Consider the following 225,457-nt stretch of genomic DNA (forward strand, 5'->3'; position numbering starts at 1 on the left):
ACGGCATTTGGCTCGTCAGCTTCATGCATTACGATCTAGGATATATCGACCTGGAACAGAGAACGCTGCAAACAATCGACAATCCGTTCGGCACGAGATTGTCACCTATGTCTTAGGTACAAACTGTGATTACGCGGTCTTGGTTTGTCCATCTTGTGGAATCCGGCATTGAAATCATTGCGAAATTTTCAGGCTATTTAAATGGTCGCGGGCATCACGCGGCGTTTGTTTTGGGCACCTTCCCGGATGAGGCGCAAAAAAGCCCGCAGATGCGGGCTTCAAAAACCAACTTTTCGGAGGTTCGCTAGAGCCGAATACCAGCTCGGATCAGGTCCGACCTTCTGTAGAAACGGGCGATGAATCCCTCGGGTTCGAAGATCGGGGCGAGGCCGGCGGTTTCCAATTCAACCTTGATCACGGCTCTGTATCCTCGGCGAGACTTCGCGATCTCCGTCAGGGACGCATAGGCTGCCTGAAACTCTGCAAGGGACTGGCGCTCAATAAACTTCACCGCCCTCCCTGTTTCACGACGGAGGGTTCTCTGGCGGAGGTATACGATAAACGCCGCGAACACATGGGAGGAGAAGGAACTAACATTTCCTCTCGGCTCAAAATCCGGCACATGGAACCTTGACGATGGCTACGGTGTAGGCTTCAGATTCTGTCTCGTTTCCGCATCTGGGATGCAATCGACAAAGGACGCATGGAACGCTGGCAACAAATCCGGGACATCATCCCAAGTGAACTGGGTTGCCACGGTCGGTAACACATTCTTTTTGACAAAGCTGCAAATCTCGCCAGAGGTTACTGGGCAATTCGTACTCCCAGACATCGAGACGGTCATGAGTGAGTGTGACCGAGAATACATTGTCATTAAGCAAGAAAGCGGAGGCGTAAACGTTGCGTTTGGATCTTCGCCAGGGACAACGTCGGTTAACTTCGACATTCTCCTTCAAAGGCAGATGTACAACCCTCCGCTCATCAGCTTCGTAGGATCGCTAAACAGTGACGTGTTCGTTCAATCAACCAACGGAGGGGCGAATGTGTCGGTGAGTAATTTGCAATCTTATCAAAGGAGCAAGCAGATCGCGAAGTTCTCCCTTGATGGCTCTTTTTCCGCTGGCGCGATGTATAATCTTCGCCTTCAAACTGCTACTGCCGCGCTTGTTATAGATGGCCACTTGGCATAGATTTTCGACTAGGGCGAGATAATCACTCGCCCTAGTCTCTTTGTGTCCGCCAGAACGTCCTCAAGATTGTTCGTTGTGAACCCTGCTGAAGATCAGCAGTTTACGTCCCGCAATTGGCGATGCATGAGCGGTGTGCGTGAACTCCCCCAGATCGCCAACAAGTCGGCTCAGTGCAGCTTCGGTAAAGACAAACGTCTGATCTACTCGATGCGAGCTGACGCCGATGATCGGCAAATGGTCAAACTCACCTTTGAATGGCTGAAGGCTCTGAAAGAGGTTGTCGGCCAGAGTCGGATACTCAATAATCAGTCGATCACCGGTAGCTTCAACCGCTTTCGCAAGGAAAGACTTATAGTCAGCGACGTGGTGCAGCACGTTCAAAACCAGCACATCGTCATATTTTTGCGTAATGGGCGCGCTGAGGAAGTTTTCCATCCGGATTTCCGCACGACTGTGCAGTAGTCTTGCTACCGCAACCCCAGCGCTCCATCGGGTGTGGTTTAGTTCAACGCCCATAAGGGTGTTGGCCCCATACCGTTCGTAGCGGAAAAGAAAGTCACCCGTCGCGCAACCGATGTCCAAGACGCTTCTATCGACAAATGAGCGGTCACGAAGGAGGTTGAACGTCTTAACGCGCCCATCGGATACGTGCCCGTAGTTTCGGTTTGTGGACGTAACGCCTCGCGGCATAACGAGCTTCTGATAGTCGATGCCAGGCATCTCGTTGACTTGCTCTACGTCGTCTTTGTGCGGTGTGGAGATAAACGACCCACGAAGGTTGTGGTGAACCATCGTCCTATCGCTTGCAAGGAACGTCCTTGCATCGCTGCCAAGTTCTTTTGACGAGTATAGAACCTCGTATGGGATGCCGCGCTGCTCGAGCATATCAAAGGTTCGCTCATAGAGAGCGAAGAAGTCTACTGAAGAGATAATTTTCGACCAGATTACCTGATCGTAGCCGTTCTTTTGCCCGGCGGATATCTCGATGTGCTCACGTTGATTGGCCCGGTTAAGCAGTTCCTTGGTTGGCGCTACAATGACAACCGCCTTTGTAATGCGTTCAGAGGCGATGATATCTTTGAGGATCCGCTCACTGAGTAAATCCCATTCTCTCATCTCATCGTTTGCAGCGTCGGTAACCAGGCGATGATGCAGCAGATTGTAATGGATGAAGCCGTTCGCCGGGACATCGCGTTTACTCGAAATCTGCGATCCAAAAATCGCCTTCTCGCCGTCTGCTTGCGAGGAAATGAATGTAGACTTGCCCGCATTAGACGGACCCAAAACCAAAACTGCCATATCGTACCCTCTTCGATGGACGAGCAGTCATACATGCGCGCAAAAAATCAAACAACCTGCCGGGGGTGAATCTTTCACGCCTTGTCTTCCTTGCCGAGATCGCTCCCATCGCTTGGCCGGTAGCGTAACCCGGCACCCACAAAACAAAAGAGGCCCGTCGCTCCTCACAAGCGCCTGGGCCTCAATACCGCAGCCTGTTTCAGGGGACGTGCGGTGGCACCCTCATATAGGCAGGGAACTGAAATCAAAAGACCCGCGCAACAGGGGGCGGTTGTGCGCGGGTCTTTAAACCATGAATTGGGGGACATGGCGCGGCATTAATGCGCCGGCGGCCTAAAAGTTCCCAACGCTTTCCAACTAGGACACCAAAATGCCAATCACCAAAATCTCCACACAGGGGAGGGCTTTCGTGCGCCTGCATGAGGGTAATCCGCTCACCGCCTATCTCGATCCTGTCGGCGTGCCGACGATCGGTACGGGCTTCACTATGCGCAGCGATTCCGTGCGCCGCGAGCTCGCCAAAATCGGCATCACCAAACTTGTGCCAGGCAAGACAAAAATTACGGCCGCCCAGAGCGACGCCATCCTCGATGCAGTGCTTGCCGCCGAGTATGTCCATGGCCCTACGCCAGTTGAACGACGCCGTGAGGGATCTTCACAAGACTGGCCTCGATGTGGAAATCATGGAGCTGACGATGCTGACTTCACGCGGGGATATGAAGCAGTTCGATATTCGGACATTTCGTGCCGAAGGTGCGCCGCCGGATTTGAAGGTGGTGGAATAACAAAAAACCCGCCCACCTCTCGGCAAGCGAATTGAATCAAGAAGCCCGCGTCGTCCGCGGCTTCGACTGATTTTCAACAATCCGATCGACGCGCAACGTCATCTTGTCGACAGCATCCTTCACTGCGCCGATAGCGCCCATGATCTGCTCTGTTTGCTCTCGCAGGCCGGACTTTGAAACATAGGTTTCGGCCACATGGAGGCGGTGAGCCGCGAGCTCTTCCCTTGCCAGCGATGCCATCGCCGACGCAGCTGACGCAGCCGCAGACGCATCGCCTCGTCCCATGGTGCCCGCATCCAGACGTCGGTCTCCTCCTTCGTCAGCAGCAGAACAGGCATGGCCTTTTCGTGGATCGGCTTTACGAGATCATTGGGATCGGTGGTCAAGAAGGCATAGAGATCGTCCGTGGTCATTCCATCCTTCACCTTCCGGACGCTTTTCCACTGCGGCACGTGAATGCCGGCGAAGAACATCAGGGACTTTGCCTCATCACGCGCAAACCAGGCATTGGGCACATTCCCACCTTCCTGTTTGCTCATCGGATCCGGTTCGGCAAAGCTGGTGACAGGAACGAGGCACCTGTGCTCGACACCGAACCATCGCGTCCAGTGAGGCAGGTTTAGCTTGCGGACATTTGTCACTCCGCGGTCTGGCTCCATGCGGATGAGTTCATCCATATCGACGGCCTTGCCCTTGGCCTCCCTCGCCATGCAGGCGCGCTACGCAGGCCACTGCATCAAGTTCTACAGCGTCGCAGAACACTCCGTCCTCATCGCACGTCACGTTGCGGCGACGCACGCGCCAGAGGTTGCTTTGGCAGGCCTTCTGCACGACGCGCCTGAGGCATACTGCGTGGACATACCGCGCCCGCTCAAGCCTTACCTGACAAACTACCGAGCGATTGAGCAGGACAACTGGCTGGCTATCGCGGCGCGGTTCGGTTTGCCGAAGGAGTTGCCGCGCGAGGTGCATGACGCAGACAACCGCATCATCGCAGACGAGCTGGTTAACCTGCGTCATATGCCGTGGCACGCCCGCCACGATAAACCGCTTGGCGTGAAGCTGCGGTACTGGTCGCCAGAGGAGGCGGAGCTAGAGTTCCTGACGACGTTTGATGCGTTGATGGCGGAGAGGGCGGCTTGATGAAGCTACACTATTTCTTGTTCAGCTACGCGGCAGCGAATGGAACGTTTGCACGCGTCACTATGGGCTGGCCCAACAAATTTGTGAACGAGGGTCGGATTCGAGAAGCGAGGCAAGCTGCTGTGGGAGACGCCGACGCTTGCCCCATAGCGGTCAGCTACCTTGGTGAGATGACTCGCGAGGAGGCCATCTCTTGAATGCGATCAAACCCGGCGACGAAGTCCTCTGCATAGACGACGCCACCCTTCCAGAGCAATACCTCGGCATTCGTGCCGGGGAGACCTATACAGCGACGTGGGTGGGCATGTGCCGCACGTATCTCGGAGGCGACTACGCTGGCATTCGCCTCGCGGGCGTGAACCGCGGCGTTTGCCCGCAGTTCGGTGAAGAGGATCCACCGTTTGCGCTGCGCCGGTTCAGGCCGGTCGTGAAGCCGAAGCGATACGAAGAGATCAAGGCGTCCCTTACGAGGAAAGGCCTTATCGGCAGGAAAATCAAGGAGAAGGCATGACCATCACATCCAAAGACACCGGCTGCCTCGCAGCCGTACCGGCAAATGATAACGTGCCTTTCGAACTGCGCGCACTCGGCGCGGCGATCGGGAAGGCCAGCACAGCCATCCTCCCACGGGTCATCGCGCTCACCGGCCTTGCTGGCAGCGGCAAGAGCACGGCTGGCAAGTACCTGGTCGAAAAGCACGGCTATCAGCTGGTCAAATTTGCAGGGCCGTTGAAAGACATGCTGCGAGCGATTGGTCTGAGCGAAGCGCAGATTGAAGGAGAGCTAAAGGAGGAGCCGTGCGAGTGGCTTCAGGGCGCTACCCCGCGTCACGCTATGCAGACGCTCGGCACGCAGTGGGGACGCGCTTGTATCGGTCCTTCATTCTGGATTGAGCTGTGGGTGCGCCGCGCCAATCTCATCATCGCAGAAGGCGGCCGGGTGGTTGTCGACGACTGCCGATTCCCCAATGAGGCCGATGAAGTTCGCAAGCTCGGCGGTGTGGTGTGGCACCTTGTCGGGCGTGGCGGGATTGCCGGATCGCATGAGAGCGAGGCGGGGTGTGGGGAGCCGGATGTCGAAATCCGCAACACGCATGGCATCGACGATCTGCACTATGTGTTGGATACGTTTCTGCGCTGGCAATTGGAGGACGCGGCTTAAAGAAAAAAGGCCCAGCTTAGTGCTGGGCCTTCTTCTTAGAGGAGCCTGCCGAAGATCGTCAGGATAGCAGCCAGGTTGACACTTAGGTCAACTGCTACCCGGATGTCTCCGGTAGACTTGCTGGCTTCGAGTAAGAGTTTAGCCCGCATCGGGGTCTCCATCTCGGGGATCGGCAGACTGCAAATTAACCGCTATCCGAACCCATTCCAGCCATGCTTGGGGGGATTTCATTTTAGCCTTGGGCTCCCCCTCGGGCACGCGGCTCTTTCCGTGTTGATGTGAATCTAACAGTTCGGCTGCGCGTTTGCTAGTCCCCGCATGAATTTCGGCCGGGTTCTTTGCGTCGCATAGGTTGCACCACCAGAACGCCCGCAGAACGACTTCTGCAAACTGCGCCAGAAAACTGCAAACTGGTGATTCAGGAAATGCCGCTAAGCGCTTGAAAATAATGGCGACCCCTGCAGGACTCGAACCTGCGACCTACTGCTTAGAAGGCAGTTGCTCTATCCAGTTGAGCTAAGGGGCCGTTATGCCGGGCAATCGATACTCCGGCAAAAAAACGGTTATCGTCGTGTTTCAGTGCGTCCAGGGCTGGGTGCGGTTGAAACGAAAATTGTCGGTGTAGGAAACCACCTTGCGGGTCGCTTCCTTCGGCTGGATGACGCGGTATTCGATGCCCTTGCGCTGTGCATAGGCTTCGGCCTGTTCCTGCGTCTCGAAATTCAGCTTCACCTGCTGCTTCATGTCGGAACTGGAGGTATAACCCATGATCGGATCGATCTTGCGCGGAACCTCGGCGTCGAATTCCAGAACCCAGACATTGGTCTTCGCCTTGCCGGATTGCATGGCGGTTTTTGCAGGGCGGTAAATCTTCGCAGACATGTCGAAACTGCTCCGGTTGGACAGTGGGGCGCAACACCCCGAATTGTTCATCACGTACCTGAATAGAATAACCAAATCGTGTCAGGAACGTTGAATTTGAAATGGACTGACTTCAGGTGAGAGTCAAGACGATTATCCCCCAGCAGTCAGATCGCACTCTGTCGTTTCGATGTTACGTTTTGCTCGCCAAAGCCGAGAGTGAACAAAGATGAATTTCCCTGTTGCGCAGTCTGGGTGAACCGTGTATTCCCCAGCCATCGCCTCGGCGGAGTGTAGCGCAGTCTGGTAGCGCATCTGGTTTGGGACCAGAGGGTCGGGAGTTCGAATCTCTCCACTCCGACCATTTCATCTATTTGAAATGATTAGAACCCCTTGCATAGCAAGGCTTTTCCCCCATATTGACGTCACAAATCACGTCACAAAATGGGGTCCGAATGGCGGGCAAACCTCAACATTGGAAAGAACGAAACGGGCGGTATTCCGCTAGGATCGTCATACCTTCATCGCTCCGGCCATATCTTGATAATCGGGCAGAACTCGAAATTCAGCTTGGTGGCGACCGGCGCGAAGCGCTTCGCAAGCACGCCGCCGCCGTTGCTTCGATGCAAAGGCAGATCGGCATTGCCCGGTTGAAGTATGAAGCCGCGACCGGCCAACAGCCGAAACCAGTGGCCCACCCACTCACGGCCCAACAAATTGCTCTCCGCGACTACCAAAGCCAAATCACCTTCGATTCCGAGATTCGTGCGCATGACCCACGCTATGCTCAGATTGACCCCGATCCGGCATATGATGCTCATCCGTTCCGCGACGGCTTTGCGGGTAAACTATCCGACGACGAACTAGAAGAACTCGTCGGTTCCCGCATCGAGCGCGCCCGTCTCGCGGGTAACACCGATGCGGTGAAGGGAACGCCGGAGTGGCGCGCTTTGGCGCAGGCGCTTTGCATCGCGTCATACGAGGCCGTTGCACGGCGCTACGAACGCAACGATGGGGATTTCAACGGGGAACCCTCTCACCCCATGCTTGTCGAAGCCGTCAAACAGGAGGAGAGCCAGCCTGTAGCCTCGCCATTTGCAGGCATAACCTTTGAAGACGTTATCAAGGAACAGGAGCGACTAGCGTCCATCGGCCTCAGCCGTCCGAAGTCGGAAGCGACCTTAGAAAAGTATCGGAACGCGAAAGATGATTTTGAGGCTTTCCGAAAAGATAAGACCGTTTCGACTGTGACGCTTGCAGAGGGTATCCACTGGATCGCGACGGATGGTGGTCAATCATTCCCGATTTGGAACGCAAAAGCGACTGGCACAGCCGCGAGACCTCTCTCATGGTTGGTAGAGTTAACGCCCTCGCGAGCGACATTGCGGAAAAAGCGGATGCGTTTGAGCGAGGATTTCGACTTCTTGCGCCAGAAGCGTATGCAGCAAGTTTGGCCGCTTAGACCAAAGCAGAAAAGTCACAAATTTCATGCCGTCACAACGTCACAAATTAGAAGTAACTAATATTAATTTTTCTATTTAAAATCATATACTTATAGCGCAAAAAAGTGGAGAGATGGTGATTTCGAATCTCTCCACTCCGACCATTTTAAAGCAAAACATCAGCTTTCCGGCGTAACGTCTTCCAAATAGCTGTGATTTATTCCGTTGACGGACCGGCCAGGGTGCTTTCTGCCGTGCCGATTGTCATGACATTGCCGCGCCATGCCACCGCGCTGCCGATCCAGCTTCGCGCCCAGACGATGGGCATGATCATGTCGCGGGCGATCATCGCCGGCAGTGTGTGGAGCGATACCGGCCATCGGTTTAGGGCCGCGAGCGCAAGTTCCGGCACGTACATGAGGGCGAGGACGGCAAAGGCAGTTGCGGCGAGGTTTAGATCCATCATCGCAGCGGCGGCAAGCGCGAAGAGGAGCGGGGGAAGCGCCCCGGTGAAGATTTCCGGCGCGAAATATTGCGGGAAGGTCACGCGTCGCAACCGCGCCCAGCGGGTCTGGCGCGACCAGATCTCGCCGGCATGGCGCTGGCCGAGCGGCTGCTCGAACGGGGCAGAGACCAGATGCACCTTGCGGCCGGCGTTTCGCACCAGTTTCGTCGAGGCGGCGTCCTCGGCGATTTCTGCGGCAAGGGCGCGAATGCCGCCGTGGTCTTCGAGAAACGGCTTGTTCCACAACATCGATTTGCCCTGCGCGAAACCGATGCCGATCGCTTCCGCCGCATATTGCCAGCGTCCCTGCGAGCCATTCAGGAAGGCGCATTCTACATTGGCCCAGAAACCGGCCGGACGGGAGCCGAGCGGCGGCGAGCAGACCAGCCCGCTGTCCGGCCGCCAGGCCGACATCATGGTGGCTATATAGGACTTTGGCATCAGCACGTTCGAATCGGCGAGAATCACCCATTCATGTTTGGCGGCGCGCCAGCCCTTGACGCAATTGTTCAGTTTCGGATTGGCGCTGATACGGTCATCGCCAATGAGCAATTGCATGGAAACCGAGGGAAAGGCGGCTTGCGCGGTGCGAACTTCCTCGATCACGGGATCGAATTCATCGGCGACGCAAAACAGCAGCTCATAATGGGGCCAGTTGAGTTCGAAGGCGCGCGACAGGGTCAGGGACGTGAAGTTTTCCACACCGCGCAGCGGCACCACAAGCGAGACAGCCGGTGTTTGCCGGACAAGATCGTTTTTCGCGTCGGGTCTCGTCAGTCGCCAGCCGGCCAGAACGATGCCGAGAAGATTGAAGCCGAGGAGCAGAATTGCGCAAAGGGCAAAGACAGTTTCCATGCTGGCCAGTTCCACTCCCAAGCTTCGGCGGTCTGCGCGCCAATCGATTCCATGGAATTCGTCTCTGCCGATTATAACGTTTGCGTGACAGTTACATGTCATCGTCGGCTTGTGGGGAGGCAACGCCGTGCAATCAAGGCGCCGCAGAAGCGGCGTGCGCAAAAGAAAAGCCCTCCGCATGGAAGGGCGCAATCGTCATGACAGTCGATAAATTTTAGTGGACGTTCAGGATATGAGCATGACTGCTTGCGACGAGAAACGATTCCCGTGCTTTCTCGATGTCGCATCTGCCCGCGATGGCATCGAGGCAGTTCCTGCGCGCCTCTTCATATTCCGGCCCGTGTTCCTCGGGCCAGCGGTACATCAGCATGTCCAGCGCCACCAGCGGGCTGTAGATTTCTACGGCGACGCACAGCGGCAGGTGAATCGCCACCGGTTTCATCCACGAGGCGTGGTGACACGGCTCTGTTCTGTTAATCAGCATATCATTTTCCTCCCTGTTTTAGCTGTCTTGGAGGTCGTCCTCTCTCCTATGCGCGAAATGCCTGCCTCACGAAATGGTTCCCGATCACCAAAAATGTGATCGGTCAGGGGGTTCCAATTTTCCAAGATGAATGGAAGATGAACAAACAGATGAACCGGAGATGAACAAAACCGCCATCAGGGCGTTGTTATGTCCATAAGAAGGAGAACGCATATGTTCAATTTGTCAGGCATTCAGGAAAGCTTCTTCGGGGACCGCATGGCCGGCGTATGTCAGGCAATCACGTCGGCTCTGGCTTTCGAATCCGGGTTAGAAAAGTCGCGGATTTCGGCAACTGTCGAAAATGATGTGATCTATCTGGAAGGTACGGCCGATTCGGTAGAGGCGATCGACATCGCCATCAACCTTGCCTCTTCCATTTCCAATTGCCGGATTCTGAGCCATATCGAGCCGGTCTACTGACCATTGCGCCAGCCGGGCGAAACCTCGTCCGGCTAATTCTAACGCAATGACGTGGCAATGTCATTTCCGGTTGCCGATTTGCGCGCTGCGAACCATATCACCCGGCTTGATGCCATAGCGCTTCGCAGTGCCTCCATTGAGTTCAAGCACAAATTTTACTGGCCCGCGGGAGCTGATGATTGCCTCCGAATGCGGAACCGCGTTTTCGTGAATATGGGTAATACGGCCGTCACGGCCGATAAAAAGCATGTCGAGCGGAATAAGCGTGTTCCGCATCCACATGGCCACATCACGCGCTTCGCCGAAATCGAACAACATTCCGTTTTCAAGCGGCATGCTCTTGCGGAACATCAGCCCCTGTTCGCGCTGGGCATTGTTCAGCGCCAGTTCGGCAGTGAAATCGTGGCTCTTTCCCCCGGCGGTCTCAATCTGCAGCGGTTCGGACGTGAATGTCTGCTGTTGCTGGGCCTGCGCTGCGGCGGCCAGCGTAAAAAAAAGAAGCGCCATAACGGCGCTTTTCGCCATATGGGGCAGGGCGGACATCAATGCGACATCCCGATGGAAACCGGGTTGTCGGGGTGGATTTCCGCCGCCATCAGGCCCTTGTCGCCATCGCCGTAACGCACCAGCACCACCTGGCCGGGGCGAAGCTCCGTCAGGCCGAAACGGCGCAGCGTTTCCATATGCACGAAAATATCTTCCGTTCCTTCGCCGCGCGTCAGGAAGCCGAAGCCCTTGGTGCGATTGAACCACTTGACGATGGCGCGCTCCAGCCCGCTGGACGGCGTTACCTGCACATGGGTGCGCACCGGCGGCATCTGCGAGGGATGGACAGCGGTCGACTGGTCCATGGAGAGAATACGGAACGCCTGAAAACCGCGGTCGCGCCGCTGTATGAGGGCAACGATGCGCGTGCCTTCAAGAATTGTCTGGTAACCGTCACGGCGTAGGCAGGAGACGTGCAGCAGCACATCCTGTGTGCCATTGTCGGGCACGATGAAGCCGAAACCCTTGGCGACGTCGAACCACTTCACCACGCCGGTAATTTCGGTCAGGTCCACGGCATCGCCCGAAAGGTCCTCGACATCGACTATCGTTTTCGATGACATCCTATCAGCCATATCCTGCCAACCCCTCAATTACGCGCCATACACCGGTCAACTGATTCCTGTGCGCCAGATTAACATCTTGGTAACGGTTTCACGCAAGCCCTAGTTTTTGATTTACGCAGCTGCTTTTATGTCGCCGTCCTTGTCCGGGGCTTGCCGTCACGCGTTTGACGGCTCCGGACCCGTGTAATGGAGAGGAAGAAAATGCGGTATCTGCACACAATGGTTCGCGTCAAAGACCTTGGCGAATCACTGAAATTCTATGTCGATCTGCTCGGCCTTACGGAAATACGCCGAATCGAGAACGAAAAAGGTCGGTTCACTCTGGTGTTTCTTGCGGCGCGCGATGACATTGCTGCGGCGAAGGAAAACAAGGCTCCCTGCCTAGAACTCACCTATAATTGGGATACCGAGGATTATACCGGCGGCCGCAACTTCGGCCATCTGGCCTACGAGGTCGACAATATCTACGATTTCTGCGCGCATCTGCAGCAGAACGGCATCGTCATCAACCGGCCGCCGCGTGACGGGCACATGGCTTTCGTGCGCTCGCCGGATGGTATTTCGTTCGAGATTCTGCAGAAGGGCGAAAGCCTCGCACCAGCTGAGCCCTGGATATCTATGCAGAATACCGGTTCCTGGTAGGGACTTTCCGGTGAGCAGCGGCGTTTTCGGGTGCTCTTGCCTTGTCCCGAGGGGATGAGGCATAGTCCGCGAATCAAAACGGCCAGTCCCGTTTTGGGGAAGCACACGCGCCCGTTCCCGTGTTGCTGTTGGAAATGCAAGATACGGAGGCCACCCATGAAAACTGTCGAGAGCGCGAAAGGACGTCTGCTTCGTCAGCGTCTTGTCATCGCGGTTTCACTGTTTGGGCTTTCCGGATGCGTTTCGGCGGTGACCGACGACGAGATGGCCGGCACGACCAAAAAGCCGGAAATTTCCACACAACAGAAGCCGCAGACCGCCGCTTCAACTGCGGCGGCCGGCGCGCAACCGGGACATTATGTGGATCCGGCCGTGGCGTCGGCGGCTGGAGCGGCCGCGCCGGTCCAGCCTCAGGCAGCGGGCGGCCCGGCGCAGGCCTATGGCGCCGCCCCCGATATCGCCGGGTTGACGACGCAGCCAACGGCGATCTCCGCAGGTACGGCAAGCATTTATTCGACCGCCTCCGCCGCAGCAGCGCCCGCCGGTGCCGCAGGTGCACCGGGCGCCGCCGTCGCTACGGGTGTTCCTTCCCAGAGAATCACTCCCGCCGTCAGCAGCGTCTATTCGGCGCCGGTGCAGGCCGCACAGCCGCAACCGGCGGCGGCGCCGGCTCAGGTCCCGCCAGCCGGACAGGCGTCGGCGGAGCAGCACAGCGAAAATCTTCAGCCGGCTCCCGTACCCCTTCCGCAATCGGCATCTGGACAGCTCGCGGCGGCTGCCGCGCAACCAGCCGCCGGCGCCGGAGCGACCGGCGAGAAGCAGGGAGCCGATGGGCAGGGCATGACGCTTGCGGCATTTTTTGCCGGTGCGGCCAAGAAACGTCTGCCGAAAATGATTGAAAGCGGGACTGCGGGCAATACGCAGGTCGCTGCGCTTCCCGGAGCCGCGGACGGGACGATGGGCATTGCGCTTTCCGGCCGCTCGGTGATGTCCGACGAATTCGACGATGCCCATCTCGATGAAGAGGATGACCAGCCGACAGGCCTGATGAAACTCGCTTCACTCTCAGGCCTCACCCGCGTCGCCCCGAACGGGCTTTTCCTGCAGACGGACCGTGTCGAAGTCGGCTGTTTCAAGCCGGAACTGGTGCGGATGATCAAGGATGTGGAGCGCCACTACAACAGACCGGCGATCGTCACCTCGGGTTATCGTCCGCCGAAGGGCATAAGGCGGGGCTCCAAGCACTATACCTGCGATGCCGCCGATATCCAGATCAAGGGCGTCTCCAAATGGGAGCTTGCGACCTATCTGCGTTCCCTGCCGGAACGCGGCGGCGTCGGCACCTATTGCCACACCGAGTCGGTCCATTTGGACACGGGTGAGCCGAGAGACTGGAACTGGCGTTGCCGCCGTACTGCCGCGCGCAAGTGATTTCCGGGTTTGGCCCTTAGCCTGAGGAACTATTCCTAGCGATCGAAAGCGACTGGCCCGGTTTTGCCGGGGTGCTGGTACGTGAGCCGGTGACCTTTGTCGCTGCGGCTGCCCTGAAACCAGGCTTGCGCTGGATATCGCTGGCTGCATTGCGAAGACTGCGAGCGAATCTTTTCCGCTCCCATGGGAGTTTGATCACCTTCAGTGATAACTCTTTGTGAAATATCAGGAAATTGGACTTGAGGTGGTGAGAGCGCAGGGATTCGAACCCTGGACCTACTGATTAAAAGTCAGTTGCTCTACCGGCTGAGCTACGCTCTCCCGTGTCGGGGCTTGGTTGCCCTTCGGAAGTGCGCGGAACATAGGTAGAGCGATCCGTTCGGTCAACCCAAAAAAAGCGGTTTCGACAATCAATCCGGTTTTTTTTGTCGCACCCCCGAAAAGGTGATTGGAGAGAGGGGGCGGCTGGGGATAAAACCGGCTTCAGACATGTCGGCTGGACGGGTGAAATCCTTTTGCAGCAATGACATGCACGAAAATGAAGCGTGAAGCGGCGGCGCAGCTTGAGAATCGCGGCGGCTTTGCGGGATGCGGAGTTCTTTGTTGTCGATTGCCGATATTTCCCTGTTCAGCGCGCTTCTGGCCGGCGCTCTTTCGTTTCTGTCGCCCTGCGTCCTGCCGCTGGTGCCGCCTTATCTCTGTTATATGGCGGGTGTTTCGGTCGAGCAGTTCAGGACGGAAGATACCGCGCCGCGGCCGGAGATTCGCAGGGCCGTGCTGTTTTCAGCCTTCTTCTTCACGCTCGGTTTCGCCACGGTCTTCGTGGCGCTTGGGGCAGGCGCCTCGACGATCGGTACGCTCCTGCGTCAGAATCTGGATATTCTCGCCAAGGTCGGTGGTTTCATCATCATTCTGATGGGGCTGAATTTCCTCGGCGTGTTCCGCATCGGCCTGTTTTCGCGCGAGGCGCGGTTTCAAGGCGCGGGCAAGCCGGCCACGCTGTCCGGGGCCTATGTCATGGGCCTTGCCTTCGCTTTCGGCTGGACGCCCTGCATCGGTCCGGTTCTGGGGGCTATTCTCGGCGTCGCCGCCGCACGCGATACGGTTGGCGACGGTGCGGCGCTGCTTGCGGTCTATTCTCTTGGCCTTGCGGTGCCGTTCTGGATCGCGGCGGCGTTTTCCGGCTCCTTCATGCGTTTCCTCGTCCGCTTCCGCCGCCATCTTGGGCTCGTGGAAAAGCTGCTGGGCGTGTTGCTGGTGCTGACCGGTCTCGCTTTCATGTCCGGTTTTATCACCAATGTGGCGATCTGGTTCCAGGAGACCTTTCCGATCCTGATGCAAATCGGCTAAGCCTCCCGCTGGAGTTGCTTGCGGGGGAAATATAGTGACGGATATCGTCGGATTGCTGTTGCCGTTTTTCGGCCTGATCTTCATCGGCTACGGTGCGGCGCGCATCACGAAGCAGCCGGTCGAGGCGATGGGCTGGCTGAACACTTTCATCATCTATGCGGCGCTGCCGGCGCTGTTTTTCAAGCTTGTGTCTAAAACGCCGGTGGAAGAGCTGGCGCGGATGGATTTCGTCGCGGCCAGTCTCGCCTGCACCTATGGCGTTTTCCTGGCTGTGTTCCTGATCGGCCGATTCGTACGGAAAAACAGCCTTTCCGAAACCACGATCCAGAGTTTCGCGGCCAGCTACGGCAATATCGGTTATATGGGGCCGGGCCTAGCGCTTCTGGCGCTTGGCGAGAAGGCGGCGGTGCCGGTGGCGTTGATCGTCTGCCTTGAAAACGCCGCCCATTTCATCGTCGCCCCGGCGATGATGGCGGTTGCCGGCGGCGACAAGCGTTCCCCGCCAAGGCTTGCGCTGGATGTGGCGCGCAAGGTCATTACCCATCCCTTCATCGTCTCCGTCATCGCCGGCTTTCTGGCCGCATCGCTGTCGTGGCAGCCGCCGGAGGCGGTGCAGCGGCTGGTGGATTATCTGGCGCAATCGGCGGCGCCCTGCGCACTGTTTGCCATGGGCGTGACGCTGGCGCTTCGGCCGATGAAACGTGTGCCGGTGGAAATCAGCTATATCGTGCCGGCAAAGCTGATCCTGCATCCGCTCGCCGCCTATCTAGTGCTGTCGTCGCTCGGGCGGTTCGAGCCGGTGTGGATCTATTCAGCCGTGCTTTTGGCCGCGCTGCCGACCGCGACGAATGTCTTCGTCATCGGCCAGCAATATCACGTCTGGCAGGAGAGGGCGTCTGCGACGATCCTGATTTCGACGGTTCTGTCTGTCTTCACGCTGACCGGCGTGGTTTATTTCATCCAGCCTTTTTGAAGCTGCCGAACAGCAGCGAGGGCAGGGCCTTCAATCCGCGACCCGGCTCGATGCCTTCGCGCATGACCATGCTTCTCAGCGTGCCGATGCCGGAAAGCACGTGCAGTCCCGCCGCGCGCGCCATCTGTACCGGCAGGAGATCGGAAAGCAGCGAGCGGTTCAGGAGATCGACGCTCAGCGTGCGGCTATAGACATCCGCTCGCCGCTTGCGGTCGAATCTATCGCCGGCGTCGGCCGCAATCGGCCGGTCGGAGACGGCGCTCAGCAATTCCGTCAGCGCGATGATGTCGCGCAGGCTGAGGTTCAGCCCCTGCGCGCCGATGGGCGGAAAACCGTGCGCTGCCTCGCCGATCAGGGCGACGCGGCCCTTGCCGAAGCGGTGCGCAGTCATGGAAGAAAGCGGCCAAGCCTGAACGCTGTCCTCGACAGTGACCGCTCCCAGCATGGATTGCATGCGCTCCTCGACGCGCAGGCTGAGCGTCTCCAGCGGCAGCGCCGTCAACTCTTCCGCCTGCTGCGGGGTAACGACCCAGACGAGGCTGGAGCGGTCGCCGGGCAAGGGAACCTGTGTGAAAGGCCCGGTGGGTGTGTGGAACTCCGTCGAGACATTGCCGTGCGGCCGGCTATGGCCAAAGTTCAAAACAATGGCGGTCTGCGGATAGGACCAGGATTTGACGCCGATGCCAGCTGCATCCCGCACCATGGATTTGCGACCATCCGCGCCGATGAGGAAATCGGCGGAGAGCGTTTCGCCATTCGCAAGGGTCACCGTCATGCGGTCGTTGCCGATGTCGATTGTCTCGGCGGACGTGTCGAGGCGGGAAATATTGTGTTCCTGCTCGACCGCTTCGCTCAGGACGCCGAGCAGCGCCTCGTTGGGGATGTTCCAGCCAAAGGCGTCAAGCCCGATTTCGGAGGAACGGAACTGCACGGTGGGTGCACGCAGCAGGCGGTCGGTGCCATCGATGATCTGCATGGTGGAAAGGCGTGCGGCCGAAGGCGCGATGCGCGACCAGAGGCCAAGGCGGTCCATGAAACGGATGGACTGGTCCATCAGCGCGGTGGTGCGCTGGTCCTTCCTGTCGCTGGAAGGTGCGATGAGCGCCACGTGGCGGCCCGCCCGCGCCAGCGCGATGGCCGCGATCTGCCCCGCAAGTCCCGCACCGGTGATGGCGATATCGAAGTGTCTCATGGTCGTGATCCGTTGTTATTTCCAAACCATCATAAAGGCTTCGGTTGGGTAAATCCACTTCGGTCCCGGAACATCCGGTTGCGAAGATTCGTTAGTTGTGCCGCTATATTAGTCCTAGGATAAGCGGATTGAGCCGGTTGCAAAGCGTGGTGAATGGCCGCATACCGGAACAAACAGGGCGGATGAAAAACGGGGCGCAGACGCTGACCATGAAAATTTTCAACTATAAGCGTGTTCCCTACGCGGAAATCCGCGCCTTTTCCGTCCACATGCTCACGGCCTCCGGCTCGTTTCTGGCTTTTCTCGGTGTTGTCGCCGCAGCCGAACACCGCTTCGTCGATATGTTCTGGTGGCTGGGGCTTGCGCTGCTGGTGGATGGCATCGACGGTCCCATCGCCCGCAAGGTCAGGGTGAAGGAAGTGCTGCCCAACTGGTCCGGTGATACGCTCGATAATATCATCGACTATGTCACCTATGTGCTGTTGCCCGCCTTTGCGCTTTATCAGAAGGGCATGATCGGCGAGCCGCTGTCCTTCGTGGCCGCCGGCATGATCGTGGTGTCGAGCGCTATCTATTACGCCGACATGGGCATGAAGACGGACGAGTATTTCTTCTCCGGCTTTCCGGTGGTGTGGAATATGGTAGTGTTCACCCTGTTCGTCATGGACGCCAGCGCCACGACGGCAATGGTTGTCGTTACCGTTTCGGTGTTTTTGACATTCCTGCCGATCAACTTCCTGCATCCGGTGCGGGTGAAGCGATTGCGGCCGCTCAATCTCGCCGTGGTCTTCATCTGGTGCGCGCTTGGCGGTTATTCGCTGCTGATGCACTTCGAAACCCCGAGCTGGGCCGTGATCGGCTTTGTGGCAAGTGGCCTCTATCTTTATTGCATCGGTGGAATATTGCAGTTTTTCCCCTCGCTCGGCGCGAAGTAAGAACGGGTAAAGCCGTTTATTGCTTGTGCAAATTGCATTTAAGCGGCTTCTTTTTCAGTTGTGCGCAGCAGCAAAACCGTTATCAATAAGTCTTGATTGGATGAGATTGCATACGCATTGGCGTCCGATTGGGAACAATGACCACGATCGTTGGAAACGCTTCGAAGAAGGCGCGGCGGTCGGTGAGAGAGGGAACTCGTGACTGGAACTTTGGCGCCGGAGGCCGTGCCTCTCCTGTCCGTTCGCAAGCTGACCAAGCTGTTCGGCAATTTCGCCGCCTGCAACGGCATCGATCTCGATATTGCGCCGGGCGAAATCCACGCGCTTCTTGGTGAAAACGGCGCGGGCAAATCCACGCTCGTCAAGATGCTGTTCGGCGTTCTCGCGCCAAGCGAAGGCGAGATTGTCTGGCAGGGCCAGCCGGTTTCCGTCGCCTCGCCAAGCGAGGCCCGCAGGCTTGGCATCGGCATGGTGTTCCAGCATTTTTCGCTCTTCGAAGCGCTGACGGTGGCTGAAAACATCGCCCTGTCGCTCGACCCGAAAATTTCACTGAAGGAAATCGCCGGGCAAGCGGAAACGTTGTCGCGCGCCTATGGCCTGCCGCTCGATCCCAATGCCCATGTGGCCGATCTTTCGGTCGGCGAGCGCCAGCGCATCGAAATTGTCCGCGCGCTTTTACAGAACCCGCGCCTGATCATTCTCGATGAGCCAACCTCGGTTTTGACGCCGCAGGAGGCCGACAAGCTGTTCGAGACGTTGGAGAAGCTGAAGGCTGAAGGCCGTTCCGTGCTTTATATCAGCCATCGTCTCGAAGAAGTGCAGCGCATCTGCGACCGTGCCACCGTACTGCGGCATGGCAAGGTGACGGGAGCCTGCGATCCGCGCAAGGAAACGCCAGCGTCGTTGGCGCGCATGATGGTCGGCAGCGATGTCGCAAGCGTTTTGCGGGCCACGGGCGAGACGCTCGGCGCGCCGCAGATCGAGGTCAGTGGGCTCTCGGTGGCGCCACGCACGCCTTTTGCCGTGGCGCTGAAATCGATATCCATGCAGGTGCGCGCCGGCGAGGTGTTGGCGATTGCCGGTGTGGCCGGCAACGGCCAGGGTGAGTTGTTCGATGCGCTTTCGGGCGAATATCCGGTCTATAACAATGACGCCATTCGCCTGCGCGGCAAGCCAGTCGGTCGCATCGGCATCAATGGCCGCCGGCTGATGGGCGCGGGTTTTGTGCCGGAAGAGCGCCACGGCCACGCCGCCGTTCCCAGCATGAGCCTGTCCGACAATCTGCTCTTGGCGCGGGCGCGCTCCGACCGCAAGGCGTTTCTGACCGGCGGTTTCCTGCGCATCGTGCGTGGCTCAGTCATCAGGGCTGCGGCGCGACGCATTTCGGAAACGATGGATGTGCGCAAAAGCGGGGCCGATCCGCTCGCAGGGTCGCTGTCTGGCGGTAATCTGCAGAAATTCATCGTCGGGCGCGAGCTTGACCGCCAGCCTGCCGTGCTGGTGGTCAACCAGCCGACCTGGGGCGTGGATGCGGGTGCGGCGAGCCGCATCCGTCAAGCGCTTGTCGACCTTGCCAAAGCGGGCTCGGCCGTCATCGTCATCAGTCAGGATCTCGATGAGATCTTCGAAGTCGCCACCAATATCGCTGTCATTTCCGACGGCAAGCTGTCAGAGACCCATTCGGTGGAGGAAATGACGCTCGAAAAGATCGGCCTGTTGATGGGCGGCATTCACACGTCACATTCGGGAGCCGCCCAGCATGCGCATTGAACTTGAAAAACGCGCAGGCGTCTCCCGGCTTTTCACCCTGCTTTCGCCGCTTCTGGCGCTCACGCTGACGCTGCTTGTCGGCGCCATCATGTTCGCCATGCTCGGCAAGAACCCGTTGGACGCGCTCTATGCCTTTTTCGTCGAGCCGCTGCTGGAAGTCTGGTCGCTCCATGAACTGGCGATCAAGGCCGCACCGTTGATCCTGATCGGCGTCGGGCTATCGATCTGTTATCGCTCCAACAACTGGAACATCGGCGCGGAGGGGCAGTTCACCATCGGCGCGATCACCGGTTCCATCCTGCCGGTGCTTTATCCCGATTGGCATTCGCCGCTGCTTTTGCCTTTGATGCTGGTGATGGGCGCCGTGGGCGGCGCGCTTTATGCGGGTATTCCCGCACTTTTGAAGACGAAGTTCAACACCAACGAAATCCTCGTCAGCCTGATGCTGGTCTATGTTGCGCAGCTTTTCCTCGACTGGCTGACGCGCGGCATCTGGCGCGATCCGGGCGGCTACAACTTCCCGCAGACCAAGCCTTTCAACGACAGCGCCGTTTTGCCGGAAATGCTGGCCTCGGGCCGGGCGCATTGGGGTTTCGTTTTCGCCATCGTTGCGGCCATCGCGCTGTGGTTCATGATGCGCTACATGCTGAAGGGCTTCGAAGTCACCGTGCTTGGCCAATCGGCGCGGGCAGGGCGTTTCGCCGGTTTTTCGTCGAGCCGCATGGTGTGGTTTTCGCTGCTGCTTTCCGGCGCGCTGGCGGGGCTTGCTGGCATATCGGAGGCCTCCGGCTCCATCGGCCATCTCCAGCCCAGCATTTCGCCGGGTTACGGCTTTACCGCCATCATCGTCGCCTTTCTCGGTCGTCTCAATCCGCTCGGCATCATCCTTTCCGGGCTGGTGCTGGCGCTGACCTATCTCGGCGGCGAAGCGGCGCAGCTTTCAATCGGTGTGTCGGACAAGGTGACGCGCGTGTTTCAGGGGCTGATGCTGTTCTTCGTGCTGTCCTGCGATACGCTGATCTTCTATCGCATCAGGGTATTCTTTCCCGGCAAGGCGCATCGTAAAGAAGGAGCGGCATGATGGATATGCTTCAGGCCATTCTCCTCACCGTCATCACCGCCGCCACGCCGCTCGTCATCGCCGCTTCAGGCGAGCTGGTGACGGAGCGCTCCGGCGTCCTCAATCTGGGTGTCGAGGGCATGATGATCATGGGTGCGGTCTGCGCTTTCGCGGCCGCGCATATGACCGGATCTCCCTATCTCGGCATTCTGGCCGGCATTGCCTCCGGTGCGGTTTTTTCGCTGCTCTTCGGTTTCCTGACGCTGACGCTCGTTACCAACCAGGTGGCGACGGGTCTTGCGCTTACCATTCTCGGCCTCGGCGTCTCGGGCATGCTGGGTGAAAGTTTCGTCGGCCTGCCGGGTGTAAAGTTGCAGCCCATCGTCTTTCCGCTGCTGTCGGACATTCCCTTCCTCGGTCCGCTGCTTTTCCGGCAGGATTTGATCTTCTACCTCTCCATCGCGCTTGTCGCCGGCATCAGCTGGTTTCTGTTCAAAAGCCGCATGGGTCTCAAAATCCGCGCCATCGGCGATAATCACGCTTCGGCCCATGCGCTCGGCATCAATGTCATCCGCACCCGCTATCTGGCCGTCATGTTCGGCGGCGCCTGTGCGGGGCTTGCGGGGGCGCAGCTGTCGCTGGTCTATACGCCGCAATGGGTGGAAAACATGGCGGCCGGGCGCGGGTGGATTGCGCTGGCGCTCGTCGTCTTCGCCTCGTGGCGCCCATGGCGAGTGCTGGCGGGCGGTTATCTGTTCGGCGCCGTCACCATCGGCCAATTGCATGCGCAGGCGTTCGGCATCGGGGTGCCGTCGCAATTGCTGTCGGCGCTGCCCTATCTCGCCACTATTGTCGTGCTGGTCATCATCTCGCATAATCGCCGCACGACCTTGATCAATACACCGGCCTCGCTTGGCAAGTCCTTCGTGCCGGACAGGTGAAGCATTCTCACGTCTCCAAACCAACAGGGGTAAAAATGAAAAAACTGGTCATCGCACTCGCCGCTTCCGTTGCGGCTCTCGGCGGCGTCGTTTCCTCGGCTGAGGCCGCCGACGCCAAGAAGGTCTGCTTCATCTATGTCGGTTCAAAGACCGACGGCGGCTGGACACAGGCGCACGATATCGGCCGTCAGGAACTGCAGGCGCATTTCGGCGACAAGATCGAAACGCCGTTCCTCGAAAGCGTTCCGGAAGGTCCGGATGCCGAACGCGCCATCGAACGCATGGCCCGCTCGGGTTGCGAACTGGTGTTCACCACCTCCTTCGGCTTCATGGACGCCACCATCAAGGTTGCCCAGAAGTTCCCCAAGGTGAAGTTCGAACATGCTACGGGCTTCAAGACCGCCGAAAATGTCGCGACCTACAATTCGCGCTTCTATGAAGGCCGCTACATTCAGGGCCAGATCGCTGCGAAGATGTCGCAGAAGGGTCTCGCCGGCTACATCGCGTCCTTCCCGATCCCGGAAGTGGTGATGGGCATCGACGCCTTCGTGCTCGGCGCGCAGTCCGTCAATCCCGACTTCAAGGTGAAGGTCGTATGGGCCAACACCTGGTTCGACCCCGGCAAGGAAGCCGATGCCGCCAAGGCGCTGATCGACCAGGGCGTCGATATTCTGACCCAGCACACCGACACCACCGCGCCGATGCAGGTTGCCGCAGAACGCGGCATCAAGGCCTTCGGTCAGGCGTCCGACATGATCGCGGCCGGTCCGAAGACGCAGCTTACCGCCATCAAGGACACCTGGGGCGCCTACTACATCAAGCGCACGCAGGCGCTTCTCGATGGTACCTGGAAGTCCGAATCGGTATGGGACGGCCTGAAGGACGGCATCCTGACCATGGCGCCTTACACCAACATGCCTGATGACGTGAAGAAGATGGCTGAAGACACCGAAGCCAAGATCAAGTCGGGCGAGCTGCATCCCTTCACCGGTCCGGTGAAGAAGCAGGACGGTTCGGAATGGCTGAAGGCGGGTGAGAAGGCCGAGGACGGCGTTCTGCTCGGCCTCAATTTCTACGTCGCCGGTGTGGACGACAAGCTGCCGCAATAATGCTTTTTAGCCATCGTTACTGAAGCAAGGCCGCACATATGTCATGTGCGGCCTTGCTTATTTTCACGCGTTTTATTGCAGGGATGAAGTTTACCTTTGCTTTTCATGCAACTTGATGTTTTTCACTATAATCTGACTTGAGATACACACGTCTGGCGCGATTTTTTCAAGATCGCCAACCGAACGGAAGGATATGGCACTTGCAGCGCGGAATGCTCGATGCGGCGATCGGTTTTCGAAAGCTGCGGACAAATCATGCACAGGTCGTTCACAAGCTCGGTCTCGATATCGTGTCCGGCGTCTTCAAGACGGGTGATATCCTGCCGGGCGATGCCGAGCTGATGGACCGCCTGAAAGTATCGCGCACAGTGCTGCGCGAAGCGATGAAGACGCTGACCGCCAAGGGTATGATTTCCCCCAAGGCGCGGATCGGCACCCGGGTGACGGAGCGCGAAAGCTGGAACATGTTCGACAGCGAGGTGCTGCTCTGGCATTTCGAGGCTGGCGTCAGCGACGAGTTTCTGTTGCATCTTTACGATATCCGTCAGGCCTTCGAGCCCTATGGCGCGGGGCTCGCTGCCATCAGGGCGCAGGACGCCGATATCGCCAAGCTCGCCGCTTACGCCAACGAGATGGGCAATACGGCCTATTCCAAGGAAAAGCGCGCGCTTGCGGATATGAATTTCCATGTGCTCATCACCGAAATGTCCGGTAATCCGTTCATGCGCACCGTCGGTTCGCTGATAAAGGCGGCTCTGGTGGGCATTTTCCGGATGAGCAACCCGGAAACCGATCCCAATGAGATTTCCGACGTGTCCGCCTCGCACCTGCGGCTCGTGGAGGCGTTTCGCCTGCGCGATGAGGGTGCAGCGCGCCGCGAGATGGAAAGGCTGATCGAAAACGGCCGCCAGCAGGTGCTGGAATTCACTGCCCGCAATCCACGGCGATAAATCAGACCGAGGGAACGGGATGGGATACCGTTGCAATCACGTTTGATGAAAATCGGTGCGGAAATTTGGTGCAGATTTGCATGGTTTCTTAAGTGGGCCGCCGTTATAGCAATTTCGGAATGAAATTACCGATGCGCCCGTTCGTTTTGCCGGACGGCGTGAAGTCAAACATATGCCGCCGTCCTGACCGTCCTGCGGTCGGTGACGCGGTGTTGGAGGTCTTATGGAGCGCAGCTCTCTAGCCGTTATTCTCGCAGCGGGCGACAGCACGCGCATGAAATCGTCGAAATCCAAGGTGCTGCATCCGGTCGCCGGGCGTCCGATGATCGCCCATGTGGTTGGGGCGGTGGCTGGATCTGGCGTCAGCACGGTGGCGCTGGTGGTCGGGCGCGATGCCGAGAATGTCGCTGCGGCCGCAAGCCTGCCGGGCCTTGAGGTGGAAGCTTTCGTGCAGACGGAACGCAAGGGCACCGGCCATGCGGTGCTTGCCGCACGCGCAGCTATCGAACGTGGTTTTGACGATCTCATCGTTGCCTATGGCGATGTCCCGCTCATCACGTCTGCAACGCTCGACCGGGCGCGTGAGGCGATTGCCGCCGGCGCCGATGTCGCCGTCATCGGCTTCCATACCGACCGCCCGACCGGTTACGGCCGGCTTCTGGTCAAGGATGGCGAACTTGTCGCGATCCGTGAGGAGAAGGACGCGACCGATGCGGAGCGTAAGGTGACCTGGTGCAATAGCGGATTGATGGCCATCAACGGCCGCAACGCCCTTGATCTGCTGGACCGTATCGGCAATAGCAATGTAAAGGGTGAATATTATCTGACCGATGTGGTCGAGATCGCCCGCTCGCTCGGCCGCCGCGCCGTCGCCATCGATGCGCCGGAAAACGAACTGGTCGGCTGCAACAACCGTGCCGAACTGGCCTTTATCGAGAAGCTCTGGCAGGAGCGCCGCCGTCATGAGCTGATGGTCGATGGCGTCTCGATGGTCGCGCCCGAGACAGTATTCCTTTCCTTCGATACGAAGATCGGTCAGGATGTCCTGATCGAACCCAACGTCGTTTTCGGTCCCGGCGTGACGATCGAGCCGGGTGCGATCATTCATGCGTTTTCGCATCTGGAAGGGGCCTATCTGGCCGAGGGTGCGGTTGTCGGTCCATTTGCGCGGTTGCGTCCGGGTGCAAACTTGCACGCCAATGCCAAGGTCGGTAATTTCTGCGAGGTCAAGAAGGCTGAGATCGGTGAGGGCGCCAAGGTCAACCATCTGACCTATATCGGCGATGCTTTCGTGGGTGCAGGCAGCAATATCGGCGCGGGTGCCATCACCTGTAATTATGACGGTTACAACAAGTCCGAAACACGGATCGGGGCCAACAGCTTCATCGGTTCTAATTCGTCGCTGGTCGCTCCCGTCACCATTGGAGAGCGGGCCTATATCGCCTCCGGCAGCGTGATTACCGATGACGTGCCTGCCGATGCGCTGGTTTTCGGGCGCGCGCGCCAGGAGGTGAAACCGGGCAGGGCGGTCGCCCTGCGCGAGCGGGCGAAAGCGCTGAAGGAAGCGAAGAAAAAATCCTCTTGAAAGACGTTACCGGGCGATACCGAAAGTGACCGGCGGCGTAATTGCCGATTTCAGGGAAACGGTTAAAGCATTTCCAGTAAAAGTGCGCAGCGGTTTTACGTCCGGAAATGCGTCAGAACAAAAAGGTGGAGTATTTTTGCATTTCAGGGAAATGCGAAAATACTCTGAACGTTGCGGTGAAGAGATCGCCGTCTGGAGAAATATATGTGCGGAATTGTCGGAATTGTCGGAACCCAGCCAGTTGCTGAACGGCTTGTCGATGCGCTGAAGCGTCTCGAATATCGCGGTTACGATTCGGCTGGTGTCGCCACCATCGACAATGGCGCGATGGATCGCCGCCGGGCGGAAGGCAAGCTGTTCAATCTCGAGAAGCTGGTTTCGGAAAAGCCGCTGCCGGGTGTGGTCGGCATCGCCCATACACGCTGGGCGACGCATGGTGTTCCGAACGAAACCAATGCCCATCCGCATTTCGTCGATGGCGTTGCCGTTGTCCACAATGGCATCATCGAAAACTTCGCCGAACTGCGCGAGGAGCTGACCGTCGAGGGTGCGAGCTTCACCACCCAGACCGATACCGAAGTGGTGGCGCAGCTTCTGGCGAAATATACCCGCGAGGGTCTCGGCCATCGCGAGGCGATGCTAAAGATGCTGAACCGCGTGACGGGTGCCTATGCGCTGGTGGTGATGTTCAAGGACGATCCCGGCACGCTTCTCTCGGCGCGTTCCGGCCCGCCGCTTGCCGTTGGTTACGGTCGGGGCGAGATGTTCCTGGGGTCTGATGCCATCGCGCTGTCGCCGTTTACCAATGAGATCACCTATCTGGTGGATGGCGATTGCGCCATCGTGACCCGGCAGGGTGCTGAGATCATCGATTTCTCCGGCAAACCGGTGAAGCGCGAGCGGCAGATATCGCAGGCGACGGCCTATGTGGTCGACAAGGGCAACCACCGCCATTTCATGGAAAAGGAAATCTACGAGCAGCCGGAAGTCATTTCCCATGCGCTCAGCCATTACGTGGACTTCGCCTCCAAGACCGTGAAGCAGGCCGACACGGCCATTGATTTCGCCAAGCTTTCAGGCCTTGCCATTTCCGCCTGCGGGACGGCCTATCTTTCCGGCCTGATCGGTAAATACTGGTTTGAGCGTTATGCGCGCCTGCCGGTGGAAATCGATGTCGCCTCCGAGTTCCGTTACCGCGAAATGCCGCTTCAGCCATCGCAGGCGGCGCTGTTCATCTCGCAATCGGGCGAGACCGCCGATACGCTGGCGTCGCTGCGCTATTGCAAGGAAAACGATCTCAAGATCGGCGCCATCGTCAATGTGCGGGAATCGACCATCGCGCGGGAATCCGACGCCATTTTCCCGATCCTTGCAGGCCCGGAGATCGGCGTCGCCTCCACCAAGGCTTTCACCTGTCAGCTTGCGGTCCTCGCGTCTTTGGCAATCGCCGCTGGGAAGGCGCGCGGTACGCTGAAGCCGGGCGAGGAAAAGGAGCTGGTGCAGCAGTTGATCGAGATGCCGCGCATCATGAGCAAGGTGCTGAACCTCATCCAGCCGCAGATCGAGGCGCTGTCGCGCGATCTGTCGCGCTTCAAGGACGTGCTTTATCTCGGCCGCGGCACCAGCTTCCCGCTGGCGCTGGAGGGTGCTTTGAAGCTCAAGGAAATCTCCTATATCCACGCTGAAGGTTATGCTGCCGGCGAGCTGAAGCATGGGCCGATCGCGCTGATCGACGAGAACATGCCTGTTATCGTCATCGCCCCGCATGACCGTTTCTTTGAAAAGACCGTTTCGAACATGCAGGAGGTCGCCGCGCGCGGCGGCCGTATCATCTTCATCACCGATGAGAAGGGGGCTGCTGCCTCCACGCTCGACACCATGGCGACGATCACGCTCCCCAATGTCGACGAGCTGATTGCGCCGATGGTCTTCTCGCTGCCGATCCAGCTGCTTGCCTATCACACCGCTGTCTTCATGGGCACGGATGTGGACCAGCCGCGCAATCTGGCGAAGTCGGTCACGGTGGAATGATCGTCCGGCCGGAGCGGCGGGCGGATGAAGAGGCGATTGCTCGCGTTACGGAAGATGCCTTCCGTAACGTCGATTACAGCGACAAGACGGAGCATCTCATCGTCGGGCGGTTGCGCAGGGCAGGTGCGCTCACCGTTTCACTGGTTGCCGAGGACAGCGAAGGCATCATCGGTCATGTCGGCTTTTCGCCGGTGACGCTTACCAGCGGCGAGACCGGGTGGTTCTGCCTTGCGCCGCTTTCCGTAACGCCGGAACGGCAGGGGCAGGGTGTCGGCTCCAGGCTGGTGCGGGACGGGCTTGCCGCCCTGGAGCGTCTGAATGCTTCCGGCGTGGTCGTCGCGGGCGATCCGGACTACTATGGCCGCTTCGGTTTTCGCCATGTCGATGGGGTGAACGCGGAAGGGATTCCTGACGAATATTTCACAGTTCTTCGCTTGCATGGTGGAACTCCATCCGGCATTGTCGGTTTTCATCCGGGTTTCGATGGCGACAACGCTTAATTCCGAACGGTAAATGACCGATATTCCAGTAAAAATTTCATTCGCAGCCCGCCTGCGCAACAGTTTCCTCACGGGCGTTCTGATCCTTGCGCCTGTCACCATCACCATGTGGCTGGTGTGGAGCTTCCTGCAATGGGCGGATAGCTGGGTGAAGCCCTATATTCCGGCCCGTTACGATCCGGAGCAATATTTCGATGTGGCGATCCCCGGTTTCGGCCTGCTGATCGCCGTCATCGGCATCACACTCATCGGCTTTCTGGGCAACAACCTGATCGGCAAATGGATCGTCGGCGTCGGCGAATCCATCCTCAACCGCATGCCGCTGGTGCGGCCGATCTATAAAAGCATCAAGCAGCTGTTCGAATCCGTTCTGAAAGAGCATTCGAACTCCTTCAAGAAGGTGGGCCTAATCGAGTTTCCGTCATCCGGCACCTGGGCGATGGTCTTCGTCGCGTCCGAGGCCAAGGGCGAGCTTGCCCATCGTTTCAACGAAATGGGCCAGCAGATGGTCGCCGTGTTCCTGCCGCCCACGCCGGTGCCGACGGCGGGCTTCCTGCTGTTCGTGCCGAAAGACAAGATCGTGATGCTGGACATGACGCCGGAAGATGCGGCGAAACTGCTGATATCAGGTGGTCTGGTAGCTCCGGATTTCACGCCGCCGAAAATGATTGCGCCGGTTTGAGGATTTGTGACGCACTGGGTTCGTTGCTCTGTTCTCCCTTGAGTTTTCATGCCCACGGTTGACGAACCAATATGGTTCACCGATAATCATAGTGAACCACGAAAGGTCGCAACCATGACTGCATTCACGGTGCGCTTGCCGGACGAAGTTGCCAACAAGCTTGAACAGCTGGCGGAAAAGCTTGATCGCTCGCGGTCCTACATGGCGGCACGGGCGATTGAGGACTTTGTTGCTCGCGAAGAGTGGCAGCTCGCGGAAATCGAGGCCGGTTTGGCGGAAGCGGATCGCGGCGAGTTTGGAACGCAAGACGATCTGGCAAACATTGTCGGGAAATATGTAAAGTCCGCTCGGCCGTCATGAGCGACCGGAGAATTCGCTGGACTGTGCGGGCGCTGCGACGGCTCGATGAAATCGGTAGGCATATCGAAACGGACAATCCTGCAGCTGCCGCCCGCGTGATTTCCCGTATTGTGTCAGCGGCCGACATGTTGGTGGATCAACCAGCTATGGGACGGGTCGGGCGCATTAAGGGAACGCGGGAAGCCGTGCTGTCCGACATTTCCTACATCGTTGCCTATCGTGTTGGCCGGGATATCGAAATCCTGACGGTTATTCACACCTCGCAGCGATGGCCGTCGGCACTTTAACCAAACTATTTCTCAGGCGCCCCGATCAATCCTCGTCATCCAGATCGTCCATCTCTGTCCCCGTCGTGGTCGCGTGGAAAACGGGAACGAAAAGCCGCATATAGACCAGCCGCACGCTCCAACCTTCTTCCAGCGCCTGGCTCCACGCCTTCTTGCGGCCGGGCTTCTTGAACGCCTTGCCGATTGCCTTTTTCGCGCTTTTCGCAAATGTCTCCGGTTGCAGAATATTCTGCGGCGAGCAGAGCGCGTAGCCTTTCCTGAAGGCGGGCGGTGGGCGGCGCGGGTCGATCATGTTCATGGGCGTTCACTTTCAGCCAGCGTGCAGGAAACGAATCGCTTCGTCGCGGCGGTGCAGGTAGAGCAGGGTGCGTAGGGCATCGCCGCGTGGACCTGTCAGTTCGGGATCACGCTCGATGACATAGGCTGCGTCCTTGCGGGCGATTTCGAGAAGATCGGCATGGGCCTCGAGGCTGGCGATGCGGAAGCCCGGCGTGCCGGACTGGCGGGTGCCGAGCAGCTCGCCTTCACCGCGAAGCTTCAAATCCTCCTCGGCGATCAGGAAGCCATCCTCGCTGTCGCGCAGGATGGAGAGTCGTGCGCGGCCGTTTTCGCTGAGCGGGCCCTTGTAGAGCAGGATACAGGTGGAAGCCTCGTCGCCGCGTCCGACACGGCCGCGCAGCTGGTGAAGCTGAGCAAGACCGAAACGTTCGGCATGTTCGATGACCATGATCGTCGCATCCGGCACATCGACACCGACTTCCACCACGGTCGTCGCCACCAGCAGCCGGGTTTCGCCGCTCTTGAAAGCGAGCATCGCAGCATCCTTCTCCGGGCCGCTCATGCGTCCGTGAATGAGGCCGATATTGGCGCCAAGCATCTGCGAGAGAACCGCATGCCGCTCTTCTGCGGACATCAGGTCGGATTCTTCCGTCTCCTCCACCAGCGGGCAAATCCAGTAGGCCTTCTTGCCGTCTTTTAGCGCTGCGCGCAGCCGTTCGACGATGTCGCCGATGCGTTCGGTGGGGATCGTCACGGTCTGGATGGGTTTGCGGCCGGCCGGTTTTTCGGTGAGCTTGGAAACGTCCATATCGCCGAAGGCGGCCAGAACCAGTGTGCGGGGAATGGGCGTGGCGGTCATCACCAGCATATGCGGCGTGATGCCCTTGGCGGTGAGGCGCAGGCGCTGGTGCACGCCGAAACGGTGCTGTTCATCCACAACGGCCAGCACGAGGTTCCTGTAACTCACGCTGTCCTGAAACAGCGCGTGGGTGCCGATGACGATCTGCGCTTCGCCCGAGGCCACCCGCTCCTCGATCTCGCGGCGCTCCTTGCCCTTGGTGCGGCCGGTCAGCACTTCGACGGTGATGCCCGCTGCCTGCGCGAGTTTGGAGATGGTGGCGTAATGCTGGCGGGCGAGGATTTCGGTGGGCGCCATCAGCACCGCCTGTCCGCCGGCCTCGACCGCAGTCGCCATGGCCATCAGCGCCACCAGCGTCTTGCCCGCACCGACATCGCCCTGCAGCAGCCGCAACATGCGGTCTTCGCCGGCCATGTCGGTCAGGATATCTTTGACCGCAGCGCTTTGGCTCGCCGTCAGCGAGAAGGGCAGCTGAGACAGGATTTTTGCGGCGACATCACCCTTGGCGCGGATCGGCTGGCCCGCCACCTTGCGCAGTCGCTGGCGCACCAACGCCAGTGACAGCTGCCCGGCGAGGAATTCGTCGTAGGCGAGCCGCCTGCGCGCCGGGGCCTGCGGTTCGATATCGGCGCTGTCGCGCGGATCGTGCAGTTCACGGAAGCTCGAAGCGACATCGCCGAAACCCTGCCTGGTCTTGAGCGTCTCGTCGATCCATTCCGGGAAGGCCGGCAGCTTTGACAGCCCGCCCTCGATGGCGCGGCGCAGCACCTTGGGCGATAGACCGGCGGTCATGGGATAGACCGCTTCCACCAGAGGCAGGTTTTCCGCCTCGGAAAGCTTCACCATGAAATCCGGATGCACCATGGAGGCGCGGCCGTTAAACCAGTCCACCTTGCCGCTGACGAGAACCTCTTCATCGACGGGCAGGGCCTTGGACAGCCAGTCGCCCTTGGCGCGGAAAAAGGTCAACGCCAGTTCGCCGGTCTCGTCATGCAGGAAGACGCGATAAGGCGCGGAGCGGTTTCCCGGCGGTGGCGGCTGGTGGCGGTCGACGCGTCCCTGAATGGTGACAATGGCGCCGGGGCTGGCCAGCGCAATGCCGGGGCGGTTGCGGCGGTCAATGACGTTGGATGGCGCGTGGAACAGGAGATCGATCACGCGGGTGTCGTCGGCGCTTTCCCGGCTCAAGAGCTTGGCCAGAAGATCGGCAAGCTTCGGCCCCACACCGGCAAGGGTGGCGACGGAGGCAAACAGCGGATCGAGAATGGCCGGGCGCATGGGTCAGCAAAATCGGGGAAGGGGGCGGCTTATGCAAGACTTCGCTGGTCACAAAGGCGGGTTATCACCGGCAGATTTTCACTACTTCGGCATTATTTCGATAAAAACCGGTTCCCAAGCGTTCGCCTCCTGTTCTATAGGAGGTCGCAGTCAACAATTTGTTGATTAATCAACCGAAAGGTGAATGCGATGACTGGACTGGTGCGCACGAGTGCCGACCTCGATCCGAGACGCCGGCGGATTCTTTACCGCTGCTGGCACCGGGGCATTCGCGAGATGGATCTGGTGCTCGGGCAATTCGCGGAAGACAATATTGCCGGGCTTTCCGATGAGCAGCTCGATGAGCTGGAAGTCATCATGGCGGAAGAGGATAACGACCTCGTCAAGATGGTGACCGGCGCGCTTGCCATACCGGAAAAATTCCAGACCCCGCTGTTTGAGAAGATCGCCTCCTACCGTCCCGATTTCGATCTCGTCACCACTGACACCCTGAAAGCCTGAGAATATGATAGCCGGATTCGATGCAAAGCTGGTGTCGTCGGCCGATACGCCGCTGACCATCGGAAACGTACCATCAGGCATGGAAGCCCTTTTGCTTGCTGACATGGCACGGGCGGGCACGTCGGTGGCCTATGTGATGTCGGACGGCCAGCGGGTCGCCGATCTCGAACAGATCCTCGGTTTCGTCGCACCGGATATTCCTGTTATGACGCTGCCGGCCTGGGACTGCCTGCCCTATGACCGCGTGTCACCGAGCGCCGACACCTCTGCGCGCCGGCTGGCAGCGCTCTCCGGTCTGATCTCTCACGCCAAGAAGCCGCATCCGGCCATCGTGCTGGTCACCGTCAACGCCATGCTGCAGAAGATGGCGCCGCGCGACATTATCGAAAGCCTGGGCTTTTCGGCGCGCCCCGGCAACCAGATTCGCATGGAGGAGATTGCCGCGCGGCTGGAGCGCAACGGTTTCGACCGGGTGGCAACGGTGCGTGAGGTGGGCGAGTTCGCCGTGCGCGGCGGCATTCTCGATGTCTTCGTGCCGGGCACGGAAGAACCGGTGCGGCTCGATTTCTTCGGCGATACGCTGGAAAGCATCCGCACCTTCGATCCGGCCAGCCAGCGTACCATCGGCCAGGCGCGCTCGCTCGATCTGAACCCGATGAGCGAAGTGACGCTGACGCCGGATACGATCAGCCGGTTCCGCAAGAATTACCTGTCGCTGTTCGGCGCGGCGACGCGTGACGATGCTCTTTATCAGGCTGTCTCCGAAGGCCGCCGTTATGCCGGCATGGAGCATTGGCTGCCACTGTTTTATGAGCAGCTGGAGACCGCTTTCGATTATCTGAGGGGCTTCCGTATCGTCACCGATCATACGGCGCGGGAGGCGGCGAAAGAACGCTCCAAGCTGGTGCTCGATTATTACGATGCGCGCCGCAGCTCCGGCGAAACCAAGGGCTCGACGCAGGGTGCGCCCTACAAGCCGGTTTCGCCCGGCCAGCTTTATCTCGATGGCAAGAGTTTCGATGCGGAACTCTCAGCCGTCAACGCGGTGCGCCTGACGCCCTTCAACGAGCAGGACAGCGAAGGCCGTCCGGTTGCCACGCTCGATGCCCATGTCGGGCCGCGCTGGGCGCGGCCGCCAACCGAAGGCGAGAGCGAAGAACGGGTCAATGTCTTCGATCTGGCCGTGAAGCATATTGCCGAGCGCCGCGCCAAGGGATGGAAGGTGCTTATAACAGGCTGGTCGGAAGGTTCACTCGACCGGCTGCTGCAGGTGCTGAACGAGCATGGGCTTGAGAAAATCAAGGCGGTCACCTCGCTGAAAGAGGTGGAGAAGCTCGGAAAAGGCGAGGCGGCCTCGGCGGTGCTGAGCCTCGAAGCGGGTTTCGAGACTGGAAACCTTGCCGTCATCGGGGAGCAGGATATTCTCGGCGACCGTATGGTGCGTCGCTCGAAGCGTCGCAAGCGCGGTGCCGATTTCATCTCGGAAGTGGCCGGGCTGGACGAGGGCTCGCTGGTCGTCCATGCCGAACATGGTATAGGCCGTTTCGTCGGCCTGCGGACCATCGAGGCGGCGGGTGCGCCGCGTGCGTGTCTGGAACTGCATTATGCCGATGACGCCAAGCTGTTCCTGCCGGTTGAAAACATCGATCTTTTGTCCCGTTACGGTTCCGATGCGGCGGAAGCGCAGCTCGACAAGCTTGGCGGTGGCGCATGGCAGATGCGCAAGGCCAAGCTCAAGAAGCGCCTGCTCGACATGGCCGATGAGCTTATCCGCATTGCGGCCGCGCGTCTGGTGCGCCATGCGCCGGTACTGACAGCGCCGGATGGGCTTTATGACGAATTCGCCGCCCGTTTCCCCTATGACGAGACGGAAGACCAGCTGAACGCCATCGAAGCCATCCGCGAGGATCTCGGTGCCGGCCGGCCGATGGACCGGCTCATCTGCGGCGATGTCGGTTTCGGCAAGACAGAAGTGGCCCTGCGCGCCGCTTTCCTTGCCGCCATGAATGGCGTGCAGGTGGCGGTGGTGGTGCCGACGACGCTGCTGTCGCGTCAGCATTTCCGCACTTTCTCGGAACGTTTCCGCGGATTGCCCATCCGGGTGCAGCAGGCTTCGCGCCTTGTCGGCTCCAAGGAACTGACGCTGACGAAAAAGGAAGTGGCTGATGGCAAGACCGATATCGTCGTCGGCACCCATGCGCTGCTGGGTGCGGGCATCAGTTTTGCCAATCTCGGCCTGCTCATCATCGATGAAGAGCAGCATTTCGGCGTGAAGCACAAGGAGCGCCTGAAAGAGCTGAAGAGCGACGTGCATGTGCTGACGCTGTCTGCGACGCCCATTCCGCGCACCTTGCAGCTTGCCATGACGGGCGTGCGGGAATTGTCGCTTATCACCACGCCGCCGGTGGACCGCATGGCGGTGCGCACCTTCATTTCGCCCTTCGATCCGCTGGTGATCCGCGAGACCTTGATGCGTGAGCATTATCGTGGCGGCCAGAGTTTTTACGTCTGCCCGCGTCTTGCCGATCTCGCCGATATCCATGCCTTCCTGCAATCGGATGTGCCGGAACTGAAGGTGGCGGTGGCGCACGGCCAGATGCCGGCGGGTGAACTCGAAGACATCATGAATGCCTTCTACGACGGCAAATATGACGTGCTGCTGTCGACCACCATCGTCGAATCCGGCCTCGACGTGCCGACTGCCAATACGCTGATCGTGCATCGCGCCGATATGTTCGGCCTCGCCCAGCTGTACCAGCTGCGCGGTCGCGTCGGCCGGTCCAAGGTGCGCGCCTTCGCGCTCTTCACCCTGCCGGTCAACAAGGTGCTGACGACGATGGCCGAGCGGCGGCTGAAGGTGCTGCAATCGCTCGATACGCTGGGCGCCGGCTTCCAGCTGGCGAGCCACGACCTCGATATTCGCGGTGCGGGCAATCTGCTCGGCGAGGAACAATCCGGCCATATCAAGGAAGTCGGTTTCGAGCTTTACCAGCAGATGCTGGAAGAGGCGGTTGCCGAAGTGAAGGGCGATGAGCAGGTGCAGGATAGCGGCTGGTCGCCGCAAATCTCGGTCGGCACCTCGGTCATGATTCCGGAAGATTATGTTCCCGATCTGCATCTGCGCATGGGGCTTTACCGCCGCCTTGGCGAGCTTGCCGATATCAGCGAGATCGACGGTTTCGGCGCGGAAATGATCGACCGTTTCGGCCCGCTGCCGAAAGAGGTGCAGCATCTGCTCAAGATCGTCTACATCAAGTCTCTCTGCCGCATTGCCAATGTCGAGAAGCTGGATGCCGGGCCGAAGGGCGTTGTCGTGCAGTTCCGCAACAAGGAATTCCCGAATCCGGGCGCGCTGGTCGGTTACATCGGCAAACAGGGATCGATGGCGAAAATCCGCCCCGATCACAGCCTGTTTCTGAACCGCGATCTGCCGACGCCGGAAAAGCGGCTGACGGGTGCGGCAATGATCATGACGCAGCTTGCGGAACTGGCTCGGTCGTAGATTTGAGCTTCAGGGGGTGCCCGTTCGACAACTGACCGAAGGTGGGTGGGGTTTACCCCCCTCTGCCCTGCCGGGCATCTCCCCCTCAAGGGGGGAGATCGGCAGGAGGCCCTTTCCTCGCTTCATCCTCAAACGTTGAGAGGGGCGAAACCTAGCCGCAGATCGATCTCCCCCCTTGAGGGGGAGATGCCCGGCAGGGCAGAGGGGGGGGTAAAGCTCCACCCACCTTCGGCCCGCTAACAAATGGCCAATCCTCGGAAAACCCAGCCCGCAAGGCTCAGCGAGAATTACCGCGATGTAACGAAACGGACATGCGCCGGTAGTCTTGCGGGCGTAATCTTTGCCTCATACCCGGTGCGGCGGATCGTGAAGCCGCCGGGTGATGAAGGAGCAGGACGATGTGGACCAATATCAACAGGTTTGCCACCGCTGGTCTGGTTGCTTTGACAATTGCGGGCACCACAATTGCCACCACCAGTCAGGCGGAAGCGCGCAATAATTTCGGCCGTGGCCTTGCCGCCGGCATCGCAGGCACGATCATCGGCGGAGCGCTTATCGCCGGGGCAAGACATCCCGGTTACGCTTATGGCCCCGCTTATTATGCGCCTGCCTATGGTCCGCCAACCTATGCTGCGCCTGTCTATGGCCCGCCGGTTGTTTACCAGCCGGTTTATCCGCGCTGCCACGTTGCCTGGAGGCAGAATGCCTGGGGCGACATGTATCGGGTCAGGGTTTGCGATTGATCGACTGGCAGACCGGAGGTGTGCAGAGCGTCGTCGGTTTTTGCACGTTTTTAGCTAGCGGCTGTCTTCCGGGGTGATGCCAACAGCCACGTTCTGGTCGGTAGCCGCAATCGAGGCGGGAAGCGGTACTTTTCTCTGTTTTTCACGGATCAGCGTCAACAGGCCGGAGCCGACGATGAGGGCGATGCCGATCAGCATCCATCCGTCGATACGGTCGCCGAATATCAGATAACCGAACAGGATGGCCCAGAGCATCTGGCTATATTGCGTCGGGCCGATCATCGCGGCCGGCGCATATTGGGCGGCATACATGACCAATACGTTGCCGAGCGCGCCGAGCAGGCCGTATCCCGCCAGCAGCAGCCATTGCTCGCCGGCTGGCATGATGAAGGTCGGGACCATCGCGATGCCGCTTATGGTGAGACAGCCGAGCACACCAGCACCATAAAGCGAGACATTCTTTTCCGACGGGCCCATGGCGCGGAAAATGACAATGCTGAGCGCGCCGCTGAAGCCGCCGATGATGGCGCCGAGATGGCCGATGCCGAGTTCGCGGAAGCCCGGACGCAGGATGACCAGCACGCCGAGGAAACCGATGATGACGGCCGACCAGCGCTTGATGCCCACTTGTTCCTTCAGAAACACCACCGACATGATGGTGACGAAGGAAGGCAGCAGGAAGATCAACGCGAAGGCTTCGGCCATGGAAAGATGGGTAAAGGCGGTCACGCTGCCGACGGCACCCGTGCCGGCGGCAAAAAAGCGGATGATCCACAAGGGCCGGTTTGTCGTCTTCACCACATCCAGCCAGCTGTCATTGCGCTTGCGGATGAATGGCAGGGCGACGAGGCCGAACACGGCGCCGAAAAAGACCGATTCGATCGGCGAAATCTGGCCTTCTATGAGTTTAACGCTCGCATCGCTCCAGGCGTAGGCAGCGAAGGCGGCAAAGGCGAGCAGAATGCCTTTCAGGGTCTGGTCGGACACGGAAACACCGGCGGAAAATCGAGTTGCAGAAAACCGCCGGTGGTTTGGCAGTCAGTTCATCGATCTATGCTCGTCCGCCTTGATTTTTGCAATATCCCGCAATGCAGCAATCAGGATGTCAGGCGTTTGTGCACCGCTTATGGCGTATTTCTGGTCGATGATGAAGAAGGGTACGCCGGCGACGCCCATCTGCTGCGCAGCGTCGATTTCGGCAACGATCGTATCCTTGTCCGCGTCGGAGGCGAGCAGCCGCTCGACCACTTTCGCGTCCATGCCAGCCTTTGCGGCAATGTCTGTCAGCACAGCATGATCGCCGATATTGCGGCCTTCCTCGAAATTGGCCTTGAAAAGGCCGGTCACGACCTTCTCCTGGAGATCGCGGCCTTCGGAATGAGCCCAAAGCGACAGGCGGTGTGCGTCGAGCGTGTTCGGCCCGATCTCGATCGCGTCGAAATCGTAATTGATGCCGACTTCCTTGCCGAGTTGCACCAGGGTGGCATGGGCCTGTTCCAGGCGCTCCTTGCCGAGCTTTTCCTCGAGAGCGGCTTTCTGGTCGACGCCTTCCGGTGGGTAGTCCGGATTGAGGCGGTAGGGACGCCAGTTCACGTCGACGCTGATTTCATCCTGCACTTCGGCAATGGCGAGATCCAGCCGCGCCTTGCCGAGGTAACACCACGGGCAGACCATGTCCGATACGACGTCAACAACGATTCGTTCCATGGCTGAGGTTCCTTATATGATCGACCTGACGGTGGCAGGTTATTGCGCCCGCGCGTCCCACCAGGTCTGTTTCTGATTGCCCTGTATTGGTGTCATATCCGGGCGGTCGATATATTTCCAGCGTGCGATCCATTGGGCGCCGATGTAATAGAGCGGAATTATATAATGGCCGGCCACAAGCAGGCGGTCGTAGGCGCGCACCGCTGCCTGAAAGTCTTCCGTCGAGCGGGCCTGCAACAGCGCCTCTATCATCCGGTCTATGTCGGGATTGGCAACACCCGCATAGTTGAAGCTCCCCTGCGCATCACGCGAAAGCGAATTCCAGCGGTTCAGTTGCTCCATACCAGGCGAAAGCGACGAGGGCAGGGAGCGGATGATCATGTCATAATCGAAGCTGTTCGAGCGGGACTGGTATTGTCCGTCATCGACGGAGCGGATGCCCATCGCGACGCCGATCAGGTTCAGCGAACGTTGATAGGCAAGCGCGATGCGTTCCTGCGCCGGGTTCTGCGTCATGATCTCAAAGGCGAGCTGGCGCCCATTGGCATCGGACATCTTACCGTTCTTGATGCTGTAACCAGCCTCTTTCAGCTTGTCGACGGCCATCTTCAGCACCTTGCGGTCGGCACCCGTGCCGTCGGTTTCGGGCAGGGCGTAGGTGCCGGCCAGCAGTTCCGGCGACATGGTCTTCGCTGCGTCGCCCAGCAGCGCCAGCTCGCGCTCGTCGGCGGCGTTGCCGTAAGCGCCGAGCGGCGAATTCTGCCAGTAGCTTTGGGTGCGCTTGAAGGAGCCGCCGAGGATGTTTTTGTTCATCCACTCGAAATCGAACGCATAGGTGAGGCCCTCGCGCACCTTCTCGTCGGCGAAGACGGGACGTCGTGTATTGAAGACGAAGCCGAACATGCCGGTCGGCAGGCGCGGCTGGAACACGTCCTTGACGATATCGCCGCGATGGACGGCCGGGAAATTATAAGCCTGGCCCCAATGGGAGGTGTCGGAGGTGCCGTTGATGGCGTCACCCTCTGGGTAGATGTCGATATCGCCCTTCTTGAAGGCCTCGAACATGGTCGTGACCTGAAGGAAATAGGTGATGCTGATTTCGTCGTAATTATCGAAGCCGACTTTGCCGGGAATATCCTTGCCCCAGTAATCGGGGTTTCGCTCCCAGATGATTCGTTCACCCGGGCGCAGCGTTTTGATTCGGTAGGGGCCGGAGCCGATAACATCGCCAAGGCCCGCCTGTTCGAATTTTTCCGGATCGGTCGCATGTTTCGGCAGGATCGGCGTGGAGGAGGCGAGAATGAGCGGGGTTTCGCGGTTGGCCTTGTCGTTGAAGGTGAAGCGCACGCTGCGATCGCCAATTTTTTCCATCTTGGCCACGCCGTCGAGGCGGCTGTTGAAAGGCGGGCGGCCTTTGTCCTTAAGCAGGTTGAAACTGAAAATCACATCGTCAGGTGTGACCGGCTGACCATCCGACCATTTCGCCCTTGGATTGATGTTGAATTGAACGAAGCTGCGCTCATCGTCCCATTCCACCGTTTCTGCAAGCAGGCCATAGAGGCTGAAGGGCTCGTCGCTCGAGCGCAGCATTAGCGGCTCGTAAAGCAGATTGCCGAATTCCGGGTCCCAGACACCACGCGCCGTGGTGCGCATTCCCTTGAGAACAAAGGGATTGAGGCTGTCGAAGGTGCCCACCACGCCGTAGGAAATGCGACCGCCTTTTTTCACGTCCGGATTGACATAGGGCAGGTGCCGGAAATCGGCAGGAAGGGCAGGCGTGCCATGCATGGAGATGCCGTGTAGCGGCTGTGCCTGCGCTGCCCCAGCAGGAAGCACGGATGATCCCAAAAGAAACAATGCGGGGATGAAGGCCGCAAGGTTGCGCATGTCATTATCCTGTCTAACTATCCGTCCGATGATCGTTACGATGGTTTATCGTCATGATTCTGGCAGATATGTAGCACAGGGACATTGCAGGACCCATGCGAGTGCGGGAAATCTTGGGTCCGCTCAAGAAAAAGTTAAAGAAGTGCTGGATATCGCCGCGATCGGCATGTAACAGGGTGGCCGGAAGAGACGGGTCACGCATTTGCCTCATTTAAACGACAGTTGAACGGGCAGAAGGATACCGCCATCGGCGAACAGGATCTTGCGGTTCTGTTCTGGCAGACATTCAGGAGACGGAACTCTTATGATGCACAAGGCAAACACATTCACCCGGACAGCTCTGTCCGCTCTGGTCCTTTCTCTCGGCGCAATGTCTGCTCCGGCAATCTCGCAGGCGCAGGATGCTGCTCCCGCCGCTCAGGGCGCTGGCGCTCCGCCGCTCGGCTGGTTCAAGACCTGCTCCAAGCAGGAAGACAACGACGTCTGCGTCGTGCAGAACGTGGTTCTTGCCCAGAACGGCCAGATGATCACGGCTGTCGGCCTCATTACCGTTGAAGGTAAGGTCAACCGTAAGCTGCTGCAGGTCTCGGTCCCCACCGCGCGTCTCATCCCTCCGGGCGTGATGATGCAGATCGACGGCGGCAAGGGCCAGAAGCTCGATTACGCCGTTTGCCTGCCCGACAAGTGCACGGCCGAAGTTCCGCTGACGGACGCCATGATCGCTTCGCTGAAGAAGGGCAACGAGGTGGTCTTCACCTCCATCAACTTCCGCCGCGCACCGAACCCCATCAAGATCGCGCTCACCGGTTTCACCGGCGCTTTTGACGGTCCGGCCATCTCGCAGTCGCAGCTTGCCGAAAGCCAGCGCAGCTTGCAGGAAGGCATGCAGAAGAAGGCTGAAGAGGCCCGCAAGAAGCTGGAAGCCGCACAGGATGCCGCCAAGGGCGCGCCGAAGCCCTGATTGCAGCGTAAGCTTCAGGAACAGAAAAACCGGTCTGGCGACAGACCGGTTTTTTTATGTCCCGGGGAGGGCGGGAGAAAGTTGGCGCGGCGTCAATGCGCCGTCGACATTTTCGGTCGCCATTCGCCGTTAGGTGCTTTGTCGAAGATGCGGCCGATATTGGGATTTCTCAGCGGCGTCTCGTTTTCGTCATGGACGAGGTTCTGTTCGGAAACGTAAGCGACATATTCAGTCTCCTCGTTTTCAGCCAGAAGATGATAGAAGGGCTGGTCGCGATCCGGCCTGATTTCCGCGGGGATGGCGTTCCACCATTCCTCGGTATTGGCATATTCCGGGTCCACGTCGATCACCACACCGCGGAACGGAAACACCTTGTGGCGAACGATCTCGCCAAGCGTGAATTTTGCGTCTCTTTGTTTCATGGCATGAACTTCCTTTCCCAATACTAGTTGGGTGCGTAATGCGAAATATCAAGACCTAGCGGTTTGAGGCTGTCTGCCGGCCGGCTCAGCGTCTTCTGCCGATCGGCGCGGTGGCCAGAATGACGCCCCCGGTGACCAGCACAATTCCCACGGCGTGATAGGCCTCGAAGGTCTCCCCGAGGAACAGCGTGGCCATGAGGATCGAGACCGGCGGCATCATATAAAGCGTGACCCCCGCCGTGGCGGGACCGAAGACGCGTACGGTATGGGTGAAGCAATAAAAGGCCAAGAGTGAGGCGAACAGGATGATGCCGCCGATCTTGGCCCAGGCCATTGGGGTGGCGGGCAACATGCCGCCCTGCGCCAGTTCCAGCGCCGCCGGCGGCAGAAGCACGAGCGCGCCGGAAAAGGCGATCAGGCCGAAAAGGCTGAAAGAGGCCATCTGTCGCGCGGCGGGATCGCGCAGCAGCAGCGAGTAGATCGCAAAGCAGATGGCTGCGGTCAGGATCGCGAAATCGCCAATGTTGAAATTCAGGCGCCAGAGGGCGGACACATCGCCCTTCAGCACGATGGCCGCCACGCCGGCAAAGGCGATGACCATGCCAGCCACTTCGAGTTTGCGGATCGGGCGGCCCTGAAAGACGCGCTGGAACAGGATGATGAACAGCGACGACGTCGTATAGATCAGTGTGCCGTTGGCGGCCGTCGTCATAGTCAGCCCCCAATAGACCACGCCGCCGCAAATTCCCATGCCCAGAATGCCGAGGACGAGCCAGAGCAGCGTTTTCCGCCGCACGAAAGCAAGGCAGTTGCGCCAGTCCGCGATCATGAAGGGAGCGATGATGAGGGTCGAGCCGATCCAGCGAATGAAGGCGGCGATGAAAGGCGAGACTTCGCCGACGACGCCACGGCCGAAAATGACATTGCTGGAGAAAAAGAACGGCACCGCCAGAAAGATGAGCCAGTCCGTGAGGCGCGTTTGCTGAGAGGCTGGCTTGTTCGACATTCTTCGCAATGATGGCTGGGTTCCAAAAGAAAACGGCGGCTTTCCGGGGAAAACCGCCGAGATGGATCGAGCGCTCCTGTAGAGCGCTCGCAGGGCCGATCAGGCCGAGTAGTACATGTCGAATTCGACGGGATGAGGGGTCATTTCGAAACGCATGACTTCCTGCATCTTCAGTTCGATGAACGAGTCGATCTGGTCGTCGTCGAACACACCGCCGGCGGTCAGGAACTTGCGATCCTTGTCGAGGCTTTCGAGCGCTTCGCGCAGCGAGCCGCAGACGGTCGGGATCTTCTTCAGTTCCTTGGCAGGAAGGTCGTAAAGGTCCTTGTCCATCGGCTTGCCGGGGTGGATCTTGTTCTTGATGCCGTCGAGGCCGGCCATCAGCATGGCCGCAAAACCGAGATAGGGGTTCTGGGTCGGATCCGGGAAGCGGACTTCGACGCGCTTTGCCTTCGGGTTGGAGCCGAAGGGGATACGGCAGGAAGCCGAGCGGTTGCGCGCGGAGTAGGCGAGCAGAACCGGCGCTTCATAACCCGGCACCAGACGCTTGTAGGAGTTGGTGGTCGGGTTGGTGAAGGCGTTGATCGCCTTGGCGTGCTTGATGATACCGCCGATGTAATAGAGGCAGGTCTCGGAGAGGCCGGCATATTCATCGCCTGCGAAGGTCGGCTTGCCGCCCTTCCAGATGGACTGGTGAACGTGCATGCCCGAACCGTTGTCGCCGAAGATCGGCTTCGGCATGAAGGTTGCCGTCTTGCCATAGGCATTGGCGACCTGGTGCACGACATACTTGTAGATCTGCATCTTGTCGGCGCTGGAGACCATGGTGTCGAACTTCACGCCCAGTTCGTGCTGCGCAGAAGCGACTTCATGGTGGTGCTTTTCGACGACGACGCCCATTTCGGCCAGAACCGTCAGCATTTCGGAGCGCATGTCCTGCAGGCTGTCGATCGGCGGAACCGGGAAATAACCGCCCTTGACGCGCGGGCGGTGACCGAGGTTGCCGGTCTCGTAATCGGTGTCGTCGTTGGAGGGCAGTTCCGACGAATCCAGCTTGAAGCCGGTGTTGTAGGGGTCTGCCTTGTACTTGACGTCGTCGAAGACGAAGAATTCCGGCTCGGGGCCGACGAAAACCGTGTCGCCGATACCGGATGCCTTAAGGTAAGCTTCGGCCTTCTTGGCGGTGCCGCGCGGGTCGCGGTTATAGGCTTCGCCCGAGACCGGGTCGAGAATGTCGCAAAGGACGACGAGGGTGGACTGGGCGAAGAACGGATCGATATGGGCGGTGGCCGGATCGGGCATCAGCACCATGTCGGACTCGTTGATGGCCTTCCAGCCGGCGATCGAGGAGCCGTCGAACATGACGCCATCGGCGAACATGTCTTCGTCCACACAGACAACATCCATGGTGACGTGCTGCAGCTTGCCCTTGGGGTCGGTAAAGCGCAGGTCCACGAACTTGATGTCGTTATCCTTGATCTGCTTCAAGATATCGTTTGCGGTCGTCATTTAAACATTTTCCTTGAGTGTGATGATGACGAGGTGAAAACCCAAGCCTCCCCGGCTCGGGACGTTCTTGATTATATGGCGTCAACGCCTGTTTCACCGGTACGGATGCGGATGACTTCCTCGACATTGGAAACAAAAATCTTTCCGTCGCCGATACGTCCTGTCTGGGCCGCATTGCGGATCGCCTCAATGACGGCTTCCGCATTCTCGTCCGCCAATACGACTTCGACTTTCACTTTCGGCAAAAAGTCCACAACGTACTCCGCACCGCGGTAGAGTTCCGTGTGTCCCTTCTGACGACCAAAGCCTTTTGCTTCCGTGACCGTGATTCCCTGAAGTCCGACTTCCTGAAGGGCTTCCTTCACTTCATCGAGCTTGAAAGGCTTAATGATCGCTTCGATCTTTTTCATGAGAAAATATCTCTCCGCTTCTCCCGTTAAAGCAGGTAACTCCCGCTCTGCCACAAGAATGCACGTATTGTGCCAGATCGGAAGCGGGCTTGAAGAAAAAACTTCGATCCCCCGGCCTTCCGGCACAAAATGCATTCGCTTTTTGCGCTTTTCCAGCCAATTTCTCGCCGAAACGCGAAAAATCGACCAGCATTTATGCGCATTTGTATTATTTTAGGAGTCCTTGATATTTGAAGGCGCGCAGGTGTGGCTCGGATTGATTGTCTATATTTTATGCATTTGATTATTATTTCGTCGCACAAAATTGCTTATTTTTGTATCGATTGCCTTTTCGGCGTTTTGAAGGGATGATCGGGCATGAAATTCCTGTCTCCGTTTTCCCTTTTCGATCCTGCTACGATGGCGCTTGTCGATGTGGCGGCCGGGCAGTCCGGCATTCCGCTCTATGATCTGATGGAGCGGGCGGGTCAGGCGGTCGCCTCTTCCGCGTTGCGGCACTATCCACAGGCGCTGCGTTTCGTCGTGCTCTGCGGCGGCGGCAATAATGGCGGCGATGGTTATGTGGCGGCGCGGGCGCTTTTGCACAGCGGAGCGGTCGTCGCGGTTCATCATCTCGGCGATGTCGGCGCGCTCAGGGGCGATGCGCGGACGGCATTCCAGCGAAGCGGCGTGACGCCGCTGCCGCTCGGCGACTATAGGCCGTTCTCGGGCGACGTGGTGATCGACGCGGTATTCGGGGCTGGATTGTCCCGCGATGTTCCGCAGGAACTTATCCGCGTGATCGAGGCGGTCACGCAGGCGAAGGCGCCGGTTCTCGCCGTCGATCTGCCCTCGGGCCTCTGCGGCAGACGGGGCGTGCCTCTCGGTGCATCGTTCAGGGCTGAGCGTACGGTGACCTTCATGGCGCGCAAGCCGGGTCATCTGCTGATGCCGGGGCGGGCGCTTTGTGGAACGCTCGAGGTGTTCGATATTGGCATTCCGTCCCGTATCCTCGATGCCCACGCGGGAGCGGTGGCAGAAAATAGCCCGCCGGTCTGGCGGGATGTCTTGCCTCATGCCGATATGGAAACCCACAAATTCCGTCGCGGGCACCTGACCGTGTTTTCCGGCCCGGCCCATGCGACGGGTGCAAGCCGCATGACCGCGCTTTGTGCACTGAAGGCGGGGGCGGGGATCGTCACCATCGCCGCGCCGAGGCAAGCGCTCGACGTGCTGTCCGTCACGCTAACGGCGGTGATGAACGCGCCGGTGGACGATGCCGACGATCTGCGGTCGTGGCTGGATGATAGGCGTCATGGCACTTTCGTTCTCGGCCCGGGTTTCGGCGATCTCGAAAAGGCGCGGCAATACGTGTCCCTGCTTGGAGACAAGGCGGTGGTGCTGGATGCCGATGCAATTACGGCTTTCAGCGATCATAGGGAGGCCCTGTTTGCGCGCGTCGGGTCGGGCGCGGGCAAATTCGTGCTGACGCCGCATGAGGGAGAGTTTGCGCGACTGTTTCCCGATCTTGTCGCCGACAAGATGTTGAGCAAGATCGAAAGGGCGCAGATCGCCTCGGCGCGCAGTGGCGCGGTGCTGGTCTATAAAGGTGCGGACACGGTGATTGCCGCACCCGACGGCCGGGCGCTGGTCAACACCAATGCGCCGGCGAGCCTTGCTACGGCTGGATCAGGCGATGTGCTGGCCGGCGTCATCGGCGCGCTTTTGGCGCAGGGTACGCCGGCCTTCGAAGCGGCTGCGGCCGGGGTCTGGCTGCATGGCGAGGCCGGCCATAGGGCAGGTGACGGCATGACGGCGGAGGACCTTGGTCATGCGGTTCGGCCGTTTTTGTGAACTGTTTTCCGGTTGAGGCCAGGCGCCTACCATCGCGCCTGAGAGGTTAGAGCCGCCTTCTCAATGCGCGGCCTTGCCCGCCTGATTCGCCATAGCCATTCTCGATGCGCTGATCAGGAGCTTGCGTTCGGCGCGCTCCTGCTGCGGGGTGCGGTTATAGATTTCGCGATAACACTTGGAAAAATGCGAGGCGGAGACGAAACCGCAGGCGACGGCGACTTCGACCACCGGCATGGCCGATTGCACCAGCAGGTGGCGGGCGCGGTCGAGGCGGATTTCGAGATAATAGCGGGCGGGCGAGCGACCCATCTCCTGGCGGAAGAGGCGTTCCACCTGCCGGCGCGAAAGATCGGCCGCGTCGGCGATGTCGAGCAGCGACAGCGGTTCGGCGAGATTGCCTTCCATCAATTCGATGATCGACAGGACCTTGCTGTTCTGGACGCCGAGGCGGGCGCGCAGCGGCAGGCGCTGACGGTCATTGGGACTGCGCACCCGGTCGGTCAATTGCTGTTCGCAGACGCGGTTGACGAGGTTTTCACCGAAATCCTGGCCGATCAGGCTCAGCATCATGTCAAGCGAAGCCGTGCCGCCGGCGCAGGTGTAGATGTTGCTATCGACTTCGAAGAGGTCGGCATAGACTTCCACCTGCGGGAAGGCCTCGGAAAAACCGGGCAGGTTCTCCCAGTGGATCGCGCAACGCTTGCCGTTCAAAAGGCCGGCCTGTGCCAGAATATGGGCGGCGGTACAGAGGCTGCCTATGGCGATGCCACGATTATAGGCTTCGCGCAGCCAGGCGTTGACGGACTTGTTGATGTGTTGGTCCACATCGATGCCCGAACAGATGATCGCCATTTCCGGGCGGTTTTCGCCGCTGACGTAACGCCGCTCATCGGCAAGACAGGTGTCGGCCTCCAGACAGATGCCGCTTGATGACATGACCTTCTGGCCATCAAGCGAGGAGAGGCGCCACTCATAGGCCTGATAGCCCAACATTCGGTTGGCGATGCGAAGCGTTTCAACCGCTGCAGCGAATGGCAGCATGGTAAATTGCGGAATGAGAAAAAAGACGATTGAGCGTTTCTTCTGGGAGTTCCTGCTCATTTGCCCGTGCTCCGTTGCGAATACGCAATTCCTCTCTTGGAATTGGTCTTCTGGATGTCCTGCCTACGACATCTTTAACGAAAAATACGCCGTGGAATCGGGGCTGTCAAAAAATCGCTTTTGAAATATGCAAATTTTGCGACAAGTCTTAAAAAAAGGCGGTGTGTCGCATGTAAAACAGGCAGGCTGTTTTGCGCGCTCGTCCTTGCACTAGACGGGTTGGCGGGGATGGCTCGCACATCTGAAAACGTTGCGAGCCATCGTTTGAATGTCATCTGCGGATGACGTTTATGCGGCTGTTGTCCGTCGTCGGCCATCCGATATCCTTCAATGTTTCAGGAGGCAGTGCTTCCAGTGCACGAAGCATTTTTTCGCGACGCCATGCCGCATAACGGGTGGAAACATGGTCGGACAGGCGATGAAGCCAGCCGCTGGATGACGGACGGTGCGAGGAACGGTTCGCCACCGGTAGATAATGTATCATGGTCATGTCTTGATCCTTTCCTGAACCCCGATCCTGTTTGCGATTTCTATAGTCGCCGCCGACGAGGCTCGATGCTCCCCGTCAATCGATGTCCCGGATGGTGCGCGCTTGTTGACATTCAATCAAACGAAATGATATCCATCTATAAATCAAAATATTTGAAGGTGCGTGCCATGACCGTGACTTTCCGCCAGCCGCTGCCGTTGCTGGATAACGACATATTGAGAACCTTCGTCGCCATCGCGGAAACGGGAAATTTCTCCACCGCCGCGGAAGTGGTGTTCAGAACGCCTTCCGCCGTTTCCATGCAGATCAAGAAGCTCGAAGAGCAGTTGAAAACGACGCTTTTCCTGCGCGACGCCCGCTCGGTGACATTGACGGCGCATGGCGAGACGCTTCTGACCTATGCGCGGCGGATGATTGCGTTGTCCAACGAGGCCGTGTCTCGTTTCGTCATGCCCGAGCTTTCCGGCGTCGTCCGTCTCGGCGCGCCGGAGGATATTGGCGAGCGCGGCCTGCTGCCGGGCATTCTCAAGCGCTTCGCCGAGGCTTTCCCCGGCATCATGATCGACGTCACCATCGATTCCAGCTCCAATCTCTACAAGCGCATGGATGAGCAGAGGCTCGATCTCGCCCTCGTCAACTGCGCCTCCCATCCCTTGCGGGATACGGGCGAGGTGCTGATGCGCGAGCGGCTTGTCTGGGCAGGCGCCAAATGCGGCGCCGCCTATTTGCGCGATCCGCTGCCCATCTCCATCTGGGAAGACGGCTGCATCTGGCGTTCGGAAGCGATTAATTCGCTGGAAAAGCGAGGGCGCAATTTCCGGGTAGCCTATCTCAGCGGTCATACCATGGCGCAACGTGCGGCGATTGTCGCCGATCTCGCCATCGCGCCGCTGCCGCGATCTTATGTGCAGAACGACATGGTCATTCTGGGCGAGAAGGAAGGCCTGCCGGAGCTTGGGTGTTTCGATATCCGCCTGATCATGGGCGACAAGGCGTCCCGTCCTGTTCTTGCCGTCGCTGAAAGCATTCGCAATGCGTTTCTCGAGGTTGCCAAGGCGGCTTGAGGCCTCGGGAGTACGCGGCGGCCATGGCCCGTCGCGCGGCCAGAATGGCGGTTTTTAGAGTATTTTTGGCGCATTTCCGGACGGAAACCGGGGTCCGCTTTTCCCGGAAATGCTTTAGCCAGCCCTTGAATCCGGCGATGCAGAACGGTCCGCTGCGCCGGTTTGCCAGCTTCCACGTTTGACCAGCCAGTCGGCCGAATTCTGCAATCCGCCGAAGGGAAAGACGTGAATTTGCCGTATCGGCCCTTGCGGATTGGCCTGCCAGTGCCGCTCAATCGGCCCGACGATGCTTTCCGGCGAGTGTCCTCTGGCAAGCGTCGTCAGGGAAAGCGCGTTTTTCTTCAGATAGGCAATGGAATTGCCGACGCCGCAGAGTGCTGCATATTTCAAGAGCGTCGTGATTTTGGCCGGGCCGGAAACGCCGATATGCACCGGGAGCTCAATGCCAGACGCGATAAGCCCTTCCGCCCAGGCGATGAAACGGGCGGGATCAAAACCGAACTGCGTGACGATGCGCATGGCGGCATCGCTTCTTTCCGCAAAATCGCGTTTCAACCGGAGTGCGGCCATTGCCGTGTCGTCGTTGAAGTCCGGGCTGCCTTCGGGGTGGCCGGCGATGGCAATCTGATTTATGCCGCAACGGTCGAAAATGCCGGTGGACAACATGTCCATGCTGGATGCGAAGGGGCCGACCGGCCGTTCGACGCCGCCGCCGACAACCAGAACATCTGTTACGCCCGCTTCTCCGGCAAGCCGTCTGACCTGTTCTACAAACGCCGCGCTTGAAGGGATGCGTCGTGCTGCAAGATGCGGCACCGGTTCGTAACCGAAGTCGCGCAAATGCGCTGCGGCTTCAACGAGCCTTTCCTGCGAGGCTGCTCCGGTGTCGGTGAGATAGACGCGCACGCCCTGCGGAAAAAGGCCAGCAAGGTCGGTCGCGCCAAGCACCTGCGCGGGCGAGGCTTCGATGGAGGCGGGAATGATGGGAGCAGCGGAAATATCGGGCAATTTGTGCGTGATCCTTTTTATTACCATGCACCTATTTCGCGGCGAAGTCTGTGCCTGTTGCGGCAAGACAGGCTTGCATCTGCGACGAAGCTCGCCTCCACATTCATTGACGTGCGGTTTTACCAGATTCGTTTCGTCAGGCCATTCCACAGCCAGGTCCAGATGGTTGGCGGGAAGCGCAGTACCGATTTGCCGGGCGAAGGCGGCTGCGGCGCAAGGCTGCCGGAAAGGGCGTCCTCTATGGCGCTGACGGCGATATCCACCGAAGCGGCGGTCAAGAGCAGCGGATAGGTGGCAATCGTGTCGGAAGGCGAGGGTTTCAGCCGCTTTTCGTAGAGCGTGGCGCCGGTATCCACACCCTTGTCGACCAGATGCACGGTCGCGCCGAAATTGCCGCGGTCCCTTTCCACCAGTGCCCAGTAACCGCCCATCTGGCCACGATATGCGGGGTTGATGCCGGCGTGGAAATTGATGACCGGGCAGTGCAGGGCTTGCAGCGTGGCTGGCGTCAGCAGGCGGCAGGAAATGGTGAAGATCGCCGCCGGTTTCAGCAGATTGGCGGCGTTGCGGCATTCTTCATCGTTGAGCGAGGCGAATTGCGTGACGGGAAGGCTGTGGTGGAGATCGGCGGAAAGACCGTGTTCGGCGATGATCTCAGCGCTTCTACGCACCGTGAAGCGTTTGCCGAGCCGTGAGGCGATCATCGTCGCCATCTGGCCTGCGGCGATTATCCAACCCAGTCGGCGCGCACGCCGCCGGAAAATCACCGACTTGCTTTCCGGCTGTTCCATGAAAACATGGATATCGGGAAATCGTGTCGCCAGCGCATTGATCATGACATTGGGGTTTGCGCCCCCGGCCGTCATCACCAGAAGCCGATTGTTGAAGTCAGTCATATCACCCACGGGATTTTCCTAAGCCATGATCCAGATGCCGAGTTTCACGCGTGAACTTCAAAACCATGTTAATTTTCATCGACGGGATTTTTTGAAATGCCGCTGGAACCGTTTTTTCGGACTCACGTTATTGTGACGCATATCACATCGGCGCTTGCCTTTGGACGGCAAGGCATAGGGGAGTAGTTTCACATGATTACACGTATTCTTTCGACCGTTTTCGTGGCCTTGCTGACCGTTGTCACCCTGAGTTCCTGCGGCAACACCATTCGCGGCATGGGCCGGGATACGGCAAACGCCGTTGACGCGACGCAGGATGCCGGCCGCAGCGTGGACCGCGCAGCGCGCCGTTAATCGACTCCCCTCCCGGAAAGGCGTTGCCCGAAAACCAGGGCGGCGCCTTTTCTTTGACCGAATTTCCCTGCGAATGTTCGCCTGATGAGAATCAAAGGGGCGGGCATGATTTTATCGATGAAGAAACTGGCGCAGTTGCTGCTGCCGTTGCTTTTGCCATTTTCCGCGCAGGCCGGCGGGCAGGCGGATTTCTGCAAGGCCATCGACCATGCGGGTGGGCGCTATATCGTCTGCAGTTTCGATCCGGCGAAGAATACCATCCGTATTTATGATCGCGACCATATCTCCGGGCAGGGATATCGGAATTTCGCCGATCTTTCTTCAGCCCTGTGGCGCCAGCATGTGTTCAGCATCTTCGCCATGAACGGCGGCATGTATCATTCCGACTATTCGCCGGTCGGCCTCTACATTGAAAATGGGGTGGAGCGCTCATCGATCAGCACGCGGGGCGGCTGGGGCAATTTTCACCTTCTGCCGAACGGCGTGTTTTATCTGAAGGGGGACAAGGCTGGCGTATTGGAAACCGGGGCCTATCTGGCGGCGGATCCGAAACCGGATTTCGCTACGCAATCCGGGCCGATGCTCGTCATAGACGGCGCGCTGCATCCGCGCTTTCTGCCCGATAGCGACAGTCTGAAGCGGCGCAACGGCGTCGGCGTTTCCCGCGACGGCATGGTGCATTTCGCGATTTCGGAAAATACCGTGCGATTTTACGATTTCGCCACGCTGTTCAGGGATGTGCTGGATGCGCCGAACGCGCTCTATCTCGACGGCACGATCTCAAGCGTCGATATTCCCGCGATGAAAAGGCGGGACTCGCTCTTTCCGATGGGGCCGATTATCGCTGTTGTCGACAGGGTGCCGGACTAGGCGGGCCGATCAGATCGGCGCCTTGGGATAGGCTTTTTCGAGACCGGCCGATGCCGTCAACCCCTTGCGGAAGGCGATATAGGCGGGGTGCTGGCTGGCCCTTGCGGTTTCGGTGATGCGAATCTGCAGTCGGGCAGGGGCATTGCCGCCAAGCCATTCGCCCGCCGTTTCCAGTTTCAGGCTGTTGAGGAAACGGGCATTGGCCTGCCGGTCGAGATAAAGATTGAGGCCGGCCAGCAGGTTTTCGTCCTGCAGGGCGTTTTCCATCAACAGCAGCACCCAGGCTTTATCCTCACTGCCAAGCGAAGTGAGTTTCGACGCGACCGTTTCGCGATCAGGAAAGGAGGATGCCTGCTGCATGGAAAGACTCGCATCGTTGTCGTTGCCAACGTCGATAAAGCAGCAATCGCGGCCTTTCAAGACTCGGCGCTTCGGCGAAAGAAATTCGACTCTAAGGTGTTTTGCCGAATGAGTTTTCAACAGGCGTTTGTGGGAAAGCTTTAAATAACGGTTACACTTTAGCCTAAATTGCGGCGATCGCCAAAATGGCGCTTAAACACACATCGCGCTAACACCTTGTTTTTTCACATACCTATGCATACCGCGAATGGCAGCCTGTCAAAAACGCCTTCATTTAGCCGCTTTTTGCATTTGCCTTCGCCGCCGGATTTTAATAAATGCTTGGCTCAACGGGCCGGGTCTTGAAGATCCCCCGGAGAGTGAATAGCTGGAGTAATCATGGAAGAAACCGCTCAGAAATCCTGCTGGGGCGTCACTTTGCGCGCACTTGCAGGCTTTGCCGCTTTTCTCGCATTGACATACATTTTTGGCAGCCCATAAGCACTTCTCCTGAATGACGGGTTTTGAAACGGCGCGGTTTTCCTCTGGAAACCGTGCTGTTTTCGTTTCCGGGACGCTCATGTCGCAGCTGCAAAAGCCGGTGCCGCTCTTTTGTGGCGATCCGTTGCAGCTTTGGATATGATGCGGCGGAATCCATGACGCAGGGTATATTTCATGTTTCTTTCGGTTTTCGACGTCTTCAAGATCGGTATTGGTCCTTCCAGCTCCCATACGATGGGGCCGATGACGGCTGCAAACCGCTTTCTGGCGCTGATCCTCAGCGATGAGTGGCCGCGTCCCTCGGGTGCCGCCGTGGCGCAGCTGAAGGTCAGCCTGCACGGGTCTCTCGCCTTTACCGGCATTGGCCATGGCACCGGGCGTGCCGTCATCCTCGGCCTGACCGGCGAGCGGCCGGACCTTGTCGATCCCGATGCCATGGATGCGATCATCGACACGGTAGAAAAGGCGGGCACGGTCACACCGCCCGGTCACCCGTCCTATCTGTTCCATCCGGCCGAGGATCTGGTCTTCGACAAGAAGAACCCGCTGCCCGGCCACGCCAACGGCATGACTTTTTCCGCCTTCGACAATCAGGGCAGGCTTCTCATCAAGCGCATCTATTATTCCGTCGGCGGCGGTTTCGTCGTGACCGATACGGAACTGGAGGCGATCAAGCAGCGCGGCAAGACCATCGATAACGGTCCGCGCGTGCCTTATCCCTTCGGGACGGCGCGGGAAATGCTGGATATGGCGGCCCGTTCCGGCCGCACCATCGCCCAGATGAAGCGCGCCAACGAGGAGACGGTGGTTTCCCGCGAAGAACTGAACGAGCGTCTCGACCAGATCTGGGAAGCCATGAATGGCTGCATCGAGCGCGGTCTGAAAGTGGATGGCATCATGCCTGGCGGTCTGAAGGTGCGCCGCCGCGCCCGCTCCATTTACGAAAAGCTGAATGCGGAATGGCGCAGCAACCGGTTGAACCCGGTCATGGCCAATGACTGGCTGAGCGTCTATGCCATGGCCGTGAACGAGGAAAACGCCGCCGGCGGCCGTGTGGTGACCGCGCCGACCAATGGTGCGGCTGGTGTCGTTCCGGCCACCGTCAGATATTTCCGGCATTTCCATGAGGATGCGACGATTGACGACGTGCGGGACTTCCTGCTGACGGCCGCCGCCATCGGCGGCATCATCAAGCACAATGCCTCGATATCGGGCGCGGAAGTGGGCTGTCAGGGCGAAGTCGGATCGGCTGCTGCCATGGCGGCGGCGGGTCTTGCCGCGGTCATGGGCGGATCGCCCGAACAGGTGGAGAATGCCGCAGAGATCGCGCTCGAACATCACCTTGGCATGACCTGCGATCCGATCGCGGGCCTCGTGCAGGTGCCGTGCATCGAGCGCAACGCGCTTGGCGCCGTCAAGGCGGTAACAGCGGCTTCGCTGGCGCTGAAGGGTGACGGCCAGCATTTCGTGCCGCTCGATGCCTGCATCGAGACCATGCGCCAGACCGGCAACGACATGAGCGAGAAATACAAGGAAACTTCCACCGGCGGCCTCGCCGTCAACGTTGTGGAGTGCTGAGCGGGCAGGGCGGCAGGCGTCGTGCAGATGCTTGACGCCCGTCGCAAAAAGGCATTGATAGAGGCATGCCTCTACATCTCATCAAACTTTGCGTTGGCGCGGATTCAATCCAGGACTTGCGAGACTGGGTCGCGCACCGCGCGCTGACAGCAATTGCCGCTGGCCTTGAGCCGCACAGCGTCCACACCACCCGGATGATCCCAAAGCGCGTCGAGGAACTGCTGGAAGGCGGCTCTCTCTACTGGGTCATCAAGGGACAGGTGCAGGCGCGGCAGACACTTCTCGATATCCGCTCCTTCAAGGGCGAAGACGGTATTTCCCGCTGCGATCTCATTCTCGGCCCAGAGGTCATCGAAACCTCACCCGCGCCGAAGCGCCCGTTTCAGGGCTGGCGTTACCTGAAGGACGACGAGGCGCCACGCGATCTCGGCGGCGGCATGGGCGGCGAGGACATGCCTTCCGATCTCAGGCGGGAACTGGCGGAGCTTGGGCTGCTCTGACGCTTAACGGATTTGAACATGAAAAAGCCGGCATCCTTCCGGAGCCGGCTTTTTCGTTTGGGGAGACAGGTCGTTTGTTGGTTCAGTTGATGCCGCCGACCGCAGTGGTGGCACGACCATCCTGAATTTTCACCCAGCGGCCGGGATTGGCGGTGTCCTGGCGCTTCAGATAGGTATATTCGGTTTCCGACCAGTTCATGACCTTGTTGCGCATGTTGTCGAGAACAAAATCGCCACGATCGGTGCGGACGGTCAGAACGGCATGGCCTTCGCCATTCGGCTGCAGAACCACGGTGATCAGGAGGTTGGAGGCGGAGAAGCCCTTGTTCATCAGCATCTTGCGCTTCAGGAGCACAAAGTCTTCGCAGTCGCCGACCGTGGTGGGATAGGCCCAGCGTTCTTCGACGCCATAGATTTCCATGTCGGTCATCGGCGTGATGGTGGTGTTGACGGTGTAGTTGACGTCGAGCATCGTCTTCCAGCGCTCTTCGGTCAGCTTCATCGGGCCGTTGTCCAGCGAGGTCGGCTGGCATTCGCTCTGATAGGTCTGGCAGAATTCATAGTGGCCGATCGGCGGGTTGGCTTTGCCGATGACGCGCATGACGGCGGCCGGCGAGGCGCTTGCCTGATGCGCGAAGGCGCTGACGATGAATGCGATCAGAGTGAAAACGAAACGGTTGTTCTTGTTCATTGCTTGTCTCCCCGTGGTGAGGAGACATTCGCAGGTATATTTTGACCCGGCGGAAATTTGCGAAGCGCAATTTGAGCTTAAATTTCAGCAAATTAGCCGTTGTTTTGAACTGTATTCGAACTAGTTTTTATGCGTGTTTGAAGCAAATTTTATTACAATTTTACGCGTCTTGGCCTTAGGCTTTTGGTAGCCATCTAGACCGCTGTATTGACAGCGATTTTCCGCGTCCTGCGGTTTTCATGGCGGCGCGCGGCCGGTTCACGGCGCTCAAGGAAGTGGTGGATTTCCCGTTTCGGGATGGCTGTTTCAGGCTGGGACAGGCAGGAAAAAGCGGCAAAAAAACTTCAAAAAAACTGCATTTTTTCCGGAAAAAAAGTTTTGCGGAGCGCTTTTCGTCCCAGTTCGCGCGGCGGCTGACCTGAGCGAGGGCGCGAAATGGTCCGCGGCGCTGTCTCGGATCAGAGCCGGCGCGGTCATGGCGTGAAAACCGAAGTTCGGCGGAGAGAAGCAGAGAATGGAGCGGCGGACGCGATGAGCGATGTATGATCGTCACGCTGTCGCGAAGGGCAGAGCGTAGACTGCCACACCGCGATCACGGAATCTTCTCAATTATGAGACGATGGGGCGAGCGCAACGCGCGCTGAAGACGCCGCCGTATTCTTACGGGCGCAAAACCTGCCGCGTTCGATGGAACGTCCTAGAGAAATTCAATCAGCGCGTCGGGCGATTGCACCCGGTCGAATTCGACCGCGACGCCTTCCATGAAGTGGCGCACGATCTTGCCGCTCATATTCTTGCCGAGCTGGACCCGGCTTCCGAGCGGCGGCCGGTTTTCGATCTCAATGGCCGCACCTGACAGGGAAAGGTCGATCAGCCGGCAGGCGACGAGCACGCCGTCTTCCAGAACGAGCTGTGCCTTGGCGTTACGCGGCGTCAGACGGTCGTGGCGGCGGTCTTCCGGCAGGCCGAGCAATTGACGCTTGGCGATCCAGGCGAGCTGCGCGGCGAGTTTTTCCCGCTTGCGCTCCGGCGCGTTGATGGCGATGAGGAATCCGGATGCGATGAGTGATGTCACCGTGCCTTCGATCCGACCGATATGCTGGAGATAGGCGATGACGCGATCACCGCGGCGGGCAATGCCTTGGCAGGTGAACTGCGCCCTTTCGGCGGTCATCTCGGTTGCGGTGCAATCATATTCTTCATGATCGGGCAACATCAGACGGCCGGTGAAGGACACACGGACGGCGTCGTCGAGGTGAGCTTCCTCAACCGGACGCAGGATTTGGGCGGTGTTGGCCGAACGAGACGAAAACATGGGCAGCGCAATTGTAATGAATGATGACGGTAAGTTTCTACCTTGCGCGAGTTAACAGACTGTATTGTTTAATCTCTACAATTTTTCTGATCGGCAATATCGTTACAGTTCTGACGTATTTTTTTGAGATTCGGGTGCTGCCGGACCTCTCCTGGAGGGGCGGGGAGCGTTGGAACAGGTCCGTCAGCGGCTTTCGGCGCGCGGTGTATCGGCGGCCATCCCATTCACCGGATACCCTTCCGGCGCGATGTCCAGGAGCAGCAGGCGGCTGCTCTTTATGGACAGGCACTGGATGGGTGCGGCGAATTCGTGTCGCGGCCGCTCCGCAAGCAGCGCCCCGAGCAGCCTTGGGGCGGCGTCGGGATCGGTGCGCAGCGGCAGGAGCAGCATTTCGAATGCCAGCGGCGCCGCGCCATAGCTATCCTCCGCCTCGACATCGAAGACCACGGGTAACTGGTGGTGCAGGATGCCGCGCGCGACGCGGCAGGGGAAGACGGCGTTCGCCGGCTGCCATAACTCCGAAAACGGGCGATCCCGCAATTCCCGGCCGAACAGGTCGCAAAGACGTGTACCGGCAAGGCGGAAAAACGGGGTGTTCTCTCCCTTGTCCGTGAGGATAAAAAGATCGCCGAGGTGATGTTTCAGCTTTGCGGGATCGATGTCCTCGCGTCGCGGGGCCGATCGCTTGCCGCGCAGTTCATCCCAATAAGCGTATATCTCCAGTCCGGCCATGCTCTTCATAGCATCTCTCCATGTTCGTTTTTGGGACATCATGTCCATCCGAACGTCTGTATCTGGAGGTCTAGCGATTTTCGTGCCAAGTGGATTTATTAAGGTTAACAAAGGGTTGATATTGCCCGGTGGCTATAGTCGTGGCATCGGAGCGGCCATGTCGGGGAAAGCTCCGTCAGCACAATTCGATGGCGTCGCCTGTTATTTCAAGGCGAGCCCGCAAGCCGGACCGTCTGCGGCCCGGCGTCCTTGCCGATAGCGGTTTGGGCGTCGCGCGCTTCGAAGGCGGGACGGCTTTTTTTTCGTTCGGGCTTCCTATATTGCTCGGGGAACGCAAAATTCGACCAAGACAGGGATGGGATCATGTCCTACGGGGACGGCGAACAGCCGCCGGTTTCGGAAACGCCGGAGCCGAAAGACGACACGAACAATCCCGTCTTCAACTTGCCGTCGCTGCTGGTCGGCATTCTGGCCGCGCTGATCGTGGCTTATGTCGTTCCCGCCTATCTTCTTTCGGAGGAAGGCAATGGCTGGTTTATCTTCACCTTCGGCTTCATTCCGCTGCGTTATGCGGTGCCGTTTTCGCAGCAGGGTCTGGAATGGCTCTGGACACCGGTGACCTATTCTTTCCTGCATGGCGGCATCGAGCATATTCTCTTCAACGGATTGTGGCTCATGGCCTTTGGCGCGCCGGTTCTGCGCCGGATCGGAACAGTGCGCTTCGTGCTGTTATGGTGCATTTCCGCTGCCGTTTCCGCCTTCGGCCATGCGGCGCTGAACTGGGGCGATGTGACGGTGCTGATCGGGGCGTCCGGTGTCGTTTCGGCGCTGATGGGGGCGGCCTGCCGCTTTGCCTTTCCTGCGCGCGGTGGATATAGCGCCTCCTTCGGGCATCTGATGCCGAGACAGAGCATTCTCGGGGCGCTTTCCAACCGCACCGTGCTGATCTTCACGCTGATGTGGCTGTTCGGCAATGTGCTGATTGCGGTCGGCGTGCCGCTGTTCGGCGATGTCGGCGGCAAAATCGCCTGGGACGCGCATGTCTTCGGCTTTCTGCTCGGCTTCCTGTTCTTCGGGCTTTTCGATCGGCGACTGGTCTGAGCCGATCACGCTCCTTGTCGGCCGTGGCGCAAATTTGCTTTCGCGCGTCCCATCCGGGATTGCATTCATGCGGGCCTCAGCGCACCATATCCCATGATTTGCAACCGCCGGGGGAGACTGCGGCGCTGCGGGTCGCTGCAAAGAGGAGGAAGGCATGGCAACATTCGTAAAGGATCTTCTCGACCGCAAGGGCCGGGACGTCGTGACTGTCGGTCCGGAGGTCAGCATCGGTGAGGCGGCGGGAACGCTGCACGCTCACAAGATCGGTTCCGTCGTCGTGACAGACGCCGATGGCGTCGTTCTCGGCATCTTCACGGAGCGCGATCTCGTAAAGGCTGTGGCGGGCAAGGGCGCCGCCTCCCTCCAGCAATCCGTGTCGGTGGCCATGACCAAGAATGTCATTCGCTGCCAGCATAATTCCACCACCGATCAGCTGATGGAAATCATGACCGGCGGACGCTTCAGGCATGTGCCGGTTGAAGAAAATGGCCGCCTTGCCGGCATCATCTCCATCGGCGACGTGGTGAAGGCGCGGATTGGCGAGATCGAAGCCGAAGCGGAGCAAATCAAGGCCTATATTGCCGGGTGATTTCGTTCGCGACGCGAATCACGTCCCTCATTCCTGTGCTCGCCACAGGAATCTAGTCAGCCCAAGTCCTTGGGCTGAAAGGAGTCCCTCCGCCAAGCAGATGCGTCGGCTGGATTCGTGTGACAAGCATAGGAATGAGGGTCTCGCGCATCAGCGCCGGAATGCCTGCTGCATGCGCTCCAGTTCCGGAATGCGGGAGCGTGTTTCCTCATATCCCCGGTCGATGGCTTCACTGGCGCGATGGAATTCCGAGAGGCCGATATCGTTGATGCGGGGGTGAAGCATCAGGTCGGGCGGGTCGCCCGCCAGGCGCGAGCGCGAAATCCTGTCCTGAATGATGTTGAAGGCCTGCACCATGACGCCCGGCAGGCCGGGACGCGGCGGGCTTTCCACAGCCGGCGCAACGCCGCCATGCGATGGCGACGCGGAGTGCTTGACCACGGCGGAGCGGCCGAAAAGATCGTAATTCAGATTGACCGCGACGACCAGCGCCTGCTCATAGGCCCGGCAGACCGAAACCGGTACAGGATTGACGAGCGCGCCGTCGATCAGCGTGCGGCCGTTGCACTGCACGGGTTCGAAAATGCCCGGCAGCGCATAGGAAGAGCGCAGCGCGGTGACGAGATCGCCCTGGTGAATCCAGACCTCGTGGCCGGTGCGCAGTTCCGTCGCGACCGCGATGAAGGGATGGTCGAGGTTTTCGACGCGCAGGCCTTCCAGATGTTCCTGCATGCGCTTGGTCAGCCGCATGCCGCCGAAGAGCCCGCCGCCGCCGATGGTGAGATCGAGCAGGCCGGCAATGCGGCGCATCGTCAGCGAGCGGGCGAATTCTTCCAGCTCATCGAGCTTGCCGGCGAGATAACAACCGCCGACCAGCGCGCCGATCGAGGTGCCGGCGATCATGCCGATCTTCACCCCTGCCTCATCCAGCGCCCGCAGGACGCCGATATGGGCCCAGCCGCGCGCAGCCCCACCGCCAAGCGCGAGCGCTATGCGGTGCTTGTCGACGATCTGGGTGACCGGCGGTTCGTTGCCGAAGGCTTCGGGATTGCCAGCCGAAAGTTGATTGTGACGATTTCCCCATCCCAACATGACTGCACTCCCTGCCAGTTCCGTCAGGCTCCGTCCTATCCCCGGAACCCGCTATATTGGTAGCAAATTGGTGCGACCGATGGAAGGTAGCCGTTCAAGTTGCGGAATAGGTGGTCGCCGGATCGAAATGGCGGGTATCGTCGGTGATCTTCGTCACCGCCTGGCCGTCGGAGAGTTCGACTTTGCGATAAAAGCAGGAGCGGCGGCCGGTGTGGCAGGTCGCGTCATGGCCGGCGACGGAGACCTTCAGCCACACGGCGTCCTGATCGCAATCGGTGCGGAATTCCTTCACCGTCTGCAGGTTGCCGGAGGTCTCGCCCTTCTTCCAGATTTTGTCGCGCGAGCGGCTGTAGTAATGGGCGATGCCGGTTTCGAGCGTCAGCGACAAAGCTTCGGCGTTCATATGGGCAACCATCAGCAATTCGCCGTCACGCGCATCGGTGACCACGGCGGTAACGAGGCCGTGAGCATCGAATTTCGGCGAGAACAGGCCTGCGTTTTCGAGCACTTCCTTGTCCGCAGGCGCGGATGGAAAGGGAATGGACATGGTAACCCCGGAAAATGGCGGAACGATTAGCGGTTCCGCACCATGGTCATGAAGCGCACCTGCTCGGCCGGATCGTTCTTGAACGTGCCGGTGAAGCTGGTGGTCAGCGTCGTGGACCCCTGCTTGTTGACGCCGCGCATGGACATGCACATATGTTCGGCGTCGATCATCACGGCCACACCGCGCGGCTTCAGCGTTTCTTCGATCGATCTTGCGATCTGCGCGGTCATGTTTTCCTGCGTCTGCAGGCGGCGGCCGAAGATTTCGACGACACGGGCGATCTTCGACAGGCCGAGCACGCGACCGGCCGGAAGATAGGCGACATGCGCCTTACCGACGATCGGCACCATATGGTGCTCGCAATGGGAGAAGAAGGGGATGTCGCGCACCAGCACCACATCGTCATAACCGCCAACTTCCTCGAAGGTCGTGCCAAGCACGTCCTGAACGTTCAGCTCATAACCGGCAAAAAGTTCGCGATAGGCCTTGGCGACACGCTTCGGCGTATCCAGAAGTCCTTCGCGGGCGGGATTTTCTCCTGCCCAGCGCAAAAGAACGCGCACTGCTTCTTCCGCTTCGGCCTGGCTTGGGCGAGCTTCTGCCACGTCGGGTTTTGCGCCAGCGCCGGGGAAATTCTTCACGATCGCATCCATTCCGTCTCTCCCGATGCGGGTAAAGGCCGCACCTGAATTCGTTTTTCATCGCGAACTCATGTTCGCAGTTGCTGCTATCTGGTTGTTTTACAGCATTTTGGCAAGACCGGTGCTGTTATTTCGGTATCGGAGCCGTTAATTTCATCACGGCTTGATGTCCAGAAAGCTCGTTAGCATATAATGAGAATGAAGGGCAGGAAAGCTTCACTGCGACAAACGCTGTGTTTGAAAAATCTGACCTGTCCTATTTTTGGGCATTCTTGAGCGCGCCGGGCACCTGACGATGGACGATATCTACAATAATCGCATTCTGGACTTCGCCGGGAATATTCCACTGACGGGAATTCTCGAGGATGCCGATGCGAGTGCTGAAAAACACTCGCGACTATGCGGCTCTAAACTCAAGGTCTATCTGAAGGTTGAAGACGGCATAGTGACGGCTTTTTCGCACGAAGTCCGTGCATGTGCACTGGGGCAGGCCTCGGCCTCCATCATGGCGCATCACATTGTCGGGGCTTCCAGCGGCGAAATCCGGCAGGCGCGGAAAGACATGCTCGCCATGCTGAAACAGGACGGTGAGGGGCCGACGGGTCGTTTTGAGGACATGCGGGTGCTTTTGCCCGTCCGGGATTTCAAGGCCCGCCACGCCTCCACCATGCTGACCTTCGAGGCGGTGGTCGATGCGCTCGACCAGATCGAAGGCCGGCCGGCTCTCAACGTCGCGGGTTAGCCGATGTGCGGCGAACCGGGCTGCCGGCATGAGCAGACAGCGGTGAAAGCCGGGCGATCCCGCAATTGGGCGGGCAGCTTTGCGAAGACACCGGGACGGCTTTTCGGCGTCGGCTTCATCAGGCTTTATCAGCTCACGCTATCGGGCTTTGTCGGCAACTCCTGTCGCCACATTCCCACCTGTTCCGAATATGGCTATGAGGCGATTGCCCGCCACGGGCTGTGGGCCGGCGGGTGGATGACGCTGTTTCGCGTGGCGCGCTGCGGCCCGGGCGGCACCAGCGGGCTGGACCCGGTGCCGGAAACGCTCGGCAGCACGCGGCGCTGGTGGGCGCCGTGGCGTTACTGGAGCCTGCATCGATGAATGACTATGTGGCCCTGCTGCACAGTATCGTGCTCGGCCCCGGCAAGCGGCTCATCATGGCCGATCTCAGGGCATTGGCGGAACAGCTGGGGTTTACCGACTGCAAGACGCTTGTCGCGACCGGAAATCTGGTTTTTCGCACTGAAGCGGCACCTGTTCGCGAGATCGAGGACAGGCTGGAGCGCGCCTTCGAAAAGCGTTTCGGCAAACATGTCGATATTCTCGTTCGCGCGGGCGACGACTGGCTGAAACTGGCGGCGGATAATCCGTTTCCGCAAGGCAATCCGCCGGATGTCTGCGTGAGGGTCATGCGGGCGCCGTTGGACCACCGCGTCCTCGAATTGCTGGAGAAATATCGGGGCAGGGAGAAGATCACGCTTGCCGGTGGCGATCTATGGATCGATTTTTGCGGCAAACCGAGCGAGAGCCGGCTGTTGCCTGTCCTGACCACCAAAAGGCTTGGTGTCGGCACGACCCGCAACGCCAATACGGTCAAAGGCCTTGCGGAAATGCTTCGCTGAAGCACCCTTCACCTTTGACTGCAATGGCAAAAGCCTTTATCAGCCTGCGTGCCCGCCTGTTGCGGGCAAATCATTATTCCAACACCACCCGCATTCGTTGGCGGGACTGGACAGGAGCACGAGACGATGTCTGAAGCCATTTCCCTTACATTTCCCGATGGATCCGTGCGCAGCTACCCCGCCGGTACGACCGGCCGTGAGGTCGCCGAATCCATCTCCAAATCGCTTGCCAAGAAGGCCGTCGCCATTGCGCTTGATGGCACCGTGCGCGATTTGTCCGAGACCATCACCGATGGCAAAATCGAGATCGTCACGCGCGACGACAAGCGCGCGCTGGAGCTTATCCGCCACGATGCCGCCCACGTCATGGCCGAGGCCGTGCAGGAACTGTGGCCCGGCACGCAGGTGACGATCGGCCCTGTTATCGAGAACGGCTTTTATTACGACTTTGCCAAGAACGAGCCTTTCACGCCGGAAGATCTGCCGAAGATCGAAAAGCGAATGAAGGAGATCATTCAGCGCAACAAGCCGTTTACCCGCGAGGTCTGGTCGCGCGAAAAGGCGAAGGAAGTCTTTGCCGCCAAGGGCGAAAACTACAAGGTCGAACTGGTCGACGCCATTCCCGAAGGCCAGGACCTGAAGATCTACTATCAGGGTGACTGGTTCGATCTTTGCCGCGGTCCGCATATGGCCTCCACGGGACAGATTGGCACGGCCTTCAAGCTGATGAAGGTGGCCGGCGCCTATTGGCGCGGCGACAGCAATAATGCGATGCTGTCGCGCATCTATGGCACCGCCTGGGCAACGCAGGAAGAGCTGGACAATTACCTGCATGTTCTGGCCGAAGCCGAAAAGCGCGACCATCGCCGCCTTGGTCGCGAAATGGACCTGTTCCATTTCCAGGAAGAGGGTCCGGGCGTCGTGTTCTGGCACGGCAAGGGCTGGCGCATGTTCCAGACGCTGACGGCGTATATGCGCCGGCGGCTTGCCAACACCTATCAGGAAGTCAACGCGCCGCAGATTCTGGACAAGTCGCTGTGGGAGACTTCAGGTCACTGGGGCTGGTATCAGGAAAACATGTTCGCGGTGAAATCCGCCCATGCCTTCACCCATCCCGATGACGAGGAAGCCGACCAGCGTGTCTTTGCGCTCAAGCCGATGAACTGCCCGGGTCACGTGCAGATCTTCAAACATGGCTTGAAGTCTTACCGCGAAATGCCCGTCCGCCTTGCGGAATTTGGTAATGTGCATCGCTACGAGGCTTCCGGCGCCCTGCATGGCCTGATGCGCGTTCGCGGCTTTACGCAGGACGATGCGCATGTCTTCTGCACGGAAGAGCAGATGGCGGCGGAATGCCTGCGCATCAACGATCTGATCCTCTCGGTCTACGAGGATTTCGGCTTCAGCGAAGTTGTCGTCAAGCTCTCCACGCGTCCTGAAAAGCGCGTCGGTTCCGACGATCTCTGGGATCGCGCCGAAAGCGTGATGATGGAGGTTCTGAAGACCATCGAGGAACAGTCCGAAGGCCGCATCAAGACCGGCATCCTGCCGGGCGAGGGCGCATTCTACGGGCCGAAGTTCGAATATACGCTGAAGGACGCCATCGGCCGTGAGTGGCAGTGCGGCACGACGCAGGTGGACTTCAATCTGCCTGAACGTTTTGGTGCCTTCTATATCGACCAGAACTCGGAGAAGACGCAGCCTGTCATGATCCATCGCGCCATCTGCGGTTCGATGGAGCGTTTCCTCGGCATTCTGATCGAGAACTTCGCCGGTCACATGCCCTTGTGGTTCGCCCCGCTGCAGGTGGTGGTCGCGACGATCACCTCGGATGCCGATGATTACGGCCGCGAAGTCGCCGAAGCGCTGCGCGAAGCGGGCATGGCGGTCGAGACCGATTTCCGCAACGAGAAGATCAATTACAAGGTCCGCGAGCATTCGGTGACCAAGGTTCCGGTCATCATCGTTTGCGGCCGCAAGGAAGCGGAAGAGCGCACCGTCAACATCCGTCGTCTCGGTTCGCAGAACCAGACGTCGATGTCGCTCGAGGAGGCGATCACCAGCCTCGTGGACGAGGCGACGCCGCCGGATATAAAGCGCAAGCTTGCGGCGAAGAAGCAGGTTGCTTGACAAATAACGACGGCCTCTTCGGGGGCCGTTTTTGTTTGCGGGGTAAGGGACGCTTAAAGCTCTCTGAAGTCATCCTCGGGCTTGACCCGAGGATCCACGGTCTGGCGCGGGAAAGGATCCTCGGGTCAAGCCCGAGGATGACGTGGAGGGTGGTGGGTCGTTCCTTACAATCTCGCCTCCGACGAGACGATGAATGTGCAATGTCGGCTACTCAAAATCCCCGGACATCTCTTCCGGCGCCTGGTCTTTCATCAGCACTTCCACGTCCGAATCCCGGCCGGAGGTCACCTTGAAATTGCGCTGGTAGACCTTGTCCTTGTTGCGGGCGATGGCGGTATATTCGCCTTCGGCAAGAACCATGGTCGAAAAGGCGCTGACACTTTCGTTGACAACGTCGCCGCCGCCGTTCAACACCGACCAAGCCGTATCGGCAATGGCTTCGCCGCCCGGTTCTGAGACCAGCTTGAGGGTGATCTGCGCGGCCTGATGCTGCAGGGTCGCTTCCGTCAGCTTGCCGGCTTCCACCTGGATGTCGGCGCGCACCACCGCGTTGACATTGCCGTATTCCGAAACCACGTGATAGGTCCCGGCGTTCAGCCGCACGATGGTATTGGGCTTGATATCGGCCATGACGAGGCCGCGTTCGCCGTCGGAGCGGACGTCTGAGGAATAGACGGAAAATTTGAGCTGGTTGCCGGAAATCTGCTTGTCGGAACCCGCAACCGCATTCAGTACGAAGCCGCCGGCATCGAGAATCAGCACCTGTTTCTGCACGTTGCCTGAAGTCGGGACATTGAGCTTTTTGGTGACGCCCGCGCGCCCGAAGGCGACGTTGACCAAATATTCGCCCGGCACCAGATGAAATTCGGCGGAGCCGCCTTCCGAGCTTGCCAGCATCGGCAATTTGCCGTCAGCGCCGGGAATGGGGCTGAATACGCGCCATGACAGGCCTTCCTTCACCGCTTCGCCTTCGCTGGTCAGCTTGGCTTCCATGGCGATGTCACGGGCGGCGCTTTCCGGGGCGTTGGGTGCCGTTGGGGCGGTGAAAGCATTGAGCTTCGGCATTTTCGGCGTGCCGCCGAGCTGCTTGAAGTCTTTGAAGGCGTCCTGCGAAAAAGCGGCTTGTGATAAAAGGCCAAGCGCGGCACATGCAATGGTCAGACGTGCCGCGATTTTGATTGCCGACATTTTCGATACCGATTGACTTCTTGATTTTCCCGGATCACTTCAAAACCAATGCCGTGGCTATTTCAAGGCCCAATGTTTTTGCGATGACAGCAGAATGGAAGATTTTTAATCATGACCAGTGATATCAAGCTCCTCGACTATCTCAAGGTTCGCCGTTCCACCCCGGCCCTGCAACTTGCCGAGCCGGGGCCTTCTAAGACTGAAATCGAGGAAATCCTGCGTCTTGCCGTGCGTGTGCCCGACCATGGCAAGCTGGCCCCCTGGCGTTTCGTCGTTTGTCGCGGCGAGGAGCGCGTGCGTCTCGGTGAGACGGCGCTCAGGATCGCGCTTGAAAAGAACCCGGAACTGGACCTGCAGCAGCAGGAAGCGGAACGGACGCGCTTCACCCGCGCGCCCGTCGTTATCGCCGTTATCAGTACCGCAAAGCCGCATTTCAAAATCCCGGAATGGGAGCAGGTCATGTCCGCCGGTGCTGTGTGCCTCAACCTCATCTTCGCCGCCAATGCCAGCGGTTTTGCAGCGAACTGGCTGACCGAATGGCTTGCTTTCGATTCCGCATTTCTTACGGAAATCGAGGTCGGCGTGGAAGAGAAAGTGGCCGGGTTCATTCATATCGGCTCGACGACATTCCCGCCGGTGGAGCGGCCGCGGCCGGAGCTTGCCGATGTCGTCACCTGGGTCGGGGAAGTTTGATGTTCTACACCACGGACACCAATCAGCACGGCCTGCCGCATGATCCGTTCAAGGCTATCGTCGCGCCGCGTCCGATCGGCTGGATCGGCTCGAAGGGTAGGGACGGTTCTCTCAACCTCTCGCCCTATTCCTTCTTCAATGCGATTTCGGACCGGCCAAAGCTTGTGATGTTCTCCTCCAGCGGCAGGAAGGACAGCCTGCGCAACGTCGAGGAAACCGGCGTCTTCACCGCCAATCTCGTCAGCCGCCATCTGGTGGACCGGATGAATGCGTCTTCGGCGCCCGTCGGTTATGATGTCGACGAATTCGCCCTTGCCGGTCTCACCGCCGTCGACGGGCGGGTGGTGGATGCGCCTTTCGTCGGCGAGGCGCTGGCGGTTCTGGAGTGCCGCGTGACCCAGATACAGCAGCTTACGGACGTCGATGGCCAGCCAGCGGATTCGTGGATGGTGATCGGGCAGGTCATGGCGATCCATATCGATGAAACGATCATTCGCGACGGCCGCATCGATATGGGGCTGTCGCGACCCGTGGCACGAATGGGCTATATGGATTACTGCGATGGCGGCAGCGATGTATTCCAGCTGCAGCGCCCCTCTACCGCGCCGTAAATATAGCCCTTCTTCGGCGGCGGTTAATTTTTATGGTGAACCAAACGTAAACCATTTGCGCCTAGAGTTTTATACATGGTGGCGGCGATGATGCCGTCATCCATTGTTGCGAATGTTTTCGAGGCTCAGGTGATCGTACAGGCATTTCTTCGCTGGTCTGAAAAGGCTGGATCGACCGAGCGGGCGAAGGCCGCCAATGCGCTCGGCCGTGCCTATCTTCAGTCCGACATGGCGCGCGAGAACCGCGATGCCGCCTATATGGCGATGACCTATCTGCTTGACGATCCTTCGCCGCGTGTGCGGCTGGCGCTTGCCGAAGCGCTTGCCGACGCCCATGACGCACCGCGCGCTATTCTCGTTTCACTCGCCGAAGACCAGCCGGAAATCGCCTGCACCGTCATTGCCCGTTCACCGGTTCTCGGTGAGGCCGACCTGGTTGATCTGGCCGGGCGCGGCGAAAGCCTGACGCGCGCGCTCATTGCGGCACGGCCCGGCCTGCCGCGCGGTGTTTGCGCAGCGCTTGCCGAAGTGGGCGAACTGCCGGAAACCATCATCCTGCTCGAAAACGACGATGCCTTTATCACGCCGTTTTCGCTCAGGCGCATCGCCGAGCGTCATGGCTCGGACGCCGATATTCGCGACCTCCTGCTTCGCCGCGAGGCGCTGCCCGCCGATGCGCGTCACCTGTTGGTGGGCCGCATCAGCGAAGCTCTCGCAGGCTCCGCGCTCGTTCACGCGATGATCGCGCGAAACCGCGCCGACAGCGTTTTCCGCGAGGCGGAAGATTCCGCCACCATCCTTATCGCATCAAACGTTTCCTCGCCGGAGCTGCCGGCGCTGGTGGAGCATCTGCGCCAGCGGCTGGAGCTGACGCCCGCGCTGCTCATCCATGCCGTCTGTTCGGGACGCCTGGAATTCTTCACGGCGGCCATGGTCAATCTCTCCGGTCTCGATGACCGCAAGGTGCGCGCCATTCTGGCGACCGGGCGGCCGCATGCGTTGAAGGCGCTATTCCAGTCGGTCGGTCTTTTCGGCGATGTTGTCGACGTCTTTATCGAGGCGACGCTGCTGTGGCGCCGCGCTGCCCGATCGCAGCTTGCCGATGTGGCGGCCTCAGTCTCGGCGGAACTGCTGGCGCATTTCCGCGACGTCAACGGTTCCGAAACGCTGTTCGAATTGCTGCATGCCGTGCGCAAACTTGCCATTGCGGAAGAGCGGCAAAAGGCGCGGTATTACGCGGAAGCGCTTTCGCTCGAGACGGCGTGAGATTCGTGATGTTTCCGGGCAGGAGAATCCCCACACTCTCATTCCTGTGCTTGTCACAGGAATTCAGCCGACGCGCGTCTGCGCGGCGAAAAGGCTCGCTCTAAGCCCTAAGGACTTGGGCTGGCTAGATTCCTGTGACAAGCACAAGAATGAGGGAAGATCGGTTCCTAGCAATCACTTATCGAACCGCTTTGCGATCCACGAATAGCTGTTCTCAACCATCCTCACCGGCGTGCCCAGGAGATGCTTTATGCCTTCCGTGGAAGGCAGGATACGGCTGACACGGCTGATTGCCTGTTTTGTGAGGCTTTCCTCCTCCTTCGGCGTAACCGCTGCCGTTGCCTGCGGCGCAGTGGCCGGCGCAGTGGCTGGAGGTTGCGTACCGGCCGTCTGCGGCGCCTGTTCGCCCGGTGTCTGGCACACGGCTACCACGACAGGGTAGGGCGCGTTGGCGTAACGCTCCAGCTCCTTTTCCGACACGGCGTCGCACAGTTCGATGCTCGTCCAGCGCTGCTGCGAGGTGGCGAGGTAATGGCAATCGGTGGCGCTGTCGTCGCAGCCAAGGAAGGTCATGAGAACGAGGGCTGTTTTCATGGGGTGTGTTGCCTCTGTCGGGAATTATGCTCTAGAAACTCATCTATCCCGATTGCAGTGACATTACGACGAAATACGCATTTTTACAGAGAAGGCAGGCATCGCATTGGCCACCGAAATCAAGCTTGAAACACCGAGGCAGGATGCGGTTCTGCGCCTCATCGACCTTTCCAACGCCTATATGGCCTCGCTTTATCCCGCCGAAAGCAATCATCTGGTCGATATCGGCCAGCTTGAGCAGGACAATGTTTCGTTTTTCGTGGCGCGGCACGATGGCCGCGTGGTCGGCTGTGGCGCGCTGGTGGAAGCGGGTGACGGCACGGCGGAGATCAAGCGCATGTTCGTCGATCCCGAGGCGCGGGGATTGCGGATCGGCAAGCTGATCATGGATACACTTCTTGCGCGCGGCGCCGAGCTTGGCCTTTCCGCCATTCGCCTCGAGACCGGCATCAGCCAGCCGGAGGCGATCGGTCTTTACCGCAAGGCGGGGTTCGTGGAGATCGAGGCCTTTGCGCCTTATAAGCCGGATCCGCTCAGCCTGTTCATGGAGAAGGCGCTTTAAGACGACGGCGCCAGTTTGCCGAGACCCTGCCGCGATCTAATCACGGAGGCGCCTGCCGCAGACTTCAACGATCAAAACGCCGCTTTCCGAAACGCGGTCGTTTGCTCGCTATCCTCTTCGAGCGCGGCAACCTCATCAACCGAATCGTCCTCTGTCGGCGGCGGTGGCGGAGCCTCGGGGATCGCGGCGGCGGACAGTTCCACCTCGCGCACCCATTCGCGCCAGATTGCCACCAGAAGCGCCATCAGCACCGGGCCGATGAAGAGGCCGAGGAAGCCCATGGTCTTGACGCCGCCGACGAGGCCGAAAAAGGTGGGCAGGAAGGGCAGCTTGATCGGGCCGCCGACGAGTTTCGGGCGGATGGTCTTGTCGACGATGAAGAGTTCCACCGAACCCCAGACGAACAGCGCCAGCCCATGGGCGGGCGAGCCGCTGGCGACCAGATAGATCGAAACCAGCGTAAACGAGAGCGGCGCACCGCCCGGAATGAGCGCCATGACGCCGGTGAGCACGCCGAGCGTGACGGGTGAGGGGACGCCGGCGATCCAGTAGGCGATGCCGAGGATGATGCCTTCGCCGATGGCGATCAGCGTCATGCCGGTGACCGTGGAGCTGATGGTGGCTGGCACGACGCGGGAAATGCGTTCCCACCGCGTCGGCAGGATGCGTTCGCCCACCAGATCGACCTGCCGGGTGAAGCCTGCGCCGTTGCGGTAGACGAAGAACAGCGCGATCAGCATGAACAGCAGGGTCAGAACCAGATGAAACGCGCCGTTGCCAGCGGCGAGGATCGCCCGATAGATATTGCCGATATTCGCGCCGCTGACGAGCTGGATGAGTTCGCCGATGGCGCCCGGCGTGCCGATATATTTCACCCATTGTTCGCCAAGCCAGGGGCCGACGGCGGGAAGGGCGGCGATCCAGCCCGGCACGGGCGCACCCGTCTTGTTGACATGCACCGCCCAGCCGAACCATTCGCGGATCTCGCTTGCCGTATAGGAGGCGGCGATGAAGATCGGCACGACGAGGAAGGCGAGGATGAGGATGATGGCGATGGTGGCGCCGAGCGTGGTGTTGCCGCCCACCTGCCGCAGAAGCCGGGTGTAAACCGGCCAGCTGGCGAAACCGATGACGAGAGCGGCGAGAACGGGAACGAGGAAGCCATGGAAGAAATAAATGCCGGCAAGAGCGACGAGAACGAGAAGCCAGCGCGCAGCCGAGATGGGCGGGATCAGGGCGATCCGCGTCGGGCTGGCAGGACCGAGCCATCTCGGTTCGCCACTGGGCTTACGGCTGTCAATGTTACTCACGGCAGGCTCTTTCTCGCATTCTCCCCGAAGGGTGCATTCACTCTGTCACACCGATACATATAAGTGCAATATAACCCGATCACATTACCGTTGTGTGTTTATTGCCGAACCTATTGAACGATTTTGGTAAAAATAGAACATCGGTCTTGGCGCGCGCATTGAAATATGACAATTAAACTCCGTTTTTCTGCGGCATCACGTCGCCGCGCCCGATCGTCAGGTCATGCCATGCTCCGCCGTTTCTTCGCCTATTATCGCCCCTATCGCGGTCTGTTCATTCTCGATTTTTCCTGCGCGGTTTTGTCGGGCGTGCTCGAACTCGGTTTTCCGATGGCGGTGAAGGCCTTTGTGGATGTGCTGCTGCCGGGCGGTGAATGGGCCATCATCCTTGCCGCTTCGGTCGGGCTGCTGCTTATTTATGTGCTGAATACCGGGCTGATGGCGACCGTCACCTACTGGGGACACATGCTCGGCATCAATATCGAGACCGACATGCGGCGGCTGGCTTTCGATCATCTGCAGAAGCTTTCCTTCCGTTATTTCGACAACCAGAAGACCGGCCATCTGGTCGGGCGGCTGACCAAGGACCTGGAAGAGATCGGCGAGGTGGCCCACCACGGCCCCGAAGACCTTTTCATCGCCATCATGACCTTCATTGGCGCGTTCCTTTTGATGCTGTCAGTGAATGTGCCGCTGGCGCTCATCACCGCCGCCGTCGTGCCCGTTACCGCCTGGGTGACCAGCCGTTACGGCGGCCGCATGACGCAGAATTTTCGCGCGCTTTACGGCCGTGTTGGGGATTTCAATGCCCGTATCGAGGAAAATGTCGGCGGCATGCGGGTGGTGCAGGCCTTCGCCAATGAGGATCACGAGCGGACGCTGTTCGAGAAGGACAATCAGAAATACCGTCGCACCAAGCTCGACGCCTACAAGATCATGGCGGCCAGCACTTCGCTAAGCTATATGAGCATGCGCCTGACGCAGATGATCGTGATGATCTGCGGTGCATGGTTCGTGCTGACGGGTGATCTCACGGAAGGCGGCTTCGTCGGCTTCCTGCTGCTGGTGGGCGTGTTTTTCCGGCCGGTGGAAAAGATCAATTCGGTCATCGAGACCTATCCGAAGGGCATTGCCGGTTTCCGCCGCTTTACCGAACTTCTGGACACCGCGCCCGATATCGTCGATGCGCCCGATGCGGTGGAAGCGCCCTTGCTGCGCGGCGATATCGAATATCGCCATGTCGGTTTCGGTTATGCCGAGGGCAAGACGGTTCTTACCAATATCGACCTGAAGATCAGCGCCGGCGAGACTGTTGCCTTCGTCGGTCCTTCGGGGGCGGGCAAGACGACGCTGTGCTCGCTTTTGCCGCGCTTTTACGATGTGACGAGCGGTGCGATCACCATTGACGGCATCGATATCAGAAAGATGAAGCTCGCCTCGCTGCGCAACCAGATCGGCATCGTGCAGCAGGATGTTTTCCTGTTCGGCGGTACGATCCGCGAGAATATCGAATATGGACGGCTTGGCGCTTCGGATGCGGAGATCATGGAGGCGGCGCGGCGCGCCCGTCTTGATGGTGTCATCGAGGCCATGTCGCTCGGGCTTGACACCGTTATCGGCGAACGCGGCGTCAAACTGTCCGGTGGGCAGAAGCAGCGTCTTGCCATTGCCCGCATGTTCCTGAAAAACCCACCGATCCTCATTCTTGATGAGGCGACCTCGGCGCTCGATACCGAAACAGAGCGTGCCATCCAGCAATCGCTGACGGAGCTTGCCAAGGGCCGCACCACCCTCGTCATCGCCCACCGGCTGGCAACGATCCGCGATGCGTCGCGCATCGTGGTGGTGGACCAGAGCGGTATTGCCGAAACCGGGGCGCATGCCGAACTCTTGGCTGCCAAGGGCCATTATAGCCGTCTGCATGAGGCGCAGTTCAGCGGGCATCTTGCTGGCCTCAGCTGAGTCCGGTGCGGTTGCGCCGCCGCTTACCCGCCGTTCTCTGCCGCCTGCTCCTCCACGATGCCGGGGTTTGGCTCCGGCTTGCCGGGGTGGCTTGTGACGAGATAACCCATGGCAACCGCGGCGGCGACAATGAACAGCAGCACGATTCCGCTGATCGTCATCATCCAGTCGCGTGGTTTCCTATTCGCCATAATATATTTCGGCCACTGGCTTGGATGGTTCACCAGACTGAATTTGTGGCCCTGTCGCATAAATTTCCCCCGGTGTTGGAGTGCTTCCTCAAAGACCAACGCAGGCGGGTGCGCAGCTGTTCCGAAATCCACAGGGCATGCAGATGACAAGGCTGTGAGGCGCAAGCCCGACACGCGCCTGCGGCGTCGTGTGCCGATATCCGGCCGCAAAATGCCCCTTGCCAGTCGCTGCCGCTTATGCGAATGATTTGCAATTGCATCAATTTATTCTCCCATTTGAAAGCGCATAAGATGGACAAGCCTGTCTTTGGATGGCGACGGAACGGCGACGATCTCTCGTTGTCCGACGTTCACTCCTCGATCCGCATCAAACCGAATGCCGGGACGTTTCGGCGCGCCATGGCCTTTTTCGGCCCCGGCTATCTCGTTGCCGTCGGTTATATGGATCCCGGAAACTGGGCGACGTCGCTCGCCGGTGGTTCGAAGTTCGGCTATACGCTGCTGACGGTGGCGCTGATGTCGAACATCATGGCCGTTGTCCTTCAGTCGCTCTGTGCGCGTCTTGCGATTGGTTCCGGGCGCGATCTGGCGCAGGCCTGTCGCGATGCCTATCCGAAACCTGTGGCGATGGTGCTGTGGCTGCTGGCCGAAATCGCCATCATCGCGACCGATATCGCTGAGGTCATCGGTACGGCGATCGGCCTCAACCTGATTTTCGGCATTCCGCTGGAGCTGGGCGTCCTCATCACCGCGCTCGATGTCTTCCTGATCCTTTACCTGCAAAGGCTTGGCTTCCGCTGGGTGGAAGCGCTTGTCATCACGCTGCTTGGCGTCATCGCCGTGTGTTTCGCCATCCAGCTGGCGCTGGCCGATCCAGACTGGGGCCAGGTGATCCGCGGTTTTGCGCCGACGACCGACATCGTGACCAACCCGGACATGCTCTATCTGGCGCTCGGCATTCTCGGCGCGACTGTCATGCCGCATAATCTCTACCTGCATTCCGGCATCGTGCAGACCCGCGAAATCGGCAAAACAATTGCGCAGAAACGCGAGGCGTTGAAATTCGCCACGCTCGATTCCACCATCGCGCTGACATTCGCTCTCGTCATCAATGCCGCGATCCTCATTCTCGCGGCGGCGACCTTCAACAAGGCGGGGCAGACGAATGTCGCCGAACTTGGAGAGGCGCATAATCTGCTCGCACCGCTGCTCGGCCTTGCCATTGCGCCGACGCTGTTCGGCGTGGCGCTTTTGTGCTGCGGCATCAATTCCACCGTCACGGCAACGCTTGCGGGCCAGATCGTGATGGAGGGTTTCCTCAAGATGCGGCTCGCCCCCTGGCTGCGCCGCCTCATCACCCGCGCCATCGCCATCGTTCCTGCCGCCGCTGTCACCATCTTTTATGGTGACAGCGGCACGGGCCAGTTGCTGATCCTGACGCAGGTGGTGCTCAGCCTGCAGCTCTCCTTTGCCGTCTTCCCGCTTGTGATGTTCACCGCCGACCGGACGAAGATGGGCGAGTTGCGCTCGCCACTCTGGCTCTCGGCCATTGCATGGTTGATCGCACTGGTGATTGCGGCGCTGAATGTGAAGCTGCTGGTGGATTTTATGGGGTGAGGCGGGTCAAGCCGCGCCCTTTCGGAGCGCGGCTGCCGTTCCCTCGGGGTCAACGGCGATGACTTTCAGATAGGCGCGGGCCGGTTGATCCGGCTCGCTTCGGCCCTGTTCCCAATCGCGAAGGGTGCCGAGCGGAATATGATAGCGCGCAGAGAATTCTTCCTGTGTCAGCTTCAGCGCCCGGCGAATGATCTTTATGCGTGGCATTCTGGGAGCCGCGGCAAGCTGTTCGGCGGAAAGCGGCGCGTTATCAGGGTCGGCCAGCGCATTGGCCTCCGCCTCTTCGTCGGTCATGACGTGAAGACGAGCCCAGTCTGTTTGATCGATTTTACCAGCCATTGTCGTCATATTCCTTGCACTCTGCGCGTGTCGCCTTTCGTGCGGAGATGATACGGATCACTTCGCTTCGTTCGGTATAGATCACGGTCAGAAACAATCCATTGCCCAATCCCACTATACGCCGTCGGACTTCACCGTAATTGGCCGAACGATCTTCGACATCTACCGCAAAGGGATCGTCAAAAACTCCACGGGCCGTTTCAAAACTGACGCCATGCTTGGCGAGATTGGCTGACGCCTTATCTGAATTCCATTCGAAATATAACATTCTGAACTACGGGTTTCCAGTAGCTGCAATAAATAAAACATCAAAACAATAAGGGCTCTTTCATATCTGAAAGAGCCCTCAAGACTACTCATTTTTTTTGGTGGAGCCTAAGCCAAATGCTTAGCTGCAACCGCTCGTCGCACCACAAGTATCGCACTTCTCGCAAGTGCCGTTCCGCACCATCGTGAAGTTCTGGCATTCCGAGCACATGTTGCCCGTGTAGCCCTGTGCAATCGAGCGCATGCGGCGTTCGTTTTCGACCTTCTTGGCTTCCGTCTTGGCTGACGCTGCGTCTGCGGCGGCCTTGTCGGAGAAGAGGGCGGTGGCGGTCTGCTGGGCTTCCTGGACGACCTCGTCGATCACCTCTTCGGCGATTTCTTCGGCCAGTTCCTTGGCGCGCTCTTCATAGTCCCGCTTGAAGGAGACGATTTCGGAGGTTGCGATGGAGACCGTCGGTTCCAGCTTGCGGGCGGCAGAGCCGGCAAAGGAGGTGACGTTGGCCGAGGCGCGGGCAGGGGTTGCCGTTGCCGAACCCTTGGGTTCGGAGGCGGCGCGTTCGCCCTCGTTGCTGGAAACCAGCGTCGGCTTGTAACCGCGTGTCCAGCCGGTGGAGAGCAGGTTGGTCTTGCCTTCCTGGATGCCCTTGCCGAGTGCGGTATTGGAGAAGTCAGACGTATCGACATGAGCGAGGTCGTGACGGCCGAGATAGGAGACGGCGAGTTCGCGGAACACGTAGTCGAGGATCGAGGTGGCGTTCTTGATCGCGTCGTTGCCCTGCACCATGCCGGCCGGTTCGAACTTGGTGAAGGTGAATGCCTCCACATATTCTTCCAGCGGCACGCCATATTGCAGGCCGAGCGAAATGGCGATGGCGAAGTTGTTCATCATCGCACGGAAGGCCGCGCCTTCCTTGTGCATGTCGATGAAGATTTCGCCGATGCGGCCGTCACCGAATTCGCCGGTGCGCAGATAGACCTTGTGACCGCCCACAGTTGCCTTCTGGGTGTAACCCTGACGGCGGTTCGGCAGCTTTTCACGCTCGCGCGAGACACGCTCGATGACCCGTTCGACGATCTTTTCGGTGATCGTCACGGCCTGCTGTGCGGCGGGCTGCTGGATCAGCTCTTCGATCAGGTCTTCTTCGTCCTCGTCTTCCACCAGCGAAGCATTGAGCGGCTGGGAAAGCTTGGAGCCATCGCGGTAAAGGGCGTTGGCCTTCAGCGCCAGCTTCCAGGACAGCATGTAGGCTGCGCCGCAATCTTCCACCGTCGCATCGTTCGGCATATTGATCGTCTTGGAGATCGCGCCGGAGATGAAGGGCTGAGCCGCCGCCATCATGCGGATATGCGATTCGACCGAGAGGTAACGTTTGCCGATCTTGCCGCAGGGGTTGGCGCAATCGAAGACGGGCAGGTGCTCGTTCTTGAGGAACGGTGCGCCTTCCAGCGTCATCGCGCCGCAGACGTGCACGTTCGCCGCTTCGATGTCCTTTTTGCCGAAGCCGAGGTGCTCGAGCAGGTTGAAGCTCATGTCGGAGAGCTGCTCGTCGGAAACCTTCAGCGTTTCCTTGAGGAAGTCGGCGCCGAGCGTCCACTGGTTGAAGACGAATTTGATGTCGAAGGCGCTCTTCAGCGCGCCGTTGACGGCTTCGATCTTCTCATCGGTGAAGCCCTTGGCCTTCAGCGTCGAGGGGTTGATGGCCGGCGCCTGGTTGAGATTGCCATGGCCGACGGCATAGGCTTCGATCTCGGCGATCTGGCTTTCGGAATAACCGAGCGAACGCAGCGCCTCCGGAACAGCCCGGTTGATGATCTTGAAGTAACCGCCACCGGCGAGCTTCTTGAATTTTACCAGCGCGAAGTCCGGCTCGATACCGGTCGTGTCGCAATCCATGACGAGGCCGATCGTGCCTGTCGGTGCGATAACGGTCGTCTGGGCGTTGCGGTAACCGTGCTTTTCGCCAAGTTCCAGCGCCTTGTCCCAGGCGGCTGTCGCATGGGTGATCAGGTCCTGATCCGTGCAATCGGCATGGATAAGCGCGACCGGGTTGACGGACAGGCCCTCATAACCATCCGACAGGCCATGGGCGGCGCGGCGGTGGTTGCGGATGACGCGCAGCATGTTGTCGCGGTTCGGCGCAAAGCTCGGGAACGGGCCAAGCTCGCCGGCCATTTCAGCCGAGGTTGCGTAGGAAACGCCGGTCATGATGGCGGTCAGTGCACCGGCGATGGCGCGGCCTTCGTCGCTGTCATAGGGAATGCCGGAGGACATCAAGAGACCGCCGATATTGGCGTAACCGAGGCCGAGCGTCCGGTATTCATAGGAGCGTTCGGCAATCTGGCGCGACGGGAACTGCGCCATCATGACCGAGACTTCGAGAACGACGGTCCACAGGCGGACGGCGTGTTCGTAATCGGCGATGTCGATGCGCTTCGTCTTGGCATCCTTGAACTGCAGCAGGTTCAGCGAGGCAAGATTGCAGGCCGTGTCGTCGAGGAACATGTATTCCGAGCACGGATTGGAAGCGCGGATCGGGCCTTCGGCCGGCGAGGTGTGCCAGTCGTTCATGGTGGTGTTGAAGTGCAGGCCCGGATCGGCGGACGCCCAGGCGGCGTGGGAAATCTTTTCCCAGAGGTCGCGGGCCTTCAGCGTCTTCATGACCTTGCCGTCCTTGCGGGCGGTCAGGTTCCAGTCACCGTCATTTTCGACAGCGCGCAGGAAGTCGTCCTTCAGCGAGACGGAGTTGTTGGAGTTCTGGCCTGATACCGTGAGGTAGGCTTCCGAATCCCAGTCCGTGTCATAGGTCTTGAACTGGATGTCCTTGTAACCCTGCTCGGCGAACTGAATGACGCGCTTGACGTAGTTTTCCGGCACCATGTCCTTCTTGGCAGCGCGGATTTCGCGCTTCAGGGCAGGGTTTTTGGCCGGGTCGAAGCAATCGCCATTGTCGGCCTCGCAGTTGACGCAGGCCTTCATGATCGCCTTCAGGTGCTTGGCGACGATCTTGGAACCGGTGACGAGAGCGGCAACCTTCTGCTCCTCGTTCACCTTCCAGTCGATATAGGCTTCGATATCGGGATGGTCGGCATCAACGACCACCATCTTGGCCGCACGACGGGTCGTGCCGCCGGACTTGATGGCGCCGGCTGCGCGGTCGCCGATCTTGAGAAAGCTCATCAGGCCGGAGGATTTGCCGCCGCCGGAAAGCTTTTCGCCTTCGCCGCGCAGATAGGAGAAGTTGGAGCCGGTGCCGGAGCCGTATTTGAACAGGCGCGCTTCACGCACCCACAGGTCCATGATGCCGCCTTCATTAACGAGGTCGTCCTCAACGGACTGGATGAAGCAGGCATGCGGCTGCGGATGTTCGTAAGCGGATTTGGACTTGGTCAGCTTGCCCGTGAAGGGGTCGACATAGAAGTGGCCCTGGCCGGGGCCATCGATACCATATGCCCAGTGCAGGCCGGTGTTGAACCATTGTGGGGAGTTCGGGGCAACACGCTGGGTTGCGAGCATATAGGCAAGCTCGTCGCGGAAGGCTAGGGCATCTTCTTCGGACGAGAAATATTTGCCCTTCCAGCCCCAATAGGCCCAGGTGCCGGCCAGACGGTCGAAAACCTGGCGCGCATCGGTCTCGGAGCCGAAACGTTCGGCTTCCGGCACGTCCTTCAGCGCCTTCTCATCGGCAACGGAGCGCCACAGGAAGGAAGGAACGTCGTTTTCCTCGACCTTCTTGAGAAACTTCGGAACGCCGGCCTTGCGGAAATATTTCTGCGCCAGAACGTCGGTCGCAACCTGGCTGAACTGCGCGGGAACGTCGATGTCCGCCAGACGGAACACGATGGATCCATCCGGGTTCTTGATTTCACTGACGGCCTTGCGGAAGTCGATCTCCGCATAAGGCGATTGGCCGGGCTTCGTGAAGCGGCGTTCAATGCGCATGGGTTTGTGTCCTCGTCCATTGGGCGCCCGGTGAAGGGCGCAAAAATCCGTTCCAGCCGTGCGATGCCTTCGCGCAGCCGGGTTTTGCCGATCTAATAGGGATGCTCATCCTTGGATGTCATCCCTGTATCTCGTGTTTAAGATGGCTGCAAGCCTACTATATATAGTATTAACACATTCTTGCTGCCAGTCCCCGCCTCATGTTTTTGGCGGTTCCACAAGGCGCAGAAAAACCACCGGCGAGCCGCCCCTTCATGGCCGGGACGCCGTTTGGACATGCGCGCTGAAGATGGAGAAGAACCGGCCTCGTTACTTTCCGGTCCGTTGCCGCCGCAACATAAGTGTCACTTTCCTCTCGCGGCACAGATTCGTCAAGCCATAGATTGAAACCCATTTTTAACCACAAGATATTGTGTGGAGTGCCTGTGGAAAACGGGGATAGGAAAAGCTAGTAGAAAAATCAGTGACTTGGCGGGAAGGTTTGAAGCTTGCGCGAGGCTGGTTTCCGCAACGGAAAGGCAAAACCCTGCATTTCCGGGGTGAGGCATAATGGCGACACTGCGGTTTTTCCGTGTTTTCCGCAGCTTTCAAAAAAGACATTTCTCCACAAAAAACCGCCCACGAAGGGGCGGCTTTTCACGTGCGATTTTGAATGACGGCAGCAATCAGCCGCGCGATCCCTTGGCGATCGGCTCCTGATAGGTGAAGCCCATGTCCCAGGGAAAATAAATCCAGGTGTCCTGGCTCACTTCAGTGACGAAAGTGTCAATGGTCGGCACGCCCTTCGGCTTGGCGTAAACGCAGGCAAAATGCGCCTTCGGCAACATTTCGCGCACTTCTAGCGCCGTCTTGCCGGTGTCGGTCAGATCGTCGACAACAAGCACGCCTTCGCCGGCGTCGCTCGTCAGCTCGGGGGCCACGCCCTTCAAGAGAACCGTGTCGCCCTGGTTGACATAGTCATGACGGGTGGCGATGCAGACCGTGTCGATCATGCGGATGTTGAGCTCGCGCGAAATGATCGCCGCCGGAACGAGGCCGCCGCGGGTGATGCAGACGATTGCCCGGAACTCTTTGTCGAGACCGGCAAGACGCCAGGCAAGCGCACGGGCGTCGCGGTGGAACTGGTCCCAGGAAACGGGAAAGGCTTTATCGGGAAGGGACATGTCGTCTACCATCTGGTCAAAATTGTCGATGGCTTTGGCTAATAGCCGCAAGACCGGCAAAAAGGCAAGAGTTCCGCAAAAAGGTGAGTGCGGGAGATTGCGGCTTGGTTCTTCTCCCCACGGGGGAGAAGGTGGCCCGAAGGGCCGGATGAGGGGGCAACGGTAGAGATATGCGGAGGGCTTGCCCCCTCATCCCGCTGCCGCGGACTTCTCCCCGGCGGGGAGAAGAAACAAGCGGCAATCGCCCGCTTCATGTCGGATGTTGAGGGGGTATCCGCGCCCCATCCATTTTCAACGCGACAGCAGCGTCATCGCCGTCATGGAATCGAGCAGTGTACGGGTGACGCCGCCAAACAGCAGTTCCCACCAGCGGGAATGGCCGTAGGCACCCATGACCAGAAGGTCGATGCTGTTATCCGATAGACGGTTTTCGATAGCCGCCTGCGGTGAGATGCCGGCGATCTTTTCCTGCGAGGTGACCGTGACGTTGACACCGTGGCGGGCAAGCGTGGCGGCTAGTTCCGTACCGGCAAGGCCTGATGACTGCGTTTCGCTTTCCGCCTGATCAACGGAGAAAATTTCGACGCTGTCGGCCGCTTTGAGGAAGGGCAGGGCGTCGAAGGTGGCGCGGGTCGCCTCGCGCGAGCCGTTCCAGGCAATCAGGACGCGCTTGATCGGTTTGGCAACGGTCAGCACATGCGGCACGAGGAGAACGGGGCGGCCGCTTTCATAAAGGAAACCGTCAATATCCGAGCGGCTGTCCGATAGCGCCGAGGAACTGCTCTGGCGCGCGATAATGAGGTCGGCGCAGCGTGCGCTGTCGATGGCGGAGGCGGAAGCGTAACCGACCGAGGTGACGAAGCTGCGCCATTCATGCGAGATGCCGTTGGCCGACAGCGTGCGCTCGAAAAGCGCGCCGACATCGGTGGTTTCCTTGTGCGCCACGTCCTGCAGCGCCTGCACGGTGGCGGGGTCGGGAATTTCCATCGGCGCGACCAGCGGAACGGCCGCCAGCGTTTCCATGTGAAGGCCGATCACATGCGAGGAAAACTGGTCGGCAAGGCTCACCACGAATTCGCCGAGCTTCTGTGTGTTCGAAACATTGTCGACCACTGCCAATATCGTCTTGTAACCCATTTTCTCTCTCCTCGGTGACATCTGGTTGCTGTGCGCAGAATGGCCGTCTTTGCCGATGGCCACCTTGATTTTGGTCAACTCGACGCCTTTGAAATTTCTCCCTCAGGCGGTTGCATCGCCCTTGCTTGCGGCCAGCTGTTTTTCCTGGCCGATCGCTTCGATCATGGCGGCAACCGCGTCTGCTGCTGCCTTCAATACGCCAGCGTCGCGGGCGCGCACGACGATTTCGGTTGAGAAGCGCTGCCCGTCATATTTCGGATAGGAGCCGATGCTGGTTTCGGGATGGGCCTTCTGGATGGCCGTCAGCGGCGTGCCGATATCGCCTTCGCCATAGGGCGAGCGCACCGCCTGTGACATGACTTTGGCGCCGGTGCGCAGCGTCGGCATGACATTGTCCAGCATGGCCTGAAACACCTGCGGCACGCCGGCCATGACATAGACATTGCCGATGACAAAGCCGGGAGCGACGGAAACGGGATTGGCGATATGGGCCGCACCTCTCGGCATGCGCGCCATGCGCTTCCTCGCCTCGGTGAACTCCATCTCGCGGACGCGATACATATCACCCAGCATGCGCAGCGCCTCGGAATCGTGTTCGCAGGGCAGGCCGAACGCCGCAGAGACCGCATCTGCCGTGATGTCGTCATGGGTCGGGCCGATGCCGCCCGAGGTGAAAACATAATCATAGCGGCTGCGCAGTGCGTTCAGTGCTTCCACGATCGCTTCCTCCTCGTCGGAGACGATGCGTACTTCCTTCAGGTCGATGCCGGACATGGTGAGGACATCCGCGAGGTGGCCGATATTCTTGTCTTTGGTGCGGCCCGAAAGCAGTTCGTCGCCAATGGCGAGCATGGCGGCGGTCACGACGGATTGAGCGGAGGAGGGATTGGACATGGTTGCACTCGTCATCTGTTTCACCCGACGTTAACGCCGCGCCAGCGCGAATGCAAAGCGGTTTTGAAGAAACGCAGAAGGGGGATTGGTTGACGATGACTCGCAGCGTTCACTCATCGTGAACAGTGCGTATGCCAATCCCCGGCTGGCGGCAGACCGATCCGTCCGCTACCTTTTTGTCATACGCTTTTTACAGGTCAAAGCCGATGATCATCGAGTTTTTAAAGAAGCTTGTCGCCGGTACGCCGGAAACAGTTCCAGCAAAGGAAACGAAGAGAATGACGAAGGTTCTGGTACTTTATTACTCCTCTTACGGCCATATCGAGAAAATGGCTTATGCGGTTGCCGAGGGCGTGAAGTCCACCGGCGCGGAAGCCGTGGTGAAGCGCGTTCCCGAACTCGTTCCGGAAGAAGTTGCAAAGTCCTCCCATTTCAAGCTGGATCAGCCGGCCCCGGTGGCGACGGTGGACGAACTGGCGGATTACGACGCCATCATCGTCGGCGCCGGCACACGTTTTGGCACGGTCGCCTCGCAGATGCGCAATTTCTGGGACCAGACAGGCGGCCTGTGGTTCAGTGGCAAGCTGGTCGGCAAGGTCGGCTCGGCCTTCACGTCGTCCGCCACCCAGCATGGTGGCCAGGAATCCACCATTCTCGGCTTTATCCCCACCTTCCTGCATCACGGCATGGCCGTTGTCGGCCTGCCCTATGCTTTCCAGGGCCAGATGGGCGTCGATGAAATCAAGGGCGGTTCGCCCTATGGCGCCTCCACCATCACCGATGGCGACGGTTCGCGCCAGCCTTCCGAAATCGAGCTGGAAGCCGCTCGTTATCAGGGTGCCCATGTCGCCAAGCTGGCGGCCAAGCTTTCTGCCTGATGGGATGATGTGTTGAAACAGAAATGCGGCCCAAAAGGCCGCATTTTTTATGCCGGAACGTCAAGTCGCCGGTTCTGTCGGAGACAGATTTTTGAGGTCGCTCAAATCGGTGGGTTGACCATGAAAAGGCAGCTTGCGACCACGAAGCCGATCATCGAGATTTCCAGAAAACCGTTCAATCCGTCACGCATTCCAACCCTCCTCCTGTCGAGTGAAAAGAGAACGGGCAAAGTTTATCGCGGTTCCATAACGAAAGAATGAAATTCAGCAAATTCTCAAATCCAGCCTCTCCGCCGTCCGACGGAGGGCGTTTTCACGCTTCAGCCAGTGACGACGAAAGCGACCACGAGGTGGCCGAGAAGGCCGATCGCCAGGCAGGAGAGGAGAAAAATGAACAGGGCTTTTTTCATATTTCCGGAAGCTTCCATCTGTTGCGATCCATCGAACCTGTCTTTTTGAAAACGCAGCGCTGCTGGCGGCATTTATAGTCTGCGGCCCCAGTTATTTCGACGTCAGGCCTTGATATCGAGGCCCGCTTCGATTGCGGCTGCGATGAAGGCCTTGCGCGCATCCTCGGGCTTTTTCCGGCCTGCATCGACGGCGGCGCAGATCAGCAGCGCCTTGTCCAGCGCATCGCCGTCTTCTATCGGCCAGTCCTCGATCAGCGCCCAGGAGGCGGCCTGCGTGGTGTCGATGCTCGTGTAATCGCCCGGCGTTTCGAACGCGATCAGGACGGGTTTCTGCCAGCGCGTATTCATCGCCTATCCATCGTGGTTGTTGCGCCCGGCTCTAAACCAAGCGGTCAGGATGCGCAATCCCGTTGCGGATGCGTTTCTGCCGGTTACGGTGCGGTCAGTCGTCGCGCCCGAACAGCCATTCGCGGATGATGCGGCGGTCGATGAGTTCCAGCGAGCGGTCCGGCGCGATGCGGTAGGTTTCCACCGCTCTCGTGCTGCCGTCGATGCGGAACTCATGGGTGAAAGTGCTGCCGATTGGCGATTTCGTCAGTTTGGTTCGCGGCTGGCCCCTGTAGATGATGCTGCCGGGGATGGGTTCGACATAGGGCGCGGGGCCGAGATAGGCGGCCGGTCCGGCCGTGGTGCATCCGGCAAGCGCCAGTGCAAGCGCGATAGCGGCCGACGATACGAGCGTTTTCATCCTGTCCTCCCAAGTGCGTCTGTGAAAACGATGTCGAGGCGCGACGGTTCCCGGCGGCAGAGGGGCGGAGACGATTTTCCCGACTATTTGCTCTTCGGTTTCTGAATGTCGCGCGCGACCCAGCGAAAGAAAAAATAGACGAGGAGGCCGAAGATGAAAAGCGGGATGAGGTTCGCAAAACCGGACATGTGATGCTCGTTTCTCCCTCCCGGTCCGGGGTCTAGCCGGAGTGAAACCGGCAATGCAAGCGAAAGGCAGCACATAGCCGGTAAAATATCCGTGTGCCTGCGAAGGTGAAGGGGATATGAGGGGCTGTTGGGAGGGGCGGGAGAGATCCGGCGCACTGCCAGTGATGCCGGATCTCTCCGTCTCCCGCCAGTTTCAGGGGACGGGTGACTGGCATTAATATGACGGACAACCGCCAATAGACATAGGCCGAGAAATCACCTCGGATAAATCGCTGCTTTGGTCATCCCGGTGAAGGCCGGCCCGCCACAGCTCCTCAGGGCTTTTGTGGCGACCTAACTTGGCGGAGAATTATTTCCCGAGACGGAGCGGCAACGCCGCATTTCCGAATTTCCGGTGTAACCCGTTGAAACTGAAGAGGATGCGTTTCCACCCTTATGCTGCCGACTATAGAGAGAAGGGAACTTTTTGCGCGTTTCATCATTCAAACACGCAGGACATATGCCAATACTGGAGGGTTACACATGCTCGGCACCATCCTCGTCATCCTTCTCATTCTTTTTCTCATCGGCGCACTGCCAAGCTGGGGTTACCATAATTATGGCTACGGCCCGTCAGGCGGTCTCGGACTGGTTCTGGTCATCGTCCTGATCCTGGTTCTGCTTGGGCGAATCTGACCTCCCGGCACAGCAAATGCAGCATCGCCCGCAACGGCGCAAACGCGCCGGGTGCGGGCTTTGTTTGTTCCGAAATATGCAGCGGATACGAAAAGCGTCATAATCTTAAGCGCTTAGGAGTTCGGCTGCTGTGGTGTGCCGGTCCGGCCCGAAAAAACACCACATTCGGAACGAACCCTCTTGCGCCCATAATGGATTCGTTCTAAATGCCCGCCATCGCTTGATTGATGAGCGTGTGAGGCCTCGTGGCGGAGTGGTGACGCAGAGGACTGCAAATCCTTGTACCCCGGTTCAATTCCGGGCGAGGCCTCCAAAAAATTCCACGAACACAATGTTTTCGGTATTATTGCCCCGCTTCGCGGTAATTTGCTGTTCCGGAAAACTCCACTGTTTCGCTTTTTCCCGCACATCCTGCTCAGCGCGCTTGAAAGCGTGCGCTTGGGCAATTATGAGATTATCCAAAGGCGAGGGTGAGCCCCTGCCGTTTTGAGCTTTTGGAGCCGAGGCTTCCCGACCGGCATCCTTGAAATTGAGGCGAGACGATATGATGGATTTCGAAACCGCACGCGCCAATATGGTCGACAGCCAGTTGCGTACGACCGACGTGACGTCGCATTCCGTGCTGAAGGCGTTTTTGAGTGTGCCGCGCGAGGCATTCGTGCCGGCGGGCGTGCGGCAGATTGCCTATGTGGACGAGGACCTGCAGATCTGTCCCGCCCGCGATGGCCGTCCGGCCCGTTATGTCATGAAGACCTCGCCGCTGGCAAAGCTGCTGCAGCTTTCGGCCGTGTCGAAGGAGGACGTGGTGCTGGAAGTCGGCGGCGGCGCAGGTTATGCGGCTGCCATCCTTTCGCAGCTTGCCGGTTCGGTGGTTTCGCTTGAAAGCGATGAGGCGCTGGCCGCACAGGCGACCGAGACGCTCGCCTCGCTCGGATATGACAATGTCGCCGTCGTGACAGGCGATCTCGAAAAGGGCTATGCGGGCGAAGCGCCCTATGACCTCATTTTCATCAACGGCTCGGTGGAAGAAGTGCCGGCGGCACTGATCGACCAGCTGCGCGACGGCGGACGTCTGGTCGTGGTCGTCGGATATGGTGGCGCCGCAAAGGCCACCGTCTATCGCCGCGATGGCAACAGCACATCGGCAGCCGCTTTCTTCAATGCTTCGATCAAGCCGCTGCCGGGTTTTGCCAAGGCGGCCGAATTCGTTTTCTGATCGGCAAAGGATCATCTTCTCTTTTGACGCCGGGGTGACGTTTCCGCCCCGGCGTTTTTATGTTCGGTTTGCCGGCGGGCGCTTCCTTCCGGGCCGCTCTCACAAAGCTGTGCATCATCACGAAACTTGTCGAATCAGTGATTTAGTTCCTCGCTATGCTGACCTAAACTAAGGGTGATTCGGGGTGTGCGTATTTCTGCCCCGCATGATCCTGCGACAGGGACGGCGAAATGCTCAAGCGCTTGGCCGGCCATGTTTCAGAGCATCGGTGTGACGATCGATTTCGGTTGTCGAAAACGCGATGTGCAAATTGAACAGGTCAAGGAGCGCTCATCCGGTGTCCGAGGGATGCGGCAAGGGCGCTCGAAGAGTGGAAACCGGGGATTGATATGGCTCAGCCAAGCGTAGCGCGTGAACCGTCCATGGAAGAGATTTTGGCGTCTATCCGCCGGATCATCGAAAGCAACGAGACCGGACCTGCCGGTGCGTTTTCCGGGCAGTTGCCGCCGGTCTATGACGATGAAGACGAGGCTGCGAGCGAAGCGGCCTTCGTGGCGGAGCCCATCAGCCCGCCGGCGCGCGTTCCCCCCGCTGCAAACCAGGCTTTCGGCTCACGGCCTGCGCAGGAGTTTTCGCCGGTTTCCGAAAAGCCAATGGCTGAAGGGCAGGAAAGCGCCGCCGAAAAGACCATGTCCCTTGCCGATGTTGCCGCCCGTGTGCGTGCCGCTGCAGACCGTAACGCGGCCATGGGGCCGCAGGCTTTCGCCGCGCAGGCCCGCAGTGGAGCGTCCGAGACCGCGCCGCCGGCTGCTGCGCCGGCTCTATCGCAGCCTTTCTCCGCGACGTCTTCGGAACGCGCCGCACCGCAGCGCCCGACGGATGTGCGGCCGCTGATGGCTGCGGCCGCCGCGAGCGTCGGCGAGCAGCCGGCATCCAGCGTGAGCGAGCAGCCGGTATCTTTTGCCGCCGAGGATCGCGCCGCCGCTGCCGCCATCGAGAGCGCGCCTTCGGCCGAAAACCGCTTCGATCAGCTGTCGCTGCGCGGTGCCATCGAAACACCGCTGACAGCGGATCGTTTCGATATGGCGGTGCTGGAACCTGCTGTTGAAAAACATGCATTCGATCTGGCCAAGCCACAGGCAGAAGACGTAGCGGATGGTGAGGGCGGCCTGTCGCTCAATCTCCTTTCCGCCGCTGCCGGCGCGCAGATCGCCCGTTCCTTCAGCGAGCTTGCGCAGGTTTTCGACGGCGTCGAGCGGCGCTCGATCGAGGACATGGCCGCTGAAATGCTGCGCCCGATGCTGCAGGACTGGCTGGAAGACAATCTTCCGACGCTCGTGGAGCGTCTGGTGCGTGAGGAAATCGAGCGCGTGGCGCGCGGTTCGCGCCGCTAAGTTCTCCTCCGGCCGCACGAGCGATTGCGGCGGATCCGACGAAACAGGGGCCGCTCCGGCATAGGGGCGGCTTTTTTGTTGAAGATGAAGGTGTTATGGGGGCATAGTCACCCGTGGGTCCGCTCAATGGTTGGCTCGCGGGCGGGTTTCTGTTGACTCTCTCCCGTCCATCCTTATTTAAAAAATCCACACAAGAACTCTAAAATTCAGGTCAGGAAATGCTCGAAAAGACCTACGATTCCGCTTCCGTCGAACCGAAAATCGCCAAAGCCTGGGACGAGGCTAACGCTTTTCGTGCCGGCGCCAACGCCAAACCGGGTGCGGAAACCTTCACCATCGTCATTCCGCCGCCGAATGTGACCGGCTCCCTGCATATGGGCCACGCGCTCAACAACACGCTGCAGGATATATTGGTCCGCTTCGAGCGCATGCGCGGCAAGGACGTGCTGTGGCAGCCGGGCATGGACCATGCCGGCATCGCCACGCAGATGGTCGTCGAGCGCAAGCTGATGGAACAGCAGCTTCCGGGCCGCCGCGATATGGGTCGCGAGGCTTTCGTCGAAAAGGTGTGGGAATGGAAGGCCGAATCCGGTGGCCTCATCTTCAACCAGCTGAAACGTCTCGGCGCCTCCTGCGACTGGTCGCGGGAACGCTTTACCATGGATGAAGGGCTCTCCGAAGCGGTTCTCGAAGTTTTCGTCACGCTCTACAAGCAGGGCCTGATCTACAAGGACAAGCGCCTCGTCAACTGGGATCCGAAGCTGCTGACGGCGATTTCCGACATGGAAGTCGAGCAGATCGAGATGAAGGGCAATCTCTGGCACCTGCGTTACCCGCTGGAAAAGGGCGTTACCTATCAGTATCCGGTTGCCTTCGACGAAGAGGGCAAGCCCACCGAGTTCGAAACCCGCGATTACATCGTCGTCGCAACGACGCGTCCGGAAACGATGCTCGGCGATACCGGCATTGCGGTGAACCCGGAAGACGAGCGTTACAGGGGCATCGTCGGCAAGCATGTCATCCTGCCGATCGTCGGACGCAAGATCCCGATCGTCGCCGATGATTATGCCGATCCGACGGCCGGCACGGGCGCGGTCAAGATCACGCCTGCGCATGATTTCAACGATTTCGAAGTCGGCAAGCGTTGCGGCCTGCGCGCCATCAACGTCATGAATATCGACGGCACGATCACCATCAAGGAAAACGAGGATTTCCTCGAAGGCCTCAGCCATCCGGCTGCGCTGCATGGCGCATGGGACCGTCTGGAAGGGCAGGACCGCTTTACCGCGCGCAGGATCATCGTCGAAATCTTCGAGGAAGCCGGCCTGCTCGACAAGATCGAGCCGCACAAGCACGTCGTGCCGCATGGCGATCGTGGCGGTGTGCCGATCGAGCCGCGCCTGACCGACCAATGGTGGGTGGACAACAAGACGCTTGCCCAGCCGGCGATTGCCTCGGTTCGCGAAGGCCGCACCAATTTCGTGCCGAAGAACTGGGAAAACACCTACTTCCAGTGGATGGAGAACATCCAGCCCTGGTGCATCTCGCGGCAATTGTGGTGGGGACACCAGATTCCGGCATGGTATGGCCCGGACGGGCAGGTCTTCGTTGAGAAAACCGAGGAAGAGGCGCTTCAGGCGGCCATCCAGCATTATATTGCCCATGAAGGTCCATGGAAGGCCTGGGTGGAAGAGAAGCTCGAAAACTTCAAGCCGGGCGAAATCCTGACGCGCGACGAAGACGTGCTCGACACCTGGTTCTCGTCGGCGCTCTGGCCGTTCTCGACCCTTGGCTGGCCCGAGCAGACGCCGGAACTGGCGCGTTATTATCCGACCAATGTGCTGGTCACCGGTTTCGACATCATTCCGTTCTGGGTTGTCCGTATGATGCAGATGGGTCTGCATTTCATGAAGGACGATGCCGGCAACCCGGTCGAACCCTTCAGCACGGTCTACATCCATGCGCTGGTTCGCGACAAGAGCGGCCAGAAGATGTCGAAGTCGAAGGGCAACGTCATCGATCCGCTGGAACTGATCGACGAATATGGTGCGGATGCGCTGCGTTTCACGCTCGCCATAATGGCGGCGCAGGGCCGCGACGTGAAGCTCGATCCGGCGCGTATCGCCGGTTATCGCAACTTCGGCACCAAGCTGTGGAATGCCACGCGTTTTGCCGAGATGAACGGCGTGAAGCGCGATCCGCATTTCCTGTCCGAGACCGCCTCGCTGACCATCAACCGCTGGATCCTGACCGAGCTTGCCAATACGGCGCGCGACGTGACGGCGGCGCTTGAGAACTTCCGTTTCAACGACGCCTCCGGAATTCTCTACCGTTTCGTCTGGAACCAGTTCTGCGACTGGTATCTGGAACTGTTGAAGCCTGTCTTCAGCGGCGAGGACGAAAAGGCGAAGCGGGAATCGCAGGCCTGCGCGGCCTATGTTCTGGAGGAGATCTACAAGCTGCTGCATCCCTTCATGCCCTTCATGACCGAAGAACTGTGGGCACATACGGCCGGCGAGGGCGAGGAGCGCGACGACCTGCTCTGCCTCACCGATTGGCCGGAGCCGGAATTCCGCGACGATGCGGCAGCCGCCGAAATCAACTGGCTGATCGATCTCGTCTCCGGCATTCGCTCCGCGCGCGCGGAGATGAACGTGCCGCCGGGCGCTACCGCCTCGCTGGTGGTCGTCGGTGCCAATACCTCCACGGAAGCGCGACTGGACCGCCATGCCGCGGCCATCCGGCGTCTGGCGCGGGCGGATGAAATCCGCGCTGCCGATGTCGCGCCGAAGGGTTCGGCCCAGATCATCGTCGGTGAGGCCACGGTCTGCCTGCCGCTCGGCAACCTCGTCGATCTCGCGGCTGAACAGGCCCGGCTCGAAAAGGCGATCGGCAAGGTGGATGCGGAAATGGAACGCATCGACAAGAAGCTGTCGAACGAGAAGTTCGTGGCCAATGCCGATCCGGAAGTCGTGGCCGCCGAGCGCGAGCGCAAGGCGGAGCTGGAGGTGCAGCTTGCAAGCTTGAGAACAGCGCTTACACGGGTCAGCGAAGCCGGATAATAGCTGCCTCCGTCATTTACGAATACAAAACGCCTCCTCGAAACGGGGGCGTTTTTTTGTTTTGGCGGAACAATTGCCCCGGTTGATTGCTGCGCCGCAACGACGAATCACGCGGGTTCGAAAGAGCGATTATTTCAGGCCATGCCCGCCCGAAAACCTTTGGAACAGCCAAAAAATCCAACAAAAACGGCCTGATAAGTGCGTTTCTTCGGGAAACTCGCAAGTGTGGTTATTTGGCGACAATTCCTGTCTCAAGTGGGAATTTGTTTCATTTTATGTCTGATTGCTTCAATTGGATTAGAAAAATAACCTAAAATGACTATTTAAGGGCATACGCATAAAATTCTTACGTAAAAAATGGAGAAGTGTCGCGGAACTGTGCCAGTGTGCGGCAGATTGTCATTTGCCGCGAAGCGCTTCACTCTTTTGACGATCACATTGCCTTGATTGGGGAGAGAGATGGCAAAAACTGCAATTTTTCGCGGCGCGGTATGTTTCGCAGTCAGCATCGCGGCGGTAACGCCTTCACTGGCCGGCGGCCTTGAGCGTGGCGGTTACAATATCGACCTGCTGTTCGATCCGTCCGATTATGTTCTCGACAGTTCCGCAACCTTCGTCGCGCCGCAGCGCAAGGTGGAGAATGCGCGCGACAACCCGGCAAAGAGCGGTCCCTTACCTGCTTCTTGGTCAAGCACCGCAGACGACTCTGAAAACTTCTGGTCGACCCGCGTCGGTGCCAAGGCGGCAATCGGCGATTTCGGCGACTGCATGTTCGATTATTCGCAGCCCTGGGGCGCACATCTCAATCCCGGCATCTGGCAGGGATCGAGCTACAATATCGAGACCAAGGTCAAGTCGCACAATTACGCTACCACCTGCCGGGTGAAGTTCGATCTTGGCAAAGGCGACTTCTCGATCATCGGCGGCGGTTTCTACCAGGAGATCAGCGGTTATAAATACCGTCAGGTTCTCGGGCCGGCCGTTCTGGGCCTCAATCCGGCCTGGTCCAGCTTCAGCGGCGTTGGCAAACTTGAGATGGAAGGTGATGGCTGGGGCTGGCGCGCCGGCATGGCCTATGAGATTCCAGAGATCGCCTTCCGTGCGAGCCTTGTTTATAACAGCGCCGTCGATCACGACTTGACCGGCTTCGCCGATGTCAGGGCGATTCCGCAGACGCCGCCGTCCATTTCTCCGACGCTTGCGAAATACGGCGGCAAGCTCGTGCCGATCTATGGCTCTGTTTCCATGCCAGACAGTATCGAACTCAAGGTGCAATCCGGCATTGCGCCGGACTGGCTTGCTTTCGGTTCGGTGAAATGGACCGACTGGAGCCAGATTCAGGTCATTCCTTTCTGCGCTGTCGGCACGTCACCTTGCGTTCCCGCTGGACAAGACACGTTGAACACGCTCGACCTGTTTTACCGCGATGGCTGGACGATTTCCGGTGGCGTTGGCCACAAGTTCAATGAGCAGTGGAGCGGCGCTGTGAGCCTGACCTGGGATCGCGGTACATCGACTGTCATCGGTACCCAGACCGACACCTGGACGCTGGGCACGCAGATTGTCTACTCCCCGAACAAGAATATCGAGTTCAAGATTGCCGGTGCTCTCGGCCTCCTGACCTCCGGCAGCTCTTCCATTAATGGCGGACCGTGCGGTGCCGGGTTCACTTGCGGCAACGAGGTGGGCTACGACTTCGGCAACGACCTCGTGGCAGCAATCTCCACGGGCGTGAAGGTCAAATTCTGACAGCATCCTTCCGCAGATGCTAAAATAAAGGTCCGGTTTACCAGCCGGGCCTTTTTCGTGCGCGACTATGATTCCTGCTCGATAAAATTTTCTAGGCCGAAAGTTTTGTGACGATTTGGCAACACTTTTCTGCAAGCGTGTGGTCGCGTTGGAATGTGAGCATATCTGTCCATTTCCCGCCACAAACAGGGTGCTTGGCTTATGTTTAGGGACGCGGGAATGGAAGAACATGCAGGCGTTTGATGTGGTGATGCGCAAGGCCGGAAAGTGAAAACGGGTTTGGATTCAGGGTTTAAGCAAGTAATACGGGAATTACATCCGGCATTCTTGTTCAGGTCTGACCGGTGGACGGCGAAATGCCGTTATATTGCCGGAAATTATGCCTATATCTGTCTCACTGGAAAATTAGGGCAGTTGCTGCAAAAGACCACCGGTGGTGCGCTGGAAAGTGCTGCCGGAAAGACGCAGTGTGTTCGAAAAATCGCGACCCGGCGGAGTTCGGCTTTGCAGTATTCCGCAAGTATTGGCTATATGCCGGGAAGAGTGAGAGAAGTTCGCTGAAATGCTGAAATGTGAAGCCAACGTTTTAAAGCCGCTCCTCATGGGCATGTTGCTTGCGTCGCTCGCAATGCCTGCTGCGGCTTTTGACATCAATGCGGGCGTGACCAAGGAATCCGGCCCCTTCGACCTGTTCAAGTTCGGCTTCAAGGCCTACAAGAACGGCAACAAGGGCGAAGCCGTCGAGGCCTATCGCTATGCGGCTGAAAAAGGCCATACCGGCTCTCGCTGGGCGCTTGCCAATATGTATGCCTATGGCGACGGCGTTGCCAAGAACGACTTCGAAGCTTTCAAGATTTACAGCGAAATCGCCAGCCAGGGCGTTGAGCCCGGTTCGGAAGATACCGGCTTTTTTGTCAATGCGCTGCTTTCCCTTGCCGATTATTACCGTCACGGCATTCCCGGCAGCCCGGTGAAGATGGACCTGTCGCAGGCCCGCCAGCTTTATTTCCAGGTTGCCTCCACCTTTGGCGTCGCGGAGGCGCAGTTCCGTCTGGCGGAGATGATTCTCGCCGGCGAGGGCGGTCGCGCCGACGTGCAGCAGGCCAAGAAGTGGCTCAACCAGGCCCGCAAGCACGGCCATGCGGGCGCGATGTCGATCTTCGGCAACCTGATCTTCCAGGAAGGCCAGACGACGCGGGGGCTGGCCTTCATGACCGCTGCGCTCGACAAATGCGCGGCGGCGGACTGTACCTGGATACAGAACCTGCAGGAGCAGGCTTTTTCGCTCGCCGGTGAGAAGGATCGCCGCGCGGCAATCGCACTCGCACAGAACATGCAGTTTAGCGATCCGGATTGAGAGTTGGCCGGATTGAGAGATGGCCCGGAGTGAGAATGGCGATCAGGGTGATTTCTTCCGCCTGAAGGGGCCGGTCAGCCGACCGGATTGAAAGCGAAATAACCGCAGACCGGCACATGGTCGGACGGTTTTTCCCAGGCCCGCACATGTTTTTCGATGCTGACGGATTCCAGCCTGTCCGCGGCTTCGGCTGACAGCATCAGATGATCGATGCGGATGCCGTTGTTTTTTGGCCATGCGCCAGCCTGATAATCCCAGAAGGAATAAAGTCCTGCTTCATCCGTCGTCGCCCGCGCGGCATCGGTGAAACCGAGATTCTCCAGCTTGCGGAAGGCTGCGCGTGTTTTCGGCAGGAACAGGGCGTCGCCTTCCCACACGCGTGGGTCGTGACAATCGAAGGGCTCAGGAATGACGTTGTAGTCACCGGCCAGGATCAGCGGCTCTTCCATTGCAAGGCGATCTTCCGCAAAGCGCCGCAGGCGCTCCATCCAGGCAAGCTTGTAGGGATATTTCACCGGATCGTCCGGCGGATTGCCGTTCGGCAGGTAAAGCGAGCAGACGCGGATCGCGCCGCCTTCCACGGAAAACACGCCTTCGATGAAGCGGGCCTGCTCATCGGTATCGTCACCCGGCAAGCCGCGATTGACCTCGTCCGGCTTGACCTTCGAGAGCAGGGCGACACCGTTAAAACCCTTCTGGCCGTGCGTTTCGATGTGATAACCGAGCGCCTCGATCTCAAGGCGGGGAAAACCCTCGTCAACCGACTTGATTTCCTGAAGGCAGACGATGTCAGGCGATGAATCCTTCAGCCACTGGCAGAGGTTTTCGATACGCGCCTTGACGCCATTGATGTTCCAGGTGGCAATCTTCATCGGAGTTTCCCTTTTGTGGGGGTACTTTTACCCGATGCAAAACCGATTGCCACCGTTTTTGGAAGGTGGTGGCGAGGATGTGGTGGATAGAATCGTCAGATTGAGAAGCTGGTGCCGCAGCCGCAGCTTGCCACGGCATTGGGGTTCTTGATCTGGAAGGACTGGCCGAGCAGATTATCGACGAAGTCGATTTCGGAGCCGGCCATATAGATGACCGACATGCTGTCGATCAGCACCTTGGCGTCGCCGCGGGCAATCACGATGTCGTCATCGGTTTTGTCTTCGGCCAGATCGAATTTGTAGGAGAAGCCCGAGCAGCCGCCGCCTTCCACCGAGACGCGCAGCGCCTGTTTGCCGGCGTCGGCGGCGACGATCTGGGCGATTCGCTTTGCCGCGGCTTCCGAAAGGGTAATGTCGCTGTTTTCCATGTCGTTCCTCCTGCCGGGGTCAAGAACCGGAGAGCAATAATCTCGTTGTCACCATTATAAACCGGTCAAATTAACGGTCTATAGCCTGTGTGAAGGCGGTCAGCGCGGCGATGATGCTTTGCGCCGACCTCTGCGATAGGTATGAAGGGTAAATGAAAAGGTCAATGGCCGAGGTGAAAAGGAAGTCACAGTCTAGGTCATGGCGGCGAAGACAACAGGTGGATGCATGATCATAGACCAGCGCGCATTGGGTTTCGGAAGCGGTGAGAGGGCGGTTTTCGCCTCGGATCCATGGACCACGCGCGGGCGTCTTTTTCCCGAAGAGGGAAGCCTGACGCGTTCCGAATTCCAGCGCGACCGCGACCGCATCGTTCACACGACGGCCTTTCGCCGCCTGAAGCACAAAACCCAGGTCTTCATCAGCCCTGACGGAGACCACTATCGCACGCGGCTTACCCACACCGTCGAGGTGGCGCAGATCGCCCGCGCTCTCGCCCGTGCGCTGAAGCTGGATGAGGATCTGGCCGAGGGCGTGGCGCTGGTGCATGATTTCGGCCACACGCCCTTCGGCCATACCGGCGAAGACGCGCTGGATGCGGTGTTGCTGCCCTATGGCGGCTTCGATCATAACGCCCAGTCGCTGCGCATCGTCACCAAGCTGGAGCGCCGTTATGCCGAATATGACGGTATCAACCTCACCTGGGAGACGCTGGAAGGTCTCGTCAAACACAACGGTCCGCTGGTGAATGCGAGGGGCGAGGGGATCAAGGGGCCGGTTCCGCTGCCCATCCTCGAATATTGCGAGCAGCAGGATCTGGAAATCGGCAGCTATGCGAGCCTCGAGGCGCAGGTGGCGGCGATTGCCGATGACATCGCTTATAATACCCACGATATCGATGACGGATTGCGTGCCGGCTATCTCACTTTCGAGATGCTGGAGGAGGTGCCATTCCTCAGCGGACTGATGGCGCAGGTGCGGGCGAAATATCCCGTGCTCGACAAGGAGCGTTTTGCCAATGAGATCATGCGCCGCCAGATCACCCATATGGTCGAGGATGTGATCGGCGTTGCCCAGCAGAATCTTGCCCGCCTGAAACCACGAAGCGCGGCCGATATCCGCGCCGCCGATTTCACCGTCGCGACCTTCTCGCCGGAAATGGCCGAGACCGACCGGCAGATCAAGAAGCTGCTGTTCGGCCATATCTACCGCCATCCGGAAATCATGCGCATCCGCGCCGGTGCCACGCAGATCGTTACCGATCTTTTCCACCGTTATATGGAAGTGCCGGCGGAAATGCAGAGCCATTACTGGGTGGACAGCATTTCCGGCATGAGCGTGGCCGCAAAAGCCCGGCATGTGGGCGACTATCTGGCCGGCATGACCGATAGTTATGCACTGCGCGCCCACCAGCGGCTGTTTGACCACACCCCCGATTTGCGATAGGGCAGCGGGCAATCGCGGAGCCGACCCGGTTATGATGGCCGGACATAAACAGAAGCCCTTCGCGCAGGTTGGAACGATGAACATTTTTGCTGATTTCGATACCAGGATCAAAAACGCGCTCGAGACCCTCGATCTCGTGAAAGAGAACCGCGAAAAGGTCGATTTCAGTCGAATTACCGTCGAATCCCCGCGCGATCTCAGCCACGGCGATGTTGCAACCAATGCCGCCATGGTGCTGGCCAAGCCGCTCGGCACCAATCCGCGCGCGCTCGCCGAACTCATCGTGCCCGCGCTTCAGGCGGATAGCGATGTCGACAGCGTCAATGTCGCGGGTCCTGGTTTCATCAATCTCAAGGTCTCGGTCGGTTACTGGCAGCGTCTTTTGGCAGACATGATCGGGCAGGGCATCGATTTCGGCCGCTCCACCATCGGTTCCGGCCAGAAGATCAACGTCGAATATGTTTCCGCCAATCCGACAGGCCCGATGCATGTCGGCCATTGCCGTGGCGCCGTTGTGGGCGACACGCTGGCGAACCTGCTGGCATTCGCAGGCTACGGCGTTACCAAGGAATATTACATCAACGATGCCGGCTCGCAGATCGATGTACTGGCCCGTTCCGTCTTCCTGCGCTACCGCGAGGCGCTCGGCGAAGATATCGGCACCATTCCGTCCGGTCTCTACCCCGGTGATTATCTCGTTCCGGTCGGCCAGGCGCTGGCGGATGAATATGGCATCAAGCTGCGTGCCATGCCTGAAGAAAAGTGGATGCCTATCGTCAAGGACAAGGCAATCGACGCGATGATGGCGATGATCCGCGAGGATCTGGCGCTGCTCAACGTCCGGCACGACGTGTTCTTCTCGGAGCGCACGCTGCATGAGGGCAATGGCGGTCCGATCCTCTCTGCTATCAATGACCTGACGTTCAAGGGCCATGTCTACAAGGGCACCCTGCCGCCACCGAAGGGCGAATTGCCTGACGACTGGGAAGACCGCGAACAGACGCTGTTCCGCTCCACCGAGGTGGGCGACGACATGGACCGCGCGCTGATGAAATCGGACGGTTCCTACACCTATTTCGCCGCGGACGTCGCTTATTTCAAGAACAAGTTCGACCGCGGTTTTTCCGAGATGATCTATGTGCTCGGCGCCGACCACGGCGGCTACGTGAAGCGGCTGGAGGCGGTCGCGCGCGCCGTCTCCGAAGGCAAGTCGAAACTGACGGTGCTGCTGTGCCAGCTCGTCAAGCTGTTCCGCGATGGTGAGCCGGTGAAGATGTCGAAGCGCTCCGGCGACTTCGTCACGCTGCGCGATGTTGTCGACGAAGTGGGTCGCGATCCGGTGCGATTCATGATGCTTTATCGGAAGAATTCCGAGCCGCTGGACTTCGATTTCGCGAAAGTGACCGAACAATCGAAGGATAATCCGGTCTTTTACGTGCAATATGCGCACGCCCGCTCACAGTCGATCTTCCGGCAGGCGCAGGAAGCGTTTCCGGGGCTTTCTCCTTCGGCTGAGGAGATGGCGGCCTCCGTCGCTTTGATTAGCGATATCAACGAGTTGCAGCTGGTTGCAAAGCTCGCCGAATATCCGCGCCTGATCGAATCGGCGGCTCTTTCGCACGAGCCGCACCGGCTTGCTTTTTATCTCTATGACCTCGCCAGTTCCTTCCATGGACACTGGAACAAGGGCAAAGACCAGCCGGAATTACGTTTTATTAACGATAAAAACCGAGAATTGAGCATTGCCAGACTTGGGCTGGTGAATGCTGTCGCAAATGTTTTGAGGTCCGGCCTCACGCTTTTAGGAGCGGACGCACCTGCCGAAATGCGATAACATATCACCATTATTTGCTCACAATACGCTGGCAAGAGCTGCAATGCGTAGATGGTGGAACACGTAATGGTCGAAAAAAAAGTCGCGTATAACCGGGACGCCCGGTCCGAAGGGTTCGCTGACAACGATCCTCTGGCAGAACTGGCGCGTATCGTCGGCTTCGAAGATCGTCCTTCGCATGCGGGTTCCGAGGCTGCGCCGCGCGCCGCTTCGCCGGCGACCCGCCGCGAACCGGAATTTAATCTCGAGGACGAGCTTCTGCGGGAGTTCGAAGTCTACGATGCGCCGCATGCCGATCCGGTCGTTCTTGATCCGGCAAACGATGTTCGCACAGGCATCCATCCCAACGATTTCATGCAGCGTGTCGAGCAGGTTTTCGCCCGCCGCGAGCCCGAGCTTGCGCCGGCGGATGAACCCGCGCCTGTTGCCGCATCCGCACCGGAGGTGATGGAAGAGCCGCTTCCGGAAGTCGATCAGGCCTATATTCACAACTACGTCGAAACGACCGCGCAGGATATTCGTGCGGATTTCCGCGACGACGCCTCCGCGGTGGCGGAAGTTTTCGATGTGCATTCGCGCCAGTCGCGTCCCGCCGAGCCGATGGTTTACCAGCCCGTCGCCGAGCAGGCTGGGTGGGAAGAGCCGCAGGCAGCGGAACCCGCCGCGACCGAATGGCATGCGATGCCGGAGCTTCCCGCCGATGTTTCGAGCAACATTCACGCCGATGGTCATTCCTATGCGCCGGAGCCGCAGGCTTTCGATCTCGCCGACGAGGTGGAAATAGCTGTCGCCGAGGAGGCGCCCGCACCGGTTTCCGTGCGTCCGCCGTCGCATGGCGGCCGGTCCTCGCTGGAATTTTCCAGCCTGCGGCTGCCGCTCGCCAATTTCGGCGCGCGCCGGGATGTTTCGGCTGTCGATCCGAGGCGGGTTGAGCCACGCTCCGAGCAGCAGCCTGCCGCAGCCCGCATCGAGCCGCAGGTCGAAGTCGCTCCCGCGCCTGCCGTCGTTCAGGCAGTGGAGGCCGCTCCGTCCTTTGCGCCTTCGGTCGCCGAGACCTTCACGCCTGCCGCAGAGCCTATGGCGTTTGAGGTTGCCGAGAAGCCGGAAGCGAAACATCTGTCGCCGATGGACGAGCTGATTTACGACGTCGCGAAATATTCCATTCCCGGTCGCGGCGAAACACCGCTCGTGCAAGATGTTCCCGCTGCGCAGGCTGCGAAGGTGGAGCCGCCCGTGGTTGCCGCCGCGCCGGTCAAGGCCGCGCCGATTGCCGCTGCTGCGCCTGCGGCACCCGCAGACGAGCTGGATTTCACGGATTTCGCCGGCTTCAACGATGATGATTTCGAGCTTGCGCTCGACGATCTCGATCTGGATCTTGATTTGTCTGAAATCGCCGAGGCGGAAGTTGCACCTGCGCCCGCGCCGCAACCCGTTCGCCAGCAGCCAGCCGCTCCGGTTGCCGTTGCGGCCGCCGCGCCGCAGCCGGTGAGGGAACAGCCCGCGCCGCAGCCGCGCCCGGCTTCCGTGGCCGCATCGGTGACCGCCGTTCCGGTGCAGCCGCGCCCCGCTGTTGCAGCAGCACCGCAGCCAGCCGCACCGCAGACGCTGGAAAGCCTGCCTTTCGATCCTTCGCAGATCGGCGAGACGGAAGAACATCCGGAAACCATCGTCGAAATGGATGTGCCGGAACTGCCGGTCGGTGTTTTCGAACCCAAGCCGGCCGCGCGCCGTCACGAGGAAGATCTCGATATCGATACCGAGCTTGCGACGCTGTTTGCGCCTGCTGTCGCCGGTGGTCTCGACCGTCACAAACATGGCGACAGTCGCGGCGCCGCCCAGGCGCGTCCTGCGCCGGCTCCGGAAGAGGCCGATGAATTCGAACGGGCGCTGGAAGAGGATTTCCGTCGTTCCATGCAGGAGGCTGCGGCTTCCCGTGGCAACGCATCCCGCGACGCCGAGAATACCTATGTGGAGCATCCGGCGGATTATCGTGGTGAGGATGAACGCGGCGGTCGCCGCTGGATCATGCCGGTTGCCGCGGCAATCGGTCTGGTGCTGGTCGGCGGCGGCGTTTACGCGCTGGTTTCCGGCGGTTCGTCCAGCATGGGTTCGAATGGCGCGCCGGTCATCATCTCCGCCGATAGCGATCCGATGAAGGTCGTTCCGGAAAATCCGGGCGGTCGCGTTGTGCCGAACCAGGACAAGGCGGTTTACGACCGCGTGGCCGGCGGCGGCGCTGCCGATCCGAAACAGCCATCGTTGATTTCCAGCAACGAGCAGCCGGTGGATGTGGTGCAGCGTACGCTGATCCCCGAACAATTGCCGCTGGAAGGCGAAAACGATGCGGATATGGAACCCGCCGGCACGCCGGTTGGCGAAACAGAAGATCCGCGCCTGCTTTCGCCGGAAGAAAAGGCTGCGCAGAATGAAGGTTCGGCTGCAACCGGCGTTTCGCCGCGTAAGGTCCGCACCATGATCGTCAAGCCTGACGGCACGCTGGTTGCCCAGGAAGTCGAAGCGCCGGCCGCCCAGCCGCCGAAGGCCGACAAGGTTGAGGAGCTTGCAGCACCGCAGACCGCAAAGCCGGGTGAGGGCGCGCCCGCCGTCATCGCCGCATCGCGGGTCCCGGTCACACCGGAGCAGGCTCAGCCGCAGGCGAACACGCCTGCCGCCACGACACCGGCAGCACAGTCGGCGGCGCCAGTTCCCTCGGCGCGTCCGTCCTCGCAGCCAGCCAATGTGGTGGCGACTGTGACCAACCAGGGCAATGTCCGCCCCACGAACGCTCCGGCACAGCAGCAGACGGCGGCGGCGACGCCGGCGGCGACCAGCACGCCTTCCGCCGGCGGCTACTACATCCAGATCGCCTCGTTGCCGAGCCAGGCGGAAGCCCAGAAGTCCTACCAGAACATGTCGGCCAAGTTCGGCTCGGTCATCGGTGGACGCGGCGTCGACATCAAGGCCGCCGAAATCGCTGGCAAGGGCACGTTCTACCGCGTCCGTATCCCGGCGGGTGACAAGAGCGAAGCCGTGGCGCTGTGCGAAAGGTTCCGCTCGGCCGGCGGCAGCTGCCTGGTGGCGCGGTGATAGTGGCCGGATTGGCTTAGACAGATCGGGGCTGCCGCGTGAGGCAGCCCTTTTGGATGGCACTCGGCCTTTCCTCACGCTCCGCCGTCATCCTCGGGCTTGACCCGAGGATCCACACCCGGAGCGATGGATCCTCGGGACAAGCCCGAGGATGACGGCGGAGAGGTTATGCGAGGATGGCGGCCGCAGGTCCACCTGACTGTTTTCGCACTCCGAGAGCACATCCCCTTTTACCCACCCTCCATCTCTTTTCCCTTTGAGCGTGACACCCATGACCGATTGCAAAGCTATGATCCTCGGATGCAGCGGGCTTTCGCTGACGGCCGACGAGATTGCCCTTTACCGCGATGAACAGCCCTGGGGCTTCATCCTGTTCGGGCGCAATATCGGCGAGCCGCAGCAGATCACCGATCTCGTCGCCGCCATGCGCGACGCCGTCGGGAGGTCAGATGCGCCGGTTCTTATCGATCAGGAGGGTGGGCGCGTGCAGCGTATCAAGCCACCGATCCTGCAGGCCTATCCGAACGCCCGCATTCTCGGTGAAATCTATGAGCGCGACCGGGGGGCGGGTCTGCGCGCCGCCTGGCTGATGTCGCGCCTGCATGCCTTCGACCTCATGAAATTCGGCATCAATGTCGATTGCCTGCCGGTGCTCGATGTGCCGGTGGAAGGCGCCAGCAATGTCATCGGTAACCGCGCCTATGGCTACACGCCGACCATGGTGGCCGAGATGGGGCAAGCAGCGGCCGACGGCCTGAAGGCGGGAGGCATGCTGCCTGTCATGAAACATATGCCGGGCCATGGCCGCGGCATGGTGGATTCGCACCATGAACTGCCGGTCGTCGATGTGCCGCTCGATGAGCTGGACGCCCATGATTTCGTGCCGTTCCGGGCGCTGAACCGCGAATTGATGGCGATGAGCGCGCATCTGGTGTTCAACGCCGTCGACCGTGAACGCCCGGCGACGACCTCGCCGAAGGTGATCGAGGAGATCATTCGCGGGCGGATCGGCTTCGACGGTTTGCTGATGTCCGACGACAGCTCCATGAATGCGCTGAAGGGCACGCTTGGTGAAAGAGCTGCGAATATTGTTGCGGGCGGCTGCGATATAGTCTTGCATTGCAACGGCGTGATGGGTGAAATGCTGCAGGTCGTGAAGGAGGTTCCCGTTCTTTCCGGCCGTTCGCTGGAGCGGGTGCGGGCCGTGGAAGCGGGTTTCCCTGTTGCGGACCCTTCCGACGAAGCGGAGCTGAGAGCCGAATTCAACGCCATGTGGGCCGTTTCCTGACAGTCGGGCGGCGGCCCGGTACTCGGGACGACAGGCCGGACGCCCGGCGGATGGAACAATGGCCGCAGACAAGTCTCGCAATTCGACACCGATGGACAAGCTCTGGCAGGATGTGACGCCGGAGCGGCTGACGGGCGAGGCCGGGCTGGTCATCGATGTCGCGGGTTTCGAAGGCCCGCTCGATCTGCTGTTGCATCTTGCCCGGACGCAGAAGGTCGATCTGTCGCGCATTTCGGTGCTGGCCCTTGCCGAACAATATCTGCAATTCGTGGAAAGCGCGCGCCGCGTCCGCATCGAGCTTGCGGCTGACTATCTCGTCATGGCGGCGTGGCTCGCCTTCCTGAAATCCAAGCTCCTCATTCCGCAGCAATCCAAGGATGACGGTCCCTCGGGCGAAGAAATGGCCGCCACGCTGGCCTTCCGGCTGAAGCGTCTGGAGGCGATGCGCGAGGCGGCCGAACGTCTCGTCAACCGCGCCCAGCTCGGCCGCGATGTGTTCGCCCGCGGCGCGCCCGAGCATATTCCGCATATCAACCGCTCCGCCTATGAGGCGAGCCTTTATGACCTGCTCAGCGCCTATGCCAATCTGCGGCAGCGGCAGGCGATTACTCAGGTCACGATTGAAAAACGGCAGGTCTGGTCGCTTGTCGAGGCGCGTGAGCTTTTGACCAACCTCCTCGGCGATGTCGGGGAATGGACCGTGCTCGACCAATATCTGCTGCAATATGTACCCGATCCCGCCATGCGGGTGACGGCGATCGCCAGCGCCTTTGCCGCTTCGCTGGAACTGGTGCGCGAGGGATCGCTGCAAATCCGGCAGGAGGGCGCTTTCCAGCCCATCTATATGCGCCGCGGCACGAGGGATGAGCCCGCGGCCAGTGCCGGGAGGAGCGACAATGACTGATGATGAAGAGACCGGCGAGGCGATGATCGTGACAGATGGGGTGGGATTCGAACCCACGGTATTTTCCGAACGGCAACTGAAGGAGGCCGAGCGGATCACCGAGGCTTTGGTCTTCGCCTCGTCCGAGCCGGTCTCCGTGGCTTTCATCGCCGAGCGCCTGCCGCGCGGCATGGATGTCGTTGCCATTCTGCAGCGTCTCAAGGTGCTTTATGCGGAGCGGGGCGTCAATCTCGTGCAGGTGGGCGGGCAATGGGCCTTCCGCACCGCCGGCGATCTTTCCTTCGTCATCCGCGCTGAGGAAAAGGAGCCGAAGAAGCTGTCGCGCGCGGCGCTGGAAGTTCTGGCGATTATCGCATATCATCAACCGGTGACACGCGCCGAAATCGAGGAGATTCGCGGCGTGCAGACATCGCGCGGCACGCTCGATGTGTTGATGGAGGCGGGCTGGGTCAGGTTCCGTGGCCGCAGGCGCACCCCCGGCCGGCCGGTGACGATCGGCACCACGGTGGAGTTTCTCGATCATTTCGGTCTTGAGGAGTTGCGCGATCTGCCGGGGCTCGAGGAGCTGAAGGGGGCAGGGCTGCTTTCGGGCCGCATTCCCTCCAATTTCGGCGTACCTTTGCCGATGATGAGTGACGAGCTGCGCGAGGATGAAGATCCGATCACACAGCTGGATCTCGAGGAACTGGGCCTGCTGGCCCCCGGCGGCGGCGATGGCGACGACTGATATCGACATCCTGCCGGCGCGGCCACGAAAACTTTATGCGCACTCGTTGTCGAAGGGGTGATTTGTCGTTTGAAAAAGCCTTTCAAACGTCTTACATCGTCTGAAAGCGAAATTCAGGAGTTTCAGTTATGGGTTCTTTTAGTGTGTGGCATTGGCTCATCGTGCTGGTGATTGTTCTCGTCCTCTTCGGACGCGGCAAGATTCCGGAATTGATGGGCGATGTCGCAAAGGGCATCAAGAGCTTCAAGAAGGGCATGGCTGACGAAGACCAGACGCCGCCGCCGGCCGATGCCAACACGAAGACCGTCGACCACAAGGCTGACGAGATCAAGTAAGCGGCCTTTCGCCGCTTGGTGTGAGACTGGCGCTAGAGCGCCTTGCGTCCTTTTTTGACGCACCAAGGACGCTCTGCCACTTGTATGTTGCGCTTCATTCCCGTCGAAAATCGATTCCGATTGTCGGGCCGGAGCGCTAGGGTCTCGGGAGCATATTGATGTTAGATATCGGCTGGAGCGAGCTGCTGGTGATTGCGGTCGTGTTGATCGTGATCGTCGGGCCTAAAGACTTGCCGCCCATGATCCGCGCTTTCGGCAAAACGATGGCTAGCCTTCGCAAGATGGCGGGGGATTTCCGCAGCCAGTTCGATGAGGCCCTCAAAGAAGCCGACATGGACGATGTGCGCCAAACCATCTCCGATGTCCGCAATCTAAACCCGACCAATTCGCTGCGCGATGCGATGAACCCACTTCGCCAGCTGGGCAACGAGATCAAATCCGATCTCCAGAAGGCGACGGCTGCGCCGGATGGCCTTTCGTCCACGCCGGCGCCGGCGACAGGAGAGCCGGTCGCGCCGCTGGTCAGCGTGCCTGAGCCTGAAATGAAGCTGCCGGATGCGCCGCCTCCCGTTGCCGCACCCGCTGCGCCGGTTGCCGCAGCTGTCGCCGCGGAGGAAAAGCCCAAGCGCGCGCGGTCGAAATCCATTGCGACTGTTGAGGCCGAAGCGGTTGCCGCCAAGCCGAAACGTGCCGCGCGGAGCAAGGTTGCCGCAGCGCCAGAAACCGCCGCCACCGTGAAAACCAGTGAGCCCGCCGCCTCGAAGCCTGCCGTGAAGGCGGTCACCAAAAAGGCGGCTGCCAGCAAGTCTTCCGCAGACAAGGCGGCCGTGGCCGAGGCCAAGCCGGCTAAAACGGCAAAAACCAAGGCTGCAAAGCCCAAAAAGGATGAAGCATGAGCGGGGATATCGAGGATAAGCCGCAGCCGCTGATCGAGCACCTCATGGAACTGCGCACGCGGCTGATCTGGTCGCTCGGCGCGTTCTTCGTCGCCTTCATCGCCTGTTTCGCCGTTGCCAAACATCTGTTTAACCTGCTGGTCGTTCCCTATAAATGGGCGGTGATCTGGGCCGGGCTCGATGTGGCGAAGTCGTCGCTGATCTATACCGCGCCGCAGGAATTCTTCTTCACGCAGATCAAGGTCGCCATGTTTGGCGCCATTGTGATTTCCTTCCCGGTGATCGCCTCGCAGCTTTATAAATTCGTGGCGCCCGGCCTTTACAAGAACGAGCGGGCGGCCTTCCTGCCGTTCCTCATCGCTTCGCCGATCCTTTTCCTCATCGGTGCGGCGCTTGTCTATTTCTTCTTCACGCCCATGGTCATGTGGTTCTTCCTCGCCATGCAGCAATTGCCCGAAGACGGCGAGGTGGCGATTTCGCTGATGCCGAAGGTGTCGGAGTATCTCAGCCTCATCATGACGCTGGTTCTCTCCTTCGGTCTGGTGTTCCAGCTGCCCGTCGTCACCACACTTCTGGCCCGCGTCGGGCTTTTGACCAGCGACTGGCTGCGGCAAAAGCGCAAGTTCGCGATTGTCCTCGCCTTTGTAGTCGCAGCCGTCCTGACGCCGCCGGACCCCATGTCCCAGATCGGTCTTGCGCTGCCTGCAATCATTCTCTACGAGATTTCCATCTACATGGCTCGACTCGTGGAGAGGAAACGTGCGGCAGAATCCGCAAGCACGGAGCTGGAGGAGACCTGATATTCTCGAAGGTCTCGCCGCTCACGACATTTCCTCGCGCCGGGCTCATGCCCGGCGTTTTGCTGTGAAACACCGATGATGCAACAACGGTCTGGAACGACGATGCACGACATTAAATGGATACGCGAAAACCCCGAAGCTTTCGATGCGGCGCTTGCACGCCGTGGCGCAGAGCCCGCCGCCAGCGGCCTGATCGCGCTTGATGAAAAGCGTCGTTCCGTCATCCAGTCCCTGCAGGACATGCAGTCGCGCCGCAACGCCGCCTCCAAGGAAATCGGCGCTGCGATGGCGCAGAAGAACATGGAGCTGGCGGAAAAGCTGAAAGCCGAAGTCGCCGATCTCAAGGACAACATGCCGCGCGCCGAGGAGGAGGACCGTCTGGTCACCGCCGAGTTGAACGATGCGCTTTCGCGCCTGCCCAACATGCCCTTCGACGATGTGCCCGATGGCAAGGACGAGCATGACAATGTGGTGACCCGCGTCGTCGGTCAGAAGCCCGGCTGGAACCATGAGGCCAAGGAGCATTTCGAGATTGGCGAAGCGCTCGGCTATATGGATTTCGAGCGTGCCGCCAAGCTTTCGGGCGCACGTTTTACCGTGCTGACCAGCCAGCTGGCGCGTCTGGAAAGGGCGCTCGGCCAGTTCATGATCGACCTGCACACCTCGGAACATGGCTATACCGAAGTTTCCTCGCCGCTAATGGTGCGCGACGAAGCCATGTTCGGCACCGGTCAATTGCCGAAATTCTCCGAGGACCTGTTCAAGACCACGGATGGCCGCTGGCTGATCCCGACGGCCGAGGTGACGCTGACCAACCTCGTGTCCGGCGAAATTCTCGATCAGGAGAAGCTGCCGCTACGTTTTACCGCGCTGACGCCATCCTTTCGTTCGGAAGCGGGTTCGGCCGGCCGCGACACGCGCGGCATGCTGCGCCAGCACCAGTTCTGGAAATGCGAACTCGTCTCCATCACCGATGCGGAAAGCGCGGTCGCCGAACATGAGCGCATGACGGCCTGCGCCGAAGAGGTGTTGAAGCGCCTCGGCCTGCATTTCCGCACCATGACGCTCTGCACCGGCGACATGGGCTTCAGCGCCCGCAAGACATACGATCTGGAAGTGTGGCTGCCGGGCCAGAACACCTATCGCGAAATTTCGTCCTGCTCGGTCTGCGGCGATTTCCAGGCGCGGCGCATGAATGCGCGCTATCGCGGCAAGGAAGACAAGGCGACGAAATTCGTGCACACGCTGAACGGTTCCGGAACGGCTGTCGGTCGCTGCCTGATCGCGGTTCTCGAAAATTACCTGAACGACGATGGCTCCGTCACAATTCCGGACGTGCTGCTTCCCTATATGGGTGGTCTGACTCGGATCGAGAAAGCGGCCTGAGGGAGCGCAGCGTCGTGCTATTGGAAGGAGAGTCTTCCAATCAGGCCGACGTCGTCCTCGGGACAGGCCTGAGGATCTGCAACCTATCGATTGATTTCGACGTGATTAGATTCTCTGGACAGGCCTGAGGATGACCATGGGAGAGCTGCACACCTCACTGCCGGTTGGGGGATGCTCCGTCCTTGAAGATATGAAAAGCGGAGAGAGAACCATGCGGATTTTGCTGACCAATGACGACGGTATCCACGCCGAAGGTCTGGCGGTGCTGGAGCGTATCGCCCGCACGCTGTCCGACGATGTCTGGATCGTTGCGCCGGAGACAGACCAGAGCGGGCTCGCGCACTCCCTGACGCTCTCCGAGCCACTGCGGCTGCGCAAGGTTTCCGACAAGCATTTCGCGTTGCGCGGCACGCCGACCGATTGCGTCATCATGGGCATTCGCGAGGTTCTGCCCGAAAAGCCGGATCTGGTTCTTTCCGGCGTCAATGCCGGCGCCAACATGGCTGATGACGTGACCTATTCCGGCACCATTGCCGGCGCCATCGAAGGCACGCTGCAGGGCGTGCGCTCCTTTGCGCTCAGCCAGGCCTTCAGCCATGCCGAAGGCCGTGTCGTGCCGTGGGAAGTGGCGGAGACCTATGCGCCCGATCTCATCCGCAAGCTCATCGATGTCGATCTGCCTGACGGCACCTTCCTCAACCTCAACTTCCCCAATTGTGCGCCCAAGGATGTGCAGGGCGTGTCTGTCACCGGGCAGGGCAAGCTCGATTTTGGCCTGACGGTGGAGGAACGGCAGGACGGTCGCGGTCTTCCCTACTACTGGCTGCGCTTCGGCGAGCGTCTCGGTACCTTCCGCGAAGGCACCGATATCCACGCTTTGAAACATGGCAAGATTTCTGTCACACCGCTCAAGCTTGACCTGACGGACTACACGGTGAAGGATCGGGTTGCGCAAGCACTTGGATTCGGAGCAGCCGATTGAAATCCGCAATGGTCGAAAAGGAAGGTTTTGCCGCTCTCGTTCTCCGCTTAAGGGGTGAGGGGATTTCCGATCTCGACCTTCTGACGGCGGTCGAGCAGACGCCGCGCTCGAAATTCGTGCCGCCGCAATTTGCGGCCGATGCCTATTCCAGCCGCACGATCCCGATCGACTGCGGCGCCTTCATGGAAGGCGCCGACATGGCGGTGAAAATCCTTGCCCGACTGCAGCTGAAACCCGGCCAGCGTGTGCTGGAAATCGGCACGGGCAGCGGTTTCATGACGGCGATCATCGCTCGCCGGGTCGAACGCGTCTTTTCTCTGGAGCGTTACAGGACGCTGGTGCAGCGGGCGCAGAACTGTCTCGACGATCTCTCCATCCGTAATGTCGTCATCCGTCAGGCGGATGGCAGCAACGGCTTGGTGGGCGAGGGTACCTTCGACCGAATCGTCTCCACGGCGGCCTTCACCACCATGCCCCGCTTCTTTGCCGAACAGATCGTTTCAGGCGGCATGATGATCGCCCCGATCATTCTCGAAGACGAGCGTTGCGTGATGACGCGGTTCTCCAAGACCGGCAGCCGCTTCGAGAAGGAAGAACTGTTCGAGGCGCCTTACCTGCCGCTCAGCACGCATATTGCGCGTCATTTGTGACGAAATGAAAATTTTGGAGACATTCCATCTTTGTCTCCTAATGTTCTGAATTTCTGTAACTAACTGATTTTTAATATCATTATTGTTCCAACGTGACGCATTCTGTTTTCGTCATGGTTATCGAAGTGTCAAAAAAGCGCCAAGCGGCTTAACGTTTTAACGGCGTGGTAACACTAACGCGCTTTAATCATAAACATCGACGCATGGTTTTCCCACTTCGGGAAATGGGCCTTGCAAGAAGTGAAATTTGTGCCGGATCGGTCTCGATGCGGCGGGTTGGCGTCAGTGTAGATCGAGTCATGCGTATGAGACATTCGTCTAAAATCGGAAAATCAGTCGCAAAAATGTTCGCAGCGGCATTGCTGGCAAGCGTCGCAACGGGCTGTAGCTCGGATGCAACGCGGTTCAGCGGCCTCTTTTCCAGTGGACCGGATCAGATGACCACGGCGTCAATTCCTGCCCGTCAGGGCGGCGGTGCTTACGGGCAGGCCCCGGTGCCGCAGGGCGACATGAATGGCGGTTACGCCTCCGCCGCGCCGCAGGGCGGTTATGCCAACCAGAACATGGCGGGCAATTCCTATCCGCAATCGGGCGGTTATGGCGGCGTTCAGCCTTCCATGGCCCGCTCGGCTTCGGCCTCTCCCGTGCAGCGATCCGAGTTGGCTGCGCCGACAGCTGTGGCAAGCCGCGATCCTTCGACCCGCAGCGAAGCCATGGCCCAGCCTTTCCCATCCGCCCAGCCCAAGGCTGCGCCGTCTCTTGCAGCGCCCGCCCGGCAGGCTGCCGCTCCCGCGGCCGACAATCTGACCACCGCAACGGTCCGCTCCGACAAGAACGGCTGGCACACGGATGGCGCCGCCTCCGTGACCCTGCGTCCCGGCGAAAACATCGCGACGCTCTCCAACCGTTACGGCGTTCCGGAAAAGGAACTGCTGCGCGTCAACGGCCTGAAGACCGCATCCTCGGCACAGGCCGGCCAGTCGATCATCATTCCGAAGTTCGGTCAGGTCCGCAATGCCGCCAAGGATGCCGCCGGCAATATTGCGCTCAACCGCAATGGTGACCAGCCGACGCCGCTGCGTAGTCCAGAGGGGAACGTGGCTGTGCTGCCGTCGCAGGCCGCCGCCCGTGATAAGGTTTCCTCCGAAACCGGCAAGCTGACGCCGCCCGGCGGCAAGCCGCTGCCGCCCACCGGCGGCTACAAGGTGCAGCCGGGCGACAGCCTGTCCAAGATCGCCCGCGCAAACGGCGTGTCGGTCGCCGCCCTCAAGGCGGCAAACGGTCTCAGCAACGAAAACATTCGCGTCGGCCAGACGCTCAACATGCCGGGTGCTTCGACGGACGCCATCAAGACGGCTTCCGTTCCGGCCAAAGAAGCGGCCAAGCCGGTCGAAACCGCATCCGCCAAGCCTGAGCCCTACAAGGCCCCGGCTGCTGCCGCGGCTCCGACTGCGCCTGCCGCACCGGCCACCGCCAGTGTCAGCGACATCGAGAAAAAGGCCGACATGGCTTCCGTCGCACCGGAATCCACCGGCATCGGCAAATATCGCTGGCCGGTTCGCGGCGCGGTCATCAACAATTTCGGCGATAATGTCGAAGGCAGCCGCAACGATGGCATCAATATCTCCGTTCCGGAAGGCACGCCGATCAAGGCCGCCGAAAACGGTGTGGTCATCTATGCGGGCAACGGCCTGAAGCAGCTCGGCAACACGGTTCTCGTGCGCCATGACGACGGCAAGGTCACCGTTTACGGCAACGCAGCCAATCTCGACGTGCAGCGCGGACAGAAGGTCCAGCGCGGCCAGACCATCGCCACATCGGGCATGACCGGCAGCGCCAAGCGTCCGCAGGTTCACTTCGAAGTTCGCAAGGATGCGACGCCGGTGAACCCTTCCACTTTCCTTGAATAGGTATTGCGTCTCAAGGAATGATGAAGCCGGGTGATGAGCCCGGCTTTTTCATTTTTTGGCTTGATGACGGAGGAGAGGAGGCGGCGGAAACGTCGCTACTGCCTCACCAGTCCCACCGTCTTCTCGATGAAATCGGCAATTGCGCCGGTATCGTCGAGATCGAAAACGGGCAACGTCGTGTCCGCCACGTCATGATCGGCAGCAATGGCGATTATATGCGGATCGAGCGGCGCGAGCGGTTCGGTCTTGGCCGCGTCCAGTCGGCGCGCCTCGATCTTCGGCACCGGCTCGTATTTATAACCCTCGATCAGCACGAGATCGCAGGGGGCGAGGCGGGAGAGGATGTCCTCGAAGGAGGGTTCCGGTTCGCCGCGCAATTCATGCATGATGGCGAAGCGGGTGCCGGAGACGATGGTGACTTCGTGCGCGCCGGCCTGCCGGTGACGCCAGCTATCCGCCCCGACCTTGTCGATATCAAAATCATGATGGGCGTGCTTGATGGTGGAGACGCGGTAGCCGCGCGCCGCCAGCTCGGTGACGATACGGACCGCAAGGCCGGTCTTGCCCGAGTTTTTCCAGCCGGCGATGCCGAAGACCTTTTGTGCCGTCATTGCTCCAGCTTCTCCAGATAGCTGCGCGCCAGCGCCAGTTCATCCGGCGTGTTGATGTTGAAGAACGGATCGAGGCTGCCCTTTGCCGTTTCCAGCGGCGGGAAGGCCACGCCGATGGTGACGTGCCGGGCGAGATAGGCGCGGATGCGCCGGTTTTCATCGTTCTTCAGCCAGTCCTCGAGATCATCGGCAAGCGCTACCGGCCACAGCGCAAAAACCGGGTGAAGCTGGCCGCTGGAGGCAGCGATGACGATCGCATCGTCTGACAGGGGTTCGCAAAGCCGCGCCACGAGATCGTTCGGGAAAAACGGGCTGTCGGCGGGCGCGGTCAGGAAGTGACTGACCGCGCCCTCACGATGCTGGAAATGGCGCATGCCGGCCAGAATACCGGCAAGCGGTCCGGCATGGCCGCTCAGCGTATCTCGAAGCAGCGGCAGGCCGAAATTCTCCGCCCAGCCATTGGCGGCATTGATGGTGACGTCTGACACCTGCCGTGCGATGCGGTTGATGACATGGGAGATGAGGGGCGTATCGCCCAATTGCACCATCGCCTTGTTGCTGCCCATGCGCCGCGAAAGCCCGCCGGCGAGCACAAGACCTGGTATTTCGAAAGGGGCCGTCATTCCCGCTGTTCCTGCAGCCTTACGACATGGGTGGTGAGGAGGGCGACAAGGCCGGTCGCCAGCATCACCAGAAGAAGCGGCCAGGTTCCGTCCTCCCTGGACAGGACCGAGGAGGCGAGCACCGAGAGCGCTGCGCCGCCGCCGATGGTCATCGCGCCGCCGAGGCCGGAGGCGGAGCCGGCCAGATGCGGCTGGACGCTGACCATGCCGGCATTGGCGCTCGGCAGTGTCACGCCGTTACCGACGCCGATCAAGGCGAGCGGCACGAAAAACGCATAGGCGCTTTCCGCCCCGGCGGAGATCAGCAGCATGGTCGTTACGATGCCGGCAATGGCGATGACATTGCCCGACAGCATCATGCGGGTAATGCCGATTTCGCTGGCATAACGACCGGAGATGAAGTTGCCGAGCATGTAACCGCTGGCCATGAAGAAGAATTGCAGGCCGAGCATGGCCGGGGCGAGCCCGTAAAGCACGCTGCCGACAAAGGGCGCGCCGCCGAGGAAGGAGAAGAACATGCCGGACGAGAAGGTCGAGGTTAGCGCATAACCCCAGAAGAGCGGAGAGCGCAGAAGTTCCGGCCAGGCGTGAAACTGCTGCGAAAAGCTCGCCGACTTATTGTGGTTGGTTTCACCGAGATCGAACCAGGCGAGCACCAGAATGCCGACGCCGAGCAGGGAGAGGAGGGCGAAGCTCGACTGCCAGCCGGAAATGTCGTTGAGCAGCCCGCCAACCGTCGGCCCCACCATCGGCACCACGGACATGCCCATGGTCACGTAGCCGATCATCGAGGCTGCCTGTTCCATCGGCACCATGTCGCGCACGATGGCGCGCGCCAGCACGAAGCCGGAAACGACTGCCGCCTGCGCAACGCGCCCGATCATGAAGACGGTGATGTTGGGCGCGAGCATGCAGACGAGCGTTGCGACGATCATGATGGCGATGCTGGCCAGCATGACCGGGCGGCGCCCGAAAAGATCGGAAAGCGGGCCGATGATGAGCTGCAGGCAGGCGGTGGCGGCAAGATAACCCGAAACGGCAAATTGCATCACCGCGTAGTCGGTCTCGAAATAAACCGCCATGGCCGCAAGCGAGGGCAGGAACACATTCATGCACAGAGCCGCAACGCCGGCGATGACGACCAGCGTGATGATGTGCGGCGGTGTGGTCCTGTCCAGAAAACGGCCGCTGTTCATATCATTCTCCAGCCTCGCCCGTTACGGCAGCTTTCGTAACGGAAGCCGGCCGTACCGTGGTCGCGGCGGTGGGGGTGGCGGCCGCGCGCTTGGCCATCTGCGAGCGCTTGCGCAGGCTTTCGCGGTAGAAGGTGTAGAGGCCCGAACCGATGACGATCAGGGCGCCGACGATGGTATAATTGTCGATCTTTTCATTGAAGAAGAATACGCCGATCATGAAACCCCAGAGCAGGCTGGTGTAACGGAACGGCGCGACGAAGGAGATTTCGCCCGATCTCATGGCGAGAATGATCGCCTGATAGCCCACCAGCACCAGGATGGCGGAACCGGCGAGATGTGAGAGGATCATAAAATTCATCGGCTGCCAGCCGCCGAAGGGCACGATCAGCAGGCCGCCCACCGCCATATTGACGAAAGCGGTGATGACGGTGATGGCGAGCGAGGGCACATCGGCATACATTTTCCGCGTCAGCAGATCGCGCGCGGCGGTGACGGCGAGCGATGCGACGACCAGAAGCGCCCCCGGCGTGAAGCCTTCCGGGCCGGGCCTGATGATGACGAGCACGCCGATAAAGCCGACGATGATCGCCATCCAGCGTCGCCAGCCCACCGGCTCGCGCAGAAACAGCGCCGCACCCAGCGTCACCACCAGGGGCAGGGACTGCAATATGGCCGAGGCATTGGAAAATTCGATGAGGCCGAGCGCCGTCAGATAGAGCACGGCCGCAGTCACCTCGCAGAGACAGCGCAGGATGATGATGGGGCGCATGAGGGTTTTCAGCGGCCGGAGCGCACCGAAATGGCGGGCGGCGATGTAGATCAGCACCACCGTTATGATGCCGCGGACGAACATGATCTGGCCGGTATTGATATAGGGCGTGACGGATTTCGTCAGGGCGTCATTGGCCGTGAAGCTTGCCATGGCGAGCGCCATGAAAAGGGCGCCGCGCGTATTGTCCGTCAATGCCATTCCAAAATATCCCAGACCATGCGCGGTTTTCCCGGCCGCCCTTTCGGGGCGATTTGGGCCGCCTTTCGGGCGTGACCACGCATTCCTCCATGCAAAGAGACGTGGCACGCCACAGCCGGCATTTCAACCGTTTATATGGGTGGGTGGACGAGAAACAGTTTCAGCCTTCGCTCAGCCGCCGGTCACGCTCATATGGCGGGAGACGGCAGGCCGGTTGTGGGTGCGGTCGATGATGAAATCATGCCCTTTCGGCTTGCGCAGAAGGGCTTCATCGATGGCGCTGGAAAGATAGGCATCACTGTCGGAGGCGCGCAGCGCGGTGCGCAGGTCGGCGGCGTCATCCTGGCCCAGGCACATATAAAGCGTGCCGGTACATGTGAGGCGGACGCGATTGCAGCTTTCGCAGAAATTATGCGTCATCGGCGTGATGAAGCCGAGCCGGCCTCCGGTTTCCTTCACCGTCACGTAACGGGCGGGACCGCCGGTTTGGTAATCGCTGTCGATCAATGTGAAGCTCTTTTCCAGATCGGCGCGCAACTGCGAAAGCGGCAGGTAGCGGTCTGTCCGGTCTTCCTCGATCTCCCCCATCGGCATGGTTTCGATGACCGTCAGGTCCATGCCGCGACCATGGGCAAAACGCATGAGATCGGGAATCTCGGCGTCGTTGAAGTCCTTCAGCGCCACCGCGTTCAGCTTGACCTTGATGCCCGCGGCCTGGGCGGCGTCGAGCCCCTCCATGACGCGGTCGAGATCGCCCCAGCGGGTGATATGGCGGAACTTATCGCGATCGAGCGTATCGAGCGACACGTTGATGCGGCGCACCCCGCAATCGGCAAGCTCGTCGGCAAATTTGGCGAGCTGTGAGCCGTTTGTCGTCAGCGTCAGCTCTTCCAGCATACCGGTTTCAATGTGGCGGCCAAGGTTTCTCACCAGCGACATGATGTTCTTGCGCACCAGCGGTTCACCGCCGGTCAGCCTCAGCTTGCGCACGCCGCGCGTTATGAAGACGGAACAGAGCCGGTCCAGTTCTTCAAGCGTCAGAAGATCCTTCTTGGGCAGGAAGGTCATGTGCTCGGACATGCAATAGGTACAGCGGAAATCGCAGCGGTCGGTGACCGAGACACGCAGATAGGTGATGGAGCGGCCGAAAGGGTCCACCATCGGTGTGCTGTTTTCCGTCAGGGTTTTCGCTTTTTCAAGCGAACCGGAGAAACCGTTCACGTCTCCATCCTCACTGCGCCTCGCGCCTGGCACACACGCCGAATGGGTGCTCTATCAGGTGATGTAGTGGCTTGCCTATCGTGAGGCAAGTTCGTAATTCTGACGCATATGACGAGCTTGCGGAAGTGAAAAATGAGTGATGCCTGGCCGACTGAGCTGCTTGTGTCAAAAGACCGGCGCGAACTGACCGTCTCTTTTGATGACGGCAGCGTTTACCGTCTCCGAGCCGAGATGCTGCGCGTCCTTTCTCCCTCGGCCGAAGTGCAGGGCCACGGGCCGGGGCAAAAGGTCACGGTGCCCGGAAAACGCGATGTCGCCATCCGCTCCATGGTCGCGACCGGCAATTATGCGGTGCGCATCATCTTTGACGATGGCCACGATAGCGGCATCTACACCTGGAAATATCTGAAGGAACTGGGCGAGACCGGCGATGCGCTGTTTGCGGATTATGAGCGGGAGCTCGCCGAAAAGGGCTTGAGCAGAGAGCCGCGATACCGGTAGACGGACGCAAGGCCTGCGGACCCACCCTCATTCCTGTGACAAGCATACCAATGAGGGGAGGAGGACAGCGGCATCCGAGGATCGCATGCCCTGAGCGACAAATAACCCGTTGAATCTGTGCATCGTCCTTCAGTAAAATCGTTTTCGCTTTTCACGCCGATGCGCTAGGAAGTGAGGGAGGGAACACCCTCGTCTTATCGATTTTCAGCGGGGTGGCGTGTGGCTGTAGAAGCGAACGGGAATGATCTGGCCCAGGTGGTCGTGCTTTTGGCGGCCGGCGTTGTTGCCGCGCCGATCTTCAAGCGCATCGGCCTCGGTTCGGTGCTCGGTTATCTGGCCGCCGGTCTGGTGATCGGGCCTTACGGTCTCGGTTTTTTCTCCGATTCGCAGGCCATTCTGCATATAGCGGAACTCGGCGTGGTGATGTTCCTGTTCATCATCGGCCTTGAGATGCAACCGTCGCGGCTGTGGTCGATGCGGCAGGATATTTTCGGGCTGGGTGCGCTTCAGGTGCTGGTCTGCATGGCCGGCCTGACATTGATCGGGGTCGGTCTCGGTTTTCCCGTCATCATGTCGTTCGTTGCCGGCACCGGTTTCGTGCTGACCTCGACGGCCATCGTCATGCAGATGCTGCAGGAGCGCAACAGCATGTCGAGCCTGAAAGGGCAGCGCATCATCGCCATTCTGCTGTTTGAGGATCTGGCCATCGTGCCGCTGCTGGCGCTTGTCGCTTTCCTCGGTTCGGGCGGCGAACACGTCACGGCATCGGAGCGCTGGGCTTCCGTCGGCATCGCGCTTGCTGCCGTCGGTGCGCTCATCCTTGCCGGGCGTTATCTGCTCAACCCGTTCTTCCGCCTACTGGCGGCCTCCGGCGCGCGCGAGGTGATGACGGCCGCCGCGCTGCTGGTGGTGCTGGGTTCAGCGCTTCTGATGCAGGTCAGCGGCCTTTCCATGGCCATGGGGGCCTTTCTCGCCGGCGTGCTGCTGTCGGAATCCTCCTTCCGCCATCAGCTGGAAGCGGATATCGAGCCGTTTCGCGGCATTCTGCTCGGCCTGTTTTTCCTCGGTGTCGGCATGGCGATCGATCTTGCCGTCATTGCCTCCAGCTGGCAGCTCGTGGTCATCAGCGTTGTGGGCTATATGCTGCTCAAGGCCTTCCTGATCTATGGCGTGGCGCGGGCGCTCGGCACCACCCGGCGCGAAAGCCTGGAACGGGCGGTGCTGATGGCGCAGGGCGGCGAATTCGCCTTCGTGCTCTATTCGGCTGCCGTCAGCGCCGGCATTCTCGACCGGGAGGCGAACGCCATCCTGACGGCGACCATCATCATCTCCATGGTGCTGACGCCGCTGATGGTCATACTGCATGACCGGCTGGTGCCGGCGGCGGTTCCCAATACCGACGATCTCGACGTGCCTGAAAATGTCGAGGGCAGCATTCTGCTGATCGGCTTCGGCCGTTTCGGCCAGATCGTCAGCCAGCCGCTTCTGGCGCGCGGTTATACGCTGTCGCTGATCGACAAGGACGCCGACTTCGTGCGCGATGCGGCGGAATTCGGTTTCAAGGTCTATTATGGCGACGGTTCGCGGGCGGAAATCCTGCATGCGGCCGGTGCCAGCACGGCACGCGCGGTACTTATTTGCGTCGATGACAAGGAAGCTGCTGTGCGGATCGCAGAGATCGTCAAACACGAATTTCCGCTGGTTCCGGTTCTCGCCCGTGCTTACGACCGCGGCCATGCCATCGATCTGCTGAAAGCCGGCGTCGACTACCAGATCCGCGAGACGCTGGAATCGGCGCTGAGTTTCAGCGAGGAAGTGCTGGGCGCCATGGGCGAGGAGCGGGAAGACGCCGCACGCCTGGTGGAGGAATTCCGCGACCGCGACGAGGAGCGTTTCGCCATGGAAGTCGTCGGCGGCATCTATGCCGGCCGTTCGCTGATCCGCGGCAACGCCCAGCCGGCCGATCTCGTGGCCGCCCGCACCGCGCGCGAGCGGGCAGAGCGGGAAAAGGCGGAAGCCGCAGAGGAATAGGACGCCCCGGTCTTTCGGCGGCGACAGAGGCAATTGGCAGGGATAGGAACGGACATGACGATCATTCGCACGGTTGAGGAATTGAAGGCCATCTATGACAGCACGAGCGAGGCGTCGATCGCCAAGGTGACAGCCGCGCTGACAGCCGAATACCGGCTGATAATCGAAACTTCGCCATTCCTCGCGCTGGCAACGGTGGGGCCTGAAGGCATGGACTGTTCACCGCGCGGCGACAAGGGCGGCGTGGTGCGGGTGGCCGATGACAGGACCGTGCTGTTGCCGGACTGGCGTGGCAACAACCGCATCGATTCGCTTCTGAACATCGTGCGCGACCCACGGGTGGCGCTGATGTTCCTGATCCCCGGTTCCAACACGACCATGCGCATCAATGGCCACGCGGTGGTTTCCGTCGATACGGGGTTGTTGCAGAGCTTCGAGATGGATGGCAAACATCCGCGCACCGTCATCGTGGTGACGATAAACGAGGTCTATTTCCAGTGTGCACGGGCGCTGATGCGCTCCGAACTGTGGAACCCCGCCAATTTCGTCGATGTGGCATCGCTGCCGACGCCCGGCACCATGCTCAAGGCGGCGAAGGCGGAGTTCGATCAGGAGACTTATGATCGGGAATGGGCGGCGCGGGCGGCAAAGACCATGTGGTGAGGCATCAATTGCCGCAGCAACAGGTTGGCATTTAAAGGGCATGCACTTGCGTCACCCCGCCCTCATTCCTGTGACGAGCACAGGAATGAGGGCGTCAACGGAACGGCTGCTGCCCTCTAATTTTCACGTCCGATAAATCAGCCAGTTCTTGCCCGCATAGTTCTTCTGCATGCCGTCCTCGTAATAGATGGAACGGTTCCGGCCGGTTTCCTTGGCATGATAGAGCGCGGTGTCTGCGTGGCCGTAGAGTTCGCTCGGGTTGCTGGCCTGTGCGGCGGAAGCGAAGCCGAGGGAGATTGTGACCGTGCCGTAGTCGGCGCCTGATCTGGAATTGCGGAAGGGCGTGCTTTCCAGCGACAGGCGGATGCGCTCGCACATCACCATCACCTCTTCCGGCGTATTGCCATCCAGAATGATGGCGAATTCCTCGCCGCCGCTTCTGGCGACGAAACCATCCTTGCGGACATTGGCGCGGATGACGGAGGCGACGGTGGCGAGAATCTTGTCGCCGACCGGGTGGCCGAAAGTGTCGTTGATCCGCTTGAAGTGATCGATATCGAGCAGGACGAGCGTGGTATATTGCAGGCCGATGGAGCTGTCATAGATGGACGCCAGCCGGTCATCGAAGGCGCGTCGGTTGGACAGGCGCGTCAGCGAATCCGTATTGGCGATGCGCTTGTACTCATCCAACTCCAGGCGGACCTGGTGCATTTCCTCGGCATGGCGGTTGACATCGTTGAAGGTCTTTTCGCCGTCGATGATTTTCGAGCCAGTGGCCTCGGCCAGCAGCGAAATCGCATTCCTTAGAATATTGCTGCTGGCTGCATTCTTGTCATCGATGCGCTGGCGCGTTTCACCGAGTATCCGGTTGTAGTTTTCGATGGAGGATTGTTCGCGCCTCAGCGTGCCCAGAAGGCCCTCCAGTTCGCGCCTGAGCTTCTCATGCGCGTCGTCGATCGACCGGGCGGGATTTCCTTCTCCGTAACGGGAGGACAGCTCGTCCAGATCCTCCTGCGTCACCCGGTGTCCAAGCGCGGCCAGCTCCTTCGTCAGGGCAGGGTTCGAGCCGATATAGGCTTCGTAAAAGAGACTATAGTTACGCGGGATCGGCGAAACACCCATGCTCCGCATGGCATAGGCAATCTGCCCGGCAATGTCGGGCCCCGTGGTTTTGGGCGTGGATGCCGTGTTCATCAAGAAACTCCAGTGAGTCTGCTTATCGACTATGATTATTATTATGAAGTTCGTTTTGGAAAGCTTAATTTATGGGAAACTAATTTTTGTGCCATGAAACTTCATTTTTGCCACTTTGTATTTTATTTAATTGATAAATATAAGTAATTTTCATTTTCCCGAATTCCGGAACTTTTTCCTCTATTGTTTGCCTTGGTGACAGAACCGCATTTATTCTGTCAATCCCAATAACGGAATTCGTGTGGTTTATTTTGGTACAACAAGATGGGGAAATAATCCCGGCGTGAAAAGGTATGGTGGCTTTTTAATTCGGCGCGACCCCGCCTATAGGCGGTTCTTTTTTTGTCATTCGTGTCGGGATACAGGAATGTTACAGTCTTATCTTGGGTTCCCGCGCCTGCGGGATGCGGCAGCGCCGTTTTGGGACGGCGCGGCAATCATTCGGCAAGGTTCAGGAAAAGGCCAGTTATGCGGCCGGCCGTAATCCGCCCGTATAGACCGTGCGTCAGGATTTCAACCGGATGACCGGGCATTCTGTCCCAGCCGTCGCCGCTGGCGCATTTGGCGGGCGCACGAGCAGCCCGTCGGAATGGGCCAATATCTTCATCATCGATGAGTCCTGCTTCGTATGGGCTTCCGCCACCAGCAGGCCGTTTTCGTCGGTGCTGAAACGGGCGCGCAGATAATCCTGCCGATGATCATTCGCTTTCAGCGGTGTGGCGGTGCGGGCGGTCGCCGCTCGTTGCCGGGGTGCGCGGCGGGCGATGCTGCGGATCAGCGGTTCCAGGAACAGCAGGCCGCAGACAAGGCTGGCAACCGGGTTTCCAGGCAGGCCCAGAACCTGCATGGAGCCGATGGCGCCGACCATTAGCGGTTTTCCCGGACGCATGGCGATGCGCCAGAAATCGAGCTGCATGCCTTCCGCCTTCAAGGCTGCCTGCACGAGGTCATGGTCGCCGACGGAAGCGCCGCCGAGCGTCACCAGCACATCGACATTCGCTGCGACGGCCTTGCCGATGGCGGCGCGGATCAGCCTGTCATTATCGGCGACGATGCCGAGATCGATGACCTCGGCCCCGGCCTGCCGGGCAAGGGCTGCGACGCCGAAGGTGTTGGAGGCGATGATCTGCGCGGGCTGCGGCGCGCTTCCCGGCGGCAGCAACTCGTCGCCGGTGGCGAGGATGGCGATGCGGGGCCTGCGATAGACAGTGAGAGCGGCATGGTTCATCGCGGCCGCCAGCGTCAGTTCGGTGAAGCCGAGTTCCCGACCGGTCTTCAGGGCCGCTTCGCCTTCGGTAAAATCCTGTCCGCGCGGGCGGATATGTCGCCCGGCGGTGACGTCGAAGGCGGTGCGGATTTTTCCGCCCTCCAGCACTTCGGCATCTTCCTGAATGAGAATGGTATCCGCACCCTGAGGCACGGGCGCGCCGGTGAAGATGCGAACGGCCTGGCCTTCACCTACCGTGCCGGTAAAGGCATGGCCGGCGGCGGCCTGACCAATGACGGTCAGCACCGAGCCGATATCGGCCGCATCGGCGCTGCGCAGCGCGTAGCCGTCCATGGCAGAGGCGTCGAAGGGCGGCTGGGTGAGGCGCGCCGTCAGATCGGTCGAAAGAACCCGGCCATCACATTCGGCAAGCGGTAGGGTCTCGCTTTCCGCTACAGGAACCGCCGCTTCCAGAAGGCGCCTTATGGCTTCATCCACGGGCAGCAGCGGTTTCATTCAATTCTCCTGTCGCCGGAAATCGCCGGATTTACCGCCGCTCTTTTCGAGCAGGCGGATATTGACGATCTCCATCGCCTTGTCGGCGGCTTTCGCCATGTCATAGATTGTCAGGCAGGCGATGGAGACGGCGGTCAGCGCTTCCATCTCCACGCCGGTCTTGCCGGACAGTTTCACCAGCGCTTCGACCCGCAGGCCGGGCAGGGCGGCGTCTTCGGCAATGTCCACCGCCACCTTGGTCAGCATCAGCGGATGGCAGAGCGGGATGAGGTTTGCCGTCTGCTTGGCGGCCATGATGCCGGCGAGGCGTGCTGCGCCGATGACATCGCCCTTCTTGGCGTTGCCTTCGCGGATGAGCGCCAGCGTTTCCGGCTTCATCTTCACGAAACCTTCGGCCACTGCGACACGGACGGTTTCGGCCTTGTCTCCGACATCGACCATATGCGCTTCGCCGCTCGCATCGATATGGGTGAGCTTCTGGCCATCGCTCATTGGCGTCTTATTCCGCGGCCAGAATGCCGGATTGGCCGGTCAGAAGCGCCTTGGTGGCCGCTGTCACATCGTCCTTGCGCATCAGGCTTTCGCCGACGAGGAAGGTGCTGATGCCGCTTTTTTCGAGACGCTTACAATCCTCGAAGGTGAAGATGCCGCTTTCGCCCACCAGCAGCTTGTCAGCCGGTACGAGGCCCGCCAGTTTTTCGCTGGTTTCGAGGCCGACTTCGAAGGTGCGCAGGTTGCGGTTGTTGATGCCAAGAAGCGGGGAGGCGAGCTTCAGCGCGCGCTCGGTTTCCTCTTCATCGTGCACTTCGATCAGCACATCCATGCCGAGCGCGAAAGCCTCGTCTTCGAGGCGCTTCGCATCGTCGTCCGACAGCGATGCCATGATCAGGAGAATGCAGTCCGCACCCCAGGCACGGGCCTCATGCACCTGATAGGTGTCGAACATGAAATCCTTGCGCAGCGCCGGCAGGGCGCAGGCATTGCGGGCGGCGGTCAGGAATTCCGGCGCGCCCTGAAAGCTTGGCCTATCCGTCAGCACCGAAAGACAGGCAGCGCCACCGGCTTCATAGGCGGCGGCCAGCGCCGGCGGATCGAAATCCGGTCGGATGAGGCCTTTCGAGGGGCTGGCCTTCTTGATTTCGGCGATAAGCCCGAACTTGCCTTCGGTCTGTTTTGCCCGCAGCGCCTTATAGAAACCGCGCGGTGCGCTCTGGTCCGCAGCCATGGCCTTCAGATCGGCCAGCGAAACCTTGGCCTTGGCGGCGGCGATTTCCTCGAGCTTGTAAGCCTCGATCTTTTTCAGGATGTCGCTCATGATCTCGCTCTCATTCCTGCCCTGAATTGGCTTCGTTGGATACGGCGACCAATCGGTCGAGCGCGGCAGCGGCCTTGCCGCTATCGAGCGCATCGCTTGCAATCGTCATCGCGTCGGTAAGCGTTTCCGCCTTGCCGGCAATGACCAGCGCTGCGGCCGCGTTGCACAGCGACACGTCACGATAGGCGTTGCGCTTGCCGGACAGAACCTCGCGCAGCGCTGCCGCATTGGCAATGCCATCGCCGCCCTTCAGGTCTTCCATGGAAGCGGGCTCGACACCGAAATCCCTCGGCGTCAGATCGAAAGTGCGGATCTTGCCGTCTTCCAGCGCCGCGACGTGGGTAACGCCCGTCGTCGTCACCTCGTCCATGCCGTCGCCATGCACGACCCAGATGCTCTCCGACCCCAGATCGCGCAGCACTTCGGCGAGCGGCACCAGCCAGCGCGGCGAGAAGACGCCAAGTAGCTGACGTTTTGCACCGGCGGGGTTGGAGAGGGGGCCGAGCAGGTTGAAAATGGTGCGGGTGCCGAGTTCGACGCGGCTCGGGCCGACATGGCGCATGGCCGAGTGGTGAAGCTGCGCGAACATGAAACCGAGGCCAGCCTCCGCGATGCAGCGGGCGATGAGATCGGGACCGATATCGAGCTTCACGCCGAGTGCCGAGAGGGCATCTGCCGTGCCTGACTTGGAGCTCAGCGCCCGGTTGCCGTGTTTGGCGACCGGCAGACCAGTGCCGGCGGTGATGATCGAGGCCAGGGTCGAGATGTTGTAGGTGCCGATGCCATCACCGCCGGTTCCGACGATATCGATGGCATTGGCGGGGGCCGAAACCGGCAGCATGCGGGCACGCATGGAAGAAACGGCGCCGACGATTTCGTCTACCGTTTCGCCACGCACGCGCAGCGCCATCAGGAAACCGCCGATCTGCGACGGGGTGGCTTCGCCCGACATCAGAATGTCGAAAGCAGTGCGCGCATCCTCGCGGTTCAGGCTTTCTCCGTTCGCGACCTTGGCGATCAGCGGCTTCAGTTCGGCCATCTTGTCGCCCCCCGGTTAGAAACCGACCATCGCCTGATCGGCGAGGGCCTGATTGATCGTCACACCATAGTCATTCTGCAGGCGGTTGACCATCTGGTCCAGCATGTCGTCGCCGGCGGCGCGGGCAATGGCGGCGAACTGCTGGTCGTCATTGGCGAGCGCATCGGCAGGCGCATTGGTGTCGACCGAGGTGACCTTGAAGAGGATACGGCTGGAACCGTCGGCATCAGCCGCCTCGCCCACCTTGCCCTCTGCGCCGGAGAAGACCGCCGCGATCGTCTGCTGGCCGAAAATAGCGTCTTCGCTGTTGCGGCGCAGGCCGGACTTCTGTTCGACCGCGAGGCTCAACTCACCCGCTACTGCTTCCAGCGTCTCGCCCTTTTCGACGCGCGTTTTCAGTTCTTCGGCTTTGGCGGCAAGCGCGTTACGCTGCTGCTCCGCCGTCCAGTCGGCCACGACATCGTCGCGGACTTCGGCAAGCGTGCGGTCGCGGGCGGGGATGATCTGGTCGACATCGAACCAGATGTAGCCTTCACGCCCGAGATTTATCGGCAGCGCTTCCGTCCCGGGTTCGGTCTTGAAGACCTCCTGCGCCAGCTGCGGGGAGGGCAGGCCCTCAACCTTATCACCCTTTTCATCGAGGCCGGACGCGTCGATGGCGGCGACGGTGACGGGTTTCAGGTTCAGCTGCTGGGCAGCGTCGGCGAGCGAAGAACCGCCGGCGCGCAGGTCTTCATACCGGTCGTGAACATTGGTGATTTCTTCGGCGGCGGCGGCCGTGGCGAGATCCTTGCGGATATCTTCCTTCGCCTCTTCCAGTGTGCGGGTCGTTTCCGGCTTGATGCCGGTGACGCGCAGGATGACCGGGCCAAAAGAGCCGTCGACCACCGGAGATACGCCGCCATCCTTCTGGATGGCGAAAGCGGCGTCGGCAATCGACTGGTCGGGAATGGTGTCCTTGGTGAATTCGCCGAGCGTGACGTCGGACGCGGTCTTGCCCTGATCCTTCACCACCTGGTCATAGGTGGTGTTGCCAAGCCTGATCTGCTCGGCGGCAGCGGCTGCCATTTCCTTTTCCGGGAAGGTCAGCTGCTCGACGGTGCGACGGCCGGCGGTGCGGAAGCTGTCCTTGTGGCTGTTATAATAATCGGCAATCTGCGCGTCCGTTACCGACGCCGGTTCTGCAATATCGGATGGTTCCAGCTTCACATAGGTGAACTTGCGGAATTCCGGTGCGCGATATTTCGCCTTGTTGGTTTCGAACCAGGGGGCAAGCACGTCGTCGCCCGGTGCCTTGACCGGTGGAATGACGGCGTTCGAAAGAATGACGTAATCGACGGCGCGCTGCTCGTTGCGATATTGTTTCAACGCATCCACCAGCACCTGCGGTGCGGTAAAACCGTCCGACACGGCTTCGACGATCTGGCTTCGGACGGCGACCTTGCTGCGTTCCTTGATATAGTCATCCTCGCGGAACCCCGAATTGCGCAGGCGTTCGCTGAAGAGATTGCGATCGAACTGGCCGTTGACCGACTTGAAGGCCGGGTCTTCGGCGATCAGGTTGGCGAGGCGGTCTTCCGAAAGGCCGAGATTCATTTTTGATGCCAGTTCGTCAAGTGCTGCGCCCGCCGCAAGCTGGCTAAAGACCTGACGATCAATGCCGAAGGCCTTGGCCTGCTCGGTCGTCAGCCTTGTTCCGAATTGACGGCTGAGATCGGAAATCTGGCGCTGATAGGCAAGGCGGAATTCCTGCGGGCTCACCGTCTGGTCACCCACCGTCATGACGGCATGGGAATTGGAGGTGACAAGCGATGCGGAAACGCCCCAGACGCCGAACGAAACAACAAGCAGGAGAAGCAGCAGCTTGGCTGCCATGGTTCGAGAAGCATTTCTCAGGGAATCGAGCATCGTTATGCAAACCTCACAGGAACGTCATTGCGGTCGCCAGCCTTCCGGCCCGCAACGTATCGGCGTTCCTTAAATCAATCCAAAGGGAAATTGAAGGGAATTTGCCTTGGAAAAACGGGGTTTTGAAAACGCTTATGTGATTGGAGGCCGGTTTTTCGGCCGTCATCTTCTCCGTATCGCCCCGTGAGGCGGCAAAATAAAACCGCCCGGAGGGTCCAGGCGGTTACGAAGAATCATTTTAAAAAGCGCTGAGGCCGGTCTGCCGCGCTCAGAAGGCGCGGTTTCGGCGGATCGTCGCCTTGAATTCCTCATCCTCGCGTCGCATCTCGGCGACCACGGAGATCATCGACGTCACGAACATTACGCTGATCAGGGCCAGAAGCATCGTCAGAAATGTAAACATGATATCGTCTCCGGGAGATTTGAGAAAATTCTCTCCGTTACTCAGTAATAATTCATATACTGATAACGGGCGGTCAGCTGCGGGTAGTCCGGTCCCTGGGCTTCAGGCTTCTGCTCATAAAGGCTAAACGTCGTTGCTACCATTGCGATAACCAGTACTGTCCAGGCGGTGCTGATGAAGCTGATTTTCGCCGAAGTAGACTGTTTTTCTCTTACAAACATCTGTCCGTTCCTTTGGTTCTGTCTTAACGCACCATGTTTCAACATGTTCCGCGTTAACCGTAAAAATCGATTAGCATCGCCCCGGTGAAACTTCCTTGAATGGCTCGTTCATCTGGCGTTCAGGAATCTGGCGAAGGGCGTCATTCGAGAAAAACATACTCGGCTGCGAATGATGCGATGACCGAAAGGACGATCATGAAGGCCAGCATTTTCAATTCTCCGGGTGATTAACGGGTGAGGGGCGTTTCGGTTTCCCGATGCTGTGCATTTAAACAAAATAGCTGTGAAACAGCACTGAACGGCCCATTCATCCGGGGTTCACGCCACAGCCGTGCGTGTGAGGGATGGTTATAAAGTCTTGCGCGGCGTGCCTCTCCATGACAAAAGGCGGCACATATGTCGAAGCGTCGAGACGCGCCCACCACCTGAGAGCGATATGACGATTGCCTTTTATCCAGGATCCTTCGATCCGATGACCAACGGACATCTGGATGTGCTTCTCCAGGCGCTGAACGTGGCGTCGAAAGTCATCGTGGCCGTCGGCATTCATCCCGGAAAGGCGCCGCTGTTCAGCTTCGAGGAACGGGCAGGGCTGATAAAGCAGGCGCTTGCCGAACATCTGCCGGGTGAAGCGGCGCGCATGGAAGTCGTCTCCTTCGATAATCTGGTCGTCGATGCCGCCCGAAAGCACGGCGCACGCCTTCTGCTGCGCGGCCTGCGCGACGGCACCGATCTCGATTATGAAATGCAGATGGCCGGCATGAACCGCCAGATGGCGCCGGATATCCAGACCGTATTCCTGCCCGCCGGCACATCGTCGCGACCCATTACAGCCACATTGGTCCGGCAAATCGCCGCCATGGGCGGCAATGTCGAGGCTTTCGTGCCGAAAGCCGTGCTTGAAGCCCTCAACGCCAAGCTGAAGCGCTGACTTCAGCCTTACATTCTGGAGCCAATCCGATGAAACTCGTTCGATTTGCCTTTGCCGGCGCCATGTTTGCAGGCGCACTTGCCGCCAGCACCCTTGCTTCTGCAGCCGAACTCTTGACCGTGCAGCTGAAGGACGGTCCTGTCGTTATCGAGCTGATGCCGGAAGTTGCGCCCAAGCACGTTGCGCAGATCGAGGCGCTGGCCAAGAAGGGCGCTTATGACAATGTCGCCTTCCACCGCGTCATCGACGGCTTCATGGCGCAGACCGGCGACGTGCAATACGGCAACATGGAAAAGGGCTTCAGCGCCCAGCGCGCGGGTACGGGCGGTTCCGACCTGCCGGATATTCCGGCCGAATTCTCCAAGGTTCCGTTCACGCGCGGCGTGGTCGGCATGGCCCGCTCGCAGGATCCGAACTCCGCCAATTCGCAGTTCTTCATCATGTTTGCCGACGGCCCGTTCCTGAACGGTCAATATACCGTGGTCGGCAAGGTCGTGTCCGGCATGGAAGCCGTGGACAAGATCAAGCGCGGGCAGGGCAGCAACGGCGAAGTTTCCAACCCCGACCGGATGATCAAGGTCACCGTCGGCAAGAAGTAAGGTAGGGCAATAGAGCCCGAACAGAGGAGAATAACATGGCCGAGATCAAGGATCCGGAAAACACCATCATCATGGAAACCACGACCGGCAAGGTCGTGATCCAGCTGCTGCCTGAAGTTGCGCCGGGCCACGTCGCCCGCATCAAGGAACTGGTATCGGAAGGCGCCTATGACGGCGTCGTTTTCCACCGCGTCATCGAAGACTTCATGGCCCAGACGGGTGACGTGAAGTTCGGCAAGAAGGGTTCCGAAAGCTTCAACCCGGCCCGCGCCGGCATGGGCGGTTCCGACAAGGAAGACCTGAAGGCAGAATTCTCCGCCATTCCGCATGTGCGCGGCACCTGCTCCATGGCCCGTTCGCAGAGCCCGAACTCCGCCAACTCGCAGTTCTTCATCTGCTTTACCGATTCCCCGTGGCTCAACAAGCAGTACACCGTCTGGGGCCAGGTCATCGAAGGCATGGAAGCCATCGACAAGGTCAAGCGCGGCGAGCCGGTGAAGGATCCCGATTCGATCGTTTCGATGAAGCTCGCTTCTGCGGCTTGAGCGTAGCGTATAAAGCGTTTACCCGCTCCGCAGGAAACTGCGGGGCGTTTCACATTGATGACAAGGGTGCCAACCACGCAGACGTCATCCTCGGGCTTGTCCCGAGGATCTGATGATCCACAACGTCAACGTGGTTAGATCCTCGGGACAAGCCCGAGGATGACGTCGAGCGTAGAGGCACCCTTGTCATCACCTTCCACCCGCCCCACGCAATGCAGGGCGGGTTTTGATATTTTCGAGAGCCCTTGCAATGCGCGTAGACCTGTTCGATTTCGATCTGCCCGAGGAGAATATCGCCCTTCGCCCGGCAAACCCGCGCGACAGTGCGCGCCTGCTGGTGGTCGATCCGAATGAAAATCGCATGGAAGACCATCGCGTCTTCGACCTTCCGTCCTTCCTGCGACCCGGCGATGCGCTTGTCTTCAACGACACCCGCGTCATTCCTGCCCAGCTGGAAGGCGTGCGCCTGCGCGACGGTGCGCCGGAGACGGCGGTTTCGGCCACGCTGCACATGCGCGCCGATCAATCGCGCTGGAAGGCCTTCGCGCGTCCCGGCAAGCGCATCAAGGAAGGCGACCGCATCCGGTTTGGTTACGAGCGCGACAATGCTAATTCATTCAGCGGGGCCTGCGGCCTTGCCCATCTCGAAGCCACCGTTGAGGAAAAGGGCGAGGACGGCGAGATCACGTTGCTGTTCGACGTTTCCGGTCCGGTGCTGGATGAGGCGATTGCCTCCGTCGGCCATATTCCGCTGCCGCCCTATATCGCGGCCAAGCGACCGGAAGATGCGCAGGACCAGACCGACTACCAGACCATCTACGCCCGCGAGAAAGGCGCCGTTGCCGCCCCCACCGCCGGCCTGCATTTCACGCCCGAGCTGTTTGCGGCGCTCGACAAGGCCGGTATCGAGCGGCATTTCGTGACGCTTCACGTGGGGGCAGGCACCTTCCTGCCGGTCAAGGCCGACGATACCGATGACCACAAGATGCATTTCGAGATCGGCCACGTCTCGCAGGAAACCGCTGACCGGCTGAATGCGGTGAAGGCGCGCGGCGGACGTATCGTCTGCGTCGGCACGACGTCGCTGAGGCTGATCGAAAGCGCGGCGACGGAAGATGGCGCCATCCACCCATGGTCCGACGCCACCGGCATCTTCATCACGCCGGGATACCGCTTCCGCGCGGTCGATATGCTCATGACCAATTTCCACCTGCCGAAATCGACGCTGTTCATGCTCGTTTCGGCTTTCTGCGGTCTCGAAACGATGCGTGACGCATATAAGCACGCCATCGAAACCGGATACCGCTTCTATTCCTATGGCGATTCCAGCCTGTTGTTCCGGAAAAACTGATGCACGACAAATTCACTTTCACCCTGAAAGCCACGAGCGGCGGCGCGCGCCTCGGCGAAGTCGCCATGCCGCGCGGCGTCATCCGCACGCCCGCCTTCATGCCGGTTGGCACCGTCGGCACCGTCAAGGCCATGTATCTCGATCAGGTGCGCGAGCTGGGGGCCGATATTATTCTCGGCAATACCTATCACCTGATGCTGCGGCCGGGTCCTGAGCGTGTTGCGCGCCTCGGTGGCCTGCATGAGCTGATCCGCTGGCCGCATCCGATCCTCACCGATAGCGGCGGTTTTCAGGTGATGTCGCTTTCCGGCCTGCGCAAGCTTGATGAGCAGGGCGTGACTTTCAAGAGCCATGTTGACGGTTCGCTGCACCACATGTCGCCGGAACGCTCCATCGAAATTCAGGGCATGCTCGATTCCGACATTCAGATGCAGCTTGACGAATGCATCGCGCTGCCCGCCGAACGCAAGGAAATCGAGCGCGCCATGGAAATGTCACTGCGCTGGGCCGAGCGCTGCCGCGTCGCCTTCGGGGAGCAGCCGGGCAAGGCCATGTTCGGTATCGTGCAGGGGGGCGACCAGCCGGACCTGCGCATTCGTTCCGCAGAGGGACTGAAGCAGCTCGATCTCAAGGGGTATGCGGTGGGCGGACTTGCCGTCGGCGAGCCGCAGGATGTGATGCTCGGCATGCTCGATATCACCCTGCCGGTGCTGCCCACCGAAAAGCCGCGTTACCTGATGGGTGTCGGGACGCCTGACGATATTCTCAAGTCCGTCGCGCGCGGCATCGACATGTTCGACTGCGTGATGCCGACCCGCTCCGGCCGTCATGGACTGGCCTTTACCCGCCGTGGCAGGGTCAATATCCGCAATGCCCGCCACGCCGAGGATATGCGCCCGCTGGACGAGCAGTCCAACTGCCCGGCCTCGCGTGACTATTCCCGCGCCTATCTGCATCACCTCACGCGCTCCAACGAGGCGCTTGGCGGCATGCTGCTCTCCTGGCACAATCTTGCCTATTATCAGGAGCTGATGCAGGGTATCCGCAAGTCGATCGAGGAAGGCCGTTTCGCCGATTTTTATGCGGAAACCATCGAAATGTGGGCGCGGGGCGATATAGACCCGGTTTAGGTTGCAGAGCCTCCCCGACACTCGACGTCATCCTCGGGCTTGATCCGGGGACCGAGGATGACGGAGGAGAGGTTTCTATTCGCCGCTTTGAACGCCCCAAACCTTCATTCTACGGATTTTTCCTTGGCACACGCGCCTTACGTTCTTTTCCGGGATGATACGACCGGCACGGTGACAGCCTTCACCGAGCCGGAAGAGATCATCGTCGCGGATGAACCGGCGGCGTTTTTTGCCGCGCTGGAGCGCATGGAGGCGTTGCGGCGCGCCGGGAAATACCTTGCCGGCTATATGTCCTACGAGGCTGGTTTCCTGTTCGAGCCGAAGCTTGCGCCTTTTGCCGCCGAGCCCCGCAACGTACCGTTTCTCAATTTCGGCGTCTTCTCCGGCCCGCAGCCGGATGAAGGCCGCTTTGCGCGACCCGACGCGGTGCCAGATGCGGACGCCTTTCTGACCGAACCGGTAGCGGCCTGGACGCTTCCCGAATATCGGCAGCGTTTCGAGAAGCTGCATGAGCATCTGCGTCGCGGTGATTGTTACCAGGGCAATCTGACCATGCCCGTTCACGCCCGCTGGAGCGGCGATCCGCTGACGGCCTTCTGGTCGTTGATCGAACGGCAGCCGGTGAAATATGGCGCGCTGGTCGATCTCGGCGGCCCGGTCATCCTGTCGCGGTCTCCGGAACTGTTTTTCTCGGTCGATGCGGAAGGTTTCATCGAAACCCATCCGATGAAGGGAACGACGCCGCGCGGGGCCGATGCGGAAGAAGACCGGGCGATCATCGCCGCAATGCTTGGCGACGAAAAGACGCTCGCCGAAAACCGCATGATCGTCGATCTGCTGCGCAACGATATTTCCCGCATTACCGAAGTCGGCAGCCTTGATGTGCCGCGGCTGTTCGATATCGAGACCTATCCGACCGTGCATCAGATGGTCAGCCATGTCAGGGCGAAACTTCTGCTCGACGTGACGGTGGAAGATATCTTCGCCGCCCTGTTTCCCTGCGGCTCCGTTACCGGCGCACCGAAAATGTGGGCGATGAAAATCCTGCGCGAGTTGGAGGCGACCCCGCGCGACGTCTATTGCGGCGCAATTGGCTTCATGTCTCCAAATGGTGAGATGCGGTTCTCCGTGGCGATCCGCACGCTCAGCCTGTTTGACGACGGCCGTGCGGTCTTCAATGTCGGCGGCGGCATCGTGTTCGATTCCGTAGGTGAGGCAGAGTATGACGAGTGTCTGCTGAAATCGAAATTCGCGGTGGGGGACAGGTTGCTGCGGGGGTGATTATCGCCCGATCACCTCAAACGTCCCATCCTCAACCAGCACTTCCTTCGCCGCCGGGTGGCTGAGAAAGCCCACGGGGCTGGCGCTGGCGCCATAAGCGCCCGATTGCAGGATGGCGATGAGGTCGCCGGCTTTCAGCTTCGGCAGGGCCGCATTGCGGGCAAGCGTATCGAGCGGCGTGCAGAGCGGGCCGACGATGGTTGCCGTTTCCTCATGCTCCGCCTGCATCATGGCAGGTGCGACAATGGGATAGTTGCGCTTGACGATCTGGCCGAGATTGCCGGATGCTGCAAGGTGATGGTGCATGCCGCCATCCACCACCACGAAGGTGGTGCCGCGCGAGGTCTTTACGGAATTGACTTCCGCCACATAGATGCCGCCGGGACCGGCGAGGAAGCGGCCGGGTTCGATGATGATATGGGCTTCGGCGATCAGCGGGTGCTCGTTAAGAAGCGCTTTGAGATCGGGAATGGCAGCGGCCACCTTCGCGAGATCAAGCGGTGTCTCCCCGGCGAAATAGGGGATGCCGAGACCGCCGCCGAGATCGATGGTTTCGAGCGGCTTGCCGAGCATCTCGGCCATGCGCGCGGCAACGGAAATGCCGTGTCGCCACTGGGAGACAAGCATGTCGGCATCGAGAATCTGCGTGCCGCCGTAAATATGGACGCCGACGAGATCGATATATCGGGCGTCCTTGAAGAGCGGCAGGACATTTTCCAGCTCTTCCTCGTCGAAACCGAAGGCGGTGGCCTTGCCGCCCATGCGCATGGCGCCCGCCTGCGCATCCGGCACCGGATTGATGCGGATCGACGCCTTGACCGGCCTGCCGATCGCCTCGATGCGGGCAATTTCCTCGGCGCTTTCGATGTGGATTTCGCCGATACCGCTCTCGATCACTTCGCGCAGTTCGGCCATGCCTTTGCCGGGGCCGGCGAAGATGATGTTTTCCGCTGCGACACCAGCCTTAATGGCGGCGCGATATTCGCCGACGGAAGCGATTTCCGCACCCGCACCTTCCTGCCGGAGAAGCGAGACGATGGCGGGCAGGGGATTGGCCTTCACCGAATAATAGATATCGGCAAAACCGCCCAGCGCGGTTTCGAGATCGCGATACGCGCGGCGCATGGCGGCGGCGTCATAAAGGAAGCACGGCGTTCCGGTCCCGGCGACAATATCGCGCACGGAAAGTCCGCCGATCATCAGATCGTTCTCGCTTATGTCGAATGACGCGGCTGCAAAGGTCGGGCCGTGGGTCTGGGGTTTATCCGTTGGCGCCATTGTCCGTCCGTTCGCGCACCAGCGCGCGGTAATCCACCTTGCCATTGGCCGTGACCGGCAGTCGTTCCACCAGTTCGATGGCGCGCGGGATCATGAAGGGGGCGAGCATTTCGGCGGCCTTCTTCAGCGCTGCCGAAACGTCGATATTCTGGTTGGCGGCAGTCGCCACGGCATGGACCTTTTCGCCCGCGAAGGGGTCCGGCAGGCCGATGACGGCGACCTCACGGAAAAGCCCCGTCGACATCAGGCTTTCCTCCACCTCGGTCGGGCTGATGCGATAGCCCGACGATTTGATCATCGCATCGTTGCGGGCGACGAAGCTGAAGAAACCGTCCTCGTCCTCCACCGCCAGATCGCCGGAATAACATACGGTCTCGCCGCCCAGCGCCGCCGGAATGAAGGGGTGAGGGCGCAGCACCTTTGCCGTATCCTCCGGCCGGTTCCAGTAACCCAGCGAGACGGTTGGGCCGCGATGCACGAGAATGCCGGGTTCACCCGGCTTCGCCCTCTGTCCCTTATCGGTGACGATGAAGATTTCACATTCGGGAATGGCCTTGCCGATGGAAGTTGGGCGGCGGTCGATTTCATCGGGCGGCAGGAAGGTGGAGCGGAAGGCTTCCGTGAGGCCATACATCAGGTAGATTTTCGTATCCGGCAACTTCTCGCGCAAGGCCTTGACGGTTTCCTGCGGCACGCGTCCGCCGGAATTGGTGATGTAGCGCAGATGCGGCAGAGGCGTCTTTGTCAGCGACGGGGCGGCTTTCGTCAGGATCGCCCAGATCGTCGGCACGCCGGCGAGACCCGTGATGGCATGGTCGCGCAGATCGCGGATAATCTCGTCGCCCAGCCGGAAGGTGGAGATGATCGTGGCCGCACCCTGTTCCACCGCCGTGAGCAGCTGGTTCAGGCCATAATCGAAGCTGAAGGGCAGAAGGGACAAAATGCGGTCGCTGCCGGTGATTGCCAGATAGGTGCGCACGATGCGCGCGCCGGCCAGAAGATTGCGGTGCGACAGCATCACGCCCTTGGGCGAGCCGGTGGAGCCGGAGGTATAAAGAATGGCGGCCAGGTCTTCGCCGATTGCCGCTGAAGGGCGGGCAGGCGTTGCGCGGGTTTCGATCTCTTCCGCCAGCAGCACCGTGACATCGGGAAGGTCTTCCAGTGCCGCTTTCAGCTCTTCCATCATCGCGGCGTCGCTGATGACGATTTTTGCGCCGCAATCCTTGACGATATGGCGAATCTGCTGCGCTTTCAGCAATGCGTTCACCGGCACGAAGACGCCGGACGCCATGCTCACACCGAAGATCGACCAGCATTCCGCGATGCCGCGCGGCAGATAGATAACGACGCGGTCACCGCGTTGCGCGCCGGCTTCCTGCAATGCCGCTGCGCAACGGGCCGCCGCTGTGGCAAAGTCGCGATAATTCAGCGATCGGTCCTTGTGGACTAGTGCCTGGTCGTCGCTTGCCGCGCGGGCGGTAAGCAGGTGGTGCAGCAGGAAATGGGGTGTCATCTCCTCCGTTCCCTGAGGACGAAGGCGACGAGATCGGCCGGCGTGCCGAGATTTTCGGGCTGGAAATGCTCGTCATCGAGAATGATGCCGAAACTCTCGCCGAGGAAGACCATCAACTCGAGAAAGCCGAGCGAATCGATCGCGCCGCCTTCGAGAAGCAGCGTATCGGCGGAAAAGGGGGCATAGGCGGGAAAACGGTCAGCCAGGTAGGAATAAATCGTGTCGGCAACGTCGATTTCATTTTCTTTCGCCGCGAGCATGCTTGTTCTCCAATTTCCCGTTTGAAACCATGGACCCGCCCCGGAACGACGCTTTGCCTGTAAAGGCCAGGATTCCATCAGGTCACGAAGGATTCACTAGAATACCTAAGGTGGCAATAACACCAACTCTGAGTATGTTTCGTTAATAAACTGTGGGTTCCATGCGCCTTTTACTTGTATTGGTGCAATTTTATGTGCGGCAAAGCCGGCCGCCTTTCGGTCCTCCTCGCAAGCCGCCATGGTGAGCGCGAGCCGGCCTTTACCCAGCAGGTGGCGGGCAATGGCGGGCAGGTGGCTTTGCGCGATCTGCCGGTCCTCGCAATAGATCAGGCGGGCGGAGGGGAGTTTTTTGGTTATGGTTTTCAGGAAAACCAGAGGATAGGGACGGCCTTCCGCTTCCAGAATGGCCACGATGCAGCCCAGACGGGCGTGGTCTTCCAGCATGTCGCGTGTTTCTGAAGAGAGAGTTTTCGCCGTTGTCTGTGTGAACGGATGAAGCCGTCCGCCTGTCGGGCGAAAAGTCGTGAGCGGCAGCGGATAAAACAATGTGCAATTTGTCACCGTGTGAAACCCCAGCCGCTCGTTCAGCTGGCGGGCTTCGGGCGAGGGGGTGAGATCGGTGAAGAGTTCGTTTTCGTCCGATGACGCCATCTGCAACATGCGCGGCGCGAACCAGCGGCAGGACGGCTCGACATACCAGCTTGAAAGATTGACGATCACTTGGCCGGTATCGGGCAGGCGGCTCCTGATTGTCAGCAGCACGCCTGCGGCATCGCCGCCCTTCATCAGCAATTGGCCGATGGGGCCGAGATGACGCCGCTCGTGATGTTCACCGATAAGCGACAGGCCGCGCTCCCAGAAGGCCTCGCTTTTTTCCGGAAAACCTTTCGCCAGAAGGCCAACGGCGGCGGCGCGGTTTCCGTTGTCGATCGGTACGATTTTCACGGGTCGCTCTCCGCTGTCTGGCCTTGCTCTGGCCGGGGAGAGGTTTTCAACTCCACCGCGCAGTATCGGCTTACGACGATAGATTTACCGTGCCGTTAATCGCCATGGCTGCAGCAGACTCTTGGCAATCACATTTGCACGAATGGCGGGCGCACCGTCAGGCGCGCCCGCCTTCGCCTGGAATCAATAAACCACGACGCCGCGGATCGATTCACCCTTGTGCATCAGCTCAAAGCCCTTGTTGATGTCTTCGAGCGGCATGGTGTGGGTGATCATCGGGTCGATCTGGATCTTGCCTTCCATGTACCAGTCGACGATCTTCGGCACATCCGTGCGGCCGCGCGCGCCACCGAAGGCGGTGCCCATCCAGTTGCGGCCGGTGACGAGCTGGAACGGACGGGTGGATATTTCCTGGCCCGCACCCGCAACGCCGATGATGACGGATTTGCCCCAGCCGCGATGTGAGGCTTCCAGCGCCTGGCGCATGACCTTGGTATTGCCCGTGCAGTCGAACGTATAGTCCGCGCCGCCGATCAGGTCGCCATTACGCTTCGTCATGTTGACCAGATAGGGCACGATGTCGTCGCCGACTTCCTTCGGGTTGACGAAGTGGGTCATGCCGAACTTCTCGCCCCAGGCCTTACGATCGTTGTTGATATCGACACCGATGATCATATCCGCGCCGGCAAGGCGCAGGCCCTGAAGCACGTTGAGGCCGATGCCGCCGAGACCGAAGACGATTGCGGTGGAGCCGATCTCGACCTTAGCGGTGTTGATGACGGCGCCGATGCCGGTCGTCACGCCGCAGCCGATGTAGCAGACCTTATCGAAGGGCGCGTCGGGATTGATCTTGGCCAGCGCGATCTCGGGCAGAACCGTATAGTTCGAGAAAGTCGAGCAGCCCATATAGTGATGGATCTTGTCCTTGCCGATGGAGAAGCGCGAGGTGCCGTCAGGCATCACGCCCTGGCCCTGCGTGGCGCGGATGGAGGTGCAGAGATTGGTCTTGCGCGATGTGCAGGAATAGCACTCACGGCATTCCGGCGTGTAGAGCGGAATGACGTGATCGCCCTTCTTGACCGAAGTAACGCCGGGGCCGACATCAACGACGATACCGGCGCCTTCATGGCCGAGGATCGCCGGAAACAGGCCTTCCGGATCGGCGCCGGAGAGGGTGAAATCGTCGGTGTGGCAGATGCCGGTGGCCTTCACCTCGATCAGCACTTCGCCGGCGCGGGGACCTTCAAGCTGAACGGTCATGACCTCGAGCGGTTTTCCTGCCTGAATGGCAACGGCGGCGCGAACGTCCATATTCGATCTCCTCAGTCTTTTAATGTCGAAATAAAAAGGTTTTGCCCGAGCGCGACTGGCCGGGCAAGGCAAAATCCGGTGACCCGGAATGGAAAAGGGGCGTGTGCGGACACATGCCCCTTTATTCTGGCCGATAGATGCGGGGCAGGCCTATGGCGTTGCGTCGCTCTCTTGTTCCGTTGCGACGTGTTCCACGCCAAGCCAAGCGGCACAATGCTTCAGCGCCCGCGCTGCGATGAGCTGGCGCTTCATGATGGTCTTGTCCTTGCCGCGAAAACGTTTCACGCCATCAGGCTTGACGATGGAGCCCGGCTCCAGTTCCGGGAACAGGCCGAAATTGATGTTCATCGGCTGGAAGGAACGCTTGCCCGGCTCATCATCGGAAGAGAGATGGCCGCCGGTGATGTGGTTGAGCAGCGAGCCAAGCGCCGTGGTGGCCGGCGGCAGGCTCGGGGTTTCGCCCTTTTGTTCGGCCGCTGCGAAGCGACCGGCGAGAAGCCCGACGGAGGCGCTTTCCACATACCCTTCGCAGCCGGTGATCTGGCCGGCGAAACGCAGGTCCGGCCGCGATTTCAGCCTTAGCGAGCGGTCCAGCAGGATGGGGGAATCGATATAGGTGTTGCGGTGCAGGCCGCCGAGGCGGGCGAATTCCGCATTTTCGAGACCGGGAATCATGCGGAACACATCCGCCTGCACGCCATATTTCAGCTTCGTCTGGAAACCGACCATATTATAGAGCGTGCCGAGCGCATTGTCCTGCCGCAGCTGGACGACGGCATAGGCCTTGACGGTCGGGTTATGGGCATTGGTCAGGCCCATCGGCTTCATCGGGCCGTGGCGCAGCGTCTGGCGGCCGCGCTCCGCCATGATCTCGATCGGCAGGCAGCCGTCGAAATAGGGGGTGCCCTCCCATTCCTTGAAACCGACCGTATCACCGGCAATGAGCGCATCGATAAAGGCGTTATATTGCTCTTCGTCCATCGGGCAGTTGATGTAATCCTTGCCCGTGCCGCCGGGGCCGACCTTGTCGTAACGTGACTGGTACCAGCAGATATCCATGTTGATGCTGTCGCGGTGCACGATGGGCGCGATGGCATCAAAGAATGCCAGCGCATCTTCGCCCGTCTCGGCCTGAACTGCTGCCGCCAGATCCGGCGAGGTGAGCGGGCCGGTGGCGATGATGGTGCTGCCCCATTCCTTTGGCGGCAGGCCTGTTACTTCTTCGCGGACAATTGTCACCAGCGGGTGATTTTCAAGCATATCCGTTACGGCCTGCGAAAACCCGTCGCGGTCGACGGCGAGCGCGCCGCCGGCCGGCACCTGGTGTTTATCGGCGCAGGCCATGATGAGAGAGCCGGCAAGCCGCATTTCCGCATGGATGACACCGACCGCATTGGCCGTCGCGTCGTCGGAGCGGAAGGAGTTGGAACAGACCAATTCCGCCAGCGTATCGCCCTTATGCGCATCTGTGCCGCGCACGCCGCGCATTTCGTGCAGGATGACAGGCACGCCGCTCTCAGCAATCTGCCATGCGGCTTCCGAGCCGGCCAGTCCGCCGCCCACGACGTGAATGGGAGAATGGGTCTTGTCTTGCATGCTGGCGTCCATGAACCGCGCGCGGGGCAAAGCTCCCGTCCGGCGGCTGTCATTCGAGTGATGGTTCCGCGCGGGTCCCTTGGGGACGCGGCATTGTTGCGGGATGCACTAGCATGCATGGCCTGGGCAGCCAAATGTTTTTGCGGGGCGTAAGCGGGGGAAGAGCCGGTTGGCGTTGTGGATCGAGCGCATGCCGCGTGTTTCTTCTCCCCAGGGGGAGAAGTCCGCGGCAGCGGGATGAGGGGGCGAGGGTAGAGATAGACCGCGGGCTTGCCCCCTCATCCGACCCTTCGGGCCACCTTCTCCCCGGCGGGGAGAAGAAATATGCTGCGATGCCGGGCGCTTTTCCAGAGGCTGGTGTCTTCAGCAAACCCCAGAATCAAAAACGGCGCCCGAGGCGCCGTTTTCTTAAAACCTGTCGCTCAATCGTCGCGCCCTGGAGGTCGGGCAGCGGGACGATCGTTTACGCCTTAGCGGAACGAACGGGAAGCAACGTTACGGATGTCGTAACGGGTCAGGCCGATGTCGCTCAGGGCCTGGTTGGACAGGCTGCCGAGTTCGTTGATCGTGCGGCGGTAGGAGATCCAGTTCTTTGCGATGCGGATAGGGTTCATGGTCGTTTCCTCAATCTATCTCTGTTGATTTCGTCGGCCGGCTCAGCGTTTCTCTGTGCTCTCGGCTGTTGAGGTTTATATATAGACATTGAGCCATGTTGTGCAGTGCAGATTTTAGGCTACTGCCATGCATTTGTGCACTATGTCGGCTAAATTTGCGGCTTTGAATATCATCTGAGCAAAATATGAGCGAAAATGCCTGTGTTTCAGGCGGTTTTGACGGGTTTGGCAGCCTTTGGCGGCGCAAAAGGGGCTTGCTGGTGTAAAAAGACGCACCGGGAAGGGCGCGCGCTGTCCGGGCGTTGCGTAAATGGGGTCGGCCATCGATGCATTTTTCATCTGCCGACCCTGCGGGCGGCTGTGGCATTGCCGGTTCGCCCCGGAGAACCGCCCAAAACGAAAAAAGGCCGGAGGCGGGAGCCTCAGGCCTTTTGAGTAGGTCGTCTCGCATCCGCCGCAAGGAGCGGCGGGCGTATAATCAGAAGCCGACGGCGGTCTTGGCGACGCGGCGGATGTCCTGACGGCCGATGCCGAGGTCGCTCAGTTCGCGGTCGGTCATGCGGCCGAGTTCGGTTACGGTCTGACGATACTTGCGCCAGTTGGTGAGCGAGCGTGCAATGTTCATTTTCATCTTCCTCTTCGTGCTGTTCAGTCTCAACGGCCAGTCTTGGGAGGCTTTGGTCCGGGGCTGAACTCGATCTCTGTATGGCCATGAATATAATCGGTTTAATCAAAACAAAAACAGACAAAGCAAGATGCCACCTATGCGCTAATTGCAATGCAAGCCGGTAAATCAGGCCGATTGCGACGATTCGTGCATAATTTGTGACCATTTTATGAGCTTTGGGTGATCGTCTGGTGGGTGGTTGTGCGAGAGCGTGCGGTATGACCGGATAATGCCGGGGCAAGGGGGCAGAAGCCCTCCATCGCTGATTTGCAGCAAGGGCCTGCAATCCGGCTGCGGCGGGCGCTATATATAATGTCAATGCAGCTGCATAAATATTGTCTGCTTTTTTTCCGCCTGCCGGCATGCGATGCGCCGGGCGGCCCGGGTCGGGAAGGCGGGGGAGGATGGGGTGCGGCTTGCCGTTTTCCGCCCAAAGATTGCCTCTGCCCGGCTGTCGCGCGCTGTCCCCTGTCAGGGCGGCGAATAAGCGGCGCCCGCCGACGGCTCCCGCCGCCGGTACTGCGGGTGAGAAAAGTCCGGAGGAAACGAAAGGCGGCGACAAGGCGCGCTTGACCCTTTCAGAACATTGTGACATACCGCCGCCCAACGTGCGGGTATGGCGGAATTGGTAGACGCATTGGTTTTAGGTACCAACGCTTCGGCGTGGGAGTTCGAGTCTCTCTACCCGCACCACAAGCAAGGCATGGCTGCGCCACGCTTGCGCCAGAGTGCATCTTTATAAGATGCGAGGGCTTTTGGGGTGCCCCTCAAGCTGTCTCAGGCGCGGGCGCGAAGGTGTCCGGCAGGCGCTTGTGCAACGAAATAACAGAAGCCACGGCCGGGACGTTGTTCCAGTGCAGTGCTCGAAAGTAAACCAACGGCTGTCTGAGCACCGCCGCCATGATGTGAAGGTTTGAGAAAATGCAGGTTATCGAAACGCTCGCTGAAGGGCTGAAGCGCGAACTCAAGGTCGTTATTCCGGCCGCCGACATGAAGGCCCGTCTGGACGAGCGCCTGGTTGACGCCAAGGACAAGGTTCGCATCAACGGTTTCCGTCCCGGCAAGGTGCCGGTTGGCCACCTGAAGAAGATGTACGGCAAGTCCATCATGGCCGATCTCGTCAACGAGCTGGTTCGTGAAAAGCCGACCGAAATCCTCTCCAGCCGTGGCGAAAAGTCCGCAACGCAGCCGGCCATCTCGATGACCGAAGACGAGCAGGAAGCCGAAAAGATCCTGTCGGCCGAATCCGATTTCGAATTCACCGTTGCCTACGAAATCATTCCGGCCATCGAACTGAAGGCCAATGACGGCATCAAGGTTACCCGCGAAGTTGTTGAAGTCTCCGAAGACGAAATCAACGAGCAGATCCTCAAGATCGCCGAAAGCGCCCGCACTTTTGAAGCCAAGAAGGGCAAGGCCGCTGAAGGCGACCGCGTCACCATGAACTATCTCGGCAAGGTTGATGGCGAAGCCTTCGATGGCGGCGCTGCTGAAGACGCTGAACTGGTTCTCGGTTCGGGCCGCTTCATCCCCGGCTTCGAAGACCAGCTCGTTGGCGTCAAGGCCGGCGACGAAAAGACCATCACCGTGACGTTCCCGGCCGATTACCCGGCTGCGAACCTTGCCGGCAAGGAAGCCAACTTCGACATCACCGTCAAGGAAGTTGCTGCCGCTGCCGCCGTTGAAATCAACGACGAACTGGCGACCAAGCTCGGTCTCGAATCGGCTGAAAAGCTGAAGGAAATCGTCAAGGGTCAGATCGAGAGCCAGTATGGCAACGTCACCCGCCAGAAGGTCAAGCGTCAGATCCTCGACCAGCTCGACGAAATGTACAAGTTCGACACGCCGGCTGGCCTCGTCGACGCCGAGTTCGACAATATCTGGCGCCAGATCAACACCGATCTCGCCCAGTCCGGCAAGACCTTTGCTGACGAAGACACGACCGAAGAAGAAGCCCGCGAAGAATATCGCAAGCTCGCTGAACGCCGCGTCCGTCTCGGCCTCGTTCTCTCCGAAATCGGCGAAAAGGCCGGCGTCGAAGTGACCGAAGAAGAAATGCAGCGCGCGCTGTTCCAGCAGCTGCAGCAGTTCCCGGGTCAGCAGAAGGAAATCCTCGATTTCTTCCGCAACACGCCAGGCGCTTCCGCTTCGCTGCGCGCTCCGATCTTCGAAGAAAAGGTCATCGACAAGCTGCTCACCGAAATCTCGGTAACGGACAAGACCGTTTCCAAGGAAGAGCTGCTGGCTGACGACGGCGAAGAAGCCACGGAAACCAAGAAGAAGGCGCCTGCCAAGAAAAAGGCTGCTGCCAAGGCTGACGACGCCGCTGAAGGCGAAGAAGCCGCTCCGAAGAAGAAGGCTCCTGCCAAGAAGAAGGCCGCTGAAGGCGACGCTGAATAATCTTGGTTGGCGAAAGCTGATTGAATGGAAGGGCCGCGGCGAAAGCAGCGGCCTTTTTGTTTGGGCGCCTCGCTTGTTCAGCTACGCAATCGCCCGTTTCTCAATCCTTCGACATCGTTGCGTCATTCCTAGTTATTATAGTCGAAACCCATAATGCTGGGTCAGGCTTCAAGGACCATAGTCGAGGAATGCCGAACGGCAGTGCCATGGGTGTGAGAAATTACTTGGTCGAGGGTGTCTCCGGGGTCGGCAAGACTTCGGTTGCGACAGAACTTCAGCGGCGTGGCCATCATGTGATCCACGGCGACCGGGAGCTTGCCTACAAGGGCGACCCTGAAACCGGCGAACCGCTCAATCCCGCGTTGTTGCGGGGCGATGCGACCGATATGCCTTTCCGGCATCGGCATCATATCTGGGATGTCGAAAAGGTTCGGCGGATCGCCGCCGACCGCAGCCACGCACTCACATTCTTTTGCGGTGGCTCGAGAAATTTTCAGCGTTTCATGGATGTGTTCGATGAGGTCTTCGTTCTCGATCTCGATAGCGAGACCTTGCGAAAACGGCTGATCGAGAGACCCGCGGACGAGTTCGGCGGAAACCCGCAGGAGCGCGAATTTGTCCTGCAACTCCATGCAACGAAGGAAGACATCCCCGTTGACGCAACGGTCCTCGATTCATCCAGACCTTTGACCGTGGTGGTGGATGATATTCTCGCCCGGTGCACGCCTACGGTCGAAAAAGAGTAGCGGCCGAGCTACCCGCGTCCTCGTTCTGATCACAATGCAGTGCAGCATGATTTTTTGCTGCATCTGCTCTTGTTCATCTCCCGTTCATCTGGCACTTTGCGCCGCATGATTTGCTCAGGTCGTATTCAGCGGCCGTTCGGGCATGAAGCGCCGCTCGATGCGGCCTCGTCGCTGCCAACCGTTGGCCTTACGCTTTTACCGTGCCTGCCGGGTTCTCCCGGCGCGCCCTTATTTGCCAGGGGACAAGATATGTCGCCAAGAATGGGTTTTACCCTCCTGTTGTCTCTTTTCACCGCCACTGGCACCGCGGCCCATGCTGATGAGGCCGGGCTGATCTGGAAGCCGGTCAAGAATTCAGACCGTTCCTATACGGCGCGCATCGGCGCGAAGCTGCCGGTCGATACGCCGATCCGGGCGGGCCTCGAAATGGGCATGAGCGCGTCTAAGGGTGGGCAGCTGGTCGATACGCCGGTGCGGTTCTGGGGCAATGTCACGCTGCTCGCCGAACAGTTGCCTGGCGTTTCCCTGGCCCGTGATGTCGGCGTCATTTTCAATGCGCTGACGGGTTCGAGCAGTATCTCCATGACCTCGCGGCAGAAACGTGTCGTCACGCCGGAGCTGGATATCGAGGCGAACCGCAATTTCACCGTCCGTTATGACGGCACGGCGCAGCAATGGAACGGGCTGGATGTGTCGCAGTCGCTGCGCCTGTCCCGGTCGGAAACCGGCACTGCCTTTGTGCTCACGGGGGCGAGCCGAAACAGTTTCAATGAGTTCAGCAGCGGCGTGGCGGTGGAGCAGAAGATTGGCGATCACCTGACTGTGCGCGGCACGCTTGATCAGGGCTATGCGGATCATTTCCGGCCCGGCGTGAGTGCGCGGTATAGCATTCGGTGGTGAGGGTATGCGTGACCTGTCGTCTAAGCAATGCGTACGACCGGCATTCTCGCTCGATACGCGGCGTCATCCTTGGGCTTGTCCCAAGGATCTAATCACGTCTCATAAACCGAGACGTTGCAGATGCTCGGGACAGGCCCGAGCATGACGGCAGGAGATGTTTTCGAACATTGCAGATTATCTCCTTACCCGCGACAAAGCCTCAATCCTTCTTGATCTCACCCATCCGGTTCCAAGCATCCAGCCCGGCAATCTTGTAGGCTTCCGCAAGTGTGGGATAGTTGAAGGTATTCTCGACGAAATATTCCACCGTGCCCTTGAGGTTCAGCACCGCCTGGCCGATATGCACCAGTTCGGTGGCGCCTTCGCCGACGATGTGGACGCCGAGCAGGCGGCGGGTTTTCAGCGAGAAGATCATCTTCAAGAGCCCGCTGTCGAGGCCCATGATATGGCCGCGCGAGGTTTCGCGGAAATGGGCGATGCCGCACTCATAGGGAATGCCGCGCTCGATGACTTCTTCTTCCGTCAGGCCGCAGGTGGAGATCTCAGGCACGGCATAGATGCCATAGGGGAAGAATTGCGGCGGTTCGCCGGCAGGGGCACCAACGGCATGGCGGGCGGCGATGCGGCCCTGTTCCATGGAGGTGGAGGCAAGGCTTGGGAAACCGATGATATCGCCGGCGGCATAGATGTTCGGCACAGACGTCTGGAAGGTCTCGGGATCGACTTTCAGGCGGCCACGGCTATCGGCCTCCAGCCCGCAGGCGGAAAGATTGAGCGTATCGGTGGCGCCGACGCGACCGGCGGCGAAGAGGACGGTCTCGGCCTTCAGCACGCGACCGTTGCCGAGCGAGACGAGGCATTTGCCGCTCTCGTCGCGTTCCACCTTTTCCGCCTTCTGGCCGAAGATCAGTTTCATGTTGCGGTCGCGCAGTTGATAGGTGAAATCCTCGACGATTTCCTTGTCGATGAATTCCAGCATGGTCTCGCGCGGTTCCACCACAGTTACCTGCGTGTCGAGCGCGCTGAAGATGGTGGCATATTCGATGCCGATGACGCCGGCGCCAACGACGATCATGGAGCGCGGCAGTTCCTTGATTTCCAGAATCTCGTCCGAATCGAGCACCGCTTCGCCATCGAAGGGAATATGCGGCGGCCTGTAGGGGCGGGTGCCGATGGTCAGCAGGATGGAGGTGGCGGTGACAGTCATGATCTCGCCGTCGCTCTTCACCACCTTCATGGTGTTGGCGTCGATGAAGCTTGCCGTGCCGCGAATGTGCTGCACGCGGTTCCGGGCGAACTGGTGTTCCAGCACTTCCACCTCGTGATCCAGCGTGATGAGGAGGCGACGGCGCAGGTCTTCCGCATCGATCTCCTGCTTGACGCGATAGGCGCGGCCGTAAAATCCGCGCTCGCGCCAGCCGGTGAGGTTGAGCGCGGTTTCGCGCAGGGTTTTGGAAGGAATGGTGCCGGTGTGCACCGAAACGCCGCCAACGCGGCTGCCCTTCTCAATGACCAGAACCCTCTTTTCGAGCTTGGCGGCCTGAATGGCGGCCCGTCTACCCGCCGGACCGCTGCCGACAACAATCAGATCGAACTGGTACATGAAAAACCCCGGAACAGAATATTGCGATGACCGGATGTCGCATCCGGCGTGGCGTCGCCGCGAAATGGTCGTGATGCCATTTTGACGATGGGGAGTGATTCCCCGGTCAGCCTTGCCCGCAAGAGTGCAATGCAACAAACGCCTGCGTCAATCTGTAGCGTAAGAATCTGACGGATTCGTAACTGGGGGTGGATTTTCGGGAGATCGAGGGTGGGTGTGGCTTACCCCCCTCTGCCCTGCCGGGCATCTCCCCCTCAAGGGGGGAGATCAGCAGGAGGCCCTTTTGTCGCTTCATCCTCAAACGTTGAGAGGGGCGAAACCTCGCTGCAGATCGATCTCCCCCCTTGAGGGGGAGATGCCCGGCAGGGCAGAGGGGGGTAAAGCCCCGCGCACTTCCTGAAGACGCCCCAAAAAAACCAACACCTTCATCCCGCACGGCGCTGCCATGCGGGGTATGGATGGAGAGCACCGGGCGATTGCCCGGCTGCGCTTCATGTGAGGTTGGTGTTTGTCGGATGCGTTGCGCAGCCGGGTCTTTCACCATGCCGTATCTCGCAAGGGCCGTGCACGGCGCTTTGCGAAATGGTCCTTTCCACGAACGTTGCCAGCGTTCCACCACCAGGACCGTCCTTCGGTTTGCGCCACGTCTGGCACCCACCCGGCAGGACTGCGTTTAATCTAACAGCGGGTCGCGGGGCGGGGAAAAGCGGGGATGAATTTTTTCGGCGTCAGTCTTCCTTGCGAGCGACATGGCGGTGAAGCGCTGCAAGGTCCTGCCGGAGTGCGGCCAGTTCGGCCAGCACCTTCACGTCGATCTTTTCATGCAACGACAGAACCTCAAGCTCGGCCTTCAGGTTCACCTCGTAGTCCTTGGCGGCCTCGAAACGGTCGCGGGCGGCCTGGCGGTTCTGCGACATCATGATGATCGGCGCCTGGATGGCGGCCAGCATGGAGAGAAGCAGATTGAGGAAAATGAAGGGGTAGGGGTCGAAAGCGCGGGTGGTCAGCACGATGGTGTTGATGATGGCCCAGAAGATCAGGAAAAAACAGAAGCTGAGAATGAAACCCCATGAGCCGCCGACCTTGGCGATATTGTCCGCCAGCCTGTCACCGACACTGGCCCCGGCGGAAAATTCCGCATTGATGTCGCTCGAAACCAGCTTCTTCTGGTGCGACAGTTCCAGGATGCGCCGTTCCACCTCGCCGATTTCACGGGAGGAGCGCTTGAAATGCGAAATGATATAGTCGGAGATATCTGACACGGTGTGTCTCCGGTTCTGATGAGGCCTGAACGTTTTGCGAGATAAACCCGCATGGCGGTGGAATTCAAACGATTTCCACCGCCATGCGGTTCAGGCGTCCCTCGCCGAAAACCATCAGACCGATGGCGCCCCCTCGTGCAGCCAGTTGAAACCGGGGAAGAAGCGTTCGCGGCCATATTGCTGGCCGAACATCATGTCGAATTGCAGCATCCTGTAATCGCGCACCACCTCGGGAACGGCGTTCGCGGCAATCGACCAGTCGGGCTGGGCCTTGCCGTCGGCCGTCACCAGCATGTGCCGGTCGACGACGGAAAAGGCCTGCTGAACCTCGCCGAGCATGCCGGTATAGAAGGGATCGGAGAAGCCCGCCGTCTTCAGCACATGATAGGGCAAAAGCGCCGGGCTGATGGTGCCGATATTCTTGCGCACGCCCTTCTTTGAGGACCAGACGACGAGCGGTGTCTCGTGTTCCTTTTTCATCACCTCCAGCGGCGCGCGGCGGCTTGCCACCATGCCCGGCATGTAACCGCTTTCGACAAAGGTCTGGCCGAGCGGCGGCAGGTGATCGCCGAAGAGGACGATAATGGTTTCCCGGTCGCGCTTCTTCGCCCAGCGCATCAGTTTCAGCAGCGCTTCATCAGCTTCCGCCACCCCTTGAGAATAGGTGGCGAGCGCCTGCGAGGCCGAGGCGGAGAGGTCGCCTTCGACGCCAATCGTGTTTTTTGCGTAACGGGTCGCCTCATAGGGACCATGTCCCTGAAGGGTGACGGCGAAGAGGAAGAGCGGGTTCTGCGCCTTTTCGGCCGTCGCCATGATCTCGTCCATCAGCGCATCGTCGGAGGCAAAGTTGCCGCGTTTTTCCATGGCCGGCAGCGTCTCTTCGGAGCGGAATTCCTCGAAGCCGAAATTCGCATAGACCTGCTTGCGGTTCCAGAACCATTCCTGGAAGGGATGCATGGCGATGGCGGAATAACCTTCGCCACGGAAGAAGCTGGCGAGCGAGGGCACCGGGCGGCGGATATATTGCTGATAGGGAATGCTGCCATAGGGCAGGAAGGCGTTGGAGAAGCCGGTCAGCGCCTCGAATTCCACATTCGCCGTCATGCCGCCGAACTCCGGGGAAAAGACATTGCCGGACCGTTTGGCGCGGATCGTCGGCATGGGATCGTCGGAGAGCTTCACATTTTCCAGCCGCTTCGGATCCCACAGCGATTCGCTCATCAGCATGATGACATCGGGGTAATCGCCCTTGTTGGCGGCGAAGGCGGCGGGCTTGGATGTCAGGTCGGCGATGGCATTTTCGCCGTACCCCTGCGGCGCTGCGACATTGGCCATCGGAATATTGAAGGCGAAGGCCATCAGGAAGCCGTTATGGCGGTAATTTTCCTGCTGATCCCACATCATGGGAATGATGTTGAGGCGATCGCGCACCCAGGAATAATGCGAATAGTCCATAAGCGAGGCAAGACCGGCGAGAAGCGGCAGCGCCAGCGCGAGACCAGCGGCGCGTTCGCGCCAGCTCAAGCCCGGTGAGTGGCGGCGCGCCAGCAGCCAGAGGCCCGTAAGTGCCGCAATCGTGGCAAAGATGCCGAGGGCGACGAGGGCTGCCGTCATCGGCTGAGCCCTCAGCATGGTCGGCAGAAGCTCGAGGATCTGGCGGCCGAATAAGAGGTCGGATGGATAAAGAGGATCGGAGAGATAGGTCTGTTTCTGCGCCGAAATCAGCCCCGTCAGCGCGCAGAGCGGCGCAAGCGCGATCAGCGACAGGTAACGCCTGCCAAGAAGTGCATCCAGTGCCACGAGGAGGGCGAGCACGGCGGCAATGGTGGTCATGCCGGGGCGGGCGGAGGAGGTGAGGAAAGCGCCGACATCGGTGAGCGAGCCGCGCGCGATCCACTCCAGCGCCACGACCAGCACGACGGACGCGACCGTCAGATTGGCAAGCGTATAGGCCGTGCCCGAAAGCCTGGAAAGGCTCCTTGTCCATGCAGGCGAAAAGACGAAACCAGCCTTTTCGGAAGCCGTTGTTTTTGGCGCCGAATGTTTCAAACCCATACTCCGGTATTGCAGGCGGCACGACCGATCCGGGGAGGTGAATCGGGTGTCGCAAAAGTGTCATGTAACTGTCACATAAGCGCGATGAACGCGACATGAACTTTGAAGAGTCTGGCCGGTGCGGCGATAACCTTAGCGTGAAGGCGCGCGGCCGAAGCGTAACGGGCGCCGCCATGCAATTGCCGCGTTGCGGAGCAGCCACGGGCGCGGTATTGAAAAGCCATGAGCGACAGACACAATATAGAGAACCATCTCCGGATTGCCGTCGGGCAGTTCAATCCCACCGTTGGCGACGTGGCGGGCAATCTCGCCAAGGCGCGCGAGGCAAGGGCCGATGCGGCGACGCAGGGCGCCGATCTTCTGCTCCTGACGGAGCTGTTCATATCCGGCTATCCGCCGGAAGACTTGGTGCTGAAGCCGGCTTTCCTGAAAGCCTGCCTGAAAGCGGTGGAAGAGCTGGCGGCGGAAACCGCCGATGGCGGGCCGGGCGTGGTCATCGGCTTTCCGCGACAGGGCGAGACGGGCCGGCACAATTCCGTGGCGCTGCTGGATGGCGGCAAGATCGTTGCGCTGCGCGACAAGATCGACCTGCCGAATTACGGCGAATTCGACGAGAAGCGGGTTTTCTCTGAAGGGTCGATTTCCGGGCCTTATAATTTCCGTGGCGTGCGGATCGGCATTCCGATCTGCGAGGAAATCTGGAACGATATGGGTGTCTGTGAAACACTCGCCGAAAGCGGGGCGGAAATCCTGCTGGTGCCGAACGGTTCGCCCTATTATCGCGGCAAACTGGATGTGCGCCATCAGGTGGCGCTGCGGCAGGTTATCGAAAGCGGTCTGCCTCTCGTCTTCGCCAACCAGCTGGGCGGGCAGGACGAACTGGTGTTCGACGGCGCGAGTTTCGCCTTTAATGCCGACAAGACGCTTGCCTTCCAGATGAGCCAGTTCGAGGCCACGCTTGCGGTCACCGACTGGAAGCGTACTGCTGACTGCTGGCGCTGCGAGAGCGGTCCATTCTCGAAAATCCCTGAAGGCGAGGAGGCGGATTACCGCGCCTGCATGCTGGGTTTCCGTGACTACGTCAACAAGAACGGCTTCAAGAGCGTGGTTCTCGGCCTTTCCGGCGGCATCGATTCGGCGATCTGCGCCGCCCTTGCCGTCGATGCGCTGGGCGAGGAGCGGGTGCGCTGCATCATGCTGCCTTACCGTTATACCTCGGAAGAATCGCTGAAGGACGCCGCCGATTGTGCGAAAGCGCTCGGCTGCCGTTATGATATCGTGCCGATCGTCGAGCCGGTTGAGGGTTTCCTGTCGGCGCTTTCCGAACTTTTTGAGGGTACGGAAGAGGGCATTACCGAAGAAAACCTGCAGAGCCGCACACGCGGCACCATTTTGATGGCCGTTTCGAACAAGTTCGGCTCGATGGTGGTAACGACCGGCAACAAGTCGGAAATGTCAGTGGGTTACGCCACGCTTTACGGCGACATGAATGGCGGTTTTAATCCCATCAAGGACCTCTACAAGATGCAGGTCTATGCCATTTCCGCCTGGCGCAACGCCCATGTGCCGCCGGGCGCTCTCGGCCCTTCCGGCGAGGTGATCCCCGCCAATATCCTTTCCAAGGCGCCATCGGCCGAATTGCGCCCCAACCAGACTGACCAGGATTCGCTGCCGCCCTATCCGGTGCTGGATGACATTCTGGAATGCCTTGTGGAGAAGGAAATGTCGGTCGAGGAAATCCTGGCGCGCGGGCATGATATTGCGACCGTGCACCGGGTGGAGCATCTGCTTTACCTCGCCGAATACAAGCGCCGGCAATCGGCCCCGGGTGTGAAGATTACCAAGAAGAATTTTGGGCGTGACCGGCGTTATCCGATTACCAACCGTTTCCGGGATCGGTAGTCGAAGGGGCGATGCGGGTAGGTTCGGCGGTGCCACTTGTTTCTTCTCCCCGCCGGGGAGAAGGTGGCCCGAAGGGTCGGATGAGGGGGCAACCCCTCCGTATATATTGACGCTCGCCCCCTCATCCCGCTGCCGCGGACTTCTCCCCGGCAGGGAGAAGAAACAAGTGGCATGCGCTCGGTCCAGAATAAGCCTACGTATTTGAACAGACGGCGCGAGGAAAACCCCGCGCCGCCCGATCACTTCATATAACCTGCCCCACATCGATGCGGTTGCCGTCAGGATCTTCAAAGACAAAGGCCCGGAGCCCATAATCCTTGTCCTGCAGGCCCTTGATAATGCGCAAGCCCTGGCTCTTGCAGAGCGTATGCAGCGCGTCCACATCGCTCACCATCATATGCGCAACATTGAAGGGTGCCGCTTTGTGGGTGGGCTGCAATGTCAGGTGCAGCTCTGCATTGCCCTGTTTGAGGATCATGAAGCCGACAGGGTTGCCGTTTTCGAAGGTCTTTTCGAAACCGAGCACGCCAACGTAAAAATCATGGGCCTTTTCGATGTTTTTGACAGGGAGCATTGCGGCGATCCGGCCGAAGCGGATGCCGTGATCGGCGATGGAATTCATCGCGGAACCTCGGATCTGGGAGAAACGGGGAGGGCCACGGACGGTGCCGGGGCGCTGGCGTTTTTTCCGGTTTGAATTTGCAGGACGGTGCCCGCCGCCCTAGGATCATAATCAAGGCCATGGTGGATGCAAACGGAATGTCTGCGTCACCAAGCGTTTTGAATGAGAACACGGACAGGCCCGGGAGGCAGAATGCGCAGCTCCATCGAAATCTTCAACATCCGCACCCGGCAGATGCGGGTGGTGTGGCAGACGCCTGAGTTGTTCGAAGCACCGAACTGGTCGCCGGATGGACACTATCTGCTGCTGAACAGCGAAGGGCTGCTGTATCGCCTGTCTCTTGCCGGTGATGCGGCGCCGGAAAAGGTCGATACCGGTTTTGCCACGCTCTGCAACAACGACCACGGCATTTCCCCTGACGGCTCGCTTTACGCCATTTCCGACAAGGTGGAATTCGGCAAGAGCGCCATCTATCTGCTGCCTTCGGCGGGCGGCGCGCCGCGGCTGATGACGAAGAACCAGCCTTCCTACTGGCACGGCTGGTCGCCGGATGGGAAAGGTTTTGCCTATTGCGGCATTCGCGATCAGGTTTTCGATATCTATTCCATGGACATAGTCAGCGGTGTCGAAACACGTCTCACCCATGGTGAGGGCCGCAATGACGGGCCGGATTATTCGCCCGACGGCGAATGGATTTATTTCAATTCCAGCCGCACAGGGCGCATGCAGATATGGCGGGTGCGCGTGGACGGCTCCGCCGTCGAGCGCATCACCGACAGCGCTTATGGCGACTGGTTCCCGCACCCGTCTCCTTACGGTGACAAGGTGGTGTTCGTTTCTTATGACGCCGACGTCTTCGATCATCCGCGCGATCTCGATGTGCGGGTGCGGCTGATGGATATGGATGGCGGCAATGTCGAAACGCTGTTCGAGCTGTTCGGCGGGCAGGGCACGATGAACTCGCCCAATTGGTCACCTGATGGCGACGAGTTTGCGTATGTCAGGTATTTCCCCGTGGCATGATGACGGCGCGGGTCTAACCGTCAACTTTTCTCCCGCATTTCGCCCTCCAGTTAAAGATTGGGACGAAACGCGCTCACTATGGCTATGGCGTAAATGTCATTGCCCGAGATTATCTGAGCGCCTGCGACGAGCACGAGGGCGATACACAGAAATGGCGCGAACGGAAGACGCCGATGATGTAAATCTGGAGCCTGTCTCCATAATGTGAACGCGTAATAAAGCAGGGCGGTGCACGATGCCAGTAAAAGCATGGGCGGAAGACTAAAGCTGCCCGTCCAACCGCCCGCCGCTGCCATAAATTTTACATCACCTAACCCAAGACCTTCAATTTTACGGATTTGGAAAAAAATATGTCGCAAGCTCCACGAGAGTGCGCCCCCCGCCAGAAGACCCGAGATTGAATCTGTTATTCCGGGGACGGGCAGGAGGCAGGAAAATAGCAACCCGCTTATGGCGAGCAATAGATTCAGCCGGTCCGGTATGATCATTTTTTGCCAGTCTATGATTGCGATCGGCAAAGTGAGAAGTAGAAGGACCGCAAGGGACGACAGGGTTGCCAGTGTTGACACGGACGAAGTCTCCTGCATTGGGGTTAAAAGCCGGCGTTGCGAAGCGGCGCCGTCATCAAAATGACCCGTTCTTTGCCCGCATATTCCTGTTTGACAAGAATTTCGATCTCGGCAGGTAGCCTGCTTCGTCCTCGCCATTCGGATGTCCATTTCAGCATCGGCGGCGTGGTGTAATGATCAATATCGAGATATCTTATTTTTAGCTGCTTGACATGAGGCAAGACCTCCACCTCGTTTTCCGCCAGAGTTTTTGCCGGGTTCGACCGGAATATGGACGTCGCCAGCTTCAGCGAGCACCGGTCTTCAGCCTTTTTATTTTTGCAATCGAGCGAAAGCTTGGACCGGATAAGCCCTCCTTCCATCGCATATCCCTCGCTTAGCGTCACAAAATCAATTCCTTGCTCTCGTCCGTTAAAGTGGAGCGCGGCTAAGCCCGAGTCAGATGAGATGGAAGTAGCGGCCCAGGTTTTTGATATTAAAGACCGCAATTGGACGACATTTGCTTCATTTTCGGTAGATCCGTCAGTGACGTGGGAAACCGTACTCGCCCATAGGATCAATTTTAGTCCGCCAATCGCAAATACCGCTATCATCGCGGCAATGCTCAGAGCCACGAGCACTTCCAGCAGGGTAAAACCGCCCTGTGAAGCGGCGATGGAAGAATATTTACTCACGCCTGTCTTCATAATTGAGTTTTACTGTTTTCAGCGTCGCCAATGCTTCCCGAGGTTGTTTATCGGCAGTGGTCGCATGTATGGTCACCTCTATCGAATATACCTTCAACATCAGACCAGCGGCGGAGCCGAGAGGCTTTATGGTTGACGTCCAGGCCAAGCCGCCCTCGAATAGACCGGTTTTCACCCCCGGAGCGAGCGGCTCGCTCCCGCCGATCGCATCCGTTTTGTTTTGCGCCAGACGCGTGGCATGGAGAATGAGATCGACTTTCCGGCTGGCGTTAAGCGCGTTAGAGACTGTCGAGAAGGCGATGGTGAGCAGGATTGTCAATATTGCGAAAGCGCAGAGCACTTCGATTAAAGTGAACCCTCTATTTCCCTCTGTTTCAAAACGGCATGTTTTCATGGCCGTCTCGTGGGCGAAAGTTCAAGAGCCATACTTCCCATCAGCCAGTTTACTGAAATTTTTGCCTGCGTGTCCTTCAGGGAAAGGGCAATCGTGCCCCCGGTCGATGTACCATCCGGAAAAAACGGAAGCCAACTGTTGACGCTCCCGTGCGCTCGAGGCGGGCCGCGACGACGTCCAGTGAAACGGAGTGGGGTAATTGAAGCCGAGCTTCATCCGAAAATGTGACTTTACGTTCTTCCAGATCGATTGAAACCAAAGTCTGCATATTGCCGAACATTGCCCGGGTTTTTGCCAAACGCATCATTCCTGCCACACGGCGAGCAGTTGTTTCGACCAGAAGCCGGTCGGGCGATCGTTGTAGCGCAGGCACCACCAGACTTGTCGCCAGCGCCAGAATGGTGATGACAATAAGCATTTCAATTAATGAAAATCCGTCGCGGCCGGCCAGCGGCGCCCTTCCGGCGACTATATGGCGGAACCGGCAGCCGCACATCATTGCAACGCCAGATCATTGACGGACAGGACGGCGTTCATCGTCGCGAAGACAAGGCCGCCGATCAGGCCGGACACCGCTATCGTGATGGCGGGGGTAAGAAGCATCATGACGTAATTGATCCGCCGCTGCACCAGATTGGCCATGTTGGCGGCAAGCTTCGAAAGCATGTATTCGAGTTTGCCGGAAGCCTCACCAAGCGCGATCATCTGCAGGGCGATGGCCGGCATTTTCGTATAACGGCCAAGCGCATCGGCGAGGCTCGCTCCGTCTTTCAACGCCTCCATCGCCTCATCGACACTATAGCGCATCCTGCGGTTTTGCAGGACATCGTTCGCACTTGAGAGTGCCTGAAAAATGGGTACGCCCGCGGTAAGGAGGGATCCAAGAGTACGCGCAAACCGCTCCGTATTGTGCATGAGGACAAGAGGTCCCAGCAGCGGCGCGCCGAGAACTGCGCCGTCTATTCCAAGTCGGATGTCATTATTCTTCCACGCGAAAAACACAAGAAGGCCGATGCAGCCCGACACGCCGGCGATCATTGCAAGAAGTACCGCGCCGTGTCGCTGCGCCCAGGTGAATGCGGCGATGAAAGCGGGTGGCTCTTTACCATTCTGGCTCAAGATTGGTGCAACGGCAGGGACTAAAACAGCCATGATGACGGCGATGGAGGCCAGGGCCATGACGATGAGAACGCTGGGATATGCCAGTGCCGATCGCACATCGTTGCGAATGGCGATGCGTCGGTCAAGAAGATTTGCGATGTCGTTCAGCGCGTGGGTGATATTGCCGCTGCGTTCTCCGGCACGGAGAATACTTAGATAATCGGATCCGAATGCAGAAGGGTATTGGCGAAGTGCTTCAGACAATGCCGTCCCGCCAATGACTGCTGCCCCGCTATGGCGAATGATTGCCTTCATCTGTCGTGAGGCGGTTTCGCTTTCGATCAGCTTAAGGGTCGTATCGATTGGTAAACCCGCCTCGCTTAGAATGGCGAGTTCCCGTGTGAAGGCGGCCACAGCCTCTCGGGATGGAGTTCTGGACAAGGAAATTTCCCGCCGCCACCATGGGGTATTGTCTTCGAAGCTGACGAGCTTCGTCGATAGGGGCGCCAGCCCTCTGGACCACAGGATTTCCTCGGCTTCCTCGGGTGTTCTGGCTGATATTTCGCCCTCAACAATGTTTCCGCTGCTGGTGAAAGCGCGATAACGATAATGCGGCGCCGTCGCTGTCATGTCGCGCCCCTTGTCGTGCTGAATACATCGTCAAGGGTGGTCAATCCGGACCACACCCTGATGAGTCCGCTTTCATAAAGGGTGTTCATTCCGGATTGTCTGGCGATCCGCTCCAGCTCGATTTCTGGCGCGCGGGCCAGAACGGCCGCTCGTGCTTCCTTCCCCATTGTCATCAGTTCGGTGATCGCCAGCCGTCCGCGATAACCGGAGTCTCCACAAGATGAGCATCCCCGCGCAACTAGAATAGACCCCTTCGCCAAGATTGAATATTCCGTTTCCCCAGCCGTCAAACCGCAGGAGTTTGAGGCGGCCGCGAACCGGTTGAAGGACGCTGTCAATCAAGTAAAGTCGCTTAGCAGCGGGCTGCGCGTAAGTGCGGTCCAAAGCAAAGAGATTCAAGTTGCTGGAATGGCTGACGATCTATCCTCTCTAGGAGGAGGTGCTCCGCGCTTGGTCCAAACCCCAAAAGGTGCTACGCAGTTCATATTTCCAAATGGTATGATTTTGAGATTTGATTTATATCCTGGACAGTATCTGAAGGGCCAGCAGCCACACATTAACCTGGAAGGCTCCTGGGGCAATAAACACATAAATCTTCGCTGATATATTTTTGGTATGGAGTGTCTACAAGTGAACTATGACTTCAATATTCTGGAAGATGTTGCTAATAATCTCATGAAATCGGGTAATATAGATGACGCGATAAAAATATACATATTTATGTCTGATGGAGATCAATCGTTAGATGGAGGTTACTTAGGGAAAAAGTTAGGCCAGTGTTATGAGTTGTTGGGAAGGCTCCACGAGGCAAAATACTGGTATGGACGCGCGATAGAGGAGAATCCTGAAGTAAGGATAGATTGTATAGAAGCACGAGCAAGGCTAGAAAACGTCGGAATTGATGAAATACTGGCGGGACAACGAAATACTGATAATTGAATATTGGTGCTGATAGTGGAGCGTTTAATTTCGACAAGAGGTTCCAGAAATCTAATAGATGCCACTCGATATACGCGCTCCTCGCTTATCTTGATCGTAAGAAAGTTCATTATACGCTTGCTCGTAATCGTTCCGATGTGATCGATGTCAACGTGACAATTGTGGGCATAAGAACAGAAATATCCGTCTTCGAAGATGGGCATATTGAATATTCCGAATTCATTGGAGATGAGAGTGTGGTGTCAGATATCGAGTCTCTAAACTCACTCATAGAGGGGCGCGTAGCGCGAAAATTGCTGTAGATCGTCGGGCGAAGACATCCGCGCCCGCTGGAGCTGGATTGTCTCGCGGCCACGCCAAGTCGGGATTAGATAATGGCACGCGTAGTGACGAAAATCGGTGACGTCTTCGAGGTTAAAATCGACGGAGTTGGCAAGAAGTACTTTCAGCTGATCGCCTTTGATCTGACCCAACTCAACAGCGATGTCATTCGCGCCTTCAAGGAGGTCTATCCGGATGATGTCGTGCCGAAAGTCACAGAAATACTCAGTGGCGACATTGATTTCTACGCCCATTGCGTAACGAAACTCGGCGTTAAGATGGGGGGGCAGAAAATCGGCGGGCGCGAGTTTTTCTGAAGCGTGTAGCCTGCCAGGAGATCGAATGCACTCGCGCTGTTATAGGTCACTACGGCGGCTTTGCTGCGGCGCCGCTCTGAAGCACCCCGAAAAAGGGCTATCAACCGCAAGCAGATACTTTTAATCACCGATATAGAATTGCCGGTCGAAGGCGAACATGTCCTCGAACAGGCAATATTCCGGTGCGCCGAGATTGATGACTGGGACCGTTTTTTGAATTGCCTCGCGCCACTTCAGGTGGGTCGCGGAATAATCGGCCTCTTCGTCCATCGAGGGATGTGTGATCCAGTAGGCCAAGGATATATGGAATTTATAGGTGTCGGGCGATGGTATCAGAATGCCCGTCGCCGCGGACAGTCTCGCCCGCAAATAGCGAACCTTCTGCTCCTCCTCGTCGTCGATCGACTTGAGGGGAATGGTGAGGGCACCGCCATTCGGGATCGGGGCGTCCATATCGACCCTCATTCGGATTGGAAGGTCGAAGCCGAGCCTAAAGCCTTTCAACTGGTTTGCGAGATATTGTCCGCACTCGGCCATACTTGCCGCAGGAGACAGATTCGCCGGCCATTTGCCCGGTTTGTTGCGGCTGTTTTCGGTCGCGCCTTCGAAAACCGTCATATGATAGCTCGAAGGCGGGAGGAGGGTTGTGTTGCGCAGAAAGCCCAATCCAGGTGCAGACCGATAGATGTCGAGCAAAGCTTTGAATGCGCCATTCTCCTGGCCCTGCTGCGGCAGATGGCAGATGATAGTATTCCCGGGAAAAGGGCGCACCCGTCCGTCCGCGAAGAATTTTCCCCCGCCGCCATTTGCCTTGACAGAGGCCTGAGCGGCCAGCGTGAAGACGGTGTGGCTGGCGACAGCCATGGTCACAGTCTTTGCGAAGGAGGACAAAAGGCAACGGCGGGCAACACCAGGCATGGAAGTTCTCCGATGGTGGTTGAGTATCTAGAGAAAAAGCACGAAGCGGTTTTCCCTGCGGAAATGCGCAGAACTGAGGACGGAGCCTTGCCGCGATTTGGAGGAAAGCCGAAATGCTTGAGTGGTGAGGAGACTTGACGTCGAAAACAGCGCCAAACCGGATGGAGTAACGCGCAAGGCTGTCGCAATACGTCGCATTGCAAACGATGACCGGGTGCAGCAGCGTATTTGCGCCGTAATTTTGTTAGGGTAATCATGCCGTCGTCAGTTGAAGCGAGGCGATGGAAACCGTGATGCGTTTTCTGGAAGCGGTATCGAACAGGTGGAGAGCTGTTTCCGGGAGCGTGACATGCAAGGTTTCACCGTCCACCGGGCGGTAATCCAGCGGGGCCGAAATTTGTAACCGTTGGCCATCGGGCAATTTGGTCACCAGAACGTAATTGCCGCCGAGATCTTCGGCATATTCGACGGCAACGGCAATGCCGCAATCAGCGATGCGGACGGCTTCGGGCCGGATGCCAAGCATGACAGGGCCGCGGCCGTCGACGCGGGCGATGGGGCCGACGCGGTCAAGCAGCAATTCGCCGTTCTCTATCGTCGCATTAAGGAGGTTCATAGGGGGCGCGCCGATGAAGCCCGCTACGAAGGCGGTTTCCGGACGGCGATAGATAGCATTCGGCGTATCATACTGTTCGATCTTGCCTTCGTTGAGGATCATAATGCGATCCGCCAGGGTCATCGCCTCGATCTGGTCGTGAGTGACGAATATGCTGGTTGCGCCGATGCGCTTGTGGAGCTGGGCCAACTCCATGCGGGTGCCGTGGCGCAATTGTGCGTCCAGATTGGATAGGGGTTCATCGAAGAGCAGCACAGCAGGCTCACGCACGATAGCTCTTGCTATCGCGACACGCTGGCGTTGTCCGCCGGAAAGCTGGCCCGGGCGGCGTTCGAGAAAGTCGCCAAGCGCTACGACCCGCGCGGCCTCGGCAACGCGCAAAGCACGTTCCGGCTTCGAGACGCCAGCAACCTTGAGTGCATAGCCGATATTTTCGGCGACTGTCATGTGCGGATAAAGCGCGTAGTTCTGGAACACCATCGCAATGCCGCGATCTTTGGGTGCCAGATCCTGCACCGCGCGTCCATCCATCAGGATGCGGCCTGAAGTCGCGCGCTCCAACCCTGCAAGAAGGTTGAGCAGGGTCGATTTTCCGCAGCCGGAAGGGCCAAGGATCACTGTGAATTCCCTGGCGCCAAACATCGCGTCGATGTGCGGGATAACCAGATTGTCCCCGTAGGATTTCCGCAGCGCCTGCAACTGGATATCGGTGGCGTTCAGTTTCAATTCGGAAGCCATGTTACTTCTCCGTAAGGGTAAAGCCGCGCACGATGAAACGCTGCAGGAACGCGATCATCAAAAGGGGCAGGATGGATACGACGAGCGCGCCGGCCATGAGGAGCGGATAGTCCGGCACCTCGCCGCCGGCATCGGGCGTCAGCTTGGCGAGACCGACGACGGCAGTCTGCATGTCGGGCGTCGAGGAGGCGAGCAGCGGCCACAGATACATGGTCCATCCGCCGAGAAACATCAGGATGAACAGGGCGATCAGGGTGGTGCGCGACAGGGGCAGGGCGATATCGATCATGAAACGAAACCAGCCGGCACCATCCATCTGCGCCGCCTTGACGAGATCGCCGGGCAGCGTGCGGAAGAACTGGCGCATCATGAACACGCCGGTGCCGGTCGCCAGCGAAGGCAAGATCATGCCCGCATAGGTGTCGAGCAGATTGAGCTTCAATTCCACAGGCCGGCCGAAGACGGCGGTGATCGCCTCGTTCAGGCCGGTGATATCGATGAGGGCGTTGACCGGCATCGCGATGTTCGAAACGATCTGATAGGTCGTGACGATCCGCAGGTCGAGCGGCAGCATGAGCGTGGACAGGACGGCCGCGAAAATGACCGGGGCGTAGCGCACCTTGAAAAACACCAGCCCGAACGCCGCCAGAAAGGCCAGCAGGCATTTCAGGCTCGCCACCGCCAGCGCCACGATGAAGTTGTTGGCCAATTGGCCGGGGATGCGGGTCGTTGCGAACAGCTTTTGGATGTTTTCCAAAAGATGGGTGCCGGGCACCGGGGAAATACCGTTGCGCAGGAAGCTTTCATAGCTCTGGCTGGCGGTGATGAGGGTAAAGACGAGCGGAGCGAGAATGAATATCAGTCCCGCCGCCAGCACGATATTGGCGGCGCGATCAATGCTGCGCGTCGCCTCGATGATATCACCGTTCATAACGCACCTTCTTTTCGAGATAGAGGAACTGGAACGCCGCCAGCGACAGGACGAAAACCATTAAAATGGCCGATTGCGTCGCAGCGCCGGACAGGTCGTAGCCCTTGAACCCGTCCTGATAGATTTTGTAGACCAGCAGGCGGGTGGCTCCGCCTGGGCCGCCTTCGGTCATGGTGTCGATCAGGCCGAAGGCCGAAACGACGGATTCGGTGAATTCCAGCACGAAGGTCAAAAAAAGCTGGGGTGCCAGCATCGGCAATTGCACGTCGATGATGCGCCGCCAGGGACCGGCGCCGTCGATTGCTGCGGCCTGGTGCATGGAGCGCGGAACGGCCTGCAATCCTGCCAGCAGGATGAGGAAGTTGAAAGGAATACCGCCCCACACATGGGCGATCAGCAGCGCGATGAAGGCGTCCGTGCCGGAAATGCCGGGCTGCCAGAGACCGGGGATCAAGGCGTTGAGCGGCCACATCAGCCCGACGATGGGATTGAAGAGAAAAGCGAAGACGACGCCGATCGACGCGCCGGCCACGCCCTTCGGCCAGATCAGCACGTTGCGGGCCGCAGTCGATAGCCGCACATTGCGGTCGGCGGCCAGCGCCAGAACGAGCGGCACGATAATCGCTAGGCTGGAACCGAAGACCATGAACACCAGCGTCCGCCAGCTTGCATCCCAGAAAATCGGGTCGCTCAGAACGCGGGCATAATTCTGCCAGCCGACGAATTCAGAACCGCCGCCGAAGGGGCGCTCCAGCGTGAAGGACCACCAGAAGGAGAGATAAATCGGGATGTAGAAAAACAGCACGACGATCAGCAGCATTGGCAGTGACAACCAAAAAGGCATCCATCGGCTGGCGAATGAAGGGGGCATGCTTCGCCTCGCGCAAGTTTTTGGGAAACAGAAAGAGCCGCCGCCGTTGGGGCAGCCCCCCGCAATGCCTGACCGATCAGGGCAGCTTAACGCCCTTATAGGTCTGCTCGAAGCGGCGTAGCAGCGCATCGCCACGGGTCTTTGCATTGTCCAGCGCGACCTGAACTGTCTGCTGATCCGCAAAAACTTTTTGCATTTCTTCCTTGAAGACATCGCGGAATTGAACGTAGAAGCCCAGACGGATACCACGGCTGTTTTCGCTTGAAGGCTGGTCCATCGAGTTGACGCCCAGTTCGGCGGAGCCAAAAGCTGAATCCGTCAGCAGGCCCTTTTCTTTCATTACCTGCACCACATCCTTTGTGACGGGAACATAGCCGGTGATGCGGGTCAGTTCTATCTGCTGCTCCGGCTTGCGCACAAAGTTAAGGAACGCCTTGGCCGCCTCGACCTCCTGCGGATCGCGGCCATTCATGACGTAGAGCGACGCTCCGCCGACAAGCGTATTATAGCGTTTATGACCCGCATACATCGGTGTCATCCCGACGACAAGCTTATCACCAAGTGCCTTGAAAGCAGAGCCGTATCCCCCCGTGGAATTTTCCACCATGGCGCATTCGCCGGCATTGAAGGCATCAGCAAACTTACCCGCCTTTGTATCGACGTCGAGCTTCAACAGACCTTGCTTGCGCCAGTCTGCGAGATTGGAAAGATGGGTTGCCGTGAGACCTTTGTTGAACACGTATTCAGCATCAAGGCCGCCATATCCATTTCCTTTGCTGGCGATGGGAATTCCATGGCGGGCGGAGAACTGTTCAAGAACACGCCAGGGATGGCCGTCAGTGGCATAAGGGCACTCAACGCCGGCGGCCTTCAATTTGCGGGCGGCCTCCAGCAAGGCCTCATATGTTTCCGGCAGCGTTTGAATGCCTGCCTTGGCCATCAATTCCTTGTTGCCATACAGGACTAGCGTCGAGGCATTGTAAGGTTGTGCGTACAGTTCCCCTTTCGAGGTTTCGTAATAGGAGCGCGCACCCTTGATATAGTCGTTCCAGTCGACATTTGGCAGAAGTTTTGCGATTGGCTCAACTGTGCCAGAGAGCATCAGGTCTAGCGTGCCGGCATCGAAGAATTGAATCAGGACGGGATGCTGCTTGGCGCGCACGGCGGCAATTGCCTTCTGCATTCCAGCTTCGTAGGAGCCTTGGCCGATACATTTGATGGTATGGTCGGATTGGCTGCTATTGAAGGCTTCGCACGCCTTCTGGATTGCCGTTTCGCCGGTTCCGGTATTACCGTACCAAAATTCAATATTGGCGGCAGCAGCTGGAGACGCCAGCGTTCCAAAAACAAATGCTGCAGCGAGAAGGGCTTTCATTGCAATGTCCTCTCTGTTTAAAGTGATAGCGCGTTCATGATACGATCGCAGAATGAATTACTCTTTGTGTGTACAGTTTGCGTGTTAAGCTTTTGTGACGCCTCGCATGTCCTATGATCCAATCAATCACATCTCCGCCCGTTTTCTGCGGGAGGGCCGTCTCCGGGAAGTTGCTTCGCGAAACGAGCGTGACCTTCTGCGGCTGATCTGGAAAAATCCGGGAATTGCCCGTTCGGCGCTGACGACTCCGCTGGAGCTGACTCAGCAGTCATTACACCGATTGGTCGAAAAGCTTCGCGATCGGGGCATGATCGTTTTTTCCGAATCCGACAGCCTTGCATCCGGTCCGCGCAGCCCACGCCTTTCGCCCAATCGCGACTGGTGCCTGACGGTTGGCGTCGCCGTCAATGTCGGTTCGATCGGGCTGTGCCTCATGGGTTTTGGGGAGATACTGGATCTGCAGGAGTTGCCAGAGCAGGGAACAGCGCTTGCCGAAGATATGGAACTGATTTCGGTTGGTCTGCGTGAAATGCTGGCCAGGCATGGTTTGGCCACCGATGCAGTGATGGGGGTAGGGCTTGGAGTTGCTGGCTATCGTATGTCGTCCGACAGCACCTTCAATACACCGCAGCCGCTGTTGCGGTGGTCCATGATTGATGTTGCCACGGCCCTCGGAACACGGCTCAATCTACCTGTCTGGGCTGAGAATAGTTCTAAAACCGCCGCGCTTGCCGAAGCGGTTTTCGGCGCAGGCCGTACTGTGCAGGACTTCGCCTATATCGCCCACAATTATGGCTATGGCGGCGCGCTGGTTGTTGGCGGATCCCCGTTTCATGGAAGTTGCGGCAATGCGGGCGAACTTTCGGGATTATACACTGTTGAGGAAAGCCGTTCGCGCCCGGCGCTGCATCTCCTTCTTGAGCATTTGCGGGGGCTAGGGCGGCCAGATTTGACCTTGACGGAATTGATCCGCAACGTATCCGCGGACTGGCCGGGCGTTCTCGACTGGATCGAGAGGGTTACGCCCGCGCATAATCGCGCCATCAATGCCCTGTCCTCGGTTTTCGATCCGGAGTTGATCGTGCTGGGAGGCGAACTGCCTCAGATTCTTGGCCGCATGCTGATCGAACGAACGGTTTTCAACGCCACACCAAGGCATGGCGTGGCACGACGGACGCCCAAGCTGACGGTTGCGGGTGTCACGGAAGCGCCAGGCGCGATCGGCGCCGCCCTCCTGCCTTTGCTTGCAACGGTCTTGTAATTGATGCTTAGGGTGCGGGATCTGGTTAACTTTCCCGGGTAGAATGCCATCGTAGCCCGATATCGAGTTGCGCTGGAAAATTATGGAGAGCAACCCGCTTACTCGTTGAACATCTTTGATCGGCGGGCCTCGGCCGTCGTCCTGTTTTGAAGTTGCTTGCTTTCGCAACTTCTTTGGGCCATGAGCTACCCCGTCAGGTGCCCGCCCTTGCGGCGGGAGAATCGGGAATCCGGTGAAAGACCGGAACGTGCCCAACGCTGTGAGGCGGATGCTCTTTTTCTCATGCCACTGAAGTTATTCGGGAAGGCGAAAGGGGGCGGATGAAGCCTAGTCAGAAGACCGGCCTGACAGGATAGACCGAACCGCGCGGACGGCGGCAGGTTGCTGAAAAAGCGCGTCGTCGCGGCGGAACCGGTATGGTTTCTGCACCGGCGCGCCCGCATTGTTGGGGATAAACGATGCCGACCGAACCGCCTGTCACAACGTCGCCCGACGTCAATCCATTCGATCACGCGCTTTCGCCCGCCCGCCCGTTTTCCCGGGAGGAGCGCGAGGCGATCTACCGCGCCATCGAGACGCGCCGAGATGTGCGCGACCAGTTCCTGCCGGACCCGCTGCCGGATGATCTCGTTGAGCGCCTTTTGAAGGCGGCGCATTCCGCACCTTCGGTCGGTTTCATGCAGCCATGGAATTTCACCCTCGTCACCGATGGCGCGGTGCGCCAGGCGGCCTTTGTGGCCTTCAGCCGCGCCAATGAGGAGGCGGCGGCGATGTTTACGGGCGAAAAGCAGGCGCTTTATCGCAGCCTGAAGCTTGAGGGCATCCGCAAGGCCCCGCTCAGCATCTGCGTCACCTGCGATCCGACACGCGGCGGCAAGGTGGTGCTGGGCCGCACCCACAATCCGCGCACGGACGTTTATTCCACTGTCTGCGCCATCCAGAACCTCTGGCTTGCCGCCCGTGCCGAAGGCATCGGTGTCGGCTGGGTCAGCATTTTCCATGACAGCGATATTCGCGCCATTCTCGATATACCCGAGCATATCGAAATCGTCGCATGGCTGTGTCTCGGCCGGGTCGACACGCTCTATACCGAGCCGGAACTGGCGGTGAAGGGTTGGCGGCAGCGCGTGCCGCTGGAGGAGCTGGTGTTTCGCAATCGCTGGGGTGGGCGGTAAGGGATGAGATGCGCATAGCGTCGCCTATCGTTTCTTCTACCCGGATGGGGAGAAGGTGGCCCGAAGGGTCGGATGAGGGGGCCAGCTCTCCGAATATCGCCGACGTCGCCCCCTCATCCCGCTGCCGCGGACTTCTCCCCGGCGGGGAGAAGAAACAAGGGTCGCGCGCTCGCCCCATTACGCGCGCGCAAGAGATTTCACTGCTGCGGCTGAATGCCCTTCAGCGCCGGGTTCTTCAGATCGATCCGGCCTGTCTGGTCCGGCAGGAATTTGGGGCCGATGACGCGCACCCTGGTGTCGTTCGGATCGTAGTCGCGTTCGGGAACGGGCTGCTCAGGCGGTTTTGCGGCCTGTTGCTGTTCGGTGGAGTTCTGCGACTTGTCACTTTGGGATGATGGGATGGTGGTGATTCCGGAATAGGGCTTTTCGGCTTGCGGCCGGGCGGCCTCTTCCTGTTTTTGCATCTCCTCGTGATAGGCGGCCATATTGCAGGCGCAGCCGGGTGCTTTCACTGACGAATTGCGGTAGGCGAAGGCCGTGGGCAAATCCTTGTAGGGTTTGCCGGTTTCAGCGGAAACCATGTCTGATGTTTCCTGATCCGTCATGGAGTGGAAATAGAGTTCGGTCTCCGTCCCCGGACACATTTTATCGCACTGCTCCGCCTGGGTGCGGAAATCGAGCGGTGAGGCGTTGGAGGCGATGGGGAAAAACGAGCCGTCGCAGGTGCGCACGCAGAGGGTGCGAAGTCCGCCCTCGGCGGCGGCGTTGGGATAGGGCGAAAGCCCCGCTTGTCCCGGCTCGCCGCCATTGTGTCGGAAGGCGTCGGGATAACGCGTCACATCCCGAGGCGGCGGCAATTGCGTTTCCGTTTGCGGTACGGTGTTGCAGCCATTGGCATCGAGGGCGGCGAGGATGCGCTGACGCCTGATGTCGCCGTCGTTGTCACGCGCGGCCGCCATGGCGTCGTCGCGGTCGCGGATGATCGCATCACGCTCGGCTTCAGCTTCCGCCAGCGCATCGCCAATCTCGGCGCAGAGACCGGCATTGGGATTGCCATAGACAATGACGCTGCCGGATGAGCAGCCATAGCCGCGCAGGTCGTTCCTGATCTTGCGGATGACGATGTTCTGGCGGGCAAGCGCATTGGCGTAACGCCGCACCTCGACCGTATTGCCGATGACGCGCGGCGGCTCGTGCAACTGGCCATAAAGCGTATCGCAGACCTGATCCGCAGAAGCGGCGGCAGGAGCCATGAGAACAAGTGGAAGCAGGAGGCCGATGATGCGGCTGCGGCGGGTCAATTGTTCGATCCGTTCGATGTCCCCGGCCGGTGGCAGGGGTGTTATGCTTCAGGAAATCCGTGTTTCAGGAAGATAACATAGGCTGTTGCCGCAATGCGGCAACAGCCTGTTCAAAATTGCGTTAATGCGGCCTCTATCACACCGAAGGGTGCGAGGCCTGCACCACGGCAAAGGCTGCCATGTTGACGACGCCGCGCGAGGTGACGCTGGGCGACAGGATATGGGCGGGCAGGGCCGTGCCGAGCAGGATCGGGCCGACATGCAGGCCTTCCGTCAGCGTACGGGTGACGCCGAGCGTGATGTTGGCGGCATCGAGGTTCGGGAAGACCAGAAGGTTCGCTTCACCCGTCAGCACGCTGTTGGGCATGGCGCGTTTGCGCAGTGCTTCCGACAGCGCCGAGCCGCCCTGCATTTCGCCGTCCACTTCCAGTTCCGGTGCGGCTTCCTGCACGATCTTCAGGGCGCGGCGCATCTTGCGGGCGCTTTCGGAATCACGCGAGCCGAAATTGGAGTGGCTGGCGAGTGCTATTTTCGGCGTGATGCCGAAGCGGCGGATTTCCTTGGCCGCGAGAATGGCCATTTCCGCCACTTCCTCGGAGGTCGGGTCATAGTTCACGAAAGTATCGGTGAGGAAGAGCGCACCCTGCTGGGTGATGAGCAGGCTCAAGCCCGCGAAGGAACGCACGCCTTCCTGCTTGCCGATGATCTGGTTCACGTCGCGCAGATGGCGGTCGTAACGGCCTTCGAGGCCGCAGATCAGCGCATCGGCTTCGCCGCGCTTGACGGAAAGCGCACCAATGACGGTCGTGTTGGTGCGCACGATGGTGCGCGCCGCTTCCGGGTTGATGCCGACGCGGCCGACGAGGGCGAAATAATCATCCACGTATTCACGGTAGCGCGGATCGTCTTCCGGGTTGACCACGGCGAAATCCGTATGCGGGCGGATGCGCAAGCCGAAGCGCTTCAGGCGCGTTTCGATGATCTGCGGACGGCCGATGAGGATCGGGACGCCGGTGCCTTCTTCCAGGAGCACCTGGGCGGCGCGCAGCACGCGCTCGTCTTCGCCTTCGGCAAAGATGATGCGCTTCTTTTCGGCGGCTTTCGCGGCATTGAAGACAGGCTTCATGATGAAGCCGGAGCGCCAGACGAAACGGTTCAGCTGGTCGAGATAGGCTTCGAAATCGGTGATCGGCCGGGCGGCGACACCGCTTGCGGCGGCGGCACGGGCGACCGCAGGGGCGATGCGCAGGATGAGGCGCGGATCGAAGGGCGAGGGGATGAGGTAGGTTGGGCCGAAGATCGGCGTTTCGCCGCTATAGGCCTTGGCGGCCACTTCGGAGACTTCCTCACGCGCGAGTTCCGCGATGGCTTGCACGGCGGCCATCTTCATTTCTTCATTGATCGTGGTTGCGCCGCAATCCAGCGCGCCGCGGAAGATATAGGGGAAGCAGAGGACGTTGTTGACCTGGTTCGGGAAATCCGAACGGCCGGTGCAGATCATCGCATCCGGACGGGCAGCACGCGCCGCTTCCGGCATGATTTCCGGATTGGGGTTGGCAAGCGCCAGGATCAGCGGGTTTGCCGCCATGCGCTCGAGCAGTTCCGGCTTCAGCACGCCGGCGGCGGAAAGGCCGAGGAAGACATCCGCGCCGTCGATGGTTTCGGCCAGAACGCGCTTGTCGGTCTTCTGGGCGTAAACTTCCTTCCACTCGTCCATCAACGTGTTGCGGCCGTCATAAACGAGGCCTTCAATGTCGTGGACCCAGATGTTTTCCTTCTTCGCGCCCATGGCGACGAGCAGGTTGAGGCAGGCAAGGGCAGCTGCACCGGCGCCCGAGGCGACGATCTTGACGCTGGACAGAGATTTTCCGGCCAGTTCCAGAGCGTTGGTGACGGCGGCGGCGACGATGATCGCAGTGCCGTGCTGATCGTCGTGGAAGACCGGAATGTTCATCTTCTCGCGCAGCTGGCGCTCCACTTCGAAACATTCCGGCGCCTTGATGTCCTCAAGGTTGATGCCGCCGAAGGTGGGCTCCAGCGCCGCGATGGTGGAGACCATGTCGTTGATGCCGGGTGCGTCGATCTCGATATCGAACACGTCGATGCCGGCGAATTTCTTGAAGAGAACGGCCTTGCCTTCCATCACAGGCTTGGAAGCGAGCGGGCCGATATTGCCAAGACCGAGCACCGCCGTGCCGTTGGAAATGACGGCAACGAGATTGGCGCGGGCCGTATAGTCCGCCGCCATTTCGGGGTTCTCGTGGATGGCGAGGCACGGGGCGGCCACACCCGGCGAATAGGCGAGCGCCAGATCGCGCTGGTTGCCGAGCGGCTTGGTGGCCTGGATTTCCAGCTTGCCGGGGCGCGGGTAGCGGTGGAAAAAGAGCGCCTGTTCCTCGATGTCGGCCTTTGCCGTGTTGGCGGGCGTGTTGTTCTTATCGTGAGAGGTCATTCTTCCACCGTCATGTCTGGTTCAATTCCGGCCCCCTGAATACAACAAACTTCCCCGTGGTACAGCCGTTATTTACCGCCTCCTTATGCAAATGCGGGCATGGCTTATTCGCGTTTTCGTGAAGCTATCCGTCATATTCCATACAAAAAACCGCCGCTGTCATGTTGCTGAAACACGAGTCTGGTTCTGAGAGGTAAGAAAGCCGCAGGGACGCAACCGAACAGGGGGATGAAATCCGTGGCCGGTCAAATCGAAACCAGACAGTTCAGAACGCTTTTCATTTCGGATGTTCATCTCGGCTCCAAGGCGGCCAAGACGGATTATCTGCTCGACTTCCTGAAATACCACGAAGCCGAAACGATCATTCTCGTCGGCGACATCGTCGACGGCTGGCGCCTGCGCCGCAGCTGGTACTGGCCGCAGGGCTGCAACGACGTGGTGCAGAAGCTTCTGCGCAAGGCTCGCAAGGGCACCCGCATCGTTTATATTCCGGGCAATCACGATGAATTCCTGCGGGAGTTCCCTGGCATGCATTTCGGCGGTATCGAAGTGGCCGAACGCATGATCCACGAGGCGGGCGACGGCAAGAAATACCTCGTCATCCATGGCGACGAATTCGACGTGGTGGTGCGCAACGCCCGCCTGCTCGCTTATCTCGGCGACTGGGCCTATGACGCGGCAATTGCGCTCAACATCGCGATTGCCGCCGTGCGCCGCCGCATCGGCCTGCCTTACTGGTCGTTTTCGGCCTGGGCCAAGCTGCAGGTGAAACACGCCGTCAACTTCATCGGAGAATTCCAGCGCGTGGTCGCCGAAGAGGCGCGGCGCAACAATGTCGATGGCGTCATCTGTGGTCACATTCACCACGCTGTCATGGAAGACATGGACGGCATCCGCTACATCAACACCGGCGACTGGGTGGAAAGCTGCACGGCGATTGCCGAAAACGCCGATGGCAGCTTCGAGCTGATCACCTGGATGCAGACGAGCGACGTTACCGCCGAACAGGTATCGGACGAGATGGAGCCGGTGGATATTCCGGGTTTGATTGGCAAGCACGCGGCCTGATTGGGCCTGCGAGCTAAAGGGATACCTAGCCTTCGGTGTTTCCTTGCGATCAATGCGCGCTCGTGTGGTACGAGTGGATGCCGCTTGTTTCTTCTCCCCGCCGGGGAGAAGGTCGCGGCAGCGGGATGAGGGGGCAAGCTCTCCGAAATTCGGCTACGTTTCCCCCTCATCCGACCCTTCGGGCCACCTTCTCCCCGGCGGGGAGAAGAAATACGCGGTGGCGGCGCACCTCATCTGGTTTTAATTTTAGGGGCTCACCCCCACAGTTCCGGCCGCGCCGGATAAACCAGCGAACCCTCATAAACCAACCCCGGATCACGATCGTGCGCCAACAATAGCGGCCCATCGAGATCGGCGAAGGCCGCACCCTGCGCCGCCAGCACGGCCGGCGCCATGCCGAGCGAGGTGCCGAGCATGCAGCCCACCATGATGGTGAAGCCGAGCCGTTCCGCTTCCGCTTTCATGACAAGCGCTTCAGTCAGGCCGCCGGTCTTGTCGAGCTTGATGTTGATTGCATCGTAACGGTCGCGAAGGCCGGCGAGGTCCCTGGTGGAATGCACGCTTTCATCGGCGCAGATCAGCACCGGATGGTCGATGCGGGCGAGGATGTCATCCTTGCCGGCGGGTAGCGGCTGCTCGATGAGCGATATCTTCAGCTCTGCCGCAAGCCGCAGATAATATTCGATATTATAGTCATTCCAGCCCTCATTGGCATCGATGATGATGCGCGCTTCGGGTGCGGCGGCGCGCACGGCCCTTAGACGCGCCTCGTCATCTGCTGTGCCGGTCTTGATCTTCAGCAGCGGGCGGCCTGCGTTTTCCGCCGTTTTCGCGGCCATGGTCTCGGGGTCGGCAAGCGAGATGGTATAGGCGGTGACGAGCGGCTTTGCCGCCTGTCCAAGGATGCGCGCGGCAACAGTCTTGCCGCTGAACTTGGCCTCGAGGTCCCATAGCGCGCAATCGACCGCATTGCGGGCGGCGCCGGGTTGCATCGCCTGCTGTAGTTCCTGTCGTGTCACGCCGCCGGCGATCTGTTCCGCCATCGCCTCGATATCGGCGATGACGCCCTCGATGCTTTCGCCATAACGCGGATAGGGCACACATTCACCTCTGCCGGTAAAGGAACCATCGCGGATGGTACACGTTACGACATCCGCATGCGTGCGGGTGCCGCGTGAAATGGTGAAGCTGCCAGCCACGGGGAAACGTTCTGTTGTGGCTTGAAGGTAACGGGGCATGTTTTTTCACTTCCTAACAGGCGTCAAAAGACACATGACGCCAAATTTATCGCGAATTGTCGGCCGTCACTGTGGCTTGCCGAAGGTCAAACCGTTATGAAACCATTAAGAATCTCGTGACGACTGCACTCGCTCGGAGCATTATGCAAGAACAGGACACACGGCAACAGGCGAACCCGGCCGCAATCACCGAAGACGATAACGTCTCCGGCGGCGGTTCGCGTTTTGCCCTGAGCGGTTCCTGGCGCAACAGCAATCTCGCCGGTGTTTTCTCCAGTCTTGAAAAGATCGAAAAGGCCAAATCCACCGGCCCGGTGGAAATCGATCTTTCTTCCGTCGAGGCCATCGATACGACCGGCGCATGGATCATTCAGCGCCTGCGCAGGGACCTGGAGGCAAATGGCGCCACCGTCACCGTGACGGGCAATGACCGTATCGAAGAGGTCATTTCCCAATTGCCCGAAAAAGTGGAAATGGAGGGCGCGGCCGTTGCGAAGGCGGGGCTTGCCGAACGTATTTTTGCGCCTGTCGGCAAGGCCGTCGTGCAGAACGGCGCGGATTTTCTGGCGGGCATGTATATTCTCGGCTCCGCCGTGCGCGGCGCGCAGATGAAGCTCGGGCGCGGGCGCGGCGTTTCGCCGGCGGCCATCGTCAACCAGATCGACCATATGGGCGTGCGCGCTGTGCCGATCATCATGCTGATGTCGTTCCTGATCGGCGCGATCATCGCCCAGCAGGGCGCGTTCCAGCTTCGTTATTTCGGCGCGGAAGTCTTCGTTGTCGATCTCGTCGGCATTCTGCAATTGCGCGAAATCGGTGTGCTTCTGACCGCGATCATGATCGCTGGCCGTTCCGGCAGCGCGATCACGGCGGAAATCGGCTCGATGAAGATGCGCGAGGAAATCGACGCGCTGAAGGTGATCGGCCTCAACCCCGTGGGCGTTTTGGTGTTTCCGCGGCTGGTGGCGCTCACCATCGCGCTGCCGCTTTTGACCATTCTTGCCAATTTCGCCGCCCTGTTTGGCGCCGCCATCGTGGCCTTTGCTTATTCGGGCATCACGTTTGAGGTGTTCCTGTCTCGCCTGCATGGCGCGGTCGAGGAGTCGACCATTGCGGCCGGCATGATCAAGGCGCCGTTCATGGCGCTCATCATCGGCATCGTCGCGGCGGTGGAGGGCATGAAGGTGGGCGGTTCGGCGGAATCGCTTGGCAAGCACGTCACCTCGTCGGTGGTCAAATCGATCTTCGTCGTCATTCTGGTGGATGGTCTTTTCGCCATCTTCTACGCAGCCATCGATTTTTAAGGAGGGCGCGTTGGAAACACTGGACCAGAAACCGCAAGAGACAAAAACCGAAAAGGACGGCCGCGAGGCGGTGCTTTCCGTCGAGGGTGTGACTGTCGGGTTCAATGGCCGCAACGTGCTCGAAGATCTCAATCTCGATGTCTATCGCGGCGAAATCCTCGGCTTCATCGGGCCATCCGGCGCGGGCAAATCCGTCCTGATGCGCGCGATCCTGCGGCTTCTGCCCCGCCAGGCAGGTGCCATCCGCATTCTCGGCACCGATTACGACAAGGCGAGCGAAGACGACCGCATGATGCTCGATCAGCGCCTTGGCGTGCTGTTCCAGCAGGGCGCACTGTTTTCCGGCCTGACGGTGAAGGAGAACATCCAGCTGCCGATGCGGGAATATCTGGACCTGCCGAAAAAGCTGATGGACGAGCTGGCCTATCTCAAGATCGAGATGGTGGGCCTGAAGCCCGATGCCGGCGACAAATACCCGTCCGAACTATCAGGCGGCATGATCAAGCGCGCGGCCCTTGCCCGGGCGCTGTCGCTCGATCCCGACCTCGTCTTCCTCGATGAGCCGACATCCGGCCTCGATCCCATCGGGGCGGCGGAATTTGATATGCTGATTGCGCGCTTGCGCGATTCGCTTGGCCTGACCGTCTATATGGTGACGCACGACCTCGACAGCCTGTTCTCCGTCTGCGACCGCATTGCGGTGCTGGGACAGAAGAAAGTGCTGGTGGAAGGGACATTGCAGGACATGTTCGCCTGCGACGACCCGTGGGTGCAGTCCTATTTCCGCGGCAAACGGGCGCGCTCTGTCGTTCTTCCGGACGGCAGACACGAAAATCCGGTGGAGTAACAAGAAGCATGGAAACCAAGGCGAACTACACCATAGTCGGAATTTTCACGCTGATCGTGATCGCCGCCGCATTCGGCTTCGTTTACTGGATGGCCGAGTTTGGCCGCGGCGGCCCGACGGCGCAACTGATCGTGCGTATTCCCGGCTCCGCCAACGGCCTTTCGGTTGGCTCTCCGGTGCGGTTTAACGGTATTCCCGTTGGTACGGTGCGCGGGCTTGCGATTGACCGCGACGATCCGGCTTACTCCATCGCCTTCACCGAAGTGCAGGCGGATGCGCCGGTGTTTCCGTCCACACGCGCGGTGCTTGAAATTCAGGGCTTGACCGGTGCCGCCTATATCGAGCTTTCCGGCGGCAACAAGGATGGCGAGCGTATTCTGCAGAAAGCCGTTGAAAGCGGTGTTCCGGCCGAGTTGACGGCCGACCTTTCCAGTGTCACCAACCTGCTTGCCACGGCCGATAAAATTCTGAAACGCGCCGATGGCGCCATCGGCGAATTGCAGGGTTTCGTGCAGGATGCGCGCGGGCCGTTGACGCAGACCGTGCGCAATGCCGAGAAATTCTCCGATGCGCTGGCGGCCAATTCCGACGGGATCAAGAATTTCATTTCGAGCCTCAGTTCGCTGTCCACCACGGTGCAATCCGTTTCGGTGCGGCTCGACGGTACGCTCACCGCGGTCGAGGATCTGGTGAAGGCGGTCGACGCTGGCAAGATCGATTCCATCCTGTCGAATGTCGACAAGGTGACGAAGGATGTGGCATCCGCTTCCAGCGATATTCAGGGCATCATGGAGACGGTGCAGAGCACGGCACGCAATTTCGAGGCGGCGAGCACGGAAGTGCAGACGGTTGTGAAGCGCGCGGATGAGCTTTTGGCATCGGTCGATCCCGCCAAGGTCAGCACCGTGGTGGGCGATGTTTCCGCAGCCACCGCCGATGCGCGCGATGCCGTGGCGAATTTCAAGCGGATCGCCGATGATGTGGGCGCGCGTCGCGCCGACATAGACCAGGCGGTTTCCGATTTCACCGAGATGGGCCGCAAGCTGAACCTCGCCTCCAGCCGCGTCGATGGCATTCTCGCCAAGGTGGACGGCATGCTCGGCACGGATGATGCCAATTCGCTGTTTGCCAAGGCGCGTGAGACGCTAACCTCCTTCAAGGCGGTGGCGGACAATCTCAATGCCCGCATCGGGCCGATTGCCGACAATCTGACGCGCTTCTCCAGCTCCGGCCTGAAGGATTTCCAGGCGCTGATCGGCAGCACGCGACAGACGGTCGACAATCTCAACAATGCCATCACCAATATCGACCGCGATCCGCAGCGGTTGATCTTTGGCGGCGAAACCGTGAAACAATATGACGGCAGAACAAGGCGCTAAGAGGGGTATCGACCAATGAGACTATCGATGAACGGCCAAAAGCGCCGCGCCCTTCTTCTCGCTCCGCTGCTTGCCGCGATGATGGCGGGCTGTGCGGGTGCGCCGAAAAACGATACTTTCGACCTTTCCGTATCGCCAGCGGCGGTAACGCAGGGACCATCGCTGAAAAGCCGTCAGCTGCTGATCGCCGACCCGACCGCCTTGAAGGCGCTCGATAGCGAGAACATCGTGGTGCGGCTTTCCGGTTCCGAGGTGCAATATCTCGGCAATTCGCAATGGAGCGACCGCCTGCCGCGCATGGTGCAATCCAAGCTCGTGGAAGCCTTCGAAGATACCGGCAAGCTCGGCGGCGTTGGCCGGCCGGGGCAGGGGCTGGCAATCGACTATCAGGTCGTGAGCGATATTCGCGCCTTTGAAATCGATACGGCGAAGAATATCGCCAATATCGAGATATCGGTGAAGCTCCTGAACGACCGTAACGGCACGGTGAAGGCGCAGGAGGTGTTCCGCGCCAGCGCCCGCGTCAGCGGTTCCGGTAATGCGAATTTCGTGAAGGCGCTGGATCAGGCCTTCGCTGCCGCCACGCGGGAGATCGTGGCCTGGACGCTGAGGTCGCTTTAAGCGTTCAGCGTGATTGCTGCCACAGGAAACCGCTTTATGTTCGCGTAGCGCCGGTCACCTGATCGGCCTATGCATAATGGTCCCGATCCGTGAGCCCGATCCGTGAGTTGGTGATGCGATTTCTGCTGCTGCTTTGCCTTGTGTTTTCCGCCCTGTCTGGAACGGGTGCCGCCATGGCGGCCGGTCTCCGGCTGATCGATGTTCCATCGGCGAATGGCAAAGCTGCCATGAAGGCTGCAGTGTGGTCGCCCTGCGCGACTGCGCCGGAAGAGGTCAGGATCGGTCCCTTTATCTTGTCCGCTGTGCGCGATTGCCCTGTTCCTGATGGCAAATATCCGCTCGTCGTCATCTCCCATGGCTTTGGCGGTACCTATTTCAGCCATCGGGATACGGCGGCGGCGCTGGCGGATGCCGGCTTCATTGTTGCGGCGATCAGTCACCCCGGAGACAATGCGCTTGACATGAAGAAGGCCGGCGAACTTTCCGCGCTGACGGACCGTCCGGCGGATATTGCCCGGTTGCTCGATCATCTGCTGAAAGGTTTTAGTGGAGCCGGTTCCATCGATGCCGGCCGGATCGGCGTTTTTGGATTTTCGCGCGGCGGTTATACCGCGCTGGTGCTTGCCGGCGGCATGCCTGATTTTGCCAATGCCGGACTGCCCTGTCCCGACCCGCAGGCGCCGATTTGCACGCAGATGCGGCAGAAGACGACATTACCGCAGCATGGCGGTCAGAATGCGCGGATAAAGGCTGTGGTTGCCGCGGACCCCTTGAATGCCTTTCCCGGCGCGAGTGAGCTGAAGAATATCACGATCCCCGTCCAACTCTGGAGTTCGGAGCGCGGCGGTGATGGTGTCGCGCCACAGGATGTTGCGAGACTGCGTGACGATCTGCCGGTGAAGCCGGATTATCGGATGGTGGACGGGGCGGGGCACTTTTCCTTTATTGCACCTTGCCCAGCGGAGATGGCAAAAGCCGCGCCCCAGATTTGCAGCGACGCGGCAGGCTTCGACCGGGTGGAGTTCCATCGCGGGTTCAATGCTGATCTCGTGAGCTTCTTCAAGGCGTCACTGCGCTGAACCGCCTATGTCGGCTGTGGCCGCCGCCTCTCAGGCGGCGTCCTGCTGCGACTTCCATTCCGGCAGGGGGAAAACCCGGTCGTAGCTCCAGTTGAAGACAAAAGCATAGACCACGTAAAACAGCGCAAAGGAGATATCCATCACCAGCGCGTGGGCAAGGCTGATATTCAGATACCAGGCGATGAAGGGCATCAGCACGATCAGCAGGCCGAGTTCGAAAAGCACCGCGTGGGCAACCCGAATGGCCGGCGTTTTCAGCGTCGTGCCCTTCAGGCGCTGCATGGCGTGGTCGAAGCCCAGATTATAGACATAGTTCCAGATCGTGGCGAGCGTGGCGCTGACGAGGCCGACGATGCCGATATCTTCCATGGGCATGCCGAAAAGCAGCGCGCCCAGGGGAATGACGAGCATGAGGCCGATGATTTCAAAGCTGAGCGCGTGGCGGATACGATCTTGCAGGGAACGCATTTCATTCTCCGGTATATGACCGGGCCGTCCCGCATGCTGTCGCCGATATGGCCGAGGTCGTCCTCGCGCCTGACGATATAGAGCTTTTGGGTGGATTTTTCAAGCGCCGGGTGCTGCTGGCATCCAAGGCGGTGCTTTCATTCTCCTGCACACCAACGGAACCGTGATCGGAACAAGATCGGGGTATTTTCGTTATCGCTGATGGAAGGAGGCGCGCCATGCAGCAGAAACCCTCTGAGGGAAGAACCATCAAGGCCGCCAATGCGGAGAAGGTTTCGACTTATACGCCCAGTCTCATTTCCCTGAAGGGAAGTTACGTGGCGATGATATTTCGAAGACCGCTTTGCCAAAATCCACTGGATGTGCGGGAAAAATAGGACGATGCAATCGCCCCTCGACTTGCCCGCACACCGAAAATGACGACTGCCGACATGATGATGAGCTTTAGATGTCTCTAAAGTGTGATTTTCAATCGGGCCCGTCTCCACATAGACTGGAGATTGCCACAAGAGCGAAGGGAGAATGACATGAAATCAGTTCTCATTATCGCCGCTGTCTTTGGTTTTTCGGCCAGTGCAGCGCTTGCGGAATGTGCAGGTCATCAACAGATCAACGCTTCCGTTCCTGCCGTAGATCGCGAATTCAAAACCGCAAGCATCGTTCCGCCGACAGATCCGGTTGAAAAGCCAGTCGTCATCCTGAAAAAGACCGACCGCCTTCCTGCAACGGTTGCGACGACCGGCGAACCGGAAGCCGCAATGCAGCGCATGCAATAGACAAAAATAATAACCTCTTCATTCTTAAAATCCCGTGCGTGAGGTGATGCGCACGGGATTTTTGCTTTTTGGACGAAGACGGGCCGCCGCTTTCACGGCGTTGCGCCTGCCGGTTATTTGCATCGGCGACTAGCTGTCGAGTTTCAGCGACAGCTGTTTCGGCCCTTCGTTCTTTTTGAGGACGTAAAGCGGCCGGGTGACGATGACTTCCGTTCGCCGTTGCAGCTCACGCCGCCGCTCGAGCGCGCGTTCGCGCATATCGCGGGAGCGGGCGACAACGGAGAGGGCATTTTCTATGGCTGCGTCTGCTGTGTTCATCGCTGACCTCCATAATGTTCACTTTATGTTCTCATTATTGGTGGCTTGTGTCAACACTATGGCAGGGTTGCCGGCAGGCGGTTAGGCGCCTGGCATAACGAGCGGACAGGCGCGCAACAGGCAGTGTCGGGTGCGCGAGGCATCGGCTTTTGCCCCAAACGTCGACCTTCACAGCACAAACCTTGTTCCGGCAGTGTCGACAGGGACACTCCGGACCTGCTGTGTTGATTTTTGCGATGATGTTTCGATGACGCCGGCGCTGATCCGCCCGGCTTCAGGCAGATCAGGAGAGGGGACGTTGATCCGGCGCGGGAATGTCGCCGGCGGACAATAGATCGGTGAGATGCTCGCTGGCGAGCGCGACGATGGCAAGGGCGGCCTGCTGGCGGTTCCAGCCGGCATGTTCGGCTTTTTCCATCAGCTTTTGAATGGATGGCTCCAGCGCGAACTGGCACTCGGCCTGATAGTCCATTGTGTCGATCGAAAGCGACGGGGAATTGATCGAGGCCCGCATCTTTTGGTCTCCCTGTTTTCCGTCATGCTCATCATACGCGAGACGCAAATCGGAACATGTACATTCAGAGGCCGGTGATATCGGGTCTGCTCATGAGCCCCGCATATCACTGGCAGCGAATCCCCCAGCGGCAGGACGTTAGCGGCAAGTCGTAAGCGCTGTCAACGCGTGCGCGGCGGCGATGACGTCGCCGTCCCGTTTTCAGAGCCTTCCGTTCCGGAAAGGCTTTCGCCGCCAGATCAGCAGCGCCATCACATATAGCGCAAAAAGCACGAACCATGTGACGGGCAGCACCATGAAAAGCGCCGCATAAGCGCAATTTCCCTCAAAACAGGAGCCGAGAAATCCAGAATCGGCGAGCGCTGCCGATAATAAAAACGCACATATCCCGCTCCCGACCGCGCCGAGAATAAAAAGCAATATGTTGATGAGCAATCTCATGATCCCGATCATAAGGACGATTGAGACAGCTTTGGGGAAACGGGCGGTGCTGCAGCGAGATTCCTGTTCCTTGCGGATATCGTTGCCGGCGGCAGGGATGCCAATGCCGAAGTGAGGGGCCGCATCCGCACAAAGGATCATGCGATGCTTTAAGTTTGCATCGCAACGTCTTGTCATTTCAGGAGGAATTTGGTGGGTGATGTAGGGCTCGAACCTACGACCCGCTGATTAAGAGTCAGCTGCTCTACCAACTGAGCTAATCACCCGACCGGCACCGTGTGGCGGTGTGAGGGGGCGTATAAAGGGGAAGTTTGGGCTTGTCCAGCGCGGAAATGAAATTTCTTCGATTTTTGTGACGAAAAAATTTCAGTCGCGCTGGAAAATCCTGGAAATCCGCGGTTTTACGGATTTTTTCTTTTCTTTACCCGCGTCTGAAAGCCCGGCCGACAAGGATGAGGATGCAGGCGCCGATGAAGCCGGCGATGAGATAACCGAGCCAACCTTGCAGAACGATTCCAAATACCGAAAGAATGGCGTTGGCGACGATCGCGCCGACGATTCCAAGAAGGATGTTCATGAAAACACCCATATTGCTTTTCATGAATTGTTCGGCGAGCCACCCGGCGACACCACCGATGATGACGGCTGCGATCCAGCCAATGCCAGCAGATTCCATGATTTCCTCCCATGTTGCTGCACCATCGAAGGTGATGATTTTCGTGGTGAAAAGCAAGGCAAACTCCTGAAAACCTCCCTCAATGCGGGTGGTTTTCCGCGCGGCAGGCGCTAAAAAGCCTGATGCGGTGCAAAAAAACGAAAGGCGTGGATGTGCGGTTGATGTTCGGCGGATTGATGGACGGCAGGGTTTTCGACGGCTTGGCGCCGGATCGGCGGCAGAGGAGCGCCATGGCGACGATACTGGCCGTGGTGCTTTTTCTTGCCGGCGGTCTCTTGTCGGCAATGCCGGCCGCAGCGCAAGGGGAAACAACATCGCCCGCGCCGGTGGCTATCCAGGCTTCGACCGTCGAACAGGCGAGGGCGGAGCTGGAGAAATGGAAGGGCGATGTCGCTGCTATCGCCCAACAGGTGGAAGCCGGCGGCCGCGACGATGCGCAGCTAGTGGACCTGAAGGGCCGCGCCGACACCATTGCCGCCGATGCCGCCGCCGCCAACACCAAGCTGCGCACCCGTCTTGACCAGATCAAGACCCGGCTGGATGCGCTGGGTGCGGCGCCTGCGGACGACCAGCCGCCGGAAGCCAGCATGGTGACGGAGGAGCGAAACCGGCTGACGGCGGAACGGGCAGAGGTGAATGCGATTGCCGGCGAGGTGGAGAGCACGGCCACCAATGCCGCACAGATCTCCAACAACATCACCGCCGTTCGCCGCGCGCTTTTCGCCGCCACGCTGTTCAAGCGCACGGAAGTTTCGGCGCAGACGCTGGGCGACGCGTCCTCTGCCTTTCTGACCGAATTGACCAACCTCAACAACGCCTTCAGCAGCTGGGCAGGCTTCGTCTGGAATTACAAGCGCCTGCCGATGTTCGGGGCGGTGATGCTGTCGATCATGGCGGGGCTGCTGTTTCTGGTGGTCGGTTACCGCTTTTTCGGCAGCCGTATGGACCGGCGGGCCTTTACGGGCGAGCCTTCCTATCTGAGACGGCTTTCGGTCGCCTTCTGGTCAACCATGGTGCAGTCGCTGTCGCTGTTCCTGTTTCTCGTCACCTCGGCCTTCTTCCTCGATAATTTCAACGTGCTGCGGTCGGACATCGCGCCTATCCTGTTCGGGGCGATGGCGATCACCGGTTTTGTTTATTTCGTCTCACGACTGAGCTATGCGATCTTTGCGCCGACACAGCCGGAATGGCGCCTTGTGAAGGTATCCAATAAGGGCGCGCATACGCTGTCCTCGGCGGTGTTGCTGATGGCGCTCGTCAATGGTCTCGATTACCTGTTCGGCACGATCAGCGAGACGCTTTATTCGCCGCTGATCGTGACCGTCGCCAAGAGCTTCGTCGCCTCGATCATCATCGGCCTCATCCTGCTCACCGTGTCGTTCCTGCGGCCGGTGATCGGCGAGGGGCAGGATTATGAGACCGGCAACCAGCGCCTGCCGCGCTGGCTCGTCATCCTGCTGCGAGTGGGCGGCCTCGTTCTCATCGGCGCCTGCCTCACCGGCTATGTCGGGCTTGCGCGCTTCCTTGCCACGCAGATCGTCGCCACCGGCGCGGTGCTGGCGACAATGTATATCGGCATTCTCTCGGGCAAGGCGATTTCGCGACAGGGCGCCTTCGCGGAATCTCTTGCCGGTCGTTATCTCGCGCGGCGTTTCGGTCTGGGCGTGGTCGCGCTCGATCAGGCCGGCCTTGCCGCCGGGCTCGGCATCTATATCGTGGCACTGGCCTTCGGCGTGCCGCTCATCCTGTTTTCCTGGGGCTTCCAGCCGGGCGATATCGAAAGCTGGGCTTATCGTCTGTTGACCGGCATCACCGTCGGCAATGCCTCTATTTCGCTGATCGGCATATTTGGCGGCATCCTCGTCTTCGCCATCGGTTACACCATTACCCGCTGGTTCCAGAGGTGGCTGGACAACAACGTCATGGCGCGCGGCCAGGTGGATGCCGGGGTGCGCAATTCCGTCAAGACCGGTATCGGCTATCTCGGTATCGCTGTGGCGGCGATCTTCGGCGTGTCTTCGGCGGGTCTCAACCTCTCCAGCCTGGCGCTGGTGGCTTCCGCCCTTTCTGTCGGTATCGGTTTCGGCCTGCAGAACATCGTCTCGAACTTCGTGTCCGGCCTTATCCTGCTGGTGGAGCGCCCCTTCAAGGTAGGGGACTGGGTGGTGACGGGAACGACGGAGGGCACCGTCAAGCGGCTTTCCGTGCGCGCCACCGAGATAGAAACCTTCCGTGGTCAGTCGATCATCGTGCCGAATTCGGAATTCATCAATTCCTCCGTCGGCAACTGGACACACCGCAACCGCATCATGCGCGCCGAAATACCGGTTTCCGTCTCTTATGATTCCGATCCGCAGCAGGTCATGGATATTTTGCTGGAACTGGTGCGCGCCCAGCCGCCGGTGCTGCGCAATCCCGAGCCACACGTGGAATTCGTCCGCTTCGGTGATTTTTCGCTGGATTTCGAACTGCGCTTCTATCTTGCCGATCTTTCGAACGGGCTCGGCGTGAGAAATGCGATGAGGATCGCCATCCTCAAGCGCTTCCGTGAGGAAGGGATCGATATTCCGTTCCCTCAGCGCAATCTGAATATTCACATGGAGGGCGAAGCCAACCCGCAGATGATGGCGGCGCTGCTTTCGGAAGAGGGCGAAAAAGCGCAGGCGGCCCATACCGGCGCGGCTTCTGCGCCGGAAAAGGAAACGTCGAAAGACGGCAGGGTGACCGAACCGAAGGAGAAGCCGGGCGCGTAAAAGCCTAGATTGCTGTTTGCCTCAGGCGTCGAAGCTATCGGGCATGGATTTGCGGCCTGTCGCCTTCTTTCCGGCGGGAGAAGAAACGAGCCGCAGAGCTGTGCGATCTTCGTCCGGCATGCTCGGCATTTTCACGCCTGTCGCAGCACCCTATGGCCATGTCGCAATCAGGCGGCTGAACGGCCGCCAAGCGCTTCATATTCCTCCCATCCAATGTCGGCGGAATAAGGCAAGGCCGGCGCTTTTCAGGGGTTCTGTAAATGAAGACACATGCACGGGCGGTGGTGATCGGTGGCGGCGTCGTTGGCGTTTCGACGCTTTATCATCTTGCCAAGAAGGGCTGGAGCGACAGCGTTCTCATCGAGCGCAAGGAGCTGACCTCGGGTTCCACCTGGCATGCGGCCGGGCTTCTGCCGTTGTTCAACATGAGCTACTCGGTCGGTCAGATCCACAAATATTCCGTGAAGTTCTATGAGGAGCTTCAGGAAGAGACCGGCATGAATGTCGGCTTCTCCAAGGTCTCGAATATCCGTCTCGCCCGCACCAAGGATCGCTGGGACGAATATATGTATTATGCCGGCATCGCCGAGACCATCGGTGTGCGCGTCAACATGCTGACACCGGAGCAGGTGAAGGAAATCTGGCCGCTGTGTGAGACGGACGGCCTGCTGGGCGCCATCCAGCATCCTGACGATGGTTACATCCAGCCCGCCGATCTGACACAGGCGCTGGCCAAAGGCGCGCGTGACCGCGGGGCGACCATCTATCGCAACACGACAGTCACCGCCATCGAGCAGCTGGAAGACGGTCACTGGAAGGTGACAACGGACAAGGGCGAGATCATCGCCGAACATATCATCTCCTGCACGGGCTCCTTTGCCCGCAAGACCGGCGAGATGGTGGGCATCAATATCCCGGTCATTCCGGTCGAGCACCAATATATCGTCACGGAGCCGCATCCGGCCATTCAGGAACGTCGCCGCCAAGGCCTGCCTGAAATGGGCGTTCTGCGCGAATCCGATTCTGCCTGGTACATGCGCGAAGAGGCGGGTGGCCTGATCCTCGGTCCTTATGAAGTCGGCGCGCCGGTCTGTTATGTCGACGGTCCTTCCGATGACAGTGAATATGAGCTGTTCCAGGAGGAACTCGACCGCCTGATGCCGCATATCGAAACGGCCATGGTGCGTGTTCCGGCTTTCGGCGAAGTGGGCATCAAGAAGGTCTATAATGGTGCGATCGCCTATACGCCTGATGGTAACCCGATTGTCGGCCCTGCACCGGGCCTGAAGAATTTCTGGCTGAACGAAGGCCATTCCTTCGGCATCACCGCTGCCGGTGGTGCTGGCTGGCAGCTGGCCGAGTGGATCGTCGATGGTGAGCCGACGCTCGACCTGATGGGTGTCGATCCGCGCCGCTTCGGCCCCTACGCAACGGAAGGTTACCTCATCGCCAAGAACGAGGAAGCCTATGCCAACGTCTTCACCATGCATTACCCGGATGAAGAGCGCTCCGCCGCCCGTCCGCTGAAGACGACGCCGGTTTATGACCGTCTGAAGAAGCTCGGCGGCGTGTTCGGCTCCGTCTATGGCTGGGAGCGCGCCAACTGGTATGCGCCGGAGGGTTATGCTCTGCGCGAGGAAGACCTCGGCGTTGGCGCCGATGTCATCACCAGCCACAACCATGCGCCGGCTCTGGATGACGGTCGTATCGTTGAAAAGTGGTCGTTCCGCCGTTCGAACTATTTCGAACATGTCGGTAACGAGGTGAAGAATGTGCATCAGAATGTCGGCGTGCTCGATATGTCCGCCTTCGCCAAGATGGAAGTCTCCGGCCCCGGCGCACGGGCCTGGCTGGACAGCATTCTCGCCAATGCCATCCCGAAGAAGCGCGGCCGTATCGCGCTTACCCATCTCCTGACGCCGAATGGCGGCGTGAAAGCGGAATTCACGGTCTATGAATGGGCGCCGGGCCGCTTCTACATGGTTTCGGCCGGTGGTCTCGAAGCGCATGACCATGACGTTCTGCGCCGCCTTGCCCCGACCGACGGTTCTGTGGTGTTGCAGCCGATCACCCAGAAATACGGCGTGCTGGTTCTTGCCGGTCCGAAGTCGCGCGATCTGTTGAAGAAGCTGACACGCACGAGCCTTGAGAACAAGGATTTCCCCTGGCTTACCGGCAAGCAGATTTCCGTCGGCGTGGCGACGGCGCATGCGTTGCGCGTCAACTTCGTGGGCGAACTTGGCTGGGAACTGCACCATCCGATCGAGATGCAGAACTACATCTTCGACCGGCTGATGGAAGCGGGCGCCGAATTCGGGATCAAGCCATTCGGTATCCGCGCCATGGTCTCCATGTCGCTCGAAAAATCCTATCGCAACATGGGCCGCGAGCTGTCGGTGGAATACAACGCCTATGAATCCGGTCTTGATCGCTTCGTGCGCCCGGAAAAATCCTTCATCGGCCGCGATGCGCTAGTGGCTTACAAGGAAGCCGGTGCGAAGTGGGTGTTCTCGACGCTGACCGTGTCTGGCAATACAGACGTCGATGCGCGCGGTTCTGAAGCGATCTTCGATGAGAACGGTGTGCTTGCCGGGCGTGCGACAAGCGGCGGTTTCGGCTGGCGCATGGGCAAATCCATCGCACTCGCCATGCTCAAGCCGGAATATGCGGCCGTGGGCACCAAGCTCAAGATCCGCATTCTCGGCACGTCCTACGATGCTGAAGTGGTGGAAGAGAGCCCGTTCGACACCGATAACGCGCTTCTGCGCGTATAAGACAGAAATCCCCTCCCAAACTTGGAATACGGCCCCTCGCGGGCCGTATTTCCGTTTAAGTAAGCATGTGCTCAACTGATGCTTCAGAAATAGTGCTATTAATCATTCTGAAAAATGAGCCTGCTATCTTACGCTGACATTCGATGGGGGTCGGGACAGAATGAATTTCCTGGGCATAACGGGCATGCAGTATTCGGGCGTGCCTTTTACAAATAGCCGGATTTTGCTGGCTGAAGACAGCAACGTGTTCACCCAGATGGTGAGCAGGCGGCTCAATGAGATGCTGGGCGTTTCCGTGGAGGTATGCCGCTCCTTCGAAGAGTTGCAGGCCTGTTACGAACATTCGTCCGAACCGGTAACGCTCGCCATTTCCAACATCAACCTGCCGGGAGCGGAAAAGGGCGAGGCGCTGGAATATCTGATCGATCTTTCGATCCCGACCATCGTTTTCACCAGCACGTTTCATGAGGCGACGCGCGAAACGCTGATCGCCAAGGATGTGGTCGATTATATTCTGAAGGACAATATTTTCGCCGTGGACATGCTGACGGAATCCGTCTGTCGCTTTCTCACCAACCACCGCCATCATGTGCTGATTGTCGATGACAGCCCGACGGCGCGGGCGCTGCTTTCGAGCCGCCTCAAGCGTTATAATTTCCGTGTCAGCCTGGCGGATAGTGGGGCGAAGGCGCTCGATATCCTGAAGGCCAATCCCGATATCGGCCTTGTGGTCACCGACTATAACATGCCCGATATTGACGGCTTTGAGCTGACGCGGCGCATCCGCACCGTGCGCGGGTCGCATGAGCTGCGCATCATCGGGGTTTCGTCCTCCACCAACCGGCTGCTTTCCGCGCGGTTTTTGAAGGCAGGCGGCAATGATTTCATGCTGCGTCCCTTCATCGATGAGGAGTTTTATTGCCGGGTCAACCAGAACCTCGACACGCTGGTGCAGATACAGCTGGCGAAAGCGGGGGTGAGGCCGGCGGCCTGATCCAACGCTTTCCCCGTTAAAGCTGCGATTCCAGCGGCAGGAAGCGCATGACGCCGGCAACGATGCGGCGGCTGATGGCGGCGTCAGGTTCGCGCCGGTATGTTCTGGTTCGCCCCTGTTCTTCCGTCTTCCAGACGATATGCCTGCCCTTGTCGATTTCCAGCGCGAAGCTCATGCTGGGGCGGATTTCTTTGGCGAATATCTCGTCCATGCGGGCAACCAGCGGGGCTGAGTTGAACACGACGCCCATCTCCGTATTGAGCGAGGCGGAGCGTGGGTCGAAATTGAGCGAGCCGATATAACCGGTCGCGCCATCGCGGGTGAAGGCCTTGGTATGCAGGCTTGCCTGGCCCGAGCCGCGCAGGGTGAAGCTCGCCTGATCCGCCTGCGCGCGCAATTCGTGCAGTCGCACCCCGGCGGCCAGAAGCGGCTTGCGATAGCGGGCATAACCGGCGTGCACGGCGGCCACATCCGTTGCGGCCAGCGAATTGGTGAGGATGGCGACCGAGACGCCGCTTTCCGCAAGTCCTGAAAATATCCCCACGCCCTGTTTGCCGGGAATGAAATAGGGAGAGGTGATGTGAAGGCTGTCGCCTGCCTCCTGCATCAGCGGCAAAAGGCTCTCCATCAGGAAGTTATGGCCCTTGCGGCGCTTTCCCGCCGCCTTCTCCGGTGGGTCGGCCAGCACATCTGCCGATTCGACCCAGTGCAGACGATCCGACATCAGGAAATGATCGCGCCCATGTTGGCTTTCGACCCGTTCGAGATAAGGTTTCGCCGCCTCGCTTTTCGGCAACGCATCCAGTTCGCGCCGTAGCTTTGCAAGCTTGTTGGGCCTGCGTGCGAGCAGCGACCGCACCGGAACGGCAACGGCGCTGTTCCAGTAATCGTCAAAGATTTCGGTGGCATCGGCAACGATGTCGCCGAAACCGAGAATATCGAAATCGTGAAAATTCGCCCGCTCGGCGGCGTCGAAATAGGCGTCGCCAATATTGCGTCCGCCGACGATGACCGCGCGCCCATCGGCAATCCATGCCTTGTTGTGCATGCGCCGGTTGACGCTGCGGAAGCGCAGCACCAGCTCGATGCTTCGATGCAGGATGTTTTCCCGCGCCCGGGTGGGGTTGAACAGTTGCAACTCGATGTTCGGATGGCTGTCGATGGCGTGGAAGATGCGGTCGGAAATGGAAACGCCGAGATCGTCGAGCAGCAGGCGCACGCGCACGCCGCGATCGGCGGCGGCGATGACTTCGCGCATCATCAGCCGCCCGGTGAGATCGGCGTTCCACATGTAATACATGAGATCGAGGCTGCGCCCGGCGGCGCGCGCCGCCGCCACGCGCACCGCAAAGGCATCGAGGTTGGAATGCAGCAGGCAGAGCGCATTCTTCTCATTCCAGCCGTTTTTTATCGATTGCCAGTGCCGGTCCAGCGTTGTCGCGTCTTCGGCAAGGGGCAGGGCGGCGGAAGGGCGCTTGGGAATGGTCCTTTCCCGCTGTTTGCCGATGACGACAAACAGGCTTGGCCCTATGACCAAGAGAAGAATGATGATGAAGACCGTAAATGCAGTCACTTGTTTTGATCGCTCCCGGCCCGAAGAGTATCAGGCGGGATGAAAACGCGCGAGGGGATAAAGCGTTCACGGCACCTCGTGCCATCAGCGTGAAAAAGGCGCGTTTTCCACGCCCGAAAGGGCTTGTGAATCACATAAGTGTGTGCTTATGTGTCGTCATGACAGAGAACGATATTTTCCGGGCGCTGGCCGATCCGACGCGCCGCGCCATTTTCGAAAAGCTGGCGGATGGCGCCATGAACGCTTCCGCCCTGCGTGAGGGGATCGAAATCAGCCAGCCGGCCATGTCGCAGCATCTTTCAGTGTTACGCGGGGCAGGGCTGGTGGTCGAGAAGCGGCAGGGCCGTTTCGTCAATTACGAAGTCGATCCGGACGGGCTGACGCGCATTGCGGCCTGGCTCGGCAAATATCGCGCCTACTGGCCGCAGCGCATTGAGGCTCTCAAACTCCTGCTGAAGGATATGGACCAATGAACAGGCAGACACCGGAAGCGCCTAAAAAGGGCATCGAGCTTGAATATGATCTGGACGAGCCGCCGCAGAAAGTGTGGCGCGCCATCAGCATTCCGGCGTTTCGCGCCATATGGTTGCCGGCGGAGGCGCTGGCGGAAGCGGAAGCAATCGATATCAAGCCCGGCAAAGAAGTGCGCTACAGGTTGCGGGAGGACACGCCGCCATTTCTGGAAAGCACCGTCACCTTCAGGATCGCGGCGAATACCCAAGGCGGTACCAGCCTGCGCATCATTCATGATTTGCCAGTCAATACCGGCCGGATGATAAAGGCCGCCGCAAATCACAACGGTTCGTCGATCAAGCTCGCGGCCTGATCCCTCCCGTTCCCCGACATTTCTTAACGACAGGAGTTCGCCGATGCGCGAAGCGATGCAACTCGTCCCTATGGTAGTCGAACAATCCTCCAGGGGAGAAAGGTCTTTCGATATCTATTCCCGCCTGTTGCGGGAGAGGATCATCTTCCTCAACGGCGAGGTGAACGATACGGTTTCCGCGCTGGTCTGCGCGCAGTTGCTGTTTCTCGAGGCGGAAAACCCGAAGAAGCCGATCCATCTCTATATCAATTCGCCGGGCGGCGTCGTGACCAGCGGTCTCGCCATGTATGACACCATGCATTATATCCGCGCACCGGTTCATACGCTCTGCATGGGAACGGCCCGCTCCATGGGATCGTTTCTGCTGATGGCGGGTGAACCGGGCGAGCGGAGCGCCCTTCCCAATGCCAGCATCCACATTCATCAACCTCTGGGCGGTTTCCAGGGGCAGGCGTCGGACATGCTGATCCATGCCGAAGAGATGCGGCAGACCAAGCACCGCATGACGCGGCTTTACGCCGAACATTGCAAACGCAGTTACGAGAAATTCGAAGCCGCCATGGATCGGGATTTTTTCATGACGGCGGAGCAAGCATTGGAATGGGGCCTGATCGACCGCGTTCTGGGCGTGCGTGAGGATGTTGCGGCGTAGTGCCGGGTACTATCCGCAAGATGTTGCTTCCATATCAAAGCAAAAGGCAGCGCCATACGCTGCCTTTCAAGGGGTGGTCCGGATGATCAGATATCCAGATTATCCGCAAAGGCCGCCCGTTCCTGAATGAAGCGGAAACGGGCATCCGCCTTGGTGCCCATCAGATTGTCGACGGCCTCGCGGGTTCCTTCGAAATCCACGTCGTCGATCTCGACGCGCAGCAGGGTGCGCTTTTCGGGATCCATGGTGGTTTCCTTAAGTTGCGCGGCCATCATTTCGCCGAGGCCTTTGAAGCGGCTGATTTCCACCTTCTTGCCCTTGAACATGGTTTCCATCAGCTCAGTGCGGTGGGCGTCGTCGCGGGCGTAGGCGGATTTCGCACCTTGCGCGATCTTGTAGAGCGGCGGCACGGCCAGATAGAGATGGTTGCCGCGAATGAGTTCCGGCATTTCCTGATAGAAGAAGGTGATGAGCAGCGAGGCGATATGGGCGCCGTCGACATCGGCATCGGTCATGATGATGATGCGCTCGTACCGCAAATCCTCTTCGCGGTACTTTGTGCGCGTGCCGCAGCCCAGCGCCTGGATGAGATCGGCGATCTGCTGGTTGGCGGAGAGCTTTTCGCGGCTGGCGCTGCCGACGTTGAGGATTTTACCGCGCAGCGGCAGGATGGCTTGGTTGGCGCGGTTGCGCGCCTGCTTGGCCGAGCCGCCGGCCGAGTCGCCCTCGACGATGAAAAGCTCAGCGCCTTCTGCGGTGTTCTGGGCGCAATCCGCCAGCTTGCCGGGGAGGCGTAGCTTGCGCACGGCGGTCTTGCGATTGACTTCCTTTTCCTTGCGGCGGCGCAGGCGTTCTTCGGCGCGCTCGATCACCCAGTCGAGCAGCTTTGCCGCTTCGCCCGGATTGCCGGCGAGATAATGGTCGAAGGGATCGCGTAGCGCGTTTTCGACGATGCGCTGGGCCTCGACGGTTGCGAGCTTGTCCTTGGTCTGGCCGACGAATTCAGGCTCGCGGATGAAGACGGAGAGCATGCCGGCGGCCGAGATCATCACGTCATCGGTGGTGATGTCCTTGGCGCGCTTGTTCTGCGTCAGGTCCGCATAATTCTTCAGGCCCTTGGTGAGCGCGATGCGGAAGCCCGCCTCATGCGTGCCGCCTTCAGGGGTCGGGATGGTGTTGCAATAGGAATGGATCTGCGTGTCGCCGCCATACCAGGTGACTGCCCATTCCAGCGCACCGTGGCCGCCGGTCTTTTCCGTGCGGCCCGAGAAAATTTCGCGGGTGACGGTGAATTCCTTGCCGAGCGTGGCGGCGAGATAGTCCTTCAGGCCGCCGGGGAAATGGAACACGGCCTTTTCGGGGATTTCACCACCGGCCGGCACCATGCCGGGATCGCAGCTCCAGCGGATTTCAACGCCGCCGAACAGATAGGCCTTGGAGCGGGCCATGCGGAAGATGCGGGCCGCCTCGAATTTCGCGTGATCGCCGAAAATTTGCGGATCGGGATGGAAACGCACGCGGGTGCCGCGACGGTTGTGCACGTCGCCCAGCTCTTCCAACGGACCGATCGGCAGGCCGCGCGAGAAACGCTGGCGGTAAAGCTTGCGGTTACGCGCCACTTCCACTTCCAGAAGATCGGAGAGCGCATTGACCACGGAAACACCGACGCCGTGCAGGCCGCCGGATGTCTCATAGGCCTTGCCGTCGAACTTGCCGCCGGCATGCAGCTTGGTCATGATGACTTCGAGCGTCGACTTGCCCGGCACCTGCGGATGGTTTTCCACGGGGATACCACGGCCGTTATCGGTGACGGTCAGGAAACCTTCCGTATCGAGATGGACCTCGATGAAATTGGCGTGGCCGGCGACGGCCTCGTCCATGGAGTTGTCGATGACTTCGGCAAAAAGGTGGTGCAGCGCCTTTTCGTCCGTGCCGCCGATATACATGCCCGGGCGCATGCGCACGGGCTCAAGCCCCTCGAGCACGCGGATCGAGGACGCGCCGTAGTCGTCACCGGTCGGTGATACGGGGGCGGGCGGCGTCACGGCCGCAACGGCTGCGGGTTTCGGCTGCACATTCGCGTTGGCGGGCACGTTGGCGGCCGCGGTCACCGGCGTCTTTGCGGCATCCCCGTTCGTTTCCGTATCGCTGTTTCGTGCTGCCGGAAGACCGGAGAAGAGATCGTTGCTGTCGTCCATCATGTCCAAAGTTCAAAAGCGTGTGTCAGAATTTCGCCATGCGAATCATTATGCCAGTAGCGTCAATCATAACGCCAAACGCGGTTCCCGTCCGATTCAAGGGTCCGTCTGGCAAACGCGGCGCATCCTATGCCACGATTGTGTCAGGGTTTCGCAACAGGAGGATTGCGCTGCCGGCTTTGCGATGGCAAGTCTCGCAGCCACGAATGAACGGTTAGCCAAGGCATGTCCACAGCTCATTTCACGTTTTGTACTCTTTTTAGCCTGACTGTGGCGGCAATGCCGGTTGCGGCTTCTGCCGCTGATGGGCCGCTGCGTCCCTTCAAGGATGAGCTGTTTTCCGCCCATACGGTGCTTTCCAGCGGCGATGGCGGCGCGTCCGAGGTCATCGACTATCAGGAAATGCGCGATATCAACGGTCGCGACGAGGTGCCGGAACGCCGGGTGAAACGACAATATGTCGATATGACGCCGAAGAAGGCGCAGGCGCTCGAAACCGTTTCCGCCGGGGGCAGGGCGCTTGAGGTCGGTCGCGTCGGGCGGGCGAGCGGCCAGGCCTTCACCGTCATCTTCATCCACGGGCGCGGCGGTGACCGGCGGCTCGGCATGAACGACTACACCTTCGGCGGCAACTTCAACAGGCTGAAAAATCTGGCTGTTGCCAATGGAGGCACCTATTATGCGCCAAGCGTTCGTTCCTTCGATGAGAACGGCGTTGCCGATATCGCGGCGCTGATTGCGGATGCGGCCGGAAAGTCGGGCGGTAAGCCTGTTATTCTGACCTGCGCCTCCATGGGTAGTTTCATCTGCTATGGCATCAGCCGTGACAAGGCGGCCGTCGCCAATCTCAAGGGCATGGCGATCCTCGGTGGGGCGGTCGATCCGGATTTTCCGAAAAGCGCCTTTGCAAAGGCGAAGAAGCCGGTCTGGTTTACCCACGGCAGCGCCGACAAGGTTTATTCGGCCGATCAGCAGGCGACGATCTTCCGCACGTTGTTGAAGGCTGGCGAGCCGGCGCGGTTCACGCGTTACGAGACCGGCAGCCACGGAACGCCGGTGCGCATGACCGACTGGCGGGCGGTCTTGAACTGGATTTTGAGCCGTTAGGGGAGCATTCAGGGCGTCCTCACGACAAACTTTTCAAATTCGCCGCTGGTTTTAACCCTTGCACCGCTTTTTTGTACCAATTGTCGCTGCCTGCGGCTAAAGGAATATCCGGGAAAATTCCGGCAGAGCTTCTGTCGTGATCAAGGGCCTCTGGAGGCCGAGGGTTGGAGCGCCGCCAGCGGCGCTGCTAGACAAAGGGAATGGGATACGCATGACGCCGAATGTTCGACCGCTTGTAGCCGGAAACTGGAAGATGAACGGCACACGTGCCTCGCTCGATCAGATCAAGGCCATGGCAGAGGGCGTCAAGGGCGCGCTTTCCCAGAAGGTGGATGCGCTGATCTGCCCGCCTTCGACCTTGCTTTATGTCGCCACCGCGCTCTGCGATGACAGCCCGCTGATGATCGGCGCTCAGGATTGCCACCAGAACGCCTCCGGCGCGCACACCGGCGATATTTCCGCTGAGATGATCGCCGACTGCTTCGGCACCCATGTCATCGTTGGTCATTCGGAGCGCCGCACCGACCATGCCGAGACCGATCATCTGGTGCGCGCCAAGGCATCCGCCGCCCATCAGGCCGATCTCATCGCAATCGTCTGCATCGGCGAAACGGCGGATGAGCGCAAGGCGGGTCAGACGCTCGATATTCTCAAGCGCCAGCTCGCCGGCTCCCTGCCGGATGAGGCGACGGCGGAAAATACCGTCATCGCCTATGAGCCCGTGTGGGCGATCGGCACGGGTCTGACACCCACCGTGGACGATGTGCGCGAGGCCCATGCCTTCATGCGCGACGAACTCGTCAAGCGCTTCGGCGACGCCGGCAAGACCATGCGCATCCTCTATGGCGGCTCGGTGAAGCCCGCCAATGCGCTGGAGTTGATGGGTGTTGAAAACGTCGACGGCGCGCTGATCGGCGGTGCGAGCTTGAAAGCCTCCGACTTCCTGTCCATCTATGCGGCATACGAGCAACTGACGGCTTGATCTGAGCTTTCCTGCGAGTGGAGCGGGAAAGGGGCTTGGAATAAGCCTTCGCCTCATGTAAAGAGCCGCGAAACCTTCTTTGTAGTGCTCCGCGCGGGGCATGGAATGGATTGTCATGCAGACCGTTTTGATTGTTATTCACCTCATGATCGTGCTGGCGCTTGTCGGCGTGGTCCTGATCCAGCGTTCCGAAGGCGGCGGCCTCGGTATCGGCGGCGGTTCGGGCTTCATGTCCGCGCGCGGAACGGCCAATGCGCTGACGCGCACCACGGCGATCCTTGCCGCGCTGTTCTTCGCGACCTCGCTCGGCCTCGGTCTCCTGACGCGCTACGAATCGCGCCCGACCGACATTCTGAACCGTATTCCGGCCACGCAGGGCCAGGGTAACGGCATTCTCGACACGCTCGGCCCGTCAACGACGCCGTCGACGCCCGCTCCGGCTGAGAATGGCGTTCCGACCAATGGTGCAGCCGCACCGGCTCAGACGACCCCGGCTCCGGCCGCTTCCGGCACGGCCGCGCCGGCCCCGGCGCAGCCAGCCGATCCGAACGCAGTTCCGACCGGTCAATAAGCCCGGTTTTGATTTAACGCTCCGGCAGGCCAAAAGCCTGCCGGTTTTCTTTTGTTCGCATTCCGGCTCGCCCCATCGCAGATTCGTCAACAGCGAATTTTCGAAACAATGAAATTTTGGCTGGCGGAATCAGAGGTAAAAAGGTATCCGGTGAATCCCATGGCGCGATATGTATTCATCACAGGCGGCGTGGTCTCCTCTCTAGGCAAGGGCATCGCCGCGGCAGCACTCGGAGCTTTGTTGCAATCCCGTGGTTATCGGGTGCGGCTTCGTAAACTCGACCCCTATTTGAACGTCGATCCCGGCACCATGAGCCCGACACAGCACGGCGAAGTGTTCGTGACGGATGACGGTGCCGAGACGGACCTCGACCTTGGCCACTATGAACGCTTTACCGGGCGTTCAGCCACCAAGACCGACAACATCACGACCGGCCGCATCTACAAGAACATCATCGACAAGGAACGGCGCGGCGATTATCTCGGCGCGACCGTTCAGGTCATTCCGCATGTCACCAACGAGATCAAGGATTTCGTCACCGAAGGTAATGACGATTACGACTTCGTCATCTGCGAAATCGGCGGCACGGTGGGTGATATCGAGGCGATGCCGTTCATGGAGGCGATCCGTCAGCTCGGCAACGACCTGCCGCGCGGCACGGCGATCTATCTTCACCTGACGCTGATGCCCTATATTCCGGCAGCCGGCGAGCTGAAGACCAAGCCGACCCAGCATTCCGTCAAGGAGCTGCAGGCGCTCGGTATTCATCCCGACATCCTCTTGGTGCGCGCCGACCGGGAAATCCCGGAAGCCGAACGCCGCAAGCTTTCGCTGTTCTGCAACGTGCGTCCTTCCGCCGTCATCCAGGCACTGGATGTGGCGAATATCTACGACGTTCCGATTGCCTACCACAAGGAAGGCCTCGATTCGGAAGTGCTGGCCGCTTTCGGCATCGAGCCGGCGCCGAAGCCGCGTCTGGAACAGTGGGAAGAGGTTTGCAACCGCATCCGCACGCCGGAAGGCGAAGTGACGATTGCGATCGTCGGCAAATATACCGGTCTCAAGGACGCGTATAAGTCGCTGATCGAGGCGCTGCATCACGGCGGCTTTGCGAACCGCGTCAAGGTCAAGCTGGAGTGGATCGAGTCGGAAGTCTTCGAAAAGGAAGATCCGACGCCCTATCTCGAAAAGGTCAACGGCATTCTGGTGCCGGGCGGTTTTGGCGAGCGCGGTTCGGAAGGCAAGATCATGGCGGCACAGTTCGCGCGTGAGCGCAACGTGCCCTATTTCGGCATCTGCTTTGGCATGCAGATGGCGGTCGTTGAAGCGGCCCGTCATTTGGCCGGCATCGAACATGCCTCCTCCACCGAATTCGGGCCGACGTCCGAGCCGGTCGTTGGTCTGATGACCGAATGGGTGAAGGGCAACGAGTTGGAAAAACGCTCCTCCAAGGGCGATCTCGGCGGCACGATGCGCCTCGGCGCCTACAAGGCGGCGCTGAAGAAAGACACCAAGATCGCCGAGATTTACGGCTCCACGGATATTTCCGAGCGCCACCGTCACCGCTATGAGGTGAATGTGGACTACAAGGACCGTCTGGAAGAATGCGGCCTCGTCTTCTCCGGCATGTCTCCTGACGGTGTCCTGCCGGAAACGGTGGAATATCCTGACCATCCGTGGTTCATCGGCGTTCAGTACCATCCGGAACTGAAGAGCCGCCCGCTTGACCCGCATCCGCTGTTTGCCAGCTTCGTTGAGGCGGCGGTGGAGCAGAGCCGGCTGGTTTGACGGTTTGAATGAGATGAAGAGGGCCGCGACAGCGGCCCTTTTTTGTTGGGTGATACCTTCCCTCCGTCATCCTCGGGTCAAGCCCGAGGATGACGTTGAGTATTGGCGGAAAGCTTGTCAGCTGTGCGAGGTAGTGTCATGGGCTTCCAGCAAACAAAAAACGGGCCCGAAGGCCCGTTCTGCATTCCATCAAAATCCAAACCGATTACTTCGGCCCGATCATGTTCTCCGGGCGCACATACTGGTCGAACTCCTCGTTGGTGAGGTATCCGCCGCCAACGGCCTCGTCGCGCAGCGTCGTGCCGTTCTTGTGCGCGGTCTTGGCGATCTTGGCGCAGATGTCGTAGCCGAGCTTGCCGTTCAGCGCCGTCACCAGCATCAGCGAGTTTTCGACGCCCTTTTTGATGTTGTCTTCGCGGGCCTCGATGCCGACGACGCAATTGTCGGTGAAGGAGACGGCGGCGTCGCCCAGAAGCTGGACCGACTGCAGGAAGTTGTAGGCCATCATCGGGTTATAGACGTTGAGCTCGAAGTGACCCTGCGAACCGGCGAAGGACAGTGCTGCATTGTTGCCGAAGATGTGGGCGCAAACCTGCGTCAGCGCTTCCGACTGGGTGGGGTTGACCTTGCCAGGCATGATCGACGAGCCGGGTTCGTTTTCCGGCAGCGAGAGTTCGCCGAGACCGGCGCGCGGGCCGGAGCCGAGGAAGCGGATGTCGTTGGCGATCTTGAAGAGCGCAGCCGCAGCCGCATTGATCGCGCCATGGGAGAAGACCATGGAATCATGCGAGGCGAGCGCTTCGAACTTGTTCGGCGCGGTGACGAAGGGCAGGCCGGTGATCTTGGAAATTTCCTCTGCGACCTTTTCGGCAAAACCAACCGGAGCATTGAGGCCCGTGCCGACGGCGGTGCCGCCCTGGGCGAGCTTGGAAAGCGCGGGCAGGGTGGTTTCGATGTTGGCGATGGCGGAGGCGACCTGCGCGGCGTAACCGGAGAATTCCTGGCCGAGCGTCAGCGGCGTTGCATCCTGCGTGTGGGTGCGGCCGATCTTGATGATCTTCTCAAACTGCTTGACCTTGGCTTCCAACGCCTTGTGCAGGTGCTTGAGGCTCGGCAGCAAGTGATGAACGATCTCTTCCACGCAGGCGATATGCATCGCAGTGGGGTAGGTGTCGTTCGAGGACTGGCTCATATTGACGTGGTCGTTGGGGTGCACGGGCTTCTTGGTGCCCATTTCGCCGCCGAGCATTTCGATTGCGCGGTTGGAAATCACCTCATTGGCGTTCATGTTGGACTGGGTGCCGGAGCCGGTCTGCCAGACGACGAGCGGAAAATGCTCGGTCAGCTTGCCGTCGATCACTTCCTGCGCGGCGGCGATGATGGCCTCACCGATCTTCGGGTCGAGGCCGGCAAGCGCCATATTGGCGCGGGCTGCGGCCTGCTTGACGATGCCGAGCGCGCGAACGACAGAGGCGGGCTGCTTTTCCCAGCCGATCTTGAAGTTGCCGAGCGAGCGCTGCGCCTGGGCGCCCCAATAGCGATCGGCCTGAACTTCAATGGGTCCAAATGTATCGGTTTCCGTCCGTGTGGCTGTCATCAATCTTGCCTTTTTCCTCGTTTTCCTCCGCCAAAACGGCGCCTTCGCCCGCCTTGCGCGGCCGATATATAGAATCATCGCGCCGGCAATGAAAGCGCTGCAATGCGGCGCAGGCAGATATTTCCCGCCGCGCAAAAGCGATTTCGCCGTATGGCGCGGCGCGGGGCGAAAAAGGTGCCGGCGTGTCATTTTTACTACGACGCGAAATGGCCGGCGAACCGGGCTTTCCGGGGTGCCGTGATGAGCTGATGGGGCAGGGCAAAGTGAATGAAATAAATAGAAATTTAACCATTCTCGCCAATTCTGGAAATTACGTTTTTATGGCTTTGGCTGTATTATAAGGTTCATTTCGGCACGGTTGTGGGCTTTTTCGCGTTTTCTTTTCAACTGGCCGTCTATCGGCTAGACAGGCATGAAACTGATGCCCGCCTTTTGCTGGCGGTGCTGGGTGCTACGAGGATCAAATTGCAAGTCACATCTGGAAAAACATCGGCAGCACTGGTGCTGGCTCTCGGTCTTTCCGTTTCCACCGCTCTTCCCGGCAGTGCCGGGGCGGTAACGTTGATGGACCTCCTGCGCGGTGGCCCCGGTAAGATCGCGCGGGATCGCGGCGAGTTGCCGCCGGCCGGCATCGTTACCTCACCCTCCGGATCGAGTGCGGGCCAAAGCGCCGATGCTTCCGATCCCGAGCCATTGCCGCGTGTTTCAGGCCCGCGCTATTACAACTACAAGGCGGATTCGGCCCGTGCGGTAAACACGGCGAATTTCGGTGAAGGCCTTGCCAATCTGAAGTTTAGCGCCACCCCTGAGATCGCCAAGGCACTGGAAGCCTATTACGGCGCCGGCGGCAAGACGCTGTGGGTTTCGGAAGGCGAGCTGACCGCGCGCGCCAACGCTGTCATCGCCTTTCTCGAGACGGTCGATGAAAGCGGCCTCGATCCGGCCGATTACAGCATTTCGCCACCGGCAAAGGATGTGACGGCCAGCATCACCAATGCTTCCGGCGCGGCTGCAACCGCTACGACGGTGGAGATGGCCTCGGCGCCCGTGTCCGACGCCTATCAGCGGGCCCAGATGCAGTTCGAGCTGGCGCTTTCCGCCAAGGTTCTGGCCTATGTTCAGGATACGACCCGCGGCCGTGTCGATCCGAACCGGCTTTCCGGCTATCACGATTTCAAGCGCAAGACGGTGAACCTCGCACCGGTGCTGAAGCTTGCCGGCCTGAGCCCCGATGTTGCCGCGTATCTGCGCAGCCGTGAACCGTCGAGCGCCGAATATCTGGCGCTGAAGGCTGAACTTGCGCGCCTGCGCGACGAGGGCGATGCAGCGCATGTCGTCCGCGTTCCTGCCGATCTGTTGCTAAAGCCGGGCAATAGCAGCGCGGATATGGCCAATGTCGTCATGGCCATCGAACATCGCGCTTCGCCTGCCTTCAAGGCCGAGCATGCGGCAATCATTTCCGCTTACCAGCAAACGCCGGACTATACGCCCGATCTCGTCGATCTGGTGAAGGCGTTCCAGAGCGAAAACGGCCTGAAGCCGGACGGCGTTATCGGCCGCGCGACCGTGCGCGCCATGGTCGGCGAAAGCAATGACGCGAAGATCGCCAAGGTGCAGGTGGCCATGGAGCAGATCCGCTGGCTTCCGGCCGATCTCGGCCAGCGCTATGTCTTCATCAACCAGCCGGCGTTCATGGCCTACTACCACAATGACGGCATGGAACAGTTCGGTATGAAGGTGGTCGTCGGCTCCAAGGCCAACCAGACCTATTTCTTTCAGGACCAGATCCAGACTGTCGAGTTCAACCCCTATTGGGGTGTGCCGCAGTCGATCATCGTCAACGAGATGCTGCCGAAGCTACGCCGCGATCCGTCCTATCTCGACCGGCTCGGTTACGAAGTGCAGGTGGGCGGCCGTGCGGTCTCTTCCACCAGCGTCAACTGGTATGGCTCCACCAACGCCGTTTCCGTGCGCCAGCCGCCGAGCAGCGACAATGCGTTGGGCGATCTGAAAATCCTGTTCCCCAATGCACATGCCATCTACATGCATGACACGCCTGCCAAGAGCTTCTTCAACCGCGACATGCGGGCGCTGAGCCACGGCTGTATCCGCCTCGTCGATCCGCGCCGCATGGCCGCCGCCGTTCTTGGCACCAGCGTCGACAAGGTCGGCGAGCAGATCGCGTCGGGCAAGAACCGCGCCGTTCAGGTGCCGGAGAAGATTCCGGTCTACGTGGCCTATTTCACCGCGTGGCCGGACAAGGACGGCAAGGTGCAGTTCTTTGACGATGTCTATGATCGTGACAGCTATGTGCAGAAGGCCTTTGCCGTGACGACGAAGGCGCGGGCTGCGTCGATCTGATCGGCATATCGTCAAGAGAAAAGCGCCGGAAACGGCGCTTTTTGTTTGATAAGGGCTGGATGAAGCGGCCCGGCCTCTCAGGCAGCCGCTTCGCCCTTCGCAACCAGTTCTTCGAACAGCGCCGGCGTCAATTCGGTGAAATCGTCGATCACCACATCCGGCTCCAGTTCAACCATCGGCACATCCGAATAACCGAAGGTGACGCCGATGGATGGCACGGCCGCGCGTCTGGCGGCGAGAATGTCGTTGATGCTGTCACCGACCATGATCGAGCGCTGCGGGTCGCCGCCGGCCTTTTCGATGGTGCCGAGGATATGGCGGGCATCCGGCTTGCGGAATTCAAACGTATCGCCGCAGGTGATGGCGGTGAAATATCGGCTGAGGCCCAGTTTTTCGAGCAGCGGTAACGCGAGGATTTCGGTCTTGTTGGTGCAGACGGCGAGCGTGATGCCCGCTTCGGAAAGTGCATCCAGCACGCTGATAATGCCGGGATAGGGCTGGCTTTCGCCGGGCATTTCGGCGCGGTAATGGGTGATGAAGCGCTCATAAAGCGGATCGATCTCTGCTTCCGGCAGTTCCGTTTCGCGCAGCGCGAAGGCGCGCTTGATCATGACCCGCGCGCCCTGGCCGACGAGATGCGTCAGGTCGTCATAGGTGACGGGCGCAAGCCCGGCTGCGGCGATGGTGTGGTTGAGGCTTGAGACGAGGTCGGCGGCGGTATCGACCAGCGTGCCGTCGAGATCGAAAATGGCGAGGGGGGAGAGCAGGCGGGATGTCACGGGAACTGGCCTCTTGCAGAATGCGGGTGCTGAGCGATCGATGCTTTCATTCCCGCCAAGCCTAGGCAAACGGGCCTGTCTTTGCAACCGCGTCACAACGTTCTGTTCGTTGCCTTGAAAAAGGCTTTCGTTTGGCTTTCGACCCGTGTAAACAGCACGGCGACGATAAAGCTACCGGAGTTTCAGGCACATGGATGCCCGCCAGATGAAGATCAAGGCCGCCGAGGCCGCATTGTCCCATGTACAGGATGGGATGCGGCTCGGTATCGGCACGGGCTCGACGGCCGAGGAATTCGTCAGGCTTTTGGCCGAGAAGGTCGCGGCAGGGCTCAAGGTCGAGGGCGTGCCGACATCCGAGCGCACCGCGCGCCTGTGCGTCGAGCTTGGCGTTCCGCTGAAATCGCTGGATGAATTGCCGGAACTGGATTTGACCATCGACGGTGCGGATGAGGTCGATCATGCGCTGCGCCTCGTCAAGGGCGGCGGCGGCGCGCTTCTGCGCGAAAAGATCGTTGCGGCGGCATCCGCCCGCATGATTGTGATCGCCGACCAGAGCAAGGTGGTGGAGACGCTGGGCGCTTTTCCGCTTCCCATCGAAATCAACCCTTTCGGCCAGGTGGCGACGCGTATCGCCATCGAAAAACTGGCGTCGCGTTCCGGGCTTTCCGGCACGCTTGCGCTGCGCTCTTCCGGCGACGGCGCCTTCATGACCGATGGCGGGCACCTTATCCTCGACGCATCTTTTGGCCGTATTCCTGATGCAGAAGCGCTAGCACGCGAGCTGAACACGATTCCCGGCGTCGTCGAGCACGGACTTTTCATAAATTTGGCATCGCTTGCCATTATCGCGGGTCCTGAAGGCGCCCGCGTGATGCAGGCAGTATAACAGGAGCGAGATTTTCATGGTCAAACTAGCGGGACTGGGCAAAGCTGCCGCTGCTTCGATCCTCATTTCCGGCATCGCGTTCGGTACTGCCGCACGCGCCCAGGAAATTTCGGAAGCGCATATCGCCGCCGCACGGCAGGCGATCACTTCTCTTGGCGTTACCGACCGTTTCGACGACATTCTGCCGGGTCTGGCGGAGCGTCTGAAGGCCGAACTCATTCAGGCTTCGCCGAACGTTCAGGATGCGATCACCGAGACTGTTGACGCGAAGGCTCTCGAGCTTGCGCCGCGCCGCGCCGATCTGGAGCGCGAAGCAGCGCTCACCTATGCGCGCGCCTTCACCGTTGAAGAGCTGAACGCCATTTCCACCTTCTACAGCAGCGAAGCCGGCAAGAAGCTCCTGAAGGACGGCCCGATCGCCACGCGCGAACTGATGAAGGCCGCCGATATCTGGGCCGCCGGCATCAACCGCGACCTCAACGCTTCCAGCATGTCGGAACTGCAGAAGGTTGCCGGCGCCGATCTGAAGCCGCTTCCGGCCGATCAGAACGCCACGGGCGGCGCTCCGGCGGCTCCCAAGCCCTGATTGGGTGAACGGACAATTCAGAAATATTCAAAGCCCGGCCGCAAGACCGGGCTTTTCATTTGTGCGTCGCAGCACCTATATGTGCCGTGAATGCGCCGCCGCCCGTCTCGAGGCTGAGGACGGCGGTTTTGATCAGGGGTTTTGACTATGACAGCTTATGACTACGATCTTTTCGTCATCGGTGGCGGTTCCGGCGGCGTGCGTAGCGGCCGCGTGGCGGCCTCGCTCGGCAAGCGCGTGGCGATCGCCGAGGAATATCGCTATGGCGGAACCTGCGTCATCCGCGGCTGCGTGCCGAAGAAGCTGTTCGTTTATGCCTCGCAATTCCCGGAGCATTTCGAGGACTCGGAAGGATTTGGCTGGAGCGTCGGCGAGCGCAGCTTCGACTGGAAGAAGCTGATCGCTGCCAAGGACAAGGAAATCACCCGTCTCGAGGGGCTCTACCGCAAGGGTCTGGAAAACGCCAAGGCCGATATTTTCGACAGCCGGGCGGAATTGGTCGACGCCCATACCGTGAAGCTGACAAAAACCGGCGAGACCTTCACCGCCGAGCGTATCGTGATCGCTGTCGGCGGCACGCCGAACGAGCACATGGCGCTGCCTGGCCATGAGCTGACGATCTCCTCCAACGAGGCCTTCGATCTGGAAGAACTGCCGAAATCGATCCTGATTGCCGGCGGCGGTTATATCGCTGTCGAATTCGCCAATATCTTCCATGGGCTCGGCGTTGAAACGACACTGATTTACCGCGGCAAGGAAATCCTCTCGCGGTTCGATCACGACATGCGCAAGGGTCTGCATGAGGCGATGGAGGCTAAGGGCATCCGCATCATTCTCGAAGACATCATCGAGGAAGTCAGCAAGGATGGTGCGGGCGGTTTCGTGGCGCGCACCAAACAGGGTAGCTCGCTGCATGTCGGTCTGGTGATGCTGGCGCTCGGGCGAGATCCGAACACCAAGGGCCTCGGTCTCGAAAACGCCGGTGTGAAGCTGGATGCGCGGGGCGCGATCATCGTTGATGATTACTCGCGCACCAACGTGCCTGGTATCTTCGCGCTGGGCGACGTCACCGACCGGGTACAACTGACGCCGGTGGCGATCCACGAGGCCATGTGCTTCATCGAGACCGAATACAAGAACAACCCCACGAAGCCGGATCACGAGCTGATCGCAACGGCGGTGTTCTCGCAGCCGGAGATCGGCACCGTCGGTCTTTCGGAAGAGGAAGCGGGCAAGAAATATCCGGAACTGGAAGTTTATCGCGCACAGTTCCGGCCGATGAAGGCGACGTTGTCCGGCCGTCAGGAAAAGACGATCATGAAGCTGATCGTCAATGCTAGCGACCGTAAAGTCGTCGGCGCGCATATTCTCGGCCATGAGGCGGGAGAGATGGCGCAGCTTCTCGGCATCACGCTGAAAGCCGGCTGCACCAAGGATGATTTCGACCGCACCATGGCGGTTCATCCGACAGCGTCCGAGGAACTGGTGACGATGTATTCGCCGAGCTATCGCGTCGTGAATGGCGAGCGTGTTTAACGTCGGTACAGGCGCGATATAATCGCCGCCCCCATCAGCCTGCCGCCCTTTGAAAGCGAAGTTTTCGAATGGCGGCGGGGTTGTTAAATCGTTTGAATTGACTTTTGTACGTCTGGAACGCCCAAAACGGGCAGAATGAGCCTGTTAGCTCAGGGATCGGCTATGCAAAGCCGATGCTTGGAGCTATAAGCCGCTCAATTTTTCGAGGCGGCCGCGCGACGTCGCGCGGGCGAAAAAAGGGTTAAGAACATGGCACAGAATTGGACCCCCGGCAGCTGGCGGCAGAAACCGATCCAGCAGGTTCCCGAATATCCTGATGCGGCTGCACTTGCGGCGACCGAAGCCACGCTTGCGACCTACCCGCCGCTGGTGTTTGCCGGTGAAGCCCGTCGCCTCAAAAAACAGCTTGCCAATGTGGCCGAAGGCAACGCCTTTCTGCTGCAGGGCGGCGATTGCGCTGAAAGCTTCCTCGAGCACGGTGCAGACAACATCCGCGACTTCTTCCGCGCGTTCCTGCAGATGGCCGTCGTGCTGACCTATGGCGCGCAGCTGCCCGTCGTGAAGGTCGGCCGCATTGCCGGTCAGTTCGCCAAGCCGCGCTCTTCCAATGTTGAAGTGCAGGATGGCGTTTCCCTGCCGTCCTACCGCGGTGACATCATCAACGGTATCGAATTCAACGAAGCCTCGCGCATTCCGAGCCCGGAGCGCCAGCTCGACGCCTATCGCCAGTCGGCGGCGACGCTGAACCTGCTGCGCGCTTTCGCGATGGGCGGTTATGCCAATCTCGAAAACGTTCACCAGTGGATGCTCGGCTTCATCAAGGACAGCCCGCAGGCGGATCGTTACCGCAAACTGGCCGACCGGATTTCCGAAACCATGGATTTCATGAAGGCGATCGGCATTAGCGCTGACAGCAATCCGAGCCTGCGCGAGACCGACTTCTTCACCAGCCATGAAGCGCTGCTTCTCGGTTACGAAGAGGCGCTTACCCGCGTCGATTCAACGTCCGGCGACTGGTACGCGACCTCTGGACACATGCTTTGGATCGGTGACCGCACGCGTCAGCTCGACCATGCGCATGTGGAATATTTCCGCGGCATCAAGAACCCGATCGGTCTGAAATGCGGTCCGTCGCTGACGCCTGACAATCTGATCGAACTGATCGACGCGCTGAACCCGGCGAACGAGGCCGGCCGCCTGACGCTGATTTGCCGTTTCGGCCATGACAAGGTGGCGGACAGCCTGCCGAAGCTCATCCGTGCGGTGGAGAAGGAGGGCCGGAAGGTCGTGTGGTCCTGCGATCCGATGCATGGCAACACGATCACGCTCAATCACTACAAGACGCGTCCGTTCGAGCGGATCCTTTCGGAAGTCGAAAGCTTCTTCCAGATTCACCGTGCCGAAGGCACGCATCCGGGCGGCATCCACATCGAGATGACCGGCAAGGACGTGACGGAATGCACCGGTGGTGCGCGCGCCGTGACGGCGGATTCGCTGTCCGACCGTTACCACACCCATTGCGACCCGCGCCTCAACGCCGATCAGGCGCTGGAACTGGCATTCCTGCTATCCGAGCGCATGAAGAGCGGCCGCGACGAGAAGCGTCTGGCGATTGCCAACGCCTGATCCAGGCAATGAGCGTATAAAACAAAAAAGCCGCCGGGAGACCATCCGGCGGCTTTTTCGTGCGTGGTGCCAGATTACTGAACCAACGCGGGCTGCTGGCAGCGGACATCGGTCACCCGGACATCCGCTTCGCCGATCTTGACGCCGAGAACCAGAAGCACATTGTAGAGCAGTTGATCGACCGGCGCTGTGACCGTCGCCAGCGTGTTGGCCAGCGCCGACTGGATGACCGCGAGGCCCCCCAGATCAAGGTTGATGAAAAGAAGCCTGATATCGAGGTTGAGGTTCTTCAACAGCGAACTGACCAGCGTCGTGACGGTGTCTTTGGTCGAGACGCTCTTGATCTTGGCCTGTGTAATATCCGACTGGGTGAAGGTTAGCTTCGTCTTTGTCATATTGGTGGCATTGATGAGGGCGCTGCCGTTAATGGCAAGCAGTGCCGAATCCACGATGGCTGCCTTGGTCACGCGCGGATCCTTGCCGAAATTGGCGAAGGCCGAGGTATCGACATTGCCGAGTGCGATTTCCGCAACGCCGGGAACGACTTCCACGTCCACCGTGCCCTGTCCGCCGCCGGTGCATCTGATATCGGCGAGCCGGGCTTCGGCATGGGCGACTTCCACATAAAGCGGGAGATTGACCTTGAGACCGGCAATGGCCTGCAGGCCATCGACCACGACATTGACCGCAAGCCGGGTCTGCGCGGTGCGCACGATGGTGCCCTGACCACCGACGGCGAGCGATGGCGTTTCGACGGGCGGTTCACCGATGGCAAGCGTTGCCTTGACCGAGGCGAGGCCGAGAAGATTGGCGTTGAGATTAAGGCCCAGCTGGTTGCCGCCATTGCCCGCTACGGCGGCGGCGTTGATGAGATCGAAGACGCCGGCGGTGACCTTGAGGTTTTCACCCGTGCCGATCAGCTTGTCGGAGAAGGGGCCGAGATTGAGGATTTCTTCGAGCTTGATCTTGACGTTGCTCTTGTTGACCGCTTTTTGCAGCGTATTCAAAATGTTGACGACCGCCGGCTGCAGGCCGGAGGTTTTCGTCAGCACGTCGAGGAATTTGCCGTAGCTGATTTCCGTCTGCAACACATCCTTATAGGTGCCGGCGGTGAGGTTGAGATCGATGGCCAGCGCCTCAACGATCTTCAGCGCATTGACATCGGCGGCGAGAAGCGCCTGGTAATCCATGACCTTCAACGACACCGTGGTGCCGAGAAGGCCGCCGAGCAGGCTGTTGAGAATCCCCTCATCAAGGCTCGCCAGCCGCGATCCCACTGAAAATGCCGCGATCTTCTGGGATGAGGCCGTTCCGACCGCCGAAACCTTCGGGGGCGTGGTGAAGGCGGAGGCGAAGAATATCTGCCCCTGTTCGACGATGTTCACCTTGATCGCATTGGTGGGCAGGGCGTTATCGACGAAACGCTGGCCGACCGGAACTGTCGCATCCGGCTCATAGTGACCCTTGATGACTTCGGCATAACCCTTGCTGCTGGCAAATTCATTCTGGGGATCGAAGGGTTCCAGCCCCTTGGCGGTCAAAAGACCTTTGTCCGTCTTGACCCCGAGGTCCATGCCGTTGAGGGCGAAATATTGCTGGACCGCCTTTTCGGCGTCCGTGGCATTGGCTGCCGCCGAGATGGCGGCGAGATCGGCGGTCTGCTGCAATTGCCGTTTCTGCAATGTCAGATAACCGTAGTCGACGCCCAGCGCCAATATGCCGATGAAAAGCGGCGCGGTGAGCCCGGCCGAAATGGCGATGTTGCCCGTTTTATCCTTGAGGAAGCGGGGAAGCAGGGAAGGAATGGTCCGCATGTCATACTCCTCCGATCCGGATGGTGGAAAAACGCCGGATGACCGGTTCTGGCAGGGTGTAGCTGTAGAGGCTCCAGATCGGCAGATCGCGGGCGTCATATTCAACCTTCACCGTGAACTGGTTGGCATTGGCGGGATCGGTGGCGACATCGACGGTGAAGCGGCTCTTGTCCATGAAGGCGTAACTGAGGTCGCTTTTTGTGACGAAATCCCGGGCAAGCTGCTGGCGCTCGGTCGTATTGAGGCCGGCAACCGCCGTCCGCGCCGCGTCGGCGGCGATCTGCTGCACCGAATAGGCCGCCATAAGATAAATGCCATAGGCGATCATGGTGAGCAGGACGAGAAAGAATATCGGTGCGACGATGGCGAACTCGACAGCAGACGAGCCGGATCTATCGCGAAAGAAACGCACTCCATTAAACATAAAGCACCCCCGTTCCTTTTGGCATCAAGGTTCGATGCCTTGATTTATTATTTTCGGAAATGCTAATTTATAGGTGTTAATTTTGTGTTGATGTCGCCTCTATGGGTTGCAGCTCGCGTTAAACTTTCGCGTTTTCTTCAGATCAACCGAAGGCCTTTGAAGCTGGCGTGGCCGTCCTTGCCGATGATGATGTGGTCGTGGACGGTGATGCCGAGCGGCTTTGCCGTATCGACGATGGTCTTGGTCATCTCGATATCCGCGCGCGAAGGGGTCGGGTCTCCGCTTGGGTGATTATGTATTAAAATCAAAGCAGTAGATGAAAGCTCAAGGGCGCGGCGCACCACTTCGCGCGGGTAGACCGGTGTGTGATCCACGGTTCCTTGACCCTGCACCTCATCGGCGATCAGGACGTTGCGCTTGTCGAGGAACAGGACGCGGAACTGTTCGCGCGTTTCATGGGCCATGGCGGCGTGGCAATAATCGATGACCGAGGACCAGGAGCTAAGCACCTGCTTGTTGCGGATCTCGCTTTTCAGCATACGCTGGGAAACGGAGGCGACGAGCTTCAGATCGAGCGCCACGGTTTCGCCCACGCCCTTCACCTCCTGCAACAACGGCAAGGGCGCGCCGAGCACGCCGCCAAGCGTTCCGAAACGGGCGATCAGGGCCTTGGCAATGGGTTTGGTATCGCGCCTCGGTATCAGCCGGAAGAGAAGAAGCTCCAGCAATTCGTAATCGGCAAGGGCTGTGTCACCGCCATCGCGATAACGCGCGCGCAGCCGCTCCCGATGTCCGTGATAGTGGGCGGCATCGGTTTCTTGTTCGACGATGGCTGCCGGCCTTTTCGCGCCGCTTCGCGGTTCGGCAAAAAAGCCGCGCTCATCCGTCTCGCCGAACAGATCGCCTTCGCCCGCCTGAAAGCCGGGAGTTTTGGAAAGATCGGCGGAAGGCGGGGCGGGGCGTTTTGCCATGGGCGGGTCTGGCCTTATGCGGGGGGAAGCGGCGGCAAGCCCGGACGATCAAAACCACCCGGTGACAGCGTGAAGATTTCGCAGCCGGTGGCTGTGACGCCGACAGCATGTTCATATTGCGCGGAGAGGGAACGGTCACGCGTCACCGCGGTCCAGCCGTCCGAAAGCACCTTCACATGCGGTTTGCCGAGATTGATCATCGGCTCGATGGTGAAGATCATGCCTTCGCGGATTTCCGGCCCTTCTTCCGGCTGGCCGTAATGCAGGATATTGGGCGTGTCGTGGAACAGGCGTCCGACGCCATGGCCGCAGAAATCACGTACGACAGAGCAGCGCTCCGCTTCCGCATAGGCCTGGATGGCCGCGCCGATGGCGCCGGTGCGCGCACCGGGCTTTACAGCCGCGATACCGCGCATCAGGCATTCATAGGTCACTTCCATCAGGCGTTCTGCCGCACGCTTGATCTGGCCGACCGGATACATGCGGCTCGAATCACCATGCCAGCCGTCCAGCACATAGGTCACGTCGATATTGACGATGTCGCCCTCACGCAGCGGCTTTTCATCCGGAATGCCGTGGCAGACGACGTGGTTGATCGAGGTGCAGACGGATTTCGTATAACCGCGATAATTCAGCGTCGCCGGCAGCGCACCGTGGTCGGCGCCGAATTCGAAGACGAAACGGTCGATGGCGTCGGTCGTCACACCCGGCTTGACGATGGCCGCCAGTTCATCGAGGCAGCGGGCCGTCAACTGGCACGCTTTGCGCATCCCGTCGAAATCCTCAGGCGTATAGAGGCGGATGACGCCGGTATTCTTGAGGGGGGCGGAGGCTGCGTCGATATAGGTGACCATCATAGTGCTTTCTGTGTCTTTACGTTCCTGTTCATAAAACAGCCGGACGCCATTCGTCCATCTTAACCGTTCCGCTGACCGAAATTTGTGAGGGCGAGACCGTGCATTTCACCGCATAGGCCTCCACGCCGCGCACTATTGCCCGCTGAAACGCCAGCGCATAAACGGGATCGAGATCGTCGCAGATGCGCATCCGGTCGCAATCGTCGCGCTGGATGAGATAGAGCATCACCGAACGGTAACCTGCTTCCGCTGCGTCACCCAGCTCGTCCAGGTGCTTGGCACCGCGTTTGGTGGCGGTATCGGGAAATTCGGCGAGGCCTTGCTCGCGCATGAAATGCACGTTCTTGACTTCCACATAGGCATCCGGCCGGCCGGGTTCGGATAGGAGAAAATCGATGCGGGAATTGCGGCCGTATTTCTGTTCGCGCCGGATCGTCGAATAGCCGGCAAGTTCGGGGATTCGGCCGTTCAGGAGCGCCTCTTCCGTCAGCCGGTTCGGCATGCCGGTATTGATGCCGACCGTAGTGCCATCGGCCTCGACCATTTCCAGCATGTGCCGGTACTTGCGCGTGGGGCTGTCATGTTCGGACAGCCATATGCGGGAGCCCGGTGTCGTCAGCCCGCGCATCGAGCCGGTATTGGGGCAGGAGCCGGTGATCGCCGTGCCGTCTTCCAGAACGGCATCGAAGAGGAAACGCTTATAGCGGGAGATCAACGTTGCGGGAATAAGCGGGGGTGTGAAGAACATGATGCCTTGAAGATAAGCGTGTGTGTTTGCGGGGTCTTTTATCCCTCATCCCTGTGCTTGTTACAGGAATGAGGATGAGGTGAACGCCAGGGGAAGACACCTTTCTGTCGTGTGTGGTCATCTTTTTCACCGTCATCCTACGAAAGGACGTAGGTTCCCGGCGCATCGCCGAGCACCGGGCGTTTGCCGTCTCCAGGCTTACGCGCCTTCACCCTTTCGGCATTCTGGCTTTCGATCCAGTTCTGCCAGTGGACCCACCAGGAGCCCTTATGGGCGGTGGCGGCGGCCTGCCAGGCGTCGAAGTCTCCGGCCGGTGATGGGCCTGTCCAATATTGGTACTTTTCAAGCTGCGGCGGATTGATAACGCCTGCGATATGGCCGGATGCGCCGAGCACGAATTCGACCGGCCCGCCGAACAGCGCGGCCCCCGTGAAAACCGATTTCGCCGGCGCGATATGGTCGTCGCGGGTGGCGAGATCATAGACCGGGATCTTGATATCGCCGAGATTGATCCGCTTGCCGGCGACCCGCATCAGCCCACGGGCGAGATTGTTCTCGAGATAACAATTGCGCAGATAAAACGAGTGGCTGGCGGCGGTCACCCGGGTCGAATCGGAGTTCCAGTAGAGCAGATCGAAGGGCAGGGGCTCGGCGCCGCGCAGGTAGTTATCGACCACATAGGGCCAAATGAGATCGGAGGCGCGCAGCATGTTGAATACGGTCGCCATGATCGAGCCATCGAGATAACCGACCGCCTGCATGTGCTTGTCCAGCGCCGCCAGTTGGCCTTCATCGATGAAGACCTTGAGATCGCCGGCATGGGTGAAATCGGTCTGGGCGGCCAGTAGCGTGGCGCTGCGGATGCGCTCATCGCCTTGCTGCGCATGCAGCGCCAGCGCGGAGGATAAAAGCGTGCCGCCGACGCAATAACCGATGGCGTTGATGTCCTTTTCACCGGTCCGCTCCTCAATCGTGTCGAGCGCGAAATCGATACCTTCCCTGATGTAGTCGTCCCAGCCCTTGTCGGCGAGGCGCGCATCCGGGTTGATCCAGGAGACCATGAAGACGCTGTGGCCCTGTTCAAGGCACCAGCCGACGAAGGATTTCTGCGGATTGAGATCGAGAATGTAGAATTTGTTGATCCAGGGCGGGACGATCAGCAGCGGCCGTTTGAAGACCTTTTCCGTCGTCGGGGCATAATGGATGATTTCGCAGAGCGGACTTTTCGCCACCACCTTGCCTGATGTGACGGCGATATTCTGGCCGATGACAAATTTGCTGTAGTCGGTCTGGCGCAGTTTCAGATGACCGTTGCCGGCCGTGACATCTTCCGCCAGCTGCGCCATGCCCTTGACGAGGTTGGCACCGCTGGAGGCGACCGTTTCGCGGAAGACCTGCGGATTGGTGAAGACGAAATTGGCGGGCGAAAGCGCCTCCGTCACCTGCCGCATGTAAAACAGCGCCTTGGTGCGGGTATGCTCATCCAGCCCATCGGCTTCCGTCACCATCCGGTCGGCGAAACCGACCGTGGTCTGGTAGGCTTTCAGCAGGAAATCGAAGAACGGATTCGTCTGCCAGTCGGCATCGGCAAAACGCTTGCTTCTGCGTTGTGCGGGGCCGCTTTCGGCCACATTTTCCGGGGGCGAATCGGCGTCGCCGGAAAATTGCGCCAGCGATTTCGTCCACAGATCGTAGTAGCTGGAGAGAAGATGGGTCTGCGCCTCCAGTGACCGCTTCGGTTCGGCCATCCAATATTCGGCGACATCGGACAGCGTCTTGACCAGATCGGTCACAGGATCGGCGCTGGTTTGGGGGATGTCACCGCGTTCGCGCGGCGCCAGCCATTCTGAGGCGGCTTTGCCAAGATTTTCGAGCGCACGGGCGATGTTGATCGCGAAGGTTTCCGGGTCGCGGATCAGGTAGGCCTGGGCGGAACTGGCGTCGAAGCCGGGCGTTTTGCCGCCCTTTTTCTCACCGCCGCCGTCAACACCTGCCATGCGCCATCCTCCACCAAATTTGTGTTTGCACATTCTGCATGAAAACGAATACAAGTTCCACCAGCAAGGGGAGGCCGCAAAGGGCCGAACCGCAGTCGAATTCGATATCGGCGATATCCTTACAGGCGGAACATGACGATGGGCAAGCACATGGGGACATGGGGAACATATGCGGAAAATGCGGCAAGAATCGCTGTTCTTTCGCTCTCCGGCGTAATGCTCGCCGCCACGCTTGCCGCCTGCAAGGCTCCGGAGCCGATTGTCGCGCCCGCCCATTTGCGCCGCCCGACGGCCGAAATCGTCGGCCCGCGCCCGGTCAGCGACACTGCGGTCAGCCAGAAGCGCGACACCGGCACCTATCCCACTTTCGCCCAGCCGCTGACGGCCGCCGGCACCCAGATGGGTGAGGATGAGGCTTCCACCATGGAAGCAAACCTCTCGCGTCTCGGCGCGGCGCGGAAAAACGGGCAGATTTCCGAAGCTGAATATAATCGCCGGGTTGCCGAATTGCGGGCGCTCGCCGAAAACCAGAAGCCGGTTGCGACACCTGCCGCTTCGCAGTGAGATTATGCCGGGCATTTGACGCGGTTCGCTAGACTGCGCTTTAACCACTTCACATCCCCCCAATGGAACGAACGATTGCCGCTTGTTTCGTCTCCCCGCCAGGGAGAAGGTCGCGGCAGCGGGATGAAGGGGCGAGGGTAGTGATAACCCGCGAGCTTGCCCCCTCATCCGACCCTTCGGGCCACCTTCTCCCCGGCGGGGAGAAGAAACTTGTGGCGATGCCGAGCCTTCCGTAAAGACATTAGACGGCGCGCGCCGTCCGGCAATCATAACCCCTTCTTTACCCTGCCTTTGAACTATCCGCTTACCCAAGATCTTAAGCGGATGGATGCGGTTTGCCAGCTATGATGCGGCCATAACAAACAGGCCGCTTAAAAAAAGCGGGGCACGGGGTGAAATATCATGAAATGCATCGCCGCTTTGCTGGTTCTTGCCGGTTTTGCGCTTGCACCCGCTCAGGCGCGGGCACCGGACATCAACTTCGGAACACCTGTGCTTCAGGGCCGGTGAGAAGACGAATTCCGTCAGTCGTTGCCCGCGGCTTCGCTCAGCGCGTTGAGATGAGGCACCGTGATATGCCGATTGTTCTCGATACGGATAATGCCTTCCTTGCGCAGCTTGGTCATTTGGCGGCTAACTGTTTCGATGGTGAGGCCAAGGAAATCGGCGATATCGGCGCGTGAGAGCGGCAGGTCGAAGCAGGATTTGTCGTCGTTTTCCGGGTCGATATGGGTGGCGATCAAATAAAGGAAGCTGGCAACCTTTTCCTGCGCCGATTTGCGCCCGAGCGTCAGCATCCAGTCGCGCGCCTCGTCCAGTTCCTTCAGGGACTGGTTGTGGAGCTTACGTTCCATATCGGGCACTTCGGAAACCATGCGGTCGACGACGCGGCGCGGGAAGAGACAAATCTCCACATCGGTTGCGGCTTCCGCCGTCATCTTGCTTTCCGCCATGAACGGGCGGCCGAGAAAGTCCGGTGCAAATTGCAGGCCGACGATCTGCTGGCGGCCATCCGACATCATTTTCGACAGCTTCACCACGCCGTTCAAAATATTGCCGTAGGAGGTGACGAGTTCGCCCTGACCGAGAAGCTCATTGCCCGCTTCCAGTTTCTTGCGGCTGGAATGGCGGTTCAGTTCGCAAAGCTGTTGCGGCGTCAGGCTGCTGCAAAGCCCGCCATGGCGCGCCTCGCAGGAGCGACAAACGACAGGTTCTTCCGAATTGTGGATGGTCTTTTGCAGCGTGTCCATAAGCCTTTTCCAATGCTGGCTTTTTCAGGACGATTGCGACCGTAGGTGTCAAATCCGGTCTCATGCAAGGCTTTCGCCACGTAGCCGTCGCCCCCGCGTCTACTTTAGCAAGAACTTACGGCGCAATTTGATTGAAGTCAAAGTTGCAAACTGTCGCAGCCGCTACTGAGAGAGAGGAAATCGACATTTTCTTGATAAAAGGCAAATCGGGCGATGAATACCGAACTTCTTCACAAATATTCGGGTGCAGTGCCGCGTTACACGAGCTATCCGACCGCGCCGCATTTCCACGAGGGAATCGATAATTGCATCTATCGCCGCTGGCTCGGCGCGCTCGGTCACAGGAATCGCCTGTCGCTTTATCTGCATATTCCCTATTGCGACCGGCTGTGCTGGTTCTGCGCCTGCCACACCAAGCACACGCTGAAATACGAGCCGATTGCCGTTTATCTTGAAGCGCTTAAGCAGGAGATTGCCGCCGTTGGCGCGCTTGTTTCGCCTGACGCGGTGGTGAGTGCCGTGCATTTCGGCGGCGGCTCGCCCACCATGCTGAAGCCGGAGGACATAAAGAGCCTGATGGACTGTCTGCGGCGTCATTTCACCTTCGGGCTCGCACCTGAAATCAGTGTCGAGATGGACCCCAACGATCTGGATGACAGCCGCTACGATGCGCTTGCCGCCATCGGCATGTCGCGGGCGAGCCTCGGGGTTCAGGACTTCGATGACAAAGTGCAAAAAACCATCAACCGCATCCAGTCTTTCGAACAGACGAAATCCGTCGTTGATGCGGTGCGGGCGAGGGGTGTTCACTCCGTCAATTGCGACATTCTTTATGGGTTGCCGTTCCAGACCTGCGAGACGCTGAAGAAGACCGTGGACCAGATCGTCTCGCTCGATCCCGACCGGGTGGCGCTTTTCGGTTATGCCCATGTGCCGTGGATGAAAAAACACCAGTCGCTGATCCCCGAACACGCGCTGCCCGACATTGCCGAGCGTTATCGCCAGATGACGATGGCGGGCGAAATGCTGAGGCAGGCCGGATACGGCGAAATCGGGATCGATCATTTCGCCAAGCCGGCGGACACCTTATGCCAGGCCGCCGAAGCGGGTGCGCTGCGCCGGAATTTCCAGGGCTATACGACCGACACGGCCGATGCGCTGATCGGGCTTGGTGCATCATCAATCGGTCGGTTGCCGCAGGGCTATGTGCAGAACATGGTGGCGACGGGCGAATATCAGCGCATGGTGGGCGAGGGCGGCCTTGCCGTCGTGAAGGGTATAGAGTTATCGCGGGATGATCATCTGCGCTCGCATGTCATTGAGCGGCTGATGTGCGATTTTTCTGTCGATCTTTCGGACTTGCAGCACCGTTTCGGGAAGGTGAGCCATTCCGTGAGAGCCCAGGCGCAGCTGTTCGCCGCAGGCGACAGGGATGGCGTGGTGCGGCTGGACGCCGATATTTTTGCCGTGACAGAGGTTGGAAAGCCGTTCGTGCGTAACATCGCGGCAATCTTCGACACCTATCTCGGTAACGGACGCGGCCGTCATTCGGTTGCTGTTTAGGCAACAGTTTTGGGGCAAATTTCAAAGTTAGGTCACGAAACCATTGGCTTTTTTGTGCGACTTGCCTATGTGGTGCGTCAGAAAGAATAATTCATACGAACGACAATAAGGATTATGGGCGTGACAGCTACATTCGACAAGGTTGCCGACATTATCGCCGAAACCAGCGAAATCGACCGCGAAACCATTACGCCGGAGAGCCACACGATCGACGATCTGGGCATCGACAGCCTCGACTTTCTCGATATCGTTTTCGCTATCGACAAGGAATTCGGCATCAAGATTCCGCTCGAGCAGTGGACGCAGGAAGTCAACGAAGGCAAGGTTTCCACCGAAGAATATTTCGTGCTGAAGAACCTCTGCGCCAAGATCGACGAATTGCGCGCAGCCAAGGGCTGAGACGACAATGCCCGCGTCAAGCGGGCATTTCTTTTTAAAGCTCGCCGTCATGGCGGGTTAAACCGACCAGAGACGGGCCGGACGGATGCTGCTTGAATATTTTCAGATGATCGACAGGGTCGAAGCCGTGGACATGGCGACGCGCACATTGAAGGCGCGGTCCGTCGTTCCCGACAAGAGCCCTGTTTTCGAAGGCCACTTTCCCGGCATGCCGCTGGTTCCGGGTGTGCTCTTGATCGAGACGATGGCGCAGGCCTCCGGCATGATGGTTCTGGCATTTTCCGATTTCGCGTCCATGCCGTTCCTGATGTCGGTCGATGGCGCCAAGATGCGCACCTTCGTGGAGCCCGGCGCTGTTCTCGATATCGAAGCGGTGCTGGAGCATGACGGTTCGGGCTTTGCCGTTACCAAGGCGAAGATCACCTCTGCCGGCAAGAAGGTCTGTGATGCGCAGCTGAAACTGCGTACCATGCCGTTCAGCGAAATTCCGCTTGGGCCTGTCGTCAAGAAGCGGGCCGAAGAAGTCGGCCTGATGGCGGCGATTGCCGCGGATGCGCAGAAATAAGCGCTCCCGCCCGTTTCAAAAGGGGAGCGTTTTTCCCGTCGGCCCGGTTTTGACGCATGAAAATCGTGGGCTCGCGACGGTGGATCGGGCCTTCACCATTGCCAATCCGCATCGCGCGCTTTATTCCGCAACGCATGAAGTGGTTGTTCGCAACCGCTGTGGATAGCCGTGACCGTTTCGGCGGGGCCGGCTGCAAAGGATGACAGACGATGAAATCTGACAATGATGTGGTGATAACAGGGGTCGGCATCGTGACCTGTCACGGCGTTGGCAGCCAGGCGCATGTGGCGCTTCTTTCTGGAGCCGCCGCGCCGGCGACGATTGTCGAGACCGAAAAATTCAAGCCCTATCCGGTCCATCCCATGCCGGAGATCGACTGGTCGGCGCAGATCGCCAAGCGCGGCGACCAGCGCCAGATGGAAAACTGGCAGCGTCTCGGCGTTTTCGCCGCCGGTCTCGCACTCGACGATGCCGGGCTGAAGGAAGATGCCGAAGCCTGCGCCACCATGGACATGATCGTTGCCGCCGGTGGCGGCGAGCGCGACATCAATGTCGATACGCTGATCGTCGACGAAGCGCTGAAGCGCAACGACCGTGAAAAGCTGCTGAATGAAAAGCTGACCACGGAACTGCGTCCGACGCTGTTTCTCGCCCAACTTTCCAACCTGATGGCCGGCAATATCTCCATCGTGCACAAGGTTACCGGGTCTTCCCGCACCTTCATGGGCGAAGAGGCGGCCGGCATTTCCGCGGTTGAAACCGCGTTTCATCGCATCCGCTCCGGCGAATCGAGCCACGCCCTTGTCGGCGGCGCCTTCTCGGCCGAACGTCCCGACATGATCCTGCTGTTCGAAGCCATCGGCGCGCATGCGCAGGGTGGCTGGCAGCCGCTTTGGTCGCGTGGCGACCAGGACGGCGGCGGCATGATTTCCGGTTCGCTCGGCGCCTTCCTCGTGCTGGAATCGCGCAAGCATGCCAGCGAGCGTGGCGCGCGCATCTATGCCCGCATCGACGCCATTGAGGGCGACCGCGGCAGCCGCGATGACGGCAAGATGGAAAAGCGCATGGAGCGGCTGCTTGCTCCCGCCAAGGACAGTGCGGCAACCGTCGTATTTTCCGGCGCGAGCGGTTATGACGGCGTGACGGCCCGCGAGAAGGACATTCTCGACAAGGTGCTGCCAAATTCGGTCATTCGTGGTTTCGGCGGTGTCACTGGCCATGGACTTGAGGCGCAGTTTCCGCTCGGGCTCGCTCTGGCGGCGCTGACGCTTGAAAGCGGTGCGAAGGTTCCTACCTTCGATGCGGCTGCGGAAAAGCCAATGGGCGAGGTGGCCACCGAGGCCGTTGTCACCACCGTCGGCCATGTGCGCGGCGAAGGTGTCGCCGTTCTGTCCCGCGACGTTTGAGGAGAAAAGACCATGGCTTCCAACTTCAGGGATCATCTCGGTCGTCCCATCGTCGCTGTCACCGGCATGGGCATTATCACCTCGCTCGGGCAGGGGCTTGCCGATAACTGGGCGGCGTTGACATCGGGCAAATCGGGCATTCACAAGATCACCCGTTTCCCGACGGAGGGGCTTTCGACCCGCATCAGCGGCACGGTGGATTTCATCGATATCCCGGTTCCGAATTCCGTCGAGCGTTCTTATGCCTTTGCGCGCGAAACCACCATCGAGGCGCTGGCGCAGGCCGGTATCTCCGGTGATTTCAATGGGCCGCTGTTTCTCGCAGCGCCGCCGATCGAGCCGGAGTGGAGCGCCCGTTTCGAGCTTGCCGACCGGTCTCCGCCGGCCGCCCAGCCGGGTGACGCCTATGAACGGTTCCTGACGGCGTTCCGCCAGCGTCCCGACCCGGCATTCCAGGAAGCTGCCCTGTTCGGCGCGATTTCCGAGCGTCTTTCCGACCGCTTTGGCACACGCGGCCTGCCGGTCACGCTTTCCACCGCCTGCGCATCCGGCGCGACCGCGATCCAGCTCGGCGTCGAGGCGATCCGCCAGGGCCGTACCGAACGGGCGCTGACGGTTGCGACTGACGGTTCTGTCAGCGCCGAGGCACTGATCCGCTTTTCGCTGCTGTCAGCACTTTCGACCCAGAACGAGCCGCCGGAAAAGGCCTCCAAGCCATTCAGCAAGGACCGCGATGGTTTCGTGATTGCCGAAGGTGCGGCAACGCTGGTGCTGGAATCGCTCGAAGCCGCCGTCGCCCGCGGCGCCAAGGTTCTCGGCATCATCAAGGGCGCCGGCGAAAAAGCTGACAGCTTCCACCGCACACGCTCGTCGCCCGATGGCGGCCCGGCGATTGCGACGATCCGTGCGGCACTGGCCGATGCGGGCGTGGCCGAAAGCGATATCGGCTATATCAACGCCCACGGCACCTCGACGCCTGAGAATGACAAGATGGAATACGGTTCGATGCTGGCCGTCTTCGGTGAAGGCCTGAAGAACATTCCGCTGTCCTCCAACAAGTCGATGATCGGTCATACGCTCACCGCCGCAGGTGCTGTTGAAGCCGTGTTCTCACTGCAGACCATGCTGACCGGCACCCTGCCGCCGACGATCAACTACAACAATCCCGATCCAACCATCACGCTCGACGTGGTGCCGAATGTGAAGCGGGATGCTGAGGTGGGTGCGGTTCTGTCCAACTCCTTCGGGTTTGGCGGGCAGAACGCAAGCCTTGTCATGACGCGCGAACCGGCTTAACCGGTTCCGTTACAACAGGGGCGTTTCCGAATGACTTGCGGAAACGCGCCCGTTTCTTTGATTTCGCATTCCAGCCGCAAAACCGTTACAGAGTTTTGCTGGAATGATTTTAGGTAACGCCTTCGGGCGAAGGACTGATATATGCGCGCTCTTCAACTCGTCGACGACCGGAAGCTCGAAAAAGTGGACCTGCCCGAACCGGACGCTCCGGGCCCGGGCGAGGTGACGCTGCGCGTCAAGGCCGTGGCGCTCAATCATATCGACGTGTGGGGCTGGCGCGGCATGGCTTTCGCCAAGCGCAAGATGCCGCTCACCATCGGTGCGGAAGCCTCCGGCGTGGTCGAGGCCATCGGCCCCGGCGTTTCCAACGTGCTGCCGGGCCAGCTGGTCTCGGTCTATGGCGCGCGCACCTGCGGGCTCTGCAAACCCTGCCGCGAAGGCCGCGACAATCTGTGCGAACATGTTCAAGGCGTTCACGGTTTCCATCTCGATGGTTTCGCGCAGGAAAAGATGAATATTCCAGCCCGCCAGCTCGTGCCGGCACCGCACGGCATTGACGCCGTTGCTGCGGCGCTCGCGCCTGTCACTTTCGGCACCGTGGAGCACATGCTGTTCGACAATGCCAAGCTTGAGCCGGGCGAAACCATTCTCATCCATGCCGGCGGTTCCGGCATCGGCACGGCGGCCATTCAGCTTGCCAAGAAGATGGGCTGCACCGTCATCACCACAGTCGGTTCCGACGACAAGATCGAACGGGCGAAGGCGCTCGGGGCCGATCATGTCATCAACTACCGGACCGACCGTTTCGAAGGCGTCGTGCGCAAGCTGACGAAAAAGAAGGGTGTCGATGTTGTCTTCGAACATGTTGGCAAAGACACTTTTGTCGCCTCGATGTTCTCGCTGAAGCGTGGCGGCCGTCTCGTCACCTGCGGCTCTACCTCGGGCGTTTCCACCGAAATCAATCTGATGATGCTGTTCCAGCAGCAGCTGAAGCTGCTCGGCTCCTTCGGCTGCCGCATGGAAAACATGGCCAATGCCATGCAGAAGATGGCACGCGGCATCGTTCATCCCGTCATCGACACGGAAGTCACCTTCGACGATATCGACCGGGCACTGGAGCGCATGGAAACGCGCCAGGTATTCGGCAAGATCGTTCTGCGAATGGACTGAGCATCTTGAAGCTGTTCCTGACACGGATTGTCCTGAAACTGGACCACTTCCGGCAGTGGCTGATTGCGACGCTCGCCTTTGGCCTCCTCAACCTGCTGAAGCTTTTTCCCGCCGATGCCGGCATTCGCGCCGCCGACCGGCTGGCGCGCTTGATAGGGCCGAAAACCGGGCGCCACAAGCTGATGCTTTACAATCTGGCCCGCGCCTTCCCGGAGAAATCCGAGGAGGAGCGGCTTGAGATCGCCATGGATAGCTGGGCCAATATGGGCCGGCTTGCGGCGGAATATGTATTCCTAGACCGGCTGTTCGATTTCGATCCGGAAAAGAACAAGCCGGGCCGCATCGAGGTCGAGGGCATTCCGACCTTCCTCGAGCTGCGCGACAATCCTCGGCCCTTCATCGTCTTTACCGCCCATAGCGGCAATTTCGAGCTCTTGCCGGTTGCCGGCTCGGCTTTCGGTCTCGATGTAACGGTACTGTTCCGGCCGCCGAACAATCCTTTCGTGGCCGACAAGGTGTTCAATTTCCGCAAGGAACGCATGGGCAATCTTGTGCCCTCGCATGCCGGTTCCTCCTTCGCGCTTGCGCGGCAGCTGGAAAAGGGCGGTGGTGTCGGCGTGCTCGTCGACCAGAAATTCGGAAAGGGCCTGACGACGAAGTTCTTCGGCCTTGAAGTTCGCACCAATCCGCTGCTTGCCAAGCTGGTGCGGCAATTCAACTGCGATGTGTATCCGGCCCGTTGCGTGCGTCTTCCCGACAATCGCTACAGGCTGGAAATAGAGCCCAAGGTTGAAATTCCGCGCGATGAGAAGGGCAATGTCGATATTCAGGCGACGGCGCAGCTTCTGAACGACAAGGTGGAAAGCTGGGTGCGCGAATACCCCGGACAATGGCTGTGGTATCACGACCGGTGGGATGTGAAGCACCAGATTTGAGTTCATTCTGGTGCGGCCGGAGTTTGTACGATTTTTACGACATTCGGCCGGAGAATGATGCATTTCGATATTTTTCCGTATTAGCGGAACCTCATTTTTCGTTCATGGATTATCGAAATTGAAAAATTAGCGGCTGCTGTGATATTTTGGACAACAATCCCCGCGGCGTTCCCGCGTTTCGTTACGTCATTTTTAAGCGCAAAGACGCTATAATCGAGGGGCAAAGGGTTAATCCGTTCGCATAGGTAGCGGGGGTTATGCCCGTTCAGGGAGAGTTGGGTTGAAAGATTTGATTGAGTTGTTCTGGCTGCGTTATACGGAACTGCAATCTGCCGTTGGTAAAAACGAAGCCGACAAGATTGCCGTGCTGGAGCGTGAACTGGAACAGCTCCTCGAGCGGGTTGTCGGACGCAAGACAGAAAATTCCGAAGATATTCGCGAGCAGTTCCGTTTTGCCATCGATCTCCTCAACCACGAGGCGGAAGACCTTGGCTGCGTGCAGCGCAACTCCGAGCTTCTGCGGACGCTCGTTGATCGTTACGTCGGCATGCCTTCGAAGGCCAAAGTCGTTGGTGACGAGGACGAGGACACGCTGGAGTGGCACCATCGCCACCTGATCCTCGATGAAGACATGCTGAACGATCTGGATGATCCCGTCGTGATCGTTACGCCTGGTTATCGCGTCTCGTTCGCCAATTCTCTCGACGCATTTCAGCGCAATGCGCCGGAAGGTCTTGTGGGGTGCCATATTGCGGAACTGGTTGGCGTCCACCGTTTCCAGAACGACCTCAGAGACAAGCTGGATAATTGTTTCAAGGGCGATACGTCGAAGTATACCTACGCGGAAGACCAGAACGGTCGCACGATCGTGAAATCGTTGGAAATGTCGCCGTGTTACTCATCTGCCTACAAGCTTGTCGGCGCCATGGTCGTCATCCGCGAAATCGAGGACCGCAGACGCCGCGCCACAGCGTGACGTTATACGCCTGTCTCTGACGACAATCCCTTTTATTTCGGGAATATCGTTTCCCATATCGTCGCGATGGACCACGCGGATGAAGCGTCGACAAGAAGCTTCATCGCCATGGCCAGGCAGGAAAGCACCAGCAGCGGGCGGATGATCTTCGCACCGTTTTTCATCGCGAAGCGGGAGCCGATCTGTGCGCCGATGAACTGGCCGACGCCCATGGCGAGGCCGAGCTTCCACAAAACCGCACCACCCATTGCAAAGACGAGAAAACCGCCGAAATTCGAACCGAGGTTGAGAAGCTTCGTGTGGGCGGTCGCCTTCAGCATTCCGAAGCCGGCAAGGCTCACAAAGGCCAGCATGTAAAAAGACCCTGCGCCGGGGCCGAAAACGCCGTCGTAAAAACCGATCAGCGGTGCGACCGCAAGCCCGAACACGAAGGGCGTGATGCGGCGATGGCTGTCGATATCGCTGAGTTGCGGCTTGAAGGCGAAATAAAGCGCGATCGCAATCAACAGGAACGGCATGACGGCGCGCATCAGATCGGCTGGCACGAAGGCGGCTGTCAGCGCACCGAGCATTCCGCCGGCCATGGCCATCAGCGCCATAGGCAGTTGCTCTTTGAGGCTAACGTGGCCTCGTCTCGCATAGGCCAGTGTCGCAGAGGCGGAACCGAACTGGGCCTGCAGCTTGTTGGTGCCGAGCGTATCGAGTGGGGCAATTCCCATGATCATCATCGCCGGAATGACGATGAGACCGCCGCCGCCGGCGATGGAATCGATAAAGCCGGCAAAGATGGCGACGCAGAAAAGGACGAGAAAAACGTTGAGGGCGATGTCTTGCACTGGGGATGTCCGGGCAGGCGGCGGGAGAGGGCTTCTTCTTTCACTGAAAAGACTGCCACGCAATATTTTTCTGCATGACATGCCGCTTGCGGGGGGATTGCGGTGTTGCCGCTTATCGTTATGTTTCCGTGGCGCGTCGCCGGAAGAAGCGGATGGCGCTTGAGACATATGGATGAGGACATTATGCATAAAGTGATATTCGATACGGATCCCGGTGTGGACGACGCCATGGCGCTTCTGTTCCTGCATCGTCACCCCGATATCGATCTGATCGGCGTCACCACGGTTTTCGGCAACGCCCCCATCGATATCACCACCCGCAATGCACTCTTTCTCAAACGGGAATGGCAGATGAATGCACCGGTGGCGAGAGGCGCCGGGGTGACCTTCGATCCTGCCCGCAAGGAAGGCCATTGGCCGACCTTCATCCACGGCGAAAACGGCCTCGGCGATATCGATATCCCTGAAACCATCGATCTGCCGCTCGATCCGCGCCCGGCCCATCGC

General features: G+C 59.6%; 215 protein-coding genes, 6 tRNA genes, 2 pseudogenes and 1 riboswitch (1 of these 224 cut by a window edge). Of the genes and pseudogenes, 122 read left to right on the forward strand and 101 right to left on the reverse strand.

The features are described 5' to 3' along the window. Window positions 1–1,250: 1,250 nt before the first annotated feature. Window positions 1,251–2,489, reverse strand: coding sequence for a methyltransferase domain-containing protein (locus PL599_RS11095; protein WP_271359060.1), 1,239 nt, complete (start codon window positions 2,487–2,489; stop codon window positions 1,251–1,253). Window positions 2,490–2,859: 370 nt separating this feature from the next. Here PL599_RS11095 and PL599_RS22840 point away from each other — a divergent pair. Beyond that, window positions 2,860–3,030, forward strand: a pseudogene (locus tag PL599_RS22840) (glycoside hydrolase family protein); the annotation flags it as partial. A 76-nt stretch (window positions 3,031–3,106) separates the two neighbouring features. Beyond that, window positions 3,107–3,274, forward strand: coding sequence for a hypothetical protein (locus tag PL599_RS11105; RefSeq protein ID WP_269825165.1), 168 nt, complete (start codon window positions 3,107–3,109; stop codon window positions 3,272–3,274). A gap of 263 nt (window positions 3,275–3,537) precedes the next feature. Here the strand turns inward: PL599_RS11105 and PL599_RS11110 are convergent. Further along, a pseudogene (locus tag PL599_RS11110) lies at window positions 3,538–3,972 on the reverse strand (SOS response-associated peptidase family protein); the annotation flags it as partial. Window positions 3,973–3,982: 10 nt separating this feature from the next. On the opposite strand from PL599_RS11110, the gene PL599_RS11115 reads away from it, so the two are divergent. The 3 genes from PL599_RS11115 (at window position 3,983) to PL599_RS11125 (ending at window position 5,578) form a co-directional block, all read left to right on the forward strand. Continuing rightward, on the forward strand, window positions 3,983–4,417 hold the full coding sequence (locus tag PL599_RS11115; protein WP_271359061.1) for a phosphohydrolase: 435 nt from the start codon (window positions 3,983–3,985) through the stop codon (window positions 4,415–4,417). A 193-nt stretch (window positions 4,418–4,610) separates the two neighbouring features. Next, the gene (locus PL599_RS11120) at window positions 4,611–4,928 is read left to right on the forward strand and encodes a hypothetical protein (protein ID WP_269825163.1); all 318 of its coding nucleotides are present in this window, start codon (window positions 4,611–4,613) and stop codon (window positions 4,926–4,928) included. Then, window positions 4,925–5,578, forward strand: a complete 654-nt coding sequence (locus tag PL599_RS11125; RefSeq protein WP_269825162.1) for a deoxynucleotide monophosphate kinase family protein — start codon at window positions 4,925–4,927, stop codon at window positions 5,576–5,578. Before PL599_RS11120 ends, PL599_RS11125 begins: the two co-directional genes overlap by 4 nt. A 449-nt stretch (window positions 5,579–6,027) precedes the next feature. Here the strand turns inward: PL599_RS11125 and PL599_RS11130 are convergent. Then, window positions 6,028–6,104 (reverse strand) — tRNA-Arg (locus PL599_RS11130). Window positions 6,105–6,154: 50 nt separating this feature from the next. After that, a complete protein-coding gene (locus PL599_RS11135) occupies window positions 6,155–6,460 on the reverse strand; it encodes an ETC complex I subunit (RefSeq protein ID WP_077982056.1) in 306 nt (101 codons plus the stop codon). Between the two features lie 266 nt (window positions 6,461–6,726). Here PL599_RS11135 and PL599_RS11140 point away from each other — a divergent pair. After that, window positions 6,727–6,803 (forward strand) — tRNA-Pro (locus PL599_RS11140). A gap of 91 nt (window positions 6,804–6,894) precedes the next feature. Continuing rightward, window positions 6,895–7,962, forward strand: a complete 1,068-nt coding sequence (locus PL599_RS11145; protein ID WP_269825161.1) for a hypothetical protein — start codon at window positions 6,895–6,897, stop codon at window positions 7,960–7,962. 136 nt (window positions 7,963–8,098) lie between these two features. Here PL599_RS11145 and PL599_RS11150 read toward each other — a convergent pair whose 3' ends face one another. Further along, complete coding sequence (locus PL599_RS11150; RefSeq protein ID WP_269825160.1) at window positions 8,099–9,241, reverse strand: ceramide glucosyltransferase; 1,143 nt, start codon at window positions 9,239–9,241, stop codon at window positions 8,099–8,101. A 214-nt stretch (window positions 9,242–9,455) separates the two neighbouring features. Continuing rightward, window positions 9,456–9,725: a DUF982 domain-containing protein gene (locus PL599_RS11155; protein WP_035262940.1), complete on the reverse strand. Its 270-nt coding sequence runs from the start codon at window positions 9,723–9,725 to the stop codon at window positions 9,456–9,458. 213 nt (window positions 9,726–9,938) lie between these two features. Between PL599_RS11155 and PL599_RS11160 the strand changes: the two genes are divergently transcribed. Further along, entirely contained in the window at window positions 9,939–10,187 is a 249-nt protein-coding gene (locus tag PL599_RS11160; RefSeq protein WP_077982057.1) for a BON domain-containing protein, read from the forward strand. A 60-nt stretch (window positions 10,188–10,247) separates the two neighbouring features. On the opposite strand, the gene PL599_RS11165 is transcribed toward PL599_RS11160, so the two are convergent. Together PL599_RS11165 and PL599_RS11170 are read right to left on the reverse strand one after the other, a co-directional pair. After that, entirely contained in the window at window positions 10,248–10,730 is a 483-nt protein-coding gene (locus PL599_RS11165) for a DUF192 domain-containing protein (protein WP_269825159.1), read from the reverse strand. Continuing rightward, entirely contained in the window at window positions 10,730–11,308 is a 579-nt protein-coding gene (locus PL599_RS11170) for a cold-shock protein (protein ID WP_077982058.1), read from the reverse strand. The genes PL599_RS11165 and PL599_RS11170 overlap by 1 nt, the downstream gene beginning before the upstream one ends. A 192-nt stretch (window positions 11,309–11,500) precedes the next feature. Between PL599_RS11170 and PL599_RS11175 the strand changes: the two genes are divergently transcribed. Together PL599_RS11175 and PL599_RS11180 are read left to right on the forward strand one after the other, a co-directional pair. Continuing rightward, window positions 11,501–11,941, forward strand: a complete 441-nt coding sequence (locus PL599_RS11175; RefSeq protein WP_077982885.1) for a VOC family protein — start codon at window positions 11,501–11,503, stop codon at window positions 11,939–11,941. A gap of 156 nt (window positions 11,942–12,097) precedes the next feature. Further along, window positions 12,098–13,372: a YcbK family protein gene (locus PL599_RS11180; protein ID WP_269825158.1), complete on the forward strand. Its 1,275-nt coding sequence runs from the start codon at window positions 12,098–12,100 to the stop codon at window positions 13,370–13,372. 245 nt (window positions 13,373–13,617) lie between these two features. On the opposite strand, the gene PL599_RS11185 is transcribed toward PL599_RS11180, so the two are convergent. Continuing rightward, window positions 13,618–13,693 (reverse strand) — tRNA-Lys (locus PL599_RS11185). A gap of 282 nt (window positions 13,694–13,975) precedes the next feature. Here PL599_RS11185 and PL599_RS11190 point away from each other — a divergent pair. Both PL599_RS11190 and PL599_RS11195 read left to right on the forward strand, forming a co-directional pair. Then, on the forward strand, window positions 13,976–14,722 hold the full coding sequence (locus PL599_RS11190; RefSeq protein WP_089153212.1) for a cytochrome c biogenesis CcdA family protein: 747 nt from the start codon (window positions 13,976–13,978) through the stop codon (window positions 14,720–14,722). A 34-nt stretch (window positions 14,723–14,756) separates the two neighbouring features. Then, window positions 14,757–15,695 (forward strand): AEC family transporter, encoded by a 939-nt coding sequence (locus PL599_RS11195; RefSeq protein WP_077982060.1) that lies wholly within the window; start codon window positions 14,757–14,759, stop codon window positions 15,693–15,695. Here the strand turns inward: PL599_RS11195 and PL599_RS11200 are convergent. Further along, window positions 15,679–16,887 (reverse strand): UbiH/UbiF family hydroxylase, encoded by a 1,209-nt coding sequence (locus PL599_RS11200; protein ID WP_137410519.1) that lies wholly within the window; start codon window positions 16,885–16,887, stop codon window positions 15,679–15,681. The two genes, PL599_RS11195 and PL599_RS11200, sit on opposite strands and share 17 nt — an antisense overlap. 209 nt (window positions 16,888–17,096) lie before the next feature. On the opposite strand from PL599_RS11200, the gene pcsA reads away from it, so the two are divergent. The 13 genes from pcsA (at window position 17,097) to PL599_RS11265 (ending at window position 29,097) form a co-directional block, all read left to right on the forward strand. Continuing rightward, complete coding sequence (gene pcsA / locus PL599_RS11205) at window positions 17,097–17,822, forward strand: phosphatidylcholine synthase (protein WP_080792861.1); 726 nt, start codon at window positions 17,097–17,099, stop codon at window positions 17,820–17,822. A 210-nt stretch (window positions 17,823–18,032) separates the two neighbouring features. Further along, window positions 18,033–19,592 carry an ABC transporter ATP-binding protein gene (locus PL599_RS11210; protein ID WP_269825171.1) on the forward strand — a complete coding sequence of 520 codons (1,560 nt, stop codon included), beginning with the start codon at window positions 18,033–18,035 and terminating at the stop codon, window positions 19,590–19,592. After that, on the forward strand, window positions 19,582–20,673 hold the full coding sequence (locus PL599_RS11215; protein ID WP_077982063.1) for an ABC transporter permease: 1,092 nt from the start codon (window positions 19,582–19,584) through the stop codon (window positions 20,671–20,673). The genes PL599_RS11210 and PL599_RS11215 overlap by 11 nt, the downstream gene beginning before the upstream one ends. After that, window positions 20,673–21,593, forward strand: coding sequence for an ABC transporter permease (locus tag PL599_RS11220; protein ID WP_162927507.1), 921 nt, complete (start codon window positions 20,673–20,675; stop codon window positions 21,591–21,593). The genes PL599_RS11215 and PL599_RS11220 overlap by 1 nt, the downstream gene beginning before the upstream one ends. Before the next feature lie 35 nt (window positions 21,594–21,628). After that, window positions 21,629–22,702, forward strand: coding sequence for a BMP family ABC transporter substrate-binding protein (locus PL599_RS11225; protein ID WP_077982065.1), 1,074 nt, complete (start codon window positions 21,629–21,631; stop codon window positions 22,700–22,702). Between the two features lie 212 nt (window positions 22,703–22,914). Further along, the gene (locus PL599_RS11230) at window positions 22,915–23,652 is read left to right on the forward strand and encodes a FadR/GntR family transcriptional regulator (RefSeq protein ID WP_077982066.1); all 738 of its coding nucleotides are present in this window, start codon (window positions 22,915–22,917) and stop codon (window positions 23,650–23,652) included. Window positions 23,653–23,875: 223 nt separating this feature from the next. After that, window positions 23,876–25,237 carry a bifunctional UDP-N-acetylglucosamine diphosphorylase/glucosamine-1-phosphate N-acetyltransferase GlmU gene (gene glmU / locus PL599_RS11235; RefSeq protein ID WP_269825156.1) on the forward strand — a complete coding sequence of 454 codons (1,362 nt, stop codon included), beginning with the start codon at window positions 23,876–23,878 and terminating at the stop codon, window positions 25,235–25,237. Window positions 25,238–25,262: 25 nt separating this feature from the next. Continuing rightward, window positions 25,263–25,505: a hypothetical protein gene (locus PL599_RS11240; protein ID WP_269825155.1), complete on the forward strand. Its 243-nt coding sequence runs from the start codon at window positions 25,263–25,265 to the stop codon at window positions 25,503–25,505. Continuing rightward, the gene (gene glmS / locus PL599_RS11245) at window positions 25,442–27,268 is read left to right on the forward strand and encodes a glutamine--fructose-6-phosphate transaminase (isomerizing) (RefSeq protein WP_142912347.1); all 1,827 of its coding nucleotides are present in this window, start codon (window positions 25,442–25,444) and stop codon (window positions 27,266–27,268) included. The genes PL599_RS11240 and glmS overlap by 64 nt, the downstream gene beginning before the upstream one ends. Continuing rightward, window positions 27,265–27,768 carry a GNAT family N-acetyltransferase gene (locus PL599_RS11250; RefSeq protein WP_137410516.1) on the forward strand — a complete coding sequence of 168 codons (504 nt, stop codon included), beginning with the start codon at window positions 27,265–27,267 and terminating at the stop codon, window positions 27,766–27,768. Before glmS ends, PL599_RS11250 begins: the two co-directional genes overlap by 4 nt. 13 nt (window positions 27,769–27,781) lie before the next feature. Then, window positions 27,782–28,450, forward strand: coding sequence for a DUF502 domain-containing protein (locus PL599_RS11255; RefSeq protein ID WP_077982070.1), 669 nt, complete (start codon window positions 27,782–27,784; stop codon window positions 28,448–28,450). 114 nt (window positions 28,451–28,564) lie between these two features. Continuing rightward, window positions 28,565–28,810, forward strand: coding sequence for a CopG family ribbon-helix-helix protein (locus tag PL599_RS11260; RefSeq protein WP_077982071.1), 246 nt, complete (start codon window positions 28,565–28,567; stop codon window positions 28,808–28,810). Then, on the forward strand, window positions 28,807–29,097 hold the full coding sequence (locus tag PL599_RS11265; protein ID WP_077982072.1) for a type II toxin-antitoxin system RelE/ParE family toxin: 291 nt from the start codon (window positions 28,807–28,809) through the stop codon (window positions 29,095–29,097). The genes PL599_RS11260 and PL599_RS11265 overlap by 4 nt, the downstream gene beginning before the upstream one ends. Before the next feature lie 25 nt (window positions 29,098–29,122). Here the strand turns inward: PL599_RS11265 and PL599_RS11270 are convergent, their stop codons facing one another. Both PL599_RS11270 and recG read right to left on the reverse strand, forming a co-directional pair. Continuing rightward, entirely contained in the window at window positions 29,123–29,395 is a 273-nt protein-coding gene (locus tag PL599_RS11270; RefSeq protein ID WP_269825154.1) for a hypothetical protein, read from the reverse strand. Window positions 29,396–29,407: 12 nt separating this feature from the next. Next, window positions 29,408–31,513 (reverse strand): ATP-dependent DNA helicase RecG, encoded by a 2,106-nt coding sequence (gene recG / locus PL599_RS11275; protein ID WP_269825153.1) that lies wholly within the window; start codon window positions 31,511–31,513, stop codon window positions 29,408–29,410. Window positions 31,514–31,702: 189 nt separating this feature from the next. Here recG and PL599_RS11280 point away from each other — a divergent pair, with 189 nt between their 5' ends. From PL599_RS11280 to PL599_RS11290, 3 genes are all read left to right on the forward strand, one after another. Continuing rightward, window positions 31,703–32,014, forward strand: a complete 312-nt coding sequence (locus PL599_RS11280) for an FAD assembly factor SdhE (protein WP_077982075.1) — start codon at window positions 31,703–31,705, stop codon at window positions 32,012–32,014. 4 nt (window positions 32,015–32,018) lie between these two features. Then, window positions 32,019–35,516, forward strand: a complete 3,498-nt coding sequence (gene mfd, locus PL599_RS11285) for a transcription-repair coupling factor (protein WP_269825152.1) — start codon at window positions 32,019–32,021, stop codon at window positions 35,514–35,516. Window positions 35,517–35,914: 398 nt separating this feature from the next. Continuing rightward, window positions 35,915–36,259: a hypothetical protein gene (locus PL599_RS11290; protein ID WP_092768576.1), complete on the forward strand. Its 345-nt coding sequence runs from the start codon at window positions 35,915–35,917 to the stop codon at window positions 36,257–36,259. A gap of 54 nt (window positions 36,260–36,313) precedes the next feature. Here PL599_RS11290 and PL599_RS11295 read toward each other — a convergent pair whose 3' ends face one another. Genes PL599_RS11295 through PL599_RS11305 form a run of 3 tightly spaced genes read right to left on the reverse strand, consistent with a single transcriptional unit; the run spans window position 36,314 to window position 39,853 of the window. Next, window positions 36,314–37,246: a DMT family transporter gene (locus PL599_RS11295; RefSeq protein WP_077982078.1), complete on the reverse strand. Its 933-nt coding sequence runs from the start codon at window positions 37,244–37,246 to the stop codon at window positions 36,314–36,316. 51 nt (window positions 37,247–37,297) lie between these two features. Continuing rightward, entirely contained in the window at window positions 37,298–37,966 is a 669-nt protein-coding gene (locus PL599_RS11300) for a DsbA family oxidoreductase (protein WP_077982079.1), read from the reverse strand. 39 nt (window positions 37,967–38,005) lie between these two features. Continuing rightward, complete coding sequence (locus tag PL599_RS11305) at window positions 38,006–39,853, reverse strand: extracellular solute-binding protein (protein WP_269825151.1); 1,848 nt, start codon at window positions 39,851–39,853, stop codon at window positions 38,006–38,008. Window positions 39,854–40,157: 304 nt separating this feature from the next. Here PL599_RS11305 and PL599_RS11310 point away from each other — a divergent pair, with 304 nt between their 5' ends. Then, window positions 40,158–40,814 carry an invasion associated locus B family protein gene (locus PL599_RS11310; RefSeq protein ID WP_077982081.1) on the forward strand — a complete coding sequence of 219 codons (657 nt, stop codon included), beginning with the start codon at window positions 40,158–40,160 and terminating at the stop codon, window positions 40,812–40,814. Between the two features lie 92 nt (window positions 40,815–40,906). Here PL599_RS11310 and hspQ read toward each other — a convergent pair whose 3' ends face one another. The 4 genes from hspQ to PL599_RS11330 all read right to left on the reverse strand — a co-directional run bounded on the left by hspQ (window position 40,907) and on the right by PL599_RS11330 (window position 44,161). Then, entirely contained in the window at window positions 40,907–41,236 is a 330-nt protein-coding gene (gene hspQ, locus PL599_RS11315; RefSeq protein ID WP_003508038.1) for a heat shock protein HspQ, read from the reverse strand. An 85-nt stretch (window positions 41,237–41,321) separates the two neighbouring features. Then, window positions 41,322–42,242, reverse strand: a complete 921-nt coding sequence (locus PL599_RS11320; protein ID WP_077982082.1) for a DMT family transporter — start codon at window positions 42,240–42,242, stop codon at window positions 41,322–41,324. A gap of 99 nt (window positions 42,243–42,341) precedes the next feature. Further along, complete coding sequence (gene glnA / locus PL599_RS11325) at window positions 42,342–43,751, reverse strand: type I glutamate--ammonia ligase (protein ID WP_077982083.1); 1,410 nt, start codon at window positions 43,749–43,751, stop codon at window positions 42,342–42,344. A 71-nt stretch (window positions 43,752–43,822) separates the two neighbouring features. Beyond that, window positions 43,823–44,161, reverse strand: a complete 339-nt coding sequence (locus PL599_RS11330) for a P-II family nitrogen regulator (RefSeq protein ID WP_003515720.1) — start codon at window positions 44,159–44,161, stop codon at window positions 43,823–43,825. A 357-nt stretch (window positions 44,162–44,518) separates the two neighbouring features. On the opposite strand from PL599_RS11330, the gene PL599_RS11335 reads away from it, so the two are divergent. Further along, window positions 44,519–45,994: an NAD(P)H-hydrate dehydratase gene (locus PL599_RS11335; protein ID WP_269825150.1), complete on the forward strand. Its 1,476-nt coding sequence runs from the start codon at window positions 44,519–44,521 to the stop codon at window positions 45,992–45,994. A gap of 60 nt (window positions 45,995–46,054) precedes the next feature. Here the strand turns inward: PL599_RS11335 and PL599_RS22845 are convergent, their stop codons facing one another. After that, window positions 46,055–47,095 (reverse strand): GlxA family transcriptional regulator, encoded by a 1,041-nt coding sequence (locus tag PL599_RS22845; protein ID WP_077982085.1) that lies wholly within the window; start codon window positions 47,093–47,095, stop codon window positions 46,055–46,057. 271 nt (window positions 47,096–47,366) lie between these two features. Further along, the gene (locus tag PL599_RS11355) at window positions 47,367–47,585 is read right to left on the reverse strand and encodes a hypothetical protein (RefSeq protein ID WP_077982086.1); all 219 of its coding nucleotides are present in this window, start codon (window positions 47,583–47,585) and stop codon (window positions 47,367–47,369) included. Between the two features lie 125 nt (window positions 47,586–47,710). On the opposite strand from PL599_RS11355, the gene PL599_RS11360 reads away from it, so the two are divergent. Then, window positions 47,711–48,649 carry a LysR family transcriptional regulator gene (locus tag PL599_RS11360; RefSeq protein ID WP_170985519.1) on the forward strand — a complete coding sequence of 313 codons (939 nt, stop codon included), beginning with the start codon at window positions 47,711–47,713 and terminating at the stop codon, window positions 48,647–48,649. 114 nt (window positions 48,650–48,763) lie between these two features. Here the strand turns inward: PL599_RS11360 and PL599_RS11365 are convergent, their stop codons facing one another. Together PL599_RS11365 and PL599_RS11370 are read right to left on the reverse strand one after the other, a co-directional pair. After that, on the reverse strand, window positions 48,764–49,684 hold the full coding sequence (locus PL599_RS11365) for a methylenetetrahydrofolate reductase (RefSeq protein WP_269825149.1): 921 nt from the start codon (window positions 49,682–49,684) through the stop codon (window positions 48,764–48,766). A gap of 92 nt (window positions 49,685–49,776) precedes the next feature. Then, window positions 49,777–50,553: a formyl transferase gene (locus PL599_RS11370; RefSeq protein ID WP_269825170.1), complete on the reverse strand. Its 777-nt coding sequence runs from the start codon at window positions 50,551–50,553 to the stop codon at window positions 49,777–49,779. A gap of 192 nt (window positions 50,554–50,745) precedes the next feature. On the opposite strand from PL599_RS11370, the gene PL599_RS11375 reads away from it, so the two are divergent. Beyond that, window positions 50,746–50,907: an entericidin A/B family lipoprotein gene (locus tag PL599_RS11375; protein WP_004442283.1), complete on the forward strand. Its 162-nt coding sequence runs from the start codon at window positions 50,746–50,748 to the stop codon at window positions 50,905–50,907. Window positions 50,908–51,012: 105 nt separating this feature from the next. After that, a complete protein-coding gene (locus tag PL599_RS11380) occupies window positions 51,013–51,777 on the forward strand; it encodes a phosphodiester glycosidase family protein (RefSeq protein ID WP_269825169.1) in 765 nt (254 codons plus the stop codon). Window positions 51,778–51,786: 9 nt separating this feature from the next. Here PL599_RS11380 and PL599_RS11385 read toward each other — a convergent pair whose 3' ends face one another. Then, the gene (locus tag PL599_RS11385) at window positions 51,787–52,137 is read right to left on the reverse strand and encodes a hypothetical protein (protein WP_077982890.1); all 351 of its coding nucleotides are present in this window, start codon (window positions 52,135–52,137) and stop codon (window positions 51,787–51,789) included. Between the two features lie 654 nt (window positions 52,138–52,791). Between PL599_RS11385 and PL599_RS11390 the strand changes: the two genes are divergently transcribed. Together PL599_RS11390 and PL599_RS11395 are read left to right on the forward strand one after the other, a co-directional pair. Next, window positions 52,792–54,195: an L-serine ammonia-lyase gene (locus PL599_RS11390; protein WP_271359065.1), complete on the forward strand. Its 1,404-nt coding sequence runs from the start codon at window positions 52,792–52,794 to the stop codon at window positions 54,193–54,195. A 65-nt stretch (window positions 54,196–54,260) separates the two neighbouring features. Beyond that, window positions 54,261–54,695: a DUF1489 family protein gene (locus PL599_RS11395; RefSeq protein ID WP_077982090.1), complete on the forward strand. Its 435-nt coding sequence runs from the start codon at window positions 54,261–54,263 to the stop codon at window positions 54,693–54,695. Between the two features lie 82 nt (window positions 54,696–54,777). On the opposite strand, the gene PL599_RS11400 is transcribed toward PL599_RS11395, so the two are convergent. Continuing rightward, window positions 54,778–55,386, reverse strand: a complete 609-nt coding sequence (locus PL599_RS11400; protein WP_003523403.1) for a transglutaminase-like cysteine peptidase — start codon at window positions 55,384–55,386, stop codon at window positions 54,778–54,780. A gap of 239 nt (window positions 55,387–55,625) precedes the next feature. On the opposite strand from PL599_RS11400, the gene PL599_RS11405 reads away from it, so the two are divergent. Beyond that, window positions 55,626–55,808: a hypothetical protein gene (locus PL599_RS11405; protein WP_269825147.1), complete on the forward strand. Its 183-nt coding sequence runs from the start codon at window positions 55,626–55,628 to the stop codon at window positions 55,806–55,808. 275 nt (window positions 55,809–56,083) lie between these two features. Here PL599_RS11405 and PL599_RS11410 read toward each other — a convergent pair whose 3' ends face one another. Together PL599_RS11410 and PL599_RS11415 are read right to left on the reverse strand one after the other, a co-directional pair. Then, window positions 56,084–56,701: a PilZ domain-containing protein gene (locus tag PL599_RS11410; protein WP_269825146.1), complete on the reverse strand. Its 618-nt coding sequence runs from the start codon at window positions 56,699–56,701 to the stop codon at window positions 56,084–56,086. A gap of 183 nt (window positions 56,702–56,884) precedes the next feature. Continuing rightward, a complete protein-coding gene (locus PL599_RS11415; RefSeq protein ID WP_162520389.1) occupies window positions 56,885–57,442 on the reverse strand; it encodes a PAS domain-containing protein in 558 nt (185 codons plus the stop codon). Window positions 57,443–57,796: 354 nt separating this feature from the next. Between PL599_RS11415 and PL599_RS11420 the strand changes: the two genes are divergently transcribed. Further along, window positions 57,797–58,534, forward strand: a complete 738-nt coding sequence (locus tag PL599_RS11420) for a rhomboid family intramembrane serine protease (RefSeq protein WP_269825145.1) — start codon at window positions 57,797–57,799, stop codon at window positions 58,532–58,534. A 154-nt stretch (window positions 58,535–58,688) separates the two neighbouring features. Then, a complete protein-coding gene (locus PL599_RS11425; protein ID WP_080790547.1) occupies window positions 58,689–59,123 on the forward strand; it encodes a CBS domain-containing protein in 435 nt (144 codons plus the stop codon). 150 nt (window positions 59,124–59,273) lie between these two features. Here PL599_RS11425 and PL599_RS11430 read toward each other — a convergent pair whose 3' ends face one another. The 3 genes from PL599_RS11430 to folE all read right to left on the reverse strand — a co-directional run bounded on the left by PL599_RS11430 (window position 59,274) and on the right by folE (window position 61,415). Next, window positions 59,274–60,215: a patatin-like phospholipase family protein gene (locus PL599_RS11430; protein ID WP_077982095.1), complete on the reverse strand. Its 942-nt coding sequence runs from the start codon at window positions 60,213–60,215 to the stop codon at window positions 59,274–59,276. A 94-nt stretch (window positions 60,216–60,309) separates the two neighbouring features. Continuing rightward, window positions 60,310–60,762, reverse strand: a complete 453-nt coding sequence (gene hisI / locus PL599_RS11435; protein ID WP_077982096.1) for a phosphoribosyl-AMP cyclohydrolase — start codon at window positions 60,760–60,762, stop codon at window positions 60,310–60,312. Between the two features lie 26 nt (window positions 60,763–60,788). Next, window positions 60,789–61,415, reverse strand: coding sequence for a GTP cyclohydrolase I FolE (gene folE, locus PL599_RS11440; RefSeq protein WP_003495569.1), 627 nt, complete (start codon window positions 61,413–61,415; stop codon window positions 60,789–60,791). 283 nt (window positions 61,416–61,698) lie between these two features. On the opposite strand from folE, the gene PL599_RS11445 reads away from it, so the two are divergent. The 4 genes from PL599_RS11445 (at window position 61,699) to thrS (ending at window position 65,159) form a co-directional block, all read left to right on the forward strand. Beyond that, entirely contained in the window at window positions 61,699–62,145 is a 447-nt protein-coding gene (locus PL599_RS11445; protein WP_269825144.1) for an iron-sulfur cluster assembly scaffold protein, read from the forward strand. A gap of 3 nt (window positions 62,146–62,148) precedes the next feature. After that, window positions 62,149–62,508 (forward strand): membrane protein insertion efficiency factor YidD, encoded by a 360-nt coding sequence (gene yidD, locus PL599_RS11450; protein ID WP_269825143.1) that lies wholly within the window; start codon window positions 62,149–62,151, stop codon window positions 62,506–62,508. Next, entirely contained in the window at window positions 62,505–63,029 is a 525-nt protein-coding gene (locus PL599_RS11455) for a DUF1697 domain-containing protein (RefSeq protein ID WP_269825142.1), read from the forward strand. The genes yidD and PL599_RS11455 overlap by 4 nt, the downstream gene beginning before the upstream one ends. Before the next feature lie 126 nt (window positions 63,030–63,155). Continuing rightward, window positions 63,156–65,159 (forward strand): threonine--tRNA ligase, encoded by a 2,004-nt coding sequence (gene thrS, locus PL599_RS11460; RefSeq protein ID WP_077982099.1) that lies wholly within the window; start codon window positions 63,156–63,158, stop codon window positions 65,157–65,159. A 207-nt stretch (window positions 65,160–65,366) separates the two neighbouring features. On the opposite strand, the gene PL599_RS11465 is transcribed toward thrS, so the two are convergent. Continuing rightward, window positions 65,367–66,347 carry a hypothetical protein gene (locus PL599_RS11465; RefSeq protein WP_137410500.1) on the reverse strand — a complete coding sequence of 327 codons (981 nt, stop codon included), beginning with the start codon at window positions 66,345–66,347 and terminating at the stop codon, window positions 65,367–65,369. A gap of 111 nt (window positions 66,348–66,458) precedes the next feature. Between PL599_RS11465 and PL599_RS11470 the strand changes: the two genes are divergently transcribed. The 3 genes from PL599_RS11470 (at window position 66,459) to PL599_RS11480 (ending at window position 68,917) form a co-directional block, all read left to right on the forward strand. Beyond that, entirely contained in the window at window positions 66,459–67,040 is a 582-nt protein-coding gene (locus tag PL599_RS11470; RefSeq protein WP_269825141.1) for a nitroreductase family protein, read from the forward strand. Continuing rightward, complete coding sequence (locus PL599_RS11475) at window positions 67,040–67,651, forward strand: flavin reductase family protein (protein ID WP_269825140.1); 612 nt, start codon at window positions 67,040–67,042, stop codon at window positions 67,649–67,651. Before PL599_RS11470 ends, PL599_RS11475 begins: the two co-directional genes overlap by 1 nt. 75 nt (window positions 67,652–67,726) lie before the next feature. Next, entirely contained in the window at window positions 67,727–68,917 is a 1,191-nt protein-coding gene (locus PL599_RS11480) for a DUF2336 domain-containing protein (protein ID WP_271359066.1), read from the forward strand. Window positions 68,918–69,091: 174 nt separating this feature from the next. On the opposite strand, the gene PL599_RS11485 is transcribed toward PL599_RS11480, so the two are convergent. Continuing rightward, a complete protein-coding gene (locus PL599_RS11485) occupies window positions 69,092–69,511 on the reverse strand; it encodes a hypothetical protein (RefSeq protein WP_077982104.1) in 420 nt (139 codons plus the stop codon). 106 nt (window positions 69,512–69,617) lie between these two features. Between PL599_RS11485 and PL599_RS11490 the strand changes: the two genes are divergently transcribed. Continuing rightward, complete coding sequence (locus tag PL599_RS11490) at window positions 69,618–70,073, forward strand: GNAT family N-acetyltransferase (protein ID WP_269825139.1); 456 nt, start codon at window positions 69,618–69,620, stop codon at window positions 70,071–70,073. A 71-nt stretch (window positions 70,074–70,144) separates the two neighbouring features. Here the strand turns inward: PL599_RS11490 and PL599_RS11495 are convergent, their stop codons facing one another. Then, window positions 70,145–71,383 carry an AI-2E family transporter gene (locus PL599_RS11495; protein ID WP_077982106.1) on the reverse strand — a complete coding sequence of 413 codons (1,239 nt, stop codon included), beginning with the start codon at window positions 71,381–71,383 and terminating at the stop codon, window positions 70,145–70,147. Between the two features lie 228 nt (window positions 71,384–71,611). Between PL599_RS11495 and PL599_RS11500 the strand changes: the two genes are divergently transcribed. Then, window positions 71,612–73,345, forward strand: a complete 1,734-nt coding sequence (locus PL599_RS11500; protein WP_077982107.1) for an ABC transporter ATP-binding protein — start codon at window positions 71,612–71,614, stop codon at window positions 73,343–73,345. A gap of 23 nt (window positions 73,346–73,368) precedes the next feature. On the opposite strand, the gene PL599_RS11505 is transcribed toward PL599_RS11500, so the two are convergent. Continuing rightward, window positions 73,369–73,596 carry a hypothetical protein gene (locus PL599_RS11505; protein WP_269825138.1) on the reverse strand — a complete coding sequence of 76 codons (228 nt, stop codon included), beginning with the start codon at window positions 73,594–73,596 and terminating at the stop codon, window positions 73,369–73,371. A 231-nt stretch (window positions 73,597–73,827) separates the two neighbouring features. Here PL599_RS11505 and PL599_RS11510 point away from each other — a divergent pair, with 231 nt between their 5' ends. Beyond that, window positions 73,828–75,153 carry an Nramp family divalent metal transporter gene (locus tag PL599_RS11510; RefSeq protein ID WP_269825137.1) on the forward strand — a complete coding sequence of 442 codons (1,326 nt, stop codon included), beginning with the start codon at window positions 73,828–73,830 and terminating at the stop codon, window positions 75,151–75,153. Window positions 75,154–75,159: 6 nt separating this feature from the next. Here PL599_RS11510 and PL599_RS11515 read toward each other — a convergent pair whose 3' ends face one another. From PL599_RS11515 to PL599_RS11540, 6 genes are all read right to left on the reverse strand, one after another. Further along, window positions 75,160–75,492 (reverse strand): helix-turn-helix domain-containing protein, encoded by a 333-nt coding sequence (locus PL599_RS11515; protein ID WP_269825136.1) that lies wholly within the window; start codon window positions 75,490–75,492, stop codon window positions 75,160–75,162. Next, window positions 75,482–75,760, reverse strand: coding sequence for a BrnT family toxin (locus tag PL599_RS11520; RefSeq protein ID WP_137410494.1), 279 nt, complete (start codon window positions 75,758–75,760; stop codon window positions 75,482–75,484). Before PL599_RS11520 ends, PL599_RS11515 begins: the two co-directional genes overlap by 11 nt. Window positions 75,761–75,880: 120 nt before the next feature. After that, window positions 75,881–79,699 carry a vitamin B12-dependent ribonucleotide reductase gene (locus PL599_RS11525; RefSeq protein WP_077982112.1) on the reverse strand — a complete coding sequence of 1,273 codons (3,819 nt, stop codon included), beginning with the start codon at window positions 79,697–79,699 and terminating at the stop codon, window positions 75,881–75,883. A 665-nt stretch (window positions 79,700–80,364) separates the two neighbouring features. After that, a complete protein-coding gene (gene gpt, locus PL599_RS11530) occupies window positions 80,365–80,862 on the reverse strand; it encodes a xanthine phosphoribosyltransferase (protein WP_060724333.1) in 498 nt (165 codons plus the stop codon). 291 nt (window positions 80,863–81,153) lie between these two features. After that, window positions 81,154–81,999, reverse strand: a complete 846-nt coding sequence (locus PL599_RS11535) for a universal stress protein (RefSeq protein ID WP_137410492.1) — start codon at window positions 81,997–81,999, stop codon at window positions 81,154–81,156. Window positions 82,000–82,101: 102 nt separating this feature from the next. Beyond that, complete coding sequence (locus PL599_RS11540; protein ID WP_269825168.1) at window positions 82,102–82,893, reverse strand: competence/damage-inducible protein A; 792 nt, start codon at window positions 82,891–82,893, stop codon at window positions 82,102–82,104. Between the two features lie 278 nt (window positions 82,894–83,171). On the opposite strand from PL599_RS11540, the gene wrbA reads away from it, so the two are divergent. Together wrbA and PL599_RS11550 are read left to right on the forward strand one after the other, a co-directional pair. Beyond that, window positions 83,172–83,771 (forward strand): NAD(P)H:quinone oxidoreductase type IV, encoded by a 600-nt coding sequence (gene wrbA, locus PL599_RS11545; protein ID WP_003509751.1) that lies wholly within the window; start codon window positions 83,172–83,174, stop codon window positions 83,769–83,771. Between the two features lie 257 nt (window positions 83,772–84,028). Beyond that, window positions 84,029–84,259: a hypothetical protein gene (locus PL599_RS11550; RefSeq protein WP_269825135.1), complete on the forward strand. Its 231-nt coding sequence runs from the start codon at window positions 84,029–84,031 to the stop codon at window positions 84,257–84,259. 24 nt (window positions 84,260–84,283) lie between these two features. On the opposite strand, the gene PL599_RS11555 is transcribed toward PL599_RS11550, so the two are convergent. Further along, window positions 84,284–84,529 (reverse strand): DUF982 domain-containing protein, encoded by a 246-nt coding sequence (locus tag PL599_RS11555; protein WP_003523370.1) that lies wholly within the window; start codon window positions 84,527–84,529, stop codon window positions 84,284–84,286. A 94-nt stretch (window positions 84,530–84,623) separates the two neighbouring features. Further along, complete coding sequence (locus PL599_RS11560; protein WP_077982113.1) at window positions 84,624–84,929, reverse strand: hypothetical protein; 306 nt, start codon at window positions 84,927–84,929, stop codon at window positions 84,624–84,626. A 710-nt stretch (window positions 84,930–85,639) separates the two neighbouring features. On the opposite strand from PL599_RS11560, the gene PL599_RS11565 reads away from it, so the two are divergent. The 7 genes from PL599_RS11565 (at window position 85,640) to exoR (ending at window position 94,570) form a co-directional block, all read left to right on the forward strand. Then, window positions 85,640–85,792, forward strand: a complete 153-nt coding sequence (locus PL599_RS11565) for a DUF3309 family protein (RefSeq protein ID WP_003495626.1) — start codon at window positions 85,640–85,642, stop codon at window positions 85,790–85,792. A 239-nt stretch (window positions 85,793–86,031) separates the two neighbouring features. Continuing rightward, a tRNA-Cys gene (locus tag PL599_RS11570) sits at window positions 86,032–86,105 on the forward strand. 231 nt (window positions 86,106–86,336) lie between these two features. Beyond that, a complete protein-coding gene (locus tag PL599_RS11575) occupies window positions 86,337–87,008 on the forward strand; it encodes a protein-L-isoaspartate O-methyltransferase family protein (protein WP_077982143.1) in 672 nt (223 codons plus the stop codon). Window positions 87,009–87,397: 389 nt separating this feature from the next. Beyond that, window positions 87,398–88,402 (forward strand): cell division protein PopZ, encoded by a 1,005-nt coding sequence (popZ, locus tag PL599_RS11580; protein WP_269824697.1) that lies wholly within the window; start codon window positions 87,398–87,400, stop codon window positions 88,400–88,402. 218 nt (window positions 88,403–88,620) lie between these two features. Beyond that, window positions 88,621–91,464, forward strand: a complete 2,844-nt coding sequence (locus PL599_RS11585; RefSeq protein ID WP_269824696.1) for a valine--tRNA ligase — start codon at window positions 88,621–88,623, stop codon at window positions 91,462–91,464. Between the two features lie 459 nt (window positions 91,465–91,923). Next, window positions 91,924–93,213: an outer membrane protein transport protein gene (locus tag PL599_RS11590; protein WP_077982146.1), complete on the forward strand. Its 1,290-nt coding sequence runs from the start codon at window positions 91,924–91,926 to the stop codon at window positions 93,211–93,213. 562 nt (window positions 93,214–93,775) lie between these two features. Then, window positions 93,776–94,570: an exopolysaccharide production regulator ExoR gene (exoR, locus tag PL599_RS11595; RefSeq protein WP_077982148.1), complete on the forward strand. Its 795-nt coding sequence runs from the start codon at window positions 93,776–93,778 to the stop codon at window positions 94,568–94,570. A 74-nt stretch (window positions 94,571–94,644) separates the two neighbouring features. Here the strand turns inward: exoR and xth are convergent, their stop codons facing one another. Beyond that, complete coding sequence (gene xth, locus PL599_RS11600; protein ID WP_142912318.1) at window positions 94,645–95,442, reverse strand: exodeoxyribonuclease III; 798 nt, start codon at window positions 95,440–95,442, stop codon at window positions 94,645–94,647. Between the two features lie 95 nt (window positions 95,443–95,537). Next, on the reverse strand, window positions 95,538–95,870 hold the full coding sequence (gene erpA / locus PL599_RS11605) for an iron-sulfur cluster insertion protein ErpA (protein WP_077982150.1): 333 nt from the start codon (window positions 95,868–95,870) through the stop codon (window positions 95,538–95,540). Window positions 95,871–96,096: 226 nt separating this feature from the next. Here erpA and PL599_RS11610 point away from each other — a divergent pair, with 226 nt between their 5' ends. The 13 genes from PL599_RS11610 (at window position 96,097) to PL599_RS11670 (ending at window position 112,113) form a co-directional block, all read left to right on the forward strand. After that, window positions 96,097–97,314 (forward strand): deoxyguanosinetriphosphate triphosphohydrolase, encoded by a 1,218-nt coding sequence (locus PL599_RS11610; RefSeq protein WP_142912317.1) that lies wholly within the window; start codon window positions 96,097–96,099, stop codon window positions 97,312–97,314. 76 nt (window positions 97,315–97,390) lie between these two features. Beyond that, window positions 97,391–99,148: an arginine--tRNA ligase gene (argS, locus tag PL599_RS11615; RefSeq protein ID WP_142912316.1), complete on the forward strand. Its 1,758-nt coding sequence runs from the start codon at window positions 97,391–97,393 to the stop codon at window positions 99,146–99,148. Window positions 99,149–99,214: 66 nt separating this feature from the next. After that, window positions 99,215–102,235, forward strand: a complete 3,021-nt coding sequence (locus PL599_RS11620; RefSeq protein ID WP_271359067.1) for an SPOR domain-containing protein — start codon at window positions 99,215–99,217, stop codon at window positions 102,233–102,235. 271 nt (window positions 102,236–102,506) lie between these two features. Next, the gene (nagZ, locus tag PL599_RS11625) at window positions 102,507–103,523 is read left to right on the forward strand and encodes a beta-N-acetylhexosaminidase (protein WP_269824692.1); all 1,017 of its coding nucleotides are present in this window, start codon (window positions 102,507–102,509) and stop codon (window positions 103,521–103,523) included. A gap of 58 nt (window positions 103,524–103,581) precedes the next feature. Continuing rightward, window positions 103,582–104,427 carry a segregation and condensation protein A gene (locus tag PL599_RS11630; protein ID WP_077982155.1) on the forward strand — a complete coding sequence of 282 codons (846 nt, stop codon included), beginning with the start codon at window positions 103,582–103,584 and terminating at the stop codon, window positions 104,425–104,427. Then, complete coding sequence (gene scpB, locus PL599_RS11635; protein ID WP_089153214.1) at window positions 104,420–105,154, forward strand: SMC-Scp complex subunit ScpB; 735 nt, start codon at window positions 104,420–104,422, stop codon at window positions 105,152–105,154. Before PL599_RS11630 ends, scpB begins: the two co-directional genes overlap by 8 nt. Before the next feature lie 128 nt (window positions 105,155–105,282). Beyond that, entirely contained in the window at window positions 105,283–105,489 is a 207-nt protein-coding gene (locus PL599_RS11640; protein ID WP_003509722.1) for a twin-arginine translocase TatA/TatE family subunit, read from the forward strand. 158 nt (window positions 105,490–105,647) lie between these two features. After that, window positions 105,648–106,385, forward strand: coding sequence for a Sec-independent protein translocase protein TatB (gene tatB, locus PL599_RS11645; protein ID WP_269824691.1), 738 nt, complete (start codon window positions 105,648–105,650; stop codon window positions 106,383–106,385). Beyond that, window positions 106,382–107,185, forward strand: coding sequence for a twin-arginine translocase subunit TatC (gene tatC / locus PL599_RS11650; RefSeq protein WP_077982157.1), 804 nt, complete (start codon window positions 106,382–106,384; stop codon window positions 107,183–107,185). The genes tatB and tatC overlap by 4 nt, the downstream gene beginning before the upstream one ends. A 102-nt stretch (window positions 107,186–107,287) precedes the next feature. After that, window positions 107,288–108,571: a serine--tRNA ligase gene (gene serS / locus PL599_RS11655; protein ID WP_269824690.1), complete on the forward strand. Its 1,284-nt coding sequence runs from the start codon at window positions 107,288–107,290 to the stop codon at window positions 108,569–108,571. Window positions 108,572–108,782: 211 nt separating this feature from the next. Then, window positions 108,783–109,553 (forward strand): 5'/3'-nucleotidase SurE, encoded by a 771-nt coding sequence (gene surE / locus PL599_RS11660; RefSeq protein ID WP_217004806.1) that lies wholly within the window; start codon window positions 108,783–108,785, stop codon window positions 109,551–109,553. Window positions 109,554–109,561: 8 nt separating this feature from the next. After that, window positions 109,562–110,203 (forward strand): protein-L-isoaspartate(D-aspartate) O-methyltransferase, encoded by a 642-nt coding sequence (locus tag PL599_RS11665; protein WP_077982158.1) that lies wholly within the window; start codon window positions 109,562–109,564, stop codon window positions 110,201–110,203. A gap of 344 nt (window positions 110,204–110,547) precedes the next feature. Then, the gene (locus PL599_RS11670) at window positions 110,548–112,113 is read left to right on the forward strand and encodes a peptidoglycan DD-metalloendopeptidase family protein (RefSeq protein WP_162520386.1); all 1,566 of its coding nucleotides are present in this window, start codon (window positions 110,548–110,550) and stop codon (window positions 112,111–112,113) included. A gap of 95 nt (window positions 112,114–112,208) precedes the next feature. Here PL599_RS11670 and mobB read toward each other — a convergent pair whose 3' ends face one another. The 5 genes from mobB to moaA form a co-directional block, all read right to left on the reverse strand. After that, window positions 112,209–112,724 (reverse strand): molybdopterin-guanine dinucleotide biosynthesis protein B, encoded by a 516-nt coding sequence (mobB, locus tag PL599_RS11675; protein ID WP_269824689.1) that lies wholly within the window; start codon window positions 112,722–112,724, stop codon window positions 112,209–112,211. Continuing rightward, a complete protein-coding gene (mobA, locus tag PL599_RS11680) occupies window positions 112,721–113,347 on the reverse strand; it encodes a molybdenum cofactor guanylyltransferase MobA (RefSeq protein ID WP_173989226.1) in 627 nt (208 codons plus the stop codon). The genes mobB and mobA overlap by 4 nt, the downstream gene beginning before the upstream one ends. Continuing rightward, the gene (locus tag PL599_RS11685; RefSeq protein ID WP_137410475.1) at window positions 113,344–114,543 is read right to left on the reverse strand and encodes a multidrug effflux MFS transporter; all 1,200 of its coding nucleotides are present in this window, start codon (window positions 114,541–114,543) and stop codon (window positions 113,344–113,346) included. Before PL599_RS11685 ends, mobA begins: the two co-directional genes overlap by 4 nt. Window position 114,544: 1 nt before the next feature. Beyond that, window positions 114,545–115,513 carry a DMT family transporter gene (locus PL599_RS11690; protein ID WP_142912304.1) on the reverse strand — a complete coding sequence of 323 codons (969 nt, stop codon included), beginning with the start codon at window positions 115,511–115,513 and terminating at the stop codon, window positions 114,545–114,547. A 171-nt stretch (window positions 115,514–115,684) separates the two neighbouring features. Then, window positions 115,685–116,734, reverse strand: a complete 1,050-nt coding sequence (gene moaA, locus PL599_RS11695; RefSeq protein WP_269824688.1) for a GTP 3',8-cyclase MoaA — start codon at window positions 116,732–116,734, stop codon at window positions 115,685–115,687. Window positions 116,735–116,866: 132 nt separating this feature from the next. Here moaA and PL599_RS11700 point away from each other — a divergent pair, with 132 nt between their 5' ends. The 3 genes from PL599_RS11700 to PL599_RS11710 all read left to right on the forward strand — a co-directional run bounded on the left by PL599_RS11700 (window position 116,867) and on the right by PL599_RS11710 (window position 119,929). Next, complete coding sequence (locus tag PL599_RS11700; RefSeq protein WP_142912302.1) at window positions 116,867–117,235, forward strand: gamma-butyrobetaine hydroxylase-like domain-containing protein; 369 nt, start codon at window positions 116,867–116,869, stop codon at window positions 117,233–117,235. 219 nt (window positions 117,236–117,454) lie between these two features. Next, complete coding sequence (locus PL599_RS11705; protein WP_269824687.1) at window positions 117,455–119,266, forward strand: monovalent cation:proton antiporter-2 (CPA2) family protein; 1,812 nt, start codon at window positions 117,455–117,457, stop codon at window positions 119,264–119,266. A 54-nt stretch (window positions 119,267–119,320) separates the two neighbouring features. Continuing rightward, window positions 119,321–119,929: a pyridoxamine 5'-phosphate oxidase family protein gene (locus PL599_RS11710; RefSeq protein WP_269824686.1), complete on the forward strand. Its 609-nt coding sequence runs from the start codon at window positions 119,321–119,323 to the stop codon at window positions 119,927–119,929. Between the two features lie 123 nt (window positions 119,930–120,052). Here the strand turns inward: PL599_RS11710 and PL599_RS11715 are convergent, their stop codons facing one another. The 8 genes from PL599_RS11715 to PL599_RS11750 form a co-directional block, all read right to left on the reverse strand. Beyond that, complete coding sequence (locus PL599_RS11715; RefSeq protein WP_269824685.1) at window positions 120,053–121,123, reverse strand: GGDEF domain-containing protein; 1,071 nt, start codon at window positions 121,121–121,123, stop codon at window positions 120,053–120,055. A gap of 505 nt (window positions 121,124–121,628) precedes the next feature. Continuing rightward, a complete protein-coding gene (locus PL599_RS11720) occupies window positions 121,629–122,846 on the reverse strand; it encodes a molybdopterin molybdotransferase MoeA (protein ID WP_269824684.1) in 1,218 nt (405 codons plus the stop codon). Next, entirely contained in the window at window positions 122,847–123,338 is a 492-nt protein-coding gene (moaC, locus tag PL599_RS11725) for a cyclic pyranopterin monophosphate synthase MoaC (protein ID WP_077982170.1), read from the reverse strand. It lies immediately after the preceding gene. A 7-nt stretch (window positions 123,339–123,345) separates the two neighbouring features. Continuing rightward, window positions 123,346–124,161, reverse strand: coding sequence for an indole-3-glycerol phosphate synthase TrpC (gene trpC / locus PL599_RS11730; protein WP_077982171.1), 816 nt, complete (start codon window positions 124,159–124,161; stop codon window positions 123,346–123,348). 10 nt (window positions 124,162–124,171) lie between these two features. After that, window positions 124,172–125,200 carry an anthranilate phosphoribosyltransferase gene (gene trpD, locus PL599_RS11735; RefSeq protein WP_142912296.1) on the reverse strand — a complete coding sequence of 343 codons (1,029 nt, stop codon included), beginning with the start codon at window positions 125,198–125,200 and terminating at the stop codon, window positions 124,172–124,174. Between the two features lie 15 nt (window positions 125,201–125,215). Next, window positions 125,216–127,108 (reverse strand): peptidylprolyl isomerase, encoded by a 1,893-nt coding sequence (locus tag PL599_RS11740; RefSeq protein WP_137410468.1) that lies wholly within the window; start codon window positions 127,106–127,108, stop codon window positions 125,216–125,218. 268 nt (window positions 127,109–127,376) lie between these two features. Then, on the reverse strand, window positions 127,377–127,511 hold the full coding sequence (locus PL599_RS11745) for a hypothetical protein (RefSeq protein WP_006314429.1): 135 nt from the start codon (window positions 127,509–127,511) through the stop codon (window positions 127,377–127,379). A 41-nt stretch (window positions 127,512–127,552) separates the two neighbouring features. Further along, window positions 127,553–127,732, reverse strand: a complete 180-nt coding sequence (locus PL599_RS11750; RefSeq protein ID WP_271359070.1) for a hypothetical protein — start codon at window positions 127,730–127,732, stop codon at window positions 127,553–127,555. Between the two features lie 436 nt (window positions 127,733–128,168). Between PL599_RS11750 and coaD the strand changes: the two genes are divergently transcribed. The 6 genes from coaD to PL599_RS11780 all read left to right on the forward strand — a co-directional run bounded on the left by coaD (window position 128,169) and on the right by PL599_RS11780 (window position 133,569). Beyond that, a complete protein-coding gene (coaD, locus tag PL599_RS11755; RefSeq protein ID WP_077982176.1) occupies window positions 128,169–128,663 on the forward strand; it encodes a pantetheine-phosphate adenylyltransferase in 495 nt (164 codons plus the stop codon). Window positions 128,664–128,692: 29 nt separating this feature from the next. Beyond that, window positions 128,693–129,262: a peptidylprolyl isomerase gene (locus PL599_RS11760; protein ID WP_269824683.1), complete on the forward strand. Its 570-nt coding sequence runs from the start codon at window positions 128,693–128,695 to the stop codon at window positions 129,260–129,262. A gap of 35 nt (window positions 129,263–129,297) precedes the next feature. Next, a complete protein-coding gene (locus tag PL599_RS11765; RefSeq protein ID WP_077982178.1) occupies window positions 129,298–129,807 on the forward strand; it encodes a peptidylprolyl isomerase in 510 nt (169 codons plus the stop codon). Window positions 129,808–130,057: 250 nt separating this feature from the next. Next, on the forward strand, window positions 130,058–131,158 hold the full coding sequence (queA, locus tag PL599_RS11770; protein WP_269824682.1) for a tRNA preQ1(34) S-adenosylmethionine ribosyltransferase-isomerase QueA: 1,101 nt from the start codon (window positions 130,058–130,060) through the stop codon (window positions 131,156–131,158). After that, window positions 131,158–132,288 (forward strand): tRNA guanosine(34) transglycosylase Tgt, encoded by a 1,131-nt coding sequence (gene tgt, locus PL599_RS11775; protein WP_065115820.1) that lies wholly within the window; start codon window positions 131,158–131,160, stop codon window positions 132,286–132,288. The genes queA and tgt overlap by 1 nt, the downstream gene beginning before the upstream one ends. A gap of 123 nt (window positions 132,289–132,411) precedes the next feature. Continuing rightward, a complete protein-coding gene (locus PL599_RS11780; RefSeq protein WP_269824681.1) occupies window positions 132,412–133,569 on the forward strand; it encodes an aminodeoxychorismate synthase component I in 1,158 nt (385 codons plus the stop codon). Here the strand turns inward: PL599_RS11780 and PL599_RS11785 are convergent, their stop codons facing one another. From PL599_RS11785 to PL599_RS11820, 8 genes are all read right to left on the reverse strand, one after another. Further along, window positions 133,570–134,847, reverse strand: coding sequence for a type III PLP-dependent enzyme (locus PL599_RS11785; RefSeq protein ID WP_269824680.1), 1,278 nt, complete (start codon window positions 134,845–134,847; stop codon window positions 133,570–133,572). Beyond that, window positions 134,831–136,360 carry an AMP-binding protein gene (locus PL599_RS11790; protein ID WP_269824679.1) on the reverse strand — a complete coding sequence of 510 codons (1,530 nt, stop codon included), beginning with the start codon at window positions 136,358–136,360 and terminating at the stop codon, window positions 134,831–134,833. Before PL599_RS11790 ends, PL599_RS11785 begins: the two co-directional genes overlap by 17 nt. Next, the gene (locus PL599_RS11795; RefSeq protein WP_077982183.1) at window positions 136,357–136,620 is read right to left on the reverse strand and encodes an acyl carrier protein; all 264 of its coding nucleotides are present in this window, start codon (window positions 136,618–136,620) and stop codon (window positions 136,357–136,359) included. Before PL599_RS11795 ends, PL599_RS11790 begins: the two co-directional genes overlap by 4 nt. Window positions 136,621–136,725: 105 nt before the next feature. Beyond that, window positions 136,726–137,466: a hypothetical protein gene (locus PL599_RS11800; protein ID WP_332909360.1), complete on the reverse strand. Its 741-nt coding sequence runs from the start codon at window positions 137,464–137,466 to the stop codon at window positions 136,726–136,728. Window positions 137,467–137,748: 282 nt separating this feature from the next. Then, the gene (locus PL599_RS11805) at window positions 137,749–138,876 is read right to left on the reverse strand and encodes an S-(hydroxymethyl)glutathione dehydrogenase/class III alcohol dehydrogenase (RefSeq protein WP_077982185.1); all 1,128 of its coding nucleotides are present in this window, start codon (window positions 138,874–138,876) and stop codon (window positions 137,749–137,751) included. Window positions 138,877–139,026: 150 nt separating this feature from the next. Beyond that, the gene (gene trmFO, locus PL599_RS11810; RefSeq protein WP_269824677.1) at window positions 139,027–140,484 is read right to left on the reverse strand and encodes a methylenetetrahydrofolate--tRNA-(uracil(54)-C(5))-methyltransferase (FADH(2)-oxidizing) TrmFO; all 1,458 of its coding nucleotides are present in this window, start codon (window positions 140,482–140,484) and stop codon (window positions 139,027–139,029) included. A 458-nt stretch (window positions 140,485–140,942) separates the two neighbouring features. Beyond that, complete coding sequence (locus tag PL599_RS11815) at window positions 140,943–141,086, reverse strand: DUF1127 domain-containing protein (protein WP_003515516.1); 144 nt, start codon at window positions 141,084–141,086, stop codon at window positions 140,943–140,945. A 478-nt stretch (window positions 141,087–141,564) separates the two neighbouring features. Further along, the gene (locus PL599_RS11820) at window positions 141,565–141,711 is read right to left on the reverse strand and encodes a DUF1127 domain-containing protein (RefSeq protein ID WP_004433052.1); all 147 of its coding nucleotides are present in this window, start codon (window positions 141,709–141,711) and stop codon (window positions 141,565–141,567) included. A gap of 652 nt (window positions 141,712–142,363) precedes the next feature. Between PL599_RS11820 and PL599_RS11825 the strand changes: the two genes are divergently transcribed. The 4 genes from PL599_RS11825 (at window position 142,364) to PL599_RS11840 (ending at window position 145,799) form a co-directional block, all read left to right on the forward strand. Further along, a tRNA-Leu gene (locus tag PL599_RS11825) sits at window positions 142,364–142,446 on the forward strand. A 228-nt stretch (window positions 142,447–142,674) separates the two neighbouring features. After that, the gene (gene tig / locus PL599_RS11830) at window positions 142,675–144,153 is read left to right on the forward strand and encodes a trigger factor (RefSeq protein ID WP_217004797.1); all 1,479 of its coding nucleotides are present in this window, start codon (window positions 142,675–142,677) and stop codon (window positions 144,151–144,153) included. A gap of 206 nt (window positions 144,154–144,359) precedes the next feature. Then, a complete protein-coding gene (locus tag PL599_RS11835; RefSeq protein ID WP_269824718.1) occupies window positions 144,360–144,899 on the forward strand; it encodes an AAA family ATPase in 540 nt (179 codons plus the stop codon). 249 nt (window positions 144,900–145,148) lie between these two features. Continuing rightward, the gene (locus PL599_RS11840; RefSeq protein WP_142912286.1) at window positions 145,149–145,799 is read left to right on the forward strand and encodes a hypothetical protein; all 651 of its coding nucleotides are present in this window, start codon (window positions 145,149–145,151) and stop codon (window positions 145,797–145,799) included. 199 nt (window positions 145,800–145,998) lie between these two features. On the opposite strand, the gene sthA is transcribed toward PL599_RS11840, so the two are convergent. The 3 genes from sthA to PL599_RS11855 form a co-directional block, all read right to left on the reverse strand. Further along, window positions 145,999–147,402, reverse strand: a complete 1,404-nt coding sequence (sthA, locus tag PL599_RS11845) for a Si-specific NAD(P)(+) transhydrogenase (protein ID WP_142912285.1) — start codon at window positions 147,400–147,402, stop codon at window positions 145,999–146,001. 728 nt (window positions 147,403–148,130) lie between these two features. Then, window positions 148,131–148,664, reverse strand: coding sequence for a DUF1003 domain-containing protein (locus PL599_RS11850; protein WP_142912284.1), 534 nt, complete (start codon window positions 148,662–148,664; stop codon window positions 148,131–148,133). A gap of 114 nt (window positions 148,665–148,778) precedes the next feature. Next, window positions 148,779–150,719, reverse strand: coding sequence for an LTA synthase family protein (locus PL599_RS11855; RefSeq protein ID WP_269824675.1), 1,941 nt, complete (start codon window positions 150,717–150,719; stop codon window positions 148,779–148,781). Between the two features lie 222 nt (window positions 150,720–150,941). Between PL599_RS11855 and PL599_RS11860 the strand changes: the two genes are divergently transcribed. After that, window positions 150,942–152,621 carry an NAD+ synthase gene (locus tag PL599_RS11860; RefSeq protein ID WP_269824674.1) on the forward strand — a complete coding sequence of 560 codons (1,680 nt, stop codon included), beginning with the start codon at window positions 150,942–150,944 and terminating at the stop codon, window positions 152,619–152,621. 244 nt (window positions 152,622–152,865) lie between these two features. On the opposite strand, the gene PL599_RS11865 is transcribed toward PL599_RS11860, so the two are convergent. Continuing rightward, window positions 152,866–153,243 (reverse strand): glyoxalase superfamily protein, encoded by a 378-nt coding sequence (locus tag PL599_RS11865; protein ID WP_269824673.1) that lies wholly within the window; start codon window positions 153,241–153,243, stop codon window positions 152,866–152,868. Window positions 153,244–153,435: 192 nt separating this feature from the next. Between PL599_RS11865 and PL599_RS11870 the strand changes: the two genes are divergently transcribed. Next, complete coding sequence (locus PL599_RS11870; protein ID WP_269824672.1) at window positions 153,436–154,266, forward strand: TolB family protein; 831 nt, start codon at window positions 153,436–153,438, stop codon at window positions 154,264–154,266. 50 nt (window positions 154,267–154,316) lie between these two features. Here the strand turns inward: PL599_RS11870 and PL599_RS11875 are convergent, their stop codons facing one another. The 6 genes from PL599_RS11875 to PL599_RS22850 all read right to left on the reverse strand — a co-directional run bounded on the left by PL599_RS11875 (window position 154,317) and on the right by PL599_RS22850 (window position 157,984). Next, window positions 154,317–154,835, reverse strand: a complete 519-nt coding sequence (locus PL599_RS11875) for a prepilin peptidase (protein ID WP_269824671.1) — start codon at window positions 154,833–154,835, stop codon at window positions 154,317–154,319. 23 nt (window positions 154,836–154,858) lie between these two features. Beyond that, window positions 154,859–155,509: a prepilin-type N-terminal cleavage/methylation domain-containing protein gene (locus tag PL599_RS11880; protein ID WP_269824670.1), complete on the reverse strand. Its 651-nt coding sequence runs from the start codon at window positions 155,507–155,509 to the stop codon at window positions 154,859–154,861. Then, window positions 155,502–155,915, reverse strand: coding sequence for a type II secretion system protein (locus tag PL599_RS11885; RefSeq protein WP_271359071.1), 414 nt, complete (start codon window positions 155,913–155,915; stop codon window positions 155,502–155,504). The genes PL599_RS11880 and PL599_RS11885 overlap by 8 nt, the downstream gene beginning before the upstream one ends. Before the next feature lie 76 nt (window positions 155,916–155,991). Next, window positions 155,992–156,414, reverse strand: coding sequence for a pilus assembly FimT family protein (locus tag PL599_RS11890; RefSeq protein ID WP_271359072.1), 423 nt, complete (start codon window positions 156,412–156,414; stop codon window positions 155,992–155,994). Beyond that, a complete protein-coding gene (locus tag PL599_RS11895) occupies window positions 156,411–157,646 on the reverse strand; it encodes a type II secretion system F family protein (protein WP_269824667.1) in 1,236 nt (411 codons plus the stop codon). Before PL599_RS11895 ends, PL599_RS11890 begins: the two co-directional genes overlap by 4 nt. Continuing rightward, entirely contained in the window at window positions 157,643–157,984 is a 342-nt protein-coding gene (locus PL599_RS22850) for an ATPase, T2SS/T4P/T4SS family (RefSeq protein WP_442866798.1), read from the reverse strand. Before PL599_RS22850 ends, PL599_RS11895 begins: the two co-directional genes overlap by 4 nt. Window positions 157,985–158,276: 292 nt before the next feature. Between PL599_RS22850 and PL599_RS11900 the strand changes: the two genes are divergently transcribed. Next, entirely contained in the window at window positions 158,277–158,585 is a 309-nt protein-coding gene (locus PL599_RS11900) for a tetratricopeptide repeat protein (RefSeq protein ID WP_269824666.1), read from the forward strand. Between the two features lie 374 nt (window positions 158,586–158,959). Then, window positions 158,960–159,223, forward strand: a complete 264-nt coding sequence (locus PL599_RS11905) for a hypothetical protein (RefSeq protein ID WP_269824665.1) — start codon at window positions 158,960–158,962, stop codon at window positions 159,221–159,223. A 120-nt stretch (window positions 159,224–159,343) separates the two neighbouring features. On the opposite strand, the gene PL599_RS11910 is transcribed toward PL599_RS11905, so the two are convergent. The 5 genes from PL599_RS11910 to PL599_RS11930 all read right to left on the reverse strand — a co-directional run bounded on the left by PL599_RS11910 (window position 159,344) and on the right by PL599_RS11930 (window position 164,672). Then, on the reverse strand, window positions 159,344–160,087 hold the full coding sequence (locus PL599_RS11910; protein WP_269824664.1) for a DUF1868 domain-containing protein: 744 nt from the start codon (window positions 160,085–160,087) through the stop codon (window positions 159,344–159,346). A 307-nt stretch (window positions 160,088–160,394) separates the two neighbouring features. Next, the gene (locus PL599_RS11915) at window positions 160,395–161,495 is read right to left on the reverse strand and encodes an ABC transporter ATP-binding protein (RefSeq protein WP_269824663.1); all 1,101 of its coding nucleotides are present in this window, start codon (window positions 161,493–161,495) and stop codon (window positions 160,395–160,397) included. 1 nt (window position 161,496) lies between these two features. Beyond that, window positions 161,497–162,426 (reverse strand): carbohydrate ABC transporter permease, encoded by a 930-nt coding sequence (locus tag PL599_RS11920; RefSeq protein ID WP_269824662.1) that lies wholly within the window; start codon window positions 162,424–162,426, stop codon window positions 161,497–161,499. Next, window positions 162,416–163,297, reverse strand: coding sequence for a carbohydrate ABC transporter permease (locus tag PL599_RS11925; protein ID WP_269824661.1), 882 nt, complete (start codon window positions 163,295–163,297; stop codon window positions 162,416–162,418). Before PL599_RS11925 ends, PL599_RS11920 begins: the two co-directional genes overlap by 11 nt. Window positions 163,298–163,373: 76 nt before the next feature. Further along, the gene (locus tag PL599_RS11930) at window positions 163,374–164,672 is read right to left on the reverse strand and encodes an extracellular solute-binding protein (protein ID WP_269824660.1); all 1,299 of its coding nucleotides are present in this window, start codon (window positions 164,670–164,672) and stop codon (window positions 163,374–163,376) included. 106 nt (window positions 164,673–164,778) lie between these two features. Here PL599_RS11930 and PL599_RS11935 point away from each other — a divergent pair, with 106 nt between their 5' ends. Continuing rightward, window positions 164,779–165,933 carry an ROK family transcriptional regulator gene (locus PL599_RS11935; RefSeq protein ID WP_269824659.1) on the forward strand — a complete coding sequence of 385 codons (1,155 nt, stop codon included), beginning with the start codon at window positions 164,779–164,781 and terminating at the stop codon, window positions 165,931–165,933. A gap of 178 nt (window positions 165,934–166,111) precedes the next feature. After that, a riboswitch (cobalamin riboswitch) is annotated at window positions 166,112–166,295 on the forward strand. A gap of 96 nt (window positions 166,296–166,391) precedes the next feature. Then, window positions 166,392–167,108 carry a 5,6-dimethylbenzimidazole synthase gene (gene bluB / locus PL599_RS11940; protein ID WP_269824658.1) on the forward strand — a complete coding sequence of 239 codons (717 nt, stop codon included), beginning with the start codon at window positions 166,392–166,394 and terminating at the stop codon, window positions 167,106–167,108. Between the two features lie 197 nt (window positions 167,109–167,305). On the opposite strand, the gene PL599_RS11945 is transcribed toward bluB, so the two are convergent. Continuing rightward, window positions 167,306–168,409: a DUF2865 domain-containing protein gene (locus tag PL599_RS11945; RefSeq protein ID WP_269824657.1), complete on the reverse strand. Its 1,104-nt coding sequence runs from the start codon at window positions 168,407–168,409 to the stop codon at window positions 167,306–167,308. A gap of 136 nt (window positions 168,410–168,545) precedes the next feature. Beyond that, window positions 168,546–170,861 carry an NADP-dependent malic enzyme gene (locus PL599_RS11950; RefSeq protein ID WP_077982195.1) on the reverse strand — a complete coding sequence of 772 codons (2,316 nt, stop codon included), beginning with the start codon at window positions 170,859–170,861 and terminating at the stop codon, window positions 168,546–168,548. Between the two features lie 228 nt (window positions 170,862–171,089). Between PL599_RS11950 and PL599_RS11955 the strand changes: the two genes are divergently transcribed. Further along, window positions 171,090–171,929, forward strand: a complete 840-nt coding sequence (locus PL599_RS11955; RefSeq protein ID WP_269824656.1) for a UDP-2,3-diacylglucosamine diphosphatase — start codon at window positions 171,090–171,092, stop codon at window positions 171,927–171,929. A gap of 254 nt (window positions 171,930–172,183) precedes the next feature. On the opposite strand, the gene dgcA is transcribed toward PL599_RS11955, so the two are convergent. Continuing rightward, window positions 172,184–173,167 (reverse strand): N-acetyl-D-Glu racemase DgcA, encoded by a 984-nt coding sequence (gene dgcA, locus PL599_RS11960; RefSeq protein ID WP_269824655.1) that lies wholly within the window; start codon window positions 173,165–173,167, stop codon window positions 172,184–172,186. Between the two features lie 143 nt (window positions 173,168–173,310). Here dgcA and PL599_RS11965 point away from each other — a divergent pair, with 143 nt between their 5' ends. The 5 genes from PL599_RS11965 to PL599_RS11985 all read left to right on the forward strand — a co-directional run bounded on the left by PL599_RS11965 (window position 173,311) and on the right by PL599_RS11985 (window position 178,397). Then, complete coding sequence (locus PL599_RS11965) at window positions 173,311–174,471, forward strand: ABC transporter permease (protein WP_271359073.1); 1,161 nt, start codon at window positions 173,311–173,313, stop codon at window positions 174,469–174,471. 10 nt (window positions 174,472–174,481) lie between these two features. Next, the gene (locus tag PL599_RS11970; RefSeq protein WP_077982199.1) at window positions 174,482–175,318 is read left to right on the forward strand and encodes an ABC transporter ATP-binding protein; all 837 of its coding nucleotides are present in this window, start codon (window positions 174,482–174,484) and stop codon (window positions 175,316–175,318) included. 8 nt (window positions 175,319–175,326) lie between these two features. Then, window positions 175,327–176,697, forward strand: a complete 1,371-nt coding sequence (locus tag PL599_RS11975) for an MlaD family protein (RefSeq protein ID WP_077982200.1) — start codon at window positions 175,327–175,329, stop codon at window positions 176,695–176,697. Between the two features lie 15 nt (window positions 176,698–176,712). Next, window positions 176,713–177,318 (forward strand): ABC-type transport auxiliary lipoprotein family protein, encoded by a 606-nt coding sequence (locus PL599_RS11980; protein ID WP_173989184.1) that lies wholly within the window; start codon window positions 176,713–176,715, stop codon window positions 177,316–177,318. A 113-nt stretch (window positions 177,319–177,431) separates the two neighbouring features. Continuing rightward, window positions 177,432–178,397 (forward strand): alpha/beta hydrolase family protein, encoded by a 966-nt coding sequence (locus PL599_RS11985; RefSeq protein ID WP_269824653.1) that lies wholly within the window; start codon window positions 177,432–177,434, stop codon window positions 178,395–178,397. A gap of 30 nt (window positions 178,398–178,427) precedes the next feature. On the opposite strand, the gene PL599_RS11990 is transcribed toward PL599_RS11985, so the two are convergent. Further along, entirely contained in the window at window positions 178,428–178,865 is a 438-nt protein-coding gene (locus PL599_RS11990; RefSeq protein WP_137410448.1) for a PACE efflux transporter, read from the reverse strand. Between the two features lie 218 nt (window positions 178,866–179,083). On the opposite strand from PL599_RS11990, the gene PL599_RS11995 reads away from it, so the two are divergent. After that, entirely contained in the window at window positions 179,084–179,242 is a 159-nt protein-coding gene (locus PL599_RS11995) for a hypothetical protein (protein WP_162854283.1), read from the forward strand. A gap of 150 nt (window positions 179,243–179,392) precedes the next feature. Further along, window positions 179,393–179,641: a hypothetical protein gene (locus PL599_RS12000; protein WP_003524756.1), complete on the forward strand. Its 249-nt coding sequence runs from the start codon at window positions 179,393–179,395 to the stop codon at window positions 179,639–179,641. A gap of 129 nt (window positions 179,642–179,770) precedes the next feature. On the opposite strand, the gene PL599_RS12005 is transcribed toward PL599_RS12000, so the two are convergent. The 5 genes from PL599_RS12005 to PL599_RS12025 all read right to left on the reverse strand — a co-directional run bounded on the left by PL599_RS12005 (window position 179,771) and on the right by PL599_RS12025 (window position 181,590). Then, window positions 179,771–179,959 carry a hypothetical protein gene (locus PL599_RS12005; protein WP_077982204.1) on the reverse strand — a complete coding sequence of 63 codons (189 nt, stop codon included), beginning with the start codon at window positions 179,957–179,959 and terminating at the stop codon, window positions 179,771–179,773. A gap of 283 nt (window positions 179,960–180,242) precedes the next feature. Further along, entirely contained in the window at window positions 180,243–180,473 is a 231-nt protein-coding gene (locus PL599_RS12010; RefSeq protein WP_077982205.1) for a hypothetical protein, read from the reverse strand. A 201-nt stretch (window positions 180,474–180,674) separates the two neighbouring features. Then, window positions 180,675–180,926, reverse strand: coding sequence for a hypothetical protein (locus PL599_RS22790; RefSeq protein ID WP_137410446.1), 252 nt, complete (start codon window positions 180,924–180,926; stop codon window positions 180,675–180,677). Window positions 180,927–181,104: 178 nt separating this feature from the next. Then, window positions 181,105–181,180, reverse strand: a tRNA-Lys gene (locus tag PL599_RS12020). A 155-nt stretch (window positions 181,181–181,335) separates the two neighbouring features. After that, complete coding sequence (locus PL599_RS12025; RefSeq protein ID WP_269824717.1) at window positions 181,336–181,590, reverse strand: GlsB/YeaQ/YmgE family stress response membrane protein; 255 nt, start codon at window positions 181,588–181,590, stop codon at window positions 181,336–181,338. Between the two features lie 122 nt (window positions 181,591–181,712). Here PL599_RS12025 and PL599_RS12030 point away from each other — a divergent pair, with 122 nt between their 5' ends. The 3 genes from PL599_RS12030 (at window position 181,713) to PL599_RS12040 (ending at window position 188,111) form a co-directional block, all read left to right on the forward strand. Then, a complete protein-coding gene (locus tag PL599_RS12030) occupies window positions 181,713–184,343 on the forward strand; it encodes a mechanosensitive ion channel family protein (protein WP_269824651.1) in 2,631 nt (876 codons plus the stop codon). Between the two features lie 260 nt (window positions 184,344–184,603). Then, the gene (locus PL599_RS12035; RefSeq protein ID WP_077982206.1) at window positions 184,604–187,117 is read left to right on the forward strand and encodes a GcvT family protein; all 2,514 of its coding nucleotides are present in this window, start codon (window positions 184,604–184,606) and stop codon (window positions 187,115–187,117) included. 160 nt (window positions 187,118–187,277) lie between these two features. Further along, on the forward strand, window positions 187,278–188,111 hold the full coding sequence (locus PL599_RS12040; RefSeq protein WP_089153216.1) for a response regulator: 834 nt from the start codon (window positions 187,278–187,280) through the stop codon (window positions 188,109–188,111). A gap of 16 nt (window positions 188,112–188,127) precedes the next feature. Here PL599_RS12040 and PL599_RS12045 read toward each other — a convergent pair whose 3' ends face one another. Beyond that, the gene (locus PL599_RS12045) at window positions 188,128–189,684 is read right to left on the reverse strand and encodes a phospholipase D family protein (RefSeq protein WP_191218243.1); all 1,557 of its coding nucleotides are present in this window, start codon (window positions 189,682–189,684) and stop codon (window positions 188,128–188,130) included. Window positions 189,685–189,842: 158 nt separating this feature from the next. Here PL599_RS12045 and PL599_RS12050 point away from each other — a divergent pair, with 158 nt between their 5' ends. Genes PL599_RS12050 through PL599_RS12060 form a run of 3 tightly spaced genes read left to right on the forward strand, consistent with a single transcriptional unit; the run spans window position 189,843 to window position 191,162 of the window. Beyond that, window positions 189,843–190,157 (forward strand): ArsR/SmtB family transcription factor, encoded by a 315-nt coding sequence (locus PL599_RS12050; RefSeq protein ID WP_003524773.1) that lies wholly within the window; start codon window positions 189,843–189,845, stop codon window positions 190,155–190,157. Beyond that, window positions 190,154–190,510, forward strand: coding sequence for an SRPBCC family protein (locus PL599_RS12055; protein ID WP_269824650.1), 357 nt, complete (start codon window positions 190,154–190,156; stop codon window positions 190,508–190,510). Before PL599_RS12050 ends, PL599_RS12055 begins: the two co-directional genes overlap by 4 nt. A gap of 43 nt (window positions 190,511–190,553) precedes the next feature. Then, complete coding sequence (locus tag PL599_RS12060) at window positions 190,554–191,162, forward strand: ATP-dependent Clp protease proteolytic subunit (RefSeq protein ID WP_077982209.1); 609 nt, start codon at window positions 190,554–190,556, stop codon at window positions 191,160–191,162. Between the two features lie 86 nt (window positions 191,163–191,248). On the opposite strand, the gene parE is transcribed toward PL599_RS12060, so the two are convergent. Beyond that, complete coding sequence (parE, locus tag PL599_RS12065) at window positions 191,249–193,363, reverse strand: DNA topoisomerase IV subunit B (RefSeq protein ID WP_137410439.1); 2,115 nt, start codon at window positions 193,361–193,363, stop codon at window positions 191,249–191,251. Window positions 193,364–193,585: 222 nt separating this feature from the next. On the opposite strand from parE, the gene PL599_RS12070 reads away from it, so the two are divergent. The 4 genes from PL599_RS12070 (at window position 193,586) to PL599_RS12085 (ending at window position 197,808) form a co-directional block, all read left to right on the forward strand. Further along, window positions 193,586–194,467 (forward strand): alpha/beta fold hydrolase, encoded by an 882-nt coding sequence (locus tag PL599_RS12070; protein WP_269824649.1) that lies wholly within the window; start codon window positions 193,586–193,588, stop codon window positions 194,465–194,467. A 211-nt stretch (window positions 194,468–194,678) separates the two neighbouring features. Continuing rightward, window positions 194,679–195,449 carry a triose-phosphate isomerase gene (gene tpiA, locus PL599_RS12075; RefSeq protein WP_077982212.1) on the forward strand — a complete coding sequence of 257 codons (771 nt, stop codon included), beginning with the start codon at window positions 194,679–194,681 and terminating at the stop codon, window positions 195,447–195,449. A gap of 115 nt (window positions 195,450–195,564) precedes the next feature. Then, window positions 195,565–196,020, forward strand: a complete 456-nt coding sequence (gene secG, locus PL599_RS12080) for a preprotein translocase subunit SecG (protein WP_137410437.1) — start codon at window positions 195,565–195,567, stop codon at window positions 196,018–196,020. 150 nt (window positions 196,021–196,170) lie between these two features. Continuing rightward, on the forward strand, window positions 196,171–197,808 hold the full coding sequence (locus PL599_RS12085) for a CTP synthase (protein ID WP_162520379.1): 1,638 nt from the start codon (window positions 196,171–196,173) through the stop codon (window positions 197,806–197,808). A gap of 205 nt (window positions 197,809–198,013) precedes the next feature. Here the strand turns inward: PL599_RS12085 and fumC are convergent, their stop codons facing one another. Further along, window positions 198,014–199,405 (reverse strand): class II fumarate hydratase, encoded by a 1,392-nt coding sequence (fumC, locus tag PL599_RS12090; protein ID WP_269824648.1) that lies wholly within the window; start codon window positions 199,403–199,405, stop codon window positions 198,014–198,016. A 501-nt stretch (window positions 199,406–199,906) separates the two neighbouring features. Here fumC and PL599_RS12095 point away from each other — a divergent pair. Then, a complete protein-coding gene (locus PL599_RS12095) occupies window positions 199,907–201,766 on the forward strand; it encodes a L,D-transpeptidase family protein (protein WP_269824716.1) in 1,860 nt (619 codons plus the stop codon). Window positions 201,767–201,843: 77 nt separating this feature from the next. Here the strand turns inward: PL599_RS12095 and PL599_RS12100 are convergent, their stop codons facing one another. Then, window positions 201,844–202,545, reverse strand: coding sequence for a phosphoglycolate phosphatase (locus PL599_RS12100; protein WP_271359074.1), 702 nt, complete (start codon window positions 202,543–202,545; stop codon window positions 201,844–201,846). A gap of 190 nt (window positions 202,546–202,735) precedes the next feature. On the opposite strand from PL599_RS12100, the gene rpiA reads away from it, so the two are divergent. From rpiA to PL599_RS12120, 4 genes are all read left to right on the forward strand, one after another. Further along, on the forward strand, window positions 202,736–203,431 hold the full coding sequence (gene rpiA / locus PL599_RS12105) for a ribose-5-phosphate isomerase RpiA (RefSeq protein WP_077982216.1): 696 nt from the start codon (window positions 202,736–202,738) through the stop codon (window positions 203,429–203,431). Window positions 203,432–203,447: 16 nt separating this feature from the next. Next, window positions 203,448–204,017 (forward strand): DUF2059 domain-containing protein, encoded by a 570-nt coding sequence (locus PL599_RS12110; RefSeq protein ID WP_077982217.1) that lies wholly within the window; start codon window positions 203,448–203,450, stop codon window positions 204,015–204,017. A gap of 147 nt (window positions 204,018–204,164) precedes the next feature. After that, entirely contained in the window at window positions 204,165–205,553 is a 1,389-nt protein-coding gene (gene gor, locus PL599_RS12115; RefSeq protein ID WP_269824646.1) for a glutathione-disulfide reductase, read from the forward strand. Window positions 205,554–205,802: 249 nt separating this feature from the next. Next, window positions 205,803–207,179 (forward strand): class II 3-deoxy-7-phosphoheptulonate synthase, encoded by a 1,377-nt coding sequence (locus tag PL599_RS12120; RefSeq protein WP_077982219.1) that lies wholly within the window; start codon window positions 205,803–205,805, stop codon window positions 207,177–207,179. A gap of 74 nt (window positions 207,180–207,253) precedes the next feature. Here the strand turns inward: PL599_RS12120 and PL599_RS12125 are convergent, their stop codons facing one another. The 6 genes from PL599_RS12125 to PL599_RS12150 form a co-directional block, all read right to left on the reverse strand. Next, window positions 207,254–208,993 (reverse strand): TadG family pilus assembly protein, encoded by a 1,740-nt coding sequence (locus tag PL599_RS12125; RefSeq protein ID WP_269824645.1) that lies wholly within the window; start codon window positions 208,991–208,993, stop codon window positions 207,254–207,256. Between the two features lies 1 nt (window position 208,994). Next, complete coding sequence (locus PL599_RS12130) at window positions 208,995–209,417, reverse strand: TadE/TadG family type IV pilus assembly protein (protein WP_077982221.1); 423 nt, start codon at window positions 209,415–209,417, stop codon at window positions 208,995–208,997. Between the two features lie 137 nt (window positions 209,418–209,554). Beyond that, on the reverse strand, window positions 209,555–210,388 hold the full coding sequence (radC, locus tag PL599_RS12135; RefSeq protein WP_269824644.1) for a RadC family protein: 834 nt from the start codon (window positions 210,386–210,388) through the stop codon (window positions 209,555–209,557). A 14-nt stretch (window positions 210,389–210,402) separates the two neighbouring features. Next, window positions 210,403–211,242: a type I methionyl aminopeptidase gene (map, locus tag PL599_RS12140; RefSeq protein ID WP_173989629.1), complete on the reverse strand. Its 840-nt coding sequence runs from the start codon at window positions 211,240–211,242 to the stop codon at window positions 210,403–210,405. 31 nt (window positions 211,243–211,273) lie between these two features. Further along, window positions 211,274–211,993, reverse strand: a complete 720-nt coding sequence (sfsA, locus tag PL599_RS12145) for a DNA/RNA nuclease SfsA (protein ID WP_269824643.1) — start codon at window positions 211,991–211,993, stop codon at window positions 211,274–211,276. 137 nt (window positions 211,994–212,130) lie between these two features. Continuing rightward, on the reverse strand, window positions 212,131–213,990 hold the full coding sequence (locus PL599_RS12150) for a PHA/PHB synthase family protein (protein ID WP_269824642.1): 1,860 nt from the start codon (window positions 213,988–213,990) through the stop codon (window positions 212,131–212,133). 138 nt (window positions 213,991–214,128) lie between these two features. Here PL599_RS12150 and PL599_RS12155 point away from each other — a divergent pair, with 138 nt between their 5' ends. Further along, on the forward strand, window positions 214,129–214,554 hold the full coding sequence (locus tag PL599_RS12155; RefSeq protein ID WP_269824641.1) for a hypothetical protein: 426 nt from the start codon (window positions 214,129–214,131) through the stop codon (window positions 214,552–214,554). Between the two features lie 524 nt (window positions 214,555–215,078). On the opposite strand, the gene fnrN is transcribed toward PL599_RS12155, so the two are convergent. Further along, entirely contained in the window at window positions 215,079–215,804 is a 726-nt protein-coding gene (gene fnrN, locus PL599_RS12160) for a transcriptional regulator FnrN (protein WP_077982228.1), read from the reverse strand. 213 nt (window positions 215,805–216,017) lie between these two features. On the opposite strand from fnrN, the gene hemN reads away from it, so the two are divergent. The 8 genes from hemN to PL599_RS12200 all read left to right on the forward strand — a co-directional run bounded on the left by hemN (window position 216,018) and on the right by PL599_RS12200 (window position 224,114). After that, window positions 216,018–217,367, forward strand: coding sequence for an oxygen-independent coproporphyrinogen III oxidase (gene hemN, locus PL599_RS12165; protein ID WP_269824640.1), 1,350 nt, complete (start codon window positions 216,018–216,020; stop codon window positions 217,365–217,367). 114 nt (window positions 217,368–217,481) lie between these two features. After that, window positions 217,482–217,766 carry an acyl carrier protein gene (locus PL599_RS12170; RefSeq protein ID WP_003495848.1) on the forward strand — a complete coding sequence of 95 codons (285 nt, stop codon included), beginning with the start codon at window positions 217,482–217,484 and terminating at the stop codon, window positions 217,764–217,766. An 85-nt stretch (window positions 217,767–217,851) separates the two neighbouring features. Beyond that, on the forward strand, window positions 217,852–218,331 hold the full coding sequence (locus PL599_RS12175; RefSeq protein ID WP_137410427.1) for a 3-hydroxyacyl-ACP dehydratase FabZ family protein: 480 nt from the start codon (window positions 217,852–217,854) through the stop codon (window positions 218,329–218,331). Window positions 218,332–218,540: 209 nt separating this feature from the next. Beyond that, window positions 218,541–219,737 carry a beta-ketoacyl-ACP synthase gene (locus PL599_RS12180; RefSeq protein ID WP_137410426.1) on the forward strand — a complete coding sequence of 399 codons (1,197 nt, stop codon included), beginning with the start codon at window positions 218,541–218,543 and terminating at the stop codon, window positions 219,735–219,737. Between the two features lie 12 nt (window positions 219,738–219,749). Then, window positions 219,750–221,033, forward strand: coding sequence for a beta-ketoacyl-ACP synthase (locus PL599_RS12185; protein ID WP_077982232.1), 1,284 nt, complete (start codon window positions 219,750–219,752; stop codon window positions 221,031–221,033). A gap of 141 nt (window positions 221,034–221,174) precedes the next feature. Then, the gene (locus PL599_RS12190) at window positions 221,175–222,203 is read left to right on the forward strand and encodes a zinc-binding dehydrogenase (RefSeq protein ID WP_077982233.1); all 1,029 of its coding nucleotides are present in this window, start codon (window positions 221,175–221,177) and stop codon (window positions 222,201–222,203) included. A gap of 5 nt (window positions 222,204–222,208) precedes the next feature. After that, window positions 222,209–223,138, forward strand: coding sequence for a lipid A biosynthesis lauroyl acyltransferase (locus tag PL599_RS12195; RefSeq protein ID WP_162520378.1), 930 nt, complete (start codon window positions 222,209–222,211; stop codon window positions 223,136–223,138). Window positions 223,139–223,418: 280 nt separating this feature from the next. Next, complete coding sequence (locus tag PL599_RS12200) at window positions 223,419–224,114, forward strand: hypothetical protein (protein WP_035240634.1); 696 nt, start codon at window positions 223,419–223,421, stop codon at window positions 224,112–224,114. Window positions 224,115–224,146: 32 nt separating this feature from the next. Here the strand turns inward: PL599_RS12200 and PL599_RS12205 are convergent, their stop codons facing one another. Then, window positions 224,147–224,950 carry a TSUP family transporter gene (locus tag PL599_RS12205; protein ID WP_077982235.1) on the reverse strand — a complete coding sequence of 268 codons (804 nt, stop codon included), beginning with the start codon at window positions 224,948–224,950 and terminating at the stop codon, window positions 224,147–224,149. Window positions 224,951–225,133: 183 nt separating this feature from the next. Here PL599_RS12205 and PL599_RS12210 point away from each other — a divergent pair, with 183 nt between their 5' ends. After that, on the forward strand, window positions 225,134–225,457 hold the 5' end (the start) of the coding sequence (locus PL599_RS12210) for a nucleoside hydrolase (protein WP_142912260.1). 636 nt of this gene lie beyond the right edge of the window; only the first 324 of its 960 coding nucleotides appear in the window; it begins with the start codon at window positions 225,134–225,136; the stop codon falls past the right edge of the window.

Origin of the sequence: Agrobacterium sp. ST15.16.055 (genome assembly GCF_027956555.1) — a bacterium.
Classification (GTDB): Bacteria; Pseudomonadota; Alphaproteobacteria; order Rhizobiales; family Rhizobiaceae; genus Agrobacterium; species Agrobacterium salinitolerans.

Excerpts from the sequence above, each read along its gene's own strand:
- PL599_RS11105 (WP_269825165.1), top strand. The coding sequence starts at position 3,107 with ATGGCCCTACGCCAGTTGAACGACGCCGTGAGGGATCTTCACAAGACT.
- PL599_RS12150 (WP_269824642.1), bottom strand. The coding sequence starts at position 213,990 with ATGGCAGGTGTTGACGGCGGCGGTGAGAAAAAGGGCGGCAAAACGCCC.
- PL599_RS12010 (WP_077982205.1), bottom strand. The coding sequence starts at position 180,473 with ATGCGGGCCTCGATCAATTCCCCGTCGCTTTCGATCGACACAATGGAC.
- PL599_RS11840 (WP_142912286.1), top strand. The coding sequence starts at position 145,149 with ATGTCGCCAAGAATGGGTTTTACCCTCCTGTTGTCTCTTTTCACCGCC.
- PL599_RS11820 (WP_004433052.1), bottom strand. The coding sequence starts at position 141,711 with ATGAACATTGCACGCTCGCTCACCAACTGGCGCAAGTATCGTCAGACC.
- PL599_RS11300 (WP_077982079.1), bottom strand. The coding sequence starts at position 37,966 with ATGGAACGAATCGTTGTTGACGTCGTATCGGACATGGTCTGCCCGTGG.
- mfd (WP_269825152.1), top strand. The coding sequence starts at position 32,019 with ATGATAGCCGGATTCGATGCAAAGCTGGTGTCGTCGGCCGATACGCCG.
- PL599_RS11860 (WP_269824674.1), top strand. The coding sequence starts at position 150,942 with ATGAGCGACAGACACAATATAGAGAACCATCTCCGGATTGCCGTCGGG.
- PL599_RS11160 (WP_077982057.1), top strand. The coding sequence starts at position 9,939 with ATGTTCAATTTGTCAGGCATTCAGGAAAGCTTCTTCGGGGACCGCATG.
- PL599_RS11790 (WP_269824679.1), bottom strand. The coding sequence starts at position 136,360 with ATGACACCCCATTTCCTGCTGCACCACCTGCTTACCGCCCGCGCGGCA.
- PL599_RS11175 (WP_077982885.1), top strand. The coding sequence starts at position 11,501 with ATGCGGTATCTGCACACAATGGTTCGCGTCAAAGACCTTGGCGAATCA.
- PL599_RS11215 (WP_077982063.1), top strand. The coding sequence starts at position 19,582 with ATGCGCATTGAACTTGAAAAACGCGCAGGCGTCTCCCGGCTTTTCACC.
- PL599_RS22790 (WP_137410446.1), bottom strand. The coding sequence starts at position 180,926 with ATGATCGGGATCATGAGATTGCTCATCAACATATTGCTTTTTATTCTC.
- PL599_RS11365 (WP_269825149.1), bottom strand. The coding sequence starts at position 49,684 with ATGGTAATAAAAAGGATCACGCACAAATTGCCCGATATTTCCGCTGCT.
- PL599_RS11990 (WP_137410448.1), bottom strand. The coding sequence starts at position 178,865 with ATGCGTTCCCTGCAAGATCGTATCCGCCACGCGCTCAGCTTTGAAATC.
- PL599_RS11920 (WP_269824662.1), bottom strand. The coding sequence starts at position 162,426 with ATGAACGGTGATATCATCGAGGCGACGCGCAGCATTGATCGCGCCGCC.
- PL599_RS11995 (WP_162854283.1), top strand. The coding sequence starts at position 179,084 with ATGCAGCAGAAACCCTCTGAGGGAAGAACCATCAAGGCCGCCAATGCG.
- PL599_RS11310 (WP_077982081.1), top strand. The coding sequence starts at position 40,158 with ATGATGCACAAGGCAAACACATTCACCCGGACAGCTCTGTCCGCTCTG.
- sthA (WP_142912285.1), bottom strand. The coding sequence starts at position 147,402 with ATGTACCAGTTCGATCTGATTGTTGTCGGCAGCGGTCCGGCGGGTAGA.
- PL599_RS12055 (WP_269824650.1), top strand. The coding sequence starts at position 190,154 with ATGAACAGGCAGACACCGGAAGCGCCTAAAAAGGGCATCGAGCTTGAA.
- PL599_RS11265 (WP_077982072.1), top strand. The coding sequence starts at position 28,807 with ATGAGCGACCGGAGAATTCGCTGGACTGTGCGGGCGCTGCGACGGCTC.
- PL599_RS11925 (WP_269824661.1), bottom strand. The coding sequence starts at position 163,297 with ATGCCCCCTTCATTCGCCAGCCGATGGATGCCTTTTTGGTTGTCACTG.
- PL599_RS11395 (WP_077982090.1), top strand. The coding sequence starts at position 54,261 with ATGCCTCTACATCTCATCAAACTTTGCGTTGGCGCGGATTCAATCCAG.
- PL599_RS11565 (WP_003495626.1), top strand. The coding sequence starts at position 85,640 with ATGCTCGGCACCATCCTCGTCATCCTTCTCATTCTTTTTCTCATCGGC.
- PL599_RS11520 (WP_137410494.1), bottom strand. The coding sequence starts at position 75,760 with ATGTTATATTTCGAATGGAATTCAGATAAGGCGTCAGCCAATCTCGCC.
- PL599_RS12060 (WP_077982209.1), top strand. The coding sequence starts at position 190,554 with ATGCGCGAAGCGATGCAACTCGTCCCTATGGTAGTCGAACAATCCTCC.
- recG (WP_269825153.1), bottom strand. The coding sequence starts at position 31,513 with ATGCGCCCGGCCATTCTCGATCCGCTGTTTGCCTCCGTCGCCACCCTT.
- PL599_RS11355 (WP_077982086.1), bottom strand. The coding sequence starts at position 47,585 with ATGACCATGATACATTATCTACCGGTGGCGAACCGTTCCTCGCACCGT.
- PL599_RS12130 (WP_077982221.1), bottom strand. The coding sequence starts at position 209,417 with ATGTTTAATGGAGTGCGTTTCTTTCGCGATAGATCCGGCTCGTCTGCT.
- moaC (WP_077982170.1), bottom strand. The coding sequence starts at position 123,338 with ATGAGCGATGGCCAGAAGCTCACCCATATCGATGCGAGCGGCGAAGCG.
- PL599_RS12110 (WP_077982217.1), top strand. The coding sequence starts at position 203,448 with ATGGTCAAACTAGCGGGACTGGGCAAAGCTGCCGCTGCTTCGATCCTC.
- PL599_RS11375 (WP_004442283.1), top strand. The coding sequence starts at position 50,746 with ATGATTACACGTATTCTTTCGACCGTTTTCGTGGCCTTGCTGACCGTT.
- PL599_RS12035 (WP_077982206.1), top strand. The coding sequence starts at position 184,604 with ATGAAGACACATGCACGGGCGGTGGTGATCGGTGGCGGCGTCGTTGGC.
- popZ (WP_269824697.1), top strand. The coding sequence starts at position 87,398 with ATGGCTCAGCCAAGCGTAGCGCGTGAACCGTCCATGGAAGAGATTTTG.
- PL599_RS11805 (WP_077982185.1), bottom strand. The coding sequence starts at position 138,876 with ATGGACGTTCGCGCCGCCGTTGCCATTCAGGCAGGAAAACCGCTCGAG.
- gpt (WP_060724333.1), bottom strand. The coding sequence starts at position 80,862 with ATGTCCCTTCCCGATAAAGCCTTTCCCGTTTCCTGGGACCAGTTCCAC.
- PL599_RS11700 (WP_142912302.1), top strand. The coding sequence starts at position 116,867 with ATGAGTGATGCCTGGCCGACTGAGCTGCTTGTGTCAAAAGACCGGCGC.
- PL599_RS11410 (WP_269825146.1), bottom strand. The coding sequence starts at position 56,701 with ATGTTTTCGTCTCGTTCGGCCAACACCGCCCAAATCCTGCGTCCGGTT.
- PL599_RS11455 (WP_269825142.1), top strand. The coding sequence starts at position 62,505 with ATGAATGACTATGTGGCCCTGCTGCACAGTATCGTGCTCGGCCCCGGC.
- PL599_RS11795 (WP_077982183.1), bottom strand. The coding sequence starts at position 136,620 with ATGCTCGCGGCGAAAGAAAATGAAATCGACGTTGCCGACACGATTTAT.
- mobA (WP_173989226.1), bottom strand. The coding sequence starts at position 113,347 with ATGACGGCCCCTTTCGAAATACCAGGTCTTGTGCTCGCCGGCGGGCTT.
- PL599_RS11640 (WP_003509722.1), top strand. The coding sequence starts at position 105,283 with ATGGGTTCTTTTAGTGTGTGGCATTGGCTCATCGTGCTGGTGATTGTT.
- PL599_RS11255 (WP_077982070.1), top strand. The coding sequence starts at position 27,782 with ATGACCGATATTCCAGTAAAAATTTCATTCGCAGCCCGCCTGCGCAAC.
- PL599_RS11095 (WP_271359060.1), bottom strand. The coding sequence starts at position 2,489 with ATGGCAGTTTTGGTTTTGGGTCCGTCTAATGCGGGCAAGTCTACATTC.
- PL599_RS12185 (WP_077982232.1), top strand. The coding sequence starts at position 219,750 with ATGGCTTCCAACTTCAGGGATCATCTCGGTCGTCCCATCGTCGCTGTC.
- queA (WP_269824682.1), top strand. The coding sequence starts at position 130,058 with ATGCGCGTAGACCTGTTCGATTTCGATCTGCCCGAGGAGAATATCGCC.
- PL599_RS12175 (WP_137410427.1), top strand. The coding sequence starts at position 217,852 with ATGCTGCTTGAATATTTTCAGATGATCGACAGGGTCGAAGCCGTGGAC.
- PL599_RS11415 (WP_162520389.1), bottom strand. The coding sequence starts at position 57,442 with ATGAAGAGCATGGCCGGACTGGAGATATACGCTTATTGGGATGAACTG.
- PL599_RS11370 (WP_269825170.1), bottom strand. The coding sequence starts at position 50,553 with ATGACTGACTTCAACAATCGGCTTCTGGTGATGACGGCCGGGGGCGCA.
- PL599_RS11815 (WP_003515516.1), bottom strand. The coding sequence starts at position 141,086 with ATGAACCCTATCCGCATCGCAAAGAACTGGATCTCCTACCGCCGCACG.
- PL599_RS12120 (WP_077982219.1), top strand. The coding sequence starts at position 205,803 with ATGGCACAGAATTGGACCCCCGGCAGCTGGCGGCAGAAACCGATCCAG.
- PL599_RS11260 (WP_077982071.1), top strand. The coding sequence starts at position 28,565 with ATGACTGCATTCACGGTGCGCTTGCCGGACGAAGTTGCCAACAAGCTT.
- PL599_RS11930 (WP_269824660.1), bottom strand. The coding sequence starts at position 164,672 with ATGAAAGCCCTTCTCGCTGCAGCATTTGTTTTTGGAACGCTGGCGTCT.
- hisI (WP_077982096.1), bottom strand. The coding sequence starts at position 60,762 with ATGTCCATTCCCTTTCCATCCGCGCCTGCGGACAAGGAAGTGCTCGAA.
- trpD (WP_142912296.1), bottom strand. The coding sequence starts at position 125,200 with ATGGCCGAACTGAAGCCGCTGATCGCCAAGGTCGCGAACGGAGAAAGC.
- yidD (WP_269825143.1), top strand. The coding sequence starts at position 62,149 with ATGTGCGGCGAACCGGGCTGCCGGCATGAGCAGACAGCGGTGAAAGCC.
- PL599_RS11380 (WP_269825169.1), top strand. The coding sequence starts at position 51,013 with ATGATTTTATCGATGAAGAAACTGGCGCAGTTGCTGCTGCCGTTGCTT.
- PL599_RS11385 (WP_077982890.1), bottom strand. The coding sequence starts at position 52,137 with ATGCAGCAGGCATCCTCCTTTCCTGATCGCGAAACGGTCGCGTCGAAA.
- erpA (WP_077982150.1), bottom strand. The coding sequence starts at position 95,870 with ATGGAAAACAGCGACATTACCCTTTCGGAAGCCGCGGCAAAGCGAATC.
- scpB (WP_089153214.1), top strand. The coding sequence starts at position 104,420 with ATGACTGATGATGAAGAGACCGGCGAGGCGATGATCGTGACAGATGGG.
- PL599_RS11885 (WP_271359071.1), bottom strand. The coding sequence starts at position 155,915 with ATGAAAACATGCCGTTTTGAAACAGAGGGAAATAGAGGGTTCACTTTA.
- PL599_RS11225 (WP_077982065.1), top strand. The coding sequence starts at position 21,629 with ATGAAAAAACTGGTCATCGCACTCGCCGCTTCCGTTGCGGCTCTCGGC.
- hemN (WP_269824640.1), top strand. The coding sequence starts at position 216,018 with ATGAATACCGAACTTCTTCACAAATATTCGGGTGCAGTGCCGCGTTAC.
- folE (WP_003495569.1), bottom strand. The coding sequence starts at position 61,415 with ATGGATGCGATCGTGAAGAATTTCCCCGGCGCTGGCGCAAAACCCGAC.
- sfsA (WP_269824643.1), bottom strand. The coding sequence starts at position 211,993 with ATGTTCTTCACACCCCCGCTTATTCCCGCAACGTTGATCTCCCGCTAT.
- PL599_RS22845 (WP_077982085.1), bottom strand. The coding sequence starts at position 47,095 with ATGAGCAGGAACTCCCAGAAGAAACGCTCAATCGTCTTTTTTCTCATT.
- PL599_RS11155 (WP_035262940.1), bottom strand. The coding sequence starts at position 9,725 with ATGCTGATTAACAGAACAGAGCCGTGTCACCACGCCTCGTGGATGAAA.
- PL599_RS11290 (WP_092768576.1), top strand. The coding sequence starts at position 35,915 with ATGTGGACCAATATCAACAGGTTTGCCACCGCTGGTCTGGTTGCTTTG.
- PL599_RS11200 (WP_137410519.1), bottom strand. The coding sequence starts at position 16,887 with ATGAGACACTTCGATATCGCCATCACCGGTGCGGGACTTGCGGGGCAG.
- PL599_RS12025 (WP_269824717.1), bottom strand. The coding sequence starts at position 181,590 with ATGGAATCTGCTGGCATTGGCTGGATCGCAGCCGTCATCATCGGTGGT.
- PL599_RS11405 (WP_269825147.1), top strand. The coding sequence starts at position 55,626 with ATGGCGGCGCGCGGCCGGTTCACGGCGCTCAAGGAAGTGGTGGATTTC.
- PL599_RS12040 (WP_089153216.1), top strand. The coding sequence starts at position 187,278 with ATGAATTTCCTGGGCATAACGGGCATGCAGTATTCGGGCGTGCCTTTT.
- PL599_RS11750 (WP_271359070.1), bottom strand. The coding sequence starts at position 127,732 with ATGTTTGTAAGAGAAAAACAGTCTACTTCGGCGAAAATCAGCTTCATC.
- PL599_RS11740 (WP_137410468.1), bottom strand. The coding sequence starts at position 127,108 with ATGCTCGATTCCCTGAGAAATGCTTCTCGAACCATGGCAGCCAAGCTG.
- wrbA (WP_003509751.1), top strand. The coding sequence starts at position 83,172 with ATGACGAAGGTTCTGGTACTTTATTACTCCTCTTACGGCCATATCGAG.
- PL599_RS11515 (WP_269825136.1), bottom strand. The coding sequence starts at position 75,492 with ATGGCTGGTAAAATCGATCAAACAGACTGGGCTCGTCTTCACGTCATG.
- PL599_RS11915 (WP_269824663.1), bottom strand. The coding sequence starts at position 161,495 with ATGGCTTCCGAATTGAAACTGAACGCCACCGATATCCAGTTGCAGGCG.
- PL599_RS11430 (WP_077982095.1), bottom strand. The coding sequence starts at position 60,215 with ATGTTGGGATGGGGAAATCGTCACAATCAACTTTCGGCTGGCAATCCC.
- argS (WP_142912316.1), top strand. The coding sequence starts at position 97,391 with ATGAACATTTTTGCTGATTTCGATACCAGGATCAAAAACGCGCTCGAG.
- PL599_RS11610 (WP_142912317.1), top strand. The coding sequence starts at position 96,097 with ATGATCATAGACCAGCGCGCATTGGGTTTCGGAAGCGGTGAGAGGGCG.
- parE (WP_137410439.1), bottom strand. The coding sequence starts at position 193,363 with ATGATGGACGACAGCAACGATCTCTTCTCCGGTCTTCCGGCAGCACGA.
- pcsA (WP_080792861.1), top strand. The coding sequence starts at position 17,097 with ATGAAAATTTTCAACTATAAGCGTGTTCCCTACGCGGAAATCCGCGCC.
- tatB (WP_269824691.1), top strand. The coding sequence starts at position 105,648 with ATGTTAGATATCGGCTGGAGCGAGCTGCTGGTGATTGCGGTCGTGTTG.
- PL599_RS11165 (WP_269825159.1), bottom strand. The coding sequence starts at position 10,730 with ATGTCCGCCCTGCCCCATATGGCGAAAAGCGCCGTTATGGCGCTTCTT.
- PL599_RS11690 (WP_142912304.1), bottom strand. The coding sequence starts at position 115,513 with ATGGCATTGACGGACAATACGCGCGGCGCCCTTTTCATGGCGCTCGCC.
- PL599_RS11895 (WP_269824667.1), bottom strand. The coding sequence starts at position 157,646 with ATGACAGCGACGGCGCCGCATTATCGTTATCGCGCTTTCACCAGCAGC.
- PL599_RS12030 (WP_269824651.1), top strand. The coding sequence starts at position 181,713 with ATGCGGTGCAAAAAAACGAAAGGCGTGGATGTGCGGTTGATGTTCGGC.
- trmFO (WP_269824677.1), bottom strand. The coding sequence starts at position 140,484 with ATGGACGCCAGCATGCAAGACAAGACCCATTCTCCCATTCACGTCGTG.
- PL599_RS11555 (WP_003523370.1), bottom strand. The coding sequence starts at position 84,529 with ATGAATACGCGCTGGCAGAAACCCGTCCTGATCGCGTTCGAAACGCCG.
- xth (WP_142912318.1), bottom strand. The coding sequence starts at position 95,442 with ATGAAGATTGCCACCTGGAACATCAATGGCGTCAAGGCGCGTATCGAA.
- PL599_RS11765 (WP_077982178.1), top strand. The coding sequence starts at position 129,298 with ATGGCCGAGATCAAGGATCCGGAAAACACCATCATCATGGAAACCACG.
- PL599_RS11685 (WP_137410475.1), bottom strand. The coding sequence starts at position 114,543 with ATGAACAGCGGCCGTTTTCTGGACAGGACCACACCGCCGCACATCATC.
- PL599_RS11400 (WP_003523403.1), bottom strand. The coding sequence starts at position 55,386 with ATGAACAAGAACAACCGTTTCGTTTTCACTCTGATCGCATTCATCGTC.
- PL599_RS11250 (WP_137410516.1), top strand. The coding sequence starts at position 27,265 with ATGATCGTCCGGCCGGAGCGGCGGGCGGATGAAGAGGCGATTGCTCGC.
- coaD (WP_077982176.1), top strand. The coding sequence starts at position 128,169 with ATGACGATTGCCTTTTATCCAGGATCCTTCGATCCGATGACCAACGGA.
- PL599_RS11745 (WP_006314429.1), bottom strand. The coding sequence starts at position 127,511 with ATGTTTACATTTCTGACGATGCTTCTGGCCCTGATCAGCGTAATGTTC.
- gor (WP_269824646.1), top strand. The coding sequence starts at position 204,165 with ATGACAGCTTATGACTACGATCTTTTCGTCATCGGTGGCGGTTCCGGC.
- PL599_RS11855 (WP_269824675.1), bottom strand. The coding sequence starts at position 150,719 with ATGGGTTTGAAACATTCGGCGCCAAAAACAACGGCTTCCGAAAAGGCT.
- PL599_RS11905 (WP_269824665.1), top strand. The coding sequence starts at position 158,960 with ATGGCACGCGTAGTGACGAAAATCGGTGACGTCTTCGAGGTTAAAATC.
- PL599_RS12180 (WP_137410426.1), top strand. The coding sequence starts at position 218,541 with ATGAAATCTGACAATGATGTGGTGATAACAGGGGTCGGCATCGTGACC.
- PL599_RS11280 (WP_077982075.1), top strand. The coding sequence starts at position 31,703 with ATGACTGGACTGGTGCGCACGAGTGCCGACCTCGATCCGAGACGCCGG.
- PL599_RS11535 (WP_137410492.1), bottom strand. The coding sequence starts at position 81,999 with ATGGGTTACAAGACGATATTGGCAGTGGTCGACAATGTTTCGAACACA.
- PL599_RS11935 (WP_269824659.1), top strand. The coding sequence starts at position 164,779 with ATGTCCTATGATCCAATCAATCACATCTCCGCCCGTTTTCTGCGGGAG.
- PL599_RS12070 (WP_269824649.1), top strand. The coding sequence starts at position 193,586 with ATGTCCACAGCTCATTTCACGTTTTGTACTCTTTTTAGCCTGACTGTG.
- surE (WP_217004806.1), top strand. The coding sequence starts at position 108,783 with ATGCGGATTTTGCTGACCAATGACGACGGTATCCACGCCGAAGGTCTG.
- PL599_RS11630 (WP_077982155.1), top strand. The coding sequence starts at position 103,582 with ATGGCCGCAGACAAGTCTCGCAATTCGACACCGATGGACAAGCTCTGG.
- thrS (WP_077982099.1), top strand. The coding sequence starts at position 63,156 with ATGTCTGAAGCCATTTCCCTTACATTTCCCGATGGATCCGTGCGCAGC.
- PL599_RS11510 (WP_269825137.1), top strand. The coding sequence starts at position 73,828 with ATGGACAAGCCTGTCTTTGGATGGCGACGGAACGGCGACGATCTCTCG.
- PL599_RS11470 (WP_269825141.1), top strand. The coding sequence starts at position 66,459 with ATGACCAGTGATATCAAGCTCCTCGACTATCTCAAGGTTCGCCGTTCC.
- nagZ (WP_269824692.1), top strand. The coding sequence starts at position 102,507 with ATGACCGATTGCAAAGCTATGATCCTCGGATGCAGCGGGCTTTCGCTG.
- PL599_RS11485 (WP_077982104.1), bottom strand. The coding sequence starts at position 69,511 with ATGAAAACAGCCCTCGTTCTCATGACCTTCCTTGGCTGCGACGACAGC.
- PL599_RS12000 (WP_003524756.1), top strand. The coding sequence starts at position 179,393 with ATGAAATCAGTTCTCATTATCGCCGCTGTCTTTGGTTTTTCGGCCAGT.
- PL599_RS11390 (WP_271359065.1), top strand. The coding sequence starts at position 52,792 with ATGTTTCTTTCGGTTTTCGACGTCTTCAAGATCGGTATTGGTCCTTCC.
- glnA (WP_077982083.1), bottom strand. The coding sequence starts at position 43,751 with ATGACGACCGCAAACGATATCTTGAAGCAGATCAAGGATAACGACATC.
- PL599_RS11865 (WP_269824673.1), bottom strand. The coding sequence starts at position 153,243 with ATGAATTCCATCGCCGATCACGGCATCCGCTTCGGCCGGATCGCCGCA.
- trpC (WP_077982171.1), bottom strand. The coding sequence starts at position 124,161 with ATGAGCGACATCCTGAAAAAGATCGAGGCTTACAAGCTCGAGGAAATC.
- rpiA (WP_077982216.1), top strand. The coding sequence starts at position 202,736 with ATGGATGCCCGCCAGATGAAGATCAAGGCCGCCGAGGCCGCATTGTCC.
- PL599_RS11550 (WP_269825135.1), top strand. The coding sequence starts at position 84,029 with ATGAAATTCAGCAAATTCTCAAATCCAGCCTCTCCGCCGTCCGACGGA.
- PL599_RS11115 (WP_271359061.1), top strand. The coding sequence starts at position 3,983 with ATGCAGGCGCGCTACGCAGGCCACTGCATCAAGTTCTACAGCGTCGCA.
- map (WP_173989629.1), bottom strand. The coding sequence starts at position 211,242 with ATGGTCACCTATATCGACGCAGCCTCCGCCCCCCTCAAGAATACCGGC.
- PL599_RS11125 (WP_269825162.1), top strand. The coding sequence starts at position 4,925 with ATGACCATCACATCCAAAGACACCGGCTGCCTCGCAGCCGTACCGGCA.
- PL599_RS11145 (WP_269825161.1), top strand. The coding sequence starts at position 6,895 with ATGGCGGGCAAACCTCAACATTGGAAAGAACGAAACGGGCGGTATTCC.
- secG (WP_137410437.1), top strand. The coding sequence starts at position 195,565 with ATGCAGACCGTTTTGATTGTTATTCACCTCATGATCGTGCTGGCGCTT.
- PL599_RS12170 (WP_003495848.1), top strand. The coding sequence starts at position 217,482 with ATGGGCGTGACAGCTACATTCGACAAGGTTGCCGACATTATCGCCGAA.
- PL599_RS11445 (WP_269825144.1), top strand. The coding sequence starts at position 61,699 with ATGGACGATATCTACAATAATCGCATTCTGGACTTCGCCGGGAATATT.
- PL599_RS11715 (WP_269824685.1), bottom strand. The coding sequence starts at position 121,123 with ATGAACACGGCATCCACGCCCAAAACCACGGGGCCCGACATTGCCGGG.
- PL599_RS11150 (WP_269825160.1), bottom strand. The coding sequence starts at position 9,241 with ATGGAAACTGTCTTTGCCCTTTGCGCAATTCTGCTCCTCGGCTTCAAT.
- PL599_RS11590 (WP_077982146.1), top strand. The coding sequence starts at position 91,924 with ATGGCAAAAACTGCAATTTTTCGCGGCGCGGTATGTTTCGCAGTCAGC.
- PL599_RS11305 (WP_269825151.1), bottom strand. The coding sequence starts at position 39,853 with ATGCGCAACCTTGCGGCCTTCATCCCCGCATTGTTTCTTTTGGGATCA.
- PL599_RS11505 (WP_269825138.1), bottom strand. The coding sequence starts at position 73,596 with ATGCGACAGGGCCACAAATTCAGTCTGGTGAACCATCCAAGCCAGTGG.
- tgt (WP_065115820.1), top strand. The coding sequence starts at position 131,158 with ATGCACGACAAATTCACTTTCACCCTGAAAGCCACGAGCGGCGGCGCG.
- PL599_RS11980 (WP_173989184.1), top strand. The coding sequence starts at position 176,713 with ATGAGACTATCGATGAACGGCCAAAAGCGCCGCGCCCTTCTTCTCGCT.
- PL599_RS11955 (WP_269824656.1), top strand. The coding sequence starts at position 171,090 with ATGAAATCCGTGGCCGGTCAAATCGAAACCAGACAGTTCAGAACGCTT.
- PL599_RS11575 (WP_077982143.1), top strand. The coding sequence starts at position 86,337 with ATGATGGATTTCGAAACCGCACGCGCCAATATGGTCGACAGCCAGTTG.
- PL599_RS12125 (WP_269824645.1), bottom strand. The coding sequence starts at position 208,993 with ATGCGGACCATTCCTTCCCTGCTTCCCCGCTTCCTCAAGGATAAAACG.
- exoR (WP_077982148.1), top strand. The coding sequence starts at position 93,776 with ATGCTGAAATGTGAAGCCAACGTTTTAAAGCCGCTCCTCATGGGCATG.
- PL599_RS11760 (WP_269824683.1), top strand. The coding sequence starts at position 128,693 with ATGAAACTCGTTCGATTTGCCTTTGCCGGCGCCATGTTTGCAGGCGCA.
- PL599_RS11330 (WP_003515720.1), bottom strand. The coding sequence starts at position 44,161 with ATGAAAAAGATCGAAGCGATCATTAAGCCTTTCAAGCTCGATGAAGTG.
- PL599_RS11500 (WP_077982107.1), top strand. The coding sequence starts at position 71,612 with ATGCTCCGCCGTTTCTTCGCCTATTATCGCCCCTATCGCGGTCTGTTC.
- PL599_RS11965 (WP_271359073.1), top strand. The coding sequence starts at position 173,311 with ATGCAAGAACAGGACACACGGCAACAGGCGAACCCGGCCGCAATCACC.
- fumC (WP_269824648.1), bottom strand. The coding sequence starts at position 199,405 with ATGACAGCCACACGGACGGAAACCGATACATTTGGACCCATTGAAGTT.
- PL599_RS11230 (WP_077982066.1), top strand. The coding sequence starts at position 22,915 with ATGCTCGATGCGGCGATCGGTTTTCGAAAGCTGCGGACAAATCATGCA.
- PL599_RS11475 (WP_269825140.1), top strand. The coding sequence starts at position 67,040 with ATGTTCTACACCACGGACACCAATCAGCACGGCCTGCCGCATGATCCG.
- tig (WP_217004797.1), top strand. The coding sequence starts at position 142,675 with ATGCAGGTTATCGAAACGCTCGCTGAAGGGCTGAAGCGCGAACTCAAG.
- mobB (WP_269824689.1), bottom strand. The coding sequence starts at position 112,724 with ATGACGGCACAAAAGGTCTTCGGCATCGCCGGCTGGAAAAACTCGGGC.
- PL599_RS11540 (WP_269825168.1), bottom strand. The coding sequence starts at position 82,893 with ATGTCCAATCCCTCCTCCGCTCAATCCGTCGTGACCGCCGCCATGCTC.
- bluB (WP_269824658.1), top strand. The coding sequence starts at position 166,392 with ATGCCGACCGAACCGCCTGTCACAACGTCGCCCGACGTCAATCCATTC.
- PL599_RS12190 (WP_077982233.1), top strand. The coding sequence starts at position 221,175 with ATGCGCGCTCTTCAACTCGTCGACGACCGGAAGCTCGAAAAAGTGGAC.
- PL599_RS11785 (WP_269824680.1), bottom strand. The coding sequence starts at position 134,847 with ATGGCGCCAACGGATAAACCCCAGACCCACGGCCCGACCTTTGCAGCC.
- PL599_RS11835 (WP_269824718.1), top strand. The coding sequence starts at position 144,360 with ATGGGTGTGAGAAATTACTTGGTCGAGGGTGTCTCCGGGGTCGGCAAG.
- PL599_RS11870 (WP_269824672.1), top strand. The coding sequence starts at position 153,436 with ATGCGCAGCTCCATCGAAATCTTCAACATCCGCACCCGGCAGATGCGG.
- tatC (WP_077982157.1), top strand. The coding sequence starts at position 106,382 with ATGAGCGGGGATATCGAGGATAAGCCGCAGCCGCTGATCGAGCACCTC.
- PL599_RS11985 (WP_269824653.1), top strand. The coding sequence starts at position 177,432 with ATGCGATTTCTGCTGCTGCTTTGCCTTGTGTTTTCCGCCCTGTCTGGA.
- fnrN (WP_077982228.1), bottom strand. The coding sequence starts at position 215,804 with ATGGACACGCTGCAAAAGACCATCCACAATTCGGAAGAACCTGTCGTT.
- PL599_RS11670 (WP_162520386.1), top strand. The coding sequence starts at position 110,548 with ATGTTCGCAGCGGCATTGCTGGCAAGCGTCGCAACGGGCTGTAGCTCG.
- PL599_RS11480 (WP_271359066.1), top strand. The coding sequence starts at position 67,727 with ATGGTGGCGGCGATGATGCCGTCATCCATTGTTGCGAATGTTTTCGAG.
- PL599_RS11910 (WP_269824664.1), bottom strand. The coding sequence starts at position 160,087 with ATGGCTGTCGCCAGCCACACCGTCTTCACGCTGGCCGCTCAGGCCTCT.
- radC (WP_269824644.1), bottom strand. The coding sequence starts at position 210,388 with ATGGCAAAACGCCCCGCCCCGCCTTCCGCCGATCTTTCCAAAACTCCC.
- PL599_RS12005 (WP_077982204.1), bottom strand. The coding sequence starts at position 179,959 with ATGAACACAGCAGACGCAGCCATAGAAAATGCCCTCTCCGTTGTCGCC.
- serS (WP_269824690.1), top strand. The coding sequence starts at position 107,288 with ATGCACGACATTAAATGGATACGCGAAAACCCCGAAGCTTTCGATGCG.
- PL599_RS11135 (WP_077982056.1), bottom strand. The coding sequence starts at position 6,460 with ATGTCTGCGAAGATTTACCGCCCTGCAAAAACCGCCATGCAATCCGGC.
- PL599_RS11720 (WP_269824684.1), bottom strand. The coding sequence starts at position 122,846 with ATGAAACCGCTGCTGCCCGTGGATGAAGCCATAAGGCGCCTTCTGGAA.
- PL599_RS11180 (WP_269825158.1), top strand. The coding sequence starts at position 12,098 with ATGAAAACTGTCGAGAGCGCGAAAGGACGTCTGCTTCGTCAGCGTCTT.
- PL599_RS11335 (WP_269825150.1), top strand. The coding sequence starts at position 44,519 with ATGAAATTCCTGTCTCCGTTTTCCCTTTTCGATCCTGCTACGATGGCG.
- PL599_RS11710 (WP_269824686.1), top strand. The coding sequence starts at position 119,321 with ATGACGATCATTCGCACGGTTGAGGAATTGAAGGCCATCTATGACAGC.
- PL599_RS11220 (WP_162927507.1), top strand. The coding sequence starts at position 20,673 with ATGGATATGCTTCAGGCCATTCTCCTCACCGTCATCACCGCCGCCACG.
- PL599_RS11950 (WP_077982195.1), bottom strand. The coding sequence starts at position 170,861 with ATGACCTCTCACGATAAGAACAACACGCCCGCCAACACGGCAAAGGCC.
- PL599_RS11560 (WP_077982113.1), bottom strand. The coding sequence starts at position 84,929 with ATGAAAACGCTCGTATCGTCGGCCGCTATCGCGCTTGCACTGGCGCTT.
- PL599_RS11465 (WP_137410500.1), bottom strand. The coding sequence starts at position 66,347 with ATGTCGGCAATCAAAATCGCGGCACGTCTGACCATTGCATGTGCCGCG.
- glmU (WP_269825156.1), top strand. The coding sequence starts at position 23,876 with ATGGAGCGCAGCTCTCTAGCCGTTATTCTCGCAGCGGGCGACAGCACG.
- PL599_RS11270 (WP_269825154.1), bottom strand. The coding sequence starts at position 29,395 with ATGAACATGATCGACCCGCGCCGCCCACCGCCCGCCTTCAGGAAAGGC.
- PL599_RS12155 (WP_269824641.1), top strand. The coding sequence starts at position 214,129 with ATGGGCAAGCACATGGGGACATGGGGAACATATGCGGAAAATGCGGCA.
- PL599_RS11360 (WP_170985519.1), top strand. The coding sequence starts at position 47,711 with ATGATATCCATCTATAAATCAAAATATTTGAAGGTGCGTGCCATGACC.
- PL599_RS11975 (WP_077982200.1), top strand. The coding sequence starts at position 175,327 with ATGGAAACCAAGGCGAACTACACCATAGTCGGAATTTTCACGCTGATC.
- PL599_RS11665 (WP_077982158.1), top strand. The coding sequence starts at position 109,562 with ATGGTCGAAAAGGAAGGTTTTGCCGCTCTCGTTCTCCGCTTAAGGGGT.
- PL599_RS11420 (WP_269825145.1), top strand. The coding sequence starts at position 57,797 with ATGTCCTACGGGGACGGCGAACAGCCGCCGGTTTCGGAAACGCCGGAG.
- tpiA (WP_077982212.1), top strand. The coding sequence starts at position 194,679 with ATGACGCCGAATGTTCGACCGCTTGTAGCCGGAAACTGGAAGATGAAC.
- PL599_RS12050 (WP_003524773.1), top strand. The coding sequence starts at position 189,843 with ATGACAGAGAACGATATTTTCCGGGCGCTGGCCGATCCGACGCGCCGC.
- PL599_RS11320 (WP_077982082.1), bottom strand. The coding sequence starts at position 42,242 with ATGTCGAACAAGCCAGCCTCTCAGCAAACGCGCCTCACGGACTGGCTC.
- PL599_RS11585 (WP_269824696.1), top strand. The coding sequence starts at position 88,621 with ATGCTCGAAAAGACCTACGATTCCGCTTCCGTCGAACCGAAAATCGCC.
- PL599_RS11425 (WP_080790547.1), top strand. The coding sequence starts at position 58,689 with ATGGCAACATTCGTAAAGGATCTTCTCGACCGCAAGGGCCGGGACGTC.
- PL599_RS11525 (WP_077982112.1), bottom strand. The coding sequence starts at position 79,699 with ATGCGCATTGAACGCCGCTTCACGAAGCCCGGCCAATCGCCTTATGCG.
- glmS (WP_142912347.1), top strand. The coding sequence starts at position 25,442 with ATGTGCGGAATTGTCGGAATTGTCGGAACCCAGCCAGTTGCTGAACGG.
- PL599_RS11620 (WP_271359067.1), top strand. The coding sequence starts at position 99,215 with ATGGTCGAAAAAAAAGTCGCGTATAACCGGGACGCCCGGTCCGAAGGG.
- PL599_RS11170 (WP_077982058.1), bottom strand. The coding sequence starts at position 11,308 with ATGGCTGATAGGATGTCATCGAAAACGATAGTCGATGTCGAGGACCTT.
- hspQ (WP_003508038.1), bottom strand. The coding sequence starts at position 41,236 with ATGAAACAAAGAGACGCAAAATTCACGCTTGGCGAGATCGTTCGCCAC.
- dgcA (WP_269824655.1), bottom strand. The coding sequence starts at position 173,167 with ATGCCCCGTTACCTTCAAGCCACAACAGAACGTTTCCCCGTGGCTGGC.
- PL599_RS11890 (WP_271359072.1), bottom strand. The coding sequence starts at position 156,414 with ATGATGTGCGGCTGCCGGTTCCGCCATATAGTCGCCGGAAGGGCGCCG.